Source organism: Mucilaginibacter sp. McL0603 (genome assembly GCF_049992945.1).
Taxonomy (GTDB): Bacteria; Bacteroidota; Bacteroidia; order Sphingobacteriales; family Sphingobacteriaceae; genus Mucilaginibacter.
Genome location: NZ_CP188251.1, coordinates 2,706,369 through 2,937,054 on the forward strand (window position 1 = coordinate 2,706,369; position 230,686 = coordinate 2,937,054).

Here is a 230,686-nt window from a genome sequence, read left to right on the forward strand (position 1 = left end):
CAGGCCAACCAATCCAATGCGGGCCAGAGTAATTCGGAAAAACTCTCTTATACAAATTACGACAATATAGGTCGCCCAGTCGAATCCGGGGAATACGTTGCGCCGATAGGCACGTTTGCCACACTAGCAGCAAATACCACATTATTGGATGCAACCGACGCAACAACCAGTAGTTTATCGACGGGTACCAAACAATCGCAGATAAACACCTTTTACGACCTGCCTGACCCGGGTCTTAGCCTTACCGGTTATATTCAGGACCCCGGCTTTTTAAAAGGTGCAGTAAGCTATACCAGCAACGCCAGCAGCACCACCTGGTATAATTACGATGATCAAGGAAGGATAACCTGGATGGCAAAACAAATCGTCGGACTATCGGGATATAAAACGATAGATTACACTTATAACGACCAGGGGAATGTCATCAGGGTAGAATGTCAGCGAAATACGCCGTCGGAAAGGTTTATCCATTACTATGCTTATGATGCGGATGGCAGGCTGATAAATGTGCAGACCAGCCGGGATGACATCACTAAAGTACAACAAGCGGCATATTACTATTACCTGCACGGGCCGCTGAAACGGATGGAATTGGGTGATCACCTGCAGGGCGTCGATTACGTATATACTCCTCAGGGCTGGTTAAAAAGTGTCAATACCCCAACCGGCACCAATACCAACGACCCGGGACAGGATGGGGTGAGCAATACCTTTGCTAAGGATGCCTTTGGAATGCAGATGGAATACTTCCCGGGGGACTACGCCCGCAGCGGGAGCAATATCACCAGCGTGCCGACGGGTCAGCCAAACTATTATAACGGCAACGTGAACGGGATCAGCTGGCAGAGCAATAAGCCTTCGTCGGTCGTTACCGGGTCGCCGGCTATACAGAACCCGGCCATGTACGCCTATAGCTACGACCCGAAATACCAGTTGACGGGCGCTACCTGGGGTACACCGACCTTCACCGGCACGCCTTCTTTTACATCAAACAATACCTTCAGTGAGAAAGGCATCAGCTATGACCCGAACGGGAACATCATGGGCCTGCAGCGGACCGGGAGCAACGGGGTGTTGACCGATAACTTTAATAACGGCTATGCCTACCAGGCCGGCACCAACCAGTTGAACAGTGTGACAGATGCCACTAAGGTCAGCGCTTATGCGAGTTATACCTATAACGAGATCGGCCAATTAAAAAGTGAAACATTGACCGGCACGCCCAATATTACTTATTATCTCAAATATGACGTAACGGGTAAAGTCACCGGGGTATACAGTGACCAGGCCATGAGTACCGCGCTGGAAACTTACAGCTATGATGAAAGCGGCAACCGTATCAAGACGGTCAATGCCAATGGAATAACCTGGTACACATATGATGGCAGCGGTAACGTAATGGCAATCTATACCGGGACAACCCCGGCCATTGCCGAGATCCCTTTTTACGGCAGCGGCAGCCGGCTGGGTACCTATACGATTAGCGGCGGCAACTATGTGTATGAAATGCGGGACAATGTAGGCAGTGTGCGAGCTGTGATGAACAGAACTAAAAACAGCAGCGACCAGGCCGATATCGTTACTTATAATGACTATTATCCTTACGGCAGTCTTGCCCAGAGCGGCGGAACAAACTATCGTTATGATTACCAGGGAGCTTATTCCGAAAAAGACCCGGTTACGGGGTGGAACAACTTCCTGCTCAGGATGTATGACGGTAAGATCGGCAGATGGTTAACCACCGATCCGAAGAATGTAGGTTATTCACCATACAATGGCATGGGTAATAATCCTGTCTCTTCTTTTGATAAGGACGGAGGACTGCCAAGCGATTTTCATAATCAGGATGGGACAACAGTTCATCGTGAAGATGGTTCTACTGCACAATATTATCAGGTAGGCAGTGGTCAGGATTTACATTATGTATTCGGAGGCTTTAATACACTTCAAGCCAATTATGATCCTTGGTTTGGGACAATTGAAAAGAACACTGTATTCATTAAAACCGCCATTCAAGAACAGCAACGTCTTAACGAATCAAATCCCACGTTACTTAAAGATGAGAAAACTAAAGCTACATATTGTAATTTTGGTACAGACAATATTTTGAAAACGGTAATTTCCGCGACAGACAATTCTGGGGGATTGAAGAAATTGCTTGATAAGAATGCTAATCACATGTTTACAGCGGCATTTAATATTTCGTCAATACATAATGTGGATTTATCTACAGCATTATTGGCCGCTGCGGATGGTAATCTTTCTTTTGCCCTATATTATAATCCTGATTGTTATACCGCCCTTGACTATTCAGTTAAAGAAGGTCACGGTCATGCATTTACTTTTTCAGTTGGAGACAATATCCTCTTGGGTAACGTTGCAAATATTGGTTCGCATAATTTATTTGAAAATATAAGTACATTTCCTGCCAAAATGAAAGATAATTTCATGTTTTATATTTTAGATCCATCTATTACGCCCAAATCACTTGACAACATTTTGGTCCCCTTCAAAGCACGTTAGAAAATTATTAACAAATTAAATGATAATAAAAAAATATGAAAAAACTATTCTTTATTCTTTCATTAATAACAAATCTTTGTTTCGGCAAACAATTATTTGCCCAACAATTAATAACAGTACAAAATCTAGTAGGCGTTTGGCAGTATGGTTCACCTACGGTTGGCGATCAATTGAACCAAAGCTTTGTTTTTTTTAAAAACGGCCATTTTTTCTTCAACAATGGTAAACTAGGTGATGACTTAGTATCGACCCGGGGCCTAAAGGGGCGTTACCGCCTAGATAAAAATAAGATGTATTTTACAATTATATCAAGGTTATTGGTAGATAACGCAAACATAGATGTAGCTACTCCAGAGGTAGAATCTGGAATATTTTTATATAAGGACATAATTCCAAACGAAGTTTTCATTAATGGGCCAAAAGAAATAAAAGATCCTGTCGATCTTATTGTCATTAAGCCCAATCACATAAAAATAAATGATGAGGATTACTATAAAGTGTCATCAAGGCCAGACGCAACTAAATTATAAAAATAGCTCCCATGATCTGCGGCAATTAAAACGATTGCTGCAGGCAGGTCGGAAGTGAACTTTAATATTTACCGCATACAAAAAACGGGGCGATTCCAGTACCCACTCATAAATAGGAGACGTTGGCCTGTAATATTAGTATGTTCTGGCAAAAAATACCAAGCAACTACTAACGAATTGTCACCAATGGCCCAAACGGCGTCTATGCGCGATTTTTTAATCACGGACGTAGATTTTCAACAATATTAACTAGGCAGTCCTAAAAATGCCTTTCCTTAAATATTCAACACTCTTATTCAAGGAAATAGCATTCAAACCAAGCAAATTCTTAATCGATTTGGTAAGTAATGTAGCAAATGTTATCTTGCAGAACTTAAACTTTACTCATGAAAAAAATTCTACTAACCATTTGCCTGTTTTCGGCAACAATTACAATCGGCTTTGCTCAATCACTTAACTTCGGCATCAAAGCGGGACTAAATTTATCCAATCAATCAATAAATCCATCAGGTTCCGTAGATACTAAAAACCTGACCGGCTTTCATGCAGGTGTAATTATCGATATCGGATTAAAAAACTTTTCTATACAACCAGGATTGTTTTTTACTACTAAAGGCCAAGTAACACCAGTAAATCTGGAGATGCAGACCGGTGTAGATCGAGGTACGTTTAATGCCAAAGAAGTCTTGAACTATATTGAAGTTCCGGTGAATTTATTATACCACATAAAGGCTGGACCTGTGGTTAATATTTACTTTGGCGGCGGTCCATATCTCGCTTATGGGATTTCCGGACATGGAACTGAACCCGGCTCGTTCCCCACTTATACGGTACATTTTGACAGTAATGGTTATAAAAATCCGGATTATGGGGTCAATTTTGTAGCAGGTATCGAACTGTCCAAGAAAATACTGATTGATGCCAACTACGGTTTGGGCCTGGGTAATTTATCCCGGGAGGAAGGCTTGACGATTAGAAACCGCGTGATAGGTATTTCAGTTGGATATTTATTTTAACACTTGCTTCCTGAGATAATTATCCTGGTTGATCCAATCCTACTTTTTAGCATTAATTTAGAAAATTAATGCTAAAGCTTTAAAGATGCCGGGAAGGTATTGACGTTATATTCATTTAGCGCATTATTGAAAACTATTGCTCATTTGAAATAATGGTAAATACATTGAAATTAATATTACTCCTACGATCAACCCCAGGAAAATGATAATTAGCGGTTCCATCATGCTGCTCAACGTCGAAGTTCTGTATTCCACTTCTTCAATGTATTGCTCAGATACCCGCGCAAAAAAATAATCAAGTTGGTTGGTTTCCTCACCAACTTTGATTAACTGGATAAGTTTAGAAGGGTAAATGCTGAATTGCTGTAGACTTTGATGCAGGGATTTTCCTTGCATGATATCCTCCTCCACTTTCTGTAAGGTGGATTCAACGGGATAATAGCCGATCATTTGCTTACTTAACGAAATGGCTCGAAGGAGGGGTATACGGGCGTTGATGAGCAGCCTCATTGAATTACAAAATCTGGCTAAATAGATCTTTTGTACAAGGTTTCCAACCACCGGTATCTTTAATATTAATCTGGAAGACAGTTGCCTGAAACGTTCAGTGTTTCTTGCACTGAAAATAAAGGCCGATAATAACAAGATTAAAATAAATACCCGCCAGAAATTATTTTCCAGTACCTGCGAGATAGCAATTATTTTCTCGGTGATCCAGGGCAAGTGACCTCCAAATCTTTTAAAAACATCGCCGAACATTGGTACCACAAATTTTAACATGAAAAACACTGCACCTAAAGAAGTGGACATGACAACACAGGGGTAGGTGACCGCAGAAACGATCTTGCGGCGCTGTTTAATCTTGTTTTGATAAAATCGGGCCAGGTCCTGTAATACCTCTGTCAGTTTACCCGTCTCCTCGCCGATTTGCAGGCTGTATACTTCATACAAAGAAAATTTATTCGTGCCCTGCAATGCATCCGATAAGGCGCCGCCTTTTATAATAGAATCCTGAATTGTTTTGAACAGAACCTGATCTGCCGCTTTTTCCTGGTCAGAAGTGATCAGCTCAAGGCTGCTTTTCAGGTTGATACCAGCCAGTAAAAGGGAACTGAGCTCCAGGTAAAATGCTTCTTTCTTTTTGTCATTTAACTCTTTCCCGCCAAAACTGATGTCCTTGTTAAATAGTGCGATCAGGCCGCCTTCACCTTCTTTATTGGAGGGTTTAGCAGCTTTCTTTTTTTCATACCTGCTGAGGTCAATTGATGGCATCTGTTTGTCTGTTGATTAGGTTTGCTGAACTATATTCTTTATGATATTGATAGGTTACTTTTTCATTTTCAATAAGCAGGCTGACATCTAATTCATCAATGCGGTTATCTTCTTCGCTCAAGCCTTGCCCGTCCACAGGTAATTGTCCGAACAAAGTGGATACGTCCGCATTTTTCAACTTCAAAGTATCGACTATCGATGAGATACGGAGAATATAGCCAGGGCTAAATGTATACCGGACGGTATCTGTTTTCCTTTTCAATATTATTCCATCACTTGTTTTTTCAATGAATTCAGCTTTGCCAAAGTCTTTTTTTAATAGTTCGTCTAATCGCTCCAGCGTTGCTATTCCTTCGTTCTTTTGATGAAAGGCACGGTAGGAGTTGTTTATGATCTGGAAAGCAGTATAAATAAAACCCATTAATATTGCTGCGACCAGCATGGTTATTACCAACTCCATCACCGTAAATGCCTTTACCTTGTTTTTACTCATTTGATAATCAATTTTTGTAGTTCAGCTACTTTATGTTGATTCAAATCATAAGCCGTCAGGTGGACAACATTTAATAAGGTATCATCAACGAAAGGCGTTACGTCCAACTCAATATGGAAGCCGGCCGTGTCAATGGACTGGTCTAACTTGTGTTTTGCTTTTTCGACGCCGATTAGCCGCTCATTTAGCAGCGCACCGGCTTGAATTTTTGAAACTGAAAGCGACATGCGCGTAACATTGGTGAAGATCATCATAGCCATTCCGAAAACAAGAACAATGATCACCATAGCCACAATCACCTCGATCAGCGTAGATGCCCTAATTTTACCTGGATAAACAAATTTTACTCCAGCCATTGTAATATTTTTTTTCTTTTGGATACAATCGGAAATAACTCGCTGGATAAGTAATAAGAAGAAAGTGCTCTGGAACTGATATTTGCATTGATCAGCGTATTTTCCATGAGATTAAAAGTGCTTTGGTAGGTAAAAAGCTTTGTAAAAACGCTTCCGTTGACATGCATATTATTTTTATACCCGAGCATCCCTTGCGAATAGATTTGTCCCGTTACCCGGACATTGCTATCAAGCAAAAGTATAGGCATGATCTCTTCGTTATTTTGCCGGTAAGTAATGACGGCGCCATTGAAAATAGTGTTTTTACCCAAAGTGAGTTTTACGTAAGGATTTGTTTTCGAAGATTTTGTGTTTAAAACACCCAGGCAGGAAGGATAGCTAAATACACAATCTGATTGAACATGTATGGAATCGGTTGCAAATAGTTGACAAGTTCCACGGAAGGCACTGTTTACGACGATTGCCGGGGCAAAGACCAGTACATTATTCAGCGTGGCGGTGTGATCTATTGTGAGTGTAGTATCTGAAAAAAGGATAATATTTCCTTCGAGGTATACATTTTTGATAACCCCGGCTCTTTTACCAAAATGAATTATCCGGGTTGGTTTCGAAAAAGAGTTTCGAATTGTATCAATGTTTACAAGATTGCTGTCTGCAGATGCCGCTTGATCCGTTTTTGACAAATAGTTTTGCAAAATTGACACACGACTTGTTTGCAGGGCAGGTAATTTCTTTTCACTGTTGTTTATTTTTCCATTGATCAGTCGCTCATCGCCCTGGTAGGCCTGACTGTTTACATATGCCTTCTTAATCCCGGCTTTAGGTATAAAAGCATTGCCTGTAATATTCGTTTTACCTGAGACAGAGAGTGGCCGATCCTGGTTCGCAAGGTACAAAGCGCACCATTTGGTGGAATCAACCATATTACCTATGCTGAAGATCCTGGAAATCGTGTCGTGTTGTATAAAAGCATTCACCACACCGATGTCGAATATCCCCCAATTTATTTTTTTAAGAGTGACCGAGTCCTGATCGTTGTTAAAAAGACTTAATGTTGTTTTTTTGCTATAAGTGGAGTCTGTGCTGGTGAGTAATATATTTATGCCTGAACTTAGATTGTTTTCCAACTGATCATATCGAAATTTCTTCTGGTATTCTGCACGGTAATAATAAGCGACAACGATCAATGACGAGCAGAGCAAAGCAATCACTAAAGCAATAACAATGACCATATACAATGCGGAGGCTCTGAGCATTAAGTTATTTTTTACTACTGGTCAAGGTATCCTGTGTTTTGTTCTTTTTTCCAAACAAGTGCACTTTTTTCCAAAAGCGGGAACTTTTGACGGCTACCACGGATCCTCGTTTCCAGGTGATCATTGTCGCAAGTGTGCCATCCGTGTTCCAACTTTTCCATATCCCATCTTTCAGGCCTTTTTTAAAACTTCCTTGTTCTTTTAAATTTTTGTCAGGGTAATAGGTTGTGTATTGCCCGTTCAATAGTTTACCACTGAAACCTCCCTGGCTTGAATGAATAGCATTAGCACTATACCAGTAATAAAATAGTTTAGGTTTCACCGTGGGTTCCCCCGAAATGGGAACGATTTCGGCAACAACGGTTTCGTTTGGCTGAATGATTCTAACCTTATCTAATCCGTATGCTGGCAGATTCTGAGAATGCGCTACTACGGATATGAGGCATACGACGAAAAAAATAACATATTTCATAAAGAAGAGGTCTTGATCGTGATGAATTTGGTTTTACCCTCATAACTGACTTTGATTGAGTCACGCAGGTTTTTGAGAAGTTTCACTTTGTCTTTGGTCTCGCCCTCAGTTAGCGTTACATTTTGCCCGTTTATAGTTAATAAAGCAACAAATTTCTTTGACACAGGGTTCCTGATGTATCCGGAATAACTAATAAACGACCAGCTTATCGTTGGTCTCGGCATTACTCTTGCAGTTTGTTTAAATGTCGTCTTACTTACTGTGGACAACGTATCTTTGCGTGCCACAATTCCGAACGGATCTCTATAATTAAGTAAGAGCCCGGCAGTGTCTTCCCGTATGCTGAAGTCATTAAATGCCTCTTTTTGTTGTTTGTAAACTATAGGTTCCGTAGTATCGCTACTACTATCAACTGCGTTAAAGACCCGGTAAAGGATCATACCCCAAACGCTTAAGACAATTGCAATTAAGAAATAGGTAAGTTTCTTATCCTTCATCATTACGTTTATTGCAAAATAAAGCTCCTTTGAATACCTGCCTGGCTTTCGTTCCCGGCGGCGTCTATTGCAGTTACCATCCAATAGATCTTGTCACCTGAATTTCCCAGCTTAAAACTGTAACTGGTAGTGTTCAGCAGCATTGGAAAGCTCTGGTCATATATCGTGCTTCCGTCGCCCTGATAAACATAAAGTTTATACTTAGCCGCTGTGTTTACCGGGTTCCATTGTAAAGTGACCGGCAGGGGCACAGTAGATCCAGCAGCCGGAGAGGAAAGAGTTACTGCAGCTGGTGGCGTATGATCATATACGACCGTATTGATAGCTGACCATTGCGCCTGTGCAGTATCATTTTCTGCTCTGACCCGCCACTGATAATTTTGATCTTTAGGAAAACTGAAGTTGATCTGCTGTGCAGGGATAGTCTGGTTATATACCGCCAGCGTCTCATTCGCAAAATTATTGGTATCGATTTCAAGTTGGTATTTAGTTGCCCCATATAAACTGCCCCATTGAAAAATGATATTGTTTTGGTTAGTAAGCAGGGTATTCGCAGGTGCTATTAATTGAACAGACTGTTGTTTGATCGATGTAGCGGCTACCGTAAAATTTCTTGGGTTTGTAAATACGGTTTGGGAACTGCCGTTTTCGGCCATTACCCGCCATTGATAGGAACCAGGTGTTAAATTAAAAGAAAACGTGTTCTTTTTAACCATAGTGTCCAAAACCAGGCTTCCTGGTGCCGCAAAATTCGGGGTGACTACTTGTAGATGATAACTTAAAGCATTGCCCACTTCGTTCCACCAAAAATTTACAGTATAGCTTGTGCTTTGATATTGGTCAGTGGGGGCTTGCAGCTGAACTGTTTTTTTTGAAATAGATGGTTCAATAATAGCGTCGCATGATGAAAATAGACATAAGTCCACTAGCGACGTGAGAATAAGACAGGCAAAAAGATAAGGTTTCATGAGCAATAAATATACGAATTTTCCAAATGGAAAACAGAATTTTACTCATGAAATGTGCTTGTAAATTTAATTGTCCGTTAATTGTTTGGAGATCAAATATTTGATGGGATGGACTAAAGTAAATTACATATTGATCAATTGGCTTTCATTCAGACGTTGGAAGTGACGGCGAACAAAGGTGCTCATGTAAATTCTCCCAACTAAGATCAGACTGTGATACCTTGATTTTTACAATTAGTTAATAAGACTGGTGAATAAGCGTTCATTTTAGCTTATAATTCATAATCTAAGCAACATAATAGAAAAGTTGACGTACAATTGTGTGCGCATTAAATAGCCCCTCTGTGTTAACTAATGAATAATAATTCCTTTTTAATTCTTAATTAATACCTAAGTGAATGTTAGCTATTACTGAGAAAATAAAAGCTTTTAACTATCTATAAAATGTTTTCGTTTTTAAATATTAATAAATTTCCAAACAAGAAGTACCTTAAATCCAGGGGTTATTATGAAAATATTTTGGAACAATATATTGAACTTGAGAATTATATAAATATTTTTTCAAATAAAATTGACTTAAGGTCACTTCCCACAGATATTAATATTCTTCCTGATTTACTTGGTAAAAATGTTAAAGACATAATCCGAACAAAAGGCAATCCCGAATACGCTTTCCAAGAAAAAGATATCTCCATTTTTGTTTATAAAAGGAATATCAATGGTCTTGATAACAGATCTAAAATTCATTTTTATAAAAACAAAGTGTTTTTGGTAAATCATAGTTATCCATCAATAAACGAACAGGAAAAAATTTACGTCATCAAGGCAGTGGAACATAAATATTTAAATGCAAATAACTTGAATTTCGATATTCGGAATTGCAAAATCATTGATAACAACAATAGCATAATTTTTATAGATGACCTTATGGGATTAAAAATCAGCTACTTCAATAATTACGAGTCGGAATGGTTTACAGATATGTCATCGGAGATTAAGGCTAACAATGAATTGAAAAGCGCCGAAATTAGATTAAAAGAGAAACACTTTATTGACAATATATAAGCTGCCTTTGAATAAACAATATGAACAGGCGATTCTGATTTCATTTCTCCATCAGGCTGCAAAAAGAGATTTGGGAAGATGAAGGTGTTATTGTGGGGCGTAGTCTGGATATCTTCATATCAAAACTTAGAAAAAAATTGGAATTGGCCCCTAATAGCAAGATTGTTGTTATACGCGGAAAAGGATATAAGCTGGAAATTACCTCTTAGAAGAATCTGCTTAAAAACAAAATGCCATCCTCATTTGGATGGTTTTCATTTTGTAGCCCGTAGGGAAATCGAACACAATTCGCAACATAATGACTTACAGTATTTTAGTAGGTATTAAATTGGCTACGCACCGAATTACTCACCAATATTTGAATGCAGATTTAACTGCAAATCTCAGGACATTAGATACGATTTATAGTTGGCAATGAGATCAACAATATAGAAATCATAGCCATTATAAAATTTAGGAATATTGAAAAAAACAGGTCTGTCTGTTTTTGCCGCGTAAGGCGTTACACTGACCCTGTCTCGGATTTGCAAGTCCTAATGTAATGCTAAGAATACAATCTGTTCATTTAAATTATATATCTGCATGTGATCTCATAATCAGTGATACTTGAAATACTGGATTTCCTCTTCGTGTTTCTTCGCTTCCTCCATGAAATCGAATGTACCCAGGTTCCGGCGCTTTTTTGTATTGGGATCTACTTTCCTGGAATAAATCCGGTATTTACCTGATTTTAGCTTTCTGATCATACTGCTGCTGACAAATGAATTAATGTTCACTTTCGCTTACGGGTATTTCTTCCGGGTATTCCTCGAAGTATAGCCGTGCATGCTTGATGCCGGTCGCGATGGCTTCGCCTTCGTTACCTGTGGATTTCAAGACTTCGTTCGCGATCTCGACCGCTTTATCGCGCAAATATTTAGGTTGGTTCTTGTAAGATGGCGGGTAATTGCCGTTGTGCCAGGGCATATTTCCTCTTTTTTAAGCTAACAACCAGCCTGGATGAATGTTTAGAGCAGTGTATTTTGATGCCGGATGCGGGTGTATCCAGCCTGACCGCGGTTGCCGAATTTGTAAATAAAACCTAAATTGCAACCCATGGGGAAGGAGCAGAAAAACCTGGAAAGTGAAACAGGGTATTACAGCCGTTTATTCGATGGCCTCCCTATCCCTATGTATATCTATGACAAGCTCACTTTCCGGTTCCTTGCGATTAATAATGCAGCAATTGAACAGTACGGCTACACCCGGGAAGAGTTCCTTAACCTGAAGATCACCGATATACGGCCTCAGGAAGAAGTCCCCGGCCTGCTGAAGTTCCATGAAGCTATTCCCGAAAATCACCTGGACGCAGGCCGCTGGCTGCACCGGAACAAGGAAGGCCAAACGTTTTATGTACGCGTTTACATGAATGACACCGTCTTCGAGGACAGGCCTGCCAGGCAAGTACTGATCGTTAACATTGACGAAAAAATCAAGGCAGAAATGATCATGAGGGAAAAATCCGCAGAGCTGGAAAATATACTCGACAGCATAACGGACGGATTTTACGCGCTGAATAGCCGCTGGGAGGTCACGTTTATTAACAAGGCCGCGGAACAGGCGCTTTCCTGCACAAAAGAGGAAGTAACCGGCAAAAACCTCTGGGATTTTTTTCCGCGTTCCCGGGAAGGCCGGTTCTATGCCGAGTATGAGCGGGCCATGACCGAAAGGATCAGCGTGCATTTTGAAGAATTATACGCGCCGCTGGGGGTATGGGGCTCTATGAACGTATACCCGACGAAAGATGGAATCGCGGTCTATTTTGTGGATATTACGGAACAAAAAAGGATACAGGAAAAGATCTACAACGACGGGCAGAACCTCCTGGCGATCATTAATAATACCCGTGACCTGATCTGGTCGGTGGACAAAGATTTCCATATCATCACCGGTAACCAGGCTTTTTGGGACAGGGTACAACAACTTACCGGAAAAAAAGAAGCGGATGTTACCAACGCCGATTTTGAACAAGAGAATATGAATCTTTTGCTCGACAGTTATAACCGGGCTTTTAAGGGTGAGGCCTTTAGTGTAGTACGCCAGCGTGAGATAGACGGCCGGATGCGTTTCGAGGAACTGAGTTTTAATCCGATCCGTGATCTGCATGAAGATGTAATCGGCGTAAACTGTTTTCTGCGCGATATCACCGAGCCACAACAGTACCTGCAAAGGATCGAAAAGCAAAACGAGCGCTTGCGGGAGATCGCCTGGATACAATCGCACCGGGTACGTGCACCGGTGGCCAATATCCTTGGACTTACCCAGCTTATCAACCTGGAGGATTCAACCGACGCCGGGATCATCTCCAGACTGAAAAAAGCTGCAGAAGAGTTGGACAAAGTGATACTGGACATTACTGTATTGACAGACGACCTGATCGACCCTTAAAGAACGATTATTGATGAGAACCAATTGTATGCACTGGTCTCCTGTAGCGGCTTGGGCTATCTCTGGACTGCTATCGCGTGAAAGCAGTAGTCCTGAAAAAATGAAGTGCCGGTTCCTGCACAAGGCGCTGGATAGTGGTTTGATATCAGCAAACTGGAATGGATAGATCATTGCTTAAATGCCTTAACGATCCTGATGATACGCTCCGGCATCTTTTTGGGGTTCAGGATAAAATCCGCGTACCCTGAGTCGATCACGCCTTCCGGCATACTTTCCTCTTTGGCGCTTGAAGGTTCCTGCGCGCTAGGTTTGTGTTCAGATCGGTTTTATCTACGCGGTAATCTAATGCTCAACCCATTGACAATTTTGCTATTATTTGAGATAGTTTTATCCGTTTTCTTAACCCTAATCACTATCTTCGGACTGCCTAAGCTATTGCAATGCATATCCGACAATTCCTGCTTCTGATTTTATTGTTCGTGTCTTTAAGGGTTTATTGCCAGCAGGATGTTGATTTTCATCTGAATGCCCGGTTTTTACAGGGTAAAACCGTACTGAAAGTTAAACGGGATTTTAACGACCCTTACTTATGGGTACTCGCCAAAAACAATGAGGTTTACCGCATCAACAGCCTGACTCAGGCCGTTGACAATTATACCCCGCTGTTTGCGGCCTATAATAACCTGCAGTTTATTGATATTGCAGGGCGTAGTAAGGATACGGTGTATATTGCCACCCAGTCGCCCAATGTCATACAATATCAAAACGGGAATATCAATTTAATCGATCCTGCGCTAATTGGTAATCATACAGTAACCTCCGTGGGGGTTGATTATGCAGGTAGGGTGGATGAAAGTTCAAGCCCCGCATTCGGGCATATTTTGCTGATCGGTACAGTGAATGGTTTGTACCGGTACAATATGGATAGCCGCGTTTCAAGCCCGGGTTTGAACCCCGTTTATAGCCAGGTATTTGAAGCCACTTACCGCAGGGATTTGTATTCGGGCATTAATTACAGCAATTATCCTGATACGATTACGTATTACCCGGTTCAATTCGCTGATCAGCAAACATTTTTCAATGAATATGTCTGGCTTAATGCCCAAACATTCGGCAATAATTTAAAAACGGCATTTTATGTGCCTTATGGATTTAATAATGACTCATACGCTTACGGTACAGATATGTTCTGGGGTACAGAAAAAGGTCTGTCACAGGTGAACAGGGATTACAGTTACACTTCGGTATCAGCCCATGAGCACTATCTGAATAATATTCAGGTAAACAAGATCACGGATATATTTGGTTTGAGCACTTTCGGCAGCGACCAGTTTTTTGGGAACCCGGGATTGGTGAAGCAAAATTTACTGGTCGGCACGGATCAGGGTTTATATTTCAGCAACACCCTGTTCAATAACTTTGAAACGGTTGGGGGCTATGGCAATGGTTTGCGCAAATTCTCCCTGTTCCATTATGATGAACTGGGCACTATCCGGGTAAATGATATCTGTACCAATTTGGTTTCAAAGTCTCCTTCCATCTGTGAGGACGGGGTGTGGGTAGCCTGCGATAACGGGCTTTACCTGATCAAACCTGATTATGCCAAATACCTGAGCAGCGGGCAATTTGAAGTTATAGGTTTTAAAGGACGTGCCGATAGCCTGTCCTCCGTCAAAATATGCACAGTCAGCAGTGTCACTGCTATGATCAATACGGATTTATATTCCGGCAATTCGATCCAATGGTACAAAGCCGGTAATGAACTGCCGGCTGCCAGTAAAGACTCATTGGTCATCAACACAACGGGGGACTATTACGCCGTGCTGTACGACCCCTGTGAGAATATCCATATGGAGAGCAATCATCTGCAGGTACAAGTTGTTGCAGGCCCGGTGTTTACGTTCAACTACCCGGACAACTTGCAGTATTGTAAGGGACAAGCCCTTACCCTTAAAGCCGTTGGCGACCCTTCTTATCAATACAGATGGTATAAGAATGACACATTGAATGGCGTTGTGAACCAATCCTTATCTGTACTGCAATCAGGAAAGTATAAAGTGGAAGTAAGCGCATGTGAAGACTCCTGGGTGCCATCCAAAGAAGTGCAGGTAGATTTGATCGACCTGCCAGTCCCTGTGATCACCGCTGATAAACCCGGTTATTGTATAGGCGATAATGCAACGCTTTCCGTTGCCGTGCCTCAAAATCCGGATTACACCATTAACTGGTATAGGGATGGTTTATTATTGACAGCCAGTATTAACCAGGTAACGCTGAATACAGCTATTGCCGGAAGTTATACCGTTTCAATTGTCAACAATCAGGTAAACACTGATGGGACAAACTGTACGCAAACTTCGGCAGTGCAATCCGTACAATTTGATCCGCTGCCGACAGTTAGTATACAAAAGATAGTCAAGACTACGCTGTGCGACGGGCAAACAGTTGACCTGAAAGTAACCTATGATGCAGGTACCGTAAAATGGTCGACCGGGGATAGTGGCGATCAGATAACGGTTAGTAGTTCGGGGACATATACGGCGACTGTAACAACACCTGCGGGATGTGTGGCTGAAGCCAGCACCAGCATACAGTTTTTCACGAACCCTGTTTTGAATATTCAAAATGTAGGTATATGCATGGCGTCGCACAAAACAGTCACGATTACGGCCCCTGCAGGATTTGCTTCTTATACCTGGAACGGGCAAAACGGATCAGAAAGTTATACAGCAGACCGTCCACAAAAAGTGACCCTAATAGTTACAGATAATAACGGTTGCCAGGCTACGCAGGAAATACAGGTAACGGATGAATGCCCGGATGTGGTGATCCCCAATGCCTTTACGCCTAATGGGGATGGGATCAATGATACCTGGGACATATCAGGGCTGGCTTATGATCCAACGGTTTTAGTCAGGATATTCGATCGTTACGGACAGCAGGTTTATCAAAGCAGAGGATATGGCACTCCATGGAATGGCGAATACCACGGAAAGAAATTACCGCAAGGGGTCTTTTATTACGTCATAAATGCAAAGAACAATAGTCAGACCTATAGTGGTTCGCTAACCATTCTTTACTGAAAGCTACTGCTCATCTGGTGGATCGACCACCGGAGCATCCAAAAACGAAAATTGCTTGGTAAATGGTGCGAACGGCTGGCTAAACAATGCACTTAAAAGACGGTACAGGCAAGCAACTGCCCTTCCCCGTCCCGACATTTAACGGAAGCTAAGCATGTAGAAAGCCTGCATTGAGCCATGTTTGGACGAGGGTTCGAATTTCTACGGGCTACTAAGGGGATTCGAACCCGAAAATACTATTTCATCTTGCTCGAAGCTGCGCTGAAATAGCCACCAATTCCAGATTATCTTGAACTTTCAACCGTGTAAACAAAGCTATCAGCCTTAAGCCTGTTGGAAAGTGAAAAGTATCATAAATAACGTATTTGAAAAAACGATATCTGAATGCCAGGGCTGATTGAGGTGATCCGTCTTTCACTACTGCAATAGTCACAACAGCAAATGGACTTATAAATAATTATACGGTTTAGTTGATCCAATATCAGCAATGGTATTGAATGCGTCCCGGGATGAGATACGGGACGCATTTTTATTTTTGCAGGCAGTACATCTCGTCAAGGGGAATCGAATCTCTATTAAGGTATCTGCAATTGACTCAAAACCATAATTGATCCACCAAGTGGTTCGAATTAAGTCTGGGGATCCAGGACTGGGCAAGCACAATTTTTTATCACTTTCCCTTCTTTTTTATCATCATCAATCTTTTTTCAACTATTTGATTTGAATATAATTGATTTATTATTTTTAGTGGAGAATTTCTCGTTGACAGTGCCGTAAATAAAGGTGGGTTGTTCTGTAAGCGATTGCGAGACCGCTTCGATTTGGTTGTATATGGGCATGGGGTTGGTGATCGGTGATTAGTTGTTGTCTGAATCAGAGTTTTCAGAGTTAAAGAACATAGCTTATAATAAGAATTTATTTAATGTTATTTTGTACTTTAAAGCAACAATTCCCAAGCAATGGATACGACAGAAAAAGAAGCAATATTAAATACATATCAATGGATAAAGGTCCCCAGATATAAAGACGATCCTAATCTTAATTGGGAAGAGAGATTTAAAAATCTTCAAGAACACCATATACAAGAAACTCAGTTTTTAATAAATAAAGTGAGAGAACTGGTTTTATTAAACAAATGAGTCATAGGTAAAAGCTAGACCTGAAGAAATTACCGCTGACCATTCAGCAATTCTTGATACTTTCTCTGATATCCCGCTTCTGTTTTATTCAACAAAAGTTTTGTTAGGATTCGCTCATAGGGGAGGGCGAGTATATCGGCCCATTTTGTTACATCGCCGCCTGCGAGGATGTTTACTGTGTTGACGTAGTTAAATTTTTCAAACGCCTGTATACCTGCCTTCTTCTCCAATATTGATGCAGGCGTTGAAATAAGCCGATCTTCTGTTTCAATAAGTTAGGATAACAGGGGGGAAAAGTTTGGCTATGGGCAGTGCCTCCGTTACCCGCAGTTTTTTTATTTCGTCGGCAAATTCTCCGGCTTCGTCTTCGTCGAATTTATTACCAGTGGCCCTGCAAAAAAGTATTGTGCCAGCACGTTGCAACAAGCTTTTAGCGAGGGTTGAAAATGCTCCCGCCAGCCGTCCACTATAAAGGTTGATATGATCGTTGATCTCGTCGGCAATTATATCCCGTGCCGCTAAAAAGGCCCCTGCCGGTTTCAAGTTGGTTAATTTTAATGAAGGAAGTTTTAGTATTGCTCACAAGGAAAAGGGCGATGCGTATAATTTTGTAATCCCGCTATAAAAATCGATTGGCGAATTTGTAATAGAAATTTTGCGGAGGCTGGAGCAAAGTAAACCTTTTACCGCCGTTATTCCTGTTTTTTTTTTGATGTCTGTTTTCATCGATGCAGAGCAATTGCTTAGTCAGCGTAAATTACCTATGTTTCAGTAACCGCGTGACATTCCGCTCGCCCTGAAGGTTACCCTCGATATAAACAATGCCATTGGCGTTAAAAACATTATATAGTTGAATTGAAAAGGTATGAAAGGGTATAATACCCTTTTGTAACTGTTTTGATGCCATCGTATTTGTTCTATTTGAGCTTAAACCCATATCAACCATCACCCTATGGGTATGAAAAACAAGGTTATGATATATCAGACTGAATATCCCTTCGCGCTGCTGGATGAAATCGTCGAAGTTCAATTGAACCCCAAAGCCAGTCCGCAGACAGCAGACCTGTTAGGATCAAAATTCGCTGACCTGAAAGACCGGTTCGCCGGTGAATGTGACAAAACCTGGGCGCAACTCAAAAGCCAGACTTTTTGCCTTGTCAGCGATGAACATATTAAAGTCACCATCGATCAATACCTGACAGTTATAAACCACCTCAAGAAACAGTTAGACGACCACCTCGGGGAACAGTTTCTCAACCCCTGGCACAGCGGTTATCAAATGCTGATCACGCTTTTAGAAAGCTTAGAAAGATCGATCAATGAACGCTACGCCAAATATTTAACAAACTTCACGGTGAGCCAACACTCAAATAAAACGATCCAACGGTCCCCGTTTAAGATTTTATGTCATCTGAGCGCCGACCAGCTGGGCTTGATTATAAAAGCTGCCGACGAAACCCGGTTGATCGAGGCACGGTCCCTCAGCCTGGTTTACCAAACCATTGTGCCCTTCCTGTCTACCAAAAACAAAGAGGAACTAAGCTGGGACGCCATGCGCAGCAGCACCTATCACCCCGAAGAAATTGATAAGGTTACCGCTATTTCCGCGCTGGAAAAAATGATCGCTAAAATAAAGCAGTACAGTTAATAAGCCCCGTCCGGGAGTATCGACCGGCCCAAGCGCCTGTTTAATAGATATAAAATCAAAGCAACACCGTGTTTTAATAGTATTTTTATTCGTTTCCCCGGAGTGAAGATGAACATAATTAATCGTTCATCCCATCCAATATCGCCTGCCAAAGACTTGTTGGCCGTTTTTGAAGTGTTTTGGTAATTCGGTCATGTAGGGATTTGTCTTTAAGTATAAATTTTCTCAATTGTCTACCGATTGCGTGAGCTCCCACTAAGTGTAAATAGTCCCTGTTTTCCGTAGGATAACGTTCCATCAGATCATAATGATCATTGTAGACGGCAGTTTCATTAATATCAAAAAAATTAATTAGAATATGGTCGATATCGGCGATATCCTTTGTCCTGGAAGGATTGTCGCCATAAGCCATAAGTTTAAGAAATACCAATCCTTCCAGACTACAAATTTTGAGGCTTCCCAAGTTTTCAAATTCAATTTCCTTCGCAAATGGATATACCTCTTTAAAACCGGGCATATTAATAATGAACAACTTCGGATCGTGAAGCTTAATTTCCCTGTTATCATCCTCGATATCGCCGAATGGAAGAAGGTCCAACTCGATAGCTCCTTTATAGAACAATTTTATAGCCTCAGAGGTATGGGCGACGAAGTCGCCACTATCAGTTAGGGCATGTTTTAACACCGAATATTGCTTTTCATTGCCTACCCGTATAGCTATATCCACATCATTCGTTTTTCTGGCGGTAATATATTCCCCCAACTGGATATCCCTTGCAACTGCGCCGACCACATAAAAGTCTATATTAAATTTTTTAAGGGTAGCCTCAAATGCTTTAAGCATCTCTGCTATTGCCGGTTGTATCAGATTCGGCATATCAATTTAAATAGTTTGTTTTTATTCGCTCTGCGGTTTCCTGGTTTCTGCTATCCTTGTCCGTTGCCAGCTCCGCAAAGGTTATCAGCGGGGGAACCAGCGCAGGATTTTGCTGTTTGATTTGTAAGTCATCTGACCAAAATTGCTGAAACGCCTCCACTTTTCCTGCCACGTCAGGTATCAGTTTGTGCTGCTTCATAATTGAGCTTTTGCTTTCTTTGGTATAGATCGTGAAAGTTTCCGGGCTGAGGTATTTGGTCATTATCGCTCCGGCAGGCTCACCTCCCCAAAGGACGTCGTTATGCTGCGCCTTTTCCCAATGATCATTTTTGTCAAGTTTACGGAACCGGCCTATTCTTAATTTGGGGCGCAGGATCATCGGGTACAGCTCAACCCATTTATCTCTTAGCAGCTCTTGATTGGCCAGAAGATCTCCGTTTTTTCCCGCTATTAAATAGCCTTCATTCTTCAATTCGGTTAAAAGAGGTCCGACGTTTCCCAGGGCAATACCCGAACTAATAGCCATTTGCCTGTAAGAGGTGTTGATCAGTGCTTTATCAGACAGGATGGCGAAAATAAATTTCAGTCCGGTCGCATTCCACAACTTTCCCTCTTTGGGCAGCCTGGTTTCGGTGACTTTCCGGTCATTAATGAAAAAATAGAAGTTAGCGGTTTTAATAAAACAATTGCCGGAAGCTTCGAGGTAATTGATTTTATCTTCCTTTAGCTGTTCCCTGACGATAGGGGGGATGTATTGAGCGATCAATATCCAGTCAAGATCTGTCAGTTGGAACTGGTTGATTATCTTTTGCATCTGAAGGCTACGTATTTCGTTTTTAACTTCCATGTTGAAACGCTGTTTCCGGCCTTCAAAATCCAATTCGAGATATCCGTCAGCCGGTTCTTTTTGACTTGGGAACAATTTCGTAATAACAGTCGCGCCGGTGATTTTCTCAAAATTCGCCTTTGCTTCTTCGATGATCTCTGCTTCTTTCATGTTCAAAAAAATACTACGTTCATGATTCATGAACATTCAAATATAATGAACATAATCACAATTACAAATTATTAGTACAGCGAAAATAACCAAGATAAAGCAGCACAGTGAGTAAATCCCACAGGTCTGCATCCCCCGACCCACAACTTCGGTTCCAACCTCTTCTTGGACTTTTCCCGCCTTCGCCGATGCCCTTGTTTTGTATCAGCAAACCGGTTATAAACCCGGAAAAACTGAAACAAAACATACGCATATGAACACTCTTTTTAACAACATTAGTTGGTTACGTTACGCCGAATGGCTGGCTATTGCCATCATTATTTATTATATCGTTGTCGGCTTTCGCTGCTATCGCGTCGAAATCACCAACCTTTTCCGTCGCGGTAGTTTTAAGCCCGCAGCAACGGACAAAACCAATCCATTCTTTGCCATGGTCACAGAAAGCGAAAACGTTCCTGAAACCCCAAATACCGCCGGCATTTATCAGCACCTGGAAGGTCCCAATGCCACCACCCTCGAAGCCGAAACGCTAATCACCGGCCTCCGTGCCCGGATTACAGACCTCAGCGAACAGCCCTACCAGCCCTCCGCGGTACCCCCAAAACTTAAGGTCCTCCTCCGCAAATATCAAAACCTGAAGAACTCAGCCCATCGCGCAGCCATCAATCAACTGGTGGTCGCCGAGTGTGAAAAGACCGGCATAGCCCTGCTGACCGAAGAAGACGTGGATCAGTGGTGGAGCGATTAGCAGGCGTGCCCATCCGGCCCGGCCCCCCGCTAACCTGCGGGGAGACCGGCCCACCGGAAAACCCATGATATACTGCTGACCGAACGTCCTGGCGCAAAGCGCCATCCGGGCTAAACCGAAAAAGGGGAAACGCCGGCAGCAGAATTCCCAAAGCCCCTCCGCGTGCGTGCGGAGCGGGTAAGGGAACCTATTACCCGAATTTTTAAACGAACCGATAGTGAACATGAAAACGTGCAGTACAAAATTCAAGGGCATCGCCCTTAAAACTCTTTTGTTGACAACCATTATCTTAAATGCATTAACCGTCGTTCTGGCGCAGGATGGCAACGCCGGAATTAACCAGGCCAATACCCAGGTAAGAAGCTACTTTGACGCCGGCACCAACCTGATGTACGCCATCGGCGCCATCCTCGGCCTGATCGGCGCTGTTAAAGTGTATTCCAAATGGAACGCCGGCGATCAGGACACTTCCAAAGTCGCCGCCGCCTGGTTCGGCTCCTGCATTTTCCTTGTTGTGGTGGCCACCATCATAAAATCCTTTTTCGGCATGTAACATCAGAAGTATGAAAAAGAATAAGGAAACACCATCACTGGCGAACCGGCTGACCAGCCTTCTGCACGACTACCTGCTGCAGAACCACCCCGACCTGCTGATCGCCCTGCAGGAAGACCATCGCCTGACGCATTACCTGCGCAGCAAGGTCGACTCCGTGCAGGAACTCTGCGAAACCCTCCTGGCAGAAAACCGCCCGCCCTATGTCATTGAAGCGCTCTGCCTCGAAGAGCTTACCCGTGATCTGAGGCCATCGCGCTTTGAATATGTGCGCCTGCTGCTGGAAGAAGAATTTGAGGGGGATTACCTGCTCATGAAAAATAGCGGCATCCTGACCTATGAGGTCATCAACCTGATCGGCGCCTGCGAACCCATTTTCGAGGTCTTCGCTTTCGGCGAGGAAAACGAGGAAAGCAGGGAATTGAAATACGCGGTTATGGGCATGATTGCCGAATACCTGGAAAGATAAAACAGTGAACAAGATTAGTGCAGAAAGATGGCGTATAACCAGTTTCAGAAATTAAGAGATAACATCGCGGCGATCAAAATTGCGCTGGCCCACCGGAACGGCGAAACCGCCCGTCCGGAAGACCAGGCCGTTTTGCAGGCCTACTCCGGATTTGGCGGGCTGAAAGCGGTATTATTTCCCGCCGGCGATAAACAGGAATGGATCAGCCGCCATGCTTCTCAAAATGACCTGAAGCTGTACCCGTCCATGATAGAGCTGCACGCATTGCTAAAGGAAAGCCTGAATGAAAGCGATTATAAATCCGCCATCCAGTCCATCCGCGACAGCATTCTGACTGCCTATTATACCCCGGCGATTATTCCTCAAACCTTGTTTCAGGTTTTAAAAGAGAACGGGATCAATCCCAAACGACCCTATGAGCCCAGCAGCGGCGCCGGGGTTTTTATATCCGAACTGATTAAAGCATTTCCAGACACCGAACGCATAACGGCTGTAGAAAAAGACCTGGTGACCGGCATGGTATTGCAAGCCCTGGCTTCCACGTTAACGGTACCAGTGGACGTTCAAATCAAGGGGCTGGAGGAAACCGCCGCTACGGAAAACGGGCAGCATGACCTAATCATGAGCAATATCCCTTTTGGCAGTTTTCAGGTTTATGACCCTGCATTCCCGGATAAGCATATCAGCGGCAGGATACATAATTACTTTTTTGCCAAAGGCCTGGATAAGCTGGCTGAAGGGGGAATTCTGGCTTTCATCACTTCAGATGCCTTTTTGAACAGCCCGTCCAACCAGGATGCCAGGCGTTACTTATTTGACCGCGCAGATTTTATCAGCGTTACGGTAATGCCGGACAACCTGATGAAAGATACCGGAAACACCGAAGCACCCAGCCATTTACTGGTTGTACAAAAACGTACCGGCAAAGATTCCTGCAGCATTGACGAAATGATGCTGACCGAAACGATCCGGCAACGAAACGAATTCGGCAATTATCATATCAACGAATTTATTTACGAAGAGCGGGAACGGGTTACCGCAGCCGACACGGTCAAAGCCGGGAAAAACCAATACGGGCTGGCGCACCAGGTAAACTGGCAGCAAGGAGAAATCAACCAAATTGCCGGTAAGGTCCGCGAGAATATCAGCGACGGACTGCAATCGCATTTCAACCGGAAGGCTTTTATAGAGGCACAACAAGCAATATTGCCGGACGCACATCCTGAAGAAAAACCGACACTGAATTACCTGCCCATGCCGGAAAATTCGGCTACGCAGGTTAGTGTCCAGCTGGGCCTGTTTGATACCGCGCCTGCTGAAAACGGGAACCGCGCCATGGATTATATAACCGCGTCCGACGAAAACATGGTTTTAAAAAGCACTGCCCGGCTCATAGGCACCATTCGCACAAAAGACAACCCGCAGCATGAAAGCCTGGTATTGCTGACCGCCCGCCAGCAAAACGGAAAGCAATACGTTTATAAGCTGGCAGCCAATATCGAAGGGATCATCGTTCCACTGCAATGGATGAATGGAGGATTACTGAGCCAGGAGCTGCCGAAGCTGGTACCTGCTCTCCAAAACTTCAACCATGACTTTTATTTTGAGGGCGACCAGAGCCTGAAGGAACATTTCAACTTCGGGCAGAACAAAGAAATCTATTACCGCGCATTGAACGCCTTTCACCAGGAAGGCAGCCTGGTCAGCCTGAACCGGCAGACCGGAACGATCCACGGGATTAATGATACCCGAAGCCAGGCTGTTTTCCGGCCGCTGGCTAACCAAAACGATGCCCTGTTTTACGAGCGCTATATCCTGATCCGGGATACTTACCTGGCGCTTGCTGAAATCGAATCGGTAACGCAGATGGCTTACCCGGTTTTCCGGGCCGATCTGAATATCGCGTACAACGAATTTACCCTGAAGTATGGCGAACTCAACCGGCCGGCCAACCGCCGCCTGATCCTTGCCGATGAAAAGGAGGGCTTCAAAATTTTATCCTCCGTCGAACTCAAAGAGGGGAACGATTTTAAAAAAGCCGATATTTTAATCGGTCCGGTGTTCCAGCAAAAGGAAGTTTTTAAAACCGACGACCCGGTATCTGCCCTTGCCCGTTGTCTGAATGAAAAAGGGGCGGTTGACCTGGCCTTTATCGGCGAAGCAACCGGCTTAAGCGCAGAAGAAACCATTATCAATCTTCGAAGCCATATCTGCCTGAACCCGGAAAATGGACAATGGGAAACTGTTGATCAATACCTGTCCGGCAATGTCGTGCAGAAACTGGAAGTCGCCCGGCTAAAGGCGGATCGGAGCCCTGAAGACCCAAACATCCGCCATAGCCTGCATGAAATCAGCCGCGTACAGCCTGAACAAATCCCTTTTGAACTGCTTGATTTTAACCTCGGCGAGCGCTGGTTTCCCATAGACTATTATGAGCGCTTCGCCAGCGATTTTTTTGAATTGCCGGTGAGTGTCACCTATATGCATGGCAGCGACAGCTTTAAGGTCGCCACCCGCGGGAACAATCTGAAGATCAGCCGCGAGTTTGCCATCACTCCCAGAGAAGGCGGCCGCCGGACTTATGGATATACTTTACTGGAGCATGCGCTGGAAAATACCAGCCCTTATTTCAGCTATGAAGTGTCGCTGGGCGGCGGTAAGACCAAACGCTACCCCGATAATGAGGCCATCCAGCTGGCGCACCAAAAGATCGAGCAGATCCGCAACGGTTTTACCGGCTGGCTGAACGAGCTGCAGCCGGAGGAAAAGAAATACCTCGAAAAGCTCTACAACGATACCTTCAATTGTTACGTCCTGCGCGAGTATAAGGCCGACCACCTGACCTTCCCCGGCCTGGATAAAAAAGCATTGGGGATTGACGACCTCTACAGCTCGCAGAAGAATGGTGCCTGGCGTATTATGCAGAACAGGGGAGGCTTGATCGATCACGAAGTCGGGCTGGGAAAGACGCTGACCATGATCGTCGCCGCCCAGGAAATGAAGCGGCTCGGCATTGTGCACAAGCCGATGATCCTGGCGCTTAAGGCTAATGTCAACCAGATCGCTGAAACGTATAAAAAGGCTTATCCGAACGCCCGGATACTGGCCCCCGGCGAAAATGATTTCGCGCCGGATAAACGCCTGAGGCTGTTCCATGAGATCAGGAATAATAACTGGGATTGCATTATCCTTACGCATGACCAGTTCGGTAAAATCCCGCAATCGCCGGATATCCAGCAGCTCATTTTCCAGGCAGAGCTGGACAATATCGAGCTGGACCTCGGCACGCTCAAAGCGGAAGGCGGCGATATTTCAAGACGTATGCTCAAGGGACTGGAGGTCCGTAAAAAGAACCTTGTCGCGAAACTCAAATCCATCCAGCACGAGATCGAAGGCAAAAAGGACAAGGGTATCGATTTCAAGGAAATGGGTGTCGATCACTTGTTTGTCGATGAATCGCACAAATTCAAGAACCTGACCTTCACCACCCGCCATGACCGGGTTGCGGGTTTAGGCAATACCGAAGGCAGTCAGAAGGCACTCAACATGCTGTTCGCGGTACGCACCTTACAAGAAAAATTTAACGCCGACCTTTGCGTTACCTTTTTAAGCGGTACGCCAATCTCCAACAGCCTGACGGAGATGTATCTCATTTTCAAATACCTGCGGCCTAATGAAATGGAGCGGCAGCGCATCGAAAACTTCGATGGCTGGGCAGCAGTATTCGCCAAAAAGACCACCGACTTCGAGTTCTCGGTGACCAACGAGATCATCGCCAAGGAACGTTTCCGTCATTTCATCAAGGTGCCTGAACTGGCGCTGTTTTATAACGAGATCACAGACTATAAAACCGCCAAACACATCGCGCTGGATAAGCCATCCCTGGAAGAGCAGCTGATCCATATCCCGCCTACGCCGGAGCAGGCCGACTTCATCAAAAGGCTCATGCAATTTGCAAAAAACGGTGATGCCACCCTGATCGGCCGTGCACCGCTTACGGACGATGAGGATAAAGGACGCATGCTGATCGCTACCAATTACGCCAAAAAGATGGCGGCGGACATGCGGCTGATCGATCCCGTCAAATATGAAGACCACCCGGATTTCAAAGTAAATGTCTGCGCGCGCAAGTTGGCGGATTTGTACCGTGACAGCCAGCCGCACAGGGGTACGCAAATCGTGTTCTGTGATATTGGTACGCCCAAGCCGGACGCCTTTAATATCTATGATGCACTAAAAGAAAAACTGGTCAGGGACATGAATATCCCCGCTGCGCAGATCACCTATATCCACGACTGGACGGATAAGCAAAAGCCGGAACTGTTTAAAAAGATGAACCGGGGAGATATCCGGATCCTGATCGGCAGCACGGAGAAAGCCGGCACCGGCCTGAATGTGCAGGAAAGGGTCATCGCCATGCACCACCTGGACATCCCCTGGAAACCCAGCGAGCTGGAGCAGCGCAACGGGAGGGGGGCAAGACAGGGAAACAAACTGGCTAAGTCAGCCTATGGCAATAAAGTACAAAACTTTATTTATGCCGTAGAGCAATCGCTGGATAACTATAAGTTCAACCTGCTTAAAAACAAACAGACCTTTATCTCGCAGATGAAAAACTGCGAACTGAATGTACGCACCATCGATGAAGGCTCTATTGATGAAAAGAGCGGCATGAATTTCTCGGAATACATAGCTATCCTGTCCGGCGACACCAGCCTGCTGGAAAAGACAAAACTGGAGAAAAAGATCGCGGCCACCGAAAGCCTTAAAACCGCACATTTCAAGGAAATCGTCCGCGTCCGCTACCAGCTGGAAAACCTGGAAAAGGAATTAATTCAAGACAAGGCCACCCTGAAAGCGCTGGAAAGCGATCAGAAGCAGTATCACAGCCAATTGAAAACCGAAAAGGATGGCTCCAAAGCCAACCCCATCCAGCTGAAGGAAGTGCAAAGCGCCGATAGCAAGAGCATCGGCAATTACCTGATCCGCCTGTTCCGTGCCTGGAAACCAAAAGCCAATACGGACAATCCAAAGGAATTGGGCGAATTGTATGGTTTTAAATTATACATCCGCCATGAAAAGTCGCTGAGCAGTTTGGAGGGCAAGGCGCTCGTCAATGAATATAACGCGCTCTATGCCGAAAGGCCGGGAGGTACCATTCATTATACGTTCAGCTCCGGCGCGCCGAATCCGGATAACCCGAAACTGGCCGCCCGTTATTTCCTCAACGCCATCGATAAAGTCGACGGCCAGGTCGAAAAATACAGCAAAGAGATTAGCGAAATCCAGGATCAAATCCCGCAACTCCTTAGCCTGATGGGCAAACCTTTTGAAAAGGATGCCGAATTGCAGCGGATGAAATCCGAACTCGCCGCGCTGGAACGCGAAATCACGCAAAAGATGAAGGAAAAGCAGCTGGTGGAAACCTCCGGGCAGTTGGACCTGGCTGCTGAAGAGCAGACTGTTCAAAACGAGGCCCGGATCATACCGCTGGCTTCCGGCAGCCAGGATACAGCAGTAAGACAGTTAGCCCAGGTCGTAAACGGCGTACCGCCCGAAAGCCAGCAGCTCAGAAAAAATAAATCCCTTAAAATTTAACGCTATGCAAAACAGCATTTATATCATTAACAAGGGCATTAACAAAAGCATCGAGTTTCGCGGCCTATGCGGGCAGTATATCTGGTATTTCGGAGGGCTGGTCATAGGGCTGATGATCCTGTTTGCCGCCCTGTATATCGCCGGTGCGGGAACGATTCTCTGCCTGGGCCTCACCGGCGCCCTGGGCGCCTTCAGCGGCATTAAAATTTTCGCCCTCAGCCGCAGGTATGGCGAACACGGCCTGATGAAAACCATGGCAAAAAGACAGGTGCCTAAGGTGCTCAAATCTTACAGCCGTAAATTTTTTCAAAACCTGGAAAAGGAGGATACTCATGAACAAGCTTAAAGAACCGGTGATCTATACCATTGAAGGCACCGCCTTCGTAGTGGACATCGATAAGCAGGTATTGCGCCAAAGCGATAATCCAGCCAACGAAATATCTTTCGTGAGAGATATGACCGACCAGGGAAGCCATTATCGGCTTTTCTATGATCCTGACCCTTCAAGTAAGCCCCCGGGAACTTATAATCCGGATGCTTTAAAGGAGTTCATTATCCCCAAACTCATTGAGCTTGATCCCGATGGAATGGCTGCTAAATATAGATACCGGCCAGAGGAGTTAAAAAACAAGACTGACTTCCAGATTATCGTCGACCAGGAGCTGCTGGCACAACGGCATCAAGGGGTATTGCCCAAAATCAATATTGCCGGTGAGGAGTTCGTCGTCGACCTCCGCCTACAGGAATTGCGTCATGCCCAAAGCTTTCACCCGGTGCTCAGCCTGAACAGCTTTGAGCTGACTTCCGACGGCCGGCACTACGACGGGTACTATCATCCCGTCATTCGCCAGCTGGTGCCGCTCGATCCCAAATTAACGGAACTGCCTGATAGCGTGATCAAAATCAAAATACCCAATGAAATTGGTCTTGACCCTGTTGGCGCAGCCCGGATATACGGCGTCGATGAACGGGAATTGTTGCGGCGCTATCCCATTCAACGGGACCTTAAAGCCGAAATCATCCCGCTGAGCGAAACGCACATCCCTTCGCTCATCCGGCAAAACCGGGAGCAACTGCAAAAAGAGCACCGGGAAAACGCGCAGAAGATCAAGCCCCGGTTCCGTCCGAAATTTTAAAATACCCATTAATTCTTAGTGAAACAGATTAGTGAAAATGGAAAAAGAATTAAAAGATATACTGCCTGTTATGGGCATTGAGCATGACTGCATCCTGTCCAAACAAGGTGACGTCACCGTGGTTTTTAAAGCCAGCCTCCCCGAGATCTTTACCCTGTCGGACGAAGAATATGAGCAGCTGCACCAAAGCTGGCTGCGGGCTATTAAAGTGCTGGCTCGTGGTACCGTGTTGCATAAACAGGACTGGTTCCTGCAGGAGAATTACCGCGTCGATCCCCGCAAAGCCGGTGATAGTTTCTTAAGCCGGAGCGCTGACCGTTATTTTGAGGGAAGGCCCTATACCCGGCATGACTGCTACCTGATGCTGACCAAACGGCCAGAGGGACGTAAACCAGGCACATCGCTGTTCTCCAACCTGCTGCGCCCCAGCCTGGTGCCGCAGGACGGCCTGAAGCCACAGGCCCTGCAGGAATTCCTGAATACCGCAGGCAGGTTCAAACACCTGCTGGAAGACAGCCGCCTGGTCAAACTCGAACGCATCCAGGCGGCCGGTCTGCAAAGCCATTCCAAAAAAACAGGGCTGATCGAACGGTACTGTTTTTTATCCGGAAGGGAAGATCAGCGCCAGTTTAAAGATATCAGTTTGCAGGATGGCATCCGTATCGGTGCTGATCAAATGGCGGTCTATACCTTAGGCGACGCCGAAGACCTGCCCGGTATGTGCGGTACCCGGATCAATTACGAAAGCTATTCGACCGATAAGACCAAGTTCCCGGTCAGCTTTGCGGCTTCACTCGGTTTGCTGCTCCCCTGCAATCATATCTTTAACCAGTATATTTTTATCGGCGACGCCCAGGCAACGCTCAAGCAGCTGGAGAAGAAACGGTTGCGCCTGCAATCGCTGGCCGGGTATTCCCGCGAAAATGCCATCTCGCTTTCTGCCACCAACGACTTCCTGAACGAGGCCATCAGCCAGCAGCGGCTGCCGGTTAAGGCCCATTTTAATGTCATGGTTTGGTCGGCGAACGACGTTCAGCTCCAGGAAATGAAAAACCAGGTCGCCTCGGCGCTGGCCGGTATGGACGCTGCTGCCAAACCGGAAACCGATGGCGCGGCGCAGATCTGGTGGGCAGGCATTCCCGGTAATGCGGCTGGCTTTCCGGTCAATGACACCTTCGACACCTTTGCCGAACAGGCCTGCTGCTTTCTCAGCCTGGAAAGCAATTATAAAAGCGCGGCCCCGGATGAAGGCATCCGCTTTTGCGACCGTATCAGCAGCCGCCCGGTTTTTGTTGACCTGTTCGATGCGCCGCGCAGGGAAGGCATCGCCTCCAATATGGGCATGCTGGTCTGCGGCACCTCCGGCGGCGGGAAATCCATGACGGTCAACCATATCCTGCGCACCTTATTTGACCAGGGCGCACATTGTGTGACAGTGGATATCGGCGGCAGTTACCGCGGACTTTGCGAGCTGACCGGCGGCTATTATTTTACTTACGAGGAAGCCAATCCCATCCGGTTCAATCCCTTCTACCTGGCTAAAGGCGAGGTGCTCGATACGGAAAAAAAGGAAAGCTTAAAAGCCCTGCTCGTCGCGCTCTGGAAACAGGAAAATGACAGCTTTAACCGCAGCGAATATGTAGCCTTATCCAATGCACTGCAAGGTTATTACCGCCAGCTACAGGCTGATGATAATTTATTCCCCTGCTTCAATACCTTTTACGAATATCTCGAAAGCCATTACCTCGAAGTATTGAAAACCCAAAAGGTAAAGGACCGTGATTTCGACGTCCATAATTTCCTTTATGTGCTGCGTCCTTATTACAAAGGCGGTGAGTTTGATTACCTGCTCAATGCCCGCGGGAACCTGGACCTGCTCAACCAGCCCTTTATCGTGTTTGAACTTGACCAGATCAAAGACCACCCGATCCTGTTCCCGGTGGTCACGCTGATCATCATGGAACTGTTTATTTCCAAAATGCGCAAGCTGCCAGGTATACGCAAGGTGCTTACCATCGATGAGGCCTGGAAAGCCATTGCCAAAAGCGGCATGGCGGAGTTCCTCAAGTATGCCTTTAAAACCATCCGGAAATTCAACGGAATCCCCTGCGTAATCACACAGGAACTCGAAGACCTGATCAGCTCGCCCGTGATTAAGGACGCAATTATCAACAATGCAGATATCAAGATACTGATGGATATGCGAAAATTCCAGGGCAAGATTGAAAAGCTGCAGGATGCCCTGGGCATGTCCGAAAAAGCCAAAACGATCCTGCTGTCGGTCAATAAGGATAACCGCGAAATTTTCATCGATATCGGCGGCCAGGTCAGCAAAGTATTCAGGAACGAACTCTGTCCCGAAGAGTACTATGCCTACACCACCGAAGGTATCGAAAGGGTGAAGGTGCTTGAACTCTCTGCTCAATATGGCGGAGTTCAGCAGGGTATAGCGGCTATGGTCAGGGAAACAAAAAATTCAAAAATCTAAAAACTAGCATATGGAATTAAGTACAATTATTAAAGAACTCCGCCCGGCAATATCCGCCATGCTGCGCTACTGGCAGACACAAGGCGCCAGCCTCAGGGCGATGAAAAACACCTACCGCCGCGAGTGGCGCGAAAAAGAGCAAGGAATAATCCAGGCAGCAGAAATCCGCATTTATGAACATGGAACCATCTACAGGGTACACCGGATTTTCTACACTGATGGACACTTCCAGCGCGAAGAAACCTGGCTGGCAACCTACGGCTGGCAGTCGAGCGGGCACCTGATCGCGCTGGGACGCGAGGGCTATCTCATTTTCGACCCCCTTTCCAAACTGCTTCATGTGGAGGAATGGACAGGTAATACTGTGCAACTGGAAATATATCATGAATTAAACACCGGAGTATGAAAAAGAAAATCCGAACCCTGTATGCGGCGCTTACCGCCGTCTTTTTTTTCCTCATCAGCCAAACCGTTTCCGCGCAGGTCCCTGTGGTGGGTCTGGTAACGGGGATCATCAAAAAAGTGATCATCGCTATTGACCTGAAAGTCCAGGAACTACAGAACCAAACCATTGCCCTGCAAAATGCCGAGCAAAGCGTGGAAAACGACCTTTCGCTGAATCAGCTGACTGGTATCTCCGGCTGGCTGAACAAAGAGCGAAGCCTTTACCAGGATTATTATAAGGAACTGGCATCTGTGAAGACGATCATCTCCGATTATGACGAGGTGAAAAGAATCATTACCACGCAGGCCGAACTCGTCAGCGAATACCATAATGCCAGTGCCCTGTTTCACAACGATCCGCATTTTAGCGCCGCCGAACTCCGCTACATGGAAACCATTTACAGCGGTATCCTGCAGGAAAGCCTGCGTAGCCTGGAGCAGGCTGAGCTGGCGGTCAAGTCCTTCAGCACCCAAATGAATGATGCCGAACGAATAAAGCTGGTGCACCAATCATCCGGTGGCATGCAGACCAATTTGGATCACCTGCGACAGTTCAACAGCCAGAATATCGCGCTCAGCCTCGGCCGGGCACGTGACGAGCAGGACCGCCAGAATATCAAATCCTGGTATGGGCTGCAATAAACCCTTAATTCAAAAACAAACAAACCATGAAACGATTCCTATTAATTTTTTCCCTCACCGGCCTTGTTTTTATGCAGGCCGGGGCACAATTCCTGGGTGGCTTTTTCAGCCAGCAATCCCATAAAGAACAATTGATGATGGTGCAGATCGCCGCCTGGCAGCTTTATCTCAGCGATCTGAAAAGCGGATACCATATCGCAGAAACCGGGCTGAACACCGCCCATGAAATGAAAAATGGCACCTTTAGTTTGCATACAGCCTATTTCAATTCATTGGACCAGGTAAACCCTGCGATACAAAATAATCCCAAAGCGAAAGCTATTGCCACAATGGGACAACAGATCGTCAGCAATTTTGACCAGGAGATAGCATTTCAGCAAAAGCAACAGGTGCTCAGCCTGGCTGAACAAATTTACCTGAAGCAGGTCTACCAAAGTTTGTTGCAAAAGTGCCGGGTCGATATTTTGGAACTGAACGATGTGCTTACACCCGGCAAGCTGCAGCTAACCGACCAGCAGCGCCTGGAGCGGCTCGATCATATCTATGCCAATATGCAGGATAAACTCGCTTTTAGCGGGGCCTTTACCGCTAAGTGTCACAAGCTCACGCTTTCCCGGCAGCAGTCCGCTAAGGATAAGCAAACCCTGAAAACTTTATATGGAGGAAATTAAGATGAAAAAGCATCTCAAAATTCTAATTGTCGCCCTGCTGATCTGCAGCGCGCTTCCCTTAACCAGCCGTGCGCAATCTATCGCCGATTGCCTGGAGCAGCTGGCACTGGACTACCAAAAGCTGTCAGGTTTGAAAAATATCCTCAGCCAAATGTATACCGGATACGAGATCCTGACCAAAGGCTATAATTCAGTGAAAGAGGTGTCGCAAGGGAATTTTGACCTGCATAAAGCTTTCCTGGACGGGTTGCTCGTGGTTAGCCCAACGGTACGAAAATATCCGCGCGTGGCCGATATTATCAATGATCAGGCCTTGTTGCTAAAGGAATATGACGCCGCCTGGAACAGCTTCCGGCAGGATAAACATTTTACGCCTGATGAGTTGGGTTATATGCTCGATGTCTATAATAACCTGGTCAGCGGCAGCCTGAAAAACCTGAGCGACCTGGCAATGATCATCACCGACAGCAGGATGCGCATGAGCGATGCAGAAAGATTGGCCGCTATCGACCGGATATTTAGTTCCAGCCGCGGTCAGCTGGATTTCCTGCACAGCTTTAATGACCATAACTACAGGCTGGCTTTGCAGCGAGCAGACGCTGCAGGCGACCGCGAGACCCTGAAAACTTTATACGGCAATTAAATGAAAAAGAAATTTTTAAAGTCCATTACCGCTGCTGTCATCGGCATCCTGTTCCCCGAACTGTCGCATGCCCAGGGAGTGGCTGACGACCTGCACAGCCTGCAGGGCATTCTCAATAACCTATATAACCAGATGATCCCGCTTTGCAGCGGCATGATCAGCGTGGCGCGCGCCATAGCCGGATTTGCCACCTTATGGTACATCGCGGCAAGGGTCTGGAAACACCTGGCCTCAGCTGAAACCATTGATTATTATCCCTTACTGAGGCCCTTCGCCATTGGCTTTTGCATTGTCATTTTTCCATCGGTGCTGGCCCTCATGAACGGGGTCATGCAGCCGGTGGTGGATGCCACGCATAACATGGTAAGCACTACGAACCAGGCCATTGCCACTCTGCTGGATAACCAGCAAAAAAATGAAACCGCCGATCAGCAGGGGAGCAGCTCAATAAGTAATGACCCGGACAAATGGTATCAATACAGTCACCCGGATAATACGAATATAACAGGAACTACCGGCGTAAACCTGTCCGATCAGTTTTCAGGCTGGGGCTGGAAGGATATGGTAAAAAAAGCCATAGCGGAATTGCTCAATGTGCTTTTCGAGGCGGCGGCCTTATGCATCGATACCATCCGCACTTTCAAGCTGATTGTGCTGGCGATCCTCGGCCCCTTATGTTTCGGCCTTTCCATATTTGAGGGTTTTCAGCATACGCTTAAACAGTGGATCGCGCGGTATATCAACGTATTTATGTGGCTGCCGGTTGCCAATATCTTCGGTGCGGTCATTGCCAAGATACAGGAAAATATGATCCAGCTACAGGCATCGGGAAACCCGGGCGGCAATGAATTCGGAAACGCCAATACAGCTTACATGATTTTCCTGGTGATCGGTATCGTCGGCTATTTTACTGTTCCAGGTATTGCCGGATATATCATGAATGCCGGAGGGCATGCGCTGTTCAATAAAACCAGTGCCCTCGCTTCCATGGCCATTTCCTATGCAACAAGTAATTTCATTAATAGAGGCGGCAGCAGTATGCAAAGCACTTCTACAGTAAATAATCGTAGTGACAACGCTAAGGTTGGTAACTATATGCAGGAAAAGCTTTCCGGCAATCCGCCGCCGTCAAAAAATAAATCTTAATGCTATGTTCAGACAACTCAAAAATATCGATACTGCCTTCCGCCAGGTACGGCTGTTCTGCCTTGCGGTGATCATCTGCTGCCTGCTGATCTGCTGCTTCACGATTTACAAAAGTCTCAACCTGGTACAATCGATGCAGTCAAAAGTGTATATCCTTTCTTACGGGAAAGCCCTGGAAGCATTGGCTGCTGACGGCAGGGACAATGTAGCGGTCGAATTGCGCGACCATGTGAAAACCTTTCACCGTCTTTTTTTTACGCTCGACCCTGATGAAAAATCAAACCAGCAGAATATCACCAGGGCCCTTTACCTGGCCGACGGCTCGGCAAAAAAGATCTATGATGACCTGAGCGAAAGCGGCTACTACGCGGGTATCATTTCGGGCAATATCAACCAGACCATCGCTATTGACAGCGTATCGGTCGACCTTTCGACCGACCCTTTTCGTTTCCGCTGCTATGCTACTCAAAATATTATACGCACGACCAGTACGGTAACAAGAAGCCTGGTCACGCAGGGCGAACTCCGCAAAGTATCCCGCAGCGACAATAACCCGCACGGATTTTTAATCGCCCGCTGGAATATCCTGGAAAATAAGGACATCAAAATTGTAAATCATTAAAAATAAAACTAAGATGAAATCACCGATTATTTCTCCCAAAGGTAGACGCCAGCGTCAGATGCTGCTGGCTTTGCCATTGTTGCTTGTCCCTTTTCTTACCCTGTTCTTCTGGGCACTGGGCGGCGGTAAAGGTACAACCGTGCAGGCCGCGGTTCAGCAAAAAGGATTTAATGCCAGCCTGCCCGACGCCAAACTCAAAGATGAAGGTAACCTGAATAAAATGAGCTATTACGACCGGGCGGCCGGGGATTCCGCCAGGTTGAAGCAACAAATGCGAAGCGACCCTTATTACAAAGGACAACTTAAAACAGATACCAGCCATTTTCCTGTGAGTGCGCTTTCAGGAAAGCTTTCGGGCTCAGCGGTGAACGGCTCTCCCGCGGTAAACGAGGCAAAAGTTTATCAAAAGCTGGCGCTATTGCAGGCGGAAGTGGGTAAGCCGGAGCTGCCTGAAACGCCTAAAATGTTGGAAACAGACCATCATCCGGAGTTGCCTTTAAAATCTGCTCAGCCGGTACCTGCCGATCCTGAACTGACCCAGATGAACGGATTGCTGGAAAAGATACTGGACATACAGCACCCTGAACGGCTGAAGCCGGTTAACCAGCAGCAGCCCGCTGCAACAGAGAGTAAGCAATTTAACGCCATCCTGGCAATCATCGACGGTACGCAAAAGGTCACTCAGGGAACGGTTGTCCGACTGAAACTGATCGACAGCGTGATGCTGGATGGCCAGCTATTTCAAAAGGGCCAATTACTGTATGGGAGCGGCACCCTGTCCAACCAGCGCTTTACACTAAACATCAAAAGCATCCACATAGGAAGTGTTTTTTACCCGGTTGATTTAACCGTTTTTGACCAGGTGGATGGGCTGGAGGGAGTATGCGTGCCTGAGGCCATTACGGGCGACGCACTGAGGGACGGGGCGAATAATGGTGTGCAGGGCATGGAGATCATGAGCCTGGATCAATCCATGAGTGCCCAACTGGCCGGTGCAGGTATCAACACAGCCAAGGGGATATTTTCAAAAAAGGTAAAGCGGGTCAAGGGTAAACTAAAAAATGGCCACCCTTTGCTTTTAAGGATAAACAAAACCAATTAGACCTTAGAAAATCAAGATGAATTAATAACCATTAAATATTTAAAGATTATGTTCAACGAAAAAAGCTATGACTACGTAAAGAATCAATTGCTGTATTTAGGTTTCGGCGAAGAAATTGCCCAACCGCTTCAGCAAAAAATAGAACAGGGACTGACGGAATTTACCCTGCCGCATACCCGGAAATTCGGTCAGGATGAAACCCAGTCCACGCTGTATTTCTCAAAAGGCGATCAAAAGGATATGACTTTTTTTAATCGCTTTGACGTGACCCTGAAGCAATCGGGGAAGGATGACCTTACCCAATCATTTTTCGTGGGTAAGGAATATAATTACACGCTCCAGGAGCGCTATAATATGATGGACGGACGATTTGCCTACCGTGAACAGCCGAAAGTGGCACCAAAGGAAGTTGAAGGCGAAGTTAAAATGGTTCCTACCGGCGAAACTTATTTTGGCTGGAAGGGACTAAACTTTAAAGAGTCTGATAAACACGGAAATTTTTTGCCAAAAACGATGTTTTGGAATCATGAAAAAGAACTGGTTAAGTACCCGGTCAAGGAACTGGCCGAACCGTATGATCATAAAAGATTGCTGGCCTCATTAGAGAAGGGAAATAAAGCCAATGCGACCATCATCAAAGACGGGCAGGAGATCAAGGGCACGATTGCCGCAAACCCACGAATGCAGCGCTTTGATTTTTATGACGGTACTGGCCAAAGCCTGATCGTGAAGCAGGTTGAAAGGAAAAAGCTGGCCCCGTCAGAGAATCTGGAAAAAGGTCAACAGCAAGGTCAGGAACCTGATAATAAGCAAGCGCAAAAGTCAGAAGTTGCTGCGGAACAAAAAAATAACAAGGCTCGGACAAAGAAGCAGAGCGCTCATATTTAAGCCCTTGTAATTATTGGAAGCATTCAGACCAATAGCGGGATTTTTTGAAGCCATCAGGAATGATGGCAGGATTTGTATTACCCATATTGGAATTTATGCAGCATTAGTACAGTACTGGCAGGAAAACGACTTTGCCCATCCCATGGAGGCATACAGCTACGAGATCATGCGCCTGGCTAAGATTTCTGCCAGTACTACTTATCATAAGTGCGTGCGGGACCTGCACGATTTCGGCTATTTGCGATATGAGCCCTCCTTCAAACGTAACCAACGCAGCCGGATTTATTTACGGTATTTTTAATCCAGGGCAAACCCGCCCATTTACGTTTGATTTGAGGTCAACCTCATCGTCAGAATTATTCACTATATAACAGATGCAGGGATGGAACGTGCGAAAAGAAAAAAAGTGTCTGCCAAGCAAAAAACTATTCAAAAATTAACGCAAATTGAGCGGGAAAAAGAAAGAAAAATGCTAAATTTAATAGCAGAAATTATTGTTGAAGCATCATTAAGGGAGTTATATGAAACGGGCGATTAGATATTTACGCTTTAGTAATCTGGGACAGAGTAATGGTTCTATAGAACGGCAGGAATTGTATACTGATCAGTGGTTGCAATACAATCAGGTTGTTTTGGTTGATACTTTTATTGACCGCGGGCATAGCGCCAAGACATTTGACAGGCCCGATTTTATTAAACTTAGGGCATTCATTACCAAACATCAAAAAAACGTAGATTACCTGGTAGTGGATCAGCTCGATCGGTTTAGCCGAGACGCGGGTGAAGCCATGACTTTGGTGAAAAACCTGCAACGGCAATATGGTATTCAGATCGTCAGTGTTACCGAGGGCATTACTTTCGATTACGATACGCCGGGAAGTTATTTCAGGACCGGGCTTCAATTGTTGCTTGCAGAGGAGGATAATATCAACCGGAGCATTAAAATCCGGGGCGGCAATTATACCGCCAGGGCCAAGGAAGGAAGGTTTTTAAGCAATCTTGCTCCATTTGGTTATCGTAAAGCAGGGGAAGGTAAAAAAAGGACAATCGTAGTAGACGAACATGATGCTGAGATCGTCCATTTTATTTACAAGGCTTATTTAAAAAATGTACCGCTTTATGAAATCAAAAAACAGGCTGCTAAGCTGGGATTTAATCGTGGTGGCACAATGGCAGTCGAACGGGTTTTAGCCAATCCTGTCTATGCGGGAATGGTAAAAGCAAAAGCATTTAAAGAATATCCGGGTGGGTTATTTCCCGGAATTCACGAACCAATTATCGATAAAGCGACATGGCAATTGGTTCAGAACAAAATGAAAAAGCCGGAAAAAACCAAAACGATAATTGATGATAATCTGCCGCTGCGCGGGTTATTAAAATGTCATTGTGGCCAGCCATTAACGGGCGCCCCCTCCAGGGGGAAAGCAGGTGGCTGGTTTTATTATTATAAGTGTAAGTATTCCCAACATAATAATATTAATGCCAATAAGGCACATAAACAGCTTTTAGAAATATGTGAACTGATGAGCCTTTCACATGATGAAGTAGTTCAGATTAAGAATTCTGCAGAAGGATCGATGCAATCATCTATGAAAAGAAATAAGCGATTGCTCGTTGAGAAAAAAGAAGAATTGGAGCGTGTTCAGGAAAAGTTGTATGCATTGGAGGAAAAATGGATAGGAGGTCAGATTACACGGGAAACCTATGATAGGTGGTCTGCGAACTACAATACTGACATTTTTTCCCTGAAAAGCGAAATCGAAAGGCTGGGAAAGGATCAATCCCAGGCATTTAAAATCCTGAGCAAGCACTTAGACCTTATAACTGATATGAAATATGTTTATAGTCAGGCTAATACCTTGCAAAAACGATCTTTTGTAGACTTGGTGTTCGATAGCAATTTGTACTATCAAGGTGGGGTCTATCGAACCCCGACCATGATGTCTCTATTTGCACGTAACTCACTGATAATGAGTGATAAGAATTTGTTATTTTTTGAAAAAAAAAGGGATAATCAAACGATTATCCCTTCGGGTGGAGCCGGAGGGATTCGAACCCTCGTCCAAACATGGTACAATATAGGCTTTCTACACGCTTAGCTTCTATTAAATTGTAGGGAAGGGGAAGGCCAGTTGCTTGCCTGTACCGTCTTCCTTAGGTGCTTTGTTTCGCCTGCTATGCACACCATTAAGCAGGCTATTTTCGTTTTTCGATGCCCCGGTTGCCGATCCAACAAAACAGAAAACCGGCGGGACAAAAGCTAGCTAAATTCTAAATTAAGCAGCTAAGGCGTAGTTATTTTCGCCATTTGTAAGTTTGAGCGTTCAGATTAAAGCGCTAATTCACCCAACGCGCTGCGTGCTTACCTAATTATCTCCATCCTGTCAATTCCGGTCGACCCCATTTGTTTAGTGGCAGTTAGTAGTTGCAGTAGCAATTTAGTAAGATTACAAATATACCAATTTTAGAGTTGTGTTTTATAATAAATAACTGCAACTGCCGGTGCTACTGCGACTTTAGTATTAAATGCTTTCCGCTTTCAGCTTTGTGCTTTTAGCTTCACGACCCGGATAAACCTTCAATGCCTCTTTAAGGCAGGTCATCGCTTTTCCAAGGTCGTCACTGTTTAAAACATAGGCCATTCTCACCTCATTTAATCCAGCACCGGCAGTGCTGTAAAAACCAGTTGCAGGTGCCATCATTACAGTTTGATTGTTATAGCTGAATGTTTCCAGCATCCATTGGCAAAACTTGTCGGCATTATCAATAGGTAGTTGTGCCACAACATAAAATGCGCCACCGGGATTAGGACAATAAACGCCATCCATATCATTAAGCGCTTTTACCAAGGTATCCCTGCGATGGGTGTATTCTTTATTAACAGTTTCAAAATAGCTGTCAGGTGTATCTACTGCGGCTTCACCAGCTATTTGTTCAACCATTCCTGGACTTAATCGCGCCTGAGCGAATTTTAGCCCGGTAGACCAAACGTCCTTGTTTTTAGTGATCAGGCAACCCAGGCGTGCACCACATGCACTATAACGTTTGCTCACAGTATCCATCACTATAACGTTCTCATCCAGTCCGCTCAAATGCATGGGCGAAATAAATTTTCGTCCGTCATAGCAGAACTCACGATATGCTTCATCAGAGAAAAGGTAAAGATCGTACTTCAACACCAATGCCCTTAATGCATCCATCTCGTCCTGCGAATAGAGATAGCCTGTTGGGTTATTAGGATTGCATATAATAATCGCCTTGGTTTTTTCAGTGATCACTTTTTCAAATTCACTAATAGGGGGCAGGGCAAAACCATTTTCTATATAAGACAAGATCGGCTTTACCGCAATATCGCTCTGACAGGCGAAACCATTATAATTGGCGTAAAATGGTTCAGGGATGATAACTTCATCACCAGGGTTAAGACAGGCCATCATAGCTATGGTGATCGCTTCCGAGCCACCAGTCGTAACCAATATATTATCCGGGGTAATGTTGTATCCCAGCTTGTTATAGTACTCTGTTAATTTTTTGCGATAGGATAAAGTACCCTCTGATGCTGTATAGGCCCAAACCTTAAAATCAATATTTTTAATGGCATTCAGCATGCCCTCCGGGGTCTCAATATCCGGTTGACCAATGTTAAGGTGATAAACTTTTTTACCATCCAGTTTAGCCTTATCAGCAAACGGGGTAAGTTTACGTATGGGTGAGGCAGGCATGTGCAGCCCCTTTTTCGAAATTTTTGGCATGCCGCAAAATTAATAAAAAGATGAGTTTAAACTTCTTTAACTCTAAGTAAAAAAAAGAGACAGCCCAATTTACCGGGATGTCTCTGAATATTTTTGGTAAAACCGATTGGCTTTATTTACTGCTTGAGGTCGCAGGTGTCTTCGCTATTACTTCGCCCACAATGTTTAAATACTTGGTTGGTGTTTTAGCATTTGAAGTAACTACAATAGTTTTGTTAAATGGCGCTACATTTGCTGCATTATAAGTGATCTTAATAAGGCCTTTTTCTCCACTTTTAACAGGAGTTTTTGTGTAATCGGCTATGGTACAACCACAAGTTGGTTTTACATCTGTCAGAATAAGAGGTTCTTTCCCGATGTTGGTAAACTCGAATACGGTAGTTACAGGAGTGCCCTGCGGAATTTTTCCGAAATCGTGTTTTTCCTCGTTGAATTTAAATTCGGCTTTTTCATTATCTTGTGCCGTTGCTGTGAATGCGAAGCCTAAAACTACCGCACAGATTAACATAAGTTTTTTCATACTTTCGTTTTGATTAATACAAATATAAATGGTTTAATGTAAATTAAAAACTGTTTAACGTATGAAGTGTTTTGTGTGTTACATATGATGATAACAAAATAGAATTTTATAATTTTGCTACCTAAACAAAATAAAATATGCCCGAAACTGTAACAAGTGCAACAGGTAAATTTAATGCTGCTGAACTCAGTTTTGACGATTTCAAAAAGATAGTGATCAATGACTATCGGATTGGATTCGAAAGCCGCCAGGCCAGTTTAATTGGCAGGCGTGAAGTACTGACAGGCAAAGCTAAATTTGGTATTTTTGGTGATGGTAAGGAAGTGGCGCAACTGGCTATGGCTAAGGCGTTTCGTGCGGGCGATTGGCGCGCAGGATACTACCGCGACCAAACCTTTATGTTTGCCACGGGAATGAGCAATTTGAATGAGTTTTTCGCTCAACTATATGCCTACCCTGATATTGAGAAGGATCCTGCATCAGCTGGCAGGCAAATGAATTGTCACTTTGCTACCCGGTACGTAAATGCCGACGGAACATGGGCAAACCAGGTGGAGACCATGAATTGTGCTGCCGATATTTCTACAACAGGAGGACACATGCCACGTTTACTTGGATTGGCTTATGCTTCTAAATTATATCGTCAAAATACAGAACTCGAATATCTGAAACAGTTTTCAGTAAATGGTAACGAGGTGGCTTTTGGCACTATTGGTAATGGATCTACATCAGAAGGGCTATTTTTTGAAACATTTAATGCTGCAGGTGTATTACAAGTACCCATGGCAATTTCTATCTGGGACGATGCTTATGCCATCTCAGTCCCTGCTAAACTACAGACTACTAAGGAAGATATTTCGGAGATATTAAAAGGTTTCCAGCGTGAAAATGGTACCAATGGCTATGAAATATTCAAAGTACGCGGATGGGACTATGTGGCCTTATGCGAAACTTATGAACGTGCCATTGATATTTGTCGCAGGGATCATGTGCCTGTTTTGATACACGTTACCGAAATGACACAGCCTCAGGGACATTCTACATCGGGCTCTCATGAACGGTATAAATCAAAAGAACGGTTGGCATGGGAGAACGAGCACGATTGCCTGGTGCAGATGCGGAAATGGATGATCGAATCAGCAATCTCTACCGGAGAGGAAATGGATGAGCTGGAAGCAACAGCTAAAAAATACGTACGTGAATGCCAGCGTGAGGCGTGGAACGGACTGGGTGATGAAATTCGTGTAGAATTAAAACAAGTTTCGGAACTGATAGAGCAACTTGCTGAGGATAGTGAAAACGGCGATAAATTGAAAGAGATTGTTTCAGAACTAAGTGCAGTTGTTGATCCGGGTCGAAGGGATGCTTTTGCTGCGGGGCGCAAAGCCTTACGCGTAACTGTAAAAGAGAAATTGATCGGAAAACAAGCGTTGATAAATTGGCTTAACAGCGAAACACAAAAGAATAGTGAACGTTTTAATTCCAAATTATTCACCGGAACGCTGCAGTCTCCATTAAATATTCCGGTTATTAAAGCTGAGTATGATGAAGATGCCCGGTTAATAGATGGGCGTGAAATACTAAATGCTTGTTTTGACAGCAACTTTGAACGTGATAAAAGCATAGTTGCTTTTGGCGAGGATGTAGGCGCAATAGGTGATGTAAACCAGGGTTTTGCCGGATTGCAAAGCAAATATTCTGACCTGCGCATTTCAGATACCGGCATTCGGGAAGCAACTATAGTAGGACAGGGTGTGGGTTTAGCCATGCGTGGTTTGAGACCGATAGCCGAAATACAATACCTGGATTACCTATTATACTCTATCACAGTATTAAGTGATGATTTGGCGAGTTTGAGCTATCGTACACGTGGCGGACAGAAAGCTCCGGTCATTGTACGTACCCGTGGGCACCGTTTAGAAGGTATTTGGCATTCAGGTTCTCCGCTGGGCTTTATTTTAAACTCGATGCGGGGCATACATATTTGTGTGCCGCGTGATATGACACAGGCAGCGGGAATGTATAATACGCTTTTACGCAGCGATGAACCAGCATTGGTGATCGAATGCCTTAACGGGTATCGTTTGAAAGAAAGATTACCTTCAAATGTTGGGGAGTTTACAGTTCCGCTTGGCAAAGCAGAAATCTTAAGAGAAGGCAGCGATATGACTGTTGTATCTTATGGTTCAACTTTACGTATCGTACTTGAAGCCGCCGAAGAATTAGAAAAAATGGGTATACACATCGAAGTGGTGGACCCGCAGACATTGCACCCTTTTGATACGGATAATGTTTGCGGCAATTCTTTGAAAAAAACCAGCAAGCTGTTAATAGTGGATGAGGATGTAACCGGTGGTGGCTCAGCTTATATTTTGCAAAAAATATTAGAGACTCAGGGGGGATATTATTTGCTTGATGCACAGCCTAAAACCCTATCGGCCAAAGAACACAGACCACCTTATGGAACTGATGGAGACTATTTCAGCAAGCCTTCACTTGACGATGTGGTTGAAGCCGTTTATAATATGATGAATGAAGCTAATCCGTCTAAATATCCTGACCTGTATTAATTAATTGGTTTTTAATTTATTTACTATACTCAATGCCCGTATTTTACGGGCTTTATTTTTTTAATATATGGACGTTACTTTTTCAACTATATCCGCCATCATCAAAAATCGCCGCAGCACTAAACCGGTAGCGATGAATGGTAAAAAGATACCTGATGATCAGATCAATTCACTCCTTGAGCTAGCCGATTGGGCACCTACCCATGGTTTCACAGAGCCATGGCGGTTTATGGTTTATGCTACTGCCTCCGACTTTTCGCATAAGCATGCCGAACTATATAAACAGAGTACTACTATAGAAAATTTCGACCAGGCAGTTTATAATAAGCTATATGATCAGGGCGATAAAGCTTCTCACGTTATCATCGCCCTGATGAAGCGGGGTAGTTTACCCAAGATACCTGTTATAGAAGAGGTTGAAGCCGTTTCATGCGCAGTACAAAATATTTTATTGGGTGCAACTGCATTAAATATTGCTTCATTTTGGAGTACAGGCGGTATGGCTTTACGCCCTCCGATGAAAGAATTTTTGAACCTTGGAGACCATGATCACGTGATCGGAGTTTTATATTTAGGCTACGCCGATGCCTATCCTGCAGGCAGCAGAATAATTCCCTTAAACGAAAAAATTAAATGGATAAGATAATTATCTAACCTAATAAACCGTTCCTCCGTATAAGCAATCAACTAAAGGCTGTAGGGTTAATTTAATTGCAATATTATTAATTATTAGTATAAAATCATTCAAAATAGATTTTTTTTAATTAATTTAATTTTTACTTTTGCAATATCGTTGCAATTAATCCTGATTAATTAAAACGTAAGCCTGTTGACTTTTAATTGATTAAACTTAAAACAAAGTAACGGATATGAAGAGATGCTATTGGGGGATAACGTGTGTATTATTGATATTCTCTATTTCCATCATCAGCTGGAAAGCTGAAAAAACAAGAAATCCCGAAAAGATTACCCCCGAAATTACTAAACCTGCAAAACTTTCTGCTAAAGATCGCTTTTCACAGTATATTGAGGATATTTATAATACTGCTCAATTAAACAATGCAGGGATGGATATGGTTGTTTTTCAAAAGGCTGTTACCGGCTTTTTTAATCTGAAAGCAGCTAATAAAGTTCCTCAATACAGTTCAATTGTCACTATCGTTGATCTTGGTAAATCAAGCTGCACAAAACGTATGTGGATAGTTGATTTAATCAATAAAGAATTAGTACTCAACACATGGGTAGCTCACGGAAATGGTAGTGGGAATGACATGGCTAGCCATTTTTCAAATACAAACGAATCACATGCAAGCAGCCTGGGCTTTTATTTAGCCGATGATGTTTACAATGGCAAGCATGGCCGTTCGCTCCGTTTGGATGGATTGGACGCTGGTTTTAATGACAATGCACGTGCACGTTCAATTGTAGTACATGCTGCACCATATGTTTCACAGAGAAATATAGAAAGACAAGGGCGTTTAGGTCGAAGCGAAGGTTGCCCGGCTGTATCACCTAAAGTAGCCGGTAAAGTGATCAATACTATAAAAGGTAAAACGGTACTATTTATTAATGGTAACGATTACAATTACACTTCAAAGTACCTTGACGAGGACGTTGCCGCTAACTATGTATATCCCGGAAGCAGCGATTTGAATGCCAGCCTGTAAATTCTAATCTCTAAAAAATAAATTCTAAAAATGGGATGTTCAATTAGGCTTAAGTCTGAAACCTGCCTGCGGGTAGGCAAGTTGAACATCCGAAATTCGAACTTAAAATTATTCAGCAGGAAGATACTTCTTCATGTGATCGTATAATACGATATCAAGTCCGTAGACATCTCCCCTGAATTGCAACTGACCTTCCTGATCTGACCAGCAAGTGATATAGGTGATATAAACCGGAATCCTTGGTCTTAAAGAGATATCCTCAGACATCGGGTCATCCTCCTGCATATCTTTAGCTATCAGGTTATACTTTACCGTGTCTATAAATAAGGTATGGGCAAGCTCTAATGGTTTTTCCAGACGCACACACCCATGACTTACAGCGCGCATAGTATAATGAAAAGCTTCTTTTGCTGGTGTATCATGCAAATAAACACTGCTCTTATTTTGAAACAAAAACTTGATCTTTCCTAATGAATTATCTTCTCCCGGTTGCTGCCTAAATTCATAGTCCGAGTTGTATTTTGTCACTTTAGACCAATCGATTGTTTCCGGGTCCTGTATTAGTTTATCATCTTTATACACATTGATATTCTTATTCGACAGGTAATACGGATCTTTTGCAGCTTGAACAATAATTTCTTTAGTTGCAATACTTTGAGGGATATTCCAAACCGGATTTACTTCTACACTATGAATAACACTGCTTAATAAAGGTGTTTCATGTGCGTAAGGGTTATCGATCTTACAGGTATCGTTATAATTTTCCAGGTTGTTTAAATACTTTTTGTTACGTCCTTCACCCACACACACCTTCATGTTTAATATTGATTTCCCGCTATCGATTACATCCAGGTGAAAATCAGGAATGTTGACATATACATATTCGTTGCCGGCAGGTTTATTTTTCCACCTTAAACGTTCCATATTCACCAATAAAATACGCCGTGTTTCCTCTTTCGACATTTTAGGGGCTACATATTTACCAAGATATGCTTTTTGCAAAGTCAGGTATTCGGGATCTTTCGGCTGTATACTGTCAAGGTAAGCAGGCATATTTTCAACAGTGAAAACACGATTAATGGAGGCAGTATCAGGCTGCAATGTTTTTATAAAATAACGCGAATATATCTTCTTTGGACTTACAATGCCATATTGCAGCGCGCTGGAATAATCGATCAAAGTGCTTGACGCCATTATTTCCAGCTGAGCTATATATCTATAAGCATCTTCCGGAGTTTTGATAGCATCTTTGTTATAAAATTTATCTATCAGCGCACTAAGCTGGGCAGGTTTAAATAATTGTGGGTCAATGCCATGTTCATATGCCTTATGATATCTATCAAGCATAGCCTGTAGTCCACCATCCCAAAGGTGATATAAAACAAAATCTGGCTCATAATCATTCTGGTCATAATGATCGATGATTAATTGTGAATTATTTATTCCGGATTTTTCTCTTTCGAGCTCTTTTTTAAAATAGGCTGTAAACTCGTCTTGATCAAGATCTCTAAAAACCGTGTTATGGGTTCTTTTGAAAAGAATGGCACTCATTTCGGAGCGCTTTTTTTTACAACCCTGGAAAGTCGCCACCAGGCAGCAAAGTATCAATACTAAAATGAAACTGTTGTTTCTTTTAGCATTATTAAATATCATCATATATAAAAACAGTCAATTAGCAGCCATGTAATAGCAATGACTGTACCACACTAATATAATTATTTTAAAGTAGATTTGAATTAGAGATGGTCTGGAAAATTTTAATTTATAAACCGTACATTATAAGTAGTTTATACTTTATAAATAAAGTGTATTTTATTTTTTTTCTTTTCATCACCTGTCAAATTATGACATAAAAGTTTGAACCTGCCAATAAAGACATGTCGTCAGAGGTGAGAAAATGCCCCAGTTTTTATATGACAAATTAAAATTATGCCGGAAGAAAATATAAAAAGAGAAGTTTGGCTGAGAGGCCCCGTAGATGGAATTCCGGCGTTATTGCAGCCGGTAGCCCACGCGTTACTACAGGCAAGGGAAGAAGTGAGTGCGCTGATGATCAACTTTCCGGAGATATTTCTTTGGGTAAAGCCTGGTGGCATGGCGTCCCCTGCATTTCATTTACAGCACCTTACCGGGATACTAGACCGGCTTTTTACTTACGCAAGAGGAGAAGCTTTAAATGCATCCCAGCTAACTTACCTGGCAAACGAAGGCAAAGAACCCGAAAAGGAATGCAGCGTTAACAGCCTGGTTGAAAAGTTTAGTGACCAGGTCGATATAGCCATCACTCAGTTAAGTAATACCAGTGAAGCCATATTGACAGAACCAAGGGGCGTGGGCCGTGCGCAGATCCCATCAACAGTTATCGGTTTATTGACCCATGCTGCTGAACATACCATGCGGCACGTAGGGCAATTACTGGTGACGGTGAGGCTATTGGAAAACTGATTTATTCTTTTTAGATTAGTTCTCCCCTTAAGCCTAATCATCAAATGCTGTACTTACTTAAAAGCTACAGGATATCTTGTAAACGTTTATTAACGTTAATTGCAATTTACCTGTTTTACCCTATAGTTGTATCTGCCCAATCAGATATATCGCAGAAAAATTTATTGAAGCTTACAAATCATTCAGACAGTTTAACAAGCCAATACCCAGGCGAAAAGGCTTACCTGCAATTTGATAAACCTTACTATGCTTTGGGCGATACGATATGGTTTAAAGCTTACTTGTTAAATGCTCCATCGTTAATGCTTTCTGCAAAAAGCGGACTGTTACACATTGATATTGGTAATGATAGTGGGCGTCTTATTAAGCAATACGTATTTCCTGTTAAAAATGGCGTTAGTTGGGGAAATATAGCATTAAGCGATAAAGATTTTACTACAGGCACCTGCACCCTGCACGCCTATACCAACTGGATGCGGAATTTTGGAGACATATTCTTTTGCAAAACCTTTTACATTACAGGTGCTTCTGAAAATAACTGGCTCGTCAATACAAAGATCAGTACAAGTAGTATAAACGATAAAAATTTAATTAATGCCAAATTGCAGTTTAGTAATGAGGATAAAACGCTTTTTGGCAATAAACCTCTGCAATTGAAGGTTACGGCAGGCAACAAAAATTTATATAAGCAAAAAGTACAAACCGATGCAGACGGTCTTATTGATGTGAATTTTACTTTACCGGAAAGATCATCAGGTATTTCTATAATCGCTGAAAATGAAGAAAGGAAGGCAGTCATCCCTGTAAATATAGATCGGCCTGAAAAAATAGACCTTCAATTTTTACCAGAAGGGGGGGATTTAGTAGCAGGGCTGCCCTCACATGTCAGCTTTAAAGCGATAGGCGAGGATGGTAAAGGAGTTAACATCTCCGGTACAATTACAGATCATAACAATCAACAGGTGGCATCCTTCCAAACCTCGCATAATGGTATGGGCAGTTTTTATCTGACAGTACAATCGGGTGAAAATTACATTGCAAAGGTGACTTTGGCTGGTGGAACAATAAAGGAATACCCGTTGCCGATGGTCAAAAGTTCAGGTTCGGTTTTACAGGTGAGGAATGGTATGGTAAGTGATTCTGTTGAAGTTTCAGTTGCAGTTACCGATGATATAGTTAAAGCAAATACCAGCTATTTTTTAATAGGCAAAGCGAGGGAGATTGTTTGCTATGCTGCGATCATAAACTTTAAGGATGTAAATTATATCCGCAAAAGAATAGCAAAGAGCCTGTTCCCGTCCGGTATAACGCATTTCATCCTGATGACGACCAAATATCAATCAATAAACGGAAGATTGGTATTTATTAATCATAATGACGAGCTGTATATTAAGACAAATACTGACCTGACCGAATATAATCCACGGGATAGTATTGCTTTACATATTAGTGTAGATGATATTACAGGCAAACCTGTTTCGGGCAATTTCTCTTTTGCGGTTACTGATGATACCCAGGTAAAAACTGACTCACTAAGTGATGACAATATCATCAGTCGCATGCTTTTAACATCCGATATAAAGGGATATATTGAGAAGCCCGGCTATTATTTTTCAAAAAGTACAGAAGCATGGAAGGCGTTGGATAACCTAATGCTTACACAAGGGTGGGTCAGTTATGATCTACCATCAAACATACAATACAAAGCAGAGCATCAGTTTGAGGTGAGCGGCAAGGTGTCAAATGTGTTTAATAAGCCGGTTAAAGGTACGCGCGTAATTCTCTTTTCCAAATCTCCATCGATAGTAAGGGACACTGTTACCGATAACGAAGGCAGATTTATATTTAATAATTTACCCAGGGCAGATACACCAATATTTATTGTAAAGGCAGTAAATAGGAATGGTAAAAGTTTTAATGTGAACGTCACCGTAGACGAAGTAAAACCGCTCGCTTTTGCAAAATCAACCATGCCAGGAATGATGCCCTGGTATGTAAACAGCGATTCTACTTTACTGAATTACGCCCGAACAAATGAACAATTACAATTACAGGCAAATAACCCCACAGGTCAACATACATTAAAAGAGGTGAAAATATTTGGAAAGAAGACCGTTAAAGGATCACAAAATCTTAACGGCCCTGGTAATGCTGATATAGTACTTGATGAGAAAGATTTGGAAGCAGCAGGTAAAAAAACATGGCTGCAGTTGTTGCAGGAAAACGTTCGCGGATTTGGTCAAGGTATGTTTATTCTTGATGGTAAGAGTGAAAGGGTAACACAGGATATAGGTCTCTTCTATTTTGTTACTGACGGGAACGGAGATGACGTTCCGTCGATTATAAAAGATTGGTATTATGTTAAGGGCAAGCCAATTAAATTTATTGTTGATGGTACTTCAGTTTATCAAACTTATAGACCTTCAGGTACTGCTTTCAATGATATTACAAATTATCTTAATTCGCATACAGCCGAGGATATAAAAGGGATAGAGGTCAATATGTCTACAAAATACGCAATGAAATATATTCCTATGGAATGGGCTCCAATAATTCATATAGGTGATGTAGCCTTTGTAGAAATCACTACCCGTTCAGGTCATGGGCCAATAATAGATAACACACCCGGTATGTATTTATACAAACCTTTAGCCGTCAGCTGGCCTAAACAGTTTTATAAGCCAAAATACCTGGTTACGGATACAACAAAACATTTGCCGGATCTGCGATCAACCATTAGCTGGGAACCAAATATAATTACCGATGAGGATGGTAAGGCAACGCTGTGGTTTTATGCCGCGGATAAGCCCTCAACTTATACGATAACAATAGAGGGCATTGATTTTAATGGTAATCTGGGATATAAGAGACAGAAGCTAAATATTAGTAAAGCGATAGCTGCAAAATCAAAATAGTCTGCTGCAAAATATCTGATACGTCTTTCAGGTTGGCTGACCGGTAAGTTACTTGCGTATCCGGATATTTATTTTCAGGGTCATAAAGAAAAGTATCTATATCCAATGCTTTTGCTGCTTTGATCTCTGATCCGGGATCATCGCCGATCACCAGCAATTCTTCGGGAGTATAACCGTGCGCAGCCGTTATCCCGGCAAACACGTCCTTTTTAGTTTGCTGATTTACTTCAGGATCAACAATGTGGATCGCCTTAAAATCTGGTTCAATTCCGAGCATCTTCACCTTACTCCATTGTAATTTTGAAAAGCCGGTGGTTACTAAAAATTTGTCGAGCGGTATTGACCGGATATGCTGATAATCGTCGAAAGACTGCATAGGCAGATCATAGGATATATTTTTCAATATGTCTACCATTTTATTCTTAAGCCCGGCATCTAACTCAAATTCATCTGCAATATGTTGAAATGGCCTGCGTGTCATTTCATCTTTGATCTTATTTACCCGTTCTGCATCACTTGCATTGATACTATCAGCATGTTGATCAAGTGCTTCAAATAAAGGTGCAAATAGGTTCTCTGAAATGGAACTAACCGGGTAAATGGTGTTATCAAGATCTAATATTAAAGCACGTTTCATAATGCAGGTTAAAATATACTTTCCTCAATGGGTACAACAATAGTTTTTTTATTATTAAAGCGATAAAGCATCAACATACCCATCGAAGCTCCCAGACAAATAGCACCGGTGATCCACCATAATAAACTATAACTTACAAAGGTGATTACCTGTCCGCCTATGATGGGGGACATGATTGAGGCTGCCGACCAGCCCATGGCATATAGTGCCGCATATTCGCCTCGATTATTGGCATTGGTACGCATGATCCAGAAGGAATTCATGAATGGCATAGAAAGTATTTCGCCTAACGTAATAAACAATAGAATAAACAATGCGGAATAATAGCTGGCGGGTAGAAAATTCAGCAATACAAACCCAGCCCCGACGAGCAGTATCCCTATATAAATATACCTGAGCGGATGCCTTTTACCTTCGAAATTATGTACAATGATCATTTCGAACATTACAATCAGCAAACCATTTATGCCCATCAATCCCCCGATAAATTGCTCACTAAAATGCCATTGGGTTTTATAAAATAAAGGCTGCATGGTAAATATCTGGAAGAAGCAGGTGGCGTAGAGAATTAACAGGCCGATAAATGCTAAATAAACATAGTCGCGGTAAGCAGACTTACCGGAAGCAACATCAAAAGCGCTCTTTGCAGCCTTAGTTATCTTTGAAAAGGGGAGAAGCTTTAATAAAAGTAATCCTGCTGCAATATTGGTGCAGCCATCAACCCAAAACAGTAAATGATAATCAATATGGGCCAATGTCCCTCCAAGGAGACCACCAAAGGCCCAGCCGAGGTTTACTGCAAGTCGGTTTAACGAATTAGAGCGTGTCCGGTTTTGATCGGTACTGTAATGTGCAACAGCTGTAGAATTGGCCGGCCGGAACGCATCATTACACATATTCAATATAAATGAACAGATACCAACTGATATGAAAGTCTTTTGGAAGCTCAGCAATAAAAATAGCAGCCCGCCTGCCACCAGGCCCAGTACCTGTACATAATAGAACCCATATTTGTCGGTCAGTTTACCACCAATAAAGGCACCGCAAAGTGAGCCGATCCCGAACATGCCCATGATAATACCCGTCTGCTCCACAGTGAAATGGAGCTTTTGCGTGCAATAAATGGTCATGAACGGAATAACCATAGTGCCGCTGCGGTTGATGAACATCACCAGGCATAGATACCAGCTATTGCGCGATAAACCACTATATGCTTTTTTGTATAATTGGACGGTTTGGGAGAGCATTACACAAATATACTTTTTGATGTGCAAATATGCAGATATGCAAATGTGAAGATGGGAAAACGATATTAGATTTAAGAAGTTTTAAAGATTTTGTAAATGTAATATCATTCAATATTTAACATCCCTATCAATTGGAAGAATTGTTTTTGTTTTTTAGTTCATTCAATAGATCATCGAAATCTCTTGCCTCTATTTTCCCTGCCTTAACATCATTTAATTCATTAACGGCAATTTTTATCTTTTTTAGAAGAGGTTTGCTGTTGTCGATTTTTTTTACAGTAACACCTAATTCTTTTAACAAGATGCACACTGCTTTTCCCTTTTTTTTCAGGAATGGCTATTTGTAAAACAGTCATTTTGCTTCCTTTTGTATAAATATAATTAAAAGATGATTCATATAATAGGTTGCTGATATGCAAATAGGTTTTTAATCAAAATTAATCGAATTTATCAACTGCTCTGTTTCATGAAAACTAATTATACGTTCATCAGAAATTATATCTTCTTTTCGCATTAATCTTTTTAATGTAATACCGTTTAAGGTTCTACATCGGCTTAATGCGGTATACATTTGTCCGTTTACAAATGCACCTGTTCCTGTGTCTATAATTACGTTGTCAAACGTCAAGCCTTGACTTTTATGAATTGTTACAGCCCAGGCAAGTTTGATAGGATACTGTGTAAATGTTCCTTTTAATTCTGAAATGATTCGCCCTTTAGCCTTATCATATTTATATGATCTATTTTCCCATGTATTTTTTTCTAGCAAATGAACGGTATTATCTTGCAACCTGATTTCTATAAAATCATCGGATATAAAATCAATTTTGGCAATGGTTCCATTTACCCATTTTTTAGCTAAATCGTTTTTTATAAACATAACTTGTGAATTCTTCTTTAGTTCAAGAACTTTATTTGTTGGGAATCGGTCTTCTTTAAACTCACCTGTTATCTGAGCGTCAAACCTAAATGTCGTATAAGGTAATTCCTGAATTCGCCGCAAATTTTCTCCATTTGCAATGAAATTATTGGAAGTCAGTGTGATAGTAAACTCGTCATTCTTAGGTATATATAATGGATTGGTTCTAACGTTTAATATTTCGAGTATTTCTTCATTAATATTACAAACCCGTATTTTGTCTAATATTTCTACAAATTTTAAATCTGCGCTTTGACGGTAAGATTTTTTAAATTCAAAATAATGAGGATTTAATTTTTTATAAGCTGGGGAGTCGAAAAAATATTTACTTTTAAAAATTTCAGTAAATACTATATTGTCAACTTCATCACTCGAGTCCGTTACTGGAGGTAATTGAAAAATATCACCAACAAAAATTATTTGTTTACCACCAAATATTTTGTTTGGATCACCACCGTTTATTCTTAATGAGTAATCTATAGCCTCAACGATATCAGACCTAAGCATAGATACTTCATCTATTACAATAGCTTCAATTTCTTGTATCATTTTGTACTTTTGAGAATATTTTTCAAAAGTTGTTATTTCATGGTCTTCAGGCAGAAGGGGCTTGGTTGGGAGTCTGAAAAATGAATGAATAGTTTGTCCCCCGACGTTAATTGCGGCAATACCTGTAAAGGCACACATTAATAACTTTTTTCGGGTTTTATTTGCAAAATATTGTATGAATGTTGATTTACCAGTACCAGCTTTGCCAGTAATAAAAAGGCTTTCGTTGCTTGATTCAATTTTCTTAAATAGTTGACTTATAATAGAATCACTTTCATATCCGTCGGGAAAACTACTAAATCTACTATATAAATCAGGTAGTGTTATATCGTCAAAAAGAGTTAGCTGACTTTCATCACATTCTATTCTAAGCAAATATACAATGTCCCCAAAGTTGTCTTTGTATGGATTAGCAACGACAAGATTTTGATCATAATGAGCAAGTGTCTTAAATATATAGTAACACTTGTCAGCAAACTTTTTATAGTCTGATGGACTTTTCTTTATGTGATTTTTTAACTTATCGTGGTTCAACTGAATTCCAATAAATTCTAAGAATTTGCTAAATATTTCTAAAGAATCTGATTCATCAACATTTAAATAAGAAATGTAATGTTTATTGAAATCATGAGGAAAATTAAATGGATATAAGCTGTCTTCTTTTTTTCCATAGAAGAGCTGATGGGCGTATTCACTTTTAAAAATGCCGGTTGAATTATCAACTAAGGGTGACTTTCTGAAGTTTTCAATCCATTTTCTCTCTATAATTTTTATGTTAGACATTAAAATTTGCCTTATGAGTTTTCATAAAACTAAAGTACTAATAAAAAATTCATGGGATATATTGTTTTGGTAAAGTGGGTATTGTTTTGTTTTAACCTTTTACCTCAAAATCGAGTTCCTGTTCCTCAACCAATGATCAGCCAATACTAGTGCTGCCATTGCCTCTACAATAGGTACGGCGCGTGGTACCACGCAAGGATCATGGCGACCTTTACCGGATATTTCGGCTTCGTTGCCTTTGCTGTCAATAGTGGGCTGACTTTGCATTATAGTTGCAACAGGCTTAAATGCTACCCTGAATTCGATAGGCATACCGTTGCTGATACCACCCTGTATCCCACCGGAGAAATTCGTACGGGTTTGAATATCACCTTTGGCATTTTTGATGAACAGGTCATTATGCTCCGAACCGCACATTTCGCTGCCTTCAAAGCCAGAGCCGTATTCAAAACCATGGACAGCATTAATACTTAGCATAGCTTTTCCTAACTCGGCATGCAGTTTATCAAAAACCGGATCGCCTAAGCCAACCGGGCAATTTTGAATATAGCAGCTCACTTTACCACCAACGGTATCACCCTGTTTGCGTATTGAATCAATAAATTCGATCATTTCTTCTGCTGTGGCAGGGTCTACACAGCGGACGATATTTTTTTCGCGTTCATCAATAAACTCCTGGGCGTTTTTTATCTCGACATTGGGCGCATTTATTCTACCCACGCTGCTCACATGGGCCACAATCTCTATTCCCTGTGTTTTTAACAGCAATTTAGCTAATGCACCTGCAGCCACACGTGCGGCAGTTTCACGGGCTGATGAGCGGCCGCCACCACGATGATCGCGGATGCCATATTTGGTTTGGTAGGTATAGTCAGCATGGGACGGACGGAAAACATCAACGTTATGTGTATAATCCTTAGAGCGCTGATCCTCATTAGGGATAATCATTGCAATAGGTGTTCCCGTAGTTTTACCTTCGAACACACCTGAAAGGATTTTTACAGTATCGCTTTCTTTTCGCTGTGTGGTGATCTTGGATTGCCCCGGACGACGTTTATCCAGTTCGGATTGAATATATTCCAGGTCGACATCCAATTGGGCAGGACATCCGTCAATGATCACGCCGATAGCCTCGCCATGTGACTCGCCAAAAGTTGTTATCCTGAATAATTGTCCGAATGAATTGCCTGCCATAGTATTTTTTGATGTGCAAATATGCTGATATGCAAATGTGCGGATAATTATATTTATTATTTGATGTCATTGCGAGGAACGAAGCAATCGCATGCTATACAGGGCCGATATGCAAGGTTCGCGATTGCATCGTTGCACCTTAACACCACCCGCCTTGCGCCTCGCAAAAACAAGGCGTTTTTTTCTTTCGCTTTTTCCAGCTACCTTTTCCCCCTTTAGGGGGTTAGGGGGCTAACCTCAACTTCAAATCCTACTTTCTTCAGATCTTCCCAAAATGCGGGATATGATTTTTCAACCACATTGAAATCTTCAACTTCAATTTTGGGTATGATCAGAGCCAGCGGTGCAAAGGCCATTGCCATTCGGTGATCATCATAAGTATGTATGAAAACGCTTCGCGGAATAAATTTCTCGCTGCAATCCAGCTTATAAACCTGACCTTTTTCAACTAGTTTAACGCCGATTTTAGCCAGTTCAGTTTGTAATGCCAGCACACGGTCGGTTTCCTTTATTTTCAAAGTCTCCAGTCCTGTAAATGTTGCATCGTGACCCAGAGCAGCGCACACTACAATGATAGTTTGGGCCAGGTCCGGGCATGATTTCAGGTCGAATATTTTACGGCTAAGTGGTTTGGCTTCTTTTTTTAGGTAGACACCATCATCCTTAAACTGCGAGGTGATGCCAAAGTTAGCCATGATCTCAGTGATCACGCTATCGCCCTGCAAACTGTAGGCAGTTAATCCTGGCAGAAATAATTCTGCCTCATCTGCTAAAGCAGCTATTGAATACCAATAAGATGCTGCACTCCAATCAGGCTCAACAGGCAAGGATGTTTCTCTGAATTCCTGGTGCTCAATATGAATACTATTCCCGATCCACTGATGTTGAACACCCGCCTGGCGCAACATTGCCAGGGTCATTTCTACATACGGCCTCGAGGTTAAGTCTCCTTCAATCTGCACGATCAAACCTTTAGGCAAAGTGGCTGCGATTAGCAACAACGCGGTAATATATTGACTGCTGATATCGCCCTTTATGCTGATCTTTTCTTTTTGCTGCTGTCCCAAACTGCCATTGATCCGCAGTGGGGGATAGCCCTCGTTTTCGGTATAATCAATATGTGCACCTAAGTCGCGTAAAGCATTTACCAGGATACCTATTGGTCGTTGTTTCATCCGTTCGCTGCCTGTCAGGATCACTTCTTCATCCCGGAAACTGAAATATGCAGTCAGAAAACGCATAGCCGTGCCCGCCGGGCCGATGTTTACCAGTCTTAAGTCTTGAGTCTTGAGTTCTGAGTTATTACTGTCAACTTCAGACTTATGACTTAATACATCCAACAAAGTCACCGTATCAGCAGCATCTGATATATTCTTCACCTTCACCTTTCCGTTGCTCAATGCTTCTATAATCAAAGCACGGTTGCATTCGCTTTTGGAGCCGGTAAGGTGCATAGTGCCGTTAACCGATCTGTCTTTTTTCGTAAGGATTATATTTTCCTTCATGTTTATTTTGCTACTGGGATAAGATGTAATTTTTGTCTCAAATCTCACATCTCCAAGTATCATTTATATTAAACGTGCGTCAATTTTTCCTGTGCTTGTCCTGCCTGATCTTTGTTCATGATCTCGGTTTGTTTGCGGATAGATTCACTATGGATCAACTCAAGTAATTTTTCAGCAAATTCAGGGCTCAGTTTTAAAGCTTTTGCATAAGATACCCGTTTGTTCAATATCTCATCCCAACGGTTAACTTGCAGAATGGTAATGCCGTTCTCTTTTTTGTAATTGCCAATCTTCTCAACGATCTGCATTCTTTCGGCCATTTTTTGGAACACAACGTCATCGATCTTATCGATATGGTTACGCAGTTCGGCCAATTTATCTTTTAGCTCATTGCCTTGTACATCAGGCTTACGAAGTGTCAAACGCTCAATCAGTTCAACCAAAGAAGATGGAGTAACCTGTTGTTTGGCATCTGTCCACGCAACGCTTGGGTCGATATGTGATTCGATCATCAATCCTTGCATATCCAGGTCAAGCGCTTTTTGTGCAACGTAACCCAATAATTCACGGTTACCGCAAATGTGGCTTGGGTCGTTAATAATTGGTAAGTGTGGTGCGAGTGTTTTCAGGCTGATGGCCAGGTCCCACATAGGTTCGTTACGGAAAGCAGTTTTCTCGTGTGAAGAAAAACCACGGTGGATAGCTGCCAGTTTAGTGATACCTGCATTGTTGATACGCTCCAATGCGCCTATCCATAATGACAGATCAGGGTTTACCGGGTTTTTAACCATTACAGGCACATCAACACCTCTAAGGGCATCGGCGATTTCCTGAACGGTAAACGGATTCACGGTTGAACGTGCTCCAACCCAAAGAATGTCTACACCTGCTTTTAAAGCTTCTTCAACATGTTTTGCTGTAGCTACTTCTATAGCCGTTGGCAATCCGGTTTCTTCTTTAGCGCGATTAAGCCATTCCAGTCCAATGCTGCCAATACCTTCAAATTCTCCCGGACGGGTGCGTGGTTTCCAGATACCTGCACGTAATGCAGTTACGCGACCGGTTTTTGCCAACAAATGGGCAGTTGCCACTAATTGCTCTTCTGTTTCGGCACTGCAGGGGCCTGCTATTACAAGCGGTTCTTTCCCTGTTTTTATCCAGGAACTAAGTGGCTGGATGTTTAAATCTAGTTTCATACTCTTTTTTTGTTAGTCCGGAAGTCCGTAAGTCGGCGGGTCCGTAAGTCGTTTTTAATTTTGTTAATTTAAATATTTATTTATTCTTTCGGTCTCGCGGACTTTTCCGACTTCCCGACCAAACCTATTTAACTATTTTTTTTACGTGGATGTATTTGCGTGTTATTGTTTCCTGTGCTCTTAATTTTTGCTCACGTTCGTTAGTAGCGTGTTCATCATCATGGCGTTGATACTCACCCAGGATATTAAAGTTATGTGTATATTTTAATACCTGCCGTATTGCACCATCATATTGTTTAGAATGTTCCCATTCCACGTCAACATAAAAGTTATACTCATTACGCCTTCCGATTACCGGCATAGATTGTATTTTACTCATGTTGATGTTTTGTTCAGCGAAAATTTGCAGCACTTTTGCCAGCGCACCAACCTGGTTACTTACCTGGAAACATAGTGAAGCTTTATTATTCTCCTTCTTTTCCACGTTTTCATGATGGGTTAAGATCAGGAAACGGGTGAAATTCTTTTTGTTCGATTCTATTCTGCGCTCCAATACATCCAACTGGTATAATTTAGCTGCTAACGTATTGGCAATGGCAACTGTATCGGTCAATTCTTCATCCCTGATACGTTTTGCACAAGCAGCGGTATCACTGCTCTCAACGATCTTTAAATGAGGGTATTCGTCAAAAAAGTCAACACATTGGCGTATAGCAATAGGGTGGGAGGTAACATATTTAATATCCTCGAATTTAACGCCCGGTAAAGCCATCAGGTGTAATTGTATAGGCAGATAAACTTCACCAACCACCGTGAAGCTGTAGCTCATCATCAGCGAGTAGTTGGGTAAAATACTGCCTGCAATGCTATTTTCAATAGCCATTACCAGGTAATCAGCTTCCTTATTCTGTAAAGCTTCAAATGTTTGCTTAAATGAATTGCACTCAATGGTCTGAATGTCTTCACCAAAATGCAAAAAGGCGGCCTCTTCGTGGAAGGAAGCTCTGGTACCCTGGATCGCTACTCTTGTTCTTTTTTCTTTCATAACCCTTTTAAAGCAGAAAAGTCCCGGCTTTTTGTGCCGGGACTTTTCAGTTTACTTTATATGTTTGTTAGTGCATATTAGTCCCGGCTCTTACTGGTAAAGTAAAAGTAGTAGCCATAAAAATATGCATTGTTTAACTTCATTGTTTTTGTTTATGCCGTAAATGTACATCAAAAAAATGTTCTGTCAATAGAAAATTTTATTTTTTTGAAAATAATTGATTTTAACCAAATTTTATTGGGCGAAAATCCTGTAACGCACATTCAGGTGTGGACACTTAAACGGGCGCAAGTTACATTTATCAACCACCTGCGGGATTAATCTTATAATAGGATTTGTAAGCAGCAAGCCTTTTCAGAAGATCGCTGCCTGCTTTCACTATCTCCGCCTGTTCTGATTTCCCCGCGGGCATAATAATAAAGCCGTACGGGCCTTTCCTGTCTCCCAGAACAGCATTATCCGGGTTATTTACAAATGGGCCATTTGTCGTGTCACCGCCGATGTCAGAATTATTTAAATACGGAGCATAAAACATATAATGCGGCATGCTCATGGTCATTATTTGATTATTAGGCGGCAAACCAGGGTATACGCGCATAAGCGGGGCCAGCATGTAAGAGATGCCGGACCTGGACGGCGCTTTATATATACCTTTCCTGATCCGGTCTGTTACAATGTCCCTGATCTGTTTCGCTGTATATTTTCCGGAAGCCCGCATAGCCGCCACATCCATCACTACGGTAAAAATTTTTCTGGCCCCTTCGGCATCATAACTGATGGGCGCGGCAAGGTCTTTCCTAAACTCTCCCCATTCCCATGATGTTCTTTCAATATAACAAATAAAGCCATTGTTCCCTTTCTTTGAGATGTAATATCCTTTAGTCGGATCCAGTAAATAAACAGTCGCCCCTTTTCTTAAGTGTGGCGGAAGTGAACTTAAAGCAAAGTCGCGCTCCAGGTCAGCCGGCCATTTCTCAAGTTTCGTGTCTGCTGTCTCCTGACAAAAAACCGCGTTGGGTAGCAATAAACCCAAAGAAGACAAAATTAGAATAGTAAGGAAGTATAAGCTTTTGTTGCATTTCTTCGCTAAACTGATTAAATGAATCATGATCAAAGGGAAATAGTTTTTGATACACTAAAGTTACAGCGCGAATGCATATAAAATGAGGGGCGAAAATGCCAATTTAGAGGGGCTTTTGCGACACCTGATTGTGTAAAAAAGCGTAGTGAACACTTAGTGTCCTGTAGTTGTCACTAATGCAATGATTTCTCATATTCCCTTTGCATCACTCTTGCCGTTTGTGTATGCCCATCATGGCTCCATCCGGGAGGGTTAAGGAAGTATTTGAGTTTGGTTCTAAAATCCGGTGCTTGTTTTGCATCCTGTAGCAACGCTTTCCATTCGTGAAAAAGAATATTCACAGGGCCCAGATCTTCTGGTTGTTTGGTTAAACCGTAACGGATAGGCTCAGGCAGGTTTTCTTCCCGAAAAGTTCCGAAAATCCTGTCCCAGATGATAAACATCATACCCATATTTTTATCCAGGTAGGGTATGTTTGAAGCATGATGCACCCTGTGATGTGACGGCGTAACGAATATCCATCCATACCATTTGGGCAATTTTACCTGATACCGGGTATGTACAATATTACCGTACAACTGCGTAAGCAGATACGCATATAATATATCAAGGGCATCAAATCCCATAAATGCCAGCGGCAAATAAAAGAATACTCTGTATAATGGTTCAAAAACGGTGGAGCGGAAACCGGTTGTCAGGTTAAAATGCTCTGAGGAGTGGTGGGTAACATGCATAGCCCAAAATAGTCTGCAATAATGGCCCGTGTAATGAAGCACCCAGTAAAGAAAATCCTGCACAACTACCAATATCACCCAATAAGCAATTACATTTTTAATTTCGAACAGCCTGAACTGCCAGACATAATCCAATATAAAAAAGGTCATGCCCTTAACGGAAATATTTAGAATGAAGGCGAGTATAGTAAGATAGATATTGATGAGGGTGTCGCGCTTTTCGTAAAACTTGCGATTCTCCCAATAATTAAGACCCATTTCTATAACGGTGAGCAACACCAGTAATCCTACCAGTACGCTTGCCGCCTCGCTTCTTGCGTCTAAATGCAACATTTTATAAAGCCGAATAATATCTTAAACTTTCACAAAGTTCGTCTTCTGTACAAATATTGTCAATACTGCAATGCCCGATACTTGTCAGCAACGTGCAATTTATTTTACCACTTTGGTTCTTTTTGTCTTTCAGCATAATGTTATATAACGTTTTATAACATGTTTCTGCTATTTCGTATTTTGGATATAGGCCATTGATAGTTTCGTAGATCTCGGTCAGATCAGCATCGCTAAGACCAATTTTTATATTAGAAAGCCTGGCCTCACAGATCATTCCGATAGCAATTGCCTCGCCATGTGTCAACGGGTTTTCATCATTCACTAGTGAATAAGTTTCAACAGCATGCCCGATGGTATGACCAAAATTCAGGCTTTTGCGAATGCCTTTTTCGTGCGGGTCTTCGATTACTACTTTATTTTTTATCTCGACAGACTTATAGACCAACTCAGCAGATGGTTTTTTGAGGTCACTGTTTTTTAGCTGGCTCCAGTAGCTTGCATCGCATATCAAACCGTGTTTTAACATTTCTGCAAGTCCTGATAAAATTTGTCTCGCTGGCAGTGTTTCTAAAAATGACTGCTCGATAAAAACTGCTTTGGGTTGAGTAAATGTCCCGATAATGTTTTTGATATTATCCATATCAATGCCCGTTTTGCCACCTACAGAAGCATCCACCTGTGATAATAGGGTAGTAGGTACATGAACAAAATCGATACCCCTTTTGTATGTTGAAGCTACAAATCCTCCCAGATCGCTAATAACACCACCACCCAGGTTGATAAGCAGACTTTGCCTGTCGGCACTAAAATCGATCAGCATTTTCCAAACGCCAACACAAAAATCAATATTCTTGCTTTCCTCTCCGGCGTTGATCTCGATAATATCGAAATTGTCTAGTTTGTCAATATGTTTCCTTATAATCGGCAAGCAATATTTACCCGTATTCTCATCCGTTAAAATGAAAAAGCGTGAATAATTGCCCTGGTTGATAAATTTAACCAGTTCGGTTAATGTATTTTCAAAATAAATTGGATAGCTAATGCTATTAAGTGTGTTCATAAATTATAATACATTGATTATTGTTCCCCTGAATTCAACTACGTCGCCTTTTTTTACTTTGAGGCGTTTACGATAATCCACCGCACCATTGTATTTTACTTCACCTTCGGCTACAACAATTTGCGCTTCACCGCCAGTATCAACCAGGTGGGTTGCCTTTAATAATTGTATCATGGGGATGAAATCTCCCTCTACTTTGAATTCTATCATGGGGCTGCAAAAATAAACTATTCAAAGGATAATGAGTTATTTGCTTTGCATTTTCTAATTTTGCGCCATGCTCAATAATGAAACTGTTGCTGATCCCGGCAAGGGGACGCTGTCTTTTGAAAATACAGAAATTGCTTTTCGTAATTCTTCCAACGCTGATCTGAATCGCGCTTACTGGCTGTTCAGGATGATCAATATTAACTTTTTTGTAAAAATGGGTCCGCCGGTAACCAACTTCGCTATGAAGATAGGTTTACCGATAAAAGGAATCATCAAAGCCACCATATTTAAACATTTTTGCGGCGGTGAAGACATAAACAAATGTGATGATACGATCAAAAAATTGCACAATGGCGGGGTAGGTACCATACTTGATTATTCAGTAGAGGGCGAGGATGAGGAACATATTTTTGATGCTACCCGCGATGAGATCATATTGACTATTAAGCGTGCATCAGGTGATAAGGCTGTACCGATCACTGTATTTAAAGTAACCGGCGTTGGCCGTTTTGGCTTGCTGGAGAAATTAGATGCTAAAGCACAGTTATCCGCAGAAGAAACTGCAGAATGGCAAAAAGTACAGGCCAGAGTAATGGCCATTTGTACCAAAGCCTATGAAAGCGGTGTGCCGGTAATGATTGATGCCGAAGAAACCTGGATACAGGATACCATAGATATGCTGGCGCTGGATATGATGCGCAAATTCAATAAAGAAAAGATTATTGTTTACAATACTTACCAGATGTATCGGCATGATAAGCTGGCATCATTAAAAGCCGATCATGCCATTGCAGCAAAAGAGGGTTTTATATTAGGTGCAAAACTGGTACGTGGAGCCTATATGGAAAAAGAGCGTAAACGCGCTGCCGAAATGGGTTATATCTGCCAGATACAACCTGATAAGCAATCAACTGACAAAGATTATGACGCTGCCCTGCATTTTTGTGTTGAGAATGTTAACCAGATCGCATTTGTAGCCGGGACACACAATGAAAATAGTTGTCGTTTACTTGCCGACCTGTTAAATGAAAAGAAAGTATCCCACAATCATCCTCATGTATATTTTTCACAATTGTTGGGTATGAGCGATAACCTGAGCTTCAATCTGGCTGATGCAGGATACAACGTAGCGAAATACGTTCCCTATGGCCCTGTGAAAGCTGTTTTGCCTTATTTATTCAGGCGCGCACAGGAAAATACCGCCATTGCCGGGCAAATGAGCCGTGAATTAGGTTTGATCATTAAAGAGAAAAAGCGCCGCAAAGTTTAAGTGCGTATCGCGTCAGTATCGGCAGGAGTATAGCCCAACAAGCGGCTCATAGTCAACATTTGCCCTTTATGATGGAACTCATGTGTAGTTACATGCGTGAATAATTGAAGCGGAGTTAAAGTTAAAGTAATTCCTTTTCGTGCAATGTGCTTGGTTTGTGGCTGAAGATAATCGTCGCGATACTTTTTTAAAAAATCACTCACGATCAGATCGACCTGCTCAAATATTACTTTAATTTCGGTTAAACTACTGACATCATTATTGGCATAAAAAGTTACTGATCCATCCAAGCCAAAATTATCAAGCCAACTGATATAAGTATTTGCATTATGTATCAGCAAATCACTAATGCAGTTATTATTGAAAATTTCTACCTTTTTAAAAAAGTCATCACCCATTATTTCACAATAATCGAACAGGGCGTGCCTGGCGCCTTTGATGATCTCATATTGCTGCGTCAATAATTGGTGCATTTATAGCAGTCCTTCTCTTTTAATAAAATCCTGTACAGTATCCGGCGCTTTCATCATAAATGTTTGGATACCCAATGCTTTTGCAGGCTCAAGGTTCGCGGCAATGTCATCAATAAACAAAGTTTCTTCCGCTTTCAACCCATTCTCTTTTAAGACCTTTTCGAATATAACGCTATCCGGTTTCCTTAATCCAATTAAATGAGAGTAATAGGTTTTTTCGAATAAATGATCATTGCTTTCAAACCCGAATTCATCCTTAAGGTAATTCATAATATACTCGTAATGTATAGGGTTGATATTACTTAATAAAAATGTGCGGTATTTTTTATTCAACGCCGCTAAAGTCTCATGAGTGCCTTTATCGACACCCAGGAGCAGGCTATTCCATGCAGAATCAATTTCATCATCCTGTAATTCCGGATGGCCTGATTTCTCCCTTATAAAATCCCTGAATTGGGATGCTGTAACATGCCCTTTATCAAATGCATCAAAAATTGGGTCCTGCACTCCATGACTAAAAAAAACATCCGGATTACTGATGGCTATCGAATTCCAGCCATCTTTCAGTTTTTTAAAGTCTAATAGGAAAATCACGTTCCCATAATCAAATATGATGTTTTTGATGTTTTGCATAGGTTAGTTATTTTCGGTAAATATGTCAAAAATACTCCTTTAAATACATTCTAAAATCAATAAATATTTCTCCAGTATTATTACAAAATCTCTGTGTAAATAGCATAAAAAACCAAGACATGAACTCTCAAAAAAAATCAGCTGTTTTAATACTATTCAGCGTTATCACCGCTTTACCCTTTCAATCATGGGCACAAAAAACCACAGGTTTTAAAGTGTTGAATAATTATAAGATCCCCAGCGTAGGTGGTTGGGATTATATTACCGTTGACGGTGCCAATAAACGTGTTTATGTATCGCATGGCTCACAGGTGAATGTGATCAGCACAACAGGTGATTCACTTGGTTATATACCCAAAACAACCGGTGTGCATGGTATAGCATTAGTGCAGTCCTTAGGTAAAGGATTTACCAGTAATGGCAGAACCAATTCTATAACCGTATTTGATTTGAAAACCCTTACAGCCGCAGGGGAAATAGCTTTACCAGCGAAAAACCCGGATGCTATTTTTTACGATGATTTTTCAAAGAAAATTATCACCTGTAATGGTGGCAGCCAGGATCTGACTTTTGTTGATCCGGCAACTGAAAAAGTTGTTGCTACTGTACCCTTAGGTGATAAATTGGAAACTGCAGTGTCTGATGGAAAAGGTAAAATATTTGTTAATGGAGAAGAGAGCAGTACCATATTTGTAGTAGATGCTACCACTTTTAAAGAAATTACAAGGTATAAAATTGATGGAGGCACTTCTCCTTCAGGGTTAGATATTGACCGCGAAACAAACCGCTTGTTTATCGCCTGCGGTGATAGTAAAACTATGGTTATAATGGATGCCTCGAATGGAAAGACTATCGCTAAATTTCCAATTGGCAGAACCGATGGTTTAGTGTTTGACCCTGAGTTAAAAATAGCCTATGCTTCCAACGGCGAAGGCACTATAACAGCTGTAAGAGAACTTAGTGCCGATAAATTTGAGTTTATTGAAAATATCCCAACCGAACCAGGCGCACGTACTATTGGCATCGATATGGTAACGCACCATTTGTTTTTACCAACCGCAAAATCTGAGCCTGCACCCACGCCAACAACAGATAATCCAAGGCCGCGCCCTAAACAGATCCCTGGCACGTTTCATGTAATAGAGGTAGGGAAATAGATTTTAGTTAGAATGGCTATAAATGTTGTAATTGTTGAAAGGTTCATCTCTCACAACAACTGCAACTTCTATAACCTCTACAACATTTTTTCAACCTAACAATTAGCCCCTTGCAATTTTAACTAAAAAACGTTTTTGAATTTTGGCCGTAATTCCGTAACATTGCAGCCGAAATTCAAACACGATTTCAGCGCCTATAGCTCAGTTGGTTAGAGTAGAAGACTCATAATCTTTTGGTCCCTGGTTCGAGCCCAGGTGGGCGCACGAGTAACCTATTAAACTCTGTAAATTATTGATTTACAGAGTTTTTTTGATTTTTACATATTAACTTTCAGGAAAAGCGATATAATGACTTACAGTTAGAACAGACAAAGCTAAAGTGGATTAAACTTTCTTATGATCTAATCTCAAGCTTATATCCTTTGCCACGTATAACAACAATTTTGCTGTTCGGATCAATTTCCAATTTTTTTCTGAGTTTTGATATGAACATATCCAGACTACGCCCGACAATAACTCCTTCATCTTCCCATATCTCTTTTTGCAGCCGGCTTCGCTCTATTGTCTCATTGGGAGACAACGCGAAAATGAGCAGTACACGGGTTTCAGTTCCGGTCAAGTCTATTGTTTTCCCGTTTATTATCAGCTTTCGATTCTTCGCATCGAACAACACGGCGCCTAAAGTTAACATGTCATTATACTGACAGTTAGGTAAGGCCCTCCGCGGCTTAACAGATCTCAAATAAATGAAACCAACAAATGCCAGAAATGTCAGGCTGCCCAGAAGATATCCATTCTTTGCTGTACTTATGCCCGTCGGTTTGAATTTAATGTTGATCATGTAACATGCTCTGGGTTGCTTTCTTCCTTTACATGCTACAATATCATCTTTTTTATTTCCGGATATAGCAAATCCATAGGCTACACTGGCGTTGCCACAGTTCAGAACGTTAACAACATAATCACGTGTGAGGGGGTCTTTGGCTAACAAACGCCTGGTAGTGTTCACCATGGAGTCCGGTTGAAAAGTAAGATCATTCTCAAACCTGATCTGGTATTCATTTTCTGATATCTTTTCTACCGGGAGTACTCTTGATGTACTGTCGCCCGACTGTAAAAGCAGTTCATCTCCGATCCTGCGAAGCAAAACTTCCCTTCTGACGATATCAAAGTCGTTATTGCCGGCCATACTGAAAGCCGCGCAGATCACAGAGATAAACAGAAGTATCAATGATCCAAACAGGTACTTGCGTCTCCCGGAGAGCAGGTTTAGGCTATCAAACATACTGTTTACGATTTATTTACAAAGTTTACATTTTTATTTACAATCCAAATCTCTCAAGCCGAAAAATATCAAAGTAGATTCGCTGAATCAAATAATTGTAAAGTAATAAAAAAGAAAAAATTATGAAATACGCACATGTATATGCTTTGTTACTGATGCTTGTTTTTTACACTTCCTGTAGAGGACAAAACAAAACTGATCTACCAAAAGGAACTATCAAGTCTGAAAACAAAGAGGTAATTACCTCCCACGGACCTAACCGAATCACTCGTAATATCATACAAGATAGAAAGGGCAACATTTGGATTGCTTCATGGGAGGGCATTTTTCGATACGATGGAAAATCGTTTACCAATATTACCAGTAAAGTGAGTTCGGCCCGTTTTTTTTCTGTTTTAGAAGATAGAAAAGGCAACTTGTGGTTCGGCTCTATCGGTTCAGGTGTTTATTATTATGATGGGAAGTCCTTTCAAAATTTCACAACCAGGGATGGACTTCTTAATAATGATGTTGGTAGTATTTATGAAGATAAAAAAGGCAACATCTGGTTCGGTGTTTTTGGAGGAGCAAGCCGTTACGATGGGAAATCCTTTTGGAATTATATCATAAATGGAGATGCGATGAATGAAGATCGGACAGGGAAAACTTTTCCGAATAGACCCCCTTATGAAGTCAATTCTATTATTGAAGACAAAACAGGCAAGTTTTGGTTTGCTACAAGAGGCAATACCTTCGTGTATGATGGAAAAACATTTACCGTTTTCACCCATGAGAACAAACCTTTTAAGAATGTTCGTTCTATAATCGAAGATAAAAAAGGCAATATTTGGCTTGGTGGACCTGATGGTCTTTGGTGCTATGATGGCAGTACATTTACCAATTTCACGCAGAAGTTTGTTGGCTATATTTACGAAGATAAAAAAGGCAATATTTGGACTAGTTCAGAAAGGGATAATAGCCAGGCTTGGGCTAGTTCAGAAAGTTTTAATGATCTAAGTAGGGTACTTTCTGGGTATAGTGCTAATACCGCAGCCTGGGTACTTACCCGGTATGACGGAAAGTCCCTGTCTAATAAAAAGCCAACAGTAACCGAAATAACAAATAAACCAATGATTTTCGGGATTTTAGAAGGTGATAAAGGTAGTATTTGGTTTGGCGCTGTAGATGGGGTGTATCGTTATGATGGAAGTACCATTACTAGTTTTAACGATACAGAGGCTAAAAAGTAAGGTGACCTTGCTTTCAATTGGCGACCGTATCCGATTGAGTGGGCATCGTAGTCAGGATTAAGTTGGTTCGAGAGGCGCCCCGTCGGGTTCTTTTATCAAAACTTCATTTCAAGCGCATAGAGCCACTAATCACTTCAAATCAACCATAAAGTGGTTCGAGAAATGCTCAGTTGGGTGCACAAAAGCGAATAGCCATTGGTTATTCGCTTTTGTGTAAACTATTATTTTTTACCGGTATCGGAATATCAGGCAACCTGATTACCCGGTGACTATATTTGGCATCATTTTCAGAATGGGTAACCATTATGATAGTCGCTCCGTCCTTATTCAGCTCGTTCAGTAAGTCCATAACTTCCTTGCCATTGTCATAATCTAAATTGGCTGTTGGCTCGTCTGCAAGTATCAATTTAGGTTTGTTTACCACCGCCCTTGCCAGTGCAACGCGCTGTTGCTGTCCACCCGATAATTGTTGGGGATAAGTTTTCCGGCGCTGATCGATATGCATTTTATCCAATATTTCCCCGGTCCTTTTTGCACGTACTGAAGTTGGTAAACCGGTGTAGATCATAGGAAGTTCGACATTTTCAAATACAGTCAGATCATCGATCAAATTAAAATTCTGGAATAAAAAGCCGACATTTTGCTTGCGCAGATTTGCGCGTTTACGCTCATTAAAATGAGTTACTTCAACGCCATTGAAAACATAACTTCCGCTATCAGGATCGTCAAGAAACCCTAAGATATTCAGTAGGGTTGATTTCCCGCAGCCTGATGGGCCCATGATTGCCACAAATTCGCCTTCATCAACCTCAATGGACATTTTGTTTAATGCCACGATATCCAGCTCATCGGTATGGTAGCATTTTTCGATATCAGAGATCTTTATCATATGCTTCAGATTTTAGAGGGTTAAAATCATTAAAAAGCTAAATGTTATCCTGTTTTTTTAGATCGATGCAGTAAGATAAGTAAATACTACAAATTTAGGTGAATATAATATCAAAATCACCCTTTAGGGGTGATAAAAAATGCATTGAATTCGTAAGACATTTCAGGCTGGTGCAATGAAATATCTATGCTATACATTTTAGCTCTTTTCATAAATTTTAACCACATTTTCCATTGCCAGGGACGACATAGCCATGATCGTCCATTGGGGATTGACTGTGATACTGGTTGGAAAAAGAGACGCATCTGCGACAAATACATTCTCAAAATCATCCACCTGGAATTTTTCGTTCACTACCCGCTGCCCCTTGAACTTTGATTTCGATCCGCACATGAAATTACCTCCCTGTGGATGAGCCGTAGCTAAACCCAGGTCGGTTATTCTTAGTGGGAATGAGTCTAAGCTTGAATTGAATTCCGCTATTTCCTGATCATCTAATTTTAGATCAATGCCCGGCTTTGTCGGTATAATAGCCCTGGTGCTGCCTGCCAGTTTACCAAGTTGTACCAGTGTTTTAAGCGCATATTTGATGTTTGCGACGTCAGTCTGTCCCAGTGTCCAGCTGAAGGCCTGGCCGTTTAGCAAGTCTGCTTTACGCTGTACCACCCCGTTTGCCTCTGAGCCCAATAATGCTCCGAAATTCAGCAAACGCGAATAATTACTCATAATTGAATCTCTTCGGTCGAAAAAGAAAGGGGCGCTTGATAATGCGAAAGAAGCCGGGGGATTGAAATAAGTTTCAAAGGCAGAACGCGATTGCGGGTCCAAAGCGCCCAATGTGATCTGGTCGCCATCGTAAGCTTTGATTTCTTCGTTAAATTGGAAAGCCACAGGAAATGCAAAATTGCAACTCAGTGCTTTCCCGATATTTTCATTTCCTGTCTCGCTCCGCATAAGAAAATGGCTGCTAGCTACAGCTCCACCTGCAACAATGATGGCTTTGCGCACCCTAACCCTGACGACATCGCCATTATCTGAACGAAGAATGACAGTATCCGCTTTCTTTCCGTTCTCTGATATAAAGCGGACTGCCGTCATATTTGCAACGACTTTTACGCCCCGAGCTTCAGACCAGGGAATATAGGTCTCCAGCATCGAACGCTTCCGCATCCGTTTATTTCCGAGGTTCCAGTTCCCGTCACCGTTATTGTTCAGATGGTTAACTTTTAAAGGATAATGGGTGTCAAGTTGTTGGTTCGGTTGCAGGGTACTATTGAGTTTCTTCACCGCATCTTTGAACTTGTCACTGACAACTTGATTGACCCCCTTATTTCCCAGCTCCATAATGTTTAATTCTTCAGCTATTTGTCGGTAATGTTCATCAATGGCCGAAAGGTCAATATCATAGTCTTCCTGCCAGGCCTTCCGGACTTTTTCAGGCATTTCAAAGCAAACCGCATTGTTAATTACGGTGGAACCACCGACACACTCGCCCTGCAGCATATTCATCGTAAATTGCTTGGTTTGTTGCAAGCCGCCTTCTTTGTATACCTTCTTCATCATACTGATCTCACTATCCTGGAAATCCTGCAGGGGCTGATAGCGCGTCCCCGCCTCTACAACCAGGATCTGTGTTGGATCTTTTACATTGCATGCCAGGCGGTAGGCGGCGGTTGCACCACCTGCGCCCGAACCTACAATAAGATAATCCACTTCGTCAGGAAGCGAGGGCTCACTGACAGGTGTTGTAACACGGGGTGCCACTATCTGGTTCGGAACCGTAGTAAGTGGTTTGAAATTTAACGGGTCTTTATTGTCGCGGGGCAGGTTTGCCGGTGCCTTAAATGGTGGTGGCCCCGAAGCAATGTCCCCCTGCAAACGATCCCTTGCCTCAACAGGAACATAACCGATTGCACTTTGAACATTGATATAGGAATAATTGGCAAACAGTACAATCGAATTAAGAGATAATCCAATCTGGTACGCAAAATCAGCCAGCGCGGGAACAAACATTCTTTTTCGCTCCAATTCGTTAGTCAGGAAATATTTATGCAGAAAATAACGCTGCTCTTCTCTTTCCATGGCGGAGAACGGAGGGTGCATCCCGTACAGGAAATTCAGCAGGTTCTCGAAAAGACCGAAAGGCAGGTTCATCAGGCCGCGTTTCCGTCCTCTGATGCCCCCGACATACTGGTCAATTGATTTAAGTACTGCCGTATGTTGTTTATTGTTACCGCCAAAAAATGCACCGGTCATTGCAACGATGTTAACTGCTGCAGAAGGGCTTAGCGTGTTGATTGCATAATCCACCGTGTAATACATTTTCCTAAAGGCCACCAGCAGCACAATAATACCCAGATTAAACAGGCTGAATATCACAAAATACCAGTCAACGCTAATCTTGGTTGGTGGGTTTAGCCTGGTTTGTATAAATACGCCGCCGGTTATTCCGCCAATGATCAGCCACAATAAAGCTACTGCCGCACCACAGGTCAGTGGCACGATCAGCGTATTAAAAAAGGCTTCCCTAAGCTTATTCCTTTTCACAAGGAGAAAGGAGATAATGGCAAGCGTGGCATAAAGTGTCACCGTATTCCCGATCATCGGGTCAGGATTGCCGAACACTGCCGGCAGCCCATATTTCCCATTCTTAAATACCCGCAAATAAATGATACCGACTGGTATCAATATAAACAAAATACCCAGGACCTTATAAAGATTCTGCATTAAGGTCATCGGAATAGAAAAATCGATCGGGTATTCTTCATCAGGCGCATAGATCTTTGCTTCATTCTTATATTTCAGCATAATCCAAAGGAATATGATGATCATTGCACCGTCGGTTATGGCAGATACTAACAGGAAAGAGGAATCGGTGGCATGCAGGGGTTGATAAAAATGGAATACAAGGGAGTAACAGGTAGATGCCACATGGCCGCAGAGCAATGCCCCGCAGGCATAAAACCGGAGGCTCCTATTATACGCAGCAATAAATGTCAGCATGATCATCACGGTGATCTTAAAAAAGGTATTGATAGCCAGTGCCGGGTTCGCGTAGGTCAAATCAATGAGCGATTTAATGCTGTCTGGCCAGGGTAATGAACCAGCCAGACCCAATACCAATATGCTTAAATAGGCAAGGTAGGAAAAACCAAGAATGCGCAATATATAGAATGCCGCGTCCCTTGATGGTTTCTGTATATTCTCACCCGACCACTTTTTCGGGAAAAGGTTGGTGTATTGTTCCTTAGTTGGACAATTGGCAATAATCTTGTTTTTATAGATGACCTGAGCAATGACCCTTGCTAAAAATAAACCGATTAACCCCAATAAAATGGCGTAGACAGACTGTATGCAAAATAATTTTAAAACGGGTGGGTGGATAAAAGATATTATAGATGGATCGCGGTACATCCATAAGGCTTTTTCCGGTGCTGAATAACGAAAGTGAGACTCAATGCACAGATCAAGGAAAAAATGGGGGAGGAACACCAACAGGTATATAATAACCAGTGAACTTGACTTCCTTAATAGATTAATAAGTAGCGGATAAATAAGACCGTTAATAATAAGGTCCAGGCCTATGGTGTACCAATAAGAGAAAGAAATGCCAAATAGCTTGAAACCGTTAAAATACAGGATATCACCCGGACAGATGATATAATACAGCAGCAGGGCGGTCAATACCATGTTCACAGCGATCAGGATCACATAGCTTCTGTAACCGGAAGCCTTGTCGAGTGGATCTGGGGCATCATATCCCCTGAAGTTGAATAGCTTAGGCATATAAAGGTTGGTTTTAGGTGGAAAAATCAGAAGTCCTATACGGTGTTTCATCGCGAACCACCTGGTAACCTATATTAAATGTAATTGACGGATCATGGGTATTTACCTAAGTAATTCAGGGGATCTGGACATAAAAGCACGAAATAGAATGGCTTCCTTTAATTGTTAGGTATAATTACTTATTTTTATTTAGAAGTAAAAGAAAAACATAATATTTTTTATTGCTTGTTGGTGTTGTAATGTTCTTTATATCAATTAAATAAATTGGAAATGTAAAATAATGTATATTCATATATTATTTGGTTCAGGTTGGATATCAGGCGGCGCTTTCTTTACCTGGTGCTGGGTTGTCTGGACAATCTTATCAGGATCATTGCTTTCACTTAAAACTTTGACGTATGGAATCTAAATCTATCGCCGAAATTTTTTCCACCTGGGAAAGTAAGAATGGATTTGAATTCGAATATATCGTAGATGAAAAAACATACAAGGAGCAGAAAGCCGGCTTGTTCAAACAGTTTGTCCCGGAAACCTCTGAGCCGGTTCCTTATCTATCAAATGGGGCAGACGTAATCATCATAAGTGACCTGCATATTGCCTCTGGCAGAAATGAGGCCGGGGTGTTCAAAGGCACAGAGAATTTTTTTGCCGATGAGGCCTTTGATCGGTTTGTTGGCCATCTCATCAGGTTAAAGGCAGGAAAGCCGGGGATACTGGTGATCAATGGTGATATGTTCGATTTTTTGCGGGTAACTGAATACCCGGGAAAGGTCAGGGAAATTAGCACCTCCCGCAAAATAAGAAATTTTCTGAAAGCAATACATACCACAAAACCTGTTGCGCCGGCACCCACGGAAATTCAGAATGAATTCCAGCATTGGTCTGCTGAACTGGAAAAAATCGGGATATATAAAGACGTCACAGAGCTGAGGAATAATATATCGAAGAGGGAAGAAGAGTACGGGCTGGAAACCGACGATTATAAAAGCATTTACAAGCTTATCCAGATCAGGAAAGGGCACACGATCTTCTTTAACGCGTTGGCGAAGTGGCTGCACGATGGCAATAAATTGTTAATCCTCAAGGGGAACCACGATCTGGAGATATGTATGAAGAACGTCAGGAACTATATTCGCCTGATGCTGGCAGAAACACTGATGGAATATGCCAATCAAAATGATCTCGGCGCTGTCCTTGAAAATTTCGTACTGCCACGTATTAAATTTATAGACGATGCGGTTGTGATAGACAAACTGGTTTATATAGAACATGGGCACCGTTACGACAAATTTACCATGATTTTGGACCATGCCATGATCGAACCCGCGAAACAACAGGTTAACCTGCCCTTTGGATCTTTTTTTAACCGCTATGTCATCAACAGGCTTGAACTTTATTACCCTTACCTGGATAAAGTACGCCCCGCCCGGAATATTCTACCGATGCTCATCCGGGATAATTTCCCTTTAGCTTTAAAGGTGATCTTTAACCAGCTCCCCTTTGCGCTGAGGATATTAACGACCAGGCCAAGGTATGTCTGGTTTATGTTTAACCGTGTCTTCTGGTTTTTCCTCGCGCTATTTCTCCCATTGGTCCTGGTTTTGATTTTTCGTTGGCACTGGCTTATCGCACTGATCTTTGAGCCTAAAAAGTCCGCTCAGCCAGTCTCCATTTTCACTCAATGGTTAACCAATTCGGGTAAGGCGATAGGTGTGCTTGTAGCCTCATATCTACTGACGCGGATGGTCGGCTGGTTTCAACTGACAGAACCTGACAGCCTGGCAAGTTGCGCTGGAAAACGGCTCGGAGATGAACAGTTTAAAGTCATGACGATGGGTCATACGCATAATCCGGGCGAATATATTCTTAAAAATGGCGCCAGGTTTTATAATACCGGGACTTGGATCCCGGTGATTGAAATTTCTAATGCTTCTGTCAGGGATAATTATTCTTACACCTTTCTTCATTTGAAAAACGGATTGGGTGATGAGCTCGAACCGGCAAACGGGGGCCTGTTGCAGCGCTGGAACGATGAGGCTGAACGAGTCGATCCGCAGCTTTTGATTTTAAGGAAATAGCTGCCGGGCTTTAATAATCGTTCACAGCTGAAAATAATGGATTAAATTGCAGTAAATAAATAAGCCCGGCATTATAGCCAGGCCTATTAGCGAAGCAGCTGCGCTGCTAATTATTTTGCATTTTTCTGTTCGGTAACTTCTTTACGGATATCGGTAGCACTTACTTTAAGTTGTTGCATGAGGCCACGCAGACGTGTTCCGGCAGCTTTGTTGCCTTTGTTGTAAAACGCTTCAGCGTCATTTTCAGCAGTTGCGATTAATTCCTTAAGGGCTGTGAATTTTTTCATTGTATAGTTTTATTTAAATTTTGAATGCGAAATTAATATTTTACCTGAACAACCGGCAATCTGTATCACGCGGGTCGGCGTTTCATACTTTAAGTGATTTTTGCCATTTGTTTGAAATTCAGAGAAGTAGTAGATTAAATAAATTTTATAGCAAAGGCGAAAAACAAATGGTGAGATTGGCATATTAAATGGCTTAATAAGCATATCCTGTAGCCACAATACTGTTGAAATTTGATGTAAACAAACAGGAAAATGAAAACAAGAATTTTTAAGGTATTTCTAATAAGCTTATTAGTTGCCCTGAGTGTTAAAACATATGCAAAAACTGTACCCGACAGCTTCAACCAGGTAGTATCAGATTATATTGATTGCCATATGAATTGCAATTATAAAAAGTTGCGCACGATAATGAACAATGACGCCGCTTTTAAAATACCAAGAGCCGAAGCTGTGATCGTACAGACCAAATCGGATATGGTTGACCAAATGAAAAGCAATAAGGGAGTAAAACAAGATTGCGAAGCCAGTTTTGAGGTTGTTGCAAAAAGTACTTCACTGGCAATGGTGAGGGTAGATTTTGAATACGAAAATTGCACGCAGCAAAATTTCCTTGTACTTGAAAAGAATGCTGATAAGGAATGGAAAATAACACAGGTATATAAAATATTTAATGATAAAGAGCCCGGGACAACTCCAAAGGTCATTGCAAATAATTAACACTAAAAACACTTAAGTCAACAAATCAGGAAGTCACCGCTAAGCGGTGACTTTTTTATTATTTACCCTTCTCCTGTTATTTCTTCTCTTGAGAGATATTATTTCATAAAATTCACCCCCTTAGGGGTATACGCTGCTATTTTAAGTGAGTTATCTTTGAGCTCTAAATTGGTATTAACTGATCTCCTGAACCGGGCAACCCCGTCTGTTAAATAATCAGTACCGGGTTTCTCATACGATTTACACCATATTTTATACGGAATTATTATGAAAATTAAATACATACCGATTTTCACTGAAAATATAGAGATGCAGGCAAGATTCTTTACTGACAATCTTGGGTTCGAAATATGCAGCAAAAAGAATATTTTATCAGCAGAAGAATGCATTATCGTGAAGACCAATAGTCCGGACGTTTTTATCGTGATTGCAAGGGATAACGGCTTTGATTATAGAAAATGCAGGATTGTGGTGAATACCGATGATTGTTTGAGCGACTACCATAGTTTAAAAATGGCGGGTGTAGTTTTTTATAACGAACCGTATTATTCCCCCATGGGTCTGGGGGCTGAATTTATGGATCCGTCAGGCAACCGCTGCCTGCTGATTGAAGAACGCAGTTACAATAACCCTACCTGAAGACGATGGAATATTTAAGAACACTAAAAAATAATAATGTGATTTACAGCAGTACCCGTGATGCGAGGTATAGCCAGCAAACCACTTCAGATTTTAGTATCCGGTTTGTATTTAGTGGTAACGAAAGGTATAGTATTGGCAAAAGGCAATTGTCTATCCATACCGATTCGTTTTTGATCCTGAACAAAGGCACACAATATACAAGTTCTGTAGAAAGCGCAATACCCGTGCAATCTTTTGGAATAAGCTTTGACGATAAGTTCCTGCAAGATTTTAAGGACAGCTGGCAGCTTAAAGATGATACCCTGCTGGCAAATTACAGGCGCCCTTTAACAAGCCGGTATGAATATGAATTTGATGAAACTATATACCCTTTTAAAGGAGATTTGTTTTTCAATATCAACCACCTGAAGTATCACCTCGATCGCGGTTTGCAGGATGAGTTGCTGATCAATGAATACCTGTACCATTGCCTGATCAATTATTACCAGATATTTAATGAAGAGATATTTCAGAAGGCTCAGGGCCTGAACTTTTTGAACAGAAGCACTAAAATTGAAATATTACGCAGACTGAACCTGGCGAAAGAATATTTATACACCAATTACAATCAGCATATCAGCCTGGACGAACTGGCGGAATATGCCTGCTTGTCCGTTACCCATTTATTGCGGACTTTTAGACAGGCTTTCCATGTAACACCTCACCAGTTTTTGGTGCAGATACGTCTGCAAAGGGCCAAAGACCTGCTTCGGAATACCGACTACCCTGTGAATGAGATAGTTAACATGATCGGCTTCGACTGCCCAAGCTCCTTTATTCGGCTTTTTAGGGAACGTTTCGAAACAACCCCACTTAAATTCAGGCAGGATTTGTAAGCTTATTAAACTTGGTCCGACAATTCAAATGTGCTAAAATGCTCAATTATGGTGATTTTCGCATATCGGGCTCAATTCCTATTATTTAACATTGCTATCAGGCATTTCTTGCTCAACTGATCTTCTCAATAGTATATTAAAAGTATACAAATCCGATAGTACTTAGGAAATAGATATAATTTATGAAAATTAAATACATACCTGTATTTACAAATGATATTGACAAACAAGTAAGTTTTTTACGGATGACCTGGGCTTCGAGATCTGTGGAAAGAAAAACTTTTTCCCTGACCAGGAGAGTATATTATTGAGGACGGATAACCCGGATGTTTTCATAGTTGTAGTGGAGGATATCAAGGGGGAATATGACAAAAATCTGATCATATTGAGCAGCCATGACTGCCTGAATGATTACCACACCTTAAAATTATCCGGGGTTGTATTTTATAACAAACCCCAATATTTACCGGTGGGACTGGGGGTCGAATTCTGCGATCCGTCAGGCAATCATTATTTATTACTGGAAGAACGGAGTTATCACCATTTTATCTGACCCACCCTTATTGGTTGCTCACCGCGCTGACGAAACTTTCCCATTGTATGCCAAAATTATCAAATTGGCGATTTCCGCACATTCACTGACGATTTCCGCACATCCGCGCCGGATACCAATAGCTAAAATTGTAGATAAGCATTAACCTATTTAAAGCAGGCACTGCTGTAGTAGGGTAAGGGAATTAACTATTGTGACCGTATGCTTTTACCGAATAATCAGGACGAATATGAAAAAATATTTACTGCTAATATTACTGCTGATCATTGCTTTCATAAACGAAGCAACAGCACAAACGGCAACCATTACCGGCAAAGTAACCGCTTTAGACGATGGCCTGCCTCTCCCGGGCGTATCGGTCAAGATCAAAGGGAGCAGCATCGGTACACAAACCGATAAAACGGGTCAGTACTCTTTAACAGTTCCTCAAAATGCAATACTTGTTTTTACTTACCTTGGATTCACTTCAACAGAACGACCCGTTCCTGAATCGGGTGTGTTGAATGTGGGGCTCTCCACTGAAACAAGGGGGCTAAGTGAGGTTGTTGTAACCTCTCAAGGCATCAGGAGGGAAAAAAGGACATTGGGTTATTCCGCACCAACTGTGAGCAACAATGAGTTAACACAGGGAGAAAGTCCAAGTGTTCTTACTTCATTAACAGGCAGAGTAGCAGGTGTAAATATTACGTCAACTTCAAACACTCCGGGTAGCTCAACCAGGGTAGTTCTTCGCGGCGGGTCGTCTATTACCGGTAACAACCAGGCTTTAATGGTTGTCGACGGTGTTCCTATTGATAATTCAAGTATTATAAGCGGCGAAAGCAGTTTAACAGCGGTGGATTTTGGAAACAGGGGCAATGATATCGACCCGAATGACGTAGAATCTATCACGGTACTAAAGGGGCCTGCGGCGGCGGCTCTTTATGGCTCGAGGGCATCCAATGGCGCGCTTATGATCACTACCAAATCAGGTGCAAACCGTGCACAAAAATTGGAGATAACACTTAACTCTGCAAGCACATTCTCATCAGTCCTGAAATTACCTACTTTTCAAAATGAGTATGGCCAGGGGTACATGTCGGGTTCGGCTACAAGTGCGGACTACGTTACCGGCATAGATGACGCAAGTGATAACTTTAGCTGGGGAGCACCTTTTACCGGAAAAACAGAGCCATGGGGGCAGCAAATTGATGGCGTTAACCAAATGAAGCCATATAAGGCCTTGCCAAACAACATAAAAGATTTTTTCACAACCGGTTTTGCGGCTGATAATAGCCTTGGAATTTCATCGGGCAATGATAAAAGCAGCTTCTATTTAAGCTTAAACTCATTAAATTCCAATAGTATATATCCGGGTAACAGCGATACTTATAATAAATATGGAGCACGTTTCAACGGTAAAACTAAACTTTCAAACAATTTTACTGCAAGTATTAATTTCAACTACAATAAAATTCAGGCAAATACACCTTCCAATGGACAGAATGCAAACGGTATATGGAATAGTTTAATGCAAACGCCAAGGGATATCCCTATTAATACTATGGGAGACTTGAACAATAAGTACAATGGTTATAATACCACTACTAATACGTATGGTTTTTATGGTGCTTTTGTTTTAAACCCTTATTGGGTTCTTCAAAATTTTAGTAACCTCGATGATGTTAACCGTATTACCGGTGCTGTTAATCTGGCCTGGAAACCTGTTAAATGGTTAAATATAGAAGAACGGATAGGTGTGGATTCGTACTCAGACCGCAGGAAACTTATTTCACCAAAATATGATTTTGACCCTGCTGACGAATCCGGATCCGGATTGTGGATTCCGCAAACCAACAATGGATCTTATGAAATAGACCAATATAATGTAAACGAGGTGGTGCATGATTTAATGATTACTGCAACCCATAAGTTTGGTAAAGATCTTAATGCGTCATTATTGTTGGGTAATAATATCAGGGAACGCTCTACCACTTCCAATTTAACAAGCACTAATACAAGTGGTGGTTTAGTAGTTCCTGGTTGGTATAATCTTAACAATAGCAACGGGCCTGTAAATGTAATTACAGATAATATTTCTATAAGAAGACTGGTAGGTTTTTACGCTGATTTAAATCTTTCGTATAAAGACTACCTATTTTTAGAGGGTACATTAAGAAACGACAGATCTTCAACATTACCTGTAGATAACTACTCTTATTGGTACCCAAGTGTAAGCGGTTCATTTGTGTTTAGTGAATTGTTAAAAAATTCCGGCATTGCTAATTTTTTAAGTTACGGTAAACTGCGTTCGAGTTTTGCGCAAGTAGGCAGCGATACCGATCCGTATCAATTGTTAACTTCTTATGGAAAAACTACCATTAATGGCTCCTTTGGAAGTACCACATTTCCATTCGGCAATGTTCCCGCATTGCAGGTTGGATCAACCCTTGGTAATGCTACGCTTAAACCGGAACGGACAAGCTCATTTGAAATTGGTACAGAATTAGCGTTTTTGGAAAATAGGCTTTCTATCGATTTTAGCTATTACATTAACGATTCAAAAGATCAAATCATATCCGTTCCTATTCCTAACTCAACTGGGTATGGTTTTAATACGATAAATGCAGGGGAAATTCAAAATAAAGGCATCGAGTTATCAATGCGCGGAACTCCTATTAAAACCAATGACTTTACCTGGGAGCTATTTGGCACATATACAAAAAATAACAGCAATGTACTTGCCTTGCCAAATGGCGTTTCGCAGGTAGTAATAGGTGGTTTTAACGGCATGGGAATAGTCGCAGCTAAAGGATATCCTTACGGCGAATTTTATGCGGTAACAAACCAAACAGATGCACAGGGAAGAACTATTGTGAATCAAACTACCGGGCAACCGATACCTACAACAACAGCCCAATACCTGGGTTCATATCAACCTAAATACCAAGCATCATTGGGTACAAACGTTAAATACAAAGGTTTTAATCTAAGTGTATTATTTGATGTTAAACATGGCGGCGTATTATTTTCAGACACTAAGTCTCTCGTAGATTTCGTCGGGACAGGAATTGAAACCGGCGGCCCCCGATTTGGCAATCCGTTCCCTAATTCCGTTTATCTGGATGCTGCCGGCAAAAGTGTTCCCAATACAACAGTACCCTACTCCGTGTATAATTATTTTACGAGTGTAATAAATAATACACCTGGAATGTTCATTGTCGACGCATCTTATATTAAAATGCGCAGCGCCACCATATCTTATACTTTTAACAAAACGCAATTAAAAAGTCTGCCGTTTGGTGCATTAACCATTGGTGTATTTGGTAACAACCTGTTTTTATGGACTCCAAAATCCAATGCGTATGTAGATCCGGAAGTAAACTCAAGTGGTGCCGGAAACGAGCAAGGGCTGGATTTTGCTGGAACCCCATCAGTGCGTAACTATGGTATTAATTTGAAGGTTTCATTCTAAGAATTCTCATCATGAAAAGAAAATATAAAAATCTAAAGCAAATCCTGTTTATAGGGCTTATTGCTGCAGTTGGATTTCCCGGCTGTAAAAAGTATTTGGATGTGAACCAAAATCCAAATAACCCAGATAACGCCGACCCCACATTGCTTTTGCCTACTACAGAGGCAGCTATTAGCCAGGTAGTAGGAAATTCATTTCAGGTATTTGGCAATATATGGTCGCAATACTGGACTCAAAGCCCAGTTGCGTCACAATATAAGTCCATGGATCAATACGCCCCGATAGGTACCGACTTTGACCGCCCGTGGCTTAACTTATACCGCACCGCATTAGTAAATGCCGACCTGATCACAAAAAGTACTGAACCAGGATTAGAAAATATTAAAGGTATTGCCTACCTGATGAAGGCTTATAGTTTTCAGGTAGCAACTGATGCTTTTGGTGATGTGCCCCTATCGCAGGCATTGCAACCAACTGTATATTCAAACCCTAAATTTGATGCCCAGCAGGTAGTTTATGATAGCATATTTATGTACATTAATAAAGCATTACCATTACTTAATGCAAATGCCGTTTCGGCGGGAGCTCAGGATATGATATTCCAGGGAAATATGACGAGTTGGGTAGCTTTTGCCAATACACTTAAACTTAGAGCATATTTACGATTGTCTAACATTGATCCAACTACTGCTAAGGCAGGTATCGCCGCATTATACCAAACTAATCCGACATTCTTAACAGAAGATGCGTCGATAACCTACACATCTACGGGTGGTAACGAGAACCCGTTTTATAATGAAGCATCCAGCCCTACATTGGGTAAAGTTCAAAATGTGGTGGCCAGTTCAACTGTCGTAAATGCCTTCATCAGAAATAATGATCCTCGTTTAAATAAGTTTTTTACTTTGTTTATCGATAAAGTTAATCCTGTTGACTCTATCGAATCTATTCCGCAGGGTAGCTATCTGTCGTATGTCAATAAGAAAGTTTCTCCGCCATCTCCATTAGTTGGAGGCCAGGCAAATGACCCTGCCTCTGCTACAGCACCGGTTAAATTGCTGTCGGCTGCCGAAAGCTATTTTTTACAGGCCGAAGCTGTTGCGAGAGGGTGGGCTGCAGGTGATGTAACCAGTTTATACACAAAAGGGATACAAGCAAGCTTTGTTGCTACAGGCGCAGGAGATCCTACAACGTATATCAATACAGCACCAGATGGATTGCAGGCTTTAAACGCTGCCGCCAGTGTTGACGGCAAGGTTAAAGCTATTATTACACAAAAGTATTATGCAATGTGTGGTTTCCAGGGTTTTGAGGCATGGACCGAATGGAGAAGAACCGGGTATCCTACCTTCTTTGTTCCTTCTGCAGCAACAACAATTGACCCCGGCCAAATGCCGTTGCGCATGCTCTATCCTAATTCGGAATTAACTTCAAATTCGAATTATCCGGGAACTATTCCCATTTATAAGCCCGTTTGGTGGGGGCTTCCAAATCCATAATTTAAGAAATCACTAAACATACAGGAGGTTGTCTCAAAAGGGATAGCCTAAACTGGATATATTTTCAGTTGCTTTTTGTCCTAAACAATTTTTAAGGGAAGTTAGAGGGTGGAAGAAGATTTTACAAGACGCTGGTTCTTAATGTCTAACACGATTCATTTTGGATATTTTCGCACATCATCAACGAGCGCATTAGCTTATGTTTGTTATAGCCAATTGTTTATTGTTAAGACATGAGGTTAGTTAATAGTTAAAGAAAAGAGAAGTCAGTCGCGCGAGGCGATTGACTTTTTTTATTCAGGGACGGATTAAATCAGCTTATTTTTCCGGGCAAAATCAATTGCTTTTGACCTGGAATGAACATCTAGTTTGGTATAGATATTTTTTAAGTGGCTTTTTACTGTTTCCAGCTCAATAAATAATTCGTCAGCCACTTCACTTCGCTTTTTACCATCGGAGATCATCTTTAGGATCTCGGTTTCACGTTTGGAAAGGGGGGATTCGGTATTTTTTTGGAACGAGCGTATCACCATTCGCGCAATATGTACGCTCATTGGTCCCCCACCATCCCTTACTTCACGCAGCGATTCAATTATTTTTTTGGATGAAGAGTCCTTGGTGATATACCCGGAGGCGCCGTTGGCCAGGGCCTGAAATATTTGCTGCTCACTTTCAAAAACAGTCAGCATTACCACATGTATTTTGGGTGATTGTTTTTTTACGAGCGGGATAGCTTCAATACCGCTAATACCCGGTAACTGGATATCCATCAGAATAATATCCGGCTGATCCACAGCCAGGCATTTTTCAGCACGCTCAAAAGAGGTGTACCCATTCACAACAACGATGTCGTCTTCCGCTTCAATCAACTGTTTATAAGTCTGAAGCAGGATCTGGTCATCTTCAATAAGAACTACTCTTATACAGTTATGCATGTTACCCCGGGATTGGAAAGCTTACCTGACTTGTGGTCCCGGTATTTACAATAGATTTTATATCTAATGTGCCGTTTAACCTTTTAGCCCGGTTTTGCATGTTCCGAAGTCCGTTGCCGGTTGAGATCTGTTCACACTCAAATCCACAGCCATCGTCAGAGATCGTCATACTAATTTTATTATTAGACGTAATGACTAGTGAAAGTGTTACAGTTTTTGCCCCGGCATGTTGTAAAATATTATGCAATAGTTCTTTGGCGATCAAAATTATATTACGTCCCGATCCAAGGGGGAGGCGGAGCCGTTTAAATTCCGGGTCGTTAGCAGAAACCTTGAACGAAATGCCGGAACCGGCAAATAGATCCTGCCCGAAGCGGATGATCAGGTCATATATTTCATATAGATTATCATTATCCGGGTTCAGCGCCCACAGAATGTTCTTAGTCCCTGAATAAAGTTCAGCCACACTCGACCTGATCTGTTGGATAAGCAGTTTCTCGTCAGCTTTGTTCTTACCTATTTTCTTATCCAAAAGTTCTGACAACAAATTGATCCGGGTTAATTTATTGCCCAGGTCATCATGAAAATCTTCCGCGGTCTGCCGGCGCACCGATGCCTGCTCTTCTAACCTCAGAGCTTCGATATATAATGCTTTCCGGTTATTCTGATAAATTTTATACCTGTATATACTATAACCAGCCGACAGAAAAACAAGTATAACCAGTATTTTAAATATTATACTTTGAAAAAACGTTGGTGTTATAGTGAATGAAAAAACTGCCGGCTCTGTGAACAGACCTGCACTATTAACTGATCTGACCTTAAACGTATATTTACCAGGTGGAAGACTCGGGTAATCCACATAATCACCAGTAACTAGCTTACCGTATGTTTTATCTAACCCCTCCAACTGATACTGATACTGAATATCAGTTGCGCCGGAGAAGTCAATGGCCTGAAATTCGATCTCGATTTGGCTTTTATCCGACGGCAGAGTTAAATTAACAGGAAGATGATATCCATGCTGATAGGTATAATTTACATTGACCTTATTTTTTGCAGATAACCATACACTTTGGATCACTGTATTTGGTACTGCGGGAACTTTTGCGTCCCGGTTTGTTTTATATACGTATACACCATGTGTAGTTCCTATCCAAACGTCCGAATCGGTATGCAGTATAGAATTCTGGTTGGTTTCCACAATCGGATTAAAAATGCTCTCACTTTTTAAATCCATCCGCCCCGGGTCAATGATCTTAAATTTACTGATTCCTTTACCCGTCCCAAGCCATAGCGCATTACCAACTATATCGATGCTGTAAACTGTATTTGATTGAAGTCCATTTTTAACGTTAAGATTTTTTATGTCGTTTGTTTTAGTATTCCACACAAATAAGCCATAATCATTGGTGCCTATTAAAACATATGGGCCGTAAGCATACAACGTAATCACATTTTTGCCCGCGAGTTTACCTAATTTGAAATTACTGTCCAGTTTTTTGTTCCTGATCAGTTCAATACCGCTCACCGATCCCACAAAAACTGAATCGGGGCCTTTTACCAGTACGCTGGAACAAAAATGATGTATAGACTCGACCCGCATCAATTTCCGGTCTTCGATGTAAAAGCACCCATTGCTTGTGGCGGCCCATACAATATTGTTAGCGCCTTCAGCAAGGTTAAAGAACAGATATTTCCCGACAGATACCGGTGAGTAAACCATTTTACCGGCTACCCGATGCTTCACCCATAATCCCATGTTATCCGTCCCTACCCACAAGTTATCATTCCGGTCATTAAGAAGGCAATTGATACGAAGTTTAGCAGATTCTTTACCGTAAATAGCCTCCTGTTTTATCTTATTATTTACAAATGACCATAAGCCGCCGCCATTGGTGCCCCAATAAATCTGTCCATTTGAATCTTTCGCCATGCTCATCACGATCTCATTATTCAAACCCTGCGACTTATCGTATATCATAAAGTCATCATTATCATAGCTGTACAATCCTCCGCCGTCGGTACCAAACCACATCCGGTTATCTGCGTCGCAGTAAGAGGATAAAATACGATTGTTGGAGAACCCGTTATTCTCGTTAAAATACCGGGAAAGGTTGCCTTTAAGCATGAAAGATCCTTTGTTAGTACCAATCCATAAATTTTGATGATGATCAAAATTTATAGTGGTCAGTTCAGAGGCTTCAGAATACAAGGAGGGGGCACTAATTTTTTTAATGGATATTGAATCGCTTTGGTACAATCCAAGGTCGGAAATAAAAAAAATTGTCCCGGGAGACTTATCATTAAAAGTGAAATCTTTTACATAGGCGTCGCTGGTATTTAACACTATCTTCCAACGCGCTTTATCCAATTTGTAAATTCCTGACTGGTAAATAGCCGCATACAAGCTCCCATTATGATCCACCTCAATATTAGAGATCATTTCCTTTTGGGAAGTCACCAGTTGTTCAACCAATTTGCCATGGATCAACTTGTATAATTTAGATTTTGCGAGGGACCAGATTATATTGTTTCTGTCGCATATCACCCGGGTAATGCTTCTGACATTTATTGAATCCTTAAACTTATAATGGTGCATCCCATTATTGGTAAATGCGGTTAGCCCCTTATTGCTGCCCCACCAGATATTGCCGTCATTATCACTGGCGATGGTGAAATTTGAGTTGGAAACCAGTCCGTCTTCAATTGAATATGAATTGAACTTTTTACCGTCAAAAGAATTGATCCCGCCAAAATTTGAAAGCCATATCTGTTTTTGCTTATCCTGGCAAATGGCCAGCACCTGTGATTGCGATAACCCGCTGCCCAGGTCATAATGCTGGAAATTATATTTCTGCGCGCATAAAACTGTTGTCCAAAGCAGTAAGCAAGCCGTGGCTAATCCCTTAGCGAAAAATATGAAGGTTTTATCGGGCATGAACGGAAAATTCAAACGGCTTACATCATAAAGATACTGTATTATTTGACCACAGCCAGGCGTAAGGATCATTCAGGCAGGGCGCCAGCTAAACGTCAGGTAAATTTATCGTTTACAAAGCAAATTTCAATCCCCCTTAAAGGGGTAATTTCTGGCCCGGTAGAAGTAGCTATACTCTTAGCTCAGCAAATTTAGTCGTTGCATCATAACATCGTCATAAAACAATAAAAAGCAACTTTTTTGGTAAACTAAGTTGACTAATTTGGTCAACTTGGTTTACATTTGTCCTATTAAATCTGAGGAAATGAAAACGACAAATCAAATCATTAATTTAGTGAATAAAGTATTATTTATATCACTTCTTCTTGTGCTGGGACTGAACTCTGCATCGGCACAAAATGATTGGAAACTGAGCACCGAAAAAGATGGTATAAAGGTCTATACCAGCATGGTGTCGGATTCGAAAGTTAAAGCGATTAAAGTGGAATGTGATTTAAGTGCAACACCATCCCAGCTGGTTGCCCTGATTATGGACGTTACTACTGCACCCGATTGGGTATATCACGTTAAGTCGGCTAAACTGGTTAAACAGGTATCACCTGCAGAACTTTATTATTATTCAGAAGTCAGTTTACCCTGGCCTGCACAAAACCGAGACTTTGTGGCCCATTTAATAGTCAGTCAGGACCCCGATACGAAGGTCGTGACAATTGATGGTCCGGCAGTACCGGGTTTTGTTCCCGTAAAGAAAGGCATTGTAAGGATCGATCGTTCTTTCGGCAAATGGGTCATCACTCCAACAGGATCAGATCAACTTCACGTTGAATATTCAATACATGTAGATCCGGGAGGCTCTCTTCCTGCCTGGTTGGTCAACATTTTTGCTACGGACGCTCCGCTGCAAATTTTCAAGAGCCTGAAAACACAAATGCAAAAACCGATTTATAAAAATACTGCTCTTGCATTTGTTGCAAATTAACAGGAGGTTATGAAGACGCAATCAATCCGTTAAAACCTCTCAGGTATTACCTGTTGTCCGAAATAAAGGTATCCTCCGGACTTTCTTCATCTTAAAGTCAGCTGCATCAGAGCAGCGTCATAAAACATTAAAAAGTGAATTTTTTGGTAAACTAAGTTGACTAATTTAGTCAACTTAGTTTACCTTTGTACTATCAATTCAACAGTAATGAAAACGCAATGTATCAATCTCGACCAAACATTTTTAAACATCACCAACTTGATCATCACCGGTGTGAAGAGCTTTAATTTGAATAAGCTTTTTTCAGCACCTAAATTCTCGACTGATAAGATTGGGTACTACTTGCTTCCGTTGATTAAGCAACTTTTCAGAGACAACTTTATGGGCTCTGATGCGGAAATGGGGGTGTTGCTAATTTTTCTGAAAGGTTATTTTTCATCTGCCGTTGAAACCGTCAGAAGTAATGCCGTAGGCGACTTGTTCAGAAAGTTGAGAGGCACTAAAGACACAGTTGCTGTATTGGATACTGAGAGAATTTATGATCAACAACAAGCTGCATGAGACTACAATTACAAACTCTGATGTCATGAAAACGGACTATACATATAACATAATTAAAAATGCGCTGATGCTTTTGCTGGTTTTATTATCAAGCATGCTGATGGCGCAGCAAACAATCATAAAAGGAGTGGTTACCGATCTGCGCACCCATGAGACGATGCCGGGTGTAAGCGTTTCTTTTGATGGCACTACTATCGGAGGCACTACCGATGTGCAGGGAAATTACAAGCTGAGCAGTGACGGAAACTATAATCGTATTAAAATATCCTTTATCGGTTATAAAACGCTCTATAAAGATATTACTCCTGGTACTGAGCAAACTATCAATATTGCTTTGATCGAAGATCGGAGAACATTAAGCGAAGTGGTAATAAAAAGCGGTAAAAAAACCAGGTATACCAATAAAAATAATCCCGCCGTTGAGCTGATCCGTAAGGTGATCGCACACAAAAGTCAAAACAGATTGGAAAACTTCAATTATGCGGAATATCAGCAATATGAACGCATGATATTCTCCCTTAGTGACCTTTCAGAGAAATTCAAGCAGAAAAGAATATTTAAGAATTATCAGTTCCTTTTTACAGAACAGGATTCTGATGCCATTGGCGGTAAAAACCTTCTCCCCATCTATATGGAAGAAAAACTATCTGACAATTATTTTCGCAAGTCGCCATATGCTAAAAAACAGGTGATACAGGCTAACAAGCAGGTGAAGTATGATGAAAACTTTGTAGATAACGAAGGACTGAAAGCTTACTTCAACCGCATGTACATGGATATTGAGATATATGATAATAATATTCCGTTACTGGGCAACCAGTTGCTGAGCCCGATTGCTGATGGCGCACCAGCTTTTTACAAATTCTTTATTACCGATACCATCAAAGATGTGAGCCCGCAATTGATCGAGCTGAGTTTTACTCCGCGCAATACGACCAATATGCTGTTTGAAGGTAAAATATACATTACTATGGATGGCAACTACGCTGTGCAAAAGGCTGTACTGTCCGTAAACAAGAATATTAACCTGAATTTTGTGCGTCAGATGCAAACCACCCTGGCCTTCGAGAAAACTGAAGGCGGACGCTATCGCCTGAGCCAGAGTGATCTGAAGATGGACTTTGGGCTTAACAAAAATAAAGGCGGCGGCGTTTACGGCGAACGCGTTGTGATTATCAACAACTTTGCAGTTAACAAGCCCCGTTCCCAGGAAGTTTATTCGGGTCCGGCACAGATGATCGCTTATAATGCAACGGAAAAGGGGGATGAGTTTTGGAAGGCTAATCGCCCCGATACATTGAAACCCGGACAGGCAAACATATATAAGAATATTGACAGCTTGCAAACCATCCCATCTTTTAAACGGACAATGAAACTGGTTACCCTTTTTGTTGCAGGATATGACGATTTAGGGCCTTTTGAAATTGGGCCGGTAAATACCTTTTACAATTTTAACTCTGTCGAAGGTTTTAGGCTGAGATTAGGCGGGCGTACAACTCCTGCGCTGAGCAAACGGTATTATTTCGAAACATATGGTGCTTATGGTTTTAAAGATGAAAAATTTAAATATTTTTTCAGCGGGACTTATTCATTAAACAATAAATCGATTTATTCTTTTCCACAGGATTATTTGAGGGCTAGCGTACAACACGATACCAAAATACCAGGGCAGGAACTTCAGTTTGTACAGGAGGATAACTTTCTGCTATCCTTTAAACGTGGTACTAACAGTATCTACACTTATAATGATGTCTTCAGGCTGGATTACGTGCATGAATATCTGAACCATTTCTCCTACAAATTTGAATTGAAAAGCTGGAACCAGGCTGCCGCAGGTGATTTGTATTTCCAGAACATTGTTGCAGGGCAGCCAAATTCTATAGATAACCTGCAAGTCACAGAATTATCGATGGAATTGCGGTATGCACCTCATGAAAAATTTTATCAGGGCAAACTATATCGTACACCTATCCCTGATAAATACCCCATTTTTACCTTGCGTTACCAGGAAGGTATCAAAGGATTTCTTAAGGGTGATTACAATTATCAAAATGTTACAGGTAATATTACCAAGCGTTTTTACCTTTCTCAACTGGGTTTTGCAGATGTTGTTGCAGAAGGTGGATATATCTTTAATAAGCTGCCTTATCCATTGCTCGACATTCATCATGCTAACCAGACCTATGCATTGCAGCTACAATCGTATAACCTGATGAACTACCTGGAATTTGTTAGTGATCATTATGCCAGTATCAATATCGATCAGCATTTTAACGGGTTCTTTTTTAACAGGGTACCATTGTTACAATCGTTAAAGTTAAGGGAGGTTGTATCATTCAAATCAATATGGGGTGGCGTAAGGCAGGAGAATAACCCGGCAAATGATCCATCCTTATTGCAGTATCCTCTGTACGGCGATGGTAAACCTATAACTTATACACTTAATAATGGCCCTTATATGGAAGCCAGTGCAGGTATTGAGAATATTTTTAAGCTATTACGTTTAGACCTGGTTAGGAGGCTTTCTTATCTTGATCACCCGGACGCACCAAAGTGGGGTGTAAGAGCTTTTGTTAAATTGCAATTCTGATTATGGTCAATTTTCCATGTATAAGTTAATTGTATAAAAAACGTTAAATTTGTAAACCGGGTTGACTTTATTGAGCCTAATATCAATCCCTATTTGAATATTAAAAGTAAAAGATCATGTTAAACGAGGATACTACCAGGATGACAAGCAGATTGCTTTATCTTTTGAAACGATTATCAGACGAGTGGTATTGTAATGAGCTTTGTCATGCTCAGTTGGAAGGATTTAATAATTCATACATACCGCTATTTATGAGCATTGGCACAAAAGGCATATCGAATAGTAAGCTTGCGTCTAACTTAAGTATAACCAAACAAGCAGCCAGTAAGGTGATCAAAGAACTGGAAGAACTTGAATTAGTGAGAAGTGAGAAATGTTGTACGGATGGCCGTTCAATGATGCTGTATTTAACTGATAAAGGTATAAGTTTTTACGAGCATATTAAAAGCCAGATGGAAACCCTCGAGCAGGAGTATAAAAAGGAGGTAGGAGCAAAGAACTACGAAACTGCCATTAATGTCATGTTGAAACTTGTGGAATACCACGAACATCTGAACAAAGCGGTAAAGGTGTAACGTTGCTAATTATGGAATTTACTGAGGGTTTGCTTTGCACTTCATATTTCCAGGAGCCGGATGTCCGTTATTAACGCGGCTCCCGGCTTGTAACAAAAATTTAACAAATTTTAACAATTATATCTTAGGTTTCTTTAACAAATAAGGTGATTCACTGTTTAAGTTTGTCCTTTAAAAGTTATTAGGAATTTAATGGAAGAATTAAAGAACGAAACTGCGCTCCCGCCAACCGATATCAGGGCTATTAATGAAATGATAGAAAGGGAAAGCGCCTTTGTTGATATTTTAAGATTAGAGATGGATAAGGTGATCGTAGGTCAGAAATATATGATCGATCGCCTGCTGATCGGCCTTTTGGCTGATGGCCATATTCTGTTAGAAGGTGTACCCGGTCTGGCAAAAACTTTGGCTATAAATACACTTGCCAAGGCAATACAGGTTGACTTTAGCCGAATCCAATTTACGCCTGATCTTTTACCTGCCGATTTGGTTGGAACGATGATCTATAATCAGAAAAAGGAAGAATTTATTGTTCGGCAAGGGCCGATATTTTCCAATTTTATTCTTGCAGATGAGATCAACCGTGCACCTGCTAAAGTACAAAGTGCCTTGCTGGAAGCCATGCAGGAGAGACAGGTAACCATTGGCGACAATACTTTTCCGCTGCCAAACCCTTTCCTGGTTCTGGCTACGCAAAACCCAATAGAGCAAGAAGGAACCTATCCGTTACCCGAAGCCCAGGTTGACCGTTTTATGCTGAAAGTAGTTATCGGTTATCCTAATAAAGAGGATGAGAAAAGAATTATACGTTCAAATATATCACCAGGTGGAATGCTGAAGCCCGCTGCCATAGTACGCCCTGAGGATATAGTTAAGGCGCGCAAAGTAGTACGGGAAGTTTATATGGATGAAAAAATAGAGCAATACATTGTTGATATTGTTTTCGCCACTCGTTTTCCTGAACAACATAAACTGGCTCATTATAAGAACCTGATCAGTTATGGTGCATCACCAAGGGCAAGCATCAACTTAGCACTTGCTTCAAAGGCATATGCTTTCCTTAAACACCGGGGTTATGTTATTCCTGAAGATGTAAGGGCTATCTGCCATGATGTATTAAGGCATCGTATAGGGCTAACCTATGAAGCGGAAGCTGAAAATATGACCACCGAAGCTATTATTACCGGCATATTAAATGCCGTGGAAGTACCGTAAGCATTATGGCAAAGGATACCAAGGATCTGCTTAAAAAGGTAAGAAAGATAGAGATCAGGACACGGGGATTAAGCAACCATCTTTTCTCGGGCGAATACCATTCTGCGTTTAAGGGGCGGGGTATGGCCTTTAGTGAGGTACGCGAATACCAGGTAGGTGATGAGATAAGGACGATTGACTGGAATGTTACCGCCCGCTTTAATCACCCTTATGTGAAGGTTTTTGATGAGGAACGGGAGCTCACGGTAATGCTTTTAATGGATGTAAGCGGATCGGGCAATTTTGGTACTGTTAACTGGCAAAAGTTGGATCTTGCTACAGAATTGTGTGCGGTGCTGGCTTTTTCGGCTATACAAAATAATGATAAGGTAGGTGTGTTGTTTTTTAGCGACAAAATCGAAAAGTTTATCCCCCCTAAAAAGGGCCGGAGCCATATTTTAATGATCATCCGCGAGCTGATAGACTTTAAACCTGAAAATAAGAGGACAAATGTAGCCGAGGCTTTAAAGTATTTTACGGGTGCTATCAAGAAAAAATGTACGGCTTTTATTATTTCCGATTTTATGAGTCCGGGTTTTGAGACTGAATTAAAAATAGCCAATAAAAAGCATGATGTTATAGCCTTAAGGCTTTATGATAAACATGAAGAAGAATTTCCTAACCTCGGCTTGATCCCTGTGCGCGATGAAGAGACCGGGGAAATGCATTGGATAAGTACCGGTAGCCAGGAACTGCGTAATACCTATAAAGCTACAGCAACTAAAAGAAACGGAATGTTAACCGAGACATTCAAAAGATCGGGAGTGGATTTTACCAGCATTGGCACTCACGAAACTTATATTAAACCATTGATGACATTATTTAAAAAACGGGGTAGCAGGAAGTGAGTAAACAATATTTTTATACCGGCAGCTACCGGGTTATTTTAATGCTGATCCTGTTTGGGATATGTTTCCATTACACAGCGGATGCTCAAGATATACAGGTGGGCGCCAGGCTGGATAAATCTTCCATACCTATCGGCGATCAAACTGTACTGCATCTTACTGCCCGCATCCCGGCTAAGAGCGTTATTGCTTTTCCTGAATTGAAGGATAGTATCGGTAAAATTAAGATTGTAAAAAGCATTAAGCCGGATACTGTGCTTGACAAGAATAATCCTGCCAGCGAAACCATAACGCATAATTATACGATCACTTCCTTTGATACTGGTGTGTATGTGATCCCGGAACTTGAGTTCCAGACCAAAGCAGGGAATTTTAAAACTGGTACTGTAACGCTACAAGTGAAAGCAGTTTTGGTTGATACAACTAAGGCGTTCTACGATATTAAACAACCATTTGCGGTAAACTACAATTTTTGGGATTGGTTAAAAGACCATTGGAAATTAGTGCTGGGGATATTAGTCGGCATTTTATTGATAATAGTGATCATTTATTATCTGAAAAATCGCCCTGAGGCAATCATCATAAAAAAAGCTGTGCCCGCTTTACCGGTGGATGTTATTGCTATTAACAAGCTCCAAGAATTACGGGATAAAAAACTTTGGCTACAAAACGAGGTAAAGCTGCACTATATCGAACTGACTGATATACTGCGGGAATACCTGGAGAAGAGATATCATATTAGCACACAAGAGCAAACAACTGCAGAGATATTTGAGGGGTTGAAAAATAAAGATATGCCTGCCGATGCAAGAAACAAACTCAAACAACTATTGTCACTTGCCGATCTGGTGAAATTTGCGAAGGAACGACCGTCATCTAATGAAAACGAGCAAAACATAGAAAATGCAATTGAATTTATAACCATAACAAGGGAAGAGGTAAAACTCATCGACTCAAAAGAGGAGGGAACTGCATGAACTGGTTTAAAGGAATAGAATTTGCCGAGCCTGAGTTTTTCTGGTTACTGCTGGTTGTACCATTGATGATCGGTTATTATTACTGGCGAAACCGGCAATTGCAGGGCACACTTGGTATGTCATCCACCAGTGGGTTTGCATCGGCACAGAAAAGCTCAATGCGTATCTGGCGGCATTACGGGATTGTGTTGAGGTCGATAGCTGTTATTGCCTTGGTAACGGCGCTGGCAAGGCCGCAATCGGCCTTAAGCTGGCAAAATGAGACGACTGAGGGTATAGATATCATGATCGCTAGTGATATTTCGGGCAGTATGCTATCAGAAGATTTTAAACCTAACCGACTTGAGGCAGGTAAGAACATCGCGATTGATTTTATAAAGAACCGTCCCAATGACCTTATTGGTTTGGTGGTTTTCAGTGGTGAAAGTTTTACTCAGTGTCCGTTAACTATCGATCATGATGTGCTGATCAATCTATTTCATGATATTAAGAACGGGATGATCGACGATGGCACAGCCATAGGAATGGGATTGGCCACTGCTGTAAACAGGTTAAAGGATAGCGAAGCAAAAAGCAAGGTTATTATTTTGCTGACAGATGGGGTGAATAATATGGGTTCTATTCCGCCGGTAACCGCTGCCGAAATTGCAAAGCAGTTTGGCATAAGGGTATACACAGTTGGAGTGGGAACCAATGGATCGGCTCCTTATCCTTTCAAGGATCAGTTTGGCACTACCCATTACCAGATGATACCCGTTGAGATTGATGAGGGAACGCTTGGAAAGATAGCCAGTATAACGGGTGGTAAATATTTTAGAGCGAGGAACAATACCGAGCTTTCAGAAATATATCAGCAGATAGATAAACTGGAAAAAGTTAAAATAGCGGTTACACGTTATCATAAAAGAACAGAACATTATTTGCCATTTGCTATTATCGCACTATGCTTTTTATCACTGGAAGTATTATTGAATAACACAATTTTTAAAGGAGCTTTAACCTGATGCTACGTTTTGCACATACTGAATTTTTATGGGGGCTGGCATTTGTTCCGCTGCTTATCATCTTGTTTTTGATGGTAAGAAGATGGAAACGAAAGGCTCTTGCTGCATTTGGTGATAAGGAAGTTATCAGAAGGGTCATACCTGAGGTGTCATTTTCAAGGCCGGTTTTGAAATTCATCTTTTTTATAATCGCGTATGCTTTACTAATTATTGGCGTGGCTGGTCCGCAAATAGGCACTAAGACGGAGGATACCAAAACCAGCGGTGCTGATCTGATGATATTGCTTGATGTATCCAACAGCATGCTTTCTAAGGATTTTGCACCTAACCGTTTGGAAAATGCAAAGCTTGCGATTGACCAACTGATCTCTAATCTGAAGGATAATCGTATCGGTATCATCGTTTTTGCCGGGGAGGCCTATGTTCAGTTGCCTTCAACTACTGATTATTCGGCAGCTAAGTTATTTCTCAATACCATCAATACGGGTATAGTGCCTGTGCAGGGTACGGCTATTGGCTCAGCGATTGATATGGGTATGAAATCATTTGATTTTAACAATGGCGCCAGCAAAGTCATGATATTGATGACGGATGGAGAAAACCATGAGGATGACGCGGTTAAGGCTGCGGAAAATGCACATGATAAGAATGTAGCTATACATGTTATTGGATTTGGTTCGCCACAGGGTTCGCCTATACCTATATATGAAAATGGTAAAGAGGTAGGTTTTCATACTGATAGCGCAGGGCATACCGTTATTAGCAAGTTAAATGAAGATATGTGTAAGGAAATAGCCACAGCGGGGCATGGTGTCTACATAAGGGCTACCAATGCCAATAGTGGATTGGGTATAGTGATGGACCAGGTTAATAAAATGAAGCAAAAAACTTATAGTAGTAAACAGTTTAAAGATTTTGAAGAGCGCTTCCAGTTCTTTTTAGCTGTAGCCTTTATACTTTTGGTGGCAGAGTTTTTTATTTCCGGCAGGAAAAGTCAGCGGTTAAGCAGGTTGAAATTATTTGAGGTGAAAAAGTCATGAGGCAATTAATTGTAATCTTGTTGATCATATTAAGCAAATCGGTGATTTTTGCACAGGACGCAAAGAGTGATCTGCACCAGGGTAATAAGCTGTATCAACAAAAAAAATATACTGAGGCCGAAGCCGCTTATCGTAAAGCTACAACCAAGAAAGATCGAAAAGTAGAAAGTAACTTTAACCTGGGCGATGCCTTGTATAAGCAAAAAAAGTTTGATAGTGCGGGAAGAAATTTTTCTGCTATTGCTGCATCATCAACCAATCCGCTGGTAAAGTCCGGGGCTTATCATAATTTGGGTAATTCACTGCTAACCAGCAAAAAATACGACGAAAGTGTTGAGGCTTATAAAAAAGCGCTACTGAATAATCCTAAAGACGATGAGACGAGATATAATCTGGCTTATGCACAGGAAATGGTGAAAAAGCAGCAACAGCAGAATAAGAACAATCAGAACAATAAAAACAATCAGAATAACCAGGACAAAAACAAGAATAAAAATAGCCAGGACAAGAACAAACAGGATAAGGATAAGAACGATCAAAATAAGAATAACCAGGATAAGAACGATCAGGACAAAAGCAATCAGGATAAAAAGAATCAGCAAAATCAGCCGCAGCCGAATAATGTTTCAAAGGATGATGCGCAGCGAATGCTCGACGCAATGAATGACCAGGAAAAGGGTACCCAGGATAAATTAAAAAACAAAAAATTAAAAGGCGCGAAAGTGCCGGTAATTAAAGACTGGTAAATTTGTTATTTAAATGAAAAAAGGATTTTGTACAATATTGTTTTTGCTGCTATCGACAACGCTTCTGTTTGCCGCGGATACTAAATTCACCGCCACAGTAAGTAAAAGTCAGGTGGGTGTAGGAGAACAATTTGAAATAGATTTTACCTTAAACACCACGGGCACACGTTTTACGCCGCCAGATGTTAGTGCATTCCAGGTATTATCCGGCCCTAATGAATCGATAAGCGCGACCGTAGTCAATGGATCGTCGGTTGTAAGCACAACCTACAGTTTTATATTGGCCGCAACTAAAGAAGGGACGTTTAACATTACGGCCGCAGCAATTGTGGTGAATGGGCATACATTAACATCAAATCCATTAAAAATAAAGGTGCAGGGCCAAGCCCCACCACAAACAAAAACGCAGGCGCAACCTGCACCCGCTGATGATAATTCTCAGGTAAACACAAAAGATCTGGCTAAATCCCTGTTTATGAGAGCAGATGTTAGCAAAACTAAAGTTTACACAGGGGAGCAGATCAAGGTGCGTTATAAATTATATACCCGGGTTGATCTGGTAGCTAATCAACTGGATAAGGCACCCGATCTGAATGGTTTCTGGAACCAGGATGTTGTCAATAAAAATCCAAATGCTATGTGGACAGCCGAAACCTATAATGGTGTAAAGTATAGTGTGGCTGTTATTAAAGAAACTGTACTGTTCGCCGAGCATTCGGGCGACCTTACGATAGACCCTTTAGCGATGACATTTATTGTACGTTTAAAAACACCACCGAGGAAGTTCATGGATAATCCTTACGGTAATTTCCAGGATATTAAATACCAGGTTAAAAGCACACCGGTCACCGTTCACGCTGCTCCGTTGCCTGAGGCAGGTAAACCAGTTGGTTTTAGCGGTGCAGTCGGCTCTTTTTCTGTTTACACAGACATAGACAAAAAGGAACTGAAAGCCAACGAAACAATCAACTACACCTTTGAGGTTAAAGGCTCTGGTAATCTTAACCTGATAAATGCACCTAAGATTACTCCTCCTGTTGACTTTGAAAAATATGATCCTAAGACCACAGATCGTATCACGGTTGATTCAAATGGAATTGCCGGCAGCAGGCAATTCAGCTATCTGTTGATCCCGAGACACCAGGGTAACTATAAACTGGATTTGGCTAAGTTTACCTACTTTGATCCTTCTGCAAAAAGATATATAACATTGCCAACCAGCGAATTTAATATAAAAGTAAATAAAGGCGATATGCAGGTAAACGTACCTGTTTTCAATTCTGCCGACCAGCAGGATATCAAAATGTTGGGTAACGATATCCGCTATATAAAAACATCGTCGGCTGGCTTATATCAGCACGGCGGAGAGTTTTATGGATCTGTGATGTATTATATACTGTTATTGTTAGGGCCTCTTTCATTTGCAGCAGCTTTCTTTTATCGCAGATGGGAAGCTGATTATAATAGTGACCTGGTTTTAGTAAAAAGCAGGAAAGCGGGCAAAGTGGCTGCCAAACGTTTAGCAGATGCCGACAAGCAACTGGCCGCGGGTAATAAGGTTGCATTTTTTGAAGCGATAGCCAGAGGTTTATATGGTTATTTAAGTGATAAACTGAATATCCCTGTTGCTGATTTGAATAAAGAAACGATTGAAGAGCGGTTAAGAGTAAGATCCGTAAGCGAGCCTGTTATCAAGCAGTTAAATGATACAATGGATAGTTGTGAAATGGCGAGGTTTGCACCGGTATCTGTTATATCGCAACAGCAAGTATTTGAAAATGCAAAAAACATCATTAATGAAATTGAAGACAAGCTATAACTCCGTAAAGCACTGCATGTGCCTGCTTTTGCTGCTTTCTTTACCTTTATTTTCATGGAGTAGTGATTACGGCGCGGTTTATAAGCAAGCAAATGAGCAGTATAAAAAAGGGCAGTATCAGGAGGCAATAAAATTATATAGTCAAATATTAGGCAGTGGATATCAATCAGAAGCGGTTTATTTTAATTTGGGCAATGCTTATTTCAAGTCAGGAGATGTCCCTTCGGCGTTGTTATATTATGAGAAAGCACACAGACTTGCACCAGGTGATGATGACGTTAACTTTAATATTTACTTTGCCAATTCAAAAACTACGGATAAGGTAGAGCCTGCACCAGAGTTTTTTGTCACACAATGGTGGCATAGTATTATCTTGTTTTTCTCTCTTGGTACACTTTCTGTATTAAGTATTCTGTCTTTTATAGCCGGATTTGGCCTGCTTGTGATCTATCTTTTTACCCATGCAGTTTCTTTTAAAAAGGTGTCTTTTTATGCAGGCACAATTCTGCTTTTTTTAGGGTTGATATTTATTTTTATTTCGAACAGGCAGGTACATTATTTTAATGATCATCACCAGGCTATTATTTTCAGCGGTTCTGTCAATGTAAGGAGCGGTCCGGGCGACCAGGCGGCGATTTTGTTTGTTTTACATGATGGCACCAAAGTGAGTATTTTAGATACTAACAACGGCTGGATAAAGGTTCAACTCGCTAATGGTAACGAAGGCTGGATACAACAGTCAGATACCAAAGAAATTTAATTTATACGAATTACTTCTGGTAAAAATTATTTCGAAGTATTGGTAGAATTCCAGCTGAGAACTGAATAACGAATATGCCATGTTAGAAGACCGCCAGGAATGTATCAACGCAGGAATGAATAATTACATCCCCAAACCGGTTAAGATCGATACATTGACGACTATGCTTTTGGAGACCACATTCCCTGTTAATGTTTCAGCCTAAACTTAGGTATGTGGGATTTTAATATAATCGATAGAATCAGGCATGCTATAAAAATTACTGTCTTCTTTTAGTTGATAAATATCAAAAAAATCAGGCAGTTGATTTTTGATGACCCTGTTGTGCACATATTCTGTGAGGGTGAATTTTTAAGGAGTTTCTAAGAGTGACAACCTTAGATTATTTTTAATATTTATCTTTATCGCGATGGAACTGGACAGGTTTGAATACGAAATGCTGAATGCGGTGCTAGAGGCTTTTGGACAAAATAACAGCTTAACCCGTGAGCAGATACTAGACATTTTTGATCATGATGAGGACTATGCAGCGTCTATGATCGGCTTTCTGGAAAGCAGTGGCTTAGTCACCGTAGTTGGTAATAAGTTGCCGCTCATCGTAAAAAAAGAGCCCGGGGTCGTTATGTTTTTGGAAAACGGCGGTTTTGTTAAGAGCAATGAAGAGCCGGTTGAAAAGCAAGAGCCGGCAACAGAGGCAGAGCAACTAAAAGAACGAGATATAAAGCTTCAGGCCGAAAAACCGGGCTATGAACAGACAATTAAGGAACATGACGAAAGAATAAGATCTTTGGAATTAAGGGTTAAACATTTTGAAAATTTGAAATATCTATTGTGGGCTACAGGGTTCGCAATATCGGCGTTGGCGGCTTGCATTATTAAATTGCTGTTATATCGCCATCATCATTAATAAAAATTGTGGCTAACGAGAATCTTACTTACGATGCGGATTTTGAGCAAAAATTGTATTTTCGTGCCGTTGTTTAATTATCAACCCAAATTTTATTCACTAAAACAAATTAGATTATGCAAAAATTTCAAGCAGTAAAGGATTTATTGGCTTCAGCAGAAAAAGATGCTTCAGCATTTTACGAAAAAGGCAATAACGCCGCAGGTACCCGTTTGCGCGGTGCTATGCAGCAATTAAAAGTTTTAGCCAGTGATATCCGCAAGGAAGTGACTGAAAAGAAAAATACTAAATAAGTAAGAGTAAAAGAGGCCGTATCATAAATCAAATGGTGCGGCCTCTTTATTTTGTAGCTGATTCATCAGTTTGCATACAATGTTTTATTGGTTTGTCACTTCAGGAATGGATATTGCGGTAAAAAGGGGCGAAAAAAGGCTTTTCAGGCTGCCTTTTTTCTTAGATTTTGTGCAATTGCAACTAATCCCCATTCTATTTCAACCTTCGCCTGACCACGGAGAAGGAATCTTCTGAACCCATGGTTTTGTTTGATATTTCCGAAAGTTGGCTCTACGTCAAAGCAACGCTTCTTTCGCCGCTGTATGCCTTGTTCACTGTTTAACAATTCATAGGCTTTTTGTTTCAGCCGGTTCAGGTTTTCATTAACTTCAACGATCCGGTTACCTTTTGACTTATGACAGGCACCGTTCAGCGGACAGTTGGCACAATTGCCGGCCTGGTATCTTTTTACAGTCTGTTCAAATCCCGTGCTGGTTTTCCTGGTGCCGGTACCGGTGAAGTGCATCTGCTGCCCCATCGGGCAGATGTAACAGTCTTTTTCCTGATCATAAAAAAGCTTATTGGCAGCAAAAGGGTGCTTGCTGTTGTGGTGCTCATTTTGCTCTTTATCGAACATGCCATACTTTACAAAAGCAATGGTCCCCTTTTCTTCAAGCAGGGTATAGTTTTCTTCAGAGCCATACCCGGCATCGGCAATAAGTACAACAGGTGCTTTGCCAAAGCTGGCCTCGTGCTGTTCCAAATGGGCCTTCAGGGTGTTCGTATCTGTGGCATTGGAATGAATGGTATAGTTAACGATGAACTGATTAGAGGTAGAGATCTGGACATTGTAGCCCGGTTTTAACTGCCCGTTTTTCATATGATCCTCTTTCATGCGCATGAAGGTAGCATCCGGGTCTGTCTTGCTGTAGCTGTTCCTTTCTTTCAGGATAGCTTCCTGCTGTTCATATTTAACGATGTTTACAGGGTAGTGTTTGGTGACATATTTCAGCCTGGATTTGATCTTCTTGTCGATGTTCTCTTTGCCGGACAGCTTTTCATTTAGCTGATCAACGGTCGCCTTTACCTTGCTGCTGTCGATCGTCGTAAAGTCTGGCGGATCAGGCATTTTGTCTTCGTCCGAGGCTACCTGCTGGGCATACTGCCAAATTTCGGTCAGCTGCTTTTTCATCTTTTCCTTGTTTGTCCCGATAGATTTCTTCCAGACAAAGGTATATTTATTGGCACTCGCTTCGATCTTCGTCCCATCCGTATTGACCTCCTCAATACTCAGCAGGCCTTCCTCTGCCAGCAGTTTGACCACATCCTCAAATACACTGCGAAGCGCATTTTTTAGCCGGACACCTCTAAACCTGTTGATGGTATTATGGTCAGGATAGCTCATCGAACTTAACCACATAAAATACACGCTCTCTTTACAGGCAGCAGCCAGCTTACGGCTGGAATAGGTATTGGTCACATAGCCATAAACCAGCACCTTGAGCAACATCTGCGGATGATAGCTGGAACTGCCTCTAATATGATATGCTTTTAATAAAGGTTCGAGATGGAGCTTGTTAATCACCTCATTTACAACCCGGACAGGGTGTCAGGCCGGAATCAGTTCCTCCAGCGTGGGTGGTATCGCAAGGATTTGTTGCTGATCATAAGGCTTGAAAACTGGTCGATTTGTTGCCATATTTCATATATTTATTATACATAAATATATGAAAATCAGATCATTAAAACAAATAATCGCCATAAAAATGTAAAATAAATTACCTTTCGCCGACCTGTGCTAAACTTCGCAATTACTGCAAAATTAAAAGAGGCTGATCATGATTTATGATACAGCCTCTTTTTTGTTAGCTAGAGTTAAATGTAAAATATATTCTTAATCAGAAGCCGATCTCAATAGCTTCCCATCCAACGTTAGCATGGCCGCCTGTATAGGTGTTATTAAGAATTGCACGGTCCCATATTTCAACATATACAAGATAACAGCATGAAACAATATTAGGATCGTTCCATGGATCCCAAAGAAACTCTGTTGGAACAACATACCCCTGATCTGTAATATCACCGTTATAAGTTTTTGACAGCGGTACCGATGAGGTATCGACAACTGCTACACTTAAACCGGAGTTACCACGTGCTGTTACAGCTATTTGGCTCATATTAGGATCATATGCCTGTATGGTTACTACAATAAGTCCGTCACCTTTATGTACAATGCCACATTTAAGCGGTACCCGTGTCCCATCAGGTTTTTGAAGCTGTAATCCAATAATAGGCCGTGGTAAAGGGAATGGCCCGGTATTATCTAACCGAACTACCTGCGGACTGCTTACCCGTGTATTCATCAAAGCGTCCCTAACGCGGAGCCTTAAGTAATACACACCATCCGGAAGGGGTGAGGGCCACATTAATAATGTTTTTTCACCGGTTGTAGTTCTTCCACCATCCGAGTCTGTAAGTTCACTGATCTTAAACCAGCCGGGATCAGCGCCAGTTGACTGAATACGACTACGTGGAGTATTCCACGGTGGTCCTGTCAATGGTTCCGGAACAGGTGGCGGTGGGGGTTGAGGAGGAACATTGTCATATCCCACTTGTGGGCCTACAATAATGGGATTGTAGCTGCCGCCAGGACCAGTTGAGGACACCTCAACAAGATATTCCACAGCTGCTGGCATATTAAAAACCCCCATAAGCCAAATTGCACCACCAAAAGGATGGTCACCATAACCTGCCGCCGGGTTTGGTGGTGCTACGTAAAAAGGGGGTATACTGGGGCCGTTGCCATAGCCTAAAGCATTAATTTGTGAAATTGGAATAGAGCCAATTCTGGTAATAAGAGGCTTTGCCGGACATATTTCCTGGCACCTGCCGCGGCATTGTGATGAAAACAACAAGGAACATAATTGATAACAAAATGGCTCAAGTTTGTACCTTTTAATAAACTCGTTCCAGGCATTTATATCCTCTGCCTGCATTATTTCAAGAAGCTTTGCTACAATTGCAGCATCCCTGAACAATGGCCCTACTGCTTGCGCATAGGCCAGCATTTCTGCTGCATTTACTTCGCCCTTGTTAGGGTTTGGACAGAATTTCCTGCATAGACCACCACAATGTTTTCTGCAAAAAAAGGTGCAAACAATGTGGCAGTGTTCTGCAACGCCCACAACGTTAAGAGCTGCTTCAAATTTCGCGGCATCACTCGCAATGAATGCATTATATGCTCCATTGAAGGCATCCGGGTTTGCCGCTAGCTTTTCAATTACTGCTGACGCGTGTTGAAGATCCTGAACACTAATGTCTGGTGTTTCCATTTTTACCTCCTTTACTAATGAAATTTATTGATTCGCTGTTGTTTGCAGGTATCATTTATATATAAACGACTACCTTTTTTAGGTTTATTGCCGCAAATCCAATAAGCAATATAGCCTATTAGTTAAATTGGTGTTTGCAATACTTAAAAGCGCAGAGAAGTTCGTGGATAATGCACCATCCAATAGTTGGATGTACATAAAATGGAATGCTGTAATAAATTAATGATCTTGTTTAAATTTTATTAAGAACAATTGGACACATTTTCAGGGCTATGATTATATAAAAATGCCCCTATTGCACATTTTTTATAGGTTAAAGCAAAATTTGTTTACATATTAGTTAATCAAAATTATACATTATTAATTTGATTATTAAAACATTTAGATAGTATTTTTTGATGTTTTAATTATTACAAATAACGGTTATGTAAAGCAATGATTTACAACGTTATACTATTAGATTGATGAAAATTTGTTTATTTAGCCAATATTTAATTAAACATAAAGCTTATTGGGGATACCTGCCAAGCCTGAATATTTATGGAACCACTTTTGAAGATGATACGAAGCTATATACCTCTATCTGATCGGGATGAGGAAATAATACATAGACTATTTCATAAAAAAACTTTTAAAAAAGGTGATCATTTACTTGAAGCCGGGAATATTTGCAGGTACATTACATTTATTGAAACAGGGCTGGTACGTTATTATATTAATAGTGACGGAGAACAGCAAACCAATTATTTTAATAAAGAGAATGAATTTGTTTGTAATTACATGAGTTTCTTGCCTCAAATCCCCTCAAATGTAAACATCCAGGCTCTGGAAGATACTACTGTATATGTGATCAATTTTAATGATATGCAGCAATTTTATGCGACAGTTGAACATGGTGAAAGATTTGGCCGTTTAGGTATTGAACAAGTTTTTATAACTGTTATAAGTCAGATAGTCTCGTTATACACTGATCCGCCTGATGTACGTTACCGTAAGTTCATTTCCAATTTTACTGATATAGGTCAGCGTATTCCACAGTATTATATTGCTTCTTATGTCGGTATAAAACCACAATCATTAAGCCGTATTCGTAAACGTATTGCCAACCAGCATTAATTAACCTGGGTGAATGAACCGGGAATATTCATTAACGAGTTTTGTGTGATTAAATAATAAATAAACACATGAAAACAACTAATGAAATTACCAAATGGGATGCCCGTTCGGTATCCTTTTGGATGGTAATGTTGATAGCTTTGGGAATTATTTTTGTTGGTATCCGCTTTATAGCTGACCCTACAGCCGGCGCGAACGGCTTTGGTATACCGTTCTCCAGCGCCAATGATATTGCATTCGGCCGAATAAAAGGAATTCGTGATATATTTTCAGGCCTGGTACTTTTACCACTTTTATTTTTAAAGATGATGAGAGCAACTGCATGGGTATTTACAGCAGCCATCATCATACCTGCAAGCGATTGCTTGACCGTGCTTGCAACCAATGGGCCTTCAGATATTCAGCACCTGCTGATACATGGCCTAACGGCTGTGTACATGATGATAACAAGCTTTTTACTTTTCAGAATCAAATATTCTTCAATATGAACACGCTGATTTTATTACAGATATTCTTGGTTCTGCACTTAATAGGTTTGACTTTAATGGCAGGCACAACAGTTGCAGAATTTATCATATTCGGAAATTTCGCTAAAATGTATGATAACGAAAGGCAGAGATCATTAAGCTTATTGGAAGTGATGAAAAAGCTCTCAATGCTTTTAGGCTTGGGGGGCGCATTATTAATACTTTCAGGTATAGGATTATTTACCGTTACAGGTGGCGCTTTTGCACATCAAATTTGGTTCAAAATTAAATTGTCGCTGATCCTTGTTCTTATTCTTAATGGTTTTTTGGTGGGCGGCAGGCAAGAGTTAAAACTAAAAACCAGCATTAATGCAAATGACAGGCAGTACGATGAACAAATAAAGCGGCCAATTCTAAATCTCAAGATATTTTACCTGGTGCAAATGGGAATCTTTTTTGTGATTATCATCTTATCAGTATTTAAAATCAATTAACCATTAAAACCACATGGGGGTAAGATGTGGTTTTCAGACGATTTGGCCAGCTTCATGTAAAATTTTACATGAAGCTATTTTTTCATAAAATCAAAGCATTGATTAGCTATTTCCAGTTCCTCATTCGTAGGTATCACCAATATTTTTACTGGTGAGTTTGGCTGATTGATCTCCCTAAGGTCTTTTGAGCGATTTTGGTTTTTATCGTCATCCAGATGAATACCTAAATATTCAAGTTCATTACAAACTAATTTGCGAAGCAGGGCATCATTTTCTCCAACACCAGCTGTAAAAATGATGGCGTCAATTCCATTTAATACCGCAACGTAAGCGCCCAGGTATTTTTTTATCCGGTAGGCATACATGTCATAGGACAACTTTGCAGCCTTGTTACCTTCGTTAATAACTTTTCTTATATCACGCATATCGCTGAACCCGGTTAGTCCCAGCATCCCGCTTTGTTTGTTTAGTAAATTGCTTACCTGGTCGATATTGTATCCCAACTGATTAACAAGATAAAAGATAACGGTTGCATCAATGTCTCCTGAACGTGTACCCATTATCAATCCGCATAATGGCCCAAAACCCATGCTGGTATCAATTGATTTCCCATTCTTTACTGCGCAAATGCTGCAACCATTTCCCAGGTGTATACTGATCAGCTTTGAATCAGGCTTTTTTAAATATTTTTCAGCCTGATGGGTCACATATTTATGGCTGGTGCCGTGAAATCCATATACACGGATGTTATAATCTTTATAATAGTTATCAGGAATGGCGTATCTGTAAGCTTCAGGTGGTAATGTCTGGTGGAATGCAGTATCAAATACGGCCACCTGTGTTGCTTTGTTGAAGATTTTTTCTGCAACTTCTATTCCTTTGTAGCCTGAAGGGTTATGAAGCGGGGCAAGTTGAAAGGTCTGTTTGAGCTTCTCCTTTACATCAGCCGTGATAATGGTAGGTTTTGTAAACTCTTCACCGCCATGTACTATCCGGTGTCCTACTAATTCTATCTCATCTGGGTTTTTAATCACGCCAATAGCATCGTCTGTAAGCAGAGCGTTTACTTCTTTTAATCCTGATTCATAATCCTTAATCTCAATTGTTCGGTTAACAGTATGTTCCTGGCCATCTTTAAATGTTTTGTGACTAATGGTTGAATCAGGCAAACCAATACGATCAACCAAACCACTGCAAACGGGCATCGATGATGGCATTCTGAATAACTGATATTTAATTGAACTACTGCCAGAATTGATTATAAAAACATTCATGAATAAAAAATAAAATTAGATTATTGATCCTGGCATTGAATGGCTGTTATCACAACTGTATTAAACACATCATCTACGGTACAGCCCCTGCTTAAATCATTTACAGGTTTATTTAGTCCTTGTAACATAGGGCCTATTGCCAGTGCGCCTGTTTCCCGTTGCACAGCCTTGTAGGTATTGTTGCCGGTGTTAAGATCGGGAAATATAAGCACGCTTGCTCTACCTGCAACTTCTGACCCTGGCAACTTGCTGCTCCCAACGATAGGATCGACAGCGGCATCGTACTGTATTGGGCCTTCGATCTTCAATTCAGGTCTCTTGGATTTTACTATTTCGGTTGCGCGGCGTACTTTCTCTACGTCCTCACCTTCTCCGGATGTGCCCGATGAATAGGAGAGCATAGCAATACGTGGTTCTATTCCGAAGCGAATACTGCTCTCGGCCGAAGATATTGCGATCTCTGCTAATTGCTCGGCAGTAGGGTTGGGGTTTACCGCGCAATCCCCAAATATCGATACCCTATCCGCAAGGCACATAAAGAATATAGAAGACACCACAGACACTCCCGGTTTTGTTTTTATAAATTGTAAGGCGGGTCTGATGGTATGTTGGGTAGTATGCACGGCACCTGATACCATTCCGTCGGCATTCCCGCGATAGACCATCATCGTACCAAAGTAGGATACATCCGTCATTAGGTCGCGCGCCATTTCTAAGGTGACGTTTTTAGTCTTACGTAATTCGTAAAGGGTATTTACATAATCCTCATAATTCTTATCATCAACCGGGTTTACGATCTTCACTTTACTTAGGTCGATATTAATATTAAGCCGGTTAATTGTGGCCTGAATCTCTGTCGTATCCCCTAAAAGTGTTAAATTGACTATATCTTCATTAAGCAATTGCGCCGCCGCTTTTAATATTCTTTCGTCATTTCCTTCAGGTAAAACGATATGCTTTTTTTCGTTCTTAGCCCATTTGGTAAGCTGATATTGGAACATCCGCGGGGTAATACCTGAGGGTTTGAAAGTTACTATCCGTTTCTCAAGTTCGGGTATGTTGATATGCCGGTTAAAAGTATCAATAGCTAATTGTATCTTCTTTGTATTACTTGCGGTGATTTTAGAATGGATGGAGCCAACCAGGTTACTAGTCTGGAATGTTCCTGTTTTAACTGCGATAATCGGGAAAATAGTTTGCAGTCCCTGTATCAGTCTTATAATTGGTTCCTCTGGCTCATATCCCGCCGTTAAAACGATTCCCGCTACTTTTGGATAACGGGTAGATAGATTGGCTTGTAAGGCGCTGATAATAATATCGCCACGGTCGCCCGGGGTGATGATCAACACATTTTCTGTCAGGTAATTTAAGAAATTGGGTACCTGCATGGCCCCGGTTACAAAATTATCAGCCTGGTTGGATAAGTATTCCTCGCCGAATAATAGCTTGCCTTCCAGTTTTTCATTTATCTCTCTTATTGTCGGGCTTTGAAGTGCAGTATATTCCGGAATAAAAGCTAAAAGAATTGCCTGTGGTATTTGTTCGGCAAGCAGGTCCTCAATGTCTTTTACATTTTCAGGCTTTATTTTATTCACTATAACAGCCAATACCTGTATTTCCCTGGCATCAAAATTTCGAATTGATGTAAATACGCCATTAACTACTTGTGCAGTTGTTTTTTGTTCGCCGGAGACAACGATGATAACCGGGGCACGGAGGTTCTTTGCAATTTGTACATTGATCTCAAATTCAAATGCGGAACCTTCTCCCAGGAAATCCGTACCTTCAATAACAGTAAAATCGTACTTCTCTTCCAGGAATTTAAATTTACGAATGATGGTATCGATCATTTCTCCCTGGCTTTCTGTTTCCATCTTACGCATTGCTTCCTGCCAGGTAAAGGCATTAGTATCCTCGTAAGCCATAGGCAGATCAAAATAAGTGAGGATGGTATCTATCTTGCTGTCTTTTTTTTCAAAGACACTCTCGCTGATGATAGGTTTAAAAAAGCCGATTTTTTGCGCTTTCCCCAAAAGCATATTTACCAGGCCAATGGATATAATTGATTTGCCACTGTTGGGTTCAGTACTGGCAATAAAAACAGTATTGATCATATAATTAATATACAGTATTCCAATATTAAGGTTTTAAGTAATTAAACGCGTAATGCATTATCAGATTAATGTTAAATAATAACTGTTTGCTATTTAATTATCCGAATGTGCCTTGAGGTTAGGATTTAGTATGAAATTGAGAAAAAATATTATGCATAAGACTTACAAATAGTATAGTAATGAAAGTTTAACACAGGTTAAACACTTCCATGGCAAATGTTTAAGCCATTTTTTTAGATATCAACAAATCTGTTCTATAGCATCTATGTACAAAAGGGTGTAACTTAAGATGAGTTTTGACTTTTAATTGATAAATATGGTTTGTACAATGTAAAATATCTGTGATAAAATGTCCGTTTAAATATTGAAGTGAAATAATAATTAAATTTACCTATAGGGCAGTGGCGATTTGATAGGATATTGCATAAAAGATAAATAAGGTTTTTTGTCAGTTAATTGTTTTGGGGATTCTGTTTTATATTGTATTTTGAAACAATAAAAAAAGACATATCACTGAAAAATTTATCTGGAGTACTTTGACGGATGTGAAATAAAATAATACTTAAAGGAAAATCTATTAATTATAGATTTCTTTTAAAAATATATTAAAACATTGCTTGTTACAAAATGTATATAGCAGGTTGCTGTTACCTAGTGGATATTTTGCCGTTGCCTAATAGATATTGATTTACCGAAAACTTTACTTGATGAAAGATGACATCTTAGACGGACTTCTTGAGCAAACAGAAATCTCCGACTCGCCTAATACCGATTCCCTCGATTTGAAAGAATTACTGAGGGTTCTTTCCCTTGTTAAAAACGGGAAACTCAACACCCGGATGCCGGTAACGCAGGCAGGTATAAACGGACGAATATGTGAAGTATTGAACGATATCATTGATATGAATGAGCGTTTGGTAGCCGAGATATCTTCGGCTGAAAAAACGATCGGGAAAAAAGGTAATCTATCAAAAAGGATCGAGCTAAATGATGCGAGGGGCGATTGGGCAGGTTGTGTATCCTCATTAAACAACTTAATATCCGACCTGACATCTCCAACACTGGAAATTGCGGGTATGATCAATTCTGTTGCTAATGGAGATTTATCTAAACATATTCCTTTAGAAATTAATGGACATCCATTAAAAGGAGAGTTTTTGCGTATTGCTAAGGAATCTAACCAAATGCTTTCCAAACTTCAATTGTTTTCGATGGAAGTTACCCGGGTAGCACGTCAGGTGGGTTCAGAAGGTAAATTGGGTGAACAAGCAAGAATTAAAGGTGTAGCAGGCGTATGGGCCGAGTTAACAGATTCGGTAAACCAGATGGCGGGTAACCTAACCGCGCAGGTGCGTAACGTGGCTGCGGTTACTACAGCGGTAGCAAAAGGAGACCTTTCACGGAAGATCACGGTAGAGGCAAAAGGTGAAATACTCGAACTAAAAAACACCATTAATACAATGGTGGATCAGTTGAACTCCTTCTCATCAGAAGTAACACGTGTGGCGCTCGAAGTGGGTACGGAGGGTAAGCTGGGTGGACAAGCGAAAGTACCGGGAGTAGCAGGAACGTGGAAAGACTTAACAGACTCGGTAAACCGTATGGCGGGTAACTTAACCTCGCAGGTGCGTAATATAGCAGGTGTGACTACGGCGGTTGCAAATGGCGACCTTTCCAAGAAAATCACAGTTGACGTAAAGGGAGAAATGCTCGAGCTGAAAAAGACCATTAATACGATGGTGGATCAGCTCAACTCATTCGCATCCGAAGTAACTCGTGTGGCGCTTGAAGTAGGTACAGAAGGTAAATTGGGTGGTCAGGCCCGTGTGAAGGGGGTAGGTGGTGTATGGAAAGATCTGACCGACTCGGTAAATCAAATGGGTAGTAACCTGACAGACCAGGTGCGTAATATAGCATGGGTAACCACTGCGGTAGCAAAAGGCGACTTATCACGAAAGATCACAGTAGATGCCAAGGGAGAACTTTTGGAGCTGAAAAACACTATCAATACGATGGTGGATCAGCTGAACTCTTTCTCTTTCGAAGTAACACGTGTGGCCCGTGAGGTGGGTTCAGAAGGGCAGTTGGGTGGACAAGCAAATGTGCCGGGTGTTGGTGGTACATGGAAGGACTTAACAGATTCGGTAAATCAGATGGCCGGTAACTTAACCGGGCAGGTACGTAATATAGCAGAGGTAACCACTGCGGTGGCCAAAGGTGACTTATCTAAAAAAATCACGGTTGACGTTCAGGGAGAAATGCTGGAGCTGAAGATCACAATCAATACGATGGTGGATCAGCTCAACTCATTCGGTTCGGAAGTAACACGTGTGGCCCGTGAGGTGGGTTCAGAAGGGCAATTAGGTGGTCAGGCCAATGTGCCGGGTGTAGGTGGTACATGGAAAGACTTAACCGATTCGGTAAATAAAATGGCGGATAACCTGACATCGCAGGTACGTAACATTGCCGAAGTAACAACAGCGGTGGCAAAGGGTGACCTTTCACGAAAGATCACTGTAAATGCCAAAGGTGAGTTGCTGGAATTAAAGGATACAATCAATACAATGGTGGATCAGTTGCGCGGCTTTGCATCAGAAGTAACGCGTGTGGCACGTGAGGTGGGTTCAGAAGGGCGATTAGGTGGGCAAGCTAACGTACCGGGGGTTGACGGAACATGGAAAGACTTAACCGACTCCGTAAATAAAATGGCCGGTAACCTTACTGCACAGCTCCGGAATATTGCGGATGTATCCATCGCGATAGCAAACGGCGACTTATCTAAAAAAATCACAGTGGATGTTCGCGGCGAGATCCTCCAGTTAAAGGAAACGATCAATACGATGGTTGACCAGTTGCGCGGTTTTGCATCAGAAGTAACGCGTGTGGCACGTGAGGTGGGTACTGACGGTAACCTGGGTGGACAAGCATTCGTGCCCGGTGTAGCAGGAACATGGAAAGACTTGACGGACTCGGTAAACCAAATGTCGAGTAACTTAACCTCGCAGGTGCGTAATATTGCCGAAGTAACCAAGGCGGTGGCCAGCGGTGACCTTTCAAAAACCGTAATCATCGATGTAAAGGGTGAGATCATGGACTTGAAGAACACCATTAATACGATGGTGGATCAGCTGAATTCATTTGCATCAGAAGTAACGCGTGTTGCCCGTGAGGTAGGTACAGAAGGAAAATTAGGCGGACAAGCGCATGTGAAGGGTGTAGGCGGAACCTGGAAGGATTTGACGGACTCGGTAAACCAGATGGCATCCAACCTAACCGGACAGATACGTGGTATTGCAAAAGTGGCTACAGGTATTGCTAAAGGAAACCTAAAGCAACGCTTATCTATTAACGCGTTGGGAGAAGTAGCTCAATTAACAGATACGATCAACGAAATGATTGATACACTGGCCGTATTTGCGGACGAAGTAACTACTGTAGCGCGTGAAGTAGGTGTGCAGGGTCGTTTAGGTGGACAAGCAAGTGTACCTGGTGCATCCGGAACCTGGAAAGACTTAACAGAGAACGTAAATCAGTTGGCGCAAAACTTAACGGTACAGGTGCGTTCAATATCTGAAGTGGCATCAGCGGTAACAAAAGGTGACTTAACCCGTACCATTCGTGTAGATGCAAAAGGGGAGTTGGAAGCGTTGAAGGATACCATTAACCAGATGATCGCTAACCTGAAGGATACTACGCTAAGAAACCATGAACAGGATTGGCTAAAATCAAATCTTGCAAAATTTGCCCAGATGCTTCAGGGTCAGCGCGATAGGAATGCGGTGGCCAACAAAGTATTATCAGAGTTGGCCGAACTGGTAAATGCAAGATATGGGGCATTTTATATCCTTGAGCAGCGCGAAATATTGGATGAGCCTAAACTGAAATTATTTGCAGGATATGCGCAAAGGAATCGTAAGCTCATTAACCAGGAGTTTGAATTGAGCGAAGGACTAGTGGGACAGTGCGCCAAAGATAAGGAAAGGATAAGGTTATCTAACGTGCCTGCAGAATACCTGCAGATCAGCTCGGGTATAGGTACGGCAGCACCAATTGATCTGGTAATATTACCTGTGCTCTTTGAAAACAATGTAAAAGCGGTTATCGAATTGGCTTCATTCGACAGTTTTAGTGATACGCACATTGACTTTTTGGATCAGTTAACTGAAAGTATCGGTATCGTATTAAATAACATCGAAACAAATACCCGTACAGAGGAGCTGTTAAAACAATCTCAGTCACTGGCCGGTGAGCTTTCTGCACAGCAGGAAGAATTAAGAAGGGCGAACGATGAGCTGCATGATAAAGGGCGTTCACTAGAAGAAAAAGCAGAGCAGCTTACTCTTACTTCTAAATACAAATCAGAGTTCTTAGCCAACATGTCACATGAGTTGCGGACGCCGTTAAACAGCTTATTGATACTGGCACAGCAGCTGTTTGAAAACCCGGAAGGCAACCTGACAGAAAAACAAAGGATGTTTGCAAAAACAATTCATTCATGCGGGGATGACCTGATCCAGTTGATCAATGATATCCTGGATCTTTCCAAGATCGAATCAGGGGTTATTTCAGCCGATGTAATGCCGGTTAATTTTAAGGAGATCGCTTCGTTTGCCGAATCAACCTTTAAACCGATATCAGAAGCGAAGAATCTCAAATTTGAGATTCTTATGGAAGAGGGGCTTCCAGATATATTGGAAACAGATATGCAGCGTTTAAATCAGATATTAAAGAATCTGTTATCCAATGCCTTTAAATTTACAGAAAAAGGCGGCGTGAAGCTGGAGATATTCAGACCGGATGCTCATCATGAGAATCCTTTAACTAATACTGATTCCGTGATAGCATTCTCGATCATTGATACGGGTATAGGTATTTCGAAGAATACACAGGGGATTATTTTTGAAGCATTTCAACAGGCAGAAGGTTCTACCAGTCGTAAATATGGCGGTACAGGTTTAGGTTTATCCATCAGTAAAGGTTTTGCTGAACTTTTAGGTGGAACCATAACTGTAGGAAGCGAATTGGGTAAAGGAAGCGTATTTACTTTGTATTTGCCGTTTAACTATAATGAAGAAGTAAATTCACGTAGAAATTACCAGGTTAAGGAAAACCCTCCTGTTCCACATTTAAGATCTAACTTAATTGATAGTGCCGAACTTATAATTGATGACGACAGGCATAATATTTCAGCGGAGGATAAAGTATTATTAGTTGTCGAGGATGATCTTCGATTCACTAAAATACTAATTGATAAAGCTCATGACTTTGGGCTTAAAGTGCTGGTAGCTATCAACTATCTGGAAATATTTGATAACATTCAAAAATATAACCCCATAGCTATCACATTAGATGTGAATATGCCTGAATCCAATGGCTGGAAATTACTTAAACTACTCAAGGGTGATATGAATTTGCGTCATATTCCGATCCACCTGATTTCCGGAGAGGAAAACAAAGCATTGGCCGCGAAATTAGGCGCCAGGAGTTTTAATCTGAAACCGCTTTCAAATAGCTCACTTGATGAACTGATCTCGGGAATAGTTCGTTTCCATGAACAGAACAGGAAAAAGATTCTCATTATCGAGGATAATGAAAGTGAACTAATGCGTTTATCAGACCTTTTGTCGAGTGATAATATTGAAGTGTTCACTGCTGCTACTGCCAAAAAGGGTCTTTCTCTTTTAAAGAAGGAAGCATTTGATTGTATAATTTTAGATTTTGTGTTGCCGGATGCTAATGGACTGGATCTTCTTAATAAGATCAACACCTTAAAGCAGCCGCAAACAACCATTATTTTACACTCGGCCAGGGACTTTACGTCAAATGAGCTTATTCTTCTAAAAAGATTAAATCATAAGATCATTACCAAAACACCGGCATCACATGCATATCTGCTCGAAGAAATATTGACCTTATTGCATATTGACAGGAAATTTATTAGCCAGCGTAATCTTGATCTGATAGGTGGCATTCGGGTGAATAATGATGTGCTTGATTCTAAAAGAGTGCTGGTGGTGGATGATGACGTACGTAACCTATTTGCTTTAACCGCTGTTTTTGAGCGTTCAAATATTGAAGTTATAACTGCAGAAAGCGGGAGGGAAGCTCTTGAAGTTTTAAATAGCGATAAAAAAATCGATATCGTTTTGATGGATATCATGATGCCCGAAATGGATGGCTATGAAACGATAAGGATTATTCGTAAAGAACCAAAACATAAAAATTTGCCTATAATTGCGGTTACCGCTAAAGCAATGATCGGTGACAGGCAGAAATGTATTGCTTCCGGCGCATCCGATTATATTACCAAACCTGTAAAAACTGATCAACTATTATCGTTAATGCGTGTTTGGCTTATAAAATAAATTATATCCGGTCTCGGTTTAATAGATAAAAAAAGCATATGGCTTCAAATAAACGCGTAAAAATACTTTTGGTAGATGATAATGAGAACAATCTAATGTCAATGGAGATTGTTCTCGCAAATGATGGATATGAGTTTTTTAAGGCTACATCAGGAACGGAGGCATTAAGGATATTACTAAAGGAAGATGAGTTTTCTCTGATACTTCTGGATGTGAAAATGCCTACTATGGATGGCTATGAAACTGCTGAACTTATTTACCAACGCGATAAATTAAAATCTATCCCCATCATTTTTATAACCGCTCATGATTATGAGGAAGAGGCAATGTTTAAAGGCTACAAAGCTGGTGCAGTTGATTTTATCAGGAAGCCGTTTAAACCTGAGATACTACGTTCAAAGGTTGCCATCTTTGCGGAATTACACAAGAAGAATCAGCTTTTAAGACAGCAGGAAGAAAAATTACAGGTCATTAATAATGACCTGGTATTGTTAAACCAGGACCTTGAACGAAGAGTTGCTGAACGCACCATTGAATTAGAAAATTTAAATAATGAATTAAAGTCACTGAATATATCAAAGGATAAATTTCTTTCGGTTATCTCACATGACCTGAGAAATCCGCTGACTTCTCTTCTCTTATCTTCTAAAAATCTGAATGATGATATAGATAATATCGCACCTAAGGAACTAAAAATGTTAGCAGGCATTATTCACAGAACATCCAATAAAATATTGGATCAGCTAAATGAATTAGTGGACTGGGCTAAAAAACAACGCGAAAAGACCAATTTTAATCCCGAGAAATTGCAACTCTATAAGGGGATAGACGAATCATTAGAACTGCTAAAGGCAAATGCCACTCAAAAATCAATAAAACTGGAAAACGAGATACCTCAGAATGTTTATGTAAATGCAGATTCATTGATGCTTCGATCCATATTGCAAAATATAGTTACCAATGCTATTAAGTTTACCCCACAAAGTGGTGGTTCTGTAAAAGTGACGGCACAAACAATGGATTCGATGGTCGAGATCTGTGTTCAGGACTCGGGTGTAGGTATGTCGAAAGAAATACAGGATAAGATAATGGGTAATTCCAATTTATCATCGCCGGGTACTGATTCGGAGCAGGGAACCGGACTTGGGATATCTTTAATAAAAGACTTTGTTTCTCAGCACGGAGGCTCAATAATGATAGACAGCGAACCCGGTAAAGGAACCTGTTTTAAATTTACTGTACCTGCAAACTAAGGAAATATCTCTATAAATTATCCATGTGATAACGGTTAAGCAGGTTAAGCAATACACCGTTCGTCCACCCAAACCCATCCTGAAGGGGATATTCTCCACCGCCTGCTTTTACGTCGGTATCGATCACGTTATACTTTTCCATTAGTTTGCCGGTCGAATTGAATACCCTTATATTGGTACTTATCCAGGTATCAGCAATTGACCGTGCCAATCCTGAATAATTGTACTTGTTCAGGCCTTCTATTGCCATATACTGTAATGGCGCCCAGGCATTCGGACTATCCCATTGCTGGCCAGACCGTTTAATGGTTGTAACCAGGCCGCCTGATTTTAAAAATTTTGTTTTTAATGCTGTTGCAACCTTTGCTGCCTGCTTAGTATCGGCTATATTAAAGTTGAGTGGAAAAACACCTGCCAGAGTTTGATGAGGTGTTGTATGTTTAAGTTTCCAGTTATAATCCATAAACCAACCATCTTTTTCGCTCCAGCTATATTTCATTATTGCTTTTTTGCGAAGTGTAGCCTGGGTTAAATAGTAGCGATATTTACTGCCGTTACCCTGTAACTGATAGGATTTTGCTATAGAAAGCTCCAGATGATACATCAGGCAGTTCAAGTCAACCGGTATGATAAAAGTCGTTTGTATCGTTTCCAATTTGCCTGTAGTATCGAGCCAGCGGGTACTAAAATCCCATCCCGATTCAGCTGCTGCCCTAATATTACGATAAAAATCGCCCAGTTTTTGTTTGGTTTGTTTGCCTGCATCTACATCTTTCTTAAATGATTCTTCGCGCGGCTTATCCGAATCATCCCAATAACGGTTAAGTATTTCACCATCCTGCATTCGCACAGCCATGCGGTACGCCTGCCCGGGTTTTAATTTTTCGGAACCACTCATCCAGAAGCCATATTCTTTTAAAAGTTCAGGCTGATATTGAATTAATACTTTTTCGCCTTCATCTTTAGCAAGCAAATCAAGCATCATAGAAAAAAATGGAGGCTGTGAGCGGGTTAAATAATAAGTACGCGTCCCATTAGGTATAAAGCCGTATTTATCGATCATATAGGCAAAATTGCCGATCATATTTTGAATGATCTTTGTTTTATGGCTTTCCTGCAAACCAAGCATTGTAAAGTATGAGTCCCAATAATAAGTTTCACGAAAACGCCCACCAGGTATTATAAAATCATTTGGCAGCGATATTAAAGAAGAGTATTTAGAAACAGTATCATGTTTACGATAAAGCACTTCCCATAATGTGTCAATATGTTTACGGATACCAAGTGAAACATCGCTTTTGAAAACATTGGTATTTGCACCCGGAATAATAAAATTATCGATTACAAATTGTTTTAAATCAAAACCAGGTTTATCTTTCACGACATAATAATCCTTCATGATAAGTGCAGGATCGCGCTTTGGCGTAGCGTCAACAAAGGTCTTGTTATCAGGGAAAATGTCAGATAACTGGACAGCCTCAAATAAACCCGGAAACAATTGCCTTGGGCTTAGAACCTGGGCATATGAAATGCCAAAAGTGATTAACAGAAATAGCGTTAATAATAATCTTCTCATGGTTATATATGGCTATGAAATTGTTTATACCAAGTTTGTGTTACGGAGTATTTAACAAAATCCGGTATTAATTTAACAAGAGCAAGGTATAAAGAATTTCTAATTAAGAAGTTAACGCGATATTTTTTCATAAACAAAAAATATCAACAATAATTTCGCTAATTGTAAAAACATATTTATAATTAAAAATGCAAATAGTTCTATCATTTTAAAATAAAACTCATTTTTAAAGTATAGATTTAGGCATCTAAAATACCGATTTCGATATGAGAATTTTTTTTATAATCCTATTCTTGTCATTTTTTGGATATACAGGCTACTCATCTGCAAAAACAGATAGTCTTTTAAATCAATTAAAGATCGAGCTTTCCAGGAAAAAAATATATGACGATCAGAAAGAACTACGGATTAAGAAATTGAAAGCGAGATTAGAAGCCGCCCCCAAAACAAATTACAATTTACAGTATGATATTTGCGGAAATTTGTATGAAGAGTATAAAGTTTATCAATTCGATTCAGCTTATGTTTATACGCAAAAGCTGCTTTCAATAAGTAAAATAACAAATAATGCAGCTAAACAATCTGATACCAAAATGAAGGTTGCTTTTCTTTTACTATCCTCTGGGATGTTTACGGAAACATTTGAAAGCCTTAACGAGATTAACACACATTTGCTTAATGACAGCTCCAGGTTGGAGTATTATTCATTGAAAGAACGTGCATATTCTGATCTGGCCGAATACAATAGCGATAAAAACTATACACCATTTGATAATGCTCAATCTGTCAAGTATTTAGATTCGGCTATAGCCTTATCCAAACCAAATTCGTTTGACATGCTCAGGCATCTTGGAGACAGGCAGATTAGAACGGGGCATGCAGAAGCGCCCTCACAATATTATCTTGACCTCCTTGATCACTATAATCTGACAGTGCATCAGCGTGCAATGTCAGCCACGGCTTTAAGCTCGTTCTATCTGGGGCCCGGGCATGCTGATGATAGAATGGCTCTTTTAGCCACTGGAGCTATAAATGATATTCGATCATCAACAAAAGAAACTCTGGCTATTTTTAAATTAGGTCAGGAGTTGTATCTGAAAGGAAATATAAAGGATGCTTATACATTTACACAACAAGCAATGGATGATGCCGATTTTTATGGAGCAAGACTGCGTAAAATAAAGATAGGGGCGGTTTTGCCTGTTATTGCGGCACAAATAAACATTAATACTGAAAAAGAAAAAGATAAATTCCTGGTTTATTTTTTGTTGATTGCTGTAGTTGCTATATTAATATCACTGGTATCATTTATCGTGTTCATCCAACTAAAAAGGCTGAAAGTCAAGGAGAAGGTGATAGAAGAAAAGAATGTACAGCTTGAAAAAATAAATGATAAGCTAATAGAAGATACCCATATTAAAGAAGAGTATATAGGTTACTTTTTCAATGTAATATCCGGGTATATATTAAAACTTGAAAAGCTTAAAAGGAATGTAGAGCGGAAAGTATCAATAAAGAAATACGATGATATACTGTTATCTGTCAATGAAATTAATATAAAAAAAGAGAGAGAAACCCTATTTTATACGTTTGACCACATCTTTCTTAAGATATTCCCCAATTTTATAAACACGTTTAATTCTTTGTTTAAAAAAGAAGACCAAATATGGCCCAAAGACAATGAAGTACTAAATACAGATCTGCGCATATTTGCTCTTATGCGCCTGGGAATCAATGATAACGAAACTATTGCCAATATCCTGGAGTATTCTGTAAATACAATTTATGTTTATAAGATGCGTATTAAAGCCAAGGCCCTTGTTCCCAGTGATCAATTTGATCATAAAATTATGGATATAAAGGCGGTTGAAGTGCTTAACAAATCCTGATGTTAATGCTCTTTTAATTCATCTTATTTCATTATCCGCCACTTTTTCAATCCTTTTTGAAAATCAATTTTAGTTAAATTAGTACCTGAAAGAGTTAAATTAATACCCTAAAAGGCTAAATTTAGTTTATATTTTTTTGCAATCATTGATTTATAATTTCTTGATTGTCAATATATTAAATAAATAATAAGCCTTTTTTGTTTATATTCTATAAAAATAGCTATGTTTTATTGTAACGTATTTATTACTTTGCTTGTAATAGGTATAAGATGTAATTAAAAAAGTTGCTTTAGATTTTATAAAGTTGTAACTTAGATTGCATCGGAATTACCCTAAATAACCAATTAACCAAATAATATTTTTAACGGCACTGTTTGTGCAATGCAATCATTTGTTTCAGTTTAACAATTTGATGCTTTATAATTTCATATAACTTGGATTTACAAGTGGTGGATTTTACTTTATTGTTAAAAAAAATTATAAACCAAATAAATCAAATGAAAGATAAGAATAACATACCTCCATAACAGATCAGCGAGTGTAGAACTGTTATATAAGAATATTTATATCTCAAAATATTTATAACACGATACAGAATGCTAAGTAACTAATCAATTAAACCGTTCAACCCAAATTTTATGAATTTTAAAAATTTACTCAAAGTAAGTTGCTTTATGTTCCTATTATGTTTATTTGCAATGCCCGTTATGGCGCAAAACGTAGTGGTTACAGGTAAAGTAACTGATTCAAAAGATGGCTCGCCTATACCAGGCGTATCCATTGTAGCAAAAGGCTCAACAGCCGGAACCGTTACTGATGTCAATGGTCTTTTCAAATTAACAGTACCATCATCAGTTACAACTATTTCCGTGTCTTTTGTAGGTTATAATAAAAAAGATGTACTCTTAACCGGTGCTCCATTAAACATCGGATTAGATGCTTCAAGCACCTCACTCAACGAAGTACTGGTAGTTGGTTACGGTACGCAACGTAAAAAAGATGTAACCGGTGCCGTTGTCAAAGTCTCCTCTGCTGATTTTGTGCAGGGGATGACTACAAACCCATTACAACAATTACAGGGTAAAGCAGCAGGTGTAGTTATAAGTACAAATAGTGGGGATCCAAACGATAACCCGGTTGTACGTATCAGAGGTACAGTATCACTATCTGGTGGTAATGATCCGTTGTATGTGATCGACGGAGTTGCCGGTGCAGACATCCGTAGCGTATCGCCAAACGATATAGAGTCCTTTGACATCTTAAAAGATGCTTCTGCTGCAGCTATTTATGGTTCACGTGCCTCTGGTGGTGTGATCCTGGTTACCACTAAAAGTGGCAAGGCTGGCAAAGCACAAGTTACTTTCAATGCGTATATAGGTTCTGAGTCTCCTGAGAAGCTTCCTAATTTTATGGACAGAACACAATACCTGGCCGCATATCAGGATTTTTATGGTAAAGCAATGGCAACTGGTACAACAACTACAAGCGACCAGGGTGCTAACACCAACTGGTTTAAAGAGATAACCCGTACTGGTTTTACGCATAATGAGAACATCGCCCTATCGGGAGGGACTGAAAAAAGCCATTACAGAGCTTCAGCTACTTACACCGATCAGGATGGTATTGCCATAAACTCCTATAGAAAGGATTTAAACGGTCGTTTTAATTTCGATCAAAAAGCTTTGGATGACAAATTGCTCATCACGATCAATGCATCTGGTTCACATACCTCCGCAAATATTACTGATAAAAATGCTTTCCTTAACGCTGCTGCCGTTCCTTCGGTAATACAGGTTATGGATCCTGTTAATCCCGGTTATTATCAATACATTAATAATACGCAGGAGAATAACCCCGTTCCACAGTTGAAGTATTTAGATAATAAACGATACAATGATCGTCTTAATGGTAAAATACAACTGGATTATACTTTGGCAAAAGGGTTAACCATTAGTCCTTATGCTAGTGTAGCTCATGGAGTAGGTACCTTTTTAATTTATTATCCACCTGCGACTGCCCTTAGCCCTGTAGGAAGCCTTGTTAATGCTACAGGCGATCCGCTAGGGTTCACTCCGCAATTATCTGGCCATGGAGATGTTGACAAGGGAGAGCAGGATTATACTAATTCAACTTACGGTGCAACCGCTAATTATAAAGCTACTTTTGGCAAAAGCAGGATCAACATACTGGGAGGTGCTGAAAACTATACTGAGTCGTTTTCACAATTTCGTGTAGGCGCTCATGATTTTAATGATATCTACCAGCCTGAAATAAATATTGGTTCTGCAAATAGTATATCAACAGCAGATATAGCTTCTAACGCAGGCCAGTATAAACTAAAGTCTTTTTTTGGAAGAGCAGAATACAACTTTGCTGATAAGTATAACTTTACTGCAAACTTAAGGTATGACTGGTCTAACAAATTAGGATTAGATAACCAATCAGGTGTTTTCCCTTCATTTGGTGCTTCGTGGACAATCAGTCAGGAAGATTTTATGAAAGGTGTGCAGTGGATAAGTTCATTAAAACTTAGAGGCAGCTACGGTTCAGTAGGTGATCAGGCCGGTATTAATGATTATAACTCTCAGTTCTTATTTGGTCCCCTGGTACTTAACGGTACATCTAAACTATATTACGATGGTGCAACAGGGAAATATCTTCCTGCTAACTTTTCTATCCAAAATCAAAATAGTGCTTTAAGATGGGAGGTGGTGACCAGTACTGATATCGCAACCGATTTTAGTTTATTCAACGGCAAACTGAACGGTAGTTTTGATTGGTATTACAAAAAAACCAACCACTTGTTATATCCGTATACTGTACCAACGGGTGGTCAATACTTTGTTTCAACAATATTGGCTAACATAGGCAGTATGAGTAATACAGGTATCGAATTTAATTTGAACTATAAGGCCGTTAGCAACTCTGATTTCTCATGGACGCCGGGCATCAACTTCGGTCTTAACCGCAACAAGATTCTTAACCTTTCAGGAACGTTGAATAATACAACATTCAATGTTACGCAGGCACAAGTGGGAAGCACTTCTGGTTTGGGTATAAGCGGCGCCATATCAAATATCGCCTATTTAAAAGTAGGTTATCCGGTAGGTACCTTATTATTACCAGGATACGCAGGCCTAACTTCCGACGGGCAACAACAATTTTGGAAATATAACGCTGATGGCTCAAGAACAGCAACTACTGATGTAAGCCAGCTTAATTATGCTGATAATGGAAGCACCCAGGACAGGCAATTCTATTCTACTGATCCTAAATTTACTTATTCCATTAACAACTCATTTACCTACAAACAATTTGATTTAAATATTTTCATGCGGGGTCAGTACGGTAGCCATGCTTTCAACGAAGCAGCTATGGACTATACCAGTTTACAAAAATTAGGTACTTATGCAGTAATGGCTGATGCTACTCAGTATGGAATTAAAAGCCCCTCACAACCATCTACTTTTTGGTTACAAGGGACATCTTTCCTGAAGATACAAAGTGCAACATTAGGATATAACTTAAATTTAAAAGATAACAGGTATATCGATAAATTACATCTCTATATAGCAGGTAACAACCTGTACACTTTTACAAAGTATAAGGGTGTAGATCCTGATATAAATACCGCTGTAGCGCTAACAAGCAGTACGCAAGGTATTGATACAAGGCAAATTTATCCGCGTGCCAGGGAGATATCATTTGGTGTTAATCTAATATTAAAATAAATTATAAATTTTATTATAATGAAAAAGAAACATTTATTAATTGCAGCGGCTCTTTTGGTTGGTGTAGGCTTTTATTCTTGTAAAAAGCAATTAAATCCAACCAAAGATGCTGTTACGGAAAGTCAGGCAGCGGGTAGTCCTGCTTACCTTAAATCGATTGTATTGGGTACCTACACACAGTTGCAGGGGATAACAGGGAATACCAATATGTTATTAACCTCAGAAGAAACCACAGATGCCCTGATCGTTCCTCAACGTGTGGGAGGTGACTGGTCTGATGGTGGTGAGTGGTCAACATTATGGCTGCACACTTATCAGCCCGGACACGCCAACGTTTCAAGTTCCTGGGATAACTGCTATAATGCAATAGGCCAGATAAACATCACTATCGGCCTTTTACAGGGTTTGCCTGAATCACCTACCTCCACATATTCTATTGCGGAGTTAAGAGCATTACGTGCGTACTATTATTATTTGCTGGTTAAAAATTTCGGACAGGTTCCTTTACTTAAGTCATCTACTGATGACGCGAGTACAATACCGTCCAGCAAGGCAGTTGATGTTTACAATTTCGTGGTGGCAGAGTTGAAAGCAACGGCACCTGCGTTAAGTGACAAAACACCGGCACAAGATCCAAGCCAGTATGGAAGGCTTAACAGATGGGGAGCTTATTTTCTACTGGCAAAGGCTTATTTAAACCAAAATGTAATTACCGGGTCAACAGACAATGCCGGCTTTACATTATGTTCTTCTTTGTGTGATTCAATCATGACTGCCGGGTATTCGTTAACACCTAATTTTCTTGATAACTTTTCAAGCAATAATACTGGTTCACCTGAGAATATTTTTGTAATTCCTTATGATCATATTTATGCTCAGGGTTTGCAGATACAGATGATGACCTTCCACTACAACCAGGCTGCTAAATACAATTGGGGAAGTACAGGAGGACCTTGGAATGGTTTCTGTGCTAATGCTGATTATTATGGTAAATTCAATAACGCAGATACTCGTAAAAAAGGATGGCAGGTAGGCCAGCAATACGATGCTGATGGAGTTACCCCATTAAAAACACGTGGAAGTGACGGCTCTTTGCCGCTTGATTTCGAACCAACGATTAGTACTTTAACTAATGCGCATGAATTCGAAGGTGTACGCCAGCAAAAATGGCAGATCACTCCTGGCTATCAAAGCATGGATGCTGATTATGCATTATTCCGTTATTCTGATGTGCTTTTAATGAAGGCAGAATGTGTTTTACGTATTTCCAACGATGTAACCGGCGCATTAGGCTATATAGCACCAGTTAGACAAAGAGCTGGTCTTGCTAACTTTAATGCAGGTACTTTCAATGCAGACAGTCTTTTAGCAGAAAGAGGACGCGAATTTGTATGGGAAGGCTGGAGAAGAGAAGATTTAATACGTTTCGGACATTTTGCAGATAAAAAACAGTTCAAGCCTGTTGATGCTGATAAACACTCTCAATTGTTCCCGGTTCCAACTGAGGCGATACAGAAAAACCCGCATCTATCTCAAAATCCTGGCTATATTCAATAGACAATATTGAACATAGACTAAATAATAATAATGGAGTGGCGATTAAATTGCCACTCCATTTTAGTTCTGTATATTTATTCCCCTATGCGATTAAATCATCTAAAATTACTTTTACTACTATTTACTTCGTTTTGTATTTCCTGCAGGCAACAGAAACAATCCAATCCGGATGACGCTTTGTTTCAACTACAGCCATCCTCCCAAACAGGCATCACTTTTAATAATAAAGTGATCGATGATGGTGAATTTAATGTATTTAATTACCGCAATTTTTATAATGGAGGCGGAGTAGCCATTGGTGACGTAAACAATGATGGCAAACCGGATATTTTCTTTACCGCTAACCAGGGGCAAAATAAGCTATACATAAATAAAGGGAACTGGAAATTTGAGGACGTGAGTGGGAAAGCCGGGTTCAAAGACACTAAAAAATGGCACACCGGTGTAACTATGGTTGACATTAATGGTGATGGCTGGTTAGATATTTATATATCAAATAGCGGCGGATCAAAAGACGCTGACCGTGCAAATGAATTATACATTAATCAAAAAGACGGGACTTTTAAAGAAGAAGCTGCAAAATATGGCCTGGCCGATAAGGGATTATCTACCCAGGCCATATTTTTTGACTTCGATCATGATGGGGATCTGGATTGTTTTGTGTTAAATAATAGCTACCGGCCAATTGAAAGTTTTGGATATGACAGAGACCTGCGTAATATACGTGATCCTCAAAATGGAGACCGATTCTACAGAAATGATAATGGGCATTTCGTCGATATAAGTGCACAGGCAGGGATTTATGGCAGTGAAATCGGCTTTGGTTTAGGAGTAACGGCAGGGGACCTCTTTAATAGCGGCTGGGACGATATGTATGTATCAAATGATTTTTTTGAACATGACTATGTATATAAAAACCTGCATAATGGCAAGTTTAACGAAGTGAGTGATACCGCGATCAGGCATATGAGCTTGTCATCAATGGGATCGGATATGGCTGATATCAATAATGATGGCTATTTGGATGTGTTTACTACTGATATGTTACCCGAAAATGATTACCGTCTAAAAACAACAACCAAGTTTGATGAGTATGATATTTATAATGCTAAATTAAAAAACAGTTTTCATCATCAGTTTACCACTAACTGTTTGCAATTAAATAATGGGGATGGCACTTTTAGTGAGATCGCCAATTTGGCAGGAATAAATGCTACCGACTGGAGTTGGGGCGCACTTGCTTTCGACTTTAATAATGATGGCTGGAAAGATATTTTTGTAAGTAATGGTATCAGCAGGGATTTAACCAACCAGGATTTTCTGGCCTATTTTAGTAGCCAGGAGGTAATGGGAGAAATCAGGAACGGTGGATTCAAAGCTAAAAAGCTATTGGACAAGATGCCCAAGACCCCAATTACCAGCTATGGTTTCGTTAACCAAAAGAACCTGCAGTTTAAAAATGAGAGCATTCCTCTGGGATTTTATACGCCCAGTTTTAGTAATGGAGCAGCTTACGGAGACCTTGATGGTGATGGTGATCTTGACCTGGTGGTGAATAATGAAAATGGCCAGGCTTTCATTTATAGAAATATGACCTCGGAAAGAACTCATGCCCACTACCTGAAAGTGAATTTGAAAGGTGCAGGTATGAATACTCTGGGCGTTGGTGCAAAAGTCACCATTTATACGAATGGCACGCAGCAATTAATTGAACAAATGCCAACCCGGGGATTTGAAAGCAGTGTCGAACCAGTGTTAGACTTTGGGGTTGGTACTTACAAAACGGTTGATAGCCTTAGAGTAGTGTGGCCGGATATGAAGATGCAGATATTGAAAAATATCCATACCAATGCAACAATCACTCTAAAACAATCAGATGCCAATTTGAAATTCGTCCCTTCTGATCCCGGTTTAAAACCGTTGTATAAAAATGTAACCTCAACAAATATCAAAGGGGATATTTATCATAAAGAGAATGATTATAAAGATTTTGATGATCAAAGGCTGATCCCTAAAATGCTATCTACTGAAGGCCCAAAACTGGCTGTTGCAGATATAAATGGAGATGGGCTTGAGGACTTTTTTGTTGGAAGTGCTACTGGCGATATCGCAAAACTATTTATACAACAACCTAACGGTACATTTATCCAGAAAAGGGAATTTGCCTTTGAACAGGATAAAAGCAGCGAAGATATAGGGGCATTATTTTTTGATGCCGATCATGATGGAGATATGGACCTGGTAGTAGTATCGGGAGGGAATTTGGAGAAAGAAGGCTCACTCAATTTATTAGCCCGATTATACATCAACGATGGTAAAGGTAACTTTACACGCAAATTAAATGGGTGGCCTATTGTTTCAATAAATGCCTCATGCGTAAGATTGAATAGTAACAATGGTGATCTGTTTATTGGCGGCAGAAGCGTACCGGGTACATACGGAATCATACCGTCGAGTAAATTGTTGAAGAATGATGGGCATGGCAACTTTACTGATGTCACTACAACCATAGCGCCGGAACTACAGAAATTAGGAATGGTAACTGATGCGCAATGGGCCGATATTGATGGATCAGGGAGAAATTCTTTGATTGTTGTTGGCGACTGGATGCCTGTAACTATCCTTAAATATGTTAATGGGAAACTTCAAAAATCAATCGAAATACCCAATTCATCCGGCTGGTGGAATTGTCTGACGGTTACGGATCTGAATGGAGACGGAAAACTTGACCTGGTTGCAGGGAATACAGGTTTAAATTCAAAAATAAAAGCTGACGAAGGACATCCGGCTAAATTATATATTGCTGATTTTGATAATAACGGCCAGGTAGAGTGTATCCCGGTATATTATAAATCAGATGGCAAAGCTTATTCGATTAACCTGCATGACGACATTATAAAGCAACTTCCTATATTAAAAAAGAAATTCTTAAGATATGATGTTTATGCAGGTAAAGGCATTGAAGAAATTTTTACGCCTGAAGTATTAGAAAAAGCTTCAGTACTCAGTGTCACTCAAACCCAAACTTGTGCATTTTATAATAATGGTAAAGGAGAATTTAACATGAAACCGTTACCGATAAGGGCACAATTTTCACCAGTTTATACCATATTGGCAACAGACATAAACAATGATGGTATTAAAGATCTGTTTTTGGCTGGCAATTTTTATGGTTTGAAACCCGAAATAGGCAGATATGATGCTAATTATGGTGTCTCACTATTAGGAAATTCAAAACATGGATTCGATTATTTACCGAATATCAAAAGCGGACTTTTTGTATTGGGTGAAGTTCGGGATGCTGCCACTATCAATACCAAAAACGGAAAATTTATCATTGTTGCCCGCAATAATGATGCTTTGCAACTATTCAAAGGAAATTAAACGAGAATGGCCTGAATTGCTGTTTTAGAATTCAGGCCGTTCTTTTAATAATATTATTAGAAGTAAGAAGGAAAAACTACCTGGATATTTATTCTGTCAGTATCTGAAACAGGCAGCTTATTATCAAGATATGTTTCGAATGGTATTAATGCCAACTGATATAAGTGGGAAGCAAAATACTCTTTCATACCGGCATATACTTTTCCGCGTTGATCAAATCGTCCTTTATACTCCCCAATATAAAAAGTTCCCCCTTTAGGCATTCTTGAATAAGTGATTCCGTTTTCAGAATTAACTTTCTTGTTTATGAATATACCTATTTTTACTTCTGTTGAATCTTTGCCTTTTGGTAAAAATTGAGCAATTAATGGTCGTGTCTGTTTAATATCATGATGTGTTTTGAGATATTGCTGTAACAAAGGCAACATTTTTGAAGCTTCACTAAATTTATCTTTTTCAAGAACTTCTCGGTTAATCACAATAAGACTGGTATCTGATACTTTGGTTCTGAAAATTTTACAACCATAGCGTAAACTGTCGGTTTCCATAAAGTTTTTAAGATCGTTAATGTGTGTGTCTTCAAAAGAAGTGGTACTAACCTTTCCGACCAGGTAATTGAAAAGATAAGTTTTTTTGTCTACTGTAACCGATGACTTGTTCAGGAATTTATCATAGATAGGGGTAACCGTATAGCTGTAATTCGCAATTTTGTTATTCCATCTGTCATGAATAAAAAATGTATACCCTTTTGATCTTACATTTAACTCGTGATCTTGATATTTTAATTGAAAAAAACTAGAGCCATCTTTCTTAATGGCAATTTTTGCTGAGTCAATAAGAAAAACTTTGTTCAGATCTGGTCTCCATTTTTCCCAATTTGAGGGTTCGGAAAGATGGTTAAATACCGTTAAAAAAGGAGCCTTAACAGAAACCGTTATTAGTTGTGTAACTGGAATAAAACATGCTGCAAAAACTAATACGAATAAGGATAATACAATGATTTTTTTCTTCATCTAAGTTTAGTAGGGGAATAACTCCTAAAGTATAGAAAAAAAACGGTTTTTGAGTATGTGAGGGCAATATTCGCACAGTTTTTTTTAATGGCTTTTATTGCCTCTGAGCTTGCTTTACTTATTTTTAATTGATATTTTTAGTGCTGCCAAATACCTAAAAATTTATAACGATGAGACCAGTAAGCTTCTATAAAAATACCCATTTCCTGCATGCTTGTTTATTTCTGTCCCTCCAAAAATAAGGGTATTATAAATGATCAATAACTTTATCCGGTATAATTTAAACAGGAAGATTTTTCATTTATTTCTTTTAATATTTTTAATAGTAATCCTAGCTTCTTCGTGTAAAAAAAAGGAAACTGAGTCACCATTGTTTCAGTTGCTTCCTGCGGCACAAACTAACATCCATTTTGTAAATAAACTGAGTGATAGTGATAAACCAGGAATATTAAATTACCTGTATTTTTATAATGGGGGTGGGGTAGCTATTGGCGACATTAATAATGATGGACTACCGGATGTTTATTTTACATCCAACAAAAAAGGTGGGAATAAACTCTACCTGAACAAGGGCAACTATCAGTTTGAAGATATTACAACAAAGGCCGGAGTTGTGGGCACTGCAGACTGGTGTACCGGTGTAACTATGGTTGATATAAATAATGATGGTTACCTGGATATTTATGTTTGTGCTGTTGCCGGGAAGCTTGGGTTAGAGGGGCATAATATGCTTTATGTCAATAATCACAATGGTACATTTACCGAAAGATCAGCCGAGTATGGATTGGATTTTTCGGGCTATTCAACACAAGCTGCCTTTTTTGATTACAATCATGATGGTAAGCTGGATTGTTTTTTACTAAATCAATCAAACCACTCGGTTGAAACTTATGGAGATACCAGTCTTCGCAGAAAAGTTAATAATCTGGCCGGAAGTAAGTTGTACGAAAATCAAAATGGACATTTTACAGATGTAACAATAAAATCAGGTATTTATAGTAGTGCATTGGGCTATGGTCTGGGAATATCTATTGGTGATCTGAATAATGATGGCTGGGACGATATTTACGTGGGTAATGATTTTCATGAAAATGATTATTACTACATCAATAATCACAACGGTACTTTTACTGAGGCTGGGGCTAAGCATTTTAATCATTACAGCCGTTTTAGCATGGGTAATGATATTGCGGATTTTAACAATGATGGTCAGTTAGATGTCGTTACTGCAGATATGTTGCCGCCAGATGAGAATGTTCTAAAAACTTATGGTGGTGATGAGTCTTACGATCAGTATAAACAAAAGATCGTAAACGGCGGATTTCAATATCAATATTCACGTAATTGTCTTCAAAAAAACCTTGGTAATGGAGAAGCATTCAGTGAGGTGGGTTTGATGGATGGTGTTTATGCAACAGATTGGAGCTGGAGCCCGTTGCTTGCCGATTTTGATAATGATGGCATAAAGGATTTATTTATAGCTAATGGCATAAAACGGAGACCTACCGACATGGACTATGTAAGTTTCATCTCCAACTTTGCGGTTCAGAATATGCTTAGCACTTCTCACCAGTTAGATAGCACTGTGGTAGATAAAATGCCTGGCGGCGAATCACATAGCTACATCTTCAAGGGCGCAAAAAGTGAGAAATTTATTGATAAAAGTGCACTATGGGGATTAAGAGACACCATGATCTCAAATGGAGCTGCTTATGTTGATCTGAATAATGATGGACATCTTGATCTGGTAACCAACAACATGAACCATGAGGCATGTATCTACAAAAATGTATCAAAAGGGGCCAATTATATTAGTTTGAAATTTGCAGGTACCGAAGACAATCACTTCGGAATTGGAGCCAAAGCGTATGTTTTTTGCGGTAAGCAAATGCAATATGAGCAGTTGATGCTCACCCGTGGTTTCCAATCTTCGGTTGAACCTAAACTGCATTTTGGCTTAAGTGACAAACAAAAAGTGGATAGTTTATTGGTGGTATGGCCAAATCAAACTTATCAGGTTATCCGGAATATCAAAGATGATAGGCTTTTAGTGATAGATCAGAAAAATGCCAACGGGCATTTTAATCATAATCAATTTTTTCCATCACCGAAACCCGTATTGAAAGATATAACCGCAGACCTTAATTTGAAATGGAAACATGAAGAAAACTATTTTGTCGATTTTAATCAACAACTTCTTATTCCGCACATGCTTTCGGCAGAAGGACCGCGTATTGCAGTTGCAGATGTAAATCATGATGGGTTAGAGGATTTTTATGTTTGTGGTGGAAGAGGTCAGCCCGGCGCCTTATTTATTCAAACATCAAATGGTGGGTTCAAGACGTCTGCGCAACTTGCTTTCATTAATGATAAGGAATGCGAAGGTGTAGATGCTGTTTTCCTGGATGTAAACCACGATGGTTATCCTGATCTGTATGTGGCAAGTGGGGGTAACCAGTTCCCCGACGGATATCCTGAATTAGCTGATCATCTATATATAAATGATGGCAAAGGTAATTTTAAACTGTCTAATGATATTCCATCTATTAAGGTAAATAAATCAGCCGTAGCAGTTGCCGACATAAATCATGACGGTTACCCTGATATTTTTATAGGTGGTGCACCCGATGCGCGCGCCTTTGGTAAAATACCACAATCGTACCTGTTGATGAACGACGGGCACGGGCATTATCACCAGGTATCTATTCCCGATGAATTGAAGTATGCAGGTATGGTACGATCTGCAGCATTTGCCGATCTGGATGGCGATGGCTGGCCCGACTTGGTTGTGGCTGGTGAATGGATGCCGGTAAAAGTGTTCATGAACAAAAAAGGAAAGTTCACCCAGCAACAGAATGATGAGATGAATAATCTGACAGGCTGGTGGCAGCGCATAACTCTTGCAGATGTTGATGGAGACGGAAAAGTAGATATCATCGCCGGAAACTATGGCTGGAACTCTAAGCTCAAACCAACAGCAACAAACCCTGTGAAATTATTTCTGTCGGATCTGGATAAGAACGGGACAGTCGATCCTATACTAACTTATAGCATCGATCAAAAAGATTATACATTTTTAGGAAAAGGAGAGATCGAAAAGCAAGTGCCACTGATCAAAAAGAAATTTTTATACTATCATGAATTTGCCGGCAAAACGGTAAATCAAATATTTGGCGACTCTTTGAACAATAGACCGTGGATTGTGAATTCATTTACATCCGGAATATTCTATAATAATGGGAATGGCAATTTCCAATTCAAAGCCTTACCGTCCTCTATGCAGGTTGCACCGCTTTTTGGTTTTGCAGCATTACCGGGTAAAGGTATACTGGCAGGTGGTAACTTCTCGGGTGTATTACCTTATGAAGGTAGGTATGATGCTGATTTTGGCGATTTATTACTAATAGATAAAGGGAGAAATGTTAAATTTATTTCACCTGTTTCCTCAGGGTTCTTATTAAGAGGTGAAGTAAGAGATATTAAAGCAATAAAAACTGCAAAAGGAATTATTTATGCGGTTGCATTTAATAACAAGCCGATTGAGTTTTTTAAACCAAATAACTGATGATGAATAAAATATATACATTACTGTTGAGCCTGGTACTTGTTGGAAGGACAGTCCATGCACAGAATGAATGGGTGATAAAAGCTGATAAAATCGATCCGGCCAACTATTATGGTGTTACGGTAGCTAATGGTATGATCGGCATAGTATCATCGCCCGAGCCTTTTAAAGTGAAGAATGTAGTACTTGCAGGTGCTTATGATCTATATGGCCGTGGCCGTGTAAGCAATTTCCTCAACAGCTTCAACCTGTTAAATATGTACCTTGAAATAAATAACAAGCGCATTGATGCTGGTAACATTAGCAACTTTAAGCAGGAGTTGGATATGCGACACGCCTCATTTACAACAACCTTTGATTATGGCGATGAAGCATCAATAAAATATACTTATTACTCACTGAGGCATTTACCTTTTACAGTATTGATGGATATTTCAATTACTGCTAAAAAAACTATAAATATTACAGCTGCCAGCATAATGGAAGCGCCTGATGCTTTAAAGGATGTACAAAATTATTATAATGAGATAGACAGGCCGCACGTAACTGTCAGTCTGCTTACATCTACAGCAAAAAGCCCTACCGGTAAATTGCTGCTATGTGCATCAAACACCTTTTTATTTAACGAAGTACATGGACAGGAGCCACGTGTAATACACGAGATGTGGGATAACAATATGCACCTGATGAAATTTAGCAAAACCATTGCTACTGGACAAACCTATCAATATGCTGTCGCAGGGTCGTCTATTACGTCGGCGCATGATGCTGATCCGCTTAACCAGGCTGAACGTTTAACAATGTTTGCCAAATTGGAAGGGCGTGAGCGACTGATCCAATATCACGAAAAAGCATGGGATGATCTTTGGAAAAGCGACATCAAAATAGAAGGTGATCCACAATCACAACAGGATGTGCATAGCATGTTATATCACCTATACTCATTCTCCCGTGCTGGAACTGCATATTCACCATCACCGATGGGCTTATCGGGCTTAGGCTATAATGGTCACGTATTTTGGGATGCTGATCTGTGGATGTATCCGGCATTGTTGGTGTTACATCCCGAGATCGCAAAATCTCTTGTAGAATATCGCTACCAAAGGTTAGCCGTAGCCAAACAAAATGCTTTTTCTCATGGGTATAAAGGTGCTATGTTCCCCTGGGAAAGTGCCGATAGCGGAGTTGAAGAAACACCTGTATGGGCATTAAGTGGACCCTTTGAGCACCACATTACAGCATGCGTCGCACTAGCTGCATGGAACTATTACTGTGTTACACAGGATAAACAATGGCTGTTGGAAAAAGGATGGCCCATATTATTGGCAACCGCTGATTTTTGGGTAAGCCGGGTAGAACGCAATGGGCCAGGTCACTATGACATCAAGGATGTAGTAGCTGCCGATGAATGGGCAGAGAATATTGATAACGATGCCTTTACTAATGCTGCTGCAAAAGCAAACCTGCAAAATGCTGGTCTGGCTGCAAAAATATTAGGATTAAAAGCCGACCCTGATTGGGAAACAGTTGCTCAAAATATTCCTATATTAAAAATGGATAATGGTGTAACCAAAGAATTTGAAACCTACAAAGGGGAGGGCATTAAACAGGCGGATGTTAACCTGCTGGCATATCCCTTAAAAACAATAACCGACCCTGCACAAATTAAAAAAGACCTGGAGTATTATGAAACCCGTGTACCCAACGAGGGGACACCTGCAATGACGCAGGGAATATTTACTTTATTGCATTCAAGATTGGGCAATGGTGATAAAGCCTATCATTTTTTTAAAGACGCTTACGAACCTAACTTAAATCCACCATTCAGAGTTATTGCTGAGACAAAAGGAGGGACTAATCCGTATTTTGCAACAGGTGCCGGAGGTATCTTACAGAGTTTATTGATGGGTTTTGGTGGATTGGATATAACATCAAAAGGTATAGAACAGGTTAAAAGCAAGCTGCCGCCTAACTGGAAATCAGTTACAATAACTGGGGTAGGGGTTGAGAAGAAGACATATATTATTAAGTGACCAATTTTTACTATTATATTATGAGACGTTTTTTATTTTTTATGCTGGTGCTCACGGTTGTTTTTACATCATGTAAAAAACCTGATTATAAAAATATTCTGCATGATCCCGCTTTGTATAGCCGTACCGTTCATGAATTGAATGGTGTTGTAATGGGTAATAATTTTACCCCCGTTGTAGCGTCACGTAACTATGCTTACGCATCAATAGCGGGTTATGAAGTAATCGCTGCTGGTGATCCCGGTCATTATAAATCACTTGTTGACCAGCTTAATGGTTTAACAAAGGTAGCCAAGCCTGCACCTAATCAGGAAATTGATTATGAATATGCATCATTATTGGCTTTTTGCAAAGTGGGTGAGGCAGTAACCTTTCCTGAAGGAAGTTTGAAATACTATACTGATAGCCTGCACCAAATAGCAGTAACACATGGAATGCCAAGTGAGGTGATCACTAACTCAGAAAATTATGCAAAAGCAGTTTCAGCATCTATTATGGCCTGGAGCAAAAAGGATAACTACCTTAAAACAAGAAGCATGTCTAAATTTTCAATCAATGACTCGGCCTGGAGATGGGTACCGACTCCTCCGGCTTATTCGGAAGCGGTAGAACCTCATTGGAGTGAGATCAGAACGATGGTTATGCACAATGCTAAAGAGTATAGCGTACCACCGCCACCAGTTTTCGACGTTAAAAACAAGGATAGCAAGTATTACAAAGAAGTAATTTACATCAAAAATTCGGTTGACAGCCTTACTGCTGAACAAGCGCATATAGCAGATTTTTGGGATGATAATCCGGGTAAATTAAATGTATCCGGGCATGTGATGTTTGTGACAAAGAAGTTTTCACCACCGGGCCATTGGTTAAGTATTGTTGGTATAGGTGCTAAAAAAGTTAATGCTGATTTTAATACTACCGTATGTGCTTATGCAAAAACATCCATAGCATTATTTGATGCTTTCATTGAATCATGGACCGCCAAATACATTTATAAAACTGCCCGTCCCGAAACAATCATCAACAAGTTTTTTGATCCTAACTGGAGACCGCATCTTCAAACACCGCCTTTTCCTGAATATACTTGTGGTCATTGCACTATATCAGCTTCAGCAGCCGAGGCGCTTACAAGTGTGTTGGGTGATAAGGTGGCGTATACCGATACTTCGGAACTTGAATTTGGGATAAAAAATCGTTCATTCAAATCATTCAGGGACGCAGCAAACGAAAATGTGTGGGCCAGGTTTTATGGTGGTATCCATTTTCATAATTCATGTGTGGTATCAAATCACTTTGGAAAAGTGATTGGTGATTCGGTAGTTTGGAAATTAGTAATGAAAAAATAAGATCAACTATAGATATTAAAATTATAATATAATGAATCGGATTTTACAGTTTCTTTTTGCCGGAATTTTAACAATATATGGTTGCACCAGCAATCATCAAACGCACTCAAATACCGTTGCAAAAGTTATTTCTAAAATCGATTCACCCCAAAGCTGGGCGTTGCTGCCATTTACAAGGATTGATAATGTAAACCCGGTTTTGAAACCAGGAACCGGTAGTTTTATCGATCCTATATTAAACCAGAAAGTTTTTTGGGAAGAAAAAGATGTATTTAACCCTGCAATTGTACAACGGAATGATACCGTATACATGCTCTATCGTGCCCAGGATAAAACAGGCAAACCGGGAGGTACGTCCCGGATTGGTTTGGCAATAAGCACAGATGCAATTCATTTTACACGTATGCCTCTACCTGTTTTTTATCCTGAAGATGACAAGTATAAAAAGTTGGAATGGGAGGGAGGCTGCGAAGACCCGCGTGTAGTTGAAGATAGCCAGGGAACTTATTATATGACCTATACAGCATTTGACGGCCAAACGGCCAGGTTACTAATAGCAACATCTAAAGATCTGCGGCATTGGGAAAAACATGGAAGTGTATTTGCAACTGCCTATGATGGTAAATATGCTGATAAATGGAGCAAATCAGGCTCCATTGTTTCCATTTATAAAAACGGAAGGATCATTGCGACTAAAATAAATGGCAAATACTGGATGTATTGGGGGGACACACAAATATGGTGTGCAACATCGGATAACCTGATCGATTGGACTCCAGTTGAAATGAAACCAGGTGAACATCCCCCGGTAAAGCTAAGGTCACAGGCATTGAATATGCCACAGCTAAAAGTTGTATTACCAACGCGCAATGGTAAGTTTGATAGTGACCTTGTGGAATCTGGCCCGCCGGCTATGATTACGGACAAAGGAATTTTACTAATCTACAATAGTCGTAATATGCAAGCATACGGAGATCATTCACTACAGGACGGGACTTACACTGCTTCACAGGTGCTATTTGACAAGAACGATCCTACAAAAGTTCTGAAACGTATGGACACCTATTTTATGAAACCTGAAAAGCCTTATGAGCTTACAGGACAGGTTAACCAGGTATGTTTTGTGGAAGGGCTAACACAATTTAAAGATAAGTGGTATTTGTATTACGGAACAGCCGATTCAAAAATAGCTGTGACTTGTAAACCTTAAAGAAATTAATAGTTTACCATGAACGAAAGTATCATTGCTTCCGGTAATACCTAGTCTTATCCATGGTAGAATGTTCTAAATGTTAGTAATAGGTAGTAGTTCGTTATTGCCTGGGACAGTCAATTCTTAATATGGTTTTTATATTTTATTAAATTAACTTGATAGACACCAAATCACTATCAAATAAAAAGAGCCGTTCACCAATTTAAAAACGGCTCTTTTGTGCTTCGTATTTTATATATTATTTAACAATATTTCGTGGATCGGACTTAGACTTTAACTGGTATTCCTGTGGTGGTGTAGCACCCAGAAGATTCTTTACAAAATAATCCCAGCGACGGCGCATCATGTATTGTGAAAAACCACCATAGCCGTGTGCACTGTTAGGGAATACCACCAGATCATAATCTTTATTTGCCCGTTCCAAAGCCTCGACTACAAGTAAGGTGTTTTGCGGTGGCACGTTATTATCCATTAAACCGTGGGCAAGCATTAATTTGCCCTTTAGATTTTTTGCATAATTTTCATTTGCCTGTGCTTCGTAGTTGGAATTGCTAGCCAAACCATCATAACGTTCGCCCCAATCATCCTCATAATTGCGGTTATCGTGATTGCCTGATTCTGAAATACCAACTTTAAAGAAATCCGGATAACGGAACATAGCTGTTGCTGTAGCAAAACCACCACCCGAGTGACCCCAGATACCTACACGGGTAGTATCCATATAAGCATATTTATTAGCCAATTGCCTGATACCGGTGATCTGGTCAGGCAGTGTGTTTTCGGCCATGTTGCCATAGCTCATATCATGGAAGCTTTTAGACCGCAATGGGTTGCTTGTGCCTTCTATTTCCACTACTATAAAGCCTAACTCAGCAAGCGCCTGGTTATCACCACGTGAGGCTGCAAACGACCAGCTGCCTATGCTGCCTCCCTGCGGACCGGGGTAGATATAGTCTATAATCGGATACTTTTTATTATGATCAAGATTAGTTGGGAAATACATCAGCCCATATAGGTCTGTTTTTCCATCGTGTGCTTTAACTTTTATAGGCGTAGGTGCAGTCCATCCTGTTGCCTCGAGCCTTGAAACGTCTGTTTTTTCAAGGTTAGTGATCAACTTTCCATTCAAATCACGTAGTACAGTTATAGCAGGAACATCTGGTTTGGAATAACTGTTGATAAAATAATTACCCGAAGGTGATAACGTGATTGAATGATTTCCTGGCTCCGGTGTAAGAATAGCAAAGTGTTTACCATCAAAGTCTATCTTGCATAATTGACTGAAATAAGGATTCTCATCCTGAAGCCCATCGGCGATAAAGTATATAACGCGATTTTTTTCATCGACTTTTAGCAGACGGGTTACAACCCAATTGCCTTTGGTAATCTGATTTTTAAGTTTGCCCGTTAAAGCATCATACAGATAAAGATGGCCCCAGTTGTCTCGTTCAGAAAACCAGATGATCTCATTGGTTTTCGAAAGGTAGCGCCAATTGATCTCGCCCCATCCGGATTCATATTGAGTAGGTACTGATTCTTCAAATATTTCGCGGACCGTGCCTGTTGCGGCATCCGCTATACGTACTTTTTCGATCTTATGATCACGCGAAGTAGATGCAAAAGCCAGTTGGGTAGCATCAGGGCTCCAGTCCACATCATCAAATGTTCCGCTGCTGGCAATATCATCGCTGAGTGTTGCCCTGTGTGGATCAGGTGCAACCTGGATGTTGATTACTTTGGGCTCATCCACATTAATAATGACACGCTGGATTGTAGGGATTTCTTTATCACCCGGCAACGGGTATTTCCATGATTTTAATGTTGGCTTACCCACATTGGTGGTAACCAGGTACATATCGCTTACATTGCGTTGGTCTTGTTTAAATGTGGCGATCTTTTTTGAGTCTGGTGACCAACGCAGGATGGGGCCATCACCGCTCTTCCAGCCAGCGTTATCAGTTGCATAGCCGAAATCTTTGATACCATCAGTTGTTAATTGAACTTCTTTACGAGTTTTGGCGTCACGCACCCACAGGTTATAATCTTTTATAAAAGCTTCCCAGTTACCATCCGGAGAGGCAACCTCAAGGCCGGTTTGTCGTCTTCCCAGTGCTCTTGCAGTTTTTTTCACAGGAGGAGAATCATCCTCAGTGCATTTATACGTTTGCAGATCACAACGCCATTGTTTACCATTGGCCTCAAAAATGATCGACTTTTCATCAGGTGAATAACTGAAACTTTGGAACGGCAGCATGGCGGCTTCATACTGTTTACCTACTGCTGTCGAAAGTGCAGCAGCTAATTTTTGCTGATCAAATGCAGCGGTACGTAACTTTTTAGCCGGGTCAACCATTATGAATTCACTGCCCTGTGCTGTTAAAGTACGATACCAGAATTTATCACCTGGTAGCCATTCGGGACGTACGCCGTTGTGATCAATAAGTTGTTCGGTATTGTAGTTCAGAAAGCTTTCGGCATGCTCATAATCTTTTGCAGTAAGCTTGGGGCCCTGCTGAGCGATAGCCATTGTCGTCCATGCAAAAAGTGGCACAGCGAGTAATAATTTGTTCATGTTAATCAGTTTATATCAATCTGATGCAAATTAATATTTTTTACATGGATGTTTATCTGTGTAATATTATTGTGGCAAAAAGAAGGGATATTAATGAGTTTAGGAGATCAATTCGTATCGAATTGTATATTCCAGATCATAACGCGTTTATCATCACTAACTGAGATTAGCTGATCGCCATTCCATGCTAATTTATTAATAGATAGTTGATGGGAAGGATAACCCTTTTCCCGGCTGATGTTCTTGTATAATTTAAAATCGTCTGATCCCCATATCTTAATGCTCTTATCCATGCTTGCTGTTGCAAAATAGGGGAGTGAAGGATGGAATAGAATATGGTTAACGGCGAATAAGTGTGCAGGGATACTTTTGATCAATTCAAACGAAAGACTATCCCAAATCTTTAACTGGGCATCGCGTGAGCCCGATACCAGATAAGAACCATCAGATGAATACTGTACCGCAAAAATCGCCATGGTGTGGCCGTGTAGACTTTTGATTAAAGTATAATCATCCAGATCATATATTTTAACTGAGTTATCACGGCATCCAAATGCTGCCTGTTTTTCGTTGGGCGATATACTGATGCTTCGGATAGTATCATGAGAAACTTTGATGCTGTAAACCAGATCAAGTGATTCTAAACCCCAAACAGAAACAGTGCCGTCTTCTGAAGCTACAAGTAATTCATTTTTTCGGTTGGCCGATTTAATATCAAATATGGGCGCTGTGTGATGTTTTAAAGTTTTAACGATCTTCTGTTCAATAAAATTAAACACCAAAACATCTCCATTACGTAATCCCGCAAATAGCAGGGGATAGCCAAGCGGGCAATGTATTGCATATACAGATGCAGCAACCGGGAACATCACTTTAATAAAAGCATTGTCTTTTAGGCTCCATTCAACCAAACCCTTATCATTTCCCCCGGTAAACAATATACCTGGTTTCTGAGAAAGCTCCAGGGTAAATATCGGGTTACTATGACCGGTTAGTTCTGCTGTTTTTTCTACAGTAATCATTTTAGTTCATGGTTGATGGTTCATAGATCATAGCTGAGTATTGATTTTACCATGAGCTATTAACCATGATCCATAAACAATACCTACTTATGTCTTGCTTCCAAATTTTTAGCGATCGTTTCGAGGGTTAAACCTTTCTCGCGCAATAGCACCAATAAGTGAAAAACCAGGTCAGACGACTCGTCGATCATTTCAGTTTCAGTCTGTGCTAATGCTGCGATGACGGTTTCCACTGCTTCCTCACCAACTTTTTGGGCTATTTTATTCAGACCTTTGCTACGTAGTTTGTTTACATAAGAACCTTCCTGCGGATGTTCGTACCTATCGCCGATAATTTGCTCCAGTTGTAAAATGAAATTTTGATTATATTCAGTATTGAAACAACTCCGTGACCCGGTATGGCAGGTTGGCCCGTCAGCTTTTACTTTTATAAGCAGCGTATCATTGTCACAATCCAATGCAATATTTTTCACATGCAGGAAATTATTGCTGGTTTCGCCTTTAGTCCACAAACGGTTTTTTGTACGTGAAAAGAAGGTGACAATATTCTCCTTAATGGTTTTATCATAAGCTTCCTGGTTCATGTAGCCTAGCATCAGCACCTCTAAAGTCTGTTCATCCTGGATTATTACAGGAACCAATCCGTCACTTTTATTAAAATCAATAGTCATTCTGTGTTATAATTCTCTTACTTCGATGTTATTCTGTTTCAAAACCTTTTTTAGGTCCGGTATCAGTATTTCGCCATAATGGAATACCGACGCTGCCAGAGCCGCATCCACATTGGTTTGTTCAAATACATCAACAAAATGTTGTACCGTACCAGCGCCACCGGATGCGATAACGGGGATATGTACACTGTCATTGATGAGCTTTAAGAAGTCGTTGTCAAAACCTCCTTTAGTGCCGTCGTGATCCATTGAGGTTAGTAATATTTCGCCTGCGCCACGGCTTTCAGCTTCCAGTATCCAGTCGAAAGTTTCTTTTTCTGTGGCGATGCGCCCCCCATTTAAGTGCACCAGGTTTTTATCTCCTACGCGGCGGGTATCTACAGCCACTATAACAAACTGCACGCCGAATGCTTTGGCCAATTCGTCTATCAATGCCGGGTTGCGCACGGCTGCGGAATTAATGGATATTTTATCCGCTCCTGCGTTTAAAAGGGCATCAGCGTCAGCAATTTCGTTAATTCCACCACCTATGGTAAAAGGAATATTTATCTGCCTTGCAACTGCTTTAACCAATTCGACCATTGTTTTACGACGTTCATGCGTGGCTGTAATATCAAGGAAAACTAACTCATCTGCCCCTTGTGCAGAATAATTCCAAGCCAGCTCAACCGGGTCGCCGGCATCACGCAGATCGACAAAATTTACACCTTTTACTGTGCGGCCATCTTTAACGTCCAGACAAGGGATAATTCGTTTAGCTAAACTCATAGACTAAATCGAAATCAATGACATTAGATTCCAGTTTTTAATCTCGTCAATACTAATGCGACCTTCGTATATAGCTTTCCCAACCACACAAGATTCCACTTTTATTTTATTAAGTTCCTCGATATCTTTCATAGAGCTTACACCGCCTGACGCTATCAGTTTAATAAATGGTGAATGGTCAAGCAGTTTTTGGTATAATTCAATGCCTGCGCCGCCTAATTTCCCATCTTTATTGATATCGGTACACAAAAAGCGGAAGAAGCCTAATTGAAGGCATTTGTCAACGTAATCCATCAGCTTGATAGGAGAGCTTTCCATCCAGCCTGAATATTTGATCACTTCGTCCAGCACATCAATAGCTACAATTACCTGGTCAGAACATTTATCTTTACCGCATATCTCTTCGCCCAGCTCTTTCAGAAAGCTGGGGTTGGTAATAGCCTGGGTGCCCACAATAACGCGGTGAACGCCGGAGTCTATTAATTCCTTAACTTTATCAATACTGCGTATGCCGCCCCCATATTGAACCTTCATATCGGTTTTACGGATCACATCAAAAAGATATTGCTGATTGCTGAAATCGTTTTTCGCGCCGTTAAGATCGATTACATGAATAAAGTCAGTACCATGCGACTGGTATCTTTCGATCATCTCTTCCAGTGTAACGTCATATTCAGTTACCTGTTCGTAATCACCCTCACGTAACCTGACCACTCTTTTGTTGAGAATATCGATTGCCGGAATTATATACATGCTCTTATAAATTTGAAAAATTAGTTAACAATACTTCACCAAACCTGCCCGATTTTTCCGGGTGAAATTGCACACCGAAAAAATTATCCTTCCAAATTGATGCCGAAAATTTTGTACTATAAGCAGTTGATGCTAAAGTATATTGCTGGTTGAACTCAATAAAGTATGAATGTACAAAGTAAAAGTGTGATCCGGCTGGAATATTTTTAAATAATGGATTATCCTTTTCACTATTCACCCTGTTCCACCCTGTGTGCGGAACTTTATATGCTGCACTGTCCTCAAACCTCAATGTTTGTATCGGAAAGATATCCAGCATATTAGCGTCTCCTTCTTCGGAATGGGCGGTAAGCAGCTGCATCCCTACACAAATCCCAAGTGTTGGTCTTTTTAGGGTTTTGATTTTATCCACCATGCCACTTTGCTGCAATTTATTCATCGCTGCACCTGCATGTCCTACTCCGGGGATAATAAAACGGTCAAACTGTTCAAAATCAGCTTCACTGTGCACCATACCATATTTAATGCCTAAACGCTCCAAAGCAGCAGTCAGGGAGAAAATATTTCCGGCACCGTATCGTATTATTCCTATCATTTTTTTGAATCAGGAATCAAGAATTAAGAATCAAGAAGGATTGTTGCCCTGGTTCTTGATTCTTAAATCTTGATTCTATAAAACCCCTTTAGTAGAAGGTAAAACCATATTATTTACATCACGCTTTACGGCCATTTTTATTGCCTTGGCAAATGCTTTAAAAATAGCTTCTATTTTGTGATGTTCATTTTGCCCTTCGGCTTTGATATTCAGGTTGCATTTGGCAGCATCTGAGAATGATTTGAAGAAATGATAAAACATTTCCGTAGGCATTTCACCGATCTTTTCACGCTTAAATTCTGCGTCCCAAACTATCCAGTTTCGGCCCCCAAAATCAATGGCTACTTGCGCAAGGCAATCGTCCATTGGCAGGCAGAACCCGTAACGTTCAATCCCTCTTTTATTTCCTAACGCCGTTGCAAAAACTTCGCCCAGCGCAATGCCTGTATCTTCAATAGTATGGTGCTCATCAATATGTAAGTCGCCGTTAGCTATAATTTCCAGATCGATATTGCCATGACGGGCGATCTGATCCAGCATGTGATCGAAAAAATGAAGTCCGGTCGATACTTTAGCATCGCCCTTTCCATCAAGATTGATCTTGATATAAATGTCAGTTTCTTTTGTAGCACGGCGATGTTCTACAACACGTTCGCCTAGTTTCAAAAACTCGTATATCTTTTGCCAGTCGGTAGTTTCCAACGCGATAACACCTCCTAACGCATCATGTTGTTCCTGTGTAAATTCCCCTCCACCTAAATTTGAATTATCATTTAACCAGATAGCTTTTGCACCTAAATTTTTGGCCAATAGTATATCGTTTTTACGATCACCTATGGTGTATGAGCTTTTAAGATCGTACTTTTCTGTGTCAAGATATTGTGTCAGCAAAGCAGTGCCCGGTTTACGGGTAGGAGCGTTATCTTTTGGGAATGTCTTGTCGATAGCAAAATGTGAAAACTTTACACCCTCATTCTCAAATGTCTTTACCACGAAATTCTGTACAGGCCAAAAAGTATCTTCGGGATAGGATGGGGTACCTAAACCGTCCTGGTTGGTGACCATTACCAATTCAAAATCCAGTTCTTTAGCAATACGCGACAACCAGGGTAGTGCGCCCGGGTAAAACTCCAGTTTGGCAAACGAGTCGATCTGTTCATCTGCTGTCTCTAATATTAGAGTACCATCGCGGTCTATAAATAGTATGCGTTTCGAATTATTCATTTATTAAATCTTTTATACTGAACTCCATATTGCGCGGTTTATCCTGTAAATACAAATCAGCCCTCACGGAAGAATTTCTTGCTTTAATCTTAATATGGTTGTTGTTTATGTTTATTTTTGAAATCCAATAGTATAATTGATCTTGTGTTGTATTGCCAATTTGTTTTCTACTTGATTTGCCTGTTGACTTTTCTAAAAGGTTTAAATATACTGGATTACCTTCTTCTTTGCTTTTTGAATAATAGGTAATAGTCACCTTATACTTTTTGTCATCAATTGTTAAGTGTTCTAACTCTGTGTCAAGGCCTTTAAGTTTAATTTCTTTGGTAACAGCTTCAATAGTGGACATATCAAGTTTGTCAATTTCTGCAATATCCTTTAGGCCGCTTACTATAATATTAAATACAGTTTGTTCTTTTTGTAATTCACTCTGATTCAAGTATTCATCATAATTAATTACTGAAAGGCCATATACATACCAATTCTCATATGGAATAGAATGCATCAAACACTCATCTATTGTTTTTGCAACCAAAATATATAAGTGGTGGTAGGACGGGCAAACTAATCCCTTTTTTCTTAATATATTAAGAAAAATCTCTACGTATCTGTAGTCAAAAGGGTATAAAGCTTTTTCCGGCAAGCCGGTATAATAAACCCTCAAATCTTTAATCGCTCGCTCTTGGGGTTTCTGCTCTTTTCTTCTCTGTTCACGTAGGCTAATCGCACGTTCTAATGAACTCATAAGACATCGGATTTATTCAATTTTTTAAGCTCCGCTATTAATATTTCGTTTTCCTGGGGCGTGCCAACAGTTATTCGCAAACAACCCTCGCAAAGATCAACCTTTGAACGGTCACGCACTATGATGCCTTGTTGTACTAAGAAGTTGTAAATACCCTTCGGGTCGGTTGTTTTCACTAGGATAAAATTAGCATCAGATGGATAAATATCCAGTACAAAAGCATGATTTTTTAATTCAAGTACTAATTTATCACGTTGAACTAAAATCTCTTTTATCCAGATGTTTACCTGCTCTATATTTTGTAGTGCTTTAAGTGCGAGTTGCTGCGAAGCTTCGTTGATATTATAAGGTGGCTTCACCTTATTCATCACCTCTATTATCTCTTCGCTGGCAAAAGCCATACCTACTCTAAGGCCAGCTAAACCCCATGCTTTTGATAAGGTTTGCAGCACAACCAGGTTGGCATATTCTGTCAGTTCCTGTATAAACGTTTTTTGCCTGCTGAAGTTGATATAAGCTTCGTCAACTACCACCAAACCATTAAAGTTGGCCAGCAGGGTTTCCACATCATCCCGGTTCATCGAGTTACCGGTAGGGTTATTTGGTGAGCATACAAATATCAATTTGGTATGTTCATCAATAGCTTCGGCAATGCCTTCTACGTTTAGCTGGTATTCTTCAGTTAAAGGAACCTTCTTTATTTTGATATCATTGATATTGGCCGATACCTCGTACATGCCATAAGTAGGGGGTACAAGGATCACATTATCCACACCCGGATTACAAAAGGCGCGGAACAGGATGTCGATAGCTTCATCGCTGCCATTACCCAGAAATATATTGCGTGGTGGTACACCTTTGATTTCGCTCAGGCGCTTTTTAACCTGGTATTGTAGTGGATCAGGATAGCGGTTATAGTTTTGATCCAAAGGCGATCCAAAAGCATTCTCATTCGCATCCAAATATACGCTGGCCTCACCCTGGAACTCATCACGTGCGGAAGAGTAAGGGGTTAGGTCTTTGATGTTTTTACGAAGTATGTTATTTATATCAAACATTATTAGTTGTAGGATTTAAAATCTTTAGAAAACTTTATTAATTTATTTTTCCCTGCATCGAAATAGATTGTGTCCTTATTAATGTAAGGCTGAGGAAAATATCCGCTATCATCAGTTTCTAAATAATCGTTCATCAAGAAGAGGTTCTTGGTTTGTTTTGTTATTGGATCAAACTCAGCAGCTGAGACTTTGATCTGCCCCGATGAATCTATTTTTTTGATCTGCCAATAATAGATATTCCCATTTATTGTTGATGGAGATGAAAAATAATCATCGAAATCAGGAGTCATATTTATTAATAATTCTTTTTTTTCATTGCTAATAATAGTGTAGTTGCCAAGCGACGCCATAATCGATTTTTTATACTTGGGATTGGCATCCTCATTTTTAGCCGGGCCCTCTCCTTTAATAGTGTAATATAAAAATTGGTCGCCCTGTATATGATTGACACCATAAGCCAGAGCAATCGTGTCTATTAATTTTTCACCCTTTTTAACTACAGCATATACGCCATCACCAATTCCTATATTAAAATAACCTGTATCAGTTACGTAATAATCTGCTTTTAATAAATAGGGCTTAAATAATGCATCCTTAATTTTTACCTCGACCCTGTTTATAGTATCCGTTTTAGAAGCAATCTTTTTGCTTTTATCATTGTGACAAGCCGTGAGGAGCAGTAATAGTATTAGGAACCAAGAATTTTTCATGATTTTTTCATTCTTACTGTTACTGCATTTTTATGCGCTTGTAATCCTTCCAGTTCAGCTAAAATCTCAACCGTCGGACCGATATTTTTTATACCCTCATTGCTGATATGCTGAAAGGTGATTTTCTTAACAAATGAGTCAACCGATACACCTGAATAAGCTCTTGCATAAGCACTTGTTGGCAGGGTGTGATTGGTACCTGATGCATAATCTCCCACGCTTTCTGATGTCAGGTTGCCGAGGAATACTGAACCGGCATTAATGATCTTTGTGGTTATTTGCTGCCATTGATCGGTTGCCAATATTAAATGCTCAGGGGCATATTGATTACTGAAATTCATGGCCTCATTAAGATCATTAACCACCACAATGTATGAGTTGTCAATTGCCTTGCCCGCTATAACAGCACGAGGTAATACAGGTAATTGTTTGTTTAATTCTGCAATGACCTTTTCTGCAAAGTCAGCAGATGTAGTAACCAAAACAGATTGACTATCCACACCATGTTCGGCCTGTGCCAGCAAATCGGCAGCTACAAATTCAGGTACTGCACTATTATCAGCAATCACAAGCACTTCTGATGGACCGGCAGGCATATCAATAGCGGTATTGGTAGTTGATTGTATTATTGTTTTTGCTTTGGTAACATATTGGTTGCCTGGGCCAAATATCTTGTCAACTTTGGGGATACTTTCAGTACCATAAGCCATTGCAGCAACGGCTTGTGCACCCCCGGTTAAATATATCTTTTCAATGCCCAGTAATTGAGCAACATAAGCTATATAAGCGTTGATCTTTCCGTTTTTCTGCGGAGGTGAGCATACCACAATTTCATGACAGCCAGCTATACGCGCAGGTATACCCAGCATCAAAAAAGTACTTGGTAAAACTGCCGTTCCGCCTGGTATATACAGCCCGACCTTTGCTATAGGTCTTAATTCGCGCCAGCAAGTTACGCCGGGCATTGTTTCTACTTTTGCTTCGGTGTGTAGCTGTATTTCGTGAAATTTTCGGATGTTATTATAAGCGGTATCTAATGCCAGTTTTTGTTCGGGAAGGAGTGAAGCTGCTAATTCAGCAATTTCTTCCTTACCAACAGATAAACTTTTTAGCTCTACTTTATCAAACTTGGCAGCGTAATCAAATAAAGCACGATCTCCATTATTACGGACATTAGTTATAATCTCTTCCACAACGGCACGGATTTCATCTGCCGGATCAACATTACGCTGAACCAGTTTTTGAATATCTTCTTTGCTTAAATCTGAATAGTTGTATGTCTTCATACCCCCTAGCCCCCTAAAGGGGAATTTATTAAATGTTTACCCTGCCAATTGCTCCCCTTTAAGGGTTGGGGAGTTATAAAATAATCTTCTCAATAGGCATTACTACAATGCCTTGTGCGCCGGCTTGTTTTAGCTGACTTATCCTGTCCCAAAAATCACTTTCAGGTATAACAGTATGCACTGCCACCCAGCCTTCTTCTGCCAGTGACACTACAGATGGGCTTTTGACGCCTGGTAACAAAGCGATAATACTTTTCAAATTCTCTTTGTGAACATTCAGTACCACATATTTGGTTTCCTTAGCGCGTAATACGGATTGTACACGTTGGATTAGTTCCTGTACCAACTCTTCGTTTTCACTTCCCGGGCGACCGATCAATACTGCTTCTGACGACATTACATCACAAAAAGGTTTTAGCCCGTTACTTTTAAGTGTACCACCTGTCGATACCAAATCGCAAATCGCGTCGCTTAATCCTAAACCGGGTGATATTTCAACCGACCCTGAGATGGTACGTATATCAGCCTCTACACCTTGTTCTTTTAAGAACTTACCCAATATCACCGGATACGTGGTAGCAATTGATTTGCCGCTTAGCTCATTAACATGCTGTAAGTGATATGAATTTGGGATAGCTATCTTTAACGAACATTTACCGAAACCAAGACGCTGAAGATAACTCACTGCTACCTCAGTTTCCTGTATCACATTTTCGCCTACTATGCCCAGGTCGGCAATACCATCCTGTACGTATTCGGGTATATCATCGTCACGCAAAAAAAGAATTTCGAGCGGGAAATTGGATACGCCGGATATCAGCGAACTTTTATAATTATCAAAGCTTAAGCCGCAGTTTTTTAACAATTCAACTGATTTTTCGTTGAGTCTACCCGATTTTTGGATAGCTATTTTAAGTGTTTTCACAAATTAATTTTAAGGTACTATAATATATAAACAGGGGTGATATTTCTCGTAGAAACAAACATTATCTTGTCGCCATATGGTGGCGATGATGCAGATGTAGATGATGTGTGTTAAACCCGTTCATTTTTGTATAGTAATGCTATAGATGAAGTGCTGCAAATATAGGCAGATGTTTTAAAAATCAAAATGTTTGAAACGAAATTTTGCGAATTAATGAATTTTAGGAAATTATCGTTGCTATTTATTTAATTAGTAGGATTATTTTTCCTCATAATAATAGATCTCGCCTTTCTTTGCTTCCCCAATTTTAACCAGCTTTTTATGCGCCATAATGTCCGGCAGGCTGATCAGTTCGGAGTTATAAAGATTGTCAAACCAGATCAGGTAAAAATGCTTGTCTGCATAAAGTTTTTGTACGCGGTCAGCCTGTAGTTTATGAGGTATCAGGGTTGATGACATGCCTGTAAATAAATAAACCGCTTCATCCGCATCAGTATAAATAGGGATGCCCGGTTTAAACATATTTTTATGGCTTTTGAGGTACACCACAAACTCCGATTTGTTCCAGTCGTCATCGCTGTAGCCGGGCACGCCATAGTCTCCCTCATCATCATAGCGTTGATAATCTACCTGGTAGGTTGAATATTCAAAAGCCATCATCATTAGCACTACTATTCCGCCTGCAACGTATTTCAATATTTTAGACCGTATAATTTTGATCACATCGGGTACCCAGCTTGTGCAGGCAATTAATAAGGGGATAAACATTGGTGATATTATCCGGCTGTTGATCGTTTCGAACCTTGAAACGGTTGCTACGATCACAATAAAAAGACCGTAAACAATTGCTAACGCAATAACAATGTTTTCAAAACTATTAATGCGGCCTTTATAGGCTTTCCATAATAACAGGCCGATAAGTGATAGTAATATAATAGAAGTAATAAGGGCTGCATAAGCGTGCGAACCTTTACTTAAAGCACCCCAGTCGCAAATTACAGTACCGAAGTAGTAAAGATTTTTAACAAACGGGGTAATGGATGGTTCGCGCGTACCGGTACTTAAACCAGTATTAATACGGTTCATGATCAGGTTGCAAACCAATAATGAAATTGACGTAAAACCAAATATCAGGATGTGTTTTATCTTTTTAACGATAGGGAGTTCATTATCCAGCAAAAGCAATAAACCTCCGGTGCCTATAAGCGTAACCCCGGCATACCGGGTGATACAAGTAATAGCAGCAACTCCGGCTACTATTAATAGTGTTTTGGTAGTGTGAGATTGAAGATAATGGTGATAAGCTATAATGAAAAACAGCGATTCAAGTATAAATAAGGTTTCCGACCATAAATAGGTATATATCTCCAATAGGCCGGGACTCAAAATAATGGCAATCAGTATCAGCCATTTGTATATCCTTGAGTGTGATACAAATCTTTCCAGAATATACCCGCTGGTAAATATCACTGCGGCAAACATTAAGCTATTAATTGTTGCACCCGCTGTGATTGGATCAACCCTTGAGATAAATTGGATGACGGCCAAAAAGAAAGGATAAAAAACTGGAAAAAATACTAAAGGTGTTTTGTTGAATGTCAGTATCGATGCATGTGCCTGCATGTTGGTAGCCGTACTGGCATACATTATAGAATCGGGGGAGAGGCCCACACCACTATAATTTGTAAACAGGTATATGGCATAGTAACCAATAATGGCCGCTATTAATGAATCAAGATTTTTTAGATAGGGTTTCAGGGTCATGTACTTTTAAAGAATATTATTGAACTAAGGTAATATTTGGATTGATAAATAAGCTCAATTTAATAATTATAAAACTTTTAACTATAGCAATACTAATCAATCAAATCCAGCACATCACTTATCGGCTGATCGCTGTTTATTAATATACCTTTTACACCTGCGGCTGTTCCAGCTTCTACATCCCGCTCACGGTCGCCAATAAAATAGGATTTAGAAGGATCGATATTGTATTTTTCAATCCCTCTTAATAATAAACCAGGCTTTGGTTTGCGGCAATCGCATTCCCCGGTAAAGTCGGGATGATGCGGGCAATAAAATATGTCAGTAAACTTAACACCATGCTTGCCATAAATAGCCTTTAGCTGCGCATGCATTTTGCCTAATTCCTCTTCGGTATACCAGCCTTTGGCTAATCCGCCCTGATTGGTGGCTACTATTAATAGGTACCCTTTTTCCTGTAGCTTCTTTAAAGGCTCGATATTTTGTTCCAAAACGTGGAAGTCTTCGAGGCGACAAACGTAATCGCCCATCTCTTGGTTCAGTACTCCGTCACGGTCAAGGAATACGGCTTTATTTTTAGAAGGTGTAGCATTCATTGTGGCAAAGGTAACAATTTCAAAAAAATCACCCACCCGGTTATGTTACTTACAATTGTTAAGAAAAGTATTTAATCAGGCAGTACTTTAATATTATGCAGACATACTAAATTAGAAGTATTGATTGTTAAATTGATATAATAGAACTTAAATTATTAACAAAAACTCAAATTCTATATTAAATAGATAATGGTTTTTGACATAATTTGAAAAATTACTAACTATATTACAAAAAAGATATTTAATTTGTAATTTCGTAATTACGGACCTTTATAAATTTAAGAAGATAGCGAGATTGAAGATGGATCAAACTGATAGCCCCCAGCAGGGCCTCTACAGGCCTGAATTTGAACACGATTCCTGCGGAACCGGATTTATAGCCAATATTCATGGTCATAAATCAAACCAGATCATAGATGATGCCTTGACTATGCTGGAGAATATGGAGCATCGCGGAGCTTGTGGATGTGATCCTGAGACTGGCGATGGTGCAGGTATTTTAATGCAACTACCCCACGAATTTTTGATGGAAGAATGCTCTAACCTGGAGATCAGCCTGCCTGAACCGGGTGAGTATGGTGTAGGGATGATATTTTTTCCTAAGGATTCTTCATTGAAAAAAGCCTGCCGTATGGTGATCACCAATGCGCTGGAAAAATTGGGTTTGCAGAAGTTAGGCTATCGTAAATTAACGGTTAATTCGTCTGTAATAGGAGAGACCGCCCGTATGGCTGAACCAGATGTGGAACAGCTTTTTGTTTTAAGGCCTCATCATATTATCAATGTCAACGATTTTGAACGTAAATTATACGTTTTAAGAAGATATATTAATAAAACCATCACTGAAACCATACCAGGGGCAGGTGAGCATTTTTATTTTACATCATTTTCCTGCAAAACCATTATTTATAAAGGGCAGTTAACTACTTACCAACTACGTAAATACTTTGCAGATCTTTCTGATCCACGGATGGCGTCTGGCTTGGCCATGATCCACTCGCGTTTCTCAACCAATACTTTTCCTTCATGGAAACTGGCACAGCCATTCAGGCTGATCGCCCATAACGGCGAGATCAATACCCTTACAGGTAACTTGAACTGGTTTTATTCGGGTGTAAAATCATTTGCATCTTCTTACTTTACCAGTGAGGAAATGGAAATGTTGCTGCCGGTGATCGACAATAACCAGTCTGACTCAGCCTGTTTAGATAATATTATTGAGATATTGCTCCACACAGGTCGGTCATTACCACATGTAATGATGATGTTGATCCCCGAAGCATGGGATGGCAATGAGCAGATGGATCCTGTTAAAAAGGCATTCTACGAATATCATGCTACTTTAATGGAGCCATGGGATGGCCCTGCAGCCATTACTTTTACAGATGGTAAATTAGTAGGTGCATTGCTTGACAGGAACGGATTACGTCCTCTACGTTTTGTAATTACCAATGATGGCCGCGTTATTGCTGCTTCTGAAGCAGGTGTGTTAGCCATCGATGAAAAAACGGTGTTACGTAAAGGTCGTTTACAGCCCGGTAAGATGCTGCTGATCGATACTGAAAAAGGTAAGATCATCACTGACGAAGAAATTAAAAAACAGATAGCCTCACGCCAGCCTTATGGCCAGTGGCTTGAAAATTATAAAATTAAGCTGGATGACCTTGCTGAACCGCGTTTGGCATTCGCAAGCTTATCGCCCGCAGCGGTTTTTCGTTACCAGCAGGTGTTTGGCTATAGCCGCGAAGATATCGACACCATCATCAAACCAATGGCGGTTGACGGCAAAGAACCTATCGGCTCAATGGGTACGGATGTTCCTTTAGCTGTTTTGTCTGATAAGCCACAGCATTTGTCAAGCTATTTCAAACAATTTTTCGCGCAGGTTACCAATCCGCCTATCGACCCGATACGTGAGCGTTTGGTAATGAGTCTTGCTACTTTTATAGGTAATAACGGTAATTTGCTGGATGAGGACAAAATGCATTGCCATTGTGTAATGTTGAAGCACCCTATCCTGAAAAATCATCATCTTGAAAAATTAAGAAGTATCGATACAGGGATGTTCCATGCTAAAACGTTACAAACTTACTTTGTAGCCGATGGAATGCCAGGGTCAATGGAAAAAGGTATCGCAAGGCTTTGTCGCTACGCAGAAGATGCCGTTGACGAAGGATTTGAGGTATTGATATTATCGGACCGTGCTATTGACTCTGAACATGCACCAATACCATCATTACTGGCAGTATCAGCAGTACACCACCATTTGGTAAAAAAAGGACTTCGTGGTGCTGTAGGTTTGGTTGTTGAGGCAGGAGACGCATGGGAAGTACACCATTTTGCTACTTTGTTGGCATTTGGCGCTACCGCGATCAATCCGTACCTGGCATTGTCTACCATTGAAACTGTCAAAAACAATGGCAGTCTGGATACCGACCTGGATACTAAAGTACTGATCAAGAATTATGTAAAAGCCATTAATGATGGTTTACTAAAGATATTCTCCAAAATGGGTATCTCCACGCTGCAATCTTATCATGGTTCGCAGATATTTGAGATATTAGGTATTAACAGGAGCGTGGTTGACCGTTATTTTGTTGGTGCTGTAACCCGCATTGGTGGTTTGGGGCTTGATGAAATAGCACGAGAATCACTGTGTAAACATCGCATAGGCTTTGGCAGCAATAAAACTGAAAGTATGTTACTGCCTGAAGGCGGTATTTACCAGTGGAAACGCAGGGGAGAAGAGCACTTGTTCAATCCGCAAACTGTTCACCTGTTGCAACATGCCACCCGTTCTAATGATTATGCAGTTTATAAAAACTACGCCAAACTGATCAACGAGCAAGGCGATAAACATTATACCATCCGTGGTTTATTGGATTTTGCCCATCATCGCGAATCAGTTACATTGGACGAAGTAGAATCGGCGGAAAGCATTATGAAGCGTTTTGCGACAGGTGCGATGTCATTCGGTTCTATTTCACACGAGGCGCATAGTACATTAGCAATTGCGATGAACCGTATTGGCGGTAAGAGCAATACTGGTGAAGGGGGTGAAGATGAATTACGTTACGAAAAATTGCCAAATGGCGATTCAATGCGTTCAGCCATTAAACAGGTAGCATCAGCACGTTTTGGTGTGACATCAAATTACCTGACCAATGCTGATGAATTGCAGATTAAAATGGCTCAGGGTGCAAAACCGGGTGAAGGTGGTCAGTTACCGGGTCATAAGGTAGATGACTGGATTGCTAAAGTTCGTCACGCTACTCCGGGAGTTGGTTTAATATCACCGCCGCCACACCACGATATTTATTCTATTGAGGATTTGGCCCAGTTAATATTCGACCTTAAAAATGCCAACCGTGCTGCACGTATCAATGTGAAATTGGTATCAAAAGCGGGCGTAGGTACTATAGCTGCTGGTGTTGCCAAAGCACACGCTGACGTAATCCTGATCGCAGGATATGACGGTGGTACAGGTGCTTCACCTATCAGCTCTATCAAACACGCTGGTTTACCTTGGGAACTTGGTTTAGCAGAAGCACATCAAACATTGGTTCGTAATAAACTACGCAGCCGTGTGGTGTTGCAGGCAGATGGACAATTAAAAACTGGTCGCGACCTGGCAATAGCTTGTTTAATGGGTGCCGAGGAATGGGGCGTTGCTACTGCAGCCTTAGTTGCAGGTGGTTGTATCATGATGCGTAAATGCCATCTCAATACTTGCCCTGTTGGTGTGGCTACCCAGGATACTGAACTAAGAAAATTATTTACCGGTAAGCCAGAGCATATCGTTAACCTTTTTCGCTTCCTGGCGGAAGAGATGCGTGAAATCATGGCAGAACTGGGTTTCCGTACCATTAATGAAATGGTAGGAAGAGTACAGTTCCTGAAAGTGAAGGATGGTCTGCAAAACTGGAAAGTTAAACATATTGACCTTTCTGGCATATTGCACCCGGTAAACAATACCAAAGGCATGACCCTTTATAACAGCGAAAAGCAGGATCATGGTATGGATGCTATTATCGACTGGCAATTATTAGAAAATGCAAAAGCAGCATTGGAAGATAAAACACCGGTATTTGCATCATTCGATGTTAAAAACACAGACCGTACAATCGGAACATTGTTATCAAATGAGATATCAAAAAAATACGGCTCAGCCGGATTACCGGATAATACCATCAACTATAAATTCAAAGGATCAGCCGGACAAAGCTTTGGGGCCTTTACAGCTAAGGGGATTTCCTTTGAACTTGAAGGTGAGGCTAATGACTATGTAGGCAAGGGCCTTTCAGGTGCTCAGTTGGCTATCTACCCATCAGCTGATGCTAAGTTTATACCGGAGGATAACATCATCATAGGTAACGTGGCCATGTATGGTGCTACTTCAGGCGAAGTATTTATCCGTGGTATGGCAGGCGAGCGTTTCGCAGTGCGTAACTCGGGTGCTACAGCAGTAGTTGAAGGTGTGGGTGATCACGGTTGTGAATACATGACCGGCGGCCGCGCCCTGATATTAGGAGACACAGGCAGAAATTTTGCAGCTGGTATGAGTGGTGGTATCGCTTGGGTTTATAATCCGCGTAACACATTTGCTGAAAACTGCAATAAAGAGATGGTTGACCTTGACCCACTATCAGAAAAAGATTCAGAACATATTATTGCCCTGTTGAAAAAGCATGTAAGCTTAACAAACAGTAAAGTTGCGAAGGACCTGCTTAAAAACTGGGATGAGGCATCCACCAAATTTGTGAAGGTGTTTCCGAAAGAGTACAAGAAAGTTTTACAGAAGGCAGAATATCAAACTATCAGCTAATATTTTATGGGAAAAGCAACAGGATTTAAAGAGTATAACAGGGAACTTCCCGATAAAATATCTCCGGCAGAACGCGTAAAGAACTACAAAGAGTTTGAAAGCTTGTATACTGAAGAGAAGCTAAACGAGCAATCTGCACGCTGTATGAACTGCGGTATACCATTCTGCCATTCAGGATGCCCACTGGGTAATATTATTCCGGAGTTTAACGATGCAGTGTATCGTAAGAATTGGGAAGAGGCTTACCAGATATTATCATCAACAAATAATTTTCCTGAGTTTACAGGAAGAATTTGCCCTGCACCATGCGAATCTGCATGTGTGTTAGGTATCAACAAACCAGCGGTAGCAATCGAGGAGATTGAAAAGCATATCATCGAAATAGCTTACGAAAAGAATTTGGTTAAGCCTACTGCGCCCTTGATCAAATCAGGTAAGAAAGTGGCTGTGGTTGGTTCCGGTCCTGCTGGATTGGCTGCTGCGGCACAATTAGCTAAGGCAGGTCATGCAGTAACTGTTTACGAACGCGATGATAAACCTGGAGGCTTGCTGCGTTATGGCATCCCCGATTTCAAACTGGAAAAATGGGTTGTAGAGCGCCGTGTTCAGTTGATGGAAGAGGATGGCATTGTATTTAAATGTAATGTAGAAGTAGGTAAAGACATCCCCGCTGATGAACTGGTTCGCTCTAACGATGCGGTGATAATGGCAGGCGGTTCAACTATTCCGCGTAACTTACCTATCCCCGGCAGGGAATTAAAAGGTATCCATTTTGCAATGGATTTCCTGAAACAACAAAACAAACGCGTAAGTGATATCGGCTTTGATGCCGAAGATATATTGGCAACCGGCAAGGATGTGATCGTGATAGGTGGCGGTGATACAGGTTCGGATTGTGTGGGTACATCAAACAGACAGGGCGCAAAATCTATCAAGCAATTTGAAGTGATGATGCAGCCACCGGCTCAGCGTACTCAGCATATGCCATGGCCAAGTTATCCAATGGTAATGAAAACAACCAGCAGTCATGAAGAAGGTTGCGACCGTTACTGGGGTATTAATACCAAAGAGTTTTTAGGTGATGAAAATGGTAACTTAAGGGCCATCAGAGTAACCGATGTAAGCTGGGAGCTGGATGTAATGAACAAGCCGATCAAATTTAACGAAGTGGCAGGTTCTGAGCGTGAAATAGAATGCCAGCGTATTTTTCTGGCGATGGGATTTTTGCATCCGCAGTATGAAGGCATGTTAAATAACCTGAATGTGCATTTGGATGAACGTAAAAATGTTAAAGCGAAAGAAGGTCTCTATCGTACCAATATAGGTAAAGTATTTACAGCAGGAGATATGCGCCGCGGACAGTCATTGGTTGTTTGGGCAATATCAGAAGGCCGCGAGTGTGCACGGAAAGTGGATGAGTTTTTAATGGGACACTCCATACTGGAAAGCAAAGATGCTGTAAACCAGTTTGAGCAAGTGTTTTGAGGGAGAGATTAGTGACTGGTGAGCAGAGATTAGTAAAAAGAATTTTCTAAAACAATCAGTTAATAAACCCAAGTTAGGCCGGGCAGCAATAAAATGTTGTCCGGTTTTTATTTAGCTAATTACTTCTCCGAAGGATTCTTTTTACCCTCAACCAGCTTTTTAACTAATTTAATCAATCGCTCACTTTTGGTTTTTTCCTGTTTGGCGGTAAGTATCCAAAGCACGTACTCTTTACGGTTGGAGTAGGAGAGTTTCTCATAATTGGCGAGTGCCTGCTGATCATTTTCTAAAACGGATTTTATCTCATTTGGTAACCTGACGATCTTGTTATCCACATCAATATACTCACTGTACTCGTTTTGTTTGATATTTTCGTTGCAGGTATCCGAGGTTGTTGTTTGTTCTTTGGGTCTGAAACGTAATCCTGTCCATGTCTCGTCTATCGCAGCAGCAGATACGCCGCCTAATCCGTATTTGGCTGGTTCATCCCAACTGCTCATCATTTCCAGGTCTGTTTTTATACCCGAGCTTTTTTTAGGATAGATGATCCACAGAATAGTGTCAGGGCGCAAAATAGGGCCAACCACTTTTAAATTTTCTGCAAGTTCCGTACTGTTTTTTACAAATAGCTGTACACCGTCAAAATTGCCATTTGCTTCGTAAGAAACAGTTGCTCCTTCGGGCAAAGGTTCAAGTGATGCCAGATAATTTGCAGGGGAATTGAAAAGCAACCAGTGTTTGCCGGGCTTTACCTGTAATTTTTTAGCAAGCAGATTAAGAGGTTCATGGATCATGGTTGATAGTTCATAGTGAAAATAATATCTAATTTAATAATAAAATATATGGCTATGAACCATGATCTATTAACTATGAACCAATTTGGTAAAGAAATCCCATAGCACAATACCTGCTGATACAACAATATTAAAGGAATGCTTGGTGCCGAACTGGGGTATTTCTATACAGGCATCAATCATTTTCATCACCTCTTCACCCACACCGTTTACCTCGTTGCCAAATATCAGGGCATATTTTTCACCCTTGCTGGCTTCAAATTCGTTTAGCATTATGCTTTTTTCAGCCTGTTCAATGGCGATTATGCGGTAACCGTCTTTGCGCAACTGTTCAATAGCTTGTACAGGATCAGCATAATAAACCCAGTTAACCGATTGTGTGGCCCCCAGAGCAGTTTTTTCAATCTCCCTGTGCGGTGGTTGACTTGTAATACCACAAAGGCAAACCTGTTCCACAGCAAAACCATCACAGGTGCGGAAGATAGACCCGACATTGTGCATGCTGCGTACATTATCAAGCACTACGGCAACAGGAAGTTTTTGCTGAGTTTTAAATTCAAAAACAGAAGCACGATTAAGCTCATCAAGTTTTAATTTGCGCATTGAGGGTAATAATATTGGAGGACAAAACTATTTATCCCAGTCGTAAATTCCACTACAATCTAAAAAATAATGATAGGTCTTCATTTCCATTATTAAATCTAAATTTATTTTAGCTAATAGCTTTTTAATCTGCAGTTGACTAAGAGCATAGGGGCGATACAATTTAGGATCGCTTTTCAATGGTTTTACTATTTTGATTATAGAATCCAAATCAAGAGTTACAGCGTATTCAATCACTAATTCTTCACTTTTTTTATCAAAAACCTGAAGCGACCGTTCAACGCTAATTAGTTTCATTTTGGGTATTATTCAACAGTAATGTTCGTTTTTAATAATCCCACACCATCACCGATCAATGAACTGTAAACCGATGGCGCATAACCAACTTTGGCAATGTAATACGCCGTCACTTCTTCACTAAACTTATCAAATGCATTTTCTTTTACCAAAGCAATGGCACAACCGCCAAATCCGGCTCCGGTCATTCTTGCACCGGCGACATTTGGGTTGGTTTTACTATACTCAACAACAGCATCTAATTCTTTTCCGCTCACTTCATACAAGTTCTTTAATGAATCATGTGAGGCATACATTAATTTACCAAATTCTGCAAGATCACCGCCAGCTAATGCCTCGGCTGCGAGCTTTACGCGGTCATTTTCTTCAATTACATGTGTGGCACGTTTAAGAACTACTGCATCTGTAATTAAATGCTCGTGACGCTTAAAAGTTGCGGTATCAATATCGCAAAGATTCTGGATATCAAGTTCTTGTTGCAAAGCTTTAAGCGCTGCCTGACATTCCTGAACACGCTCGTTATATTTTGATTCGGCCAGTTTACGGGGTTTATTTGTGTTGATAATAGCCAGTACATATTCAGCCAGATTAGTATCCACCGCTTTATAATCCAACGTGTCACAATTCAGCATCAATGCTTTGTCCTTTTCTCCAAAGGCCACTGCAAACTGATCCATTATGCCACAGTTTACGCCTATGAATACATTTTCAACCTCTTTGGCTAACTTCACTAATTCGAGCTTAGAATAACCGCAATTGAACAACTCATTCAAAGCGTAAGCAGTAACCACTTCGATAGAAGCAGAAGATGATAATCCTGAGCTGATGGGTATATCTCCATAATATAACAGGTCGAGGCCCTGCAGCTGATGGCCGTCCTTCAGAAAGTACTCAATTATCCCCAATGGGTAATTGAACCAGCTTTCACCGGTCTTTTTGTACTCCGGCTGCAAAGGAATATCCAGTTTATCATCAAAGTTGAGGCTTCTGAACCTGAAAACATTATCATTATTAAGTGCTGCTACAACGTAAGTACCAAACGTAATAGCACAAGGCATTACCAGGCCGCCATTGTAATCAATATGTTCGCCAATAAGGTTTACACGTCCCGGTGAGAACCACGCATTTCCAACTTCTTTATTAAACAGATTTTTAAATTCCGGGTACAGATTATGCTTCATTTTTAAGGTAAAATTATCGGCTCAACAAATATTGTAAATTTTACAGTTATTATTGATTTTATTTTGTCCGGATGTCTTTATGAAGCCAGAATAAGTACAAAGAGTTTTTATTTTTGTGGAAGAAAGCATTATTTATAAACTCAAATAGTATTTCTCGTGTTAGAGAAATACATAAAAACATTACCATGAATCAATATATTGTTACTGCCTACGATTATACGGATACTGAAGCACTGCAACGCCGTATGAATGTAAGGCCTCATCACCTTGACGGAGCCAAAGAATTAAAAGCCAACGGAAACTTTATAATTGGTGGCGCTATGCTGAACGATGAGGGGAAAATGATCGGTTCGACAATGATCCTGCAGTTTGAAACTGAAGAAGAGCTGCAGGCATGGCAGCAGTCAGAACCATACATCACCCAAAAAATATGGGAAACCGTTGATATAAAGCCATTTAAGGTGGCACAGGTATAATAAAAAAAGCCGGTAGTTTGGCTACCGGCTAAGATTTAGGTTTTATATATTATAATCGTCTTGTTCTATAGCCTGTGATCACGTTAATAGTATATGCATTTCCGCTGATCGTTAATGTAGCAGTATTGTCGCCATTGAATACAATGGTACCTGTATAGCTGAAAGAAACTCCTCCTGGACCAGTTCCGGTAATAGCTATCGTGGCATTTCCGCTCAGAATTTTTCTGTCAGGTTTAGATAAGGTGATATTTGTGCCCACAATATCTACATTGCTGTTTCCAGTTGCTTTGTTTCCAACTTTAGATTGGAATGAACCGCTGCGCTTGTATTCGCCATTTAATACAAAATTTGCTGATGCCTGTGTTAAACCGGCAATAGTAACTGTAGCACTGCCTGAATTTGATGAACTTAATCTTGGCCCATTAAAGCTTCCGCTGTAAGATAGGGTGTTAATAAGATTGTCAGGCAGACTACTTGCATTACAATTTAAAGTATGGCTATACTTAAAAAAGTAATTAATAGAAACAGAATCAATTGTAATTGCCCTTGTTACACTGTCAGTAAGGGTTGTTCCACATTCCTGGTGTACAGATGATGTTGATTGTCCGGCTGAATTGATAGTCAATCCGCCGGTATTTACCGAACTAATGCCCTGTGCATTTACGGCAATATCATCAGTAACAGAAGCCAGACCTTCAGAGTTCTCAGCCAGTGAACTTGCGGCAATATCGGCGGCCTGGTCTGTAGTAACAGCGCTATTTGAAGATGTGCTGTCTTTTTTACACGAGAATGCGCCTAACATCAACAGCAGAATTAAGGAAAGTTTAAAGGTTTTCATAACTTAAGGGGATTGTTGTGTTTGTTTTTTTAGTGTTGTTTGTTTTGTTTTTTATGACAGTACTTAGACTAAAAGGTTTAATTCGTTAATTATAATCTTTTCTTCGATGTTAATTAATAGCTAATGGTTAAGAAAAACAAAAAACCCCCGCCAAAGCGAGGGTGTAATTTACATTTAACTTAATACCGGTGTTTTAACTAAACTTTTCACGCCTTTTTATACGCAACAGGCTGGTTCTAAGTTGTATTAAAACTGATCTAATTGAAGGATAATATCTTACTGAGGTGATATACTATTAAGTACCTGCATATCTCCATTGGTTAGTTCGACTTCTGTGGTTTTCATATTTTCTTCAAGGTGTTCAACGCTTGAGGTACCCGGTATCAACAGGATGTTATCCGCATGATGTAAGAGCCAGCTTAAAGCTACCTGGTGAACAGTAGCACTGTGCTTTTCTGCTATCTGTTTTATTTTATCTTCCGCTTCTACGTTACCTGCGTTTAAAGGGAACCAGGGAATAAAGGCAATATTATTTTCTTTACAATATTCAAGAACGGGTTCCCATTTGCGATTATCAACGCTATACATGTTCTGTACAGAAACCACGTCAAAATATTGCTGCGCCTTTTTTATGTCCGCAACACTTACTTCAGACAAACCGATATGTTTTACTTTTCCTTCTTGTTGTACCTTACTCAAAAATTCAAATGATTGTTCTGCAGGCACTTTCGGATCTATACGGTGTAATTGATAAAGATCTATACGATCCAGTTTTAATCTTTTTAAGCTACCCTCAAGTGCTTCTTTTAAATGGTCGGGATGCGAATTGACAGGCCATTGGTCAGGTCCGGTGCGTGTTAAGCCACCTTTTGTGGCTATTACCAAACCTGCGCGATAAGGATGAAGCGCTTCAGCTATTAGTTCTTCCGACACGTAAGGTCCATAGCTGTCGGCTGTGTCAATAAAGTTTACACCCAGTTCAACCGCTCGTTTTAAAACCTTGATCGCTTCATTTTTATCCTTTGGCGGCCCCCAGATACCTTTTCCGGTGATCCTCATCGCGCCATAACCCAGGCGGTTAACATTTAAGTCGCCGCCGATCGTAAATTCTTTCCTGAAAGATGTTGCTGTATCTGCCATGATATTATTGATTAATTAGAAATTTAACATCGAAGCTATAGAAATGTTCTTGCAGTAATTACCTGAAATTGTCATTTTTTGATGGTTTATGATATGAATTAAAATATTAGATTCGTCAAAAATCTAAACATCATGACTGAACAAAATTTTTCTAATCATCGCCGCTCCGTTCCGGGCTTTCATATACTATTGTTTCTGTTGCTTACAGGCGGGATCATAATTTCAATAATAAATTTAATAAGGCACCCGGCTAACAGCGGAGGACATGTAAGTGCGGCACTTATTGTATTGTTATTTGCTTGCGGCTTTCTAATATCCTGGTATGTACGCCAATTTCCAATAAAAGCCCAGGATAGGGCAATACGTGCCGAAGAGGGCTTACGATTTTTTATTATAACCGGAAAAGCACTGGACAATCGGTTAACTATTGGCCAGATCGCTGCATTGCGTTTTGCATCCAATGATGAATTGGTTGCGCTGGCAACAAGGGCTATAGCAGAAAATCTATCTCCAAGTGATATAAAAAAATCGATAAAAAATTGGCGTGCAGATCATCATAGAGTGTAATGCCATAAATTCAAATATGAAAAAGCCCGGTTGATATGATATGATCGCCGGGCTTTTTGTTTAACTTTTCAACTGTGCTGGCCTACCTCTGTGGCTAGTATCCCTTTTCATTTTATTATTTGGATTTTTTGGCGCATTAGGATTAAAACCGGGTATCTGATTTTGATTTGTCGGTCTTTGGTTCTGATTTTGCGGCTGATTGTTCGGTTGTGGCACCTGATTTCCGTTCGGCTGATTCTGCTGCGGATAATTAGGTCTTGGATTAGGGTTCTGTCCAGGGTTCTGATTTCCTTCCGGTCTAACATTAGGCTGATTTTGTTGCGGATAGTTAGATCTTGGATTAGGATTTTGTCCAGGATTTTGATTTCCTTCCGGTTTAACATTCGGCTGATTTTGTTGCGGATAGTTAGATCTTGGATTAGGATTTTGTCCAGGGTTCTGATTTCCTTCCGGTCTAACATTAGGCTGATTTTGCTGCGGATAGTTAGCTCTTGGATTAGGATTCTGTCCAGGGTTCTGATTCACATCCGGTTTAACATTCGGTTGATTTTGCTGCGGATAGTTAGCTCTTGGATTAGGATTCTGTCCAGGGTTCTGATTCACATCCGGTTTAACATTCGGCTGATTTTGCTGCGGATAGTTAGCTCTTGGATTAGGATTCTGTCCAGGGTTCTGATTCACATCCGGTTTAACATTCGGCTGATTTTGCTGCGGATAGTTAGGTCTTGGATTAGGATTTTGTCCCGGGTTCTGATTCACATCCGGTTTCACATTCGGCTGATTCTGCTGCGGATAGTTAGGCCTTGGATTAGGATTTTGTCCAGGGTTCTGATTCACATCCGGTTTCACATTCGGCTGATTTTGCTGCGGATAGTTAGACCTTGGATTAGGGTTCTGTCCGGGATTCTGATTTACGTCTGGCTTACCATTCGGCTGATTCTGCTGCGGATAGTTAGATCTTGGATTAGGATTTTGTCCAGGGTTCTGATTCACATCCGGTTTCACATTCGGCTGATTCTGCTGCGGATAGTTAGACCTTGGATTAGGGTTCTGTCCGGGATTCTGATTGACATCCGGCTTACCATTCGGCTGATTCTGCTGCGGATAGTTAGCTCTTGGATTAGGATTCTGTCCAGGGTTCTGATTTACGTCCGGTTTAACATTTGGTTGATTCTGCTGTGGATAGTTAGATCTTGGATTAGGGTTCTGTCCGGAATTCTGATTGACATCCGGCTTACCAGTCGGCTGATTCTGCTGCGGATAGTTAGACCTTGGATTAGGGTTCTGTCCGGGATTCTGATTTACGTCTGGCTTACCATTCGGCTGATTCTGCTGCGGATAGTTAGATCTTGGATTAGGGTTCTGTCCAGGATTCTGATTTACATCCGGCTTACCGTTCGGCTGATTCTGTTGCGGATAGTTAGCTCTTGGATTAGGATTTTGTCCAGGATTCTGATTTCCTTCTGGTCTAACATAAGGCTGATTCTGTTGCGGATAGTTAGGCCTTGGATTCGGATTTTGTCCCGGATTCTGATTCCCATTCGCCTGATTCTGTTGCGGATAGTTAGATCTTGGATTAGAGTTTTGGTTCGTCCTGCCCGGATTATTACCTGGTTTGAAGCTTTCTATTCTTTTTGGGGCAGGTCTGGCGTTATCTGCCCCGGCGGCGGTAGGTTTTATGGCAGGCCGGTAAACAGAAAGCTGGTTGTTAGCTAATAATTGTGCGCCAGGACTTGTATTATTGGTAACCCTCACCGCTTGGATCCTATTATGAGTCACGTTTTCCACATCGTTAATTTGTGGGCCGCGATTATACACTACTCTATTGTTATTAGGTTGACCATTGCCATTATAATTGTTGGTCACATTATTAATAATGGTCACATGATTGATCACCGTTGTATTAGAACGTTCTATATAATTATTCACATGAATATTATTCATGTTTCTGCTCTGAACCACATTCCAACTATTGGCAGGAGGGTTCCATCCTCCGCGATATGCTTCAACGGCATTAACGCGTGGTGCAATTGGCGCCCAGCAATAATAACCGGCCGAGCTTCCCCAGGTTACCCATGCAGGTGCCCACTCATGACCGGGCATCCACAACCAGCCATAGTAATCATCATAGAACCATCTGCCATAATGGAATGGGGCCCATCCCCAGCTATAATTTGATACCCAGGTCCAGCCGTAATCACTGTACACCCAATAGCCGTTAGTGGCATATGGCCTGAAATCTCTGTCAACATCCGGAACCCATACATACCCATAGTCAGGGTAATTAATCCAGGTGCCATACGGGCTTAGCTCATCATAAAAAACCTGGTCTGTTTGAGGCTGATCATTATAGTTATCGGTGTAAACCGGTTGTGGTGCTGGTTCATAAACAGTGGTTTGTACCATTGCGCCGCATCCTGCCAATGATATTGTTATAGGTACCACCATGTATAATATTTTTTTCATGATAATTAGCTTTTGGGTATTCTTTATAGTATATAATTATGACGGTGGTAAATGCAATTAGTTTAACATATAACTGGCAATATTAATAACATATTTTGAATATGATTTGAGCGACTATATATTAATTGCTCATTTGACTGTTTACGGATAATGATAGGAGATAGGTTATGTTTTAATAAATATCATGAAGCATAGCAAGCACCATGGTACATATCTGTAACATACTATGCCAAATAATGCTTCAATACAGTGGTTATCTACTGTGAGGTTTATCGCTGTCACGAAGAGAATTTACAACGAAAGGAATTATTATCGCCACAAACCAATGATGGTACCCATTAAGGTTAATGAAACTACGCTATAGCCCCCGTTGATAAAAATGTGACGCCAGCCTTTGAGCTCGAACAGGCTATGGATGGCAATGGCACAGAAAGTCCATGTGCCTGCCAGGAAACCGGCCTCAGCTCCCCAGGCTACGTCGGTTTTTGCATCAGCCAGGAATATGGCCAGGTTAATAGCCATTAGCAGCGAGAATACCGCTGTAAAACCAAATATTTTTCCTTTGTTGCCTTGTTTTATCTGTTCTTCGGTAAGATTGCTATCGGTCATCCATGCATTACCGAATAGCATACGTGAATACCAGATTCCGCCTACAGCAAATGCAGATAAGCCGGCAACCAGGACTGCCGGCCAATTGATCAATGAAAAGTTCATTAATTTATAATTTAAGTTTAAATAAAGCTATGGAAAATATTTAAACTATTGAACCTGATAGCGATATACATATCGCCCTATATTTCCATCTTTATCGACCCCTTCAATTATCGCTTTATAAGTGCCTGTGCCATCTGAATTGAAAAGTTCAAGTGTTGCATTGCCGGCTTTATCAGTCACCACATCCGGGTTCCAGTATATGGTACTGCGCAGGTCAACGTTTGTTGAATTGCTGGTTGGATTATCATACTTTGGGGCATAAAATACACGTGTAGTATTGAATCCGCCCGGTGTAAATTCTATTTCATAAGCTTTGGGCAGCAAATCCATCAGCTGATCCTTACTTATCTTCTCGCCTTTAGGTATTTTTTTAGTATTTACTACAATCACGCCTTTAGTTCCGGTATTTCTATTAATACCACTTAATCCGTCGTTGTTAAATATTTCAACAGATTCTACCATGTTGGGATCTACATTCAATAGATAATTATAATCAACCGGCATACCATTAGAATAAATCGCAACAGGGGTTTTGTCCCCGCTATTATAATTTCTAGCAATGTAAAAATTGTTGTTTTCATAAGTTAAACCTAAACCAGCACTTATTAAACAATCAGTAAAAAAATTGCATCCTTTAAATCTGTCGCCCTGGATAGTATGGTCAGCTTCCATGTTCAATCCTGTTAGGGAGCCATAGTCGGCGTGGCTTGGCTTTTTTACCACGACTTCTGATTTGATCACTACTTCCTTCAGCGTACGGGGTATATTAAATTGCCTTTTACTGTTTTGCAAATAAGGCTTCATCGCACTATCTATATTGGCTATTGTACCCACAGGATTGATGTAAATCGTGTTTGGTGGCCCCGTTAGCGGATTAATGCTTAATACAAGATTACTGCCGTTTGTATTATCACGGCCGCTGATCTTCACTTTTGATGAATCCGAAACCAATACGTTTGCAAACCTGAAGTTTCCGCTCATGTCCGTAACCGCTTGGGTAGAGTATGCCTTATCAGGTATAAATAATCTTACATTTCCCTTTGCCACAGGCATACCGGTGTTGGTGCGTAGTATTCCTGATATTTCAATGCCTTGTTCTGGTAAAAACGATATAGGCGGATATTTATCAGCAATGATATTTTTATATGAAAAACGACGATAGCCTTGTGTCAGCATTAATACGTCCAGGTCAGAATTGGCTTTATCGTCATTGTGATTGAAATAATAATTCGGTTTTTCAATATATCCTCTCAGGTCCGATGTTAACAGCAAATGGCTTGATATAGTTGGTGCATCATCATCATCAAAGGGTACGGTAGTTTCATTTATTACTGAAATTGAAAAGTTCCCTTCTGCAGGCAATGTTTTGTTTTTTGCAGATATCTGCATTTTTACTTTTTTGCGCCTTCCATAAATACCGAAATCGGATTTTAAAGAAAGATTAAGTTGATCATGATTATTGATAAAGGCTACGCGTTCGCTCAGTGGAGAACCTTTAGAGGAAAAGACAGTGATTTGTAAAACGCCTGTCGGGAATTTGCTTTTTGGGATGATCGCGCTATAGGATGTATTTTTCAAAACAGTTTGCGCTGCATAGCATACCACACCACCACTTTGCGCCATCACATAAAAAGATTTACCCTGGTTCTTTTGAAAAAAACCATCATTTGCGGTTATTTTAATGCTTAAACTATCGGGGCTGTTATTGTTTACAGAAAGGTTGATACCTTCTGAGCGTACCGAAGGCAGATCAATACTGCTTTTAGACCCATCGGCGAAAGTTAAATTAGCTTTATAGGTTTTATCATTTTCCGGTGTTAAAGCAAAGACACCCATGCCCAGGTGTTGTGACGAAAAATTAGCAACTACAGCTCCTGTATTATCCGTTACTGTCCCTTTAGCTTCAATGCCTGATCCATTTGGTTGTATCGCCTTAAAGGCTATCCTGGATCGTATTCCGTTAATTAGATAACCGCCTTCCGGGAAAAATTGCACATCAGTACCGGGAGGGGTAAGTTCTATCTGGAAATTTTTAGTGACCACAGTTTTTTCTTCAACGGTCAAATCGGTACTTATCACACTGGAAGTCAGTTCGGCAGGCTTTTCGCTTGTAAAAGTTATGTTTAGTTTTCCGCTTGGGTCTGTTTCCCCTTTTCCTTTAGTTATTGTCCCATCATCATTAGTTGCTTTCCAACTCACTTTCTTACCGCTGTAAGGGTTGCCATCCTGGTCTTTATAAACAACTACCGCATTTATTTTTGCCGTTTTCTCAGATATTGAATTATTGAAAGTTATATGCGGTATCACCAGACCTTGTTCATTACTGCCAATTGTGATTGTCCGGTTAAAAAAATAGGCCTGATCCGAATTGCGCATCCAGCGGGTATAAGCCCTTATGCGATAATTACCACGTTTGGTAGCATCCGGTGTAAGAGGTATATAACCGCTTGCCATGCCGTTGACCAATTGAAGTTTTATCTCGTTTGCAAGCTGGCCCTGTTCGTTGGTCAGATCCACATACAATATCTTGCTTAAAGTCGAAAGCTGGTGCAGGTCAATAGTTACATAAGCCCTAAACCAAATGGTGTCATTTACGGCGTAATAAGGTTTATCAAAGTGGATGTAAACCTTTTCAGTCGGATGGTCATTTGTCAGCTTGGATGTTTTTGCAATAATAGTGGTTAGGGGGATACTATCGCGCTGTGCAGAAGCTGATAAATGGAGTATGGTAACAGATGTTATTAGTACAAATAAAAATTTTCTTAGATTCATTAAAATAGGTTAAGTCAGAGCAACCGGCTAAATATAGCTATTTCATATAATAGGCCGCTTAATGCGATTGGGTGTTTAACACTTTTTTTACAATTGACGTTAAAATACACAGCACAGCCTATGTAACGGACGATTTTAGTATAAAGTGTAAAGGCTGAGATTTTTGAGGATTTGTTTTATATAAGAATTTAAGCTAAACTTAATCTCTTTATCACGGTTTTATAACAATCACTTATGAAAAAGAAAGATGAAAAATCTCATTTTAATGACCAGTGGGAGCAAATGCTTATCCATTTTAAGAATTTTATAAGAACCGGTGATCAGGAGCAACTGCACCTTTTTCGTGTTCAGGTAAAAAAGCTGCGGGCTATGCTTGAACTTTTTGATGTTACTTCAACTAAAAAACAGCTATCAAAAGACTTTAAGCCTGTTAGAAAGATATTTAAACACTGCGGCGAAATACGCAGTGCCTATGTCAATATGAAACTGTGGGCACAATATCATTTTACTGATGAAGAGTTTTTAATGGGCCAGTTGTACGAAATAGAAAAAGGAACTAATAGTGTTAAAGAGCTGAAAAATAAATATCTAAAAACAATAAAAGCCGCACATAATGACATTGCTGATGATTTAAAGCATATCGGCAATAAGGATATTGTAGCCTTTTATAAAAATAAACTGGATATAATAGCTGATTTGCTAAGTAAGCTGCAGTTTGGTAATGATTTGCACGATGCGCGAAAGCAGATAAAAGTATTAGTATATAACCGCAAGATCGCACGCAGTGCATTGGAATACAGTAAAATAGATATCAGCGATGAATATCTTGATAAGTTACAAGGACTGATTGGAGACTGGCACGATAATATCCTGGCTATGCAACTGTTTTCAGCACCGGAATTAAACCACAAACCTATCATTACAAAAATAAAAAGACAGGATACGCGATTTAAAAGAACTATAACTGCTTTGGCACATGATTTTGAGAAGAAGGCCATTGTAACTGAAAAGCAAAAAGTATAAATAAATGGGAGTGGAGATAGAACGGAAGTTTTTAGTCGACCATGAAAAATGGGGCCGGCTTGGTAGACCTGAGGGTACTCATTACAAGCAAGGATATTTATTAAGTAATGAAAAAGAAACAATTCGTGTACGTATCTCGGATAATGAGGGCTTTTTAAACCTGAAAAGCAAGGTATCGCAAGTAAGCCGTAAGGAATATGAATACAAAATACCATTGCAGGACGGCATTGAAATATTAGAGGCTTTTACAAAACGCGGTACGGAAAAGACCCGGTACAAAATATCCGTTGCCGGAAAGACCTGGGAGGTTGATGTTTTTATGGGCGATAATAAAGGATTAATAGTTGCTGAAATTGAACTGGAAAGCGAGGATGAAAAATTTGAAAAACCGGATTGGGTGACTAAAGAAGTTACCGATGATGGCAGATACACCAATTCAAGTTTATCCATCAACCCCTATAAGAATTGGGGAATGTAATAATTTAGTTAACTATTTATAAATCAAAGCTGATTTTCATATCTTCACTAGATAAACCAAAACAGCCTTTGATATGAAAACCTTTTTATTTTCCTTACTATTTTTCGTTTGCAGTTATGCGTTTGCACAGGAAGTTCCTGCACGTTGGGATGAGCTTACTGCAACAGATTTTCCAATTGCATTGGACAAATCATCCCAAACTTGTATACTCCCATTTGGTATACTGGAAAAGCATGGGCCTCATTCTCCACTAGGTACCGACCTGATCCATGTGCGTGAATGGGCAGCGAGGGCAACAAAGCAGGAGTACGCAGTTGTTTTTCCGGATTATTTTTACGGGCAGATCAATGAAGCGAGACAGCAACCCGGAACCTTTGCTTTGCCAAGCCGCGTGATATATGATCTACTGGAAGCTACCTGTGATGAGATAGCACGCAATGGATTCAAAAAAATTGTAATCCTGAATGGGCATGGGGGCAACCCGGAGTTTATCCGCTTTTTTATGCAATCGTTTTTAAACAAACGGCATAATTATGCAATCTATTTTTATACAGCTGAAGGTGACCAGGAATATGCTAAACAATATCGTGAGATGCATAAATCAGATATACGCACAGATCAGCATGCGGGCGAAAGCGAAACCTCTGTATTGCTTTATTACAGACCTGATCTAATGAGGATGGATAGGGCAACACAACAATCCGGTGCCGACCAGAAAAGATTAAACATTCCGGGTTTGTATACACCTATATGGTGGTACGCATCTTATCCAAACCACTATGCAGGTGAAGGTGACAAAGCTACTTCTGACTTTGGTAAATTTATTACCGATCATGAGATCGCTTCATTTATCAAAGCATTAAAAGAAGTTAAAGTTGATAACACTACTATAAAACTGCAGAACGAGTTTTATGACAGGGTAGATAATCTGAATAAATAAAATAAGAATAGTCATTAAAAACATAAACCCTGTAATTAATTATCTTAATTGCAGGGTTTATAGTTATTCCATAGCATCAACGATGCTACAGCAAAAATCAAATGATTGAGATTAACTCCAGCCGGTGCCTTTTTTGGCGTTACCATCTTTAATGTGACCTTCAGCAGTTGCTTTGCTCATAATAGCCGACATTTTATTGCCTGCACTATCTTTTCCACTTGCAATGTACCTTCCTGATTTAATGTCAATAACCGGATCGATCATCGGAACATTTTTTGTTTTTGTTTTTACTGAATACGCGGTTATTCCGCTCCCTGTTGTTGCCATGATAAGTAGTTTTTAATTTAAGTTAACCTGTTTTAAGGCGATTTGTTTACCAATAAACGTAATTTTTATTATTTCTGCTGTTTTTAGTTATCAACCTTTCAACGATTTTCAACAAAAAAAACATTTTTATTTATAAGAAATTGCTTTAACATATACATTAAGGCCGTTTTAATAATAACTTAAAATCCTTTCGAACAATAACATAAAACAGTAGGCAATTGTTACGCGTTTATACTTTATAAGTAAAATGTTATTATTATTGTGTAGGCTAAATCACCAATCATGAACAAAAGAGACTCAAGTATTGTTTACTTAATTTTAGGTATTTATGCGTTAATGGTTAATTGGTATTACAACCATGGTATCATTATGCTTATCTTGGCTTATATATTCTGGCCATTGTACCTGATATATGAATTGCTTACCGGCAATCTTTCTCATGGTATGTGGAAGACCATACCGCTCTCGTATTTCAAATAAATGGCATGGGCGAAGGCGCCGAAGATTTGAGAAAGATATTATTAGCATAGATAATTTGCCTGCCGCTTTATTTAAAAAAGCAGGAATAATCAAATCTCTTCTTTAAATTTAAGCGCACTCATTCATAACCTAAAATGAAGTATCGCTTACTATTTCTTTTCCTGTTAACCCTAGTGGGCAATAGTACACTATTTGCGCAATCAGATAATCAGTTAATTACATCAAAACGCTGGAATGCATTCTGGATAAAGGTGCCCGGCGAACCGGCTGATGGTTACGAGATATGTTTGTTTCGTAAAACGTGGAGCTTATCAAATAAACCAGCTAACTACCTTGTGCATGTATCGGGAGATAACCGTTATAAATTGTATGTAAATGGACAATTGATATCCGTTGGCCCTGCGCGCGGCGATCTGTATTACTGGAATTACGAAACAGTTGATCTGGCACCTTATCTCATTGCCGGCAAAAATGTTATCAGTGCGATTGTGTTTAATGAGGGGGCATTAAGACCGGCTTCACAAATGAGTTATCGGACAGGTTTTATATTACAAGGCAATACACCCGCAGAAGAAGAAATTAATACCGGAACGAACTGGAAATGTTACCGCGATTCAGCCTATCATCCATTACCGGTTGAATTGATCTACAGCTATTATGTTGCAGGTCCGGGCGAACTGGTAGACATGAAGCGACACCCACAGCAGTGGCAGCAGCCCGGTTTTGATGATACCAAATGGCAGCAGGCATCCAAAATATCTACAGGTTGGCCCAAAGGCCTGTTTACATTTGATGATGGCTGGATGCTTGTGCCATCACCCATACCTGCATGCGATTTAGTGATGCAAAGGCTGAAAGCAATGCGCAAAGCTGGGGGCGTTGGTTTGCCTTCAACTTTCCCGACTAAAAAAAGTCTGGTTACCATAACGACCCACACCAAAGCAACTATTTTGCTCGATCAAACTTATCTGACGAATGCTTATCCGACGATTGTATTCAGCAAGGGAAAGGATGCAGGCATATCAATGGCTTATGCCGAAGGTTTGTATATCATCGAGCCTAACAATACAAACTGGAGAGCACAAGGCAAAAAAGGCAACCGTAACGAAATAGAAGGCAAGCGTTTTGTAGGTCGTAAAGACAGTGTCATTAGTGATGGCAGCACCGGTCAGCAATTTACACCGCTGAATTGGCGCACTTATCGCTATATCCAACTAATCGTTGAGACCAAAGACGAGCCTTTAATTATTGACGATCTGTACGGTATGGCAACAGGCTATCCGTTTAAATATAATGCCAAACTGGAAACAGACAACACCGAGCTGAGCAAGATATTAGAGATAGGGTGGCACACTGCCCGTTTGTGTGCCTGGGAAACCTATATGGATTGCCCATATTATGAACAGCTACAATATATTGGCGATACACGCATACAGGCCCTGGTTTCTTACTACAACAGCGGTGATGACCGACTTGCTCGGAATGCGATTACTCTGCTTGATCATTCACGTATTGCGGAAGGGATCACCCAAAGCCGTTATCCAACGGCTATCCCACAACAGATACCTACGTTTTCATTATGGTGGATAGGCATGCTGCATGATTATTACATGTATCGTAATGACAGTGGATTTGTACGCGATAAATTGCAGGGTGTGCAGGATGTGCTTGCTTTCTTTAACCGATATCAGCAGCCTGACGGCTCATTAAAAAAAGCGCCTTACTGGGAATTTACCGATTGGGCAAACGGGAAGGATTGGAACGCAGGCACAGCGCCAATAGGCAAGGAGGGTAATTCGGCTGTGTTGGATATGCAGTTATTATGGGCGTACCAGTTAGCGGCTGAATTGGAAAGTAAATTAGGCAGTAAAGAATATACATTGAAGTACGGGCAATTGGCTTCTCAGCTTAAACAAACTATAAGAAATAAATATTGGGTGACAGAAAGAGGCGAATTTGCTGATCGCCCCGAAAAGGATGTTTTCTCACAGCATGCTAATGCGTTGGCTATTTTAACCGGTGTAGCCGATGGAAATGAAACTGCCGTACTCGGGCATAAATTATTAGCTGATACTTCAATGGTGCAGGCATCCATTTATTTTAAATACTATGTACACCAGGCGTTGATAAAATCTGGTATGGGTAATGACTATATTAACTGGCTGAACATATGGCGCGAAAATATCAAAATGGGTATGACCACCTGGGCCGAAATGTCTGATATCAGTGCATCACGGTCTGACTGCCATGCCTGGGGTTCGAGCCCTAATATTGAACTCTACCGTACTGTTTTAGGCATTGAAAGCGATGCATCCGGATTTGAAAAAGTTAAGATCGAGCCCCATCTTGGAACAATAACAAATATTGGCGGACAAATACCCCATCCCAAAGGCAACATCAGCGTAAAGTATGAGCAGAAGAATAATAAATGGCTGATGGATATTACTTTACCTGAAGGTACGCCCGGAAGGCTGATCTGGAAGGGGAAAGCATATGTGTTGAAAGCGGGTAAAAACAATTTGGTGCTTTAATGTTTATATTGCTGAGAAACCTGTCATCGCAATTACATGGAATGGATCGAACTGGCTACTGCTGCATATGTTGTTGTCATCATTATTGTATGCCTCAATATAATTTATAATACACCTTCCACAGCTAAAGCGCTTTCGTATGTGCTTGTATCTATATTTTTGCCTGTCATTGGCATGGTTATCTATTTTGCTGTCGGACTTAACTATCGAAAAAAGAAGCTATACAGTAAAAAGATAGTCAGGGATAAAACCGCATTGGAAGATCTGCGCAGGCGTGTAACTGTAGAATCGGAAAAGGCATGGGATACCAAAGAACCTGCCATAAAGAAGCATAAAAAACTGGCGCTCTATCTTTTAAATGACGGCATGAGTCCGCTATCCGGTGGTAATAAGGTGAAATTGCTGATCAACGGTGAGGAAAAGTTCCCTGAAGTATTAGAAGCTCTTAAAAATGCCAAACATCACATCCATATAGAATACTACATTTTTGAAGATGGCGAGATTGCTGAACAAATAAAAGAAGTGCTGATACAAAAAGCTAAAGAACGCGTAGCAGTAAGATTTATTTATGATGATTTTGGCAGCCGTTCCATCAGGAAGGAATTTGTTAAGGAACTGACAGATGCGGGTGTACAGGCATTTCCGTTTTATAAGATCCGATTTATATTGTTTGCCAACAGGATAAACTACCGCGATCACCGCAAAATAATTGTTGTGGATGGATGTATAGGCTTTGTAGGTGGTATCAACGTAAGTGACCGGTATATTAATAAACCGGGTCAGCTATTTTGGCGGGATACACATGTGATGATCAACGGTCCGGGAGTATACTACCTGCAATATTTATTTATTTCTGACTGGAACTTTTGCTCGGGCAAGCACCTGAAACTGGAAAGAGATTTCTTTTGCACCAAGCCGACAACCAACGGCAAAGCTACTGTACAAATAGCAGCAAGCGGTCCCGACTCAGATGTACCCACATTAATGTTCTCGATGGTGCAAACCATTGGTCTGGCCGAAAAGGAATTGCTGATCACGTCACCTTATTTTATACCCGGCGAAAATATCATGAATGCTTTGCACGTAGCGGTTAAAAGCGGTGTTAAAGTGAAAATATTGGTGCCTGATAAATCCGATTCGTCATTGGTTAACGCAGCTGCCCGGTCTTATTACGGCGAATTACTGGCGGCAGGAGTGGAGATCTATTTATATCAGAAAGGATTTGTTCATGCCAAAACTTTGGTTTCTGACGGGCAGCTTGTTATTATCGGCACGGCTAACATGGATCACCGCAGCTTTGAACTCAATTTTGAGGTAAATAGCATGATCTATGATACGGCTACCGCAGAACAATTAAGGGATGTTTTTTATGATGATATAAAGAATGCCAAAAAAATTAACGCCAACACCTGGAAAAAACGCCCTGTTTACAAACAAATGCCTGAGAAGTTGGTGAGATTATTATCGCCACTTTTGTAGCTAAGTAGCAGTGGTAAATTGCAGTAGCAGTTGTGATTCTACTGCTACTGCAAACTGCAACTGCCATTAAATTTTCTCCACCACTACAGCCGTACCATAAGCTAATACCTCGGTAACGCCCTGCATGACTTCATTGGCATCATAACGCATATTGATGATTGCCGTAGCGCCCATAACCTGGGCATGCTGTATTAAAAGTTGATAAGCTTCTTCGCGGGCATTTTCACAAAGCTCTACGTAGATAGAAAGCCTTCCGCCAAAAAGCGACTGAAAGCCGCCTGCGATATTGCCCAATGCACTACGGCTGCGCACAGTGATGCCACGTACAACGCCTAAGTGTTTTACAATTTTATAGCCCTCTAACGAGGTACTGGTAGTTACTAATGAATGATCCATTTTTAGTTTTTTGATTTTAGGTAATTGAATCAAATATAATTTATATTGAGATAGGACATAGGCATTGTTTGTTACAAAAAAGATATGCTTATAATTGCTTTATGTCTGCGATATTTTTAGAAACACGACGACTGATACTGCGGCAATGGCAGGAGTGTGACTATGAGCCTTACATCCAATTAAATGCGGATAACGAGGTGATGGAGTTTTTTCCGTCAACATTGACGAGGGATGAAAGCTTAGCACAGATTGTACGCCTTACTGCACATATTGATCAGTATGGTTATGGCTTTTTTGCCGTGGAAAGAAAAGATAACCATGAGTTTATCGGATTTACGGGCTTAGCAAATGTCCGGTTCGAAAGTCATTTTACGCCCTGTGTAGAGATTGGTTGGCGATTAAATAAAGCTAACTGGAACCAGGGTTTTGCAACAGAAGCAGCCAGGGCATGTCTTAAATATGCATTTGATACTTTAAAATTGAACGAGGTATATTCATATACTTCCGTAGATAATAAGCGTTCGAACACCTAATGAAAAAGATCGGGATGAGCAAAGCGGGTGTTTTTGATCATCCGTTAATAGAGGACGGCCATGTTTTAAAGCTGCATGTTTTGTATAAATCAGTGGCAGATGTTCAACTTAATCATTAAGATATCAAATTATAATCATAATCTAATCCACCTTTTTGTGAAATAACGAGTAAAAAATACACCTTTGCCCAATACCTGAGAGAAATTCGGCTATGTGGCAGTAAGTTCATAATTGCTTTTCAAAAGGTGTTATTATTGATATAATTATTTCGTTATTTCGTCCCCGGATTACTTTTGAAATTTACAGCAATTGTTAAATAATGTAAAATAATAGTGGCCCCAATAATTAATAATTAGAAACCCCGTTAACAGCGTAAATAAGATCATATGAATAAACTTAGACTTCTCGCTTTTCTTTTGTTAGCTGCATTTTTTGTACAAAGCTGTAAAAAGGAGACTGTAGTTGGTACCGCGTATACCACTGCGCCTTTCCAGGCCAATATTAATGGTGCAACCTGGGCACCCGATACATTAAGCTCGACAGTTAGCTATGACCCGACTGCCCAAACCAAAACATTTGTTTTATCGGGCACACATGATCAAAAGCAGATCACTATGTCAGTTACTATAAATAGTGCGAGCAATACTCCCGGTTTTGCAACAGGCACTTATAATATTGATTCAGTTTTAGTTAAAGCGCAGTATAAAACCCAAGTAAAAGACAGTCAAGGCAATTATGTTTTTTTGCCACATGGTACTGTAGGAGCTGGTGCAGGTATTATTTACGTAACGGCTGTTGATTCGGTGCAGAAGCAGATAACCGGAACATTCCAATTCTATTCACGATCACAAACTGTCGATGGTTCCGGTACTATTTCTTACACTATTGATAACATATTAGGCGGGGAGTTTAACAAATTGCCTTATACCTATGCCAGTAATTAATTCTGAAACTTAAACAAAGCATCACAAATAAAGATGAAAAAAATACTTACATCACTAACTATAGCACTTACTCTGCTTATGACTATGGGCGCTAAGGCACAAGTCAAAAGCTATTTTGGTTTTTTTGGCGGGATATCTATCCCTCAAGGCAATTTTAGTTCAGTTGATTATGATAATAACAAATCAGGCTTTGCTAAAAAGGGTCTTACTTACGGATTAGACGGAGCTTATTATTTTTCTAAAAATTTCGGCATCGGTGCCAGTATAACTTACCAGGACAATGGCGAACTAAACCAAAATGATGCAGATAGCCTGGCTGCAGGTTATACCAAATCATATGGTGCCGATCAGTCAACTGTTACAGCGCAAAACCGTTACCAAACGTTGAACATATTATTAGGTCCGCAATACACCTTCACCTTTGGCAAATTTTTATTTGATATAAGGCCTAATGTTGGAATTATAAAGGTCTTCTCAACTCCTGAAACGAATGTTTTGCTTTCGGGTATAACCGATCAGACAGGTACGTTTTACCAGCGTGGTGGTTCGGGAACAGTACTTGCTTATGGCGGCAATTTATCATTACGTTATAAACTGAGCGATAATCTGTTTTTAACACTGCGCGGAGCTTATATCAATTCAACCGGGCCTTCTATAACAAATGACGACCGTACGCATGAAATCGGGCGATATGTAACAAAACAACCTATTACTGCAATAAATACCACCCTTGGTTTAAGTTTCGGGCTTTAATTCAAAAGCTAATAATAAAAGAATCCTGTCCGTACAATATGTATTGGCAGGATTTTTTTATTTGATCACAACTTAATCAACATGCTAAGGGGAATAAGGACAAGAATTGTTATAAGCAGTGCTTTCCAAATACTCTTGTGCTCATAATCATCATGAGGAAAATATTTTTTAAAGAAATATTCTGCTAATATTCCACCGCCTATAATTTTCAAGACAATCAAACTAACAATGATTTTGGGATTAGGGTTTTTCAACAAAGTGTCCATGGTTAATGGTATTCGCAATGCGTTAGCAATATAACTGATCAAATAGCCTGATACAAAATAGTAAGCTATCGAGAATAAAAGTACTGTAGTTCCTTCTTTTTTATAGCCAACCGAACGGAGGTTCAGCATTAATAATACACCACCTATTATCGGATCGAAAATTATAGAGAATAGCAGTATTGCCAATTTTGAATAAATAGCAACACCATGTTCCTCGGGTTGTTGTTCATCTATTTCCGGAGTTTCCTGAGTTTCCATTGGGCAAAGATAAAATCATTTGTTCAGGATGCTATGTATAAAATATAAATGCCTGTCGCTGATAAATGCCTGTCACCAATAGTAACAGGCATGCCTGATAATTTGCCTCATCCCAACCCTTCTCCAAAGGAGAAGGACTTAAAAAAGGGAATGCAGTCAAAGTCCTCTCCAACGGAGAGGATTATTCACATTAATATTTATTTAAATAGGTGTTCATGAAGGCTTCGCCGTTTAGGTGAGGCTAATCATATTTTATTTATCGTTCCGTTATAATATGCGAGGTAACGCTCAAAGCGGTAGCGCCCGAAATGTAAACTGTATAACCATGCCCCGCCTGGAAAGTGGCAGGTATGTTCAGTATCGATGAAGCAGACCCCGTAGCATTAACGGTAATGGAAGTAGAGGGATCAATATCAGTAAAATCAGAAGCTGATTTGAAAGCCAGGTTTGAAGCCAGTACAGCTCCACCGGAAGCGACCAGATCAATATTTGTTGTTAAGGCTGTGCTTAAATTAATAAAACGTACCCTTGCTTTTCCTGATTGAGGGGCAGACCTGTCATTCGGGAAAATGGCATATGAACCTCCATCTATATAAAAAACGTTATAAGAGTCTGCGCCTTCAATTACCATGTTAAAGGAAGTATTAACAATTGTTGTCCCCGAATTTTTAAATCGTCCCAAATGGCTGCCGCTGGAAGTTGGTAAAAACCCAGAGCTTGAGCCGTAAGCCAAAGATGTGGTTAACCGTGTGCTATCGGAATAAAAGTCCTGTACAACGGAGGCTTCGGCGGCATTGGTCACTAAAAGATAAGAGTTTTTAGTATCAACACTTCCGTCTTTAGTGCAGGAGCTTAATGCAAACGAAAGTACAATAAAGGCGACTATTGGTAATATTAATCTCCGAAATTTTTTTGGATAAAAGATTGCTTTCATAGTGTGATTTATTAAGACGTTTTGAGGATTTGATTTCAAGCTTAACGGCAAAGTTTGTATTTTATTCTTTTAGTATAATAAACTTAACTGGCATTTAATAAATTAAGTGGTAATACTTGAAGTACAAATAGCTTTTTTATAATTTTTGTTTGGAGATGTTTAAGTTTTAAAAAAGACACAAATGACTACTTTAACAAAAAATGACCGGAAAACATCCGGTCATTTTTATGATATAAACTATTTCAACAATGCCATCATTAAGATTTTGGCGGAGTTGTAGTAGGACTCGTGGGTGACGTAGGACTTGGGTTAGTTGGTGGCGTTGGCGCAGGGGTTGGGTTAGGCGGATTTGGACTTGGTGCCGGCGTTGGATTAGGCGGATTCGGACTTGGTTCCGGTGTTGGATTTGGAACAGGAGGATTTGGGCTCGGGTTAGGAGTAGGAGTAGGGCTTGGATTAGGTGGATTAGGGCTTGGCGTAGGCGAAGGATTTGGCATTGGATCAGTAGGTTTTTTCTTTTTGTTTGGAATAGTATCAGCAACAGCTATATTTTTGCCGCTACCGATAACTGCTTTACCGGTAATCATATGATGATCACTTTTTGCTGCAGCAAGCTCAAACACTCCCGCAAGAGTTACTGCCATAATAAATGCACTTAACTTTTTCATACTGTATTTTTTATTAAATATTAACTGATTGATATAACACTATGTATTTTATTGTGTTTTAATTAAAATTATTTCTCATAAATTATTAACAGCTCTAGGCTTGACGAATTATTTAGCACGACCTATTCTCAACCGCGAGCCAATATGTATCTTAAATATCTCCATTATGAACCCAAGCAGATGGACGGTACAGATCACCAATACCTCATCACGTGTTTCTATTTTGTATGCATACAGTACAACTTGTATCACCATGCAGGCGATCAACATAAAGTCATATCGAGGGATAACGCCTGTAAACAAATGCGCTAGTGCCAGCATGGTGAAAACCAGGATCGGGAAAAGGCAACACAGGCCTGTTGTATGGCAAATATGAGTAAATGACTAATACGGCCGCTGTAAGCTATCCGATAAATGCGTGAGAGTGTCGGGTTTGCAGTATAAAGCACAATATATAAAACTTAAGATTTAAGAATTTGGTGCTGTATCCATTGCTTTAACCTGGCCTACATAGGCTGGTGGGAGGATGGCGTTTTTTAGCAGATTTTGCAATCTGAGTAACCTGAAAAATTTATAAACATAAAGTACAGGCAATAACCACCGCATTTTACCAAGACCGAGCAATTTGCTTACCCTGCGTGGTACCACAAGCAATTGTGCCTGTTTTAAAAGATGAAACCGTATTAGGCCCAGGTGTTTTTTATATTGAAGATAAAGATCATGTGTCAGGTTGCCCCTGCATATACTGTAACCTAATTGTTCTTCCCGTTGAATGATCCAATCAGTGTAGTTAGTGGGTAAGTTTTTAAGTGCCATGCGTTCGCCAACACGGTAGAATACTTCAAATACTTCTTCTTTTTCGGCTACAGCGAGCGGGCGTTCGAGTAATTCATAAGAGCGGATGGAATAGTCTATCAGCAGATATAACACATCCAGGTAAGCGTCATCGGGTATCTGTGCCCCACGACTGGCCTCCACGCCTCTGTGAATGGCCGTTATCTGATCGATAGACCGCAGGGCAGCATCGTACTCAGAAAATAATATCTGCCGGGAATAATTGACCGTACTGAATAAACGGCCAAGCGGGTCGGAGGGTAGCTTGCCAGTAAAGTAAAGCCAATCTACCGATTTATTCAAAGCAAACTCGGCTGATGCCCCTGCAAAAATGAATAAGATGGTGTCTGCCTTTCCCCATATCTTTCTTACAATAGAATTGGTATTTACAAAATAGGTAGCCATATTATTAAAACGTTTTTAAACTCAATCTGATATTTTCTACCACAATTACCAGTAGCATGCTTAAAGTGTATATCAGCATATCGGTAAATGAAAAAGAGGTACCCATCAGCATAACTGCTAAACTGGAATTTTGCAGGCCCAGCAAGTTCACCAGGTGGAAGTATTGTGATATTTCTACAGAGTAGGCGAATAGCAACACGCAACTGGCTGTAGTAAAAATTGAAGTATTTGCAAAAGTTTTAACTATACAATACAATAAGATCACCACCAGGAAATCCCACCGTAGGGGCGTATCAAAGCATCATGCAGATATAAGCCTATCAACACTTCTGTAAGCAGAAATAGCAGGGCCAGCAGGAAATAAGTTTTGTTGAAACTAAGCATTTTTGTTATTAAAAAGTACTTTGATATACAAAGTAAATAAAAAATTATGTGATTAACAAAGATTATTTTTTTAACGATTTAACTACTCCTATATGATACCGATCATAGACAAGCTCAGTGTGACAACGCACTTATTAACTGTGCCTACAGTATGAAAAGCCGTTACAGGATAAACTCTGCAACGGCAGGTTTTAGAGGTAGATTAAAATATTATTGTGTAAGCTTATCTTGTTGCCATAAACCAGTAATCTTGCTCACTTCGGAGTAATTTTTTAGGTTGACATGATGGGCCAGCATGAATGTACCTGTTTCGCCTGTCACTGTTACTATTTTAAAATTATAATCCTGTGTTTGTACATATGAAAGTATACTAGGTAATGTAGCAGAAGGATCTATTTTGCTGAAGAAAAAACCAAGCGTTACCTGACCGGGGGCTGTTATGTAAACAAAGTTGGTATAATATTGGGTACCAAAAGATGGAAACTGGTAAGGCAATGGCTCCCATTGGTTTGGATTATATGTCGGACTTGGCGTAAAATAAACCAGCACCATACCATTATCCAATACGTCCTGGGTAATTGTGTTATTACTTCTTACATACCCTTGCATAAAATATTCAGTATAACCGCCACTGCCGGTTTCGAGCATATAACCGGTACTGCTACTTGCCCATGAAGCTGCAGGTACTGTAAATACATCCGTTTTTACATTGGCATTACCCTCTGGTCCTTGTGGCCCGACCGGCCCCTGTGGACCTGCGGGACCTTGTAAACTTAAGGGGTTACCCCAGTTTGAAGCCGTTTTAGGGCCATAAAGCATATAATGTGTTATATCCAGGTAATAGTCTCCGGTTGTACCAGTTGTGGTTGGCGGCGCACCACTGCCACTGTAAATTTTGCTACCGGCCGCACCGGTGGCTCCCGTAGCCCCGGTTGCGCCCTTTAACGAAAAGCCGGTTCCCCAGCCTGTAGCAGTTTTAGGGCCATATAGTAATCCGGTGGTAAGGTTAATGTAGAAATCGCCAACGGCGCCTGTAGTGCTGGCCGGAACGGTGGTTCCGCTGTAAATAATGCTTCCATTTTTGCCGTTGGCTCCTGCAGGGCCTGCTGGTCCAACAGGGCCCTGTGGACCAGTGGTACCAGTTGGGCCTTGCGGACCAGTGGTGCCATCCTTACCACATGATGCCGCAAAAAGTGCTATTAAGACTAAGAACAGTAGTAAGTAATTAAATTTTTTCATGTTCTTTCAATTTTTAAAATGTTAAAAGATTGTCTTTCAGGCGGGGAATAGTTAGGGCCACTCCCATTGAAACAAAATTGAAAAAACAGTCATAAAAGTATATCAGGATTTTTACGCGATCAGCTACGTAGTTTTACTTGAGTTTATTGTGATTATTGGCTGAATTACAGAATATTAAAAAAACATAATATATATTCAAAGAACAGTAAGTACTTTTTCACAAAAGCAGGTAGTGTTTTTGCATTTATCTGTCGATACATAGTATCACCAATAAGATGAGCTGTAAATTTTACGATGATGGGAACTGAGTAAATTCAGAATCACAAATTTGTTGGATTTAGGATTTCACAGATTTTATTAGTTACTAATCTGCGAAATCTTGTAATCAGCAGTTCAGACAAACAACCTCCTCCATCAAACGTTCATTCTAAAAACCAATTATCATGTGGCAGGAAAAAGATAATAAGCTTTACAGAGCCTTTGCGTTTAAGGATTTTTCGGATGCGTTTTCGTTTATGTGCCGGGTGGCTTTACTGGCTGAGAAAAGTAACCATCACCCTACCTGGACAAATACCTGGAACAAAGTGGAGATATGGCTCAGTACCCACGATGCAGGCGATATCGTTACAGATAAGGACAGGAAGCTGGCGACGGGGATAGATGCGTTGGTCTGAACCATGATTATGGGATTGGCTTGATTAATGATGATTTAAGGAGAAATCATGAAAATCCTTAAATCCGTTTAATCAAGGTTCAGACAATTAGTTATTTTCCCAATAAAAACATCACCGGTACGTCCAACCGTTTATGCCATGATCTTTCTGAATGATCTGCGCCTGGGTACTCGCGGGTAATCCAGTTTATTTCGGTGTATCCTGCGGCTCTCATGATCGTGTCAGCCTGTAACTGGTAGGGTTTATACATGGCATCCAGTGTTTCGCTGCCATAATCAAAGTATATTTTATGGTTTTTAGGCGATGGCAGATGGGTTTTCAAATACTGTAAAAACGCCTCAGGAATAGGATTGTCTACAGTAGTAAAAATGCCCGGCCAATGGGTTGACATGCAGGCCGCTCCGCCAAAAACTTTCGGATACTCACAAATTGCGTACATGGATATCAGTCCGCCCATACTTGAACCCGCGATAAAGGTATGCTGCTGATCGTGCATAGTACTAAAATGTGCATCGATATAAGGTTTCAACTCCGTTACCAAAAATTTGAGGTAGTTATCAGAAAATGGTCCTGTGCCTATTAGCGGTGTGCCTTTATCACGGCCGATGGCTAATATCTTTTGCTGGCCTTCCTGGTTCATACTGTAAAATGCTTTCTGCGGAAAATACTCCGGGAAACGTTTAACCCCAGTGTTCCAGATGCCTACTACTATGCAATCCTTTATTTTTTTCTCGGCTAATAGTTTGCACAATACTTCATCCGCACCCCATTCCTGTTTGTTCCACATCAGGGTACTATCAAATAGTGCTTGTCCGTCGTGCATGTACAGTACGTTGTACTTTTTACCTGGACTGTATCCCTCCGGCAGCCACACATCCACATTACGGGCATCCACAAATTTGGATGGAAAATTATCGAGCCTTTTGATGCTTCCACAGGTTACTTTGGGTATTTGGGCAATAAGTGGGAAAGAGAAAAAAACGGAAAAAAACAGGAGGATGGAATTTCTAAAACTTGCAGTCATGGTAACAAATTGGAAAGGGTAAAACTATGGAACATCAAATCTTGCTGCAATGATTTAATGGGTTAAAATATGGCCTATTTTGGCCGTGCATGGTATTTTATTTTTTTGATAATAAATACTTATCTTCAAACCTGCAAAAGTTTGAAAATGAAGCCACTGGTAGTTTTACTTGTATCAGCTGTAGGTACTTTATTGGTTACCCACTTCATAAGTGGAAGATGGGATTATTTGATTGCAGGTAATATAGCTATGGCGATAATGCTGCTTTTTACTGCATTAGGTCATTTTATTTACTGGAAGGGTATGATCATGATGGTTCCTGGATTTATCCCCGCTAAAAAACAGATGGTATTCCTTGCCGGTATTTTTGAAATTCTTTTTGCTATCGGGTTATGTATCCCGTCTTCCAGGCGTTTAACAGCTGATCTGCTGATCTTATTTTTCTTACTCGTTTTGCCCGCCAATGTTAATGCGGCCCAAAAAGGTATTGATTACAAGGACGCCTCTTTTGAGGGCAGGGGTACAAATTATCTGTGGCTCCGAATTCCGATGCAATTGTTCTTTATTGCATGGGTGGCTTATTTTGGTTTGATACTTGTACAACCTGAATAATTGAAATTTAATTTCGTTATTTTAATAAATACAAAATTATAATTTGTAAAATAAAAAATAATATCTACCTTGTATCGTATTAACCAATACGATATCTTATGAAATCCCTTACCTTATCCGTCGCATTTTTGTTTACTTTAATTTTTTCGCCGAACTCCTATTCTCAATCAACAGATACAATTGACAAAATAAAGCAAGTAGAGAACAATCTTATCGGGCCCATCCAGGTAGAAGGTGATAAGCCGTATACTATAGTCGGACAAATGGCACACTATAATATAAAAGGGGTAAGTGTAGCGGTTATCCATAATTATAAACTTGAGTGGGCAAAAGGCTATGGCTGGGCTGATGAGGCTTTGAAAATACCTGTTACTACCCAAACACTTTTCCAGGCAGCATCGATCAGTAAATCGCTCAACTCGGTGGGGGTACTCAAGCTCGTTCAGGATAAAAAGATCGATTTGTATACTGATATTAACACCTACCTCACCACTTGGAAGTTTCCTTATGATTCCCTGTCAAAAGGAAAGAAAATAAGCGTAGCCAATTTGCTTAGCCATACTGGCGGTTTAACAGCACATGGTTTTGGTGGATATGAAAAAGGCAAGGATACAATACCAACAATCGTACAGATACTTAATGGGCAGAAGCCAGCTAATTCACCTGCTATACGTTCTATGTATGAGCCGGGTGTAAAGACTGAATACTCTGGCGGCGGTATTGCCATATCCCAGCTGATAGTAATGGACGTAACGCATCAGCCTTATGATAAATACATGTATGATAATGTGTTAAAACCTTTGGGGATGAACAGCAGCACTTATGCTCAGCCTCCTGTTGGCGTAAAGCCTGAATTATTAGCCACGGCCTATTACATAGATGGAAAAGAGGTGCCGGGGAAATATCATATTTATCCCGAACAGGCTGCTGCTGGTTTGTGGACCAATCCAACCGACCTGGCTAAGTATATAATTGAAACGCAACTGGCTTATGCCGGCAGGTCACATAAAGTCCTTAATCAGGAAACAACAAAATTAAGACTTACTCCTTACATTGAGAATGGAGCCGCTTTAGGTGTTTTTATTGATAATCCGGATAGTACTAAATACTTTGAGCATAGTGGTGCCAATGAAGGTTTTAGGTGCACGTATTATGGCAGTTTGGAAAATGGCAATGGGGTTGTGGTGATGGTTAATTCGGATGGTGAGCGTATCATGCCCGAAATTGTAAACAGTGTAGCCAAGGTTTATGGCTTTAAAGGCTTGTACCAATCCAAATTAAGAAAAATGGTTACTGTGGCGGATTCGGTTTTAGAAACTTATACGGGTAAGTACGAACTGCAACCAAAGTTTTTTTTGACTGTAACACGCGAGGGCAGCCAATTATACGGACAGCCGGACGGAGATCAAAAATTTGAGATATTTCCCGAATCACAAAACAAGTTCTTTTTAAAAGGAGCCCCAATTGAGGTTGAGTTTATTAAGGATAACAAAGGTGAAATCATTAAATGTGTGGTATACCAGGGTGGCCCGCATGATGCCAAAAAAGTAAAATAAAATACTATAACCGCGTTGTAAGACAATATTTGAGAAAGTAGCAAGCATAGTAATCCACAAACAAACTTTTTTCAACAAAAGAGATAAAAGCCAGTCAAGGCTTTAACTTTACCCGATTATAAAGAGGATAAGCTATTGGCAAAAGATACGGGTAAAGAAACACCGCTAATGCAGCAGTACAACCAGATAAAGGGTAAATACCCCGGAGCGTTGCTGCTGTTCCGTGTGGGTGATTTTTACGAGACGTTTGGCGAAGATGCTATAAAGGCGGCAGGGATACTTGGTATTGTGCTTACCAAGCGCGCCAATGGGGCTGCCACGCATATCGAGCTGGCTGGTTTCCCGCATCATTCGCTGGATACTTATCTGCCTAAATTAGTAAGAGCCGGTCAGCGGGTAGCTATTTGTGATCAACTGGAAGATCCCAAAACTACCAAAACCATTGTAAAGCGCGGCGTTACCGAATTGGTTACACCCGGAGTAGCGGTGAGCGATAACATCCTTCAGCAAAAAAGTAATAATTACCTGGCATCGCTGTATTTTGACAAGAACAGTATCGGCATTGCCTTAATAGATATTTCGACAGGAGAATTCCATACGGCACAGGGCAGCAGCACTTATATTGACAAGTTGCTACAGAGCTTTAGCCCGAGCGAAGTGATCTTCCCAAAAAGCCGTAACAATGAATTTAAGGAAAATTACGGCGATCGTTTTTACACCTACATGCTGGACGAATGGCCCTATACCGGTGATTACGCACAAGAAACGCTACTGAAACACTTTGGGGTAAAATCACTAAAAGGTTTTGGGATTGATAAATTAAACCTCGGCATAATAGCAGCAGGTGTTGCACTTCATTATTTAAACGAAACAGAACACCGCAACCTGCAACACATTTCGGCCATCAGCAGGATAGAAGAGGATCGCTATCTGTGGCTTGACCGTTATAGTGTCAGAAATCTGGAGCTTGTAGGTTCATCCAACGAAAATGCCCATACGCTGGTTGAGGTATTGGATCAGACCTGTTCGCCGATGGGTGCACGTTTGCTGAGGCGATGGATAGTGATGCCTTTAAAGGAGATCAAACCCATAAATGACCGCCTGGGCGTGGTAGAATATTTGGTGAACCAGGAAGATTTACGGGAAGATTTAAAACAAAATATACGCCTGATAGGCGACCTGGAGCGGCTAATATCCAAAATAGGGCTGCAAAAGGCAAATCCGCGTGAAGTATGCCAACTCAAAAAAGCATTGAAAGCCATAGAGGTGATCAAAAGGCAATGCGAGGAAACAGATAGTCAGCCTTTAAAAGCGATTGCTGAGCAGTTGAACCCTTGCACACTGATGAGCGAAAAGATTGAGCGCGAACTGAACCCCGAGCCTCCCGTAATGCTGGTAAAAGGTTCGGTTATGAATACAGGCATCAACGATGAGCTGGACAGGCTACGTAAAATCGCATTTGGTGGTAAAGGATATTTGTTGGAGATACAGAAACGCGAAGCAGAGCAAACAGGTATACCATCGCTTAAAGTGGCTTTTAATAATGTATTCGGTTATTATTTGGAGGTGACTCATGCCCACCGTGATAAAGTGCCCGCTGATTGGATACGCAAACAAACGCTGGTAAATGCCGAGCGGTACATCACTCCCGAACTAAAAGAATACGAAGAGCAGATATTAGGTGCTGAAGAAAAGATACTGGCACTGGAAACACGATTGTATAATGATCTGCTGTATTCACTTGCCGAATATATCAAGCCCATACAACTCAATGCACAGTTGATAGCACGCCTGGATGTGCTGCTTAATTTTGCTACGATATCCATCAAAAATTATTATGTAAAGCCGGAGATCAACGAAGGACGGATGATTGACATTAAAGGTGGTCGTCACCCGGTGATAGAGAAGCATTTACCGTTGGGAGAAGAGTATATCACTAATGATGTGTTTTTGGATAGTGAGTCGCAGCAGATTATTATCATAACAGGTCCAAACATGGCCGGTAAATCGGCATTGTTAAGACAAACCGGACTGATTGTACTAATGGCACAAATGGGGTGCTTTGTTCCGGCTAAAGCAGCCGCCATTGGTTTGGTGGATAAGATATTTACAAGGGTAGGGGCATCGGACAATTTATCTTCAGGCGAATCAACCTTTATGGTGGAGATGAACGAAACGGCCAGCATCCTGAATAATTTATCGGACAGGAGTTTGATACTTTTGGATGAAATTGGTCGTGGTACATCAACTTACGATGGTATCTCCATTGCCTGGGCCATTGCCGAGTATTTGCATAATCACCCTACAGCAACTGCCAAAACACTGTTTGCTACACATTATCATGAGCTGAATGAACTCAGCAACTCGCACCCGCGCATCAAAAATTTTAACGTGACGGTAAAGGAAGTTGGCCATCAAATTATTTTCTTGCGTAAGCTGGTTCCCGGAGGCAGCGAGCATAGCTTTGGTATCCATGTGGCCAAGCTTGCGGGTATGCCCCAAAAGGTATTGGCACGAGCCAATGAGATATTAAAGAAACTCGAGAACGAACGCACAGGCGGCGAGCATATAAAAGAAAGCATTCGTAAGGTGCAAAAACAAGCCGTGCAGATGCAGATGTTCAGTATTGACGACCCTGTGTTAGTGAAGATACGTGATACCTTAAATAATCTGGATGTAAATACACTTACCCCGGTTGAAGCTTTAATGAAGCTGGATGAGATACAGAGGGTGATAAAAGGGTAGTCCGGAAGTCGGAGGTCATATTCGAAACAGTTTTCCGGGACTTAGGAGAATAGGTATTAATAAATATTCCATTATCTTAGTGATTTAAACCTATCACCATGGATGCCTTGTATATTATACTGTTTATTGTGATTATCATTTTATTGATCTCAAATCAAAACAGTTCGAACAAAAAGATCGGGGAACTTGAGTTCCTGATTGTTAACCTTCAAAATCTTGTTAAAAAACTAAGCGAAGTTAGGCCACCAGCAGAACCACCCAAACCGACAATAATTGAAGAAACAAGACCGGTTATAACACCCGAAGTTAAAAAGGCTCCTGAAATTGCCAGGCCTGTACCATCGCCTGAACCTAAAAAGCCTGAGACTGTTGAATATCACAGAGAAGTTATTACTGATCCTTTGGCTGAACTAAGAAGATCTCAGATAAAAACCAGTTATACGGAAACAACAAAACCAGAGCCTGAACTTTCATTTTTTGAAAAGCATCCCGATCTCGAAAAGTTTATTGGTGAGAACCTGGTGAATAAAATAGGTATTGCCATATTGGTATTAGCCATAGGGTTTTTTGTTAAATACGCTATTGATAATAATTGGGTTGGACCCGCAGGCCGTGTTGGCATAGGTATACTGTGCGGCGGCATATTAATAGGGATTGCCCATCGTTTACGAAGTAGTTATAAAGCATTCAGCTCGGTATTGGTTGGAGGTGGTTTAGCCGTATTTTACTTTACCATCACTTTGGCTTACCACCAATTTCATCTTTTCAATCAAACAACCTCGTTTATCATATTAATCATCATTACCTGTTTTGCTGTTGTACTATCATTACTTTATGATAAGCAGGAACTGGCAGTGATCGCTTTAATTGGTGGATTTTCGAGTCCGTTTATGGTAAGTAATGGCAACGCAAACTATAATGCCTTATTTATTTACCTGGTAATCTTAAATGCCGGTTTACTAATCATCGCCTATAATAAATCATGGCGAATCCTTAATACCACTTCCTTTGGATTAACAGTATTAGTATTGGCTGGTATTATTTATACATTACCTGCAGGGGCTTATTTAATCAGCTTTATTTATATCACCATTTTATATCTGCTTTTTTTCTTCATCAATATTGCCAACAATATCAGGGAAAACAAAAAATTTATCACCTCAGATTTTACCATATTGCTCAGCAATGCTGGCTTGTACTTTGGTACAGGTTTGTATTTATTAACCATGATGCACGCTGAGCAATACCGTGGACTATTTTCGGCAAGCATAGGCGGTATCAATTTATTATTTTCTTTTATCCTCTTCAGAAGCAAAAAGGCAGAGATCAATATCCTGTATCTGTTGATCGGCATTACATTGACTTTTATATCCCTAACAGCACCTATTCAGTTACATGGTCATTTTATTACCTTGTTTTGGTCGGCAGAGTGTGTTTTACTATACTGGCTTTCTCAAAAATCGGGCATTAAATTTATACAATGGGCATCATTGATGGTGTGGGTTGCCATGCTAACCAGCTTAACGATGGATTGGTTTAATCTATATGGTTCATCTTATTTGACATTGACCATTATAGTGAACAAGGGATTTATTACCACAATATTTTCTGCCATATGTAGTTGGTTGCTTTATTCACTCGCCGTCAGATCTGACAAAGAAGGAAACCTTATATCACCCGATATTTATAAATACCTTGCTATCATTATGCTGTTTGCCAGCGGATTTTTAGAGATCAATCATCAATTTTTGAACCGTTATCCCGGTACGGCCTTAAATACATTATACCTGATGCTTTATTTTTCGGTATTTGTATATGTATTTTGCCAGATTGCTGCCAGGGTTTCAGTCATTAAATTGAGTTGGCAGATCATTGCAGCTAAATTAGCATCTGTGGTAGTGATCTACTTGCTAATAAGTCCCCAGTTTTTTGAGCTACAGTATTCAATGCTTGTTCAGCATAAGATCGAATCCGCACATTTTATTGCACATTGGATAGGGACGGTATTTATATTGTTGATCTTATATCGATTGATCATCATATGCAAAACCAATCTTCAGGAATACATCAAACCCGTAAGCTGGGCTTTATCAGCCGCAATTGTCATATTTTTTAGCTTAGAGGTTAGTTTAATGAGCAACCTGATGTTTTATTCAAAGGGCAACAGTATAGATCACATCGAAACCGTTTATGTTAAAACAGGATTGCCTGTATTATGGGGATTATCGTCATTTGCTTTGATGTGGTTTGGTATGCGTTATAAAACAAGAGTTTTACGTATCATTTCATTAACCCTATTTAGCATCACGCTGATAAAGCTTTTTGTATTTGACATTGAGAACATACCTGCTGCCGGGAAGATAGCGGCATTTTTCTGTCTTGGCGTATTGTTGCTAATCATCTCATTTATGTATCAAAAGGTTAAAAAAATTGTTGCCGACGATGAGGATAAATCGAAAAGTTAAACCTATTCTTTTACTGTTAGTTACAGTTAGCTCGGCTGCAACATCAGTCTGGGCACAAAGCACTTACAAATTTAAGGCCGATCTGCAAAAGATCGACTCGAGCGGCGTTTACAAGATAAATCTGAAACCGGATCAGATTGCAAAGTGCAATGAAAAGCTTAGTGATATCCGTTTGCTTGATGGAAATAGAAAGTTTAAAGCTTACGTTTTGAGTAAGAATTTGTTTATTGACAATACAGATCAATTTATTGAGTTTCCGGAAGTCAATTTGAATGACAATGCGGACTCAATTTATATTGCTGAAAACAAGAATGGTATAAGTACTAACAATCTATCGCTTAAACTAAAAAATACAGATGTTGAGCGCTCTGTAAATTTATCAGGTAGCCAGGATCTGAAAAAGTGGTATGCAATAAAAGAAGATATTCCGTTAGAAAAGGCAGGAACGGGCAACGAATCCGAATACCAGCAAACGCTTTACTTTCCAACCAGCAACTACCAATATTTAAAAATACAGGTGAATGGCAAAAATAAAACCCCTGTAAAAATAATGCGGGCGGGCGTTTACCTCAGTCAATTAAGCAGGGAGGAGTTTGCCTTTCTACCTCCTGCCAAATTCAATGTTAAAGATACCAATAAGGTGAGTCACGTTTATATTCATTTTGATGAACCGTACACGATTAACCAACTCCGACTCATCGTATCTGCGCCTAACTATTATGAGCGCCATATAAGTATTTACGATGTTCAAAATAAGAATGCTAATTTAGTTCGTGATGCAACAATAAGCTTTCGTGGGAAAGTTATTTATCTTTCAGCAAAAACTAAGCAACTCCGTATTGATATCTCAAATGGCGATGACGTTCCTTTAACCGTCCAAAGAATTGATGCTTTTCAACAAAATCAATACTTGATAAGCTATCTCGAAGCAGGCCATAGTTATTCTATTCTTTCCGGTGATTCATCAGCAAATGAACCGGTTTACGACCTGAGCTTTCTGAAATCCAAACCATATAATCGGGTGCCTGTTATCAATCACTTAACTGTCTATAAGAACCCTGCTTATGTTATCCAAAGGTCTGTAGTTAAGAAAAATCTCACTTCATTGTTATGGGTAGCCATCGTAGCTGTTTTAATATTGCTCAGCTTTTTAACGTGGAAGATGGTAAAAGAGATCAATGCAAGACAAGTTAAGTAGTATCGATATTAAAGGTTTTTAAAATGAAGAAATCCTCTAATCAGGTAAATAATTGTGGATATGTTAAAAATCCCTGCCATTAACCTTTAAGCAATCGCCGTATTTTTACGGCATGATAAAAAAGTACTACCTGTTATTTCTTTTTGCAAGTGTGTTTGTTCTTTCAGCCTGTCATTCAAAAAAGGCGGTGATGAGAGGGGAGCCAGGCGATGTTGTAGCGCCACAGCCATCTATTGCTGAAAAGTATTCGTCTATTTTGGGAGTTGATGCTGAAGCTATTAAGAACGGTCGCCTTTATGCTTTTGTAGACCGGTGGATGGGTACGCCTTATAAATTCGGTGGGTTGGATCATGGCGGGATCGATTGCTCGGGTTTGGCTGTTCTATTGGAGCAGCAGGTTTATGGCATTAATATACCCCGTACCACAGGTCAGCAGGTTGCTGCTATCAAGCGCAAATATGAAGAGGAACTGCAGGAAGGCGATTTAGTATTTTTTGATTATGACGGAAAAAAATTCAGCCATGTAGGTATCTATCTTCAAAATGGCTATTATGTACACGCCAGTTCAACAAAAGGAGTGATTATTGTAAAACTGCGCGATCCCTATACTTATAAGTACTTTTCACGTTGCGGATCGGTAACTGTTGCTATGGCTGCCGATTCTACTGCTGGTAAATAACCGAAATATAAATACTGCAAATTTACTTTATTCACTAAATTTGCAGTACAATGCCCGAAGAAAAGGAAAATTACGATTTCTGGACTAAATATAAACGGTTTGCCAGTACCGAGATACTGCTTTATGTGATCATGATCGTAGGCATTATATTGGGTATTATCATTTTCAGCTGATCAGTTTTTTATAAGCTTTACATTATACTCGTCCGCATCTGTTACTGACTGATAAAAGTCAACCATATCCTGGTAAATATCTTTACTGTAGGTGCCATCCTTTAGCTGAAATTTTCTTTTGTATACCAGTTGATCACCATTAATGGTCATCGTGGCACTAAAGCTGCCAAACGGTTTATCAATATGTTTTTCTAATGGCTCTGATTCCAGGTGATAGCCTTTGGGTAGGGTGTAGGTAACCTCGTCTTCATCTGTATAGCCACGGTTAATGTAAACCGGATTTGTCCGGTTCTGTAGCTGGCGCAAAGGTCTTGCCCTATCGAACGAATTGAGCGAGAAATAGATTTCGCTATTGTTTACTGCTGCGTACTCTGATGCTGATAATTTGATATCTTCAACAGTGTATGGCTTCAGACTTTTATCCTGTTTATACTCCAATTTTTTAATTTCAAGGTTATTGATGGGGTAGGATCTTTTTACATCCTTTATACGCTCAGTTTGTGCTTCCTGAATTGTTTGCTCCTTAAACTCATAGGTGGCGCCTTTAAATACCGTTTCCATATCACCTGTCAGCTCTCCGGCATTATTAAGTACAAAGCTGGCTTTACGTTTTTCCAGGTTTTCCTCAGCAGTATATTTTGGAGTATGCATCAGTTTGCCTCCATCTGGTGTGCAGGCCAGTACAGTGCGGTCATCAGTAAAAGAGCCCAAATAGCCAAAAGGTATGGTTTGACTGGTGCAATCGGCCCAAGTAGTATCGTTTTTAAAAGGAAGACATAAAATTATATGATTCCCCTGGTTCATACTCGGAAAATCATCTAACATGCTAACCTTGTAACTCCTCCCTGATTCCACTACACAATAATAAGAATCAATATTTACTGCTTTTAATAATGCTTGTGTATAGTTAACCAAGGCTTTACAATCACCATAGTTTAATTTATCTACATCCGTTGCGAGAAAGGGCTGATATCCGCCTATTCCAACCTGCACACTTACATAATGTGTTTTTGCCTGCATGTACTCGTATATCTTTTTCGCCTTTAATTTAGGGTCGGAAATATCTTTGGTTATATCCTGCACATGCTCAATAGTTTCGGGAGTTAATTGCTGCCTGGTAGCCACTAATTTATCATATTCCCATTTACCCAACTGCTGCCAGTTAGTGAATGATCCGTTTATATCATAATAGGTAAATTTTTCCGGCGCAAAGGTTACTCTGCATACCGTATTTTTTATATACGGGCTAAAAGGCTCATCTTTCCTGGCTTTAATATCTCCTATTTGCCAGGTGTAGGTTTTCATACCATCCTTATTTGTACCATTGACAACATTTGAAGACAGATTAAACTGCTTATATCTTATATTAAAATCCGGTTTACAGATAAAAGTATACGAACTCTTTTCAACCGCTAAACCAACTTCTGAATTAGGTTCCCAATCATTAAAAATTAATGATTGTTTTTCCTTCAACTCATACTCGTACTCAACGGTATACGGATAGTCGGTAGTAGCTTTCTTATAGTGTTTAACCCTCTCATCCTGGAATAAAGAAAATCCATCTGTTGCTGCATAATCATCAAAATCACGCTCTGATATTTTTTGAACCGCTTTTCCGTATTCATTATAAATAGCGCCTTTAATGTATCGTATGGTAGTATTTTTATTGTAAAAGATGTTCAGACCGATCTTCTCATCACCATTTTTATTTAAAACAGTGATCGCCCTTTTAACATGATAGGTTGAATAATCCAGGTCCTTTACCTCGGTAGTTATTTCCTCATTCCTAACAACCGCGCTGGCATAAGGCATCAGATTTTTTGGAAGAAGACTTATATCATAATTTTCCTGAGCAATAGCACCGCTACACATCCCCAATAAACACAGTATAAATATTAGTTGCCTCATGATTTCTTCTTAAATACAATTTCGTTTTTTTCTGCCAGGATAATTTTGTTGTATAACTCTTTCAGATAAGGATATTCTTCGGGGCCGTAAATTGACTTATCCAGTCGGGTATCGTAAGAAAATGTAAACGTTTGATTGTCAGACTCAAAATTTGTAAAAAATTTACCGCCCTGATTAGGCAAAGCAAATGCTACCCCTTGCGGTGGATTTTCAATTGCATATTGTGCCGGAAGATGAATGTTTACAATATAACGTTCATCTGATGGCATTCCCCAATCTACCGGGTAATCGCGCTCTGCTAATTTGAACGGATTAGTTGTAAGTTGGTTCAGTAAAAACGGGCTAAAAGTTAAACGCCCATGATTAAGATCATTATACTGATTCATTTCAACCTCATAAGTTTCGCCCAAAGGTTGATCCAGGCTATCCACGTTAGCAATTTCCGATTTAAGGATTTTTATATTTTTTAATTCTATATGTTCAACATATTCATCTATTGAATTATATTTTTTTATTTCACGACGCTTAAGGTATCCACTGTAGCCAGAAGAAAAGCGGGTTACAGTACCCTTCAATTTACCATTATCCTGTAGAGTAAGATCCAGTGCATAAGTAACGTTTTCACGCTGTTGTGTGGCCATATCAATCCAGTATGATGGTTTATCCAAGCTGAAAACACGGCCCTGATCGTTGATGCATCTTAAAGGCAACATACCAAAGGGTAGTAAAGGATCAGTAGCATCCAATAAATAGCTTTTGTCTCCAATGTTTGCCTTGGCAATAACATAATTAAAATCCTCTAAATTAGGATAAAGCTTGTTGAGGTTACCATGTTCACGTGTTGACAATAAAACTGCTTCGGTGGGTATACCGGCGGCATTTAAGGCTGTTACAAGCGCCAGATTTATATCTCCCGAATTACCGGCATGGTTTTCAATTGCTTGCTTTATGCCATCTTCACTGGAAAAACCTTTTCCTTCGTTCCATTTTATGCAGTTTTTAATATAAGTGTATATAGCTTTTGCTTTCTCTAGTTGGTCGGTTTTGTTAGCTATTACGGATGCTATCTTTTCGCCCATTAAACTTTTACGTTTAAGCTGGCCGCCAAATGAGCTTTCTGTTTTAAGCAAATAATCCAAATCTTTCCAGCTCTTGGCATATTTTATTTTGGCACCATTGTTAAAATCAGTCTCCTCTTCCAACTGGAAATTTACTGCTGATCTATAATTTTTTTCTGAGGTCATATAATCCTCTTGGATAAAAGCAGGTACGTTACTTATCCCATAAACAATGTCAGAGCAATCGGCTGACGAAGTACCGTAGCTAAAGCATTTGGATTCAACCTTCGCTGTATTTTTGGTTAATTTTAAATACCCTTTCAATGAGGCATTATAATTCCAGAAGCCAGGTATGTGCACTTCATATTCTGAATTTACTTTAGGGATATAGCTCTGGAAATACCAGGAGTGAAAGTTAAAATCATAAGGAGATGTAACTCTGTAGCTAACTTCTATTACACATCCGTTTCGTAAAGCCGGCATGGCAAATTTAACAGTGGTCCAATGCTTGCTGTCTTTGACCCGGAATACTTTTTTGCTATCAAGTGCTACCTGTTGCACGATTCCGTTATCGTCTTTATAATAGGTTATCCCTTTTACATCCTCTACTTCTTCGTACACCATATCACTGCCATTATAGATGGGGATCTCAAATGTGCCTTCTCTTTCAAATTCCTTGTTATCAAAGAATTTAATTTTAGTATGGTATTCAAATGACATCCTTATGTGATAATCATTTGTAAAATTTATCCTCGTCGTTCCATATTCATTAAGTACCACAGCATGGGCCGAAGTATCTCTATCATATTTTTTCATTTCCAACGCTGCATTGTCCACTTCGCCATATGGAAAGTCCTGCGCCATTGCAGACAGGGAGATCATAAATGTGATTAAAAGGAGTAGGGTTCTTTTCATAATTGTTAATAAAATTAGGCGCTATTAAAGTAGGCTTTTTTACGGATATATTAAATAGCCGTTAACTACATGAATGAATTTCTAATACCTGTAGTGAACTGTTACCTGATTACGCTATTTTTTCGTGAAGGTTATATCAGATTTTTCGGCAAGGATGATCTTGTTGAATAAGTCTTTAGACCCAGGTATTCATCAGTGCCATATGCGTCTTTATTCCAAACTGGTTTAATACCAGAGCATTGGCAGATGTGTCTTTACTGTAGCTCATCATGTCAAGATATTCCAGGCTGGCTTTTTCGTAAGGAAAATTCTGGGCCATTACAGCCGTTGAGGTAAGAAATGCAATTAGAAGAAGTGCCAGTTTTTTCATATTTGTTAATAAAATTCAGGTGGTCTAAAATTAAATTAAAATTGAGGATAATTAAAGTAGCCGAAAAAATTTAATCTGCTAAAACTTTTTATGACCTTTGCCAGCCTTGTTTGTTAAATAAAAAATGAAGTTAAATTTAAAACGCCCGCTTGCTTTTTTCGACCTGGAAGCTACAGGAACCAATATAGGAATAGACCGGATAGTTGAAATATCTATCATTAAACTTAACCCGGACGGGAGCGAGGAAGTAAAGACATGGCGCGTAAATCCTGAAATGCAGATCCCGCTTGAAACATCGCTGGTGCATGGTATTTACGACGAAGATATAAAAGATGAACCTGCATTTAATGCGTTGGCTGAAGCTGTAGCTGCATTTATAGGTGATAGTGATCTTGCAGGATATAATTCTAATAAATTCGACATCCCTATGCTGATGGAAGAGTTTTTACGTGCAGGAGTTTTGTTTGACCTGCAGAACCGCCATTTTGTAGATGTGCAGAATATTTTCCACCAAATGGAGCAGCGTACATTAAAGGCAGCTTATCAATTTTATTGCAAAAAGGATATTATTAACGCGCATTCGGCCGAAGCAGATACCCGCGCTACAATGGAAGTTTTGCTGGCACAGATAGAGAAGTATGAGAATACTGAGTTTGAAGACAAAAAGGGTAATCGTTCAAAACCCATTGTAAACGACATAGAGGCACTGCACAAGTTTACTAACCTGAATAGTCCTGTTGATTTTGCGGGAAGAATGGTTTATAATGATAAAGGTGAAGAACTATTTAACTTTGGTAAACACAAAGGTAAAAGGGTAGAAGATGTGTTTAATATGGAACCAAGCTATTATTCATGGATGATGAATGGCGATTTTCCATTATACACCAAACGCAAACTGGAAGAGATATACAGCCGCTGGAATGCAAAAAGAGTTGCTGAACGCCAATCAAAACCTGTACAGCCCAAACCGGTTGAAGTACAAGCTAAGCCTGAGGAGGTTAAAACAGCTGAGACTGCCGAGAAACCTTCAGCTCCAAAATCGGTAGAAAATCATCCTAAAAAAGAGTTTCACAAGCCGGATAACCGTAATAATCAACAAAACCGCCCATTTAAAAAAGACGAGCCTGCTAAACCTGTTAATGAAGACATGCTGAAAATGCTGGCGGATAAGTTTAAAAAAGGCCTATAATTAGATTTCATATTTCTGAATCATTCATTTATTGATCAGACGGCCAATAGGGCGGCTTTACTATCGTACCTCCCTGCAGGCGACAATCCGCACAAATTGCAGGTGCATATTGGTAACCGACAAGCACATTTTCGACATTAACTGATATCGTTAATAAACTGTCTCCTGATGCGAATGTATGACGCAATCTGGAATCAAATGTTGACTGCGGCTGTATTGGAAAGAAAAAAGCGCTACACCCTGTAGGCTGCCCGGCAGAACTGGAAACAGCAAATGGTAGTTTGCGTCCCTGTAAAAACATTCTTTTAGTAGTAACTGTTGAAACGCTGACGTATCCTATAATAGGTTCAGTTGGATTACCCACAGCATGAATATTAGTAAATGAAGATGAGGGCTCGGGATCGAAAATTGATCCTAAGTTTTCTGTATTTGTTTTAAGTAAGGTCCAATACTTATAAGCATCAGATGTTAAGGCATATTGTTTGACTAATAAACTATATACATGGGTTATTTTACCAGTTGAGCCATCAACATAACCTAAAGGATATTGGCTAATAACGTCTTGCCCCAATTTATTTGAAGTTGCTACAAAAACACTATTGGAAGGGGCTGCATTTTTGTAACAAGTAGAAACAAGACTATCTGAGTTGCGTGAGGCTACATAGTTATCCTTGTAAAGAAGTGGCGCATAATATTTTGAATTATAGCTCCATGTCTCACCATAATCCCAGCGGTAATACCGTGTTTTATTAGTGTTATCATGCGAGCTGACATAAAATTGAACACCCGTCAACAGGGGGGCATAATATACACTATCAATTTGTGGGGTTATTTTATTTTCAACAAAATCTGATGCATATTCTTTATTGTCTGATGTGAAAATATGCAGACGGTAATTTCTGTCTATAGGTAAATTAAGATTTAGAACAACATAATTGCCGGTACCGGTTTCGTGCAAGGGAAACTGATCGTTTTTATCACTTTCAACTGTTACTCTTGCGCCCGATTCCGGGTTATTTGTTGTGCTGTTTAGCTTTACGGTCCTGCTAAGCTTTATAAGAGTGGTATCATTATTATTGCCACTATTAATTACACCTTCGACAACTAAATAACGGTGATCTGCTGATACGATAACAGGTGCATACGGCTTTTTACAAGAAAACGCTGTAGCTAAAAAAAACAGGCATAATAAATTTCTGACCGTTATTTTCATAAGATTTATAGGTTGAGATAATTGGTTTATAATCAGGATTGATTATTCAAAAAATCAATATTCCTTTTGATACCTATAAATTTAGTTCTTTTTATTGGAGAATTTTTAAAAACTTTTTGAAAAATTTCTTCTGTGATATCTTCCCAATCATTTTTGCTCATTTGCAGCAGATCAGTCTGTGGGGCAAATGCTGGTTCATGATGCAATAGTGAGAAACGATTCCATGGACAAACATCCTGACAAATATCACAGCCAAACATCCAGTTGTCCATTTTGCCTGCAAACTCCGTTGGTATCTCGTTTTTCAGTTCTATGGTCAGGTAAGATATGCAGCGACTGCCATCCACGATGTAAGGTGCTACAATCGCTTCGGTAGGGCAGGCATCTATACAACGTGTGCAGGTGCCGCAATGGTCGGCAGTGGAAGGTATATCGTATTCCAGTTCAAGGTCAATAATCAATTCGGCCAAAAAGAAAAAAGAACCGCTTTTGGTATTGATCAGATTGGTGTTTTTTCCTGTCCAGCCTAAACCTGCTTTTTTAGCCCAGGCCTTATCCAATACCGGTGCGGAGTCTACAAATGCACGTCCATCCACCTCTCCAATTTTCTCGTTGATGACCTGTAATAATTGCTTTAGCTTTTCCTTTATAACATGGTGGTAATCAATTCCATATGCGTACTTCGATATCTTCGGTGCTAAAGGATCGAATTGTTGCTCTTCACTATAATAATTAAGCCCTAAAGAGATCACCGACTTTGCACCATCGACCAGCAAACGCGGGTCGAGGCGTTTATCAAAGTGATTTTCCATGTACTGCATTTCGCCATGCATGCCTTGTTTTAGCCAGGCCTCAAGACGGGGTGCTTCTTCCTCTAGAAAATCAGCTTTCGCTATGCCACAAAACATAAAGCCGAGTTTTTTAGCCTCAGCCTTAATTAGTTTGCTATATGACAATAGATTTTGCTGCATTACTGCAAAGATAGCATATCAAATTTAAGGTGATGGTTTGGCAACAAGGGCTAATAAATGAAAACAGATATTTTTCCTGACTGTTATATAAATACTAAAATTAAAAATCATGAAAAGTGCAGAAGTGAAAGATCCGAAAGATAATAAGATCACTAATAAGGACAATTCGGTAACTAATAAGGATGATGATAATACTTTAGAAAATGAGCAGGCAACTGATCAAAAAAAAACTGATAAAGAACATGTATTAACGCTTATCTCAGACAACGATAATGCAGGAATACTTGCCGATGAAAGTGCATCTAATAAAGGGCAGGGGCCTGCGGGTGAGAATTTATAGCATAATATAATATCAGTAGCATGTGTTTTCAGATGTCGCAAAGTCACCCTATGATTGTCATTTTTGCAGGTTGATTTTTTTATTTCTCATATCTAGATTTGAAATAAAAACGCATATGGAAACAATTGAGATAAATGAAGATTGTAAAATATTGCTGGTAACCCGTGCAATGCTGAATGATTCACGTTTTCAGGACGTTGCTATGATGAACGTGAAAATCATAGATGCAAACCTTAGTGATCTTGAGATTGAAGGGGCGCAACTAGGTGGAGCTTATATCCATAATATTGGCATGCCGCCAAAGGGACATCCTATGTATGATGTGAATGCCAGCCAACGTCCTTTACGATTTGAAAATTGCGATCTGCATAACAGTACTATTACAAACTGCAATCTGAGTGGTGTGGTATTGCGCGATTGCAATATAAGCGGTATGATTATTAATGGCATACCTGTTGATAAACTGCTAAGCGAGTACGAAAAGACAAAGAAATAAGTAATGTTCTGAACAAAATAAGCCCCGGAATGAATAATTTCATTCCGGGGCTTATTTTGTTGTCAGCTAGCAATTAATTGCGAAAGCTCGCAGTTATTAAAAGCTATGTTCTATGCTGTTAAGCAAGTTTTTGTCAGTCCAATAGCCACTGTCAAGTATGCGGCGAACGGTTAATAATGGATTGTTAGCATCACGTTTATCAGCCAATTGAAATGCCAGTTTAAAGCCGCGTTTCTGTAATTGCGGTAAATTCTGAACATTCCACACACCAAACGGAAAAGCGAAATATTTGACTGGTTTGCCTGTGATATCTTCCAGTTTTTTAGTGGGCTTATCTAATTGTGTTTCCCAATCTTTAGCAGTAGACAATTTCTTGAAATTGCTATGGTTCCAGGTATGGCTTGAAATTACATTTCCTTCATCTGAAAGTTGTTTGATCTGCGCTGAGCTCATGTAATGCTTTTTACCGATAGTTACTGTCATGATAAAAAATACACCTTTAAAACCATATTTTTTCATTTCGGTACGACCTACCTCAAACTGATCAAGGTCAGTATCATCAAACGTAAGCATGATGGGTTTGCTTGGCAGCGGAGTGCCTTTGGTCAGATAATCATATAACTGATCAGGCAGGATAGTGTGGTAGCCGGCATCCGCCAGCATTTTCATGTGCGATTTGAACGAAGCAACAGGTATAATATAATCCTTGTTTGTTTTTGAATCAGTAGGACGCCAGTCGCGTATTTGATGGTAACATAAAATTGGAACCTGTTTGCGTGCCATGATAGCAGCATTATTTCCACTTTGTGGAGGCGTAGCAACAGGTTTTGATTGAACGGTCAGCGAAGCAAATAAACCAAAAATCAGTAAAGCAGACGATAATTTCAACATCATAACGGGGTTTAATTTATAACGGCGAAATTAAAAGAATTTAGGATTATCCTATTGTTAAATGTCAACAATATTGATTGCTGTTTATAAAACTATCCTTTTACCTTCTTTGATAGATCTTTTTGCCCCATCCAATATCTGCATCACGATCATATTGTATTTGAGTGAGGATTGATCATCTGGTGTGGCTAACTGTCCCTTAAGCGCAGCCGCCAGGTAAACTAAAGGATCATTGATCGGGGCAGGCAAAGTTTCGACTTTTTTTGCTCCCTTAATATTTTCGCGCATACGGCTTGTTATGTCAGTACCATTTAAAGCATGATAATATCCATGTTCGCCAAATATTTCCAGATCTTTTATGGAGAATGGCCAGTTCCACGAGGCTTCTATCTGTCCGGTAGCTCCAGGATACTCAATTATTACAGTGGCATCATCCTCTACTTTTGGATATACTTCCGGTTTGTAATGTCTTGCTATTGCAGTTACAGCAATTGGTTTTTGCCCGTGCATAAACCATGTCATCAGGTCGGCACCGTAACAGCCGAAATCATTTAATGCTCCTGCGCCATTTAATTCAGGATCGGTTAGCCAGGCTAAAAATTCCTTGCTACAGCCAATTTCTTTTGGCCCCTGGTGGCCGTCATGCACCACCATTTTTTTGATCGGGCCAATGCTGTCATTGGTTACCGCAGTATAAAGATTATTGTAAGATGGATACCAGGTAGTTTCATAATTGGTTAATACCTGGATGTGATATTTATTGGCCAGTTCTTCTATCCGTTTTGCCTGATCAAGAGTAGCTGCCAATGGTTTTTCAACCATTACGGGAATACCCAGCGGGGCACATACTTCAACCACGTCCACATGATTGGCAACCGCATTATAGCCTAAAACTGCATCTGGCTTTTTGCCTTTCAACATGGTTTTCAGATCGGTATAAAAAACGGTTTCAGGCAGGTTAAACTGCTTACCGTATTTTTTCCATAGCTCCTGGTTAGGCTCGGCTATACCGATTATATCTACCTGTCCGTTTTTATAAGCATTCAGGATATTGTAGATATGATCATGATTGAGCCCGGCTACGCAAACTTTTAATTTTTGTGCCGATGCAATAGTAAATAAACCGCAAAGCAGTAAAACTATAAGGGAAGACTTTTTGAAATACATTTTATCTTTCATTTCGTGGTAGAATAGTTAGCAAAAGAAATAAGTTTTTTATGGTAATTACTGATGTAACAGAAAAATAACAGTGCTTAAAACAATGTGCGGCTGCCACCTAAACGTGTCTTCCCCAAATGTTTATAGGCATTATCGGTAGCTTCCCTTCCGCGTGCAGTACGCATCAGAAAACCCTCCTGAATTAAAAATGGTTCGTAAACTTCTTCGATGGTGCCTTCATCTTCGCCAACTGCGGTGGCTATAGTCTTTAAGCCGACAGGGCCACCCTTAAACTTATCGATAATGGTAATCAATATTTTGTTATCCATCTCGTCCAAACCATGCTGATCTACGTTCAACGCATTCAGCGCATAATTCGCAATATCTGTATCAATATTTCCATTACCTTTTATCTGGGCAAAATCGCGGGTACGGCGCAGTAAGGCATTGGCTATACGTGGGGTACCTCGACTTCTGCGGGCTATCTCAAAAGCGCCTTCATCGCTGATAGGAGTTTTTAAAATGGATGCAGATCGTAATACGATAGTCGTTAATAATTTAGCATCATAATACTCCAGCCTTGAATTAATGCCGAAACGTGCACGCAATGGTGCAGTCAATAAACCTGACCGTGTTGTAGCACCCACAAGTGTAAATGGATTTAATGATAATTGTACGGAGCGGGCATTAGGGCCGGTCTCGAGCATGATATCGATCTTAAAATCTTCCATTGCCGAATACAAATATTCCTCAACCAGAGGACTAAGGCGGTGAATCTCATCGATAAATAAAATGTCACCTGTTTCCAGGTTGGTTAGTAATCCTGCCAGGTCACCTGGCTTATCTAAAACAGGTCCTGAGGTGATCTTGATACCAACACCCATTTCATTAGCAATGATGTGGGAGAGGGTAGTTTTACCCAATCCCGGAGGGCCATGCAATAAAACATGATCCAGCGCTTCGCCACGCTGGCGGGCTGCTTGTACAAATACTCTTAAGTTGGCTAATATTTTATGCTGACCGGTAAAGTCCTCAAAAGCCTGTGGGCGTAATACTTTTTCAATGTCTCGTTCGACAGGAGATAGGCGTTCGCGATCAGGATCAAGATGCTCATTCATTGCACGAATTTAGTGATTAGTGAGCAGAGATCAGTGATTAGTTTTGTAAATGATAGGTTAATTTGGGAAGACATGTTAACTGATCACCAATCTCTGATAACTGGTTAACTAGCCTTCAGGATATTTTCTAAAGACACTATTGATCTTCATCTGGATAACTCCAAAAACAGCTTCGCGGAAAATACTGGTTGACATTTTTGACGTTCCTTCGGTACGGTCGGTAAATATGATAGGAACTTCTACTATTTTAAAACCATGCTTAATGGTGGTGTATTTCATTTCGATCTGGAAAGCGTAGCCCACAAACTTTACCTTGTCCAATTGTACGGTTTCCAATACTTTGCGCCTGTAGCACATGAAGCCTGCGGTAGAATCCTGGATATCGATACCGGTAATAAAACGCACATATACCGATGCAAAATAGCTCATCAGCACACGGCTCATCGGCCAGTTAACCACATTTACGCCTTTGATATACCTCGAACCTATGGCAGCATCAGCACCATCGATACAAGCCTGGCGTAGTTTTAGCAGATCATCGGGGTTGTGTGAAAAGTCAGCATCCATTTCAAATATAAAATCATACTGACGAGCAATAGACCATTTGAAACCATGTATATAAGCAGTACCTAAACCTTGTTTGCCGGCACGCTCTTCCATAAACAGCCGTTCAGGAAACTCCTTTTGTAATTGTTTAACAATTGCAGGTGTACCATCAGGCGAACCATCATCGATGATCAGTACGTGAAAATCATGGGGAAGAGAGAATACTTTACGGATGATCCGTTCAATATTTTCAATCTCATTATAGGTTGGTATTATAACAATGCTGTCGGGCACGTAAACAGGGGTTTTGGTTTAAAGATTTTACAAAAAAACGGATTTTTTTATACAATCGGGTTATCGGGATGAATTTCCTGTGTTTTATTACCCTGAATATTGAGCCCCTGCGCCAGTACGTCATCAGCTAAATAAGCTTTTTCTTTAATAAAAGGACTAACAAGCAGGAATATCACAACAAAAACCAAACAGATGCCTACAAATAACCAGTAATAAGAGGCACCTGTAAAGCTCCTGAAAAATCCATTGTTGGCAATGCTATTATTAACAGTCGCATTAAAGAATGAACCGACAGAATAAGTAAAATACCATATCGCGGTCATCGTACTTTTCATTGAAGGTGGCGACTGTGTATAAGCATATTCTAATCCTGTTATGGAGACTAAAACTTCACCTGCTGATAAAACAACATATGCCAGTATTTGCCACCATACGGAAGGATGGCCACCAGCCTCAATGCGTGTTTGAATTAAAGCTATAATTACAAAACTAAAACCGGTAATCACTAAACCAGCGCCTATTTTCCTTAGTGAGGTTAATTTGATGCCCAATTTTTCAACTAAGGGATAAATGATATAATTGAAAATAGGGATCAATAAAAGCAAAAATATTGCATTAACAGTTTGTATTTGTGAAGGTAATATGGTCCAATCAGAAATCCCCAAATGTAAATCCATTTTTGTTGATTGTAACACCCACTCAGCTCCATTCATATCCCATAAAGACCAGAAAATAGGTATAAATGCAAAAACTGCCATTACACGCCAAACAGCTCTTATGCCATCAACTTTCTCATCGCCATATTTTGCTTGTGCTGCTTTCCACCCTTTGTTAAGGAGTGCATAAAGACTTACTGATACAAAGTTGGCTTTGTTAATGCCTTTTGGAGGCACTCTTACATATCTTTTCCTTCCTGAAAAAAAAATAAAAGTAGCACATGCCATTAATATTCCCGGTACACCAAATGCCCATTTAGCACCAAACTTATCGTAAATAAGAGGTATAAGCCACAAACTAACCATTGAACCAGCATTTATACTAAAGTAAAACCAGCTATAGATGCTGGTCATAAGGTGCTGGTTTTTATGATCGAACTGATCGCCAACATTTGCAGAAACACAGGATTTTATTGCACCTGCAGAAAATGCTATGATAATGAGCCCGGTTTCAAACCCACCTAATGAGGTATCAAACATTGATAGCAAAAAATGCCCGATAGTATAGATTAGGGAGCCAATTAATATAACCCTGTATTTGCCAAAAAACCAATCGGCCAAAATTGCTCCAAGCAAAGGAGTAGCATAAACCAATGTGGAAAAAGTATGATTAATACTATTTGAATGCGCATTAGCTATTATTGTGCCCTCATGACTAAAAAACTGATGAACCAAAAAAACAGCAAGAATGCTGCGCATGCCATAAAAACTAAACCGCTCTGCAAATTCGTTACCAATAATATATGGCACACTACGGGGTATTCTTGCTTTTTCTTGCGTTGATACTGAGAGGGTTTCTTGCATAGTTAATTTCTGAGAATTTGGGGACTAAAATAGTATAATTCCGGTAAATCAAAATTTTATATCGGAAGTATTATAATGAAGATAAAGAATATTTGGTTATTGATTGATTAAGTTGATTATGTGAGTGGTTGATTGATTTAAGATTTATATTATAAGTCTTCATAACTTAATCAGCCCAATCCAACTCAATCAACTACTAAACTAATTAATGCTGTGTTGCTGTAGCTTTGTCTATTTCGGCTTGTTTTTTGGGGTCGATATAATTATCGTCATGGCTATCAGCTGTATTTCTCATATCAAGATTTTCTTTATAAACCCACCTGCCATTTTTTAAAAGATAACCATTGTAGCTCAGATCGGGGCCGTACGATTCTGGTTGACTCTTTAATTTAGCATCGGGCGGTACAAGGTTATCAAAAACTATTAGCTGCTTATCTGCATCATATTTCAATAACATAGAAGCCTGGCGTGTATATTCAAATACAACACGGTTGCGTGTTTTTCCATTACCGTCAAACACAGGCAGACCTAATACAGGTTTTCCATTGCTACCAAAGGAGAGAACCTCTATTACTTTTTTGGTCGATTTTATAGTATTTCCTTTCCAGCCCAATAATATGTAATATGGGTTCTGTCCGGCATTGGCAGGTATAATGCTATAATATTGTGCGCCAAACCACTGAGTATTGTTGGTTATTGTATCCTCTGCTTTTTTTATTAAAGGAGAGTAATCTGTAAGCGGGAACATCTGTAATTTATCACCGGCGTTCATTTGTATGGTTCCATAAAAGCGATAGCTGCCATCATCAAAAGCGATGTGCCAGGTAATCATACGGAAATGTTTATCTGGCGAATTGACGATACTGATGCTTTTAACAGAATCGAACGGAAAATCGAAAGAATGGGGTATTTTAAGCGCTTTAACCAATGTTTTGATAAACTCCGTATTGGCATTCATCCGCTCCATCTCGGTGTCTTTGTTAATAAACTTTTTTCCGAGGGCAGTTAAACTGTCCTGGTAGGTTATTAACAGTTTGGTGTTGCCACTATCATCTGAATGCTGTGCAAGGACCCATAGCGGCATTGCTGCAGCTATTAAACATAGTATCAGTATCTTCTTCATTATCTAGTTAACGCAAATTTTCTATAACCATTGCACTGGCACCACCGCCACCATTGCAAATTCCGGCGGCACCAAATTTACCACCGTTTTGTTGTAATACATGCAGTAAAGTTACAATAATTCGCGCACCCGAAGCACCCAGGGGATGGCCAATTGAAACTGCCCCGCCATTAACGTTTACTTTTGCCGGATCGAGGTTTAGATTCTGGTTATTTGCGATGGATACAACAGAGAAAGCCTCGTTGATCTCGAAATAGTCTATCTGTTCAGATGACAGGCCTGCACGGTGTAGAGCTAATGGTATTGCCTTTGAAGGTGCTGTAGTGAACCATTCTGGCGCTTGCTGGGCATCAGCATAAGATATTATTCTTGCCAACGGCTTTATGCCAAGTTCATCTGCTTTTTCCTTGCTCATCAAGACCAGGGCGGCAGCTCCATCATTCAGAGTCGAAGCATTGGCTGCGGTGACTGTGCCATCTTTTTTGAAAACAGGTTTCAGCGTTGGTATTTTATCGAATTTTACAGCTTTAGGCTCTTCATCATCAGCAAATAAAGTGATGTCGCCTTTTTTGTCTTTTAGTTCGACGGGGGTGATCTCATCCTTAAACTTACCTTCAGCCTGGGCTTTTTGTGCTCTGTGGTATGATTCAATAGCGAAGGCATCCTGTTCTTCGCGGCTGATCTTGCATTCGGTGGCGCACAATTCTGCTGCTGATCCCATGTGGTAATCGTTATAAACATCCCATAGGCCATCTTTTACCAGGCCATCAATGATCTGCCCGTTTCCCAAACGATATCCATTACGGGCTTTATCGAGATAGTATGGCACATTGCTCATACTTTCCATTCCGCCAGCAACAACAATATCATTTTGCCCTAAAGTAATGCTTTGTGCTGCAAGCATAAGCGCTTTCATGCCCGATGCGCATACTTTATTAACTGTAGTAGCCGGCAAATAAGGCAAGCCCGCAAATATGGCTGCCTGTGTAGCCGGTGCCTGGCCTAAATTTGCCGACATTACGTTACCCATATAAACTTCCTGCACCTGGTCAGGCTTTAATCCTGATTTCTCAACAGCTGACTTGATAACCAAGGCACCCAATTGTGTTGCAGATAATGCTGCAAGGCTTCCACCAAAACTGCCGATAGGGGTGCGGGTAGCGGATACGATATATACTTCTTTCATAAATTGATTTAAAAGCTGTGCAAATTTAGAGTTTTTGATGAAAAGGAAATACTATGCATGCATAATAATTATTGGGCAAATAGTTGATTTGGTTAGAATGAACTAAACTGAATTAGCCTTTAACTGTTGTTCTGGTCTTTCTTCCGGGTGCTTTTCTTCCGCATAGTTAAAGCTTGCTGCAGCAGGTATTCGATCTGCCCGTTAGTGCTCCTGAATTCGTCAGCGGCCCAGGTTTCTATTTCCTTCAACACTTCAGGATTAATTCTCAATATAAATGCTTTCTTTTCAGCCATAATTTGACATAGTGCCCATACGCGACCTTATACTATACTGATTCAATTAATGATACAAAGTACCTGTATTAACTACAGGATTAACACTTCGGTCACCGCATAAAACCACCAGCAGGTTGCTTACCATTGCTGCTTTGCGTTCTTCATCAAGATTTACAATGTTTTTTTCTGATAACCTGGCTAATGCCATTTCAACCATGCCAACTGCGCCCTCAACTATTAATCTGCGTGCCGAGATAATGGCTGATGCCTGTTGCCTTTGTAGCATAGTATGTGCAATTTCAGGAGAGTAAGCTAAATGCGATATGCGCGCCTCCAGTACTTCAATGCCCGCACGATCTAAACGCTCGTTCAATTCTTTTTCCAATAAAACACTTACCTGCTCGGCGCCGCCTCTTAAAGTGATACTGGCTGTTTCGTCTTCAATATTGTCATAAGGAAATGAATTGGCCAGGTGCCTTACTGCCGCTTCGCTTTGTATGTTTACATACTGGATATAATTTTCAACGGCAAACACTGCATTAGCCGTGTCTTTTACCCGCCAAACAATTACCGCAGCAATTTCAATCGGGTTACCAACCTTATCGTTAACTTTAAGTTGTTGTCCGTTCAGGTTAAAAGCCCTTAGCGATACTTTCTTTTTTACAGTAAATGGGTTTACCCAAAAAAAGCCATCATGCTTTACTGTACCCACATATTTGCCGAAAAGTGTCAGCACTTTTGATTCGTTGGGGTTTACAATAACTAATCCCGGTAATACAAAAACAAAATTAATTATCCCTAAAATGGCAGCAGCTGCTATTTCTTTAAATGCAAGTCCAAGCACAGTTAAAGCAAGCAATATTAAAAATAATGAAAAGGCGAGATAGCCGGAAGGAGGGCTGATGATTTTTTCAGTATTCATGATGATGTGATTTTAAATTGATATCATAAAGATATCAATTAACTATTGATATAAGCAAGAAAATCCGTAGATAACAGAAACTTATATTATTTTTGATACCACAAACAAATAAATGGCTAAACTATCTCCTTCGCGCCAAAAGGCTATCATGCGTAAATACTCTGATAATGTGAAGTATTTAATGATGGCAGCCAGTATTTGCCTCATTGTTTTCACATTACCAAAACAGGCCAAATTCAGATATGAGTATGATCGCGGGCGTATCTGGACACAAAAAGACCTGTTATCACCCTATAATTTCGCTATATTAAAGACCTCGCCGGAAATTGAGAATGATCAGCAGGCTGCCCTGCGCAGTGTAGTTCCGGTTTACCAGTTGGATAGTGATATGGGCCAGGCCCAGCAAGAGGGCTTTAAAAATGATTTCGAAATAAAATGGCATGACGCCGGTATTAATGATCGCAAAAAGCAATCTTATTTATTGGAAGGTGAAAGTTTACTGAAGGAAGTTTATGACAAGGGGATATTATCGTTAAATCCTAAATATCAGCAAAGCCAACAAAACTATCCAATTACAATTCTGAACAAAAATGTAGCTACGGATAGGAACACCGCTGATGTATATACAAAGGAAAAAGCTGTGGCTTATTGCAATCAGCAGCTGAGCAATCGCAAAGATATTGACAAAACGTTTTTGCTTGACCTGATACAGAACAGGCTACAAAATAATCTTAGATATGATGATAAGCTGACCTCGAGACTAGAAAAAGAGGTGCTGGAGGGGTTGTCCCAAACCCGGGGAATGGTGCAAAAAGGAGAGGTGATCGTAGCAAAAGGTTCGGTGATCAATGATGCCATATACCAGAAACTCGAATCATTTAAAAAGGCTTTTGAAGATAATGCGAGGGTAAATGGTGATCGCCGCCTGGTTTTGCTGGGCCAGTTTTTATTAGTTTCAATAGTGATATGCTTGCTGGTGGTGTTTCTTTACCTCTTTCGCAGGGACATATATGACGATAACAGATTAGTATGCCTTATATTATTGGTAGTCACAGCCATGCTGGCATCTTTATCATTGGCTATAAGGCTACAGTTGCCCAATCTTTATTACATACCTTACTGTATAGTACCTATTATTATCCGAATATTGTTTGATACACGCCTTGCGTTGAATATTCATATACTGGTGATATTAGTAGCAGGCTTTTTTGTACCTAACAGTTTTGAGTTCGCTTATTTTGAGATCACAGCCGGTATGGTTTCAATCTATAGTATCAAAAATCTGATCAGGCGTGAGCAGTTCCTCATCTCAGCGGTTATTATCACCTTTGGCTATTTTCTGTCGTTTCTGGGAATATCATTTATCCGCGAGGGTAGCCTGACCACTATTGACTGGATGGATTTTGTACCTTTTGTAGTAAGCGTTTTATTAACACTGCTGGCTTATCCGCTTATTTATTTATTCGAAAAAGTGTTTGCCATTACCTCAGATATTACACTTATCGAATTGACCAACACCAATGCTCCTTTGCTACGCGAACTGGCATTTACGGCGCCGGGTACTTTTCAACACTCGCTACAGGTTGCTAACCTGGCTGAAAATGCTATTTTCTCTATCGGTGGTAATGCTTTACTGGTGAGGGCAGGTGCACTGTACCATGACATTGGCAAATTGGAAAACCCTTTGTATTTTATTGAAAACCAGAGTCCTGGCTTTAATCCTCATGATAAGCTGTCTTATGAGGAAAGTGCCCAGATAATCATTCGTCATGTGAGTAAAGGTATTGAGATGGCGCGAAAGGCCAACCTGCCGGAGATAGTTGTAGATTTTATCCGGACTCACCATGGTAATACCAGGGTGGATTACTTTTATCAGTCGTTTCTGAAAAATTTCCCTGAGAAGTTTGTTAACGAAAATATTTTCCGGTACCCGGGACCTATTCCATATTCAAAAGAGACCGGTGTTTTGATGCTTGCCGACTCTGTTGAGGCTGCATCCCGTTCGCTACGCGAGCCGGATGAGAAATCCATCAGCGACCTGGTTGATCGTATTGTGAGATACAAATTGAATCAGGATCAATTGAAAGACAGCAATATAACACTGAAAGATATCGAAACTATTAAAACGATCTTCAAACGGATGCTGATGAGTATCTATCATGTACGCATGGATTATTAAGCTAGTTGATTGAGTTAAATAGTTGATTGGTTGGTTAGGTTAAGTGATTAAACAGTTAATGAAATTTATTTTGACTAATCCAACTTATTCTAATTCAGGCAACTTAATCCAACTCAATCAACTTATTCAACTAATACTGAAAATATTTTTTGACGACTTATACGAATTACTATATTTGCAATCCCAAAAATGGGGTTTTATATTAAAAAAGGTGAGGTGCCTGAGAGGCCGAAAGGATCAGTTTGCTAAACTGACGTACGGGAAACTGTACCGAGGGTTCGAATCCCTCCCTCACCGCTGAAGCAAATATCAAAAATGCTCAAAAGCCTGTAAATCAACTAATTTACAGGCTTTTTTATTTTACCCATACGTCAAAATATGTCAAAAAAAACGGGCTATTTTTTTACGCGATTGTGTAGCCTTTCTTTTTTCAAAGAGACATCATAAAAGTAACATAATGATCTTTAATACAACTCGTTATAAAAATTTAACATCTTGAAAAAAAGGCTTAAAAGCCTACATTTATAACCTTTAAAAATGCGCGATTATGGTAGAAAAAACTCTTGGGCTTATGTTTTTCATGAAACATAGCCGAAAATTAAAAAATACAGAGATGTACATTTATCTTCGGATAACGGTTGATGGTCGGTTTAACCAATTGTTTCTTATACTCTAAAAATTGATACTGACATTAAAACAATGGAATAAATGATTGAGTTTCTACTTAGGATGATGTTTTGAAAATTGAAACAGTCCGGTGGTCTTTGAGTTAAGCCATTTATAATGAGACTTCAAGCCATCTGTAGAAATAGCTTTAAAGTGAATCAAGCCTGTAATGATGATTACAGACTTGATTTCCAGCTTGGTTTACTTGGAGACAGAATATACTGCGTTTATCTTCCAGCCATTTGCCGTATTAACCAAAGTTACATAGTTCGTTCGTGTGAAGTCTGGATAAACCATATCAAATTTAACAACTGCCAATTCATTACCGTTATTTATAAGTGATGTGTTTATGATGCATCCCTGGTTCAAATTTTGATTTTCCATTAAGAAGGTTAATATCTCTGCTTTTGTAAAGCTCAACATGCTTTTGCCTCCAAGCATCAAAAATTTCAAATTTTGATCGACTATCGACCCGAAATTTTTTATATAACCTTCGGCTATTGCGCTGATATATGTATTTACGGCTTCTTTAATAGTTGATAATTTTTCACCCAGTTTAAAGGGTGCTGCTTTTAGTTTTGCTGAGCCGAATAGTAAAATTAAACTCAATACTAGTGTTCTTAAATTTTTCATAATATAAAATACTTTAAATAATACAGTACAAAAGTATAGCCTCAAATTAGAACGGACTTTGCTTACAAGTTCAGAAAGTTGCCCTTAAAGTTCAACTGGCTGATTGCCTTTTTCCGGCTGCGCGGCGTTACACCAAAACGATCGCGGAATGCCCGGCTGAAATGAGAAGGGCTCTCAAAGCCGCTCTCAAAAGTAGCTTCACTAACGGTTTTGTCCGTATTGGTCAATAAATTCATAGCATGATTCAGCCGCTTTTCCATAAGCCATTTGCCAGGGGTACATTGAAAGTGTCTTTTAAAATCTCTTTTAAATGTAGACAGGCTCCTGTTACTTAAAACTGCCAGGTCTTCCAATTTTAGATTGAAACAATAATTATCATCCATCACCGCTTGTAGTGAGACTGCCTGGGGTTCATGAAGTAATGAACCGAAAAATGACAATAACTCACTGTTGTGAGCGTCCTCGGCCAGTGTCAAAATTAGTTCCCTAAACTTAATCTCTATCAGTGAGGGATCGGGCTCACGGCCGCTTTCGAAAAGTAATACCATGGTTTGAAAGAAAGCTCTAACCGGCTCGTCACTATTAAGCGATATGACTGGTTGATATTTTTCTTCGGGCCGGTATAGGGGAATGGTTTTACTTCTCAGTACATCGCAAATAAACTCATCGGGTAAAAAGAAAACGACGAGGCAAAAAGCGCCGTCGAAAAATTGCTCAAGGATAGACGCGCCTTTCCTGACAAAGACGCAAGAATCTCTGTTCAATTCATAAGACCCATGAGAAGTATGCCATACTTTTCGCCCTGCCATTACATAAACGATATAGTTATGATGACTCCAAACATCCTGGAAACGTGATTTTAAAGGGCAGTTGTACAAAGTGATCAAACTTTCCCCACATTTGAACTGGCGATAAATTTTCGGATTATTTATCTTTCTGTTATATATATTGATCATTGCAACAATTTAAAATTCTCGGTTATTACTTAATTAGTGTTTTCAATTTATTTAAAAGGAAAGTCAATCACTTTGAACAATTCCCCGGCTCTGCAAGTATCCAAATGCGAAGAATTACCCACGCCTTCAATAGTATAATGGAAACCAGCCGCCAATTCAGAGCCGTCGTCATTTGGGACTTTTTTTCAAAAACTAGTTTTTTTGTCGAATCCGGGATATCCCTTATTTTCATTACAGAAATTGTAGAATCGAAAAGAACCCTTTTTTGATTTCTTATGAATAAAGAAAAAGTAATGTTCTCCTTATTATCTGAAAAGTCCTTTTTTGCATATAGTACAAACCTAATTGTCCGGACTGGGACGGGATTTTTGACAAGTTTCTCTTTTGAGCATGATAATTGAGTTGAAATCATCATCGAGATTAAAACTAACCCTATAGCTTTTATTTTCATGTAATTGATTTTTGATTAGATATATTATGTTCAAGAGAAAGATTTTTACAAATCATTTCTTTGCAGGTACAGAAAATGAATAGGGGTTATTTTCTATTCCGCTTAATTTTTATTAGATACCGTCAGCCTTTAAAAGCCATCGGTATTATAAAGAGCTTTAATCGCAATACGAACCAGTTTGCGAAGGAGGGGTAATAAGCTGTGCGAAAGTGATGCTAATCTCTATATTGGGTTAACAGCAGTTTTTTTGGGAAAAATATTCTGATTGACCCTAAAAAAATTAGTTGGATCATATTTATTTTTAATTATCGTCAGACGTTCATAATTACCCTTGTAACTTGCTTTTATGCGATCCTGCCCTTCGTTCATTATAAAATTCAAGTAAGCGCCCCCGGCAGAAAAAGGGTGTAAGGCTTCCCAATAATTTTTACACCAATCCGTAATTTTATCCGCATTCACTGGATCGGGATCAACTCCAATTATCACTCCGGCATATTTTGCATCTCTGAAAGCCCAGGGCGTAGCATCACTTGCAATACGTGCCGCAGCGCCGCTAAGCGGGTACAGATGCATTTGGGAAAGTGGAGTAGGTATGGTTGATCCGAATTCTAGATGTTTAGCCCTCGCTTGTTCATTGATATCGTTATAGAAATCAGCTCTCCAATACCATTGCAAACCTGGGGGAAGCATACCGTCAAACATTTGCTGTATAGCTGGATATGGCATTTCGCCCAGCATTTTAAATAGAGGATTCATTGCAAGAATTGGTTTAAATGCTTCTTCTGCTTTTTCTAAATCCCCTGAATAGCACCATACTATCCCGCAAAATTGTTTGTTATGCAGCTCTTCCGGAAAAGGCGGGCCGGGAATAACGAGGGTAGCAATAAACCCATTGAGCTCATCGGGTGCGTTATGAATAAAATTATGATACCATTCCATAATCTCTTCAGTTTTTTCAATAGGCCATAGTGTTGGCCCTCCAAAAACATTTTTAACAGGATGGGCCTGGAATTTAAATGACGTAACTATTCCAAAATTGCCGCCACCTCCGCGGATAGCCCAAAACAGGTCGGGATTTTTGCTGGCGTTAACGGTAAGCGTTTCACCATTTGCTAAAACCATTTCTGCTTCAAGCAAATTATCAATGGTGAGACCATGTTTTCTGGCCAGATATCCAATCCCGCCTCCAAGAGTCAACCCACCTACACCTGTTGTAGATATGATACCGGCGGGTACGGCAAGACCGTATTCGTGAGTTACTGCATCAACCTCTGCCCATAAATTGCCGCCACCAACACGAACGGTTTTTTCATCAGCATTAACCTGCACAAACTTTATTCCTGATAAGTCAATTACCAGGCCGCCATCACATAGCCCCAATCCACCACCGTTGTGCCCACCTCCTCTAACAGCAACTAAAAGATCATTTTCTCTGGCAAAATTCACAGCATTTACAACATCACCAACATTTCGACACTTGACAATCACCCCAGGATGTTTATCGATCATGGCATTGTATACCTTACGAACTTCGTTATAAGTAGGATCTTCAGGAAGAATTACTTCACCTTGAAATTCCCGGATGAATTTTTCGATAACTGACTGACTTAAGTCCTTAACTAAAACTGACATAATATTGTATTTTAAAGGATTAATTATCCTGATTAAAAAATTCCTTTTCGGAACCGGTATGGCCCCTGATCCTATTAAGGAACTTCATCAGATTTATTTTTATCAAAATTAGATGCTGACCAAATTGGTGACTACAAATTTTAGTTCAATTATTAGCAATTTTGGTTCAAACGTGCGGAAGAGGATCGAATTGATAAAATGCTATTCAGCTAAATAGCTGGAAGGAAGAAAGTTATATCTTTTTTGAAAGCACTTGGAAAAATATGAAGGACTATTAAAGCCCGTCTCAAAAGCGATTTCCGAAATGTTCCGGTTGCCTTTATTTAATAAAATCAAAGCCTCATCTAATCTGTAGTCTTTGATAAAAGTGTTCGGTGATTTGCCGGTAAGTAAAATCAATTTGCGATATAGCTGAGATTTACTGCATCCTACAGGCTTACTAAAATCATCAACTTTTAAATTAGTATTGGTCCAGGTAGATTCAAGATAATCCATCAAAAGCGTTAAAAATCTTTCGTCTTGTTTTGTCAGACAAAATATATTATCCTGGTTTAAGGCATTTGCGTTTTCGCTATCATATAACTCCTTGACCTCTGAACCGATTATAACCTCGCTCTGAACAATCCTGCACATCCTTTCGGCCAATTTTATGGCATCTTCAAAAATTAAATTTCTTTCCGAAACCGGAACTCCGGTGCTCAATCCTATCTTCAGATTAAGTCTGCCCGCCATTTTATCTTGAAATTCATTAAGTAATAATTGGATTTCAACCGCGGCCCGTACCGCTTTGGTGACAGATTTAAACGAGATCAAAAAATGGTTTTCACTCTGTTTAACCACGCCGCCTTCATATGACTTTAACAGTTCAAGAATAGCATTATTATGACACTTCAAAGATGATTTAAGTTGATCGGATTTGGAAGGTGCGGGAACACCATTTAATGATATGACCATTATGATCCTAAAAGCAGGATCATTAATAATATTTAATGCTGTATTCTGGGCCTTAACGGGATCTTCAATGCGCCCTAAAAATGATTCAACTAAACTTGCATCAACTTCTATTACCCTATGCGGTACATCACCATGTGCTTTTGCATGCATTTTTCTAATTGCGTCCGCATCGGGTGCTTCGATCAGGCAAAAAGCTGTTTTCCTATGGTCATCAAACCAATAAGTTAGTCCTCTGCAGCTATATTGATCCTGGATCTTTAAATCCTCCTGATGTATCTGTGCCACAATTTCCGCTGTAACCGCTTCGGAAACATCGTGCCGGTCCATAAAAATTGACATACTGAAATAACTTTAAGTGAGTTCTATTCAAATTACTCCAAAGGTCATTATTATAACATAAGAATTAATATATTATTTTATTTGATAAGCCTAATAAAGATTTAAATAGTAAAATCATCTTTAAATTGATAATAAGCATATTAAAGCATCGCCATCTTTATTTGGCTGGGGATATTAAATATTATTGAAGGGCCTTTCTGTATAATGTGAAATCTCAATACCCCTTCAGTTTTTGCGGCAGGGGTGTGCTCGTTTATCATAAGCTCACCATATTTTCCTGTAGGAATTTTTGAAATCGGGTGGTATTTTAATTGACAAATTTTACCATGTCGACAAAAGTCTGCTGTTGAATTTTATTATCTTTTATAATAAAGGTATCTGTTCCTAGTATAATTCATGTTTTTAATTTTAATGCTTCCAGGTATTAACGGAAACGGCGATCCTCAAACAAATAAAGGAAATACATGACCAAGTCTTAAAGATATATAAGGGTGTGGAAGACTAAAAGGGTTAATTCACTGTCTTATTTTTCTTGTCACAAATAATAGGAGGTCGGGATGTTGATTAGCAGCGTTATCGGTTGTTTTTAAAAACAGGTAAATGTTACTTTCTTAAAAAAGTCTATTTTAGAGCTGAAATTCTACTTTACTCAAATGCGGGTAATGATCAGCATCATGAACGATATGCCGCTATCAAAAAATAGAGCCGTGTTGCCAATAAAAAGCAGCCAAAAGTGCTGGCATCGGCATCGAGGATATATGATGTCAGTGTAATGCAAAATAATTTCTCTTTTACAGCTAAAAGCCCTGCAAATACACTGAATAGCGCCCGTGTTTTGCTACCTTCGAAACCCGGAAAGATAACGGTTACCAACAGCGGCGGACAAACTGTTACCGATGTTAAATCATCATGGGATGAATCATCAAATACCCTTTACCTCGGGTTTGAAAACAGCCCGGATGGCATCAAGGTAAATTTGGAATGGTAAATTATCCGGCATCCAAACTTTGCAATTAATTCATAGCGATGGGTTTAAACCATCGCTATAAACAAATATAATACATGAAATCATCCCTTCTTTTTCTAACCCTTCTTCTTCCATTTTCGCTGTTTGCACAGAAACAAGTGTCGCCTGCAGATTATGTTAACCCGCTAATGGGTACGCAATCTAAATATGATCTGTCAAATGGGAACACTTACCCGGCTATCGCACTGCCATGGGGCATGAACTTTTGGACACCCGAAACCGGCAAAATGGGCGACGGATGGCAATACACGTATGATTCTTATAAGATCAACGGCTTTAAGCAAACACATCAACCGTCACCCTGGATGGGCGATTACGGTCAGTTTGCCATTATGCCCGAAACAGGCCATATCAAAGTGACCCAAAATGGTCGCCAAAGCTGGTTTTCGCACAAAACCGAAATCGTAAAACCTTATTATTACAGTGTTTATTTGGCCGACCATGATGTGACCACCGAGATCGCGCCAACAGAACGCAGTGCACAGTTTAGGTTTACCTTTCCAAAAAGTGACAGCTCATTTATAGTGATCGATGCTTTTGATAAGGGGTCCTATGTGAAAGTTATTCCTGGTGAAAACAAGATCGTTGGATATTCAACCCGCCATTCATGGGGGCCATTGAAGAATTTTAAGAATTACTTTGTAATTTATGTAGATAAGTCAATAGCACTGACACGATTGTTCAGTGATAGTACACAGGTTGATTCTGCCGAGGTGCATTCAAAACATGCCAGTGCAGTGATTGGTTTTAAAACGAAAGCAGGGGAGAAGGTGCACCTAAGGGTAGCATCTTCCTTCATCAGCCTGGAACAAGCTGAGCTAAACCTGAAACGCGAGTTGGGTAACGACAGCTTCGATGCAACCGCACAAAAAGCGAAAGAGACCTGGAATAAAACCTTAAGCAAATTAGAGGTTGAAGGAGGTACCCTGGATCAAAAACGCACTTTTTATTCCTGCCTGTACAGAATGTTGTTCTTCCCGAATAAAATGTACGAGGTTAATGCTAAAGGGGCCATTGTGCACTGGAGCCCATACAACGGCGAGGTATTACCGGGCTACATGTTTGCCGGTACCGGATTTTGGGATACCTTCAGAGCTTTATACCCTTTCCTGAACCTGGTTTATCCATCTATCAATAAAGAAATGCAGGAAGGGCTTATCAATGATTATAAAGAAGGCGGCTGGCTGCCCGAATGGTCAAGCCCTGGGTATGCGGATGTGATGGTGGGTAACAACTCAGCTTCTGTCGTGTCCGAAGCTTACCTGAAAGGGCTGCATGGTTATGATATTGAAACTTTGTACAAAGCGTTGATCCACGATGCTAATAATACTGGTCCGCGTGCTGCGGGCAGGAGAGGGGTAGAATATTATAACCAATTAGGTTATGTACCTTATGATGTAAAGATCAATGAAAATGCTGCCCGCACGCTGGAATATGCTTATGATGATTTTGCTATTTACAAATTGGGCAAAGCGCTGAATAAACCCGAATCAGAGATCGGCATTTATAAAAAACGCAGCGTGAATTATAAGAACCTGTTTGATCCTTCAACCGGATTAATGCGCGGAAAGAATAAAGATGGCACATGGGAAACTCCTTTCAATCCATTCAAATGGGGCGATGCCTTTACTGAAGGTAACAGCTGGCACTACAGTTGGGGGGTGTTCCACGATATCCAGGGACTAGTTAATCTGATGGGTGGCAAAAAACAGTTTGTAGCTAAACTGGATTCTGTATTTACGCTGCCGCCAATATTCGATGACAGCTATTATGGCGAGGTGATACACGAGATACGTGAGATGCAGATAGCCGGAATGGGACAATATGCGCACGGCAATCAGCCTATACAGCACATGATCTATTTATACAACTATGCAGGCGAGCCCTGGAAAACACAATACTGGGCCCGCGAAACTATGAACAAAATGTATAAGGCTACGCCTGATGGTTATTGTGGTGACGAAGATAATGGACAAACATCGGCATGGTATGTATTTTCGGCAATGGGTTTTTACCCGGTATGCCCTGCCGCCGGACAATATGTTTTAGGGGCTCCACTGTTTAACAAGATAACACTGACGTTAGAGAATGGTAAGAAAGTGATCATCAATGCACCAAATAACAGTGCCGATAATAAATATGTAAGCACGCTTACCTACAACGGGAAACCTTATGATTTTAATTATTTGGATCATAAAGCCCTGATGCAAGGCGCAGTGCTCAACTTTAATATGTCGGCCACACCAAATAAACAAAGAGGCATAAAGGATAGCGATTTTCCTTACTCGCTATCTAATGAAAAATAAAACGCCGAGGTTGAGCATAATTAGTTGAACTAGTTGAGGGTAGTCCCTGGTAATTTACCGGGTATTTTTTACTGATAATGATTATATTAACACCGACATTGAAAACAAATAATGAATAACATATCTCAAAAATCAAAAAAGGCATCTCCCTCATTGCTAAATTGAATGCTGCTTGTTTACAAGTGGCATTTTGTTTTAGGCTATATCCAATTAATTAATAAGATCAATCGGGTAAGTTTATTATGTTTGATTACCAATTACATAAAAACCAATTTTTATGCAAACAAAAGCCAGTCGCTTTATTTTAATATTGCCTGTTACTGCTTTATTGTTCATGGCAATGAGATTGCCTATAAAGAAGATTGTAAATCAAATAAATGAATCTGTTTCGGGACATTACTTATATGTGGCGGTACCTGGAATACGAGATTATATGGGATATGGGGGGCATGGTTTGTTGGTGTTCGATATGGATCATGGCCACAGGTTTGTGAAAAGGATTGAAACCCGGGGCTTGCATCCAAACGGAAGACCATCAAATGTTAAAGGAATAGCAGTCAGTATTCCATTGAATAGTATTTATATCAGCACTTTAGAAACGTTGCAGCGCATTGATCTTTCGTCGGGGAAGATCGTATGGGAGAAAACCATCGAGGGCGGCTGCGACCGCATGTCCATATCGCCTGATGGTAAAACAATGTATTTGCCATATCTTGAAGGGAAAGTATGGAATGTAGTAGATTGCAAGACTGGTGAAACTATAAAAAAGGTCAACGGTTTTACCAAATCTCATAATACGCTTTATAGTTTGTCAGGAAATCATGTTTACCTGGATGATATTGCCTCGCTCTGGTTAAAAATAGCAGATACAAAAACCAATGAAGTGGTTGGAAAAATTGGCCCGTTCGGAAACTACATCCGCCCGTTTACAATTAATGGAAAAGAAACCAGAGCTTATGTAACGGTGGATAGCTTGCTTGGATTTGAAGTAGGGGATATAACTACCGGTAAAAAACTTAATCATATAGAGGTAGAGGGGTGGACTACGGGCACTGTCAGGCGTCATGGTAACCCAAGTCATGGTATTGGTCTTACACCTGATGAAAAGGAGCTGTGGCTTTGTGATGGGTTTAACATGCGATTGCACATTTTTAGTGCTGTTGAACCTTATCAGCAATTAACTACCATACTATTACAAGATATGCCGGGCTGGATAACTTTTAGCCTGGATGGCAAATATGCCTATCCCTCAAGCGGAGAAGTGATCGATGTGAAAACACGAAAAGTTCTTTTAACACTAAAGGATGAATTTAACAATAATGTGGGCAGCGAAAAAATGGTTGAGGTTGATTTTGAAAATGGCAAGCCTGTAAGAGCTGGAGATCAATTTGGTATAGGACGCGTAACACAATGAGGATCAGTGGTATTTGCTTTCATCAAATAAGCCCCCTGATTTAAATTCATTAATTATTGAAAATTTCTTGCGTTCTTTTTTAAAAAATATTTGCGGAGAAGATTTTAAATCTTACTTTTGCAACCCCAATCGGGATGTAGCGTAGCCCGGTATCGCGCCACATTTGGGATGTGGAGGCCGCAGGTTCGAATCCTGCCATCCCGACTAAAGCGGTACCAACCAGTATCTAAAAGCCCTTAAATCTATGATTTAAGGGCTTTTTAGTTTTATTCCAGCCCAATTTATTCAAGTTATATCAAAGAAAATGTGCCCTATTCGGTGCCCTATATTTATATTTTATATTAGGGCACAAATAGCATATTAAGTATTTGATAGTCAATTGATTGCTTAGTTTATTTTGATTGTTTTTAGCCCCCTTTGCTATGGGTTTAAAACTGTGGAAATTTGCCCCAGGTGGCAAAAGACACTAAAAACCGTCAATCTGATGCTATTCGTAACTTAATAATTGACAAATATGAAAACAATGAACAACACCTTTGGCGTTATCTTTTATTTAAGGAAGTACAAAGCCACGAATGACGGCAAAGCACCTATTTATGCAAGGATTACCGTAAACAGCAGTCGGACAGACCTTTCTGTTAAGGCTTCAGTATCGCCGGCGAACTGGCATGAAAGCAAGGGCATGCCTAAGGGAGCTTCGAAAGAGGTTGCCAAACTGAGTCAGTTTCTTGAACGTTACCGGGGCGGGATTGTGGAGAGTTACCAGGAATTACTACTTGAAAAGAAGACAATTACAGCGGAACTCGTGAAGCGAAGATTCGTCGGGGATGATAGAAATGATCAGACTTTGTGCGCTCTTATGGATTACCACAGGGTACATGAAGGGACCATTTTGGAAGAGG

The 230,686-nt window shown here is 40.6% G+C and carries 192 protein-coding genes, 3 tRNA genes, 1 other RNA gene and 2 pseudogenes (2 of these 198 only partly in view); 103 read left to right on the forward strand and 95 right to left on the reverse strand.

The window, feature by feature from the left end; translation table 11 throughout:
* The 3 genes from ACPPVU_RS12680 to ACPPVU_RS12690 all read left to right on the forward strand — a co-directional run.
* On the forward strand, nucleotides 1-2,523 hold the 3' portion of the coding sequence (locus tag ACPPVU_RS12680; RefSeq protein ID WP_426672077.1) for a putative Ig domain-containing protein. Its footprint begins 5,316 nt before the window's first position; 2,523 of the gene's 7,839 nt are visible here — the last part of the coding sequence; its start codon lies off the left edge, out of view; it ends in the stop codon at nucleotides 2,521-2,523.
* 35 nt (nucleotides 2,524-2,558) lie between these two features.
* Nucleotides 2,559-3,053, forward strand: coding sequence for a hypothetical protein (locus ACPPVU_RS12685; RefSeq protein ID WP_426672078.1), 495 nt, complete (start codon nucleotides 2,559-2,561; stop codon nucleotides 3,051-3,053).
* 386 nt (nucleotides 3,054-3,439) lie between these two features.
* Nucleotides 3,440-4,069 (forward strand): porin family protein, encoded by a 630-nt coding sequence (locus ACPPVU_RS12690; RefSeq protein WP_426672079.1) that lies wholly within the window; start codon nucleotides 3,440-3,442, stop codon nucleotides 4,067-4,069.
* A 123-nt stretch (nucleotides 4,070-4,192) separates the two neighbouring features.
* Here the strand turns inward: ACPPVU_RS12690 and ACPPVU_RS12695 are convergent, their stop codons facing one another.
* From ACPPVU_RS12695 to ACPPVU_RS12725, 7 genes are read right to left on the reverse strand one after another with little or no spacing between them, the layout of a single operon-like run.
* Nucleotides 4,193-5,341 carry a type II secretion system F family protein gene (locus ACPPVU_RS12695; protein ID WP_426672080.1) on the reverse strand — a complete coding sequence of 383 codons (1,149 nt, stop codon included), beginning with the start codon at nucleotides 5,339-5,341 and terminating at the stop codon, nucleotides 4,193-4,195.
* Nucleotides 5,328-5,834, reverse strand: coding sequence for a PulJ/GspJ family protein (locus tag ACPPVU_RS12700; RefSeq protein WP_426672081.1), 507 nt, complete (start codon nucleotides 5,832-5,834; stop codon nucleotides 5,328-5,330). Before ACPPVU_RS12700 ends, ACPPVU_RS12695 begins: the two co-directional genes overlap by 14 nt.
* Nucleotides 5,831-6,190: a PulJ/GspJ family protein gene (locus ACPPVU_RS12705; RefSeq protein WP_426672082.1), complete on the reverse strand. Its 360-nt coding sequence runs from the start codon at nucleotides 6,188-6,190 to the stop codon at nucleotides 5,831-5,833. The genes ACPPVU_RS12700 and ACPPVU_RS12705 overlap by 4 nt, the downstream gene beginning before the upstream one ends.
* The gene (locus ACPPVU_RS12710; RefSeq protein WP_426672083.1) at nucleotides 6,178-7,446 is read right to left on the reverse strand and encodes a hypothetical protein; all 1,269 of its coding nucleotides are present in this window, start codon (nucleotides 7,444-7,446) and stop codon (nucleotides 6,178-6,180) included. Before ACPPVU_RS12710 ends, ACPPVU_RS12705 begins: the two co-directional genes overlap by 13 nt.
* Nucleotides 7,447-7,450: 4 nt before the next feature.
* Nucleotides 7,451-7,918: a toxin-antitoxin system YwqK family antitoxin gene (locus tag ACPPVU_RS12715; protein WP_426672084.1), complete on the reverse strand. Its 468-nt coding sequence runs from the start codon at nucleotides 7,916-7,918 to the stop codon at nucleotides 7,451-7,453.
* On the reverse strand, nucleotides 7,915-8,418 hold the full coding sequence (locus tag ACPPVU_RS12720; RefSeq protein WP_426672085.1) for a hypothetical protein: 504 nt from the start codon (nucleotides 8,416-8,418) through the stop codon (nucleotides 7,915-7,917). Before ACPPVU_RS12720 ends, ACPPVU_RS12715 begins: the two co-directional genes overlap by 4 nt.
* A gap of 5 nt (nucleotides 8,419-8,423) precedes the next feature.
* Nucleotides 8,424-9,383 carry a hypothetical protein gene (locus tag ACPPVU_RS12725; RefSeq protein ID WP_426672086.1) on the reverse strand — a complete coding sequence of 320 codons (960 nt, stop codon included), beginning with the start codon at nucleotides 9,381-9,383 and terminating at the stop codon, nucleotides 8,424-8,426.
* 444 nt (nucleotides 9,384-9,827) lie between these two features.
* Here ACPPVU_RS12725 and ACPPVU_RS12730 point away from each other — a divergent pair, with 444 nt between their 5' ends.
* Nucleotides 9,828-10,448 carry a hypothetical protein gene (locus tag ACPPVU_RS12730; protein WP_426672087.1) on the forward strand — a complete coding sequence of 207 codons (621 nt, stop codon included), beginning with the start codon at nucleotides 9,828-9,830 and terminating at the stop codon, nucleotides 10,446-10,448.
* A gap of 56 nt (nucleotides 10,449-10,504) precedes the next feature.
* Complete coding sequence (locus ACPPVU_RS12735; protein ID WP_426672201.1) at nucleotides 10,505-10,657, forward strand: winged helix-turn-helix domain-containing protein; 153 nt, start codon at nucleotides 10,505-10,507, stop codon at nucleotides 10,655-10,657.
* A 387-nt stretch (nucleotides 10,658-11,044) separates the two neighbouring features.
* On the opposite strand, the gene ACPPVU_RS12740 is transcribed toward ACPPVU_RS12735, so the two are convergent.
* Both ACPPVU_RS12740 and ACPPVU_RS12745 read right to left on the reverse strand, forming a co-directional pair.
* Nucleotides 11,045-11,194 carry a hypothetical protein gene (locus tag ACPPVU_RS12740; protein WP_426672088.1) on the reverse strand — a complete coding sequence of 50 codons (150 nt, stop codon included), beginning with the start codon at nucleotides 11,192-11,194 and terminating at the stop codon, nucleotides 11,045-11,047.
* 19 nt (nucleotides 11,195-11,213) lie between these two features.
* A complete protein-coding gene (locus tag ACPPVU_RS12745; RefSeq protein WP_426672089.1) occupies nucleotides 11,214-11,414 on the reverse strand; it encodes a hypothetical protein in 201 nt (66 codons plus the stop codon).
* A 129-nt stretch (nucleotides 11,415-11,543) separates the two neighbouring features.
* Between ACPPVU_RS12745 and ACPPVU_RS12750 the strand changes: the two genes are divergently transcribed.
* The 4 genes from ACPPVU_RS12750 to ACPPVU_RS12765 all read left to right on the forward strand — a co-directional run bounded on the left by ACPPVU_RS12750 (nucleotide 11,544) and on the right by ACPPVU_RS12765 (nucleotide 17,097).
* Nucleotides 11,544-12,875 carry a PAS domain S-box protein gene (locus ACPPVU_RS12750; protein WP_426672090.1) on the forward strand — a complete coding sequence of 444 codons (1,332 nt, stop codon included), beginning with the start codon at nucleotides 11,544-11,546 and terminating at the stop codon, nucleotides 12,873-12,875.
* 13 nt (nucleotides 12,876-12,888) lie between these two features.
* Nucleotides 12,889-13,041: a hypothetical protein gene (locus ACPPVU_RS12755; RefSeq protein WP_426672091.1), complete on the forward strand. Its 153-nt coding sequence runs from the start codon at nucleotides 12,889-12,891 to the stop codon at nucleotides 13,039-13,041.
* Between the two features lie 274 nt (nucleotides 13,042-13,315).
* A complete protein-coding gene (locus ACPPVU_RS12760) occupies nucleotides 13,316-15,958 on the forward strand; it encodes a gliding motility-associated C-terminal domain-containing protein (protein ID WP_426672092.1) in 2,643 nt (880 codons plus the stop codon).
* A gap of 959 nt (nucleotides 15,959-16,917) precedes the next feature.
* The gene (locus ACPPVU_RS12765) at nucleotides 16,918-17,097 is read left to right on the forward strand and encodes a hypothetical protein (RefSeq protein ID WP_426672093.1); all 180 of its coding nucleotides are present in this window, start codon (nucleotides 16,918-16,920) and stop codon (nucleotides 17,095-17,097) included.
* 29 nt (nucleotides 17,098-17,126) lie between these two features.
* Here ACPPVU_RS12765 and ACPPVU_RS12770 read toward each other — a convergent pair whose 3' ends face one another.
* Both ACPPVU_RS12770 and ACPPVU_RS12775 read right to left on the reverse strand, forming a co-directional pair.
* On the reverse strand, nucleotides 17,127-17,327 hold the full coding sequence (locus ACPPVU_RS12770; protein ID WP_426672094.1) for a hypothetical protein: 201 nt from the start codon (nucleotides 17,325-17,327) through the stop codon (nucleotides 17,127-17,129).
* A gap of 37 nt (nucleotides 17,328-17,364) precedes the next feature.
* On the reverse strand, nucleotides 17,365-17,640 hold the full coding sequence (locus tag ACPPVU_RS12775) for a hypothetical protein (RefSeq protein WP_426672095.1): 276 nt from the start codon (nucleotides 17,638-17,640) through the stop codon (nucleotides 17,365-17,367).
* Between the two features lie 415 nt (nucleotides 17,641-18,055).
* On the opposite strand from ACPPVU_RS12775, the gene ACPPVU_RS12780 reads away from it, so the two are divergent.
* Complete coding sequence (locus ACPPVU_RS12780) at nucleotides 18,056-18,745, forward strand: hypothetical protein (protein ID WP_426672096.1); 690 nt, start codon at nucleotides 18,056-18,058, stop codon at nucleotides 18,743-18,745.
* A 118-nt stretch (nucleotides 18,746-18,863) separates the two neighbouring features.
* Here ACPPVU_RS12780 and ACPPVU_RS12785 read toward each other — a convergent pair whose 3' ends face one another.
* Together ACPPVU_RS12785 and ACPPVU_RS12790 are read right to left on the reverse strand one after the other, a co-directional pair.
* Nucleotides 18,864-19,622, reverse strand: coding sequence for a hypothetical protein (locus ACPPVU_RS12785; protein WP_426672097.1), 759 nt, complete (start codon nucleotides 19,620-19,622; stop codon nucleotides 18,864-18,866).
* 1 nt (nucleotide 19,623) lies between these two features.
* Nucleotides 19,624-20,649: a type IV toxin-antitoxin system AbiEi family antitoxin gene (locus tag ACPPVU_RS12790; protein ID WP_426672098.1), complete on the reverse strand. Its 1,026-nt coding sequence runs from the start codon at nucleotides 20,647-20,649 to the stop codon at nucleotides 19,624-19,626.
* A gap of 223 nt (nucleotides 20,650-20,872) precedes the next feature.
* Here ACPPVU_RS12790 and ACPPVU_RS12795 point away from each other — a divergent pair, with 223 nt between their 5' ends.
* The 18 genes and pseudogenes from ACPPVU_RS12795 to ACPPVU_RS12880 form a co-directional block, all read left to right on the forward strand.
* Nucleotides 20,873-21,367 (forward strand): hypothetical protein, encoded by a 495-nt coding sequence (locus ACPPVU_RS12795; RefSeq protein WP_426672099.1) that lies wholly within the window; start codon nucleotides 20,873-20,875, stop codon nucleotides 21,365-21,367.
* A 223-nt stretch (nucleotides 21,368-21,590) separates the two neighbouring features.
* Entirely contained in the window at nucleotides 21,591-21,920 is a 330-nt protein-coding gene (locus tag ACPPVU_RS12800; RefSeq protein WP_426672100.1) for a DUF4134 domain-containing protein, read from the forward strand.
* Nucleotides 21,921-21,930: 10 nt separating this feature from the next.
* Nucleotides 21,931-22,389: a hypothetical protein gene (locus ACPPVU_RS12805; RefSeq protein WP_426672101.1), complete on the forward strand. Its 459-nt coding sequence runs from the start codon at nucleotides 21,931-21,933 to the stop codon at nucleotides 22,387-22,389.
* Between the two features lie 27 nt (nucleotides 22,390-22,416).
* Nucleotides 22,417-27,987 (forward strand): helicase-related protein, encoded by a 5,571-nt coding sequence (locus ACPPVU_RS12810; RefSeq protein ID WP_426672102.1) that lies wholly within the window; start codon nucleotides 22,417-22,419, stop codon nucleotides 27,985-27,987.
* Nucleotides 27,988-27,991: 4 nt separating this feature from the next.
* Entirely contained in the window at nucleotides 27,992-28,333 is a 342-nt protein-coding gene (locus ACPPVU_RS12815; protein WP_426672103.1) for a DUF4133 domain-containing protein, read from the forward strand.
* On the forward strand, nucleotides 28,320-29,123 hold the full coding sequence (locus tag ACPPVU_RS12820) for a hypothetical protein (RefSeq protein WP_426672104.1): 804 nt from the start codon (nucleotides 28,320-28,322) through the stop codon (nucleotides 29,121-29,123). The genes ACPPVU_RS12815 and ACPPVU_RS12820 overlap by 14 nt, the downstream gene beginning before the upstream one ends.
* 37 nt (nucleotides 29,124-29,160) lie before the next feature.
* Entirely contained in the window at nucleotides 29,161-31,611 is a 2,451-nt protein-coding gene (locus ACPPVU_RS12825) for a TraG family conjugative transposon ATPase (RefSeq protein WP_426672105.1), read from the forward strand.
* Nucleotides 31,612-31,621: 10 nt separating this feature from the next.
* On the forward strand, nucleotides 31,622-32,017 hold the full coding sequence (locus ACPPVU_RS12830; protein ID WP_426672106.1) for a hypothetical protein: 396 nt from the start codon (nucleotides 31,622-31,624) through the stop codon (nucleotides 32,015-32,017).
* Nucleotides 32,014-32,697, forward strand: coding sequence for a conjugal transfer protein TraI (locus ACPPVU_RS12835; protein ID WP_426672107.1), 684 nt, complete (start codon nucleotides 32,014-32,016; stop codon nucleotides 32,695-32,697). Before ACPPVU_RS12830 ends, ACPPVU_RS12835 begins: the two co-directional genes overlap by 4 nt.
* A gap of 26 nt (nucleotides 32,698-32,723) precedes the next feature.
* Nucleotides 32,724-33,368: a hypothetical protein gene (locus ACPPVU_RS12840; RefSeq protein WP_426672108.1), complete on the forward strand. Its 645-nt coding sequence runs from the start codon at nucleotides 32,724-32,726 to the stop codon at nucleotides 33,366-33,368.
* A gap of 1 nt (nucleotide 33,369) precedes the next feature.
* Complete coding sequence (locus ACPPVU_RS12845; protein ID WP_426672109.1) at nucleotides 33,370-34,011, forward strand: TerB family tellurite resistance protein; 642 nt, start codon at nucleotides 33,370-33,372, stop codon at nucleotides 34,009-34,011.
* Nucleotides 34,012-35,157 (forward strand): conjugative transposon protein TraJ, encoded by a 1,146-nt coding sequence (gene traJ, locus ACPPVU_RS12850; RefSeq protein WP_426672110.1) that lies wholly within the window; start codon nucleotides 34,012-34,014, stop codon nucleotides 35,155-35,157. It begins immediately after the preceding gene.
* Nucleotides 35,158-35,161: 4 nt separating this feature from the next.
* Entirely contained in the window at nucleotides 35,162-35,779 is a 618-nt protein-coding gene (gene traK, locus ACPPVU_RS12855) for a conjugative transposon protein TraK (RefSeq protein WP_426672111.1), read from the forward strand.
* A 13-nt stretch (nucleotides 35,780-35,792) separates the two neighbouring features.
* Nucleotides 35,793-36,881 (forward strand): conjugative transposon protein TraM, encoded by a 1,089-nt coding sequence (locus ACPPVU_RS12860; protein WP_426672112.1) that lies wholly within the window; start codon nucleotides 35,793-35,795, stop codon nucleotides 36,879-36,881.
* A 48-nt stretch (nucleotides 36,882-36,929) separates the two neighbouring features.
* Nucleotides 36,930-37,769: a hypothetical protein gene (locus ACPPVU_RS12865; protein WP_426672113.1), complete on the forward strand. Its 840-nt coding sequence runs from the start codon at nucleotides 36,930-36,932 to the stop codon at nucleotides 37,767-37,769.
* 13 nt (nucleotides 37,770-37,782) lie between these two features.
* Nucleotides 37,783-38,070 carry a hypothetical protein gene (locus tag ACPPVU_RS12870; protein WP_426672114.1) on the forward strand — a complete coding sequence of 96 codons (288 nt, stop codon included), beginning with the start codon at nucleotides 37,783-37,785 and terminating at the stop codon, nucleotides 38,068-38,070.
* 81 nt (nucleotides 38,071-38,151) lie between these two features.
* On the forward strand, nucleotides 38,152-38,307 hold the full coding sequence (locus ACPPVU_RS12875) for a hypothetical protein (protein ID WP_426672115.1): 156 nt from the start codon (nucleotides 38,152-38,154) through the stop codon (nucleotides 38,305-38,307).
* Nucleotides 38,291-39,079: pseudogene (locus ACPPVU_RS12880) on the forward strand (recombinase family protein); the annotation flags it as partial. The gene ACPPVU_RS12875 and the pseudogene ACPPVU_RS12880, both read left to right, overlap by 17 nt.
* Nucleotides 39,080-39,801: 722 nt before the next feature.
* Here ACPPVU_RS12880 and ssrA read toward each other — a convergent pair.
* From ssrA to ACPPVU_RS12895, 3 genes are all read right to left on the reverse strand, one after another.
* Nucleotides 39,802-40,171: a transfer-messenger RNA gene (gene ssrA, locus ACPPVU_RS12885) on the reverse strand.
* Nucleotides 40,172-40,291: 120 nt separating this feature from the next.
* Nucleotides 40,292-41,521, reverse strand: a complete 1,230-nt coding sequence (locus ACPPVU_RS12890; protein ID WP_426672116.1) for a pyridoxal phosphate-dependent aminotransferase — start codon at nucleotides 41,519-41,521, stop codon at nucleotides 40,292-40,294.
* A gap of 112 nt (nucleotides 41,522-41,633) precedes the next feature.
* On the reverse strand, nucleotides 41,634-42,041 hold the full coding sequence (locus ACPPVU_RS12895; protein WP_426672117.1) for a DUF1573 domain-containing protein: 408 nt from the start codon (nucleotides 42,039-42,041) through the stop codon (nucleotides 41,634-41,636).
* Between the two features lie 137 nt (nucleotides 42,042-42,178).
* Between ACPPVU_RS12895 and ACPPVU_RS12900 the strand changes: the two genes are divergently transcribed.
* The 3 genes from ACPPVU_RS12900 (at nucleotide 42,179) to ACPPVU_RS12910 (ending at nucleotide 46,278) form a co-directional block, all read left to right on the forward strand.
* Entirely contained in the window at nucleotides 42,179-44,611 is a 2,433-nt protein-coding gene (locus ACPPVU_RS12900) for an alpha-ketoacid dehydrogenase subunit alpha/beta (RefSeq protein WP_426672118.1), read from the forward strand.
* 67 nt (nucleotides 44,612-44,678) lie between these two features.
* Nucleotides 44,679-45,257: a nitroreductase family protein gene (locus ACPPVU_RS12905; RefSeq protein ID WP_426672119.1), complete on the forward strand. Its 579-nt coding sequence runs from the start codon at nucleotides 44,679-44,681 to the stop codon at nucleotides 45,255-45,257.
* A gap of 223 nt (nucleotides 45,258-45,480) precedes the next feature.
* Nucleotides 45,481-46,278 carry a murein L,D-transpeptidase catalytic domain family protein gene (locus ACPPVU_RS12910; protein ID WP_426672120.1) on the forward strand — a complete coding sequence of 266 codons (798 nt, stop codon included), beginning with the start codon at nucleotides 45,481-45,483 and terminating at the stop codon, nucleotides 46,276-46,278.
* 108 nt (nucleotides 46,279-46,386) lie between these two features.
* Here the strand turns inward: ACPPVU_RS12910 and ACPPVU_RS12915 are convergent, their stop codons facing one another.
* Entirely contained in the window at nucleotides 46,387-47,934 is a 1,548-nt protein-coding gene (locus ACPPVU_RS12915; RefSeq protein ID WP_426672121.1) for a L,D-transpeptidase family protein, read from the reverse strand.
* A 273-nt stretch (nucleotides 47,935-48,207) separates the two neighbouring features.
* Between ACPPVU_RS12915 and ACPPVU_RS12920 the strand changes: the two genes are divergently transcribed.
* Entirely contained in the window at nucleotides 48,208-48,723 is a 516-nt protein-coding gene (locus ACPPVU_RS12920) for a DinB family protein (protein ID WP_426672122.1), read from the forward strand.
* A gap of 44 nt (nucleotides 48,724-48,767) precedes the next feature.
* Nucleotides 48,768-51,638, forward strand: coding sequence for a carboxypeptidase-like regulatory domain-containing protein (locus ACPPVU_RS12925; RefSeq protein WP_426672123.1), 2,871 nt, complete (start codon nucleotides 48,768-48,770; stop codon nucleotides 51,636-51,638).
* Here the strand turns inward: ACPPVU_RS12925 and ACPPVU_RS12930 are convergent.
* From ACPPVU_RS12930 to ACPPVU_RS12985, 12 genes are all read right to left on the reverse strand, one after another.
* Nucleotides 51,607-52,275: an HAD family hydrolase gene (locus ACPPVU_RS12930; RefSeq protein ID WP_426672124.1), complete on the reverse strand. Its 669-nt coding sequence runs from the start codon at nucleotides 52,273-52,275 to the stop codon at nucleotides 51,607-51,609. The genes ACPPVU_RS12925 and ACPPVU_RS12930 overlap by 32 nt on opposite strands.
* Before the next feature lie 8 nt (nucleotides 52,276-52,283).
* The gene (locus tag ACPPVU_RS12935; RefSeq protein WP_426672125.1) at nucleotides 52,284-53,522 is read right to left on the reverse strand and encodes an MFS transporter; all 1,239 of its coding nucleotides are present in this window, start codon (nucleotides 53,520-53,522) and stop codon (nucleotides 52,284-52,286) included.
* 127 nt (nucleotides 53,523-53,649) lie between these two features.
* Entirely contained in the window at nucleotides 53,650-53,823 is a 174-nt protein-coding gene (locus ACPPVU_RS12940; RefSeq protein WP_426672126.1) for a hypothetical protein, read from the reverse strand.
* A gap of 126 nt (nucleotides 53,824-53,949) precedes the next feature.
* Nucleotides 53,950-55,773 (reverse strand): AAA family ATPase, encoded by a 1,824-nt coding sequence (locus ACPPVU_RS12945; RefSeq protein WP_426672127.1) that lies wholly within the window; start codon nucleotides 55,771-55,773, stop codon nucleotides 53,950-53,952.
* A 99-nt stretch (nucleotides 55,774-55,872) separates the two neighbouring features.
* Nucleotides 55,873-56,967, reverse strand: a complete 1,095-nt coding sequence (aroC, locus tag ACPPVU_RS12950; RefSeq protein WP_426672128.1) for a chorismate synthase — start codon at nucleotides 56,965-56,967, stop codon at nucleotides 55,873-55,875.
* 215 nt (nucleotides 56,968-57,182) lie between these two features.
* Nucleotides 57,183-58,472 (reverse strand): 3-phosphoshikimate 1-carboxyvinyltransferase, encoded by a 1,290-nt coding sequence (gene aroA, locus ACPPVU_RS12955; protein WP_426672129.1) that lies wholly within the window; start codon nucleotides 58,470-58,472, stop codon nucleotides 57,183-57,185.
* A gap of 68 nt (nucleotides 58,473-58,540) precedes the next feature.
* Nucleotides 58,541-59,668: a chorismate mutase gene (locus ACPPVU_RS12960; RefSeq protein WP_426672130.1), complete on the reverse strand. Its 1,128-nt coding sequence runs from the start codon at nucleotides 59,666-59,668 to the stop codon at nucleotides 58,541-58,543.
* Between the two features lie 124 nt (nucleotides 59,669-59,792).
* Nucleotides 59,793-60,713 carry a prephenate dehydratase gene (locus ACPPVU_RS12965; protein ID WP_426672131.1) on the reverse strand — a complete coding sequence of 307 codons (921 nt, stop codon included), beginning with the start codon at nucleotides 60,711-60,713 and terminating at the stop codon, nucleotides 59,793-59,795.
* Between the two features lie 301 nt (nucleotides 60,714-61,014).
* The gene (locus ACPPVU_RS12970; RefSeq protein WP_426672132.1) at nucleotides 61,015-61,746 is read right to left on the reverse strand and encodes a hypothetical protein; all 732 of its coding nucleotides are present in this window, start codon (nucleotides 61,744-61,746) and stop codon (nucleotides 61,015-61,017) included.
* A gap of 221 nt (nucleotides 61,747-61,967) precedes the next feature.
* The gene (locus tag ACPPVU_RS12975; protein WP_426672133.1) at nucleotides 61,968-62,861 is read right to left on the reverse strand and encodes a sterol desaturase family protein; all 894 of its coding nucleotides are present in this window, start codon (nucleotides 62,859-62,861) and stop codon (nucleotides 61,968-61,970) included.
* 1 nt (nucleotide 62,862) lies between these two features.
* On the reverse strand, nucleotides 62,863-63,921 hold the full coding sequence (gene aroB / locus ACPPVU_RS12980; RefSeq protein WP_426672134.1) for a 3-dehydroquinate synthase: 1,059 nt from the start codon (nucleotides 63,919-63,921) through the stop codon (nucleotides 62,863-62,865).
* A 3-nt stretch (nucleotides 63,922-63,924) separates the two neighbouring features.
* Entirely contained in the window at nucleotides 63,925-64,131 is a 207-nt protein-coding gene (locus ACPPVU_RS12985) for an RNA-binding S4 domain-containing protein (RefSeq protein ID WP_426672135.1), read from the reverse strand.
* 67 nt (nucleotides 64,132-64,198) lie between these two features.
* Between ACPPVU_RS12985 and ACPPVU_RS12990 the strand changes: the two genes are divergently transcribed.
* A complete protein-coding gene (locus ACPPVU_RS12990; protein ID WP_426672136.1) occupies nucleotides 64,199-65,401 on the forward strand; it encodes a proline dehydrogenase family protein in 1,203 nt (400 codons plus the stop codon).
* Here ACPPVU_RS12990 and ACPPVU_RS12995 read toward each other — a convergent pair.
* Together ACPPVU_RS12995 and ACPPVU_RS13000 are read right to left on the reverse strand one after the other, a co-directional pair.
* Nucleotides 65,398-65,874 (reverse strand): DinB family protein, encoded by a 477-nt coding sequence (locus tag ACPPVU_RS12995; RefSeq protein WP_426672137.1) that lies wholly within the window; start codon nucleotides 65,872-65,874, stop codon nucleotides 65,398-65,400. The two genes, ACPPVU_RS12990 and ACPPVU_RS12995, sit on opposite strands and share 4 nt — an antisense overlap.
* Nucleotides 65,875-66,507 (reverse strand): HAD family hydrolase, encoded by a 633-nt coding sequence (locus ACPPVU_RS13000; protein WP_426672138.1) that lies wholly within the window; start codon nucleotides 66,505-66,507, stop codon nucleotides 65,875-65,877. It lies immediately after the preceding gene.
* Between the two features lie 119 nt (nucleotides 66,508-66,626).
* Here ACPPVU_RS13000 and ACPPVU_RS13005 point away from each other — a divergent pair, with 119 nt between their 5' ends.
* Together ACPPVU_RS13005 and ACPPVU_RS13010 are read left to right on the forward strand one after the other, a co-directional pair.
* Nucleotides 66,627-67,664: a YncE family protein gene (locus ACPPVU_RS13005; RefSeq protein WP_426672139.1), complete on the forward strand. Its 1,038-nt coding sequence runs from the start codon at nucleotides 66,627-66,629 to the stop codon at nucleotides 67,662-67,664.
* A gap of 190 nt (nucleotides 67,665-67,854) precedes the next feature.
* A tRNA-Ile gene (locus ACPPVU_RS13010) sits at nucleotides 67,855-67,928 on the forward strand.
* A gap of 130 nt (nucleotides 67,929-68,058) precedes the next feature.
* Here ACPPVU_RS13010 and ACPPVU_RS13015 read toward each other — a convergent pair.
* Nucleotides 68,059-68,949 carry a winged helix-turn-helix domain-containing protein gene (locus ACPPVU_RS13015; protein WP_426672140.1) on the reverse strand — a complete coding sequence of 297 codons (891 nt, stop codon included), beginning with the start codon at nucleotides 68,947-68,949 and terminating at the stop codon, nucleotides 68,059-68,061.
* Nucleotides 68,950-69,071: 122 nt separating this feature from the next.
* Between ACPPVU_RS13015 and ACPPVU_RS13020 the strand changes: the two genes are divergently transcribed.
* Nucleotides 69,072-70,178, forward strand: a complete 1,107-nt coding sequence (locus tag ACPPVU_RS13020) for a ligand-binding sensor domain-containing protein (protein WP_426672141.1) — start codon at nucleotides 69,072-69,074, stop codon at nucleotides 70,176-70,178.
* Nucleotides 70,179-70,377: 199 nt separating this feature from the next.
* On the opposite strand, the gene ACPPVU_RS13025 is transcribed toward ACPPVU_RS13020, so the two are convergent.
* Nucleotides 70,378-71,067 carry an ABC transporter ATP-binding protein gene (locus ACPPVU_RS13025; RefSeq protein ID WP_426672142.1) on the reverse strand — a complete coding sequence of 230 codons (690 nt, stop codon included), beginning with the start codon at nucleotides 71,065-71,067 and terminating at the stop codon, nucleotides 70,378-70,380.
* A 198-nt stretch (nucleotides 71,068-71,265) separates the two neighbouring features.
* Nucleotides 71,266-74,853, reverse strand: coding sequence for a GMC family oxidoreductase N-terminal domain-containing protein (locus ACPPVU_RS13030; protein WP_426672143.1), 3,588 nt, complete (start codon nucleotides 74,851-74,853; stop codon nucleotides 71,266-71,268).
* A gap of 398 nt (nucleotides 74,854-75,251) precedes the next feature.
* Here ACPPVU_RS13030 and ACPPVU_RS13035 point away from each other — a divergent pair, with 398 nt between their 5' ends.
* Nucleotides 75,252-76,931 carry a hypothetical protein gene (locus tag ACPPVU_RS13035; protein WP_426672144.1) on the forward strand — a complete coding sequence of 560 codons (1,680 nt, stop codon included), beginning with the start codon at nucleotides 75,252-75,254 and terminating at the stop codon, nucleotides 76,929-76,931.
* A 110-nt stretch (nucleotides 76,932-77,041) separates the two neighbouring features.
* On the opposite strand, the gene ACPPVU_RS13040 is transcribed toward ACPPVU_RS13035, so the two are convergent.
* Nucleotides 77,042-77,218 (reverse strand): histone H1, encoded by a 177-nt coding sequence (locus tag ACPPVU_RS13040; protein WP_426672145.1) that lies wholly within the window; start codon nucleotides 77,216-77,218, stop codon nucleotides 77,042-77,044.
* Nucleotides 77,219-77,470: 252 nt separating this feature from the next.
* Between ACPPVU_RS13040 and ACPPVU_RS13045 the strand changes: the two genes are divergently transcribed.
* From ACPPVU_RS13045 to ACPPVU_RS13070, 6 genes are all read left to right on the forward strand, one after another.
* Nucleotides 77,471-77,935: a nuclear transport factor 2 family protein gene (locus ACPPVU_RS13045; protein WP_426672146.1), complete on the forward strand. Its 465-nt coding sequence runs from the start codon at nucleotides 77,471-77,473 to the stop codon at nucleotides 77,933-77,935.
* 267 nt (nucleotides 77,936-78,202) lie between these two features.
* Nucleotides 78,203-78,574, forward strand: coding sequence for a VOC family protein (locus ACPPVU_RS13050; protein ID WP_426672147.1), 372 nt, complete (start codon nucleotides 78,203-78,205; stop codon nucleotides 78,572-78,574).
* 5 nt (nucleotides 78,575-78,579) lie between these two features.
* Nucleotides 78,580-79,452, forward strand: coding sequence for a helix-turn-helix domain-containing protein (locus tag ACPPVU_RS13055; RefSeq protein WP_426672148.1), 873 nt, complete (start codon nucleotides 78,580-78,582; stop codon nucleotides 79,450-79,452).
* Nucleotides 79,453-79,759: 307 nt separating this feature from the next.
* Nucleotides 79,760-80,005, forward strand: a complete 246-nt coding sequence (locus ACPPVU_RS13060) for a hypothetical protein (protein WP_426672149.1) — start codon at nucleotides 79,760-79,762, stop codon at nucleotides 80,003-80,005.
* A 229-nt stretch (nucleotides 80,006-80,234) separates the two neighbouring features.
* Nucleotides 80,235-83,459, forward strand: a complete 3,225-nt coding sequence (locus tag ACPPVU_RS13065; RefSeq protein WP_426672150.1) for a SusC/RagA family TonB-linked outer membrane protein — start codon at nucleotides 80,235-80,237, stop codon at nucleotides 83,457-83,459.
* Between the two features lie 11 nt (nucleotides 83,460-83,470).
* The gene (locus ACPPVU_RS13070; RefSeq protein ID WP_426672151.1) at nucleotides 83,471-84,958 is read left to right on the forward strand and encodes a SusD/RagB family nutrient-binding outer membrane lipoprotein; all 1,488 of its coding nucleotides are present in this window, start codon (nucleotides 83,471-83,473) and stop codon (nucleotides 84,956-84,958) included.
* A 308-nt stretch (nucleotides 84,959-85,266) separates the two neighbouring features.
* On the opposite strand, the gene ACPPVU_RS13075 is transcribed toward ACPPVU_RS13070, so the two are convergent.
* Nucleotides 85,267-85,893 carry a response regulator transcription factor gene (locus ACPPVU_RS13075; protein WP_426672152.1) on the reverse strand — a complete coding sequence of 209 codons (627 nt, stop codon included), beginning with the start codon at nucleotides 85,891-85,893 and terminating at the stop codon, nucleotides 85,267-85,269.
* A 1-nt stretch (nucleotide 85,894) separates the two neighbouring features.
* Nucleotides 85,895-88,834, reverse strand: coding sequence for a ligand-binding sensor domain-containing protein (locus tag ACPPVU_RS13080; protein ID WP_426672153.1), 2,940 nt, complete (start codon nucleotides 88,832-88,834; stop codon nucleotides 85,895-85,897).
* A gap of 304 nt (nucleotides 88,835-89,138) precedes the next feature.
* Between ACPPVU_RS13080 and ACPPVU_RS13085 the strand changes: the two genes are divergently transcribed.
* The 15 genes from ACPPVU_RS13085 to ACPPVU_RS13155 all read left to right on the forward strand — a co-directional run bounded on the left by ACPPVU_RS13085 (nucleotide 89,139) and on the right by ACPPVU_RS13155 (nucleotide 103,187).
* Nucleotides 89,139-89,813: an START domain-containing protein gene (locus tag ACPPVU_RS13085; protein ID WP_426672154.1), complete on the forward strand. Its 675-nt coding sequence runs from the start codon at nucleotides 89,139-89,141 to the stop codon at nucleotides 89,811-89,813.
* A gap of 207 nt (nucleotides 89,814-90,020) precedes the next feature.
* A complete protein-coding gene (locus ACPPVU_RS13090) occupies nucleotides 90,021-90,374 on the forward strand; it encodes a hypothetical protein (RefSeq protein WP_426672155.1) in 354 nt (117 codons plus the stop codon).
* Nucleotides 90,375-90,399: 25 nt separating this feature from the next.
* Nucleotides 90,400-92,964, forward strand: coding sequence for a DUF5686 family protein (locus ACPPVU_RS13095; protein ID WP_426672156.1), 2,565 nt, complete (start codon nucleotides 90,400-90,402; stop codon nucleotides 92,962-92,964).
* Between the two features lie 116 nt (nucleotides 92,965-93,080).
* Entirely contained in the window at nucleotides 93,081-93,539 is a 459-nt protein-coding gene (locus tag ACPPVU_RS13100; protein WP_426672157.1) for a MarR family winged helix-turn-helix transcriptional regulator, read from the forward strand.
* Between the two features lie 192 nt (nucleotides 93,540-93,731).
* A complete protein-coding gene (locus ACPPVU_RS13105) occupies nucleotides 93,732-94,754 on the forward strand; it encodes an AAA family ATPase (RefSeq protein ID WP_426672158.1) in 1,023 nt (340 codons plus the stop codon).
* Between the two features lie 5 nt (nucleotides 94,755-94,759).
* Nucleotides 94,760-95,641, forward strand: a complete 882-nt coding sequence (locus ACPPVU_RS13110) for a DUF58 domain-containing protein (protein WP_426672159.1) — start codon at nucleotides 94,760-94,762, stop codon at nucleotides 95,639-95,641.
* Nucleotides 95,638-96,618 carry a hypothetical protein gene (locus ACPPVU_RS13115; RefSeq protein WP_426672160.1) on the forward strand — a complete coding sequence of 327 codons (981 nt, stop codon included), beginning with the start codon at nucleotides 95,638-95,640 and terminating at the stop codon, nucleotides 96,616-96,618. Before ACPPVU_RS13110 ends, ACPPVU_RS13115 begins: the two co-directional genes overlap by 4 nt.
* The gene (locus ACPPVU_RS13120) at nucleotides 96,615-97,622 is read left to right on the forward strand and encodes a vWA domain-containing protein (protein WP_426672161.1); all 1,008 of its coding nucleotides are present in this window, start codon (nucleotides 96,615-96,617) and stop codon (nucleotides 97,620-97,622) included. The genes ACPPVU_RS13115 and ACPPVU_RS13120 overlap by 4 nt, the downstream gene beginning before the upstream one ends.
* A complete protein-coding gene (locus tag ACPPVU_RS13125) occupies nucleotides 97,622-98,662 on the forward strand; it encodes a vWA domain-containing protein (protein WP_426672162.1) in 1,041 nt (346 codons plus the stop codon). Before ACPPVU_RS13120 ends, ACPPVU_RS13125 begins: the two co-directional genes overlap by 1 nt.
* Nucleotides 98,659-99,408: a tetratricopeptide repeat protein gene (locus ACPPVU_RS13130; RefSeq protein WP_426672163.1), complete on the forward strand. Its 750-nt coding sequence runs from the start codon at nucleotides 98,659-98,661 to the stop codon at nucleotides 99,406-99,408. Before ACPPVU_RS13125 ends, ACPPVU_RS13130 begins: the two co-directional genes overlap by 4 nt.
* A 13-nt stretch (nucleotides 99,409-99,421) precedes the next feature.
* Nucleotides 99,422-101,227, forward strand: a complete 1,806-nt coding sequence (locus tag ACPPVU_RS13135) for a BatD family protein (RefSeq protein ID WP_426672164.1) — start codon at nucleotides 99,422-99,424, stop codon at nucleotides 101,225-101,227.
* The gene (locus ACPPVU_RS13140; protein ID WP_426672165.1) at nucleotides 101,205-101,987 is read left to right on the forward strand and encodes an SH3 domain-containing protein; all 783 of its coding nucleotides are present in this window, start codon (nucleotides 101,205-101,207) and stop codon (nucleotides 101,985-101,987) included. The genes ACPPVU_RS13135 and ACPPVU_RS13140 overlap by 23 nt, the downstream gene beginning before the upstream one ends.
* A gap of 79 nt (nucleotides 101,988-102,066) precedes the next feature.
* Nucleotides 102,067-102,192, forward strand: a complete 126-nt coding sequence (locus ACPPVU_RS13145) for a hypothetical protein (protein ID WP_426672166.1) — start codon at nucleotides 102,067-102,069, stop codon at nucleotides 102,190-102,192.
* Between the two features lie 204 nt (nucleotides 102,193-102,396).
* Nucleotides 102,397-102,894 (forward strand): hypothetical protein, encoded by a 498-nt coding sequence (locus tag ACPPVU_RS13150; RefSeq protein WP_426672167.1) that lies wholly within the window; start codon nucleotides 102,397-102,399, stop codon nucleotides 102,892-102,894.
* Between the two features lie 116 nt (nucleotides 102,895-103,010).
* Nucleotides 103,011-103,187 (forward strand): histone H1, encoded by a 177-nt coding sequence (locus ACPPVU_RS13155; RefSeq protein WP_426672168.1) that lies wholly within the window; start codon nucleotides 103,011-103,013, stop codon nucleotides 103,185-103,187.
* A 143-nt stretch (nucleotides 103,188-103,330) separates the two neighbouring features.
* Here ACPPVU_RS13155 and ACPPVU_RS13160 read toward each other — a convergent pair.
* Nucleotides 103,331-104,866, reverse strand: a pseudogene (locus tag ACPPVU_RS13160) (IS1182 family transposase).
* 199 nt (nucleotides 104,867-105,065) lie between these two features.
* Complete coding sequence (locus ACPPVU_RS13165; protein WP_426672169.1) at nucleotides 105,066-106,499, reverse strand: hypothetical protein; 1,434 nt, start codon at nucleotides 106,497-106,499, stop codon at nucleotides 105,066-105,068.
* A gap of 540 nt (nucleotides 106,500-107,039) precedes the next feature.
* Here ACPPVU_RS13165 and ACPPVU_RS13170 point away from each other — a divergent pair.
* From ACPPVU_RS13170 to ACPPVU_RS13180, 3 genes are all read left to right on the forward strand, one after another.
* Entirely contained in the window at nucleotides 107,040-107,615 is a 576-nt protein-coding gene (locus ACPPVU_RS13170) for a Crp/Fnr family transcriptional regulator (RefSeq protein ID WP_426672170.1), read from the forward strand.
* A 68-nt stretch (nucleotides 107,616-107,683) separates the two neighbouring features.
* A complete protein-coding gene (locus tag ACPPVU_RS13175) occupies nucleotides 107,684-108,103 on the forward strand; it encodes a DUF4267 domain-containing protein (protein ID WP_426672171.1) in 420 nt (139 codons plus the stop codon).
* Nucleotides 108,100-108,576 (forward strand): hypothetical protein, encoded by a 477-nt coding sequence (locus ACPPVU_RS13180; protein WP_426672172.1) that lies wholly within the window; start codon nucleotides 108,100-108,102, stop codon nucleotides 108,574-108,576. The genes ACPPVU_RS13175 and ACPPVU_RS13180 overlap by 4 nt, the downstream gene beginning before the upstream one ends.
* A 74-nt stretch (nucleotides 108,577-108,650) precedes the next feature.
* Here ACPPVU_RS13180 and ACPPVU_RS13185 read toward each other — a convergent pair whose 3' ends face one another.
* Both ACPPVU_RS13185 and pta read right to left on the reverse strand, forming a co-directional pair.
* On the reverse strand, nucleotides 108,651-109,850 hold the full coding sequence (locus ACPPVU_RS13185) for an acetate/propionate family kinase (RefSeq protein ID WP_426672173.1): 1,200 nt from the start codon (nucleotides 109,848-109,850) through the stop codon (nucleotides 108,651-108,653).
* A 20-nt stretch (nucleotides 109,851-109,870) separates the two neighbouring features.
* Nucleotides 109,871-111,964, reverse strand: coding sequence for a phosphate acetyltransferase (pta, locus tag ACPPVU_RS13190; RefSeq protein WP_426672174.1), 2,094 nt, complete (start codon nucleotides 111,962-111,964; stop codon nucleotides 109,871-109,873).
* Nucleotides 111,965-112,671: 707 nt separating this feature from the next.
* Between pta and ACPPVU_RS13195 the strand changes: the two genes are divergently transcribed.
* Together ACPPVU_RS13195 and ACPPVU_RS13200 are read left to right on the forward strand one after the other, a co-directional pair.
* Nucleotides 112,672-118,329: a HAMP domain-containing protein gene (locus ACPPVU_RS13195; protein ID WP_426672175.1), complete on the forward strand. Its 5,658-nt coding sequence runs from the start codon at nucleotides 112,672-112,674 to the stop codon at nucleotides 118,327-118,329.
* A 38-nt stretch (nucleotides 118,330-118,367) separates the two neighbouring features.
* Entirely contained in the window at nucleotides 118,368-119,582 is a 1,215-nt protein-coding gene (locus ACPPVU_RS13200) for a hybrid sensor histidine kinase/response regulator (protein WP_426672176.1), read from the forward strand.
* 10 nt (nucleotides 119,583-119,592) lie between these two features.
* Here ACPPVU_RS13200 and treF read toward each other — a convergent pair whose 3' ends face one another.
* Complete coding sequence (gene treF / locus ACPPVU_RS13205) at nucleotides 119,593-121,158, reverse strand: alpha,alpha-trehalase TreF (RefSeq protein WP_426672177.1); 1,566 nt, start codon at nucleotides 121,156-121,158, stop codon at nucleotides 119,593-119,595.
* A gap of 266 nt (nucleotides 121,159-121,424) precedes the next feature.
* Between treF and ACPPVU_RS13210 the strand changes: the two genes are divergently transcribed.
* From ACPPVU_RS13210 to ACPPVU_RS13225, 4 genes are all read left to right on the forward strand, one after another.
* A complete protein-coding gene (locus tag ACPPVU_RS13210; RefSeq protein WP_426666979.1) occupies nucleotides 121,425-123,047 on the forward strand; it encodes a DUF6377 domain-containing protein in 1,623 nt (540 codons plus the stop codon).
* A 638-nt stretch (nucleotides 123,048-123,685) separates the two neighbouring features.
* Nucleotides 123,686-126,778: a SusC/RagA family TonB-linked outer membrane protein gene (locus tag ACPPVU_RS13215; protein WP_426666980.1), complete on the forward strand. Its 3,093-nt coding sequence runs from the start codon at nucleotides 123,686-123,688 to the stop codon at nucleotides 126,776-126,778.
* Between the two features lie 18 nt (nucleotides 126,779-126,796).
* Entirely contained in the window at nucleotides 126,797-128,335 is a 1,539-nt protein-coding gene (locus ACPPVU_RS13220) for a RagB/SusD family nutrient uptake outer membrane protein (RefSeq protein ID WP_426666981.1), read from the forward strand.
* 84 nt (nucleotides 128,336-128,419) lie between these two features.
* Nucleotides 128,420-131,719, forward strand: a complete 3,300-nt coding sequence (locus tag ACPPVU_RS13225; protein WP_426666982.1) for a VCBS repeat-containing protein — start codon at nucleotides 128,420-128,422, stop codon at nucleotides 131,717-131,719.
* A 56-nt stretch (nucleotides 131,720-131,775) separates the two neighbouring features.
* Here ACPPVU_RS13225 and ACPPVU_RS13230 read toward each other — a convergent pair whose 3' ends face one another.
* On the reverse strand, nucleotides 131,776-132,732 hold the full coding sequence (locus tag ACPPVU_RS13230) for a hypothetical protein (RefSeq protein ID WP_426666983.1): 957 nt from the start codon (nucleotides 132,730-132,732) through the stop codon (nucleotides 131,776-131,778).
* A 370-nt stretch (nucleotides 132,733-133,102) separates the two neighbouring features.
* Here ACPPVU_RS13230 and ACPPVU_RS13235 point away from each other — a divergent pair, with 370 nt between their 5' ends.
* From ACPPVU_RS13235 to ACPPVU_RS13250, 4 genes are read left to right on the forward strand one after another with little or no spacing between them, the layout of a single operon-like run.
* On the forward strand, nucleotides 133,103-136,297 hold the full coding sequence (locus ACPPVU_RS13235; protein WP_426666984.1) for a VCBS repeat-containing protein: 3,195 nt from the start codon (nucleotides 133,103-133,105) through the stop codon (nucleotides 136,295-136,297).
* Nucleotides 136,297-138,330, forward strand: a complete 2,034-nt coding sequence (locus ACPPVU_RS13240; protein WP_426666985.1) for a glycoside hydrolase family 65 protein — start codon at nucleotides 136,297-136,299, stop codon at nucleotides 138,328-138,330. Before ACPPVU_RS13235 ends, ACPPVU_RS13240 begins: the two co-directional genes overlap by 1 nt.
* A 20-nt stretch (nucleotides 138,331-138,350) precedes the next feature.
* Nucleotides 138,351-139,676, forward strand: a complete 1,326-nt coding sequence (locus ACPPVU_RS13245) for a vanadium-dependent haloperoxidase (protein WP_426666986.1) — start codon at nucleotides 138,351-138,353, stop codon at nucleotides 139,674-139,676.
* A 31-nt stretch (nucleotides 139,677-139,707) separates the two neighbouring features.
* Entirely contained in the window at nucleotides 139,708-140,886 is a 1,179-nt protein-coding gene (locus ACPPVU_RS13250; protein WP_426666987.1) for a glycoside hydrolase family 130 protein, read from the forward strand.
* 241 nt (nucleotides 140,887-141,127) lie between these two features.
* On the opposite strand, the gene ACPPVU_RS13255 is transcribed toward ACPPVU_RS13250, so the two are convergent.
* The 14 genes from ACPPVU_RS13255 to ACPPVU_RS13320 form a co-directional block, all read right to left on the reverse strand.
* Nucleotides 141,128-143,461 carry a DPP IV N-terminal domain-containing protein gene (locus ACPPVU_RS13255; RefSeq protein ID WP_426666988.1) on the reverse strand — a complete coding sequence of 778 codons (2,334 nt, stop codon included), beginning with the start codon at nucleotides 143,459-143,461 and terminating at the stop codon, nucleotides 141,128-141,130.
* Nucleotides 143,462-143,568: 107 nt separating this feature from the next.
* Nucleotides 143,569-144,483 carry a WD40 repeat domain-containing protein gene (locus ACPPVU_RS13260; protein ID WP_426666989.1) on the reverse strand — a complete coding sequence of 305 codons (915 nt, stop codon included), beginning with the start codon at nucleotides 144,481-144,483 and terminating at the stop codon, nucleotides 143,569-143,571.
* Nucleotides 144,484-144,566: 83 nt separating this feature from the next.
* Nucleotides 144,567-145,154 (reverse strand): bifunctional phosphoribosyl-AMP cyclohydrolase/phosphoribosyl-ATP diphosphatase HisIE, encoded by a 588-nt coding sequence (gene hisIE, locus ACPPVU_RS13265; RefSeq protein WP_426666990.1) that lies wholly within the window; start codon nucleotides 145,152-145,154, stop codon nucleotides 144,567-144,569.
* A 6-nt stretch (nucleotides 145,155-145,160) separates the two neighbouring features.
* A complete protein-coding gene (gene hisF, locus ACPPVU_RS13270; protein ID WP_426666991.1) occupies nucleotides 145,161-145,922 on the reverse strand; it encodes an imidazole glycerol phosphate synthase subunit HisF in 762 nt (253 codons plus the stop codon).
* Nucleotides 145,923-145,925: 3 nt separating this feature from the next.
* On the reverse strand, nucleotides 145,926-146,675 hold the full coding sequence (locus ACPPVU_RS13275; protein ID WP_426666992.1) for a HisA/HisF-related TIM barrel protein: 750 nt from the start codon (nucleotides 146,673-146,675) through the stop codon (nucleotides 145,926-145,928).
* 4 nt (nucleotides 146,676-146,679) lie between these two features.
* On the reverse strand, nucleotides 146,680-147,270 hold the full coding sequence (gene hisH, locus ACPPVU_RS13280; RefSeq protein ID WP_426666993.1) for an imidazole glycerol phosphate synthase subunit HisH: 591 nt from the start codon (nucleotides 147,268-147,270) through the stop codon (nucleotides 146,680-146,682).
* A 75-nt stretch (nucleotides 147,271-147,345) separates the two neighbouring features.
* Complete coding sequence (gene hisB, locus ACPPVU_RS13285) at nucleotides 147,346-148,494, reverse strand: bifunctional histidinol-phosphatase/imidazoleglycerol-phosphate dehydratase HisB (protein ID WP_426666994.1); 1,149 nt, start codon at nucleotides 148,492-148,494, stop codon at nucleotides 147,346-147,348.
* Nucleotides 148,487-149,239: a hypothetical protein gene (locus ACPPVU_RS13290; protein WP_426666995.1), complete on the reverse strand. Its 753-nt coding sequence runs from the start codon at nucleotides 149,237-149,239 to the stop codon at nucleotides 148,487-148,489. Before ACPPVU_RS13290 ends, hisB begins: the two co-directional genes overlap by 8 nt.
* Nucleotides 149,236-150,297: a histidinol-phosphate transaminase gene (hisC, locus tag ACPPVU_RS13295; RefSeq protein WP_426666996.1), complete on the reverse strand. Its 1,062-nt coding sequence runs from the start codon at nucleotides 150,295-150,297 to the stop codon at nucleotides 149,236-149,238. Before hisC ends, ACPPVU_RS13290 begins: the two co-directional genes overlap by 4 nt.
* A 2-nt stretch (nucleotides 150,298-150,299) precedes the next feature.
* Complete coding sequence (locus tag ACPPVU_RS13300) at nucleotides 150,300-151,007, reverse strand: hypothetical protein (RefSeq protein WP_426666997.1); 708 nt, start codon at nucleotides 151,005-151,007, stop codon at nucleotides 150,300-150,302.
* Nucleotides 151,004-152,293: a histidinol dehydrogenase gene (gene hisD / locus ACPPVU_RS13305; RefSeq protein WP_426666998.1), complete on the reverse strand. Its 1,290-nt coding sequence runs from the start codon at nucleotides 152,291-152,293 to the stop codon at nucleotides 151,004-151,006. Before hisD ends, ACPPVU_RS13300 begins: the two co-directional genes overlap by 4 nt.
* 73 nt (nucleotides 152,294-152,366) lie before the next feature.
* Nucleotides 152,367-153,218 carry an ATP phosphoribosyltransferase gene (gene hisG / locus ACPPVU_RS13310; RefSeq protein ID WP_426666999.1) on the reverse strand — a complete coding sequence of 284 codons (852 nt, stop codon included), beginning with the start codon at nucleotides 153,216-153,218 and terminating at the stop codon, nucleotides 152,367-152,369.
* Nucleotides 153,219-153,476: 258 nt separating this feature from the next.
* On the reverse strand, nucleotides 153,477-154,982 hold the full coding sequence (locus ACPPVU_RS13315) for a hypothetical protein (protein ID WP_426667000.1): 1,506 nt from the start codon (nucleotides 154,980-154,982) through the stop codon (nucleotides 153,477-153,479).
* A 92-nt stretch (nucleotides 154,983-155,074) separates the two neighbouring features.
* Nucleotides 155,075-155,614, reverse strand: a complete 540-nt coding sequence (locus tag ACPPVU_RS13320) for a D-glycero-alpha-D-manno-heptose-1,7-bisphosphate 7-phosphatase (protein WP_426667001.1) — start codon at nucleotides 155,612-155,614, stop codon at nucleotides 155,075-155,077.
* Between the two features lie 265 nt (nucleotides 155,615-155,879).
* On the opposite strand from ACPPVU_RS13320, the gene gltB reads away from it, so the two are divergent.
* Both gltB and ACPPVU_RS13330 read left to right on the forward strand, forming a co-directional pair.
* The gene (gltB, locus tag ACPPVU_RS13325; protein WP_426672202.1) at nucleotides 155,880-160,403 is read left to right on the forward strand and encodes a glutamate synthase large subunit; all 4,524 of its coding nucleotides are present in this window, start codon (nucleotides 155,880-155,882) and stop codon (nucleotides 160,401-160,403) included.
* Nucleotides 160,404-160,409: 6 nt separating this feature from the next.
* Entirely contained in the window at nucleotides 160,410-161,888 is a 1,479-nt protein-coding gene (locus ACPPVU_RS13330; protein WP_426667002.1) for a glutamate synthase subunit beta, read from the forward strand.
* Between the two features lie 119 nt (nucleotides 161,889-162,007).
* On the opposite strand, the gene ACPPVU_RS13335 is transcribed toward ACPPVU_RS13330, so the two are convergent.
* The 4 genes from ACPPVU_RS13335 to ACPPVU_RS13350 form a co-directional block, all read right to left on the reverse strand.
* Nucleotides 162,008-162,682: a YdeI/OmpD-associated family protein gene (locus tag ACPPVU_RS13335; RefSeq protein WP_426667003.1), complete on the reverse strand. Its 675-nt coding sequence runs from the start codon at nucleotides 162,680-162,682 to the stop codon at nucleotides 162,008-162,010.
* A 69-nt stretch (nucleotides 162,683-162,751) separates the two neighbouring features.
* Nucleotides 162,752-163,285 carry an RNA methyltransferase gene (locus ACPPVU_RS13340; RefSeq protein ID WP_426667004.1) on the reverse strand — a complete coding sequence of 178 codons (534 nt, stop codon included), beginning with the start codon at nucleotides 163,283-163,285 and terminating at the stop codon, nucleotides 162,752-162,754.
* 27 nt (nucleotides 163,286-163,312) lie between these two features.
* Nucleotides 163,313-163,582 (reverse strand): DUF7683 domain-containing protein, encoded by a 270-nt coding sequence (locus tag ACPPVU_RS13345; protein WP_426667005.1) that lies wholly within the window; start codon nucleotides 163,580-163,582, stop codon nucleotides 163,313-163,315.
* Between the two features lie 8 nt (nucleotides 163,583-163,590).
* Nucleotides 163,591-164,763 carry a galactokinase gene (locus ACPPVU_RS13350; protein ID WP_426667006.1) on the reverse strand — a complete coding sequence of 391 codons (1,173 nt, stop codon included), beginning with the start codon at nucleotides 164,761-164,763 and terminating at the stop codon, nucleotides 163,591-163,593.
* Nucleotides 164,764-164,948: 185 nt separating this feature from the next.
* Between ACPPVU_RS13350 and ACPPVU_RS13355 the strand changes: the two genes are divergently transcribed.
* Complete coding sequence (locus ACPPVU_RS13355) at nucleotides 164,949-165,239, forward strand: YciI family protein (protein WP_426667007.1); 291 nt, start codon at nucleotides 164,949-164,951, stop codon at nucleotides 165,237-165,239.
* Nucleotides 165,240-165,288: 49 nt separating this feature from the next.
* On the opposite strand, the gene ACPPVU_RS13360 is transcribed toward ACPPVU_RS13355, so the two are convergent.
* Complete coding sequence (locus ACPPVU_RS13360) at nucleotides 165,289-166,077, reverse strand: transporter (RefSeq protein ID WP_426667008.1); 789 nt, start codon at nucleotides 166,075-166,077, stop codon at nucleotides 165,289-165,291.
* 276 nt (nucleotides 166,078-166,353) lie between these two features.
* On the reverse strand, nucleotides 166,354-167,217 hold the full coding sequence (locus tag ACPPVU_RS13365; protein ID WP_426667009.1) for an aldo/keto reductase: 864 nt from the start codon (nucleotides 167,215-167,217) through the stop codon (nucleotides 166,354-166,356).
* Nucleotides 167,218-167,349: 132 nt separating this feature from the next.
* On the opposite strand from ACPPVU_RS13365, the gene ACPPVU_RS13370 reads away from it, so the two are divergent.
* Complete coding sequence (locus ACPPVU_RS13370) at nucleotides 167,350-167,784, forward strand: DUF6526 family protein (protein WP_426667010.1); 435 nt, start codon at nucleotides 167,350-167,352, stop codon at nucleotides 167,782-167,784.
* 60 nt (nucleotides 167,785-167,844) lie between these two features.
* Here ACPPVU_RS13370 and ACPPVU_RS13375 read toward each other — a convergent pair whose 3' ends face one another.
* From ACPPVU_RS13375 to ACPPVU_RS13385, 3 genes are all read right to left on the reverse strand, one after another.
* Nucleotides 167,845-170,250 (reverse strand): DUF6600 domain-containing protein, encoded by a 2,406-nt coding sequence (locus ACPPVU_RS13375; RefSeq protein WP_426667011.1) that lies wholly within the window; start codon nucleotides 170,248-170,250, stop codon nucleotides 167,845-167,847.
* Nucleotides 170,251-170,559: 309 nt separating this feature from the next.
* Entirely contained in the window at nucleotides 170,560-170,964 is a 405-nt protein-coding gene (locus ACPPVU_RS13380; protein ID WP_426667012.1) for a DUF1761 domain-containing protein, read from the reverse strand.
* A 45-nt stretch (nucleotides 170,965-171,009) separates the two neighbouring features.
* On the reverse strand, nucleotides 171,010-173,736 hold the full coding sequence (locus tag ACPPVU_RS13385; RefSeq protein ID WP_426667013.1) for an Ig-like domain-containing protein: 2,727 nt from the start codon (nucleotides 173,734-173,736) through the stop codon (nucleotides 171,010-171,012).
* A 234-nt stretch (nucleotides 173,737-173,970) separates the two neighbouring features.
* On the opposite strand from ACPPVU_RS13385, the gene ACPPVU_RS13390 reads away from it, so the two are divergent.
* The 3 genes from ACPPVU_RS13390 (at nucleotide 173,971) to ACPPVU_RS13400 (ending at nucleotide 176,177) form a co-directional block, all read left to right on the forward strand.
* On the forward strand, nucleotides 173,971-174,759 hold the full coding sequence (locus ACPPVU_RS13390) for a CHAD domain-containing protein (RefSeq protein WP_426667014.1): 789 nt from the start codon (nucleotides 173,971-173,973) through the stop codon (nucleotides 174,757-174,759).
* A gap of 4 nt (nucleotides 174,760-174,763) precedes the next feature.
* On the forward strand, nucleotides 174,764-175,237 hold the full coding sequence (locus ACPPVU_RS13395) for a CYTH domain-containing protein (protein ID WP_426667015.1): 474 nt from the start codon (nucleotides 174,764-174,766) through the stop codon (nucleotides 175,235-175,237).
* A gap of 73 nt (nucleotides 175,238-175,310) precedes the next feature.
* Complete coding sequence (locus ACPPVU_RS13400; protein ID WP_426667016.1) at nucleotides 175,311-176,177, forward strand: creatininase family protein; 867 nt, start codon at nucleotides 175,311-175,313, stop codon at nucleotides 176,175-176,177.
* 111 nt (nucleotides 176,178-176,288) lie between these two features.
* Here the strand turns inward: ACPPVU_RS13400 and ACPPVU_RS13405 are convergent, their stop codons facing one another.
* Nucleotides 176,289-176,504 carry a hypothetical protein gene (locus ACPPVU_RS13405; protein ID WP_426667017.1) on the reverse strand — a complete coding sequence of 72 codons (216 nt, stop codon included), beginning with the start codon at nucleotides 176,502-176,504 and terminating at the stop codon, nucleotides 176,289-176,291.
* Between the two features lie 282 nt (nucleotides 176,505-176,786).
* Between ACPPVU_RS13405 and ACPPVU_RS13410 the strand changes: the two genes are divergently transcribed.
* The 3 genes from ACPPVU_RS13410 to cls all read left to right on the forward strand — a co-directional run bounded on the left by ACPPVU_RS13410 (nucleotide 176,787) and on the right by cls (nucleotide 180,994).
* On the forward strand, nucleotides 176,787-176,984 hold the full coding sequence (locus ACPPVU_RS13410) for a hypothetical protein (protein ID WP_426667018.1): 198 nt from the start codon (nucleotides 176,787-176,789) through the stop codon (nucleotides 176,982-176,984).
* 134 nt (nucleotides 176,985-177,118) lie between these two features.
* Complete coding sequence (locus ACPPVU_RS13415; protein WP_426667019.1) at nucleotides 177,119-179,515, forward strand: alpha-L-rhamnosidase C-terminal domain-containing protein; 2,397 nt, start codon at nucleotides 177,119-177,121, stop codon at nucleotides 179,513-179,515.
* A 36-nt stretch (nucleotides 179,516-179,551) separates the two neighbouring features.
* The gene (gene cls / locus ACPPVU_RS13420; RefSeq protein ID WP_426667020.1) at nucleotides 179,552-180,994 is read left to right on the forward strand and encodes a cardiolipin synthase; all 1,443 of its coding nucleotides are present in this window, start codon (nucleotides 179,552-179,554) and stop codon (nucleotides 180,992-180,994) included.
* 66 nt (nucleotides 180,995-181,060) lie between these two features.
* Here cls and ACPPVU_RS13425 read toward each other — a convergent pair whose 3' ends face one another.
* Nucleotides 181,061-181,390, reverse strand: a complete 330-nt coding sequence (locus ACPPVU_RS13425; RefSeq protein ID WP_426667021.1) for a YbjQ family protein — start codon at nucleotides 181,388-181,390, stop codon at nucleotides 181,061-181,063.
* A gap of 101 nt (nucleotides 181,391-181,491) precedes the next feature.
* Here ACPPVU_RS13425 and ACPPVU_RS13430 point away from each other — a divergent pair, with 101 nt between their 5' ends.
* From ACPPVU_RS13430 to ACPPVU_RS13440, 3 genes are all read left to right on the forward strand, one after another.
* Nucleotides 181,492-181,923, forward strand: a complete 432-nt coding sequence (locus ACPPVU_RS13430; RefSeq protein WP_426667022.1) for a GNAT family N-acetyltransferase — start codon at nucleotides 181,492-181,494, stop codon at nucleotides 181,921-181,923.
* Between the two features lie 386 nt (nucleotides 181,924-182,309).
* Nucleotides 182,310-182,867, forward strand: a complete 558-nt coding sequence (locus ACPPVU_RS13435) for a DUF6252 family protein (protein ID WP_426667023.1) — start codon at nucleotides 182,310-182,312, stop codon at nucleotides 182,865-182,867.
* Nucleotides 182,868-182,900: 33 nt separating this feature from the next.
* Nucleotides 182,901-183,620, forward strand: a complete 720-nt coding sequence (locus ACPPVU_RS13440; RefSeq protein ID WP_426667024.1) for an outer membrane beta-barrel protein — start codon at nucleotides 182,901-182,903, stop codon at nucleotides 183,618-183,620.
* 65 nt (nucleotides 183,621-183,685) lie between these two features.
* Here the strand turns inward: ACPPVU_RS13440 and ACPPVU_RS13445 are convergent, their stop codons facing one another.
* The 8 genes from ACPPVU_RS13445 to ACPPVU_RS13480 form a co-directional block, all read right to left on the reverse strand.
* Complete coding sequence (locus ACPPVU_RS13445; RefSeq protein WP_426667025.1) at nucleotides 183,686-184,144, reverse strand: hypothetical protein; 459 nt, start codon at nucleotides 184,142-184,144, stop codon at nucleotides 183,686-183,688.
* Between the two features lie 256 nt (nucleotides 184,145-184,400).
* On the reverse strand, nucleotides 184,401-185,078 hold the full coding sequence (locus tag ACPPVU_RS13450) for a DUF4397 domain-containing protein (RefSeq protein WP_426667026.1): 678 nt from the start codon (nucleotides 185,076-185,078) through the stop codon (nucleotides 184,401-184,403).
* Between the two features lie 257 nt (nucleotides 185,079-185,335).
* Nucleotides 185,336-185,746 carry a hypothetical protein gene (locus ACPPVU_RS13455; protein ID WP_426667027.1) on the reverse strand — a complete coding sequence of 137 codons (411 nt, stop codon included), beginning with the start codon at nucleotides 185,744-185,746 and terminating at the stop codon, nucleotides 185,336-185,338.
* Nucleotides 185,747-185,854: 108 nt separating this feature from the next.
* Nucleotides 185,855-186,067 (reverse strand): DUF817 family protein, encoded by a 213-nt coding sequence (locus tag ACPPVU_RS13460; RefSeq protein WP_426667028.1) that lies wholly within the window; start codon nucleotides 186,065-186,067, stop codon nucleotides 185,855-185,857.
* Nucleotides 186,068-186,214: 147 nt separating this feature from the next.
* Complete coding sequence (locus ACPPVU_RS13465; RefSeq protein ID WP_426667029.1) at nucleotides 186,215-186,985, reverse strand: oxygenase MpaB family protein; 771 nt, start codon at nucleotides 186,983-186,985, stop codon at nucleotides 186,215-186,217.
* 4 nt (nucleotides 186,986-186,989) lie between these two features.
* Nucleotides 186,990-187,253: a DUF2809 domain-containing protein gene (locus tag ACPPVU_RS13470; RefSeq protein WP_426667030.1), complete on the reverse strand. Its 264-nt coding sequence runs from the start codon at nucleotides 187,251-187,253 to the stop codon at nucleotides 186,990-186,992.
* A complete protein-coding gene (locus ACPPVU_RS13475) occupies nucleotides 187,247-187,369 on the reverse strand; it encodes a hypothetical protein (protein WP_426667031.1) in 123 nt (40 codons plus the stop codon). Before ACPPVU_RS13475 ends, ACPPVU_RS13470 begins: the two co-directional genes overlap by 7 nt.
* Nucleotides 187,370-187,579: 210 nt before the next feature.
* Nucleotides 187,580-188,608: a hypothetical protein gene (locus ACPPVU_RS13480; protein WP_426667032.1), complete on the reverse strand. Its 1,029-nt coding sequence runs from the start codon at nucleotides 188,606-188,608 to the stop codon at nucleotides 187,580-187,582.
* Between the two features lie 443 nt (nucleotides 188,609-189,051).
* Between ACPPVU_RS13480 and ACPPVU_RS13485 the strand changes: the two genes are divergently transcribed.
* Entirely contained in the window at nucleotides 189,052-189,282 is a 231-nt protein-coding gene (locus ACPPVU_RS13485; protein WP_426667033.1) for a 4a-hydroxytetrahydrobiopterin dehydratase, read from the forward strand.
* A 91-nt stretch (nucleotides 189,283-189,373) separates the two neighbouring features.
* Here the strand turns inward: ACPPVU_RS13485 and ACPPVU_RS13490 are convergent, their stop codons facing one another.
* Nucleotides 189,374-190,306: an alpha/beta hydrolase gene (locus tag ACPPVU_RS13490; protein ID WP_426667034.1), complete on the reverse strand. Its 933-nt coding sequence runs from the start codon at nucleotides 190,304-190,306 to the stop codon at nucleotides 189,374-189,376.
* 147 nt (nucleotides 190,307-190,453) lie between these two features.
* Here ACPPVU_RS13490 and ACPPVU_RS13495 point away from each other — a divergent pair, with 147 nt between their 5' ends.
* The 7 genes from ACPPVU_RS13495 (at nucleotide 190,454) to ACPPVU_RS13525 (ending at nucleotide 199,734) form a co-directional block, all read left to right on the forward strand.
* Nucleotides 190,454-190,918, forward strand: a complete 465-nt coding sequence (locus ACPPVU_RS13495; protein WP_426667035.1) for a DoxX family protein — start codon at nucleotides 190,454-190,456, stop codon at nucleotides 190,916-190,918.
* A 98-nt stretch (nucleotides 190,919-191,016) separates the two neighbouring features.
* Nucleotides 191,017-192,474 carry a serine hydrolase gene (locus ACPPVU_RS13500; protein WP_426667036.1) on the forward strand — a complete coding sequence of 486 codons (1,458 nt, stop codon included), beginning with the start codon at nucleotides 191,017-191,019 and terminating at the stop codon, nucleotides 192,472-192,474.
* Between the two features lie 135 nt (nucleotides 192,475-192,609).
* Entirely contained in the window at nucleotides 192,610-195,219 is a 2,610-nt protein-coding gene (mutS, locus tag ACPPVU_RS13505; protein ID WP_426667037.1) for a DNA mismatch repair protein MutS, read from the forward strand.
* Between the two features lie 98 nt (nucleotides 195,220-195,317).
* Complete coding sequence (locus tag ACPPVU_RS13510) at nucleotides 195,318-197,684, forward strand: DUF2339 domain-containing protein (RefSeq protein ID WP_426667038.1); 2,367 nt, start codon at nucleotides 195,318-195,320, stop codon at nucleotides 197,682-197,684.
* Nucleotides 197,662-198,882, forward strand: a complete 1,221-nt coding sequence (locus tag ACPPVU_RS13515) for a hypothetical protein (protein WP_426667039.1) — start codon at nucleotides 197,662-197,664, stop codon at nucleotides 198,880-198,882. Before ACPPVU_RS13510 ends, ACPPVU_RS13515 begins: the two co-directional genes overlap by 23 nt.
* 112 nt (nucleotides 198,883-198,994) lie before the next feature.
* Complete coding sequence (locus ACPPVU_RS13520) at nucleotides 198,995-199,561, forward strand: C40 family peptidase (protein ID WP_426667040.1); 567 nt, start codon at nucleotides 198,995-198,997, stop codon at nucleotides 199,559-199,561.
* A 50-nt stretch (nucleotides 199,562-199,611) separates the two neighbouring features.
* Nucleotides 199,612-199,734, forward strand: coding sequence for a hypothetical protein (locus ACPPVU_RS13525; RefSeq protein ID WP_426667041.1), 123 nt, complete (start codon nucleotides 199,612-199,614; stop codon nucleotides 199,732-199,734).
* Here the strand turns inward: ACPPVU_RS13525 and ACPPVU_RS13530 are convergent, their stop codons facing one another.
* The 3 genes from ACPPVU_RS13530 to ACPPVU_RS13540 all read right to left on the reverse strand — a co-directional run bounded on the left by ACPPVU_RS13530 (nucleotide 199,735) and on the right by ACPPVU_RS13540 (nucleotide 203,985).
* A complete protein-coding gene (locus tag ACPPVU_RS13530) occupies nucleotides 199,735-201,642 on the reverse strand; it encodes a DUF3857 domain-containing protein (protein ID WP_426667042.1) in 1,908 nt (635 codons plus the stop codon). It lies immediately after the preceding gene.
* Nucleotides 201,639-203,615: a transglutaminase domain-containing protein gene (locus tag ACPPVU_RS13535; protein WP_426667043.1), complete on the reverse strand. Its 1,977-nt coding sequence runs from the start codon at nucleotides 203,613-203,615 to the stop codon at nucleotides 201,639-201,641. The genes ACPPVU_RS13530 and ACPPVU_RS13535 overlap by 4 nt, the downstream gene beginning before the upstream one ends.
* Nucleotides 203,616-203,790: 175 nt before the next feature.
* Entirely contained in the window at nucleotides 203,791-203,985 is a 195-nt protein-coding gene (locus ACPPVU_RS13540) for a hypothetical protein (protein ID WP_426667044.1), read from the reverse strand.
* A 124-nt stretch (nucleotides 203,986-204,109) separates the two neighbouring features.
* Here ACPPVU_RS13540 and ACPPVU_RS13545 point away from each other — a divergent pair, with 124 nt between their 5' ends.
* Complete coding sequence (locus ACPPVU_RS13545) at nucleotides 204,110-205,174, forward strand: exonuclease domain-containing protein (RefSeq protein WP_426667045.1); 1,065 nt, start codon at nucleotides 204,110-204,112, stop codon at nucleotides 205,172-205,174.
* Nucleotides 205,175-205,202: 28 nt separating this feature from the next.
* On the opposite strand, the gene ACPPVU_RS13550 is transcribed toward ACPPVU_RS13545, so the two are convergent.
* A complete protein-coding gene (locus ACPPVU_RS13550; RefSeq protein WP_426667046.1) occupies nucleotides 205,203-206,387 on the reverse strand; it encodes a DUF4249 domain-containing protein in 1,185 nt (394 codons plus the stop codon).
* 32 nt (nucleotides 206,388-206,419) lie between these two features.
* Nucleotides 206,420-207,358 carry a tRNA epoxyqueuosine(34) reductase QueG gene (gene queG, locus ACPPVU_RS13555; RefSeq protein WP_426667047.1) on the reverse strand — a complete coding sequence of 313 codons (939 nt, stop codon included), beginning with the start codon at nucleotides 207,356-207,358 and terminating at the stop codon, nucleotides 206,420-206,422.
* Nucleotides 207,359-207,467: 109 nt separating this feature from the next.
* Here queG and ACPPVU_RS13560 point away from each other — a divergent pair, with 109 nt between their 5' ends.
* Together ACPPVU_RS13560 and ACPPVU_RS13565 are read left to right on the forward strand one after the other, a co-directional pair.
* Nucleotides 207,468-207,698, forward strand: a complete 231-nt coding sequence (locus ACPPVU_RS13560; protein WP_426667048.1) for a hypothetical protein — start codon at nucleotides 207,468-207,470, stop codon at nucleotides 207,696-207,698.
* Between the two features lie 115 nt (nucleotides 207,699-207,813).
* Nucleotides 207,814-208,194, forward strand: coding sequence for a pentapeptide repeat-containing protein (locus ACPPVU_RS13565; RefSeq protein ID WP_426667049.1), 381 nt, complete (start codon nucleotides 207,814-207,816; stop codon nucleotides 208,192-208,194).
* 96 nt (nucleotides 208,195-208,290) lie between these two features.
* On the opposite strand, the gene ACPPVU_RS13570 is transcribed toward ACPPVU_RS13565, so the two are convergent.
* The 9 genes from ACPPVU_RS13570 to ACPPVU_RS13610 all read right to left on the reverse strand — a co-directional run bounded on the left by ACPPVU_RS13570 (nucleotide 208,291) and on the right by ACPPVU_RS13610 (nucleotide 217,227).
* A complete protein-coding gene (locus ACPPVU_RS13570; RefSeq protein ID WP_426667050.1) occupies nucleotides 208,291-209,088 on the reverse strand; it encodes a polysaccharide deacetylase family protein in 798 nt (265 codons plus the stop codon).
* An 81-nt stretch (nucleotides 209,089-209,169) separates the two neighbouring features.
* Nucleotides 209,170-210,264 (reverse strand): Gfo/Idh/MocA family protein, encoded by a 1,095-nt coding sequence (locus ACPPVU_RS13575; protein WP_426667051.1) that lies wholly within the window; start codon nucleotides 210,262-210,264, stop codon nucleotides 209,170-209,172.
* A gap of 74 nt (nucleotides 210,265-210,338) precedes the next feature.
* A complete protein-coding gene (ruvB, locus tag ACPPVU_RS13580; protein WP_426667052.1) occupies nucleotides 210,339-211,361 on the reverse strand; it encodes a Holliday junction branch migration DNA helicase RuvB in 1,023 nt (340 codons plus the stop codon).
* A 108-nt stretch (nucleotides 211,362-211,469) separates the two neighbouring features.
* Nucleotides 211,470-212,201 (reverse strand): polyprenol monophosphomannose synthase, encoded by a 732-nt coding sequence (locus ACPPVU_RS13585; protein WP_426667053.1) that lies wholly within the window; start codon nucleotides 212,199-212,201, stop codon nucleotides 211,470-211,472.
* A 47-nt stretch (nucleotides 212,202-212,248) separates the two neighbouring features.
* Complete coding sequence (locus ACPPVU_RS13590) at nucleotides 212,249-213,721, reverse strand: POT family MFS transporter (protein ID WP_426667054.1); 1,473 nt, start codon at nucleotides 213,719-213,721, stop codon at nucleotides 212,249-212,251.
* Nucleotides 213,722-213,926: 205 nt separating this feature from the next.
* Complete coding sequence (locus ACPPVU_RS13595) at nucleotides 213,927-214,844, reverse strand: hypothetical protein (protein ID WP_426667055.1); 918 nt, start codon at nucleotides 214,842-214,844, stop codon at nucleotides 213,927-213,929.
* A 7-nt stretch (nucleotides 214,845-214,851) separates the two neighbouring features.
* Complete coding sequence (locus ACPPVU_RS13600; RefSeq protein ID WP_426667056.1) at nucleotides 214,852-216,030, reverse strand: acetyl-CoA C-acyltransferase; 1,179 nt, start codon at nucleotides 216,028-216,030, stop codon at nucleotides 214,852-214,854.
* Between the two features lie 119 nt (nucleotides 216,031-216,149).
* Complete coding sequence (locus ACPPVU_RS13605) at nucleotides 216,150-216,323, reverse strand: ribbon-helix-helix domain-containing protein (RefSeq protein ID WP_426667057.1); 174 nt, start codon at nucleotides 216,321-216,323, stop codon at nucleotides 216,150-216,152.
* A gap of 46 nt (nucleotides 216,324-216,369) precedes the next feature.
* Nucleotides 216,370-217,227: an SPFH domain-containing protein gene (locus tag ACPPVU_RS13610; RefSeq protein ID WP_426667058.1), complete on the reverse strand. Its 858-nt coding sequence runs from the start codon at nucleotides 217,225-217,227 to the stop codon at nucleotides 216,370-216,372.
* 112 nt (nucleotides 217,228-217,339) lie between these two features.
* On the opposite strand from ACPPVU_RS13610, the gene ACPPVU_RS13615 reads away from it, so the two are divergent.
* On the forward strand, nucleotides 217,340-219,406 hold the full coding sequence (locus ACPPVU_RS13615) for an HD family phosphohydrolase (protein WP_426667059.1): 2,067 nt from the start codon (nucleotides 217,340-217,342) through the stop codon (nucleotides 219,404-219,406).
* A 210-nt stretch (nucleotides 219,407-219,616) separates the two neighbouring features.
* Nucleotides 219,617-219,703: transfer RNA gene (locus ACPPVU_RS13620), tRNA-Ser, on the forward strand.
* Nucleotides 219,704-220,273: 570 nt separating this feature from the next.
* On the opposite strand, the gene ACPPVU_RS13625 is transcribed toward ACPPVU_RS13620, so the two are convergent.
* The 4 genes from ACPPVU_RS13625 to ACPPVU_RS13640 all read right to left on the reverse strand — a co-directional run bounded on the left by ACPPVU_RS13625 (nucleotide 220,274) and on the right by ACPPVU_RS13640 (nucleotide 225,037).
* Nucleotides 220,274-220,705 carry a nuclear transport factor 2 family protein gene (locus tag ACPPVU_RS13625; RefSeq protein WP_426667060.1) on the reverse strand — a complete coding sequence of 144 codons (432 nt, stop codon included), beginning with the start codon at nucleotides 220,703-220,705 and terminating at the stop codon, nucleotides 220,274-220,276.
* Nucleotides 220,706-220,767: 62 nt separating this feature from the next.
* Nucleotides 220,768-221,661 carry a helix-turn-helix domain-containing protein gene (locus ACPPVU_RS13630; protein ID WP_426667061.1) on the reverse strand — a complete coding sequence of 298 codons (894 nt, stop codon included), beginning with the start codon at nucleotides 221,659-221,661 and terminating at the stop codon, nucleotides 220,768-220,770.
* Between the two features lie 673 nt (nucleotides 221,662-222,334).
* A complete protein-coding gene (locus ACPPVU_RS13635; RefSeq protein WP_426667062.1) occupies nucleotides 222,335-223,744 on the reverse strand; it encodes an FAD-binding oxidoreductase in 1,410 nt (469 codons plus the stop codon).
* Nucleotides 223,745-223,945: 201 nt separating this feature from the next.
* The gene (locus ACPPVU_RS13640; RefSeq protein ID WP_426667063.1) at nucleotides 223,946-225,037 is read right to left on the reverse strand and encodes a nickel-binding protein; all 1,092 of its coding nucleotides are present in this window, start codon (nucleotides 225,035-225,037) and stop codon (nucleotides 223,946-223,948) included.
* Nucleotides 225,038-225,770: 733 nt separating this feature from the next.
* Between ACPPVU_RS13640 and ACPPVU_RS13645 the strand changes: the two genes are divergently transcribed.
* From ACPPVU_RS13645 to ACPPVU_RS13665, 5 genes are all read left to right on the forward strand, one after another.
* A complete protein-coding gene (locus ACPPVU_RS13645; protein WP_426667064.1) occupies nucleotides 225,771-226,025 on the forward strand; it encodes a hypothetical protein in 255 nt (84 codons plus the stop codon).
* Nucleotides 226,026-226,099: 74 nt separating this feature from the next.
* On the forward strand, nucleotides 226,100-228,370 hold the full coding sequence (locus ACPPVU_RS13650; protein ID WP_426667065.1) for a GH92 family glycosyl hydrolase: 2,271 nt from the start codon (nucleotides 226,100-226,102) through the stop codon (nucleotides 228,368-228,370).
* A 277-nt stretch (nucleotides 228,371-228,647) separates the two neighbouring features.
* The gene (locus ACPPVU_RS13655) at nucleotides 228,648-229,784 is read left to right on the forward strand and encodes a YncE family protein (protein ID WP_426667066.1); all 1,137 of its coding nucleotides are present in this window, start codon (nucleotides 228,648-228,650) and stop codon (nucleotides 229,782-229,784) included.
* Between the two features lie 130 nt (nucleotides 229,785-229,914).
* A tRNA-Pro gene (locus tag ACPPVU_RS13660) sits at nucleotides 229,915-229,988 on the forward strand.
* Nucleotides 229,989-230,298: 310 nt separating this feature from the next.
* On the forward strand, nucleotides 230,299-230,686 hold the beginning of the coding sequence (locus tag ACPPVU_RS13665; RefSeq protein ID WP_426667067.1) for a site-specific integrase. The gene runs 845 nt beyond the window's last position; 388 of the gene's 1,233 nt are visible here — the first part of the coding sequence; the start codon lies at nucleotides 230,299-230,301; its stop codon lies beyond the right edge, outside the window.

What these genes read in the sequence shown, in the direction of transcription:
- ACPPVU_RS12685 (WP_426672078.1), top strand. Translation starts at nt 2,559, where the DNA reads ATGAAAAAACTATTCTTTATTCTTTCATTAATAACAAATCTTTGTTTC.
- ACPPVU_RS12690 (WP_426672079.1), top strand. Translation starts at nt 3,440, where the DNA reads ATGAAAAAAATTCTACTAACCATTTGCCTGTTTTCGGCAACAATTACA.
- ACPPVU_RS12695 (WP_426672080.1), bottom strand. Translation starts at nt 5,341, where the DNA reads ATGCCATCAATTGACCTCAGCAGGTATGAAAAAAAGAAAGCTGCTAAA.
- ACPPVU_RS12700 (WP_426672081.1), bottom strand. Translation starts at nt 5,834, where the DNA reads ATGAGTAAAAACAAGGTAAAGGCATTTACGGTGATGGAGTTGGTAATA.
- ACPPVU_RS12705 (WP_426672082.1), bottom strand. Translation starts at nt 6,190, where the DNA reads ATGGCTGGAGTAAAATTTGTTTATCCAGGTAAAATTAGGGCATCTACG.
- ACPPVU_RS12710 (WP_426672083.1), bottom strand. Translation starts at nt 7,446, where the DNA reads ATGCTCAGAGCCTCCGCATTGTATATGGTCATTGTTATTGCTTTAGTG.
- ACPPVU_RS12715 (WP_426672084.1), bottom strand. Translation starts at nt 7,918, where the DNA reads ATGAAATATGTTATTTTTTTCGTCGTATGCCTCATATCCGTAGTAGCG.
- ACPPVU_RS12720 (WP_426672085.1), bottom strand. Translation starts at nt 8,418, where the DNA reads ATGATGAAGGATAAGAAACTTACCTATTTCTTAATTGCAATTGTCTTA.
- ACPPVU_RS12725 (WP_426672086.1), bottom strand. Translation starts at nt 9,383, where the DNA reads ATGAAACCTTATCTTTTTGCCTGTCTTATTCTCACGTCGCTAGTGGAC.
- ACPPVU_RS12730 (WP_426672087.1), top strand. Translation starts at nt 9,828, where the DNA reads ATGTTTTCGTTTTTAAATATTAATAAATTTCCAAACAAGAAGTACCTT.
- ACPPVU_RS12740 (WP_426672088.1), bottom strand. Translation starts at nt 11,194, where the DNA reads ATGATCAGAAAGCTAAAATCAGGTAAATACCGGATTTATTCCAGGAAA.
- ACPPVU_RS12745 (WP_426672089.1), bottom strand. Translation starts at nt 11,414, where the DNA reads ATGCCCTGGCACAACGGCAATTACCCGCCATCTTACAAGAACCAACCT.
- ACPPVU_RS12750 (WP_426672090.1), top strand. Translation starts at nt 11,544, where the DNA reads ATGGGGAAGGAGCAGAAAAACCTGGAAAGTGAAACAGGGTATTACAGC.
- ACPPVU_RS12755 (WP_426672091.1), top strand. Translation starts at nt 12,889, where the DNA reads ATGAGAACCAATTGTATGCACTGGTCTCCTGTAGCGGCTTGGGCTATC.
- ACPPVU_RS12760 (WP_426672092.1), top strand. Translation starts at nt 13,316, where the DNA reads ATGCATATCCGACAATTCCTGCTTCTGATTTTATTGTTCGTGTCTTTA.
- ACPPVU_RS12765 (WP_426672093.1), top strand. Translation starts at nt 16,918, where the DNA reads ATGGATACGACAGAAAAAGAAGCAATATTAAATACATATCAATGGATA.
- ACPPVU_RS12780 (WP_426672096.1), top strand. Translation starts at nt 18,056, where the DNA reads ATGAAAAACAAGGTTATGATATATCAGACTGAATATCCCTTCGCGCTG.
- ACPPVU_RS12785 (WP_426672097.1), bottom strand. Translation starts at nt 19,622, where the DNA reads ATGCCGAATCTGATACAACCGGCAATAGCAGAGATGCTTAAAGCATTT.
- ACPPVU_RS12790 (WP_426672098.1), bottom strand. Translation starts at nt 20,649, where the DNA reads ATGAATCATGAACGTAGTATTTTTTTGAACATGAAAGAAGCAGAGATC.
- ACPPVU_RS12795 (WP_426672099.1), top strand. Translation starts at nt 20,873, where the DNA reads ATGAACACTCTTTTTAACAACATTAGTTGGTTACGTTACGCCGAATGG.
- ACPPVU_RS12800 (WP_426672100.1), top strand. Translation starts at nt 21,591, where the DNA reads ATGAAAACGTGCAGTACAAAATTCAAGGGCATCGCCCTTAAAACTCTT.
- ACPPVU_RS12805 (WP_426672101.1), top strand. Translation starts at nt 21,931, where the DNA reads ATGAAAAAGAATAAGGAAACACCATCACTGGCGAACCGGCTGACCAGC.
- ACPPVU_RS12810 (WP_426672102.1), top strand. Translation starts at nt 22,417, where the DNA reads ATGGCGTATAACCAGTTTCAGAAATTAAGAGATAACATCGCGGCGATC.
- ACPPVU_RS12815 (WP_426672103.1), top strand. Translation starts at nt 27,992, where the DNA reads ATGCAAAACAGCATTTATATCATTAACAAGGGCATTAACAAAAGCATC.
- ACPPVU_RS12820 (WP_426672104.1), top strand. Translation starts at nt 28,320, where the DNA reads ATGAACAAGCTTAAAGAACCGGTGATCTATACCATTGAAGGCACCGCC.
- ACPPVU_RS12825 (WP_426672105.1), top strand. Translation starts at nt 29,161, where the DNA reads ATGGAAAAAGAATTAAAAGATATACTGCCTGTTATGGGCATTGAGCAT.
- ACPPVU_RS12830 (WP_426672106.1), top strand. Translation starts at nt 31,622, where the DNA reads ATGGAATTAAGTACAATTATTAAAGAACTCCGCCCGGCAATATCCGCC.
- ACPPVU_RS12835 (WP_426672107.1), top strand. Translation starts at nt 32,014, where the DNA reads ATGAAAAAGAAAATCCGAACCCTGTATGCGGCGCTTACCGCCGTCTTT.
- ACPPVU_RS12840 (WP_426672108.1), top strand. Translation starts at nt 32,724, where the DNA reads ATGAAACGATTCCTATTAATTTTTTCCCTCACCGGCCTTGTTTTTATG.
- ACPPVU_RS12845 (WP_426672109.1), top strand. Translation starts at nt 33,370, where the DNA reads ATGAAAAAGCATCTCAAAATTCTAATTGTCGCCCTGCTGATCTGCAGC.
- traJ (WP_426672110.1), top strand. Translation starts at nt 34,012, where the DNA reads ATGAAAAAGAAATTTTTAAAGTCCATTACCGCTGCTGTCATCGGCATC.
- traK (WP_426672111.1), top strand. Translation starts at nt 35,162, where the DNA reads ATGTTCAGACAACTCAAAAATATCGATACTGCCTTCCGCCAGGTACGG.
- ACPPVU_RS12860 (WP_426672112.1), top strand. Translation starts at nt 35,793, where the DNA reads ATGAAATCACCGATTATTTCTCCCAAAGGTAGACGCCAGCGTCAGATG.
- ACPPVU_RS12865 (WP_426672113.1), top strand. Translation starts at nt 36,930, where the DNA reads ATGTTCAACGAAAAAAGCTATGACTACGTAAAGAATCAATTGCTGTAT.
- ACPPVU_RS12875 (WP_426672115.1), top strand. Translation starts at nt 38,152, where the DNA reads ATGGAACGTGCGAAAAGAAAAAAAGTGTCTGCCAAGCAAAAAACTATT.
- ACPPVU_RS12890 (WP_426672116.1), bottom strand. Translation starts at nt 41,521, where the DNA reads ATGCCAAAAATTTCGAAAAAGGGGCTGCACATGCCTGCCTCACCCATA.
- ACPPVU_RS12895 (WP_426672117.1), bottom strand. Translation starts at nt 42,041, where the DNA reads ATGAAAAAACTTATGTTAATCTGTGCGGTAGTTTTAGGCTTCGCATTC.
- ACPPVU_RS12900 (WP_426672118.1), top strand. Translation starts at nt 42,179, where the DNA reads ATGCCCGAAACTGTAACAAGTGCAACAGGTAAATTTAATGCTGCTGAA.
- ACPPVU_RS12905 (WP_426672119.1), top strand. Translation starts at nt 44,679, where the DNA reads ATGGACGTTACTTTTTCAACTATATCCGCCATCATCAAAAATCGCCGC.
- ACPPVU_RS12910 (WP_426672120.1), top strand. Translation starts at nt 45,481, where the DNA reads ATGAAGAGATGCTATTGGGGGATAACGTGTGTATTATTGATATTCTCT.
- ACPPVU_RS12915 (WP_426672121.1), bottom strand. Translation starts at nt 47,934, where the DNA reads ATGATGATATTTAATAATGCTAAAAGAAACAACAGTTTCATTTTAGTA.
- ACPPVU_RS12920 (WP_426672122.1), top strand. Translation starts at nt 48,208, where the DNA reads ATGCCGGAAGAAAATATAAAAAGAGAAGTTTGGCTGAGAGGCCCCGTA.
- ACPPVU_RS12925 (WP_426672123.1), top strand. Translation starts at nt 48,768, where the DNA reads ATGCTGTACTTACTTAAAAGCTACAGGATATCTTGTAAACGTTTATTA.
- ACPPVU_RS12930 (WP_426672124.1), bottom strand. Translation starts at nt 52,275, where the DNA reads ATGAAACGTGCTTTAATATTAGATCTTGATAACACCATTTACCCGGTT.
- ACPPVU_RS12935 (WP_426672125.1), bottom strand. Translation starts at nt 53,522, where the DNA reads ATGCTCTCCCAAACCGTCCAATTATACAAAAAAGCATATAGTGGTTTA.
- ACPPVU_RS12945 (WP_426672127.1), bottom strand. Translation starts at nt 55,773, where the DNA reads ATGTCTAACATAAAAATTATAGAGAGAAAATGGATTGAAAACTTCAGA.
- aroC (WP_426672128.1), bottom strand. Translation starts at nt 56,967, where the DNA reads ATGGCAGGCAATTCATTCGGACAATTATTCAGGATAACAACTTTTGGC.
- aroA (WP_426672129.1), bottom strand. Translation starts at nt 58,472, where the DNA reads ATGAAGGAAAATATAATCCTTACGAAAAAAGACAGATCGGTTAACGGC.
- ACPPVU_RS12960 (WP_426672130.1), bottom strand. Translation starts at nt 59,668, where the DNA reads ATGAAACTAGATTTAAACATCCAGCCACTTAGTTCCTGGATAAAAACA.
- ACPPVU_RS12965 (WP_426672131.1), bottom strand. Translation starts at nt 60,713, where the DNA reads ATGAAAGAAAAAAGAACAAGAGTAGCGATCCAGGGTACCAGAGCTTCC.
- ACPPVU_RS12975 (WP_426672133.1), bottom strand. Translation starts at nt 62,861, where the DNA reads ATGTTGCATTTAGACGCAAGAAGCGAGGCGGCAAGCGTACTGGTAGGA.
- aroB (WP_426672134.1), bottom strand. Translation starts at nt 63,921, where the DNA reads ATGAACACACTTAATAGCATTAGCTATCCAATTTATTTTGAAAATACA.
- ACPPVU_RS12985 (WP_426672135.1), bottom strand. Translation starts at nt 64,131, where the DNA reads ATGATAGAATTCAAAGTAGAGGGAGATTTCATCCCCATGATACAATTA.
- ACPPVU_RS12990 (WP_426672136.1), top strand. Translation starts at nt 64,199, where the DNA reads ATGCTCAATAATGAAACTGTTGCTGATCCCGGCAAGGGGACGCTGTCT.
- ACPPVU_RS12995 (WP_426672137.1), bottom strand. Translation starts at nt 65,874, where the DNA reads ATGCACCAATTATTGACGCAGCAATATGAGATCATCAAAGGCGCCAGG.
- ACPPVU_RS13000 (WP_426672138.1), bottom strand. Translation starts at nt 66,507, where the DNA reads ATGCAAAACATCAAAAACATCATATTTGATTATGGGAACGTGATTTTC.
- ACPPVU_RS13005 (WP_426672139.1), top strand. Translation starts at nt 66,627, where the DNA reads ATGAACTCTCAAAAAAAATCAGCTGTTTTAATACTATTCAGCGTTATC.
- ACPPVU_RS13015 (WP_426672140.1), bottom strand. Translation starts at nt 68,949, where the DNA reads ATGTTTGATAGCCTAAACCTGCTCTCCGGGAGACGCAAGTACCTGTTT.
- ACPPVU_RS13020 (WP_426672141.1), top strand. Translation starts at nt 69,072, where the DNA reads ATGAAATACGCACATGTATATGCTTTGTTACTGATGCTTGTTTTTTAC.
- ACPPVU_RS13025 (WP_426672142.1), bottom strand. Translation starts at nt 71,067, where the DNA reads ATGATAAAGATCTCTGATATCGAAAAATGCTACCATACCGATGAGCTG.
- ACPPVU_RS13030 (WP_426672143.1), bottom strand. Translation starts at nt 74,853, where the DNA reads ATGCCTAAGCTATTCAACTTCAGGGGATATGATGCCCCAGATCCACTC.
- ACPPVU_RS13035 (WP_426672144.1), top strand. Translation starts at nt 75,252, where the DNA reads ATGGAATCTAAATCTATCGCCGAAATTTTTTCCACCTGGGAAAGTAAG.
- ACPPVU_RS13040 (WP_426672145.1), bottom strand. Translation starts at nt 77,218, where the DNA reads ATGAAAAAATTCACAGCCCTTAAGGAATTAATCGCAACTGCTGAAAAT.
- ACPPVU_RS13045 (WP_426672146.1), top strand. Translation starts at nt 77,471, where the DNA reads ATGAAAACAAGAATTTTTAAGGTATTTCTAATAAGCTTATTAGTTGCC.
- ACPPVU_RS13050 (WP_426672147.1), top strand. Translation starts at nt 78,203, where the DNA reads ATGAAAATTAAATACATACCGATTTTCACTGAAAATATAGAGATGCAG.
- ACPPVU_RS13055 (WP_426672148.1), top strand. Translation starts at nt 78,580, where the DNA reads ATGGAATATTTAAGAACACTAAAAAATAATAATGTGATTTACAGCAGT.
- ACPPVU_RS13065 (WP_426672150.1), top strand. Translation starts at nt 80,235, where the DNA reads ATGAAAAAATATTTACTGCTAATATTACTGCTGATCATTGCTTTCATA.
- ACPPVU_RS13070 (WP_426672151.1), top strand. Translation starts at nt 83,471, where the DNA reads ATGAAAAGAAAATATAAAAATCTAAAGCAAATCCTGTTTATAGGGCTT.
- ACPPVU_RS13075 (WP_426672152.1), bottom strand. Translation starts at nt 85,893, where the DNA reads ATGCATAACTGTATAAGAGTAGTTCTTATTGAAGATGACCAGATCCTG.
- ACPPVU_RS13080 (WP_426672153.1), bottom strand. Translation starts at nt 88,834, where the DNA reads ATGCCCGATAAAACCTTCATATTTTTCGCTAAGGGATTAGCCACGGCT.
- ACPPVU_RS13085 (WP_426672154.1), top strand. Translation starts at nt 89,139, where the DNA reads ATGAAAACGACAAATCAAATCATTAATTTAGTGAATAAAGTATTATTT.
- ACPPVU_RS13090 (WP_426672155.1), top strand. Translation starts at nt 90,021, where the DNA reads ATGAAAACGCAATGTATCAATCTCGACCAAACATTTTTAAACATCACC.
- ACPPVU_RS13095 (WP_426672156.1), top strand. Translation starts at nt 90,400, where the DNA reads ATGAAAACGGACTATACATATAACATAATTAAAAATGCGCTGATGCTT.
- ACPPVU_RS13100 (WP_426672157.1), top strand. Translation starts at nt 93,081, where the DNA reads ATGTTAAACGAGGATACTACCAGGATGACAAGCAGATTGCTTTATCTT.
- ACPPVU_RS13105 (WP_426672158.1), top strand. Translation starts at nt 93,732, where the DNA reads ATGGAAGAATTAAAGAACGAAACTGCGCTCCCGCCAACCGATATCAGG.
- ACPPVU_RS13110 (WP_426672159.1), top strand. Translation starts at nt 94,760, where the DNA reads ATGGCAAAGGATACCAAGGATCTGCTTAAAAAGGTAAGAAAGATAGAG.
- ACPPVU_RS13120 (WP_426672161.1), top strand. Translation starts at nt 96,615, where the DNA reads ATGAACTGGTTTAAAGGAATAGAATTTGCCGAGCCTGAGTTTTTCTGG.
- ACPPVU_RS13125 (WP_426672162.1), top strand. Translation starts at nt 97,622, where the DNA reads ATGCTACGTTTTGCACATACTGAATTTTTATGGGGGCTGGCATTTGTT.
- ACPPVU_RS13130 (WP_426672163.1), top strand. Translation starts at nt 98,659, where the DNA reads ATGAGGCAATTAATTGTAATCTTGTTGATCATATTAAGCAAATCGGTG.
- ACPPVU_RS13135 (WP_426672164.1), top strand. Translation starts at nt 99,422, where the DNA reads ATGAAAAAAGGATTTTGTACAATATTGTTTTTGCTGCTATCGACAACG.
- ACPPVU_RS13140 (WP_426672165.1), top strand. Translation starts at nt 101,205, where the DNA reads ATGAAATTGAAGACAAGCTATAACTCCGTAAAGCACTGCATGTGCCTG.
- ACPPVU_RS13145 (WP_426672166.1), top strand. Translation starts at nt 102,067, where the DNA reads ATGTTAGAAGACCGCCAGGAATGTATCAACGCAGGAATGAATAATTAC.
- ACPPVU_RS13150 (WP_426672167.1), top strand. Translation starts at nt 102,397, where the DNA reads ATGGAACTGGACAGGTTTGAATACGAAATGCTGAATGCGGTGCTAGAG.
- ACPPVU_RS13155 (WP_426672168.1), top strand. Translation starts at nt 103,011, where the DNA reads ATGCAAAAATTTCAAGCAGTAAAGGATTTATTGGCTTCAGCAGAAAAA.
- ACPPVU_RS13165 (WP_426672169.1), bottom strand. Translation starts at nt 106,499, where the DNA reads ATGGAAACACCAGACATTAGTGTTCAGGATCTTCAACACGCGTCAGCA.
- ACPPVU_RS13170 (WP_426672170.1), top strand. Translation starts at nt 107,040, where the DNA reads ATGGAACCACTTTTGAAGATGATACGAAGCTATATACCTCTATCTGAT.
- ACPPVU_RS13175 (WP_426672171.1), top strand. Translation starts at nt 107,684, where the DNA reads ATGAAAACAACTAATGAAATTACCAAATGGGATGCCCGTTCGGTATCC.
- ACPPVU_RS13180 (WP_426672172.1), top strand. Translation starts at nt 108,100, where the DNA reads ATGAACACGCTGATTTTATTACAGATATTCTTGGTTCTGCACTTAATA.
- ACPPVU_RS13185 (WP_426672173.1), bottom strand. Translation starts at nt 109,850, where the DNA reads ATGAATGTTTTTATAATCAATTCTGGCAGTAGTTCAATTAAATATCAG.
- pta (WP_426672174.1), bottom strand. Translation starts at nt 111,964, where the DNA reads ATGATCAATACTGTTTTTATTGCCAGTACTGAACCCAACAGTGGCAAA.
- ACPPVU_RS13195 (WP_426672175.1), top strand. Translation starts at nt 112,672, where the DNA reads ATGAAAGATGACATCTTAGACGGACTTCTTGAGCAAACAGAAATCTCC.
- ACPPVU_RS13200 (WP_426672176.1), top strand. Translation starts at nt 118,368, where the DNA reads ATGGCTTCAAATAAACGCGTAAAAATACTTTTGGTAGATGATAATGAG.
- treF (WP_426672177.1), bottom strand. Translation starts at nt 121,158, where the DNA reads ATGAGAAGATTATTATTAACGCTATTTCTGTTAATCACTTTTGGCATT.
- ACPPVU_RS13210 (WP_426666979.1), top strand. Translation starts at nt 121,425, where the DNA reads ATGAGAATTTTTTTTATAATCCTATTCTTGTCATTTTTTGGATATACA.
- ACPPVU_RS13215 (WP_426666980.1), top strand. Translation starts at nt 123,686, where the DNA reads ATGAATTTTAAAAATTTACTCAAAGTAAGTTGCTTTATGTTCCTATTA.
- ACPPVU_RS13220 (WP_426666981.1), top strand. Translation starts at nt 126,797, where the DNA reads ATGAAAAAGAAACATTTATTAATTGCAGCGGCTCTTTTGGTTGGTGTA.
- ACPPVU_RS13225 (WP_426666982.1), top strand. Translation starts at nt 128,420, where the DNA reads ATGCGATTAAATCATCTAAAATTACTTTTACTACTATTTACTTCGTTT.
- ACPPVU_RS13230 (WP_426666983.1), bottom strand. Translation starts at nt 132,732, where the DNA reads ATGAAGAAAAAAATCATTGTATTATCCTTATTCGTATTAGTTTTTGCA.
- ACPPVU_RS13240 (WP_426666985.1), top strand. Translation starts at nt 136,297, where the DNA reads ATGATGAATAAAATATATACATTACTGTTGAGCCTGGTACTTGTTGGA.
- ACPPVU_RS13245 (WP_426666986.1), top strand. Translation starts at nt 138,351, where the DNA reads ATGAGACGTTTTTTATTTTTTATGCTGGTGCTCACGGTTGTTTTTACA.
- ACPPVU_RS13250 (WP_426666987.1), top strand. Translation starts at nt 139,708, where the DNA reads ATGAATCGGATTTTACAGTTTCTTTTTGCCGGAATTTTAACAATATAT.
- ACPPVU_RS13255 (WP_426666988.1), bottom strand. Translation starts at nt 143,461, where the DNA reads ATGAACAAATTATTACTCGCTGTGCCACTTTTTGCATGGACGACAATG.
- ACPPVU_RS13260 (WP_426666989.1), bottom strand. Translation starts at nt 144,483, where the DNA reads ATGATTACTGTAGAAAAAACAGCAGAACTAACCGGTCATAGTAACCCG.
- hisIE (WP_426666990.1), bottom strand. Translation starts at nt 145,154, where the DNA reads ATGACTATTGATTTTAATAAAAGTGACGGATTGGTTCCTGTAATAATC.
- hisF (WP_426666991.1), bottom strand. Translation starts at nt 145,922, where the DNA reads ATGAGTTTAGCTAAACGAATTATCCCTTGTCTGGACGTTAAAGATGGC.
- ACPPVU_RS13275 (WP_426666992.1), bottom strand. Translation starts at nt 146,675, where the DNA reads ATGTATATAATTCCGGCAATCGATATTCTCAACAAAAGAGTGGTCAGG.
- hisH (WP_426666993.1), bottom strand. Translation starts at nt 147,270, where the DNA reads ATGATAGGAATAATACGATACGGTGCCGGAAATATTTTCTCCCTGACT.
- hisB (WP_426666994.1), bottom strand. Translation starts at nt 148,494, where the DNA reads ATGAATAATTCGAAACGCATACTATTTATAGACCGCGATGGTACTCTA.
- ACPPVU_RS13290 (WP_426666995.1), bottom strand. Translation starts at nt 149,239, where the DNA reads ATGAGTTCATTAGAACGTGCGATTAGCCTACGTGAACAGAGAAGAAAA.
- hisC (WP_426666996.1), bottom strand. Translation starts at nt 150,297, where the DNA reads ATGTTTGATATAAATAACATACTTCGTAAAAACATCAAAGACCTAACC.
- ACPPVU_RS13300 (WP_426666997.1), bottom strand. Translation starts at nt 151,007, where the DNA reads ATGAAAAATTCTTGGTTCCTAATACTATTACTGCTCCTCACGGCTTGT.
- hisD (WP_426666998.1), bottom strand. Translation starts at nt 152,293, where the DNA reads ATGAAGACATACAACTATTCAGATTTAAGCAAAGAAGATATTCAAAAA.
- ACPPVU_RS13315 (WP_426667000.1), bottom strand. Translation starts at nt 154,982, where the DNA reads ATGACCCTGAAACCCTATCTAAAAAATCTTGATTCATTAATAGCGGCC.
- gltB (WP_426672202.1), top strand. Translation starts at nt 155,880, where the DNA reads ATGGATCAAACTGATAGCCCCCAGCAGGGCCTCTACAGGCCTGAATTT.
- ACPPVU_RS13330 (WP_426667002.1), top strand. Translation starts at nt 160,410, where the DNA reads ATGGGAAAAGCAACAGGATTTAAAGAGTATAACAGGGAACTTCCCGAT.
- ACPPVU_RS13335 (WP_426667003.1), bottom strand. Translation starts at nt 162,682, where the DNA reads ATGATCCATGAACCTCTTAATCTGCTTGCTAAAAAATTACAGGTAAAG.
- ACPPVU_RS13340 (WP_426667004.1), bottom strand. Translation starts at nt 163,285, where the DNA reads ATGCGCAAATTAAAACTTGATGAGCTTAATCGTGCTTCTGTTTTTGAA.
- ACPPVU_RS13345 (WP_426667005.1), bottom strand. Translation starts at nt 163,582, where the DNA reads ATGAAACTAATTAGCGTTGAACGGTCGCTTCAGGTTTTTGATAAAAAA.
- ACPPVU_RS13350 (WP_426667006.1), bottom strand. Translation starts at nt 164,763, where the DNA reads ATGAAGCATAATCTGTACCCGGAATTTAAAAATCTGTTTAATAAAGAA.
- ACPPVU_RS13355 (WP_426667007.1), top strand. Translation starts at nt 164,949, where the DNA reads ATGAATCAATATATTGTTACTGCCTACGATTATACGGATACTGAAGCA.
- ACPPVU_RS13360 (WP_426667008.1), bottom strand. Translation starts at nt 166,077, where the DNA reads ATGAAAACCTTTAAACTTTCCTTAATTCTGCTGTTGATGTTAGGCGCA.
- ACPPVU_RS13365 (WP_426667009.1), bottom strand. Translation starts at nt 167,217, where the DNA reads ATGGCAGATACAGCAACATCTTTCAGGAAAGAATTTACGATCGGCGGC.
- ACPPVU_RS13370 (WP_426667010.1), top strand. Translation starts at nt 167,350, where the DNA reads ATGACTGAACAAAATTTTTCTAATCATCGCCGCTCCGTTCCGGGCTTT.
- ACPPVU_RS13375 (WP_426667011.1), bottom strand. Translation starts at nt 170,250, where the DNA reads ATGAAAAAAATATTATACATGGTGGTACCTATAACAATATCATTGGCA.
- ACPPVU_RS13380 (WP_426667012.1), bottom strand. Translation starts at nt 170,964, where the DNA reads ATGAACTTTTCATTGATCAATTGGCCGGCAGTCCTGGTTGCCGGCTTA.
- ACPPVU_RS13385 (WP_426667013.1), bottom strand. Translation starts at nt 173,736, where the DNA reads ATGAATCTAAGAAAATTTTTATTTGTACTAATAACATCTGTTACCATA.
- ACPPVU_RS13390 (WP_426667014.1), top strand. Translation starts at nt 173,971, where the DNA reads ATGAAAAAGAAAGATGAAAAATCTCATTTTAATGACCAGTGGGAGCAA.
- ACPPVU_RS13395 (WP_426667015.1), top strand. Translation starts at nt 174,764, where the DNA reads ATGGGAGTGGAGATAGAACGGAAGTTTTTAGTCGACCATGAAAAATGG.
- ACPPVU_RS13400 (WP_426667016.1), top strand. Translation starts at nt 175,311, where the DNA reads ATGAAAACCTTTTTATTTTCCTTACTATTTTTCGTTTGCAGTTATGCG.
- ACPPVU_RS13405 (WP_426667017.1), bottom strand. Translation starts at nt 176,504, where the DNA reads ATGGCAACAACAGGGAGCGGAATAACCGCGTATTCAGTAAAAACAAAA.
- ACPPVU_RS13410 (WP_426667018.1), top strand. Translation starts at nt 176,787, where the DNA reads ATGAACAAAAGAGACTCAAGTATTGTTTACTTAATTTTAGGTATTTAT.
- ACPPVU_RS13415 (WP_426667019.1), top strand. Translation starts at nt 177,119, where the DNA reads ATGAAGTATCGCTTACTATTTCTTTTCCTGTTAACCCTAGTGGGCAAT.
- cls (WP_426667020.1), top strand. Translation starts at nt 179,552, where the DNA reads ATGGAATGGATCGAACTGGCTACTGCTGCATATGTTGTTGTCATCATT.
- ACPPVU_RS13425 (WP_426667021.1), bottom strand. Translation starts at nt 181,390, where the DNA reads ATGGATCATTCATTAGTAACTACCAGTACCTCGTTAGAGGGCTATAAA.
- ACPPVU_RS13430 (WP_426667022.1), top strand. Translation starts at nt 181,492, where the DNA reads ATGTCTGCGATATTTTTAGAAACACGACGACTGATACTGCGGCAATGG.
- ACPPVU_RS13435 (WP_426667023.1), top strand. Translation starts at nt 182,310, where the DNA reads ATGAATAAACTTAGACTTCTCGCTTTTCTTTTGTTAGCTGCATTTTTT.
- ACPPVU_RS13440 (WP_426667024.1), top strand. Translation starts at nt 182,901, where the DNA reads ATGAAAAAAATACTTACATCACTAACTATAGCACTTACTCTGCTTATG.
- ACPPVU_RS13445 (WP_426667025.1), bottom strand. Translation starts at nt 184,144, where the DNA reads ATGGAAACTCAGGAAACTCCGGAAATAGATGAACAACAACCCGAGGAA.
- ACPPVU_RS13450 (WP_426667026.1), bottom strand. Translation starts at nt 185,078, where the DNA reads ATGAAAGCAATCTTTTATCCAAAAAAATTTCGGAGATTAATATTACCA.
- ACPPVU_RS13455 (WP_426667027.1), bottom strand. Translation starts at nt 185,746, where the DNA reads ATGAAAAAGTTAAGTGCATTTATTATGGCAGTAACTCTTGCGGGAGTG.
- ACPPVU_RS13460 (WP_426667028.1), bottom strand. Translation starts at nt 186,067, where the DNA reads ATGCTGGCACTAGCGCATTTGTTTACAGGCGTTATCCCTCGATATGAC.
- ACPPVU_RS13465 (WP_426667029.1), bottom strand. Translation starts at nt 186,985, where the DNA reads ATGGCTACCTATTTTGTAAATACCAATTCTATTGTAAGAAAGATATGG.
- ACPPVU_RS13475 (WP_426667031.1), bottom strand. Translation starts at nt 187,369, where the DNA reads ATGCTTAGTTTCAACAAAACTTATTTCCTGCTGGCCCTGCTATTTCTG.
- ACPPVU_RS13480 (WP_426667032.1), bottom strand. Translation starts at nt 188,608, where the DNA reads ATGAAAAAATTTAATTACTTACTACTGTTCTTAGTCTTAATAGCACTT.
- ACPPVU_RS13485 (WP_426667033.1), top strand. Translation starts at nt 189,052, where the DNA reads ATGTGGCAGGAAAAAGATAATAAGCTTTACAGAGCCTTTGCGTTTAAG.
- ACPPVU_RS13490 (WP_426667034.1), bottom strand. Translation starts at nt 190,306, where the DNA reads ATGACTGCAAGTTTTAGAAATTCCATCCTCCTGTTTTTTTCCGTTTTT.
- ACPPVU_RS13495 (WP_426667035.1), top strand. Translation starts at nt 190,454, where the DNA reads ATGAAGCCACTGGTAGTTTTACTTGTATCAGCTGTAGGTACTTTATTG.
- ACPPVU_RS13500 (WP_426667036.1), top strand. Translation starts at nt 191,017, where the DNA reads ATGAAATCCCTTACCTTATCCGTCGCATTTTTGTTTACTTTAATTTTT.
- ACPPVU_RS13510 (WP_426667038.1), top strand. Translation starts at nt 195,318, where the DNA reads ATGGATGCCTTGTATATTATACTGTTTATTGTGATTATCATTTTATTG.
- ACPPVU_RS13515 (WP_426667039.1), top strand. Translation starts at nt 197,662, where the DNA reads ATGAGGATAAATCGAAAAGTTAAACCTATTCTTTTACTGTTAGTTACA.
- ACPPVU_RS13520 (WP_426667040.1), top strand. Translation starts at nt 198,995, where the DNA reads ATGATAAAAAAGTACTACCTGTTATTTCTTTTTGCAAGTGTGTTTGTT.
- ACPPVU_RS13525 (WP_426667041.1), top strand. Translation starts at nt 199,612, where the DNA reads ATGCCCGAAGAAAAGGAAAATTACGATTTCTGGACTAAATATAAACGG.
- ACPPVU_RS13530 (WP_426667042.1), bottom strand. Translation starts at nt 201,642, where the DNA reads ATGAGGCAACTAATATTTATACTGTGTTTATTGGGGATGTGTAGCGGT.
- ACPPVU_RS13535 (WP_426667043.1), bottom strand. Translation starts at nt 203,615, where the DNA reads ATGAAAAGAACCCTACTCCTTTTAATCACATTTATGATCTCCCTGTCT.
- ACPPVU_RS13540 (WP_426667044.1), bottom strand. Translation starts at nt 203,985, where the DNA reads ATGAAAAAACTGGCACTTCTTCTAATTGCATTTCTTACCTCAACGGCT.
- ACPPVU_RS13545 (WP_426667045.1), top strand. Translation starts at nt 204,110, where the DNA reads ATGAAGTTAAATTTAAAACGCCCGCTTGCTTTTTTCGACCTGGAAGCT.
- ACPPVU_RS13550 (WP_426667046.1), bottom strand. Translation starts at nt 206,387, where the DNA reads ATGAAAATAACGGTCAGAAATTTATTATGCCTGTTTTTTTTAGCTACA.
- queG (WP_426667047.1), bottom strand. Translation starts at nt 207,358, where the DNA reads ATGCAGCAAAATCTATTGTCATATAGCAAACTAATTAAGGCTGAGGCT.
- ACPPVU_RS13560 (WP_426667048.1), top strand. Translation starts at nt 207,468, where the DNA reads ATGAAAAGTGCAGAAGTGAAAGATCCGAAAGATAATAAGATCACTAAT.
- ACPPVU_RS13565 (WP_426667049.1), top strand. Translation starts at nt 207,814, where the DNA reads ATGGAAACAATTGAGATAAATGAAGATTGTAAAATATTGCTGGTAACC.
- ACPPVU_RS13570 (WP_426667050.1), bottom strand. Translation starts at nt 209,088, where the DNA reads ATGATGTTGAAATTATCGTCTGCTTTACTGATTTTTGGTTTATTTGCT.
- ACPPVU_RS13575 (WP_426667051.1), bottom strand. Translation starts at nt 210,264, where the DNA reads ATGAAAGATAAAATGTATTTCAAAAAGTCTTCCCTTATAGTTTTACTG.
- ruvB (WP_426667052.1), bottom strand. Translation starts at nt 211,361, where the DNA reads ATGAATGAGCATCTTGATCCTGATCGCGAACGCCTATCTCCTGTCGAA.
- ACPPVU_RS13590 (WP_426667054.1), bottom strand. Translation starts at nt 213,721, where the DNA reads ATGCAAGAAACCCTCTCAGTATCAACGCAAGAAAAAGCAAGAATACCC.
- ACPPVU_RS13595 (WP_426667055.1), bottom strand. Translation starts at nt 214,844, where the DNA reads ATGAAGAAGATACTGATACTATGTTTAATAGCTGCAGCAATGCCGCTA.
- ACPPVU_RS13600 (WP_426667056.1), bottom strand. Translation starts at nt 216,030, where the DNA reads ATGAAAGAAGTATATATCGTATCCGCTACCCGCACCCCTATCGGCAGT.
- ACPPVU_RS13605 (WP_426667057.1), bottom strand. Translation starts at nt 216,323, where the DNA reads ATGGCTGAAAAGAAAGCATTTATATTGAGAATTAATCCTGAAGTGTTG.
- ACPPVU_RS13610 (WP_426667058.1), bottom strand. Translation starts at nt 217,227, where the DNA reads ATGAATACTGAAAAAATCATCAGCCCTCCTTCCGGCTATCTCGCCTTT.
- ACPPVU_RS13615 (WP_426667059.1), top strand. Translation starts at nt 217,340, where the DNA reads ATGGCTAAACTATCTCCTTCGCGCCAAAAGGCTATCATGCGTAAATAC.
- ACPPVU_RS13625 (WP_426667060.1), bottom strand. Translation starts at nt 220,705, where the DNA reads ATGAAAAATTTAAGAACACTAGTATTGAGTTTAATTTTACTATTCGGC.
- ACPPVU_RS13630 (WP_426667061.1), bottom strand. Translation starts at nt 221,661, where the DNA reads ATGATCAATATATATAACAGAAAGATAAATAATCCGAAAATTTATCGC.
- ACPPVU_RS13635 (WP_426667062.1), bottom strand. Translation starts at nt 223,744, where the DNA reads ATGTCAGTTTTAGTTAAGGACTTAAGTCAGTCAGTTATCGAAAAATTC.
- ACPPVU_RS13640 (WP_426667063.1), bottom strand. Translation starts at nt 225,037, where the DNA reads ATGTCAATTTTTATGGACCGGCACGATGTTTCCGAAGCGGTTACAGCG.
- ACPPVU_RS13650 (WP_426667065.1), top strand. Translation starts at nt 226,100, where the DNA reads ATGAAATCATCCCTTCTTTTTCTAACCCTTCTTCTTCCATTTTCGCTG.
- ACPPVU_RS13655 (WP_426667066.1), top strand. Translation starts at nt 228,648, where the DNA reads ATGCAAACAAAAGCCAGTCGCTTTATTTTAATATTGCCTGTTACTGCT.